At 69.4% G+C, this 221441-nt stretch carries 226 protein-coding genes, 1 tRNA gene, 2 pseudogenes and 1 riboswitch (1 of these 230 running past the window's edge); of the genes and pseudogenes, 126 read left to right on the top strand and 103 right to left on the bottom strand.

Annotated elements, in window-relative coordinates; genetic code table 11:
• Positions 1-604, bottom strand: the 5' portion of a protein-coding gene (gene fdhD, locus JOY88_RS17740) for a formate dehydrogenase accessory sulfurtransferase FdhD (RefSeq protein ID WP_293503954.1). The gene continues 185 nt to the left of window position 1, outside the view; 604 of the gene's 789 nt are visible here — the first part of the coding sequence; it begins with the start codon at positions 602-604; its stop codon lies beyond the left edge, outside the window.
• Between the two features lie 37 nt (positions 605-641).
• Here fdhD and JOY88_RS17735 point away from each other — a divergent pair, with 37 nt between their 5' ends.
• Positions 642-1259: an FMN-binding negative transcriptional regulator gene (locus JOY88_RS17735; RefSeq protein ID WP_293503953.1), complete on the top strand. Its 618-nt coding sequence runs from the start codon at positions 642-644 to the stop codon at positions 1257-1259.
• Here the strand turns inward: JOY88_RS17735 and JOY88_RS17730 are convergent.
• Both JOY88_RS17730 and JOY88_RS17725 read right to left on the bottom strand, forming a co-directional pair.
• Entirely contained in the window at positions 1256-2068 is an 813-nt protein-coding gene (locus JOY88_RS17730) for a DUF72 domain-containing protein (RefSeq protein WP_293503952.1), read from the bottom strand. The genes JOY88_RS17735 and JOY88_RS17730 overlap by 4 nt on opposite strands.
• A gap of 30 nt (positions 2069-2098) precedes the next feature.
• Complete coding sequence (locus JOY88_RS17725) at positions 2099-3775, bottom strand: electron transfer flavoprotein-ubiquinone oxidoreductase (protein WP_293503951.1); 1677 nt, start codon at positions 3773-3775, stop codon at positions 2099-2101.
• A 130-nt stretch (positions 3776-3905) separates the two neighbouring features.
• Between JOY88_RS17725 and JOY88_RS17720 the strand changes: the two genes are divergently transcribed.
• From JOY88_RS17720 to JOY88_RS17710, 3 genes are read left to right on the top strand one after another with little or no spacing between them, the layout of a single operon-like run.
• The gene (locus tag JOY88_RS17720) at positions 3906-4688 is read left to right on the top strand and encodes an SDR family oxidoreductase (protein WP_293503950.1); all 783 of its coding nucleotides are present in this window, start codon (positions 3906-3908) and stop codon (positions 4686-4688) included.
• Positions 4689-5333: a YceH family protein gene (locus tag JOY88_RS17715; protein ID WP_293503949.1), complete on the top strand. Its 645-nt coding sequence runs from the start codon at positions 4689-4691 to the stop codon at positions 5331-5333.
• On the top strand, positions 5330-5749 hold the full coding sequence (locus JOY88_RS17710; protein WP_293503948.1) for an acyl-CoA thioesterase: 420 nt from the start codon (positions 5330-5332) through the stop codon (positions 5747-5749). The genes JOY88_RS17715 and JOY88_RS17710 overlap by 4 nt, the downstream gene beginning before the upstream one ends.
• Here JOY88_RS17710 and JOY88_RS17705 read toward each other — a convergent pair.
• A complete protein-coding gene (locus JOY88_RS17705) occupies positions 5742-8480 on the bottom strand; it encodes a TonB-dependent receptor (RefSeq protein ID WP_293503947.1) in 2739 nt (912 codons plus the stop codon). The two genes, JOY88_RS17710 and JOY88_RS17705, sit on opposite strands and share 8 nt — an antisense overlap.
• A 167-nt stretch (positions 8481-8647) precedes the next feature.
• Between JOY88_RS17705 and JOY88_RS17700 the strand changes: the two genes are divergently transcribed.
• The 10 genes from JOY88_RS17700 to JOY88_RS17650 all read left to right on the top strand — a co-directional run bounded on the left by JOY88_RS17700 (position 8648) and on the right by JOY88_RS17650 (position 16489).
• Positions 8648-10105 carry a cyanophycinase gene (locus JOY88_RS17700; protein WP_293503946.1) on the top strand — a complete coding sequence of 486 codons (1458 nt, stop codon included), beginning with the start codon at positions 8648-8650 and terminating at the stop codon, positions 10103-10105.
• 117 nt (positions 10106-10222) lie between these two features.
• The gene (locus tag JOY88_RS17695) at positions 10223-11458 is read left to right on the top strand and encodes a cyanophycinase (RefSeq protein WP_293503945.1); all 1236 of its coding nucleotides are present in this window, start codon (positions 10223-10225) and stop codon (positions 11456-11458) included.
• Entirely contained in the window at positions 11455-11847 is a 393-nt protein-coding gene (locus JOY88_RS17690) for a DUF3224 domain-containing protein (protein ID WP_293503944.1), read from the top strand. The genes JOY88_RS17695 and JOY88_RS17690 overlap by 4 nt, the downstream gene beginning before the upstream one ends.
• Positions 11848-11860: 13 nt before the next feature.
• Positions 11861-12250: a hypothetical protein gene (locus tag JOY88_RS17685; protein WP_293503943.1), complete on the top strand. Its 390-nt coding sequence runs from the start codon at positions 11861-11863 to the stop codon at positions 12248-12250.
• Between the two features lie 17 nt (positions 12251-12267).
• Positions 12268-12789, top strand: coding sequence for a YbaK/EbsC family protein (locus tag JOY88_RS17680; RefSeq protein ID WP_524539230.1), 522 nt, complete (start codon positions 12268-12270; stop codon positions 12787-12789).
• Between the two features lie 38 nt (positions 12790-12827).
• On the top strand, positions 12828-13013 hold the full coding sequence (locus JOY88_RS17675; RefSeq protein WP_524539233.1) for a DUF1289 domain-containing protein: 186 nt from the start codon (positions 12828-12830) through the stop codon (positions 13011-13013).
• Positions 13010-13669 (top strand): 2-hydroxychromene-2-carboxylate isomerase, encoded by a 660-nt coding sequence (locus JOY88_RS17670; RefSeq protein WP_293503940.1) that lies wholly within the window; start codon positions 13010-13012, stop codon positions 13667-13669. The genes JOY88_RS17675 and JOY88_RS17670 overlap by 4 nt, the downstream gene beginning before the upstream one ends.
• Before the next feature lie 230 nt (positions 13670-13899).
• The gene (locus tag JOY88_RS17665) at positions 13900-15594 is read left to right on the top strand and encodes an MFS transporter (RefSeq protein ID WP_293503939.1); all 1695 of its coding nucleotides are present in this window, start codon (positions 13900-13902) and stop codon (positions 15592-15594) included.
• Positions 15595-15838: 244 nt separating this feature from the next.
• Complete coding sequence (locus JOY88_RS17660; protein WP_293503938.1) at positions 15839-16015, top strand: hypothetical protein; 177 nt, start codon at positions 15839-15841, stop codon at positions 16013-16015.
• 195 nt (positions 16016-16210) lie between these two features.
• Positions 16211-16489, top strand: a complete 279-nt coding sequence (locus JOY88_RS17650; protein WP_293503937.1) for a hypothetical protein — start codon at positions 16211-16213, stop codon at positions 16487-16489.
• A 14-nt stretch (positions 16490-16503) separates the two neighbouring features.
• Here JOY88_RS17650 and JOY88_RS17645 read toward each other — a convergent pair whose 3' ends face one another.
• Positions 16504-18060 (bottom strand): sensor histidine kinase, encoded by a 1557-nt coding sequence (locus JOY88_RS17645; protein WP_293503936.1) that lies wholly within the window; start codon positions 18058-18060, stop codon positions 16504-16506.
• Positions 18061-18308: 248 nt separating this feature from the next.
• Here JOY88_RS17645 and JOY88_RS17640 point away from each other — a divergent pair, with 248 nt between their 5' ends.
• The 6 genes from JOY88_RS17640 (at position 18309) to JOY88_RS17615 (ending at position 24686) form a co-directional block, all read left to right on the top strand.
• Positions 18309-19421 (top strand): ABC transporter substrate-binding protein, encoded by a 1113-nt coding sequence (locus tag JOY88_RS17640; RefSeq protein ID WP_293503935.1) that lies wholly within the window; start codon positions 18309-18311, stop codon positions 19419-19421.
• 60 nt (positions 19422-19481) lie between these two features.
• Positions 19482-20270 carry an SDR family oxidoreductase gene (locus JOY88_RS17635; RefSeq protein ID WP_293503934.1) on the top strand — a complete coding sequence of 263 codons (789 nt, stop codon included), beginning with the start codon at positions 19482-19484 and terminating at the stop codon, positions 20268-20270.
• Complete coding sequence (locus JOY88_RS17630; protein ID WP_293503933.1) at positions 20270-22639, top strand: penicillin acylase family protein; 2370 nt, start codon at positions 20270-20272, stop codon at positions 22637-22639. The genes JOY88_RS17635 and JOY88_RS17630 overlap by 1 nt, the downstream gene beginning before the upstream one ends.
• 92 nt (positions 22640-22731) lie before the next feature.
• Entirely contained in the window at positions 22732-23679 is a 948-nt protein-coding gene (locus tag JOY88_RS17625) for a CsgG/HfaB family protein (RefSeq protein ID WP_293503932.1), read from the top strand.
• The gene (locus JOY88_RS17620; RefSeq protein WP_293503931.1) at positions 23679-24404 is read left to right on the top strand and encodes an SDR family oxidoreductase; all 726 of its coding nucleotides are present in this window, start codon (positions 23679-23681) and stop codon (positions 24402-24404) included. The genes JOY88_RS17625 and JOY88_RS17620 overlap by 1 nt, the downstream gene beginning before the upstream one ends.
• A gap of 18 nt (positions 24405-24422) precedes the next feature.
• Complete coding sequence (locus JOY88_RS17615) at positions 24423-24686, top strand: hypothetical protein (RefSeq protein ID WP_293503930.1); 264 nt, start codon at positions 24423-24425, stop codon at positions 24684-24686.
• Here the strand turns inward: JOY88_RS17615 and JOY88_RS17610 are convergent.
• From JOY88_RS17610 to JOY88_RS17595, 4 genes are all read right to left on the bottom strand, one after another.
• Positions 24683-25360 carry a DUF3047 domain-containing protein gene (locus JOY88_RS17610; RefSeq protein WP_293503929.1) on the bottom strand — a complete coding sequence of 226 codons (678 nt, stop codon included), beginning with the start codon at positions 25358-25360 and terminating at the stop codon, positions 24683-24685. The genes JOY88_RS17615 and JOY88_RS17610 overlap by 4 nt on opposite strands.
• Positions 25360-26265 (bottom strand): ribosome small subunit-dependent GTPase A, encoded by a 906-nt coding sequence (gene rsgA / locus JOY88_RS17605; RefSeq protein WP_293503928.1) that lies wholly within the window; start codon positions 26263-26265, stop codon positions 25360-25362. Before rsgA ends, JOY88_RS17610 begins: the two co-directional genes overlap by 1 nt.
• An 82-nt stretch (positions 26266-26347) precedes the next feature.
• Positions 26348-26683 (bottom strand): 4a-hydroxytetrahydrobiopterin dehydratase, encoded by a 336-nt coding sequence (locus tag JOY88_RS17600; protein WP_293503927.1) that lies wholly within the window; start codon positions 26681-26683, stop codon positions 26348-26350.
• On the bottom strand, positions 26680-27951 hold the full coding sequence (locus tag JOY88_RS17595; protein ID WP_293503926.1) for a M48 family metallopeptidase: 1272 nt from the start codon (positions 27949-27951) through the stop codon (positions 26680-26682). Before JOY88_RS17595 ends, JOY88_RS17600 begins: the two co-directional genes overlap by 4 nt.
• A gap of 50 nt (positions 27952-28001) precedes the next feature.
• Here JOY88_RS17595 and orn point away from each other — a divergent pair, with 50 nt between their 5' ends.
• From orn to JOY88_RS17575, 4 genes are all read left to right on the top strand, one after another.
• Complete coding sequence (gene orn, locus JOY88_RS17590; protein ID WP_293503925.1) at positions 28002-28562, top strand: oligoribonuclease; 561 nt, start codon at positions 28002-28004, stop codon at positions 28560-28562.
• A gap of 97 nt (positions 28563-28659) precedes the next feature.
• Positions 28660-30321 (top strand): chorismate-binding protein, encoded by a 1662-nt coding sequence (locus JOY88_RS17585; RefSeq protein ID WP_293503924.1) that lies wholly within the window; start codon positions 28660-28662, stop codon positions 30319-30321.
• A gap of 328 nt (positions 30322-30649) precedes the next feature.
• Entirely contained in the window at positions 30650-32335 is a 1686-nt protein-coding gene (locus JOY88_RS17580) for a DEAD/DEAH box helicase (RefSeq protein WP_293503923.1), read from the top strand.
• A gap of 30 nt (positions 32336-32365) precedes the next feature.
• The gene (locus tag JOY88_RS17575) at positions 32366-32854 is read left to right on the top strand and encodes a GNAT family N-acetyltransferase (RefSeq protein ID WP_293503922.1); all 489 of its coding nucleotides are present in this window, start codon (positions 32366-32368) and stop codon (positions 32852-32854) included.
• Here the strand turns inward: JOY88_RS17575 and JOY88_RS17570 are convergent.
• Positions 32848-33489, bottom strand: coding sequence for an NAD(P)-dependent oxidoreductase (locus JOY88_RS17570; RefSeq protein ID WP_293503921.1), 642 nt, complete (start codon positions 33487-33489; stop codon positions 32848-32850). The two genes, JOY88_RS17575 and JOY88_RS17570, sit on opposite strands and share 7 nt — an antisense overlap.
• Before the next feature lie 96 nt (positions 33490-33585).
• On the opposite strand from JOY88_RS17570, the gene JOY88_RS17565 reads away from it, so the two are divergent.
• Positions 33586-34461: a LysR family transcriptional regulator gene (locus JOY88_RS17565; protein WP_293503920.1), complete on the top strand. Its 876-nt coding sequence runs from the start codon at positions 33586-33588 to the stop codon at positions 34459-34461.
• A complete protein-coding gene (locus JOY88_RS17560; protein WP_293503919.1) occupies positions 34458-35042 on the top strand; it encodes a DUF1294 domain-containing protein in 585 nt (194 codons plus the stop codon). Before JOY88_RS17565 ends, JOY88_RS17560 begins: the two co-directional genes overlap by 4 nt.
• Here the strand turns inward: JOY88_RS17560 and JOY88_RS17555 are convergent.
• Positions 35020-35727 (bottom strand): 2-keto-4-pentenoate hydratase, encoded by a 708-nt coding sequence (locus JOY88_RS17555; RefSeq protein ID WP_293503918.1) that lies wholly within the window; start codon positions 35725-35727, stop codon positions 35020-35022. The genes JOY88_RS17560 and JOY88_RS17555 overlap by 23 nt on opposite strands.
• Before the next feature lie 129 nt (positions 35728-35856).
• Between JOY88_RS17555 and JOY88_RS17550 the strand changes: the two genes are divergently transcribed.
• Positions 35857-36786 carry a Gfo/Idh/MocA family protein gene (locus JOY88_RS17550; RefSeq protein WP_293503917.1) on the top strand — a complete coding sequence of 310 codons (930 nt, stop codon included), beginning with the start codon at positions 35857-35859 and terminating at the stop codon, positions 36784-36786.
• A 7-nt stretch (positions 36787-36793) separates the two neighbouring features.
• Here the strand turns inward: JOY88_RS17550 and JOY88_RS17545 are convergent, their stop codons facing one another.
• Complete coding sequence (locus JOY88_RS17545) at positions 36794-37594, bottom strand: DODA-type extradiol aromatic ring-opening family dioxygenase (protein ID WP_293503916.1); 801 nt, start codon at positions 37592-37594, stop codon at positions 36794-36796.
• A 74-nt stretch (positions 37595-37668) separates the two neighbouring features.
• Entirely contained in the window at positions 37669-38544 is an 876-nt protein-coding gene (locus tag JOY88_RS17540; protein ID WP_293503915.1) for a lectin-like domain-containing protein, read from the bottom strand.
• A gap of 163 nt (positions 38545-38707) precedes the next feature.
• On the opposite strand from JOY88_RS17540, the gene JOY88_RS17535 reads away from it, so the two are divergent.
• From JOY88_RS17535 to map, 7 genes are read left to right on the top strand one after another with little or no spacing between them, the layout of a single operon-like run.
• The gene (locus tag JOY88_RS17535; RefSeq protein WP_293503914.1) at positions 38708-40009 is read left to right on the top strand and encodes a hypothetical protein; all 1302 of its coding nucleotides are present in this window, start codon (positions 38708-38710) and stop codon (positions 40007-40009) included.
• Positions 40006-40716 (top strand): hypothetical protein, encoded by a 711-nt coding sequence (locus tag JOY88_RS17530; RefSeq protein ID WP_293503913.1) that lies wholly within the window; start codon positions 40006-40008, stop codon positions 40714-40716. The genes JOY88_RS17535 and JOY88_RS17530 overlap by 4 nt, the downstream gene beginning before the upstream one ends.
• The gene (locus JOY88_RS17525) at positions 40716-43532 is read left to right on the top strand and encodes an ATP-binding protein (protein ID WP_293503912.1); all 2817 of its coding nucleotides are present in this window, start codon (positions 40716-40718) and stop codon (positions 43530-43532) included. The genes JOY88_RS17530 and JOY88_RS17525 overlap by 1 nt, the downstream gene beginning before the upstream one ends.
• Entirely contained in the window at positions 43519-44688 is a 1170-nt protein-coding gene (locus JOY88_RS17520) for a hypothetical protein (protein ID WP_293503911.1), read from the top strand. The genes JOY88_RS17525 and JOY88_RS17520 overlap by 14 nt, the downstream gene beginning before the upstream one ends.
• The gene (locus tag JOY88_RS17515; protein ID WP_293503910.1) at positions 44688-45134 is read left to right on the top strand and encodes an acyl-CoA thioesterase; all 447 of its coding nucleotides are present in this window, start codon (positions 44688-44690) and stop codon (positions 45132-45134) included. Before JOY88_RS17520 ends, JOY88_RS17515 begins: the two co-directional genes overlap by 1 nt.
• Positions 45135-45170: 36 nt before the next feature.
• Complete coding sequence (locus tag JOY88_RS17510) at positions 45171-45419, top strand: ParD-like family protein (RefSeq protein ID WP_293503909.1); 249 nt, start codon at positions 45171-45173, stop codon at positions 45417-45419.
• A complete protein-coding gene (gene map / locus JOY88_RS17505) occupies positions 45416-46207 on the top strand; it encodes a type I methionyl aminopeptidase (protein WP_293503908.1) in 792 nt (263 codons plus the stop codon). The genes JOY88_RS17510 and map overlap by 4 nt, the downstream gene beginning before the upstream one ends.
• On the opposite strand, the gene JOY88_RS17500 is transcribed toward map, so the two are convergent.
• From JOY88_RS17500 to JOY88_RS17490, 3 genes are all read right to left on the bottom strand, one after another.
• Positions 46189-46596 (bottom strand): DUF1801 domain-containing protein, encoded by a 408-nt coding sequence (locus tag JOY88_RS17500; RefSeq protein WP_293503907.1) that lies wholly within the window; start codon positions 46594-46596, stop codon positions 46189-46191. The two genes, map and JOY88_RS17500, sit on opposite strands and share 19 nt — an antisense overlap.
• Positions 46597-46612: 16 nt before the next feature.
• Complete coding sequence (locus JOY88_RS17495) at positions 46613-47362, bottom strand: MgtC/SapB family protein (RefSeq protein ID WP_293503906.1); 750 nt, start codon at positions 47360-47362, stop codon at positions 46613-46615.
• Positions 47363-47436: 74 nt separating this feature from the next.
• Positions 47437-47868 (bottom strand): PilZ domain-containing protein, encoded by a 432-nt coding sequence (locus JOY88_RS17490; RefSeq protein WP_293503905.1) that lies wholly within the window; start codon positions 47866-47868, stop codon positions 47437-47439.
• Between the two features lie 315 nt (positions 47869-48183).
• Here JOY88_RS17490 and JOY88_RS17485 point away from each other — a divergent pair, with 315 nt between their 5' ends.
• Positions 48184-49950 (top strand): glycoside hydrolase family 28 protein, encoded by a 1767-nt coding sequence (locus tag JOY88_RS17485; RefSeq protein ID WP_293503904.1) that lies wholly within the window; start codon positions 48184-48186, stop codon positions 49948-49950.
• A gap of 26 nt (positions 49951-49976) precedes the next feature.
• Entirely contained in the window at positions 49977-51899 is a 1923-nt protein-coding gene (locus tag JOY88_RS17480) for a CARDB domain-containing protein (RefSeq protein ID WP_293503903.1), read from the top strand.
• 73 nt (positions 51900-51972) lie between these two features.
• On the opposite strand, the gene JOY88_RS17475 is transcribed toward JOY88_RS17480, so the two are convergent.
• The 5 genes and pseudogenes from JOY88_RS17475 to JOY88_RS17455 all read right to left on the bottom strand — a co-directional run bounded on the left by JOY88_RS17475 (position 51973) and on the right by JOY88_RS17455 (position 55407).
• Positions 51973-52326 carry an FKBP-type peptidyl-prolyl cis-trans isomerase gene (locus JOY88_RS17475; protein ID WP_293503992.1) on the bottom strand — a complete coding sequence of 118 codons (354 nt, stop codon included), beginning with the start codon at positions 52324-52326 and terminating at the stop codon, positions 51973-51975.
• Positions 52327-52350: 24 nt separating this feature from the next.
• Positions 52351-52695 (bottom strand): annotated as a pseudogene (locus tag JOY88_RS17470) (FKBP-type peptidyl-prolyl cis-trans isomerase); the annotation flags it as partial.
• Positions 52696-52782: 87 nt separating this feature from the next.
• On the bottom strand, positions 52783-53358 hold the full coding sequence (locus tag JOY88_RS17465; RefSeq protein WP_293503902.1) for an NADPH-dependent FMN reductase: 576 nt from the start codon (positions 53356-53358) through the stop codon (positions 52783-52785).
• Positions 53359-53563: 205 nt separating this feature from the next.
• Positions 53564-54439, bottom strand: coding sequence for a tRNA glutamyl-Q(34) synthetase GluQRS (gluQRS, locus tag JOY88_RS17460; protein ID WP_293503901.1), 876 nt, complete (start codon positions 54437-54439; stop codon positions 53564-53566).
• Positions 54436-55407 (bottom strand): LysR family transcriptional regulator, encoded by a 972-nt coding sequence (locus JOY88_RS17455; RefSeq protein WP_293503900.1) that lies wholly within the window; start codon positions 55405-55407, stop codon positions 54436-54438. The genes gluQRS and JOY88_RS17455 overlap by 4 nt, the downstream gene beginning before the upstream one ends.
• A gap of 100 nt (positions 55408-55507) precedes the next feature.
• Here JOY88_RS17455 and JOY88_RS17450 point away from each other — a divergent pair, with 100 nt between their 5' ends.
• Together JOY88_RS17450 and JOY88_RS17445 are read left to right on the top strand one after the other, a co-directional pair.
• On the top strand, positions 55508-56230 hold the full coding sequence (locus JOY88_RS17450) for a pirin family protein (protein WP_293503899.1): 723 nt from the start codon (positions 55508-55510) through the stop codon (positions 56228-56230).
• A 133-nt stretch (positions 56231-56363) separates the two neighbouring features.
• Positions 56364-56924 (top strand): flavodoxin family protein, encoded by a 561-nt coding sequence (locus JOY88_RS17445; RefSeq protein WP_293503898.1) that lies wholly within the window; start codon positions 56364-56366, stop codon positions 56922-56924.
• Here JOY88_RS17445 and JOY88_RS17440 read toward each other — a convergent pair.
• From JOY88_RS17440 to JOY88_RS17420, 5 genes are all read right to left on the bottom strand, one after another.
• On the bottom strand, positions 56921-58105 hold the full coding sequence (locus JOY88_RS17440) for a DUF1501 domain-containing protein (RefSeq protein ID WP_293503897.1): 1185 nt from the start codon (positions 58103-58105) through the stop codon (positions 56921-56923). The genes JOY88_RS17445 and JOY88_RS17440 overlap by 4 nt on opposite strands.
• 4 nt (positions 58106-58109) lie before the next feature.
• A complete protein-coding gene (locus tag JOY88_RS17435) occupies positions 58110-59630 on the bottom strand; it encodes a DUF1800 domain-containing protein (RefSeq protein ID WP_293503896.1) in 1521 nt (506 codons plus the stop codon).
• A 94-nt stretch (positions 59631-59724) separates the two neighbouring features.
• The gene (locus JOY88_RS17430) at positions 59725-60720 is read right to left on the bottom strand and encodes a sulfate ABC transporter substrate-binding protein (protein WP_293503895.1); all 996 of its coding nucleotides are present in this window, start codon (positions 60718-60720) and stop codon (positions 59725-59727) included.
• A 76-nt stretch (positions 60721-60796) separates the two neighbouring features.
• Positions 60797-61756 (bottom strand): CysB family HTH-type transcriptional regulator, encoded by a 960-nt coding sequence (locus tag JOY88_RS17425; RefSeq protein WP_293503894.1) that lies wholly within the window; start codon positions 61754-61756, stop codon positions 60797-60799.
• 56 nt (positions 61757-61812) lie between these two features.
• On the bottom strand, positions 61813-63873 hold the full coding sequence (locus JOY88_RS17420; protein WP_293503893.1) for a sensor histidine kinase: 2061 nt from the start codon (positions 63871-63873) through the stop codon (positions 61813-61815).
• Between the two features lie 128 nt (positions 63874-64001).
• Here JOY88_RS17420 and JOY88_RS17415 point away from each other — a divergent pair, with 128 nt between their 5' ends.
• The 3 genes from JOY88_RS17415 (at position 64002) to JOY88_RS17405 (ending at position 72918) form a co-directional block, all read left to right on the top strand.
• A complete protein-coding gene (locus tag JOY88_RS17415) occupies positions 64002-64694 on the top strand; it encodes a response regulator transcription factor (RefSeq protein WP_293503892.1) in 693 nt (230 codons plus the stop codon).
• 261 nt (positions 64695-64955) lie between these two features.
• A complete protein-coding gene (locus JOY88_RS17410; RefSeq protein ID WP_293503891.1) occupies positions 64956-71189 on the top strand; it encodes an MBG domain-containing protein in 6234 nt (2077 codons plus the stop codon).
• Positions 71190-71220: 31 nt separating this feature from the next.
• Positions 71221-72918 (top strand): ShlB/FhaC/HecB family hemolysin secretion/activation protein, encoded by a 1698-nt coding sequence (locus tag JOY88_RS17405; protein ID WP_293503890.1) that lies wholly within the window; start codon positions 71221-71223, stop codon positions 72916-72918.
• Here the strand turns inward: JOY88_RS17405 and JOY88_RS17400 are convergent.
• The 9 genes from JOY88_RS17400 to JOY88_RS17360 all read right to left on the bottom strand — a co-directional run bounded on the left by JOY88_RS17400 (position 72915) and on the right by JOY88_RS17360 (position 80086).
• Positions 72915-73502 (bottom strand): RBBP9/YdeN family alpha/beta hydrolase, encoded by a 588-nt coding sequence (locus tag JOY88_RS17400; protein ID WP_293503889.1) that lies wholly within the window; start codon positions 73500-73502, stop codon positions 72915-72917. The two genes, JOY88_RS17405 and JOY88_RS17400, sit on opposite strands and share 4 nt — an antisense overlap.
• A gap of 3 nt (positions 73503-73505) precedes the next feature.
• On the bottom strand, positions 73506-73724 hold the full coding sequence (locus JOY88_RS17395; RefSeq protein ID WP_293503888.1) for a TOBE domain-containing protein: 219 nt from the start codon (positions 73722-73724) through the stop codon (positions 73506-73508).
• A 118-nt stretch (positions 73725-73842) separates the two neighbouring features.
• Entirely contained in the window at positions 73843-75942 is a 2100-nt protein-coding gene (locus JOY88_RS17390) for a flagellar biosynthesis protein FlhA (protein WP_293503887.1), read from the bottom strand.
• Positions 75939-77078: a flagellar type III secretion system protein FlhB gene (locus JOY88_RS17385; protein ID WP_293503886.1), complete on the bottom strand. Its 1140-nt coding sequence runs from the start codon at positions 77076-77078 to the stop codon at positions 75939-75941. Before JOY88_RS17385 ends, JOY88_RS17390 begins: the two co-directional genes overlap by 4 nt.
• On the bottom strand, positions 77071-77862 hold the full coding sequence (locus JOY88_RS17380) for a flagellar biosynthetic protein FliR (RefSeq protein WP_293503885.1): 792 nt from the start codon (positions 77860-77862) through the stop codon (positions 77071-77073). Before JOY88_RS17380 ends, JOY88_RS17385 begins: the two co-directional genes overlap by 8 nt.
• Complete coding sequence (gene fliQ / locus JOY88_RS17375) at positions 77862-78134, bottom strand: flagellar biosynthesis protein FliQ (RefSeq protein ID WP_293503991.1); 273 nt, start codon at positions 78132-78134, stop codon at positions 77862-77864. Before fliQ ends, JOY88_RS17380 begins: the two co-directional genes overlap by 1 nt.
• Positions 78131-78886 carry a flagellar type III secretion system pore protein FliP gene (fliP, locus tag JOY88_RS17370; RefSeq protein ID WP_293503884.1) on the bottom strand — a complete coding sequence of 252 codons (756 nt, stop codon included), beginning with the start codon at positions 78884-78886 and terminating at the stop codon, positions 78131-78133. Before fliP ends, fliQ begins: the two co-directional genes overlap by 4 nt.
• Positions 78883-79248, bottom strand: coding sequence for a flagellar motor switch protein FliN (gene fliN / locus JOY88_RS17365; RefSeq protein ID WP_293503883.1), 366 nt, complete (start codon positions 79246-79248; stop codon positions 78883-78885). Before fliN ends, fliP begins: the two co-directional genes overlap by 4 nt.
• Positions 79249-79261: 13 nt before the next feature.
• Positions 79262-80086 carry a FliM/FliN family flagellar motor switch protein gene (locus tag JOY88_RS17360; RefSeq protein ID WP_293503882.1) on the bottom strand — a complete coding sequence of 275 codons (825 nt, stop codon included), beginning with the start codon at positions 80084-80086 and terminating at the stop codon, positions 79262-79264.
• A gap of 392 nt (positions 80087-80478) precedes the next feature.
• Positions 80479-80576, top strand: a riboswitch (cyclic di-GMP riboswitch).
• Positions 80577-81079: 503 nt separating this feature from the next.
• On the opposite strand from JOY88_RS17360, the gene fliE reads away from it, so the two are divergent.
• From fliE to JOY88_RS17275, 17 genes are all read left to right on the top strand, one after another.
• Entirely contained in the window at positions 81080-81415 is a 336-nt protein-coding gene (gene fliE / locus JOY88_RS17355) for a flagellar hook-basal body complex protein FliE (RefSeq protein ID WP_524539232.1), read from the top strand.
• A gap of 7 nt (positions 81416-81422) precedes the next feature.
• Positions 81423-83111, top strand: a complete 1689-nt coding sequence (fliF, locus tag JOY88_RS17350; RefSeq protein WP_293503880.1) for a flagellar basal-body MS-ring/collar protein FliF — start codon at positions 81423-81425, stop codon at positions 83109-83111.
• On the top strand, positions 83104-84132 hold the full coding sequence (locus tag JOY88_RS17345; protein ID WP_293503879.1) for a flagellar motor switch protein FliG: 1029 nt from the start codon (positions 83104-83106) through the stop codon (positions 84130-84132). The genes fliF and JOY88_RS17345 overlap by 8 nt, the downstream gene beginning before the upstream one ends.
• Positions 84133-84137: 5 nt before the next feature.
• Positions 84138-84803, top strand: a complete 666-nt coding sequence (fliH, locus tag JOY88_RS17340; protein ID WP_367269816.1) for a flagellar assembly protein FliH — start codon at positions 84138-84140, stop codon at positions 84801-84803.
• Positions 84800-86110 (top strand): flagellar protein export ATPase FliI, encoded by a 1311-nt coding sequence (gene fliI, locus JOY88_RS17335; protein ID WP_293503877.1) that lies wholly within the window; start codon positions 84800-84802, stop codon positions 86108-86110. The genes fliH and fliI overlap by 4 nt, the downstream gene beginning before the upstream one ends.
• Positions 86107-86535: a flagellar FliJ family protein gene (locus tag JOY88_RS17330; RefSeq protein WP_293503876.1), complete on the top strand. Its 429-nt coding sequence runs from the start codon at positions 86107-86109 to the stop codon at positions 86533-86535. The genes fliI and JOY88_RS17330 overlap by 4 nt, the downstream gene beginning before the upstream one ends.
• 76 nt (positions 86536-86611) lie before the next feature.
• The gene (fliD, locus tag JOY88_RS17325) at positions 86612-87985 is read left to right on the top strand and encodes a flagellar filament capping protein FliD (RefSeq protein ID WP_293503875.1); all 1374 of its coding nucleotides are present in this window, start codon (positions 86612-86614) and stop codon (positions 87983-87985) included.
• A 2-nt stretch (positions 87986-87987) separates the two neighbouring features.
• The gene (gene fliS / locus JOY88_RS17320) at positions 87988-88374 is read left to right on the top strand and encodes a flagellar export chaperone FliS (RefSeq protein WP_293503874.1); all 387 of its coding nucleotides are present in this window, start codon (positions 87988-87990) and stop codon (positions 88372-88374) included.
• Positions 88375-88378: 4 nt separating this feature from the next.
• Positions 88379-88681, top strand: a complete 303-nt coding sequence (fliT, locus tag JOY88_RS17315; RefSeq protein WP_293503873.1) for a flagellar protein FliT — start codon at positions 88379-88381, stop codon at positions 88679-88681.
• On the top strand, positions 88678-89892 hold the full coding sequence (locus tag JOY88_RS17310; protein WP_293503872.1) for a flagellar hook-length control protein FliK: 1215 nt from the start codon (positions 88678-88680) through the stop codon (positions 89890-89892). The genes fliT and JOY88_RS17310 overlap by 4 nt, the downstream gene beginning before the upstream one ends.
• 28 nt (positions 89893-89920) lie before the next feature.
• A complete protein-coding gene (locus JOY88_RS17305; protein WP_293503871.1) occupies positions 89921-90397 on the top strand; it encodes a flagellar basal body protein in 477 nt (158 codons plus the stop codon).
• An 11-nt stretch (positions 90398-90408) separates the two neighbouring features.
• Positions 90409-91125 (top strand): FliA/WhiG family RNA polymerase sigma factor, encoded by a 717-nt coding sequence (locus JOY88_RS17300; protein WP_524539231.1) that lies wholly within the window; start codon positions 90409-90411, stop codon positions 91123-91125.
• A 17-nt stretch (positions 91126-91142) separates the two neighbouring features.
• Positions 91143-92072 (top strand): flagellar motor stator protein MotA, encoded by a 930-nt coding sequence (gene motA, locus JOY88_RS17295; protein WP_293503869.1) that lies wholly within the window; start codon positions 91143-91145, stop codon positions 92070-92072.
• Entirely contained in the window at positions 92062-93081 is a 1020-nt protein-coding gene (locus tag JOY88_RS17290) for a flagellar motor protein MotB (RefSeq protein WP_293503868.1), read from the top strand. Before motA ends, JOY88_RS17290 begins: the two co-directional genes overlap by 11 nt.
• A gap of 33 nt (positions 93082-93114) precedes the next feature.
• Positions 93115-93402: a flagellar biosynthesis anti-sigma factor FlgM gene (gene flgM, locus JOY88_RS17285; protein ID WP_293503867.1), complete on the top strand. Its 288-nt coding sequence runs from the start codon at positions 93115-93117 to the stop codon at positions 93400-93402.
• Complete coding sequence (gene flgN / locus JOY88_RS17280) at positions 93399-93830, top strand: flagellar export chaperone FlgN (protein ID WP_293503866.1); 432 nt, start codon at positions 93399-93401, stop codon at positions 93828-93830. The genes flgM and flgN overlap by 4 nt, the downstream gene beginning before the upstream one ends.
• Positions 93817-94497, top strand: coding sequence for a glucosaminidase domain-containing protein (locus tag JOY88_RS17275; RefSeq protein WP_293503865.1), 681 nt, complete (start codon positions 93817-93819; stop codon positions 94495-94497). Before flgN ends, JOY88_RS17275 begins: the two co-directional genes overlap by 14 nt.
• A 2-nt stretch (positions 94498-94499) precedes the next feature.
• On the opposite strand, the gene flgA is transcribed toward JOY88_RS17275, so the two are convergent.
• Complete coding sequence (flgA, locus tag JOY88_RS17270; RefSeq protein WP_293503864.1) at positions 94500-95198, bottom strand: flagellar basal body P-ring formation chaperone FlgA; 699 nt, start codon at positions 95196-95198, stop codon at positions 94500-94502.
• Between flgA and flgB the strand changes: the two genes are divergently transcribed.
• The 16 genes from flgB (at position 95197) to JOY88_RS17190 (ending at position 108444) form a co-directional block, all read left to right on the top strand.
• The gene (flgB, locus tag JOY88_RS17265) at positions 95197-95571 is read left to right on the top strand and encodes a flagellar basal body rod protein FlgB (protein WP_293503863.1); all 375 of its coding nucleotides are present in this window, start codon (positions 95197-95199) and stop codon (positions 95569-95571) included. The genes flgA and flgB overlap by 2 nt on opposite strands.
• 20 nt (positions 95572-95591) lie before the next feature.
• Positions 95592-96017, top strand: coding sequence for a flagellar basal body rod protein FlgC (gene flgC / locus JOY88_RS17260; protein WP_293503862.1), 426 nt, complete (start codon positions 95592-95594; stop codon positions 96015-96017).
• Positions 96017-96697 carry a flagellar hook capping FlgD N-terminal domain-containing protein gene (locus JOY88_RS17255; RefSeq protein WP_293503861.1) on the top strand — a complete coding sequence of 227 codons (681 nt, stop codon included), beginning with the start codon at positions 96017-96019 and terminating at the stop codon, positions 96695-96697. Before flgC ends, JOY88_RS17255 begins: the two co-directional genes overlap by 1 nt.
• 29 nt (positions 96698-96726) lie before the next feature.
• Positions 96727-97932, top strand: coding sequence for a flagellar hook protein FlgE (locus tag JOY88_RS17250; protein ID WP_293503860.1), 1206 nt, complete (start codon positions 96727-96729; stop codon positions 97930-97932).
• A 12-nt stretch (positions 97933-97944) separates the two neighbouring features.
• Positions 97945-98682: a flagellar basal-body rod protein FlgF gene (locus JOY88_RS17245; protein ID WP_293503859.1), complete on the top strand. Its 738-nt coding sequence runs from the start codon at positions 97945-97947 to the stop codon at positions 98680-98682.
• A gap of 20 nt (positions 98683-98702) precedes the next feature.
• Positions 98703-99491: a flagellar basal-body rod protein FlgG gene (gene flgG, locus JOY88_RS17240; RefSeq protein WP_293503858.1), complete on the top strand. Its 789-nt coding sequence runs from the start codon at positions 98703-98705 to the stop codon at positions 99489-99491.
• Positions 99491-100144 (top strand): flagellar basal body L-ring protein FlgH, encoded by a 654-nt coding sequence (flgH, locus tag JOY88_RS17235; protein ID WP_293503857.1) that lies wholly within the window; start codon positions 99491-99493, stop codon positions 100142-100144. The genes flgG and flgH overlap by 1 nt, the downstream gene beginning before the upstream one ends.
• A gap of 11 nt (positions 100145-100155) precedes the next feature.
• A complete protein-coding gene (locus tag JOY88_RS17230; protein ID WP_293503856.1) occupies positions 100156-101265 on the top strand; it encodes a flagellar basal body P-ring protein FlgI in 1110 nt (369 codons plus the stop codon).
• 136 nt (positions 101266-101401) lie between these two features.
• Positions 101402-101731, top strand: a complete 330-nt coding sequence (locus JOY88_RS17225; RefSeq protein ID WP_293503855.1) for a hypothetical protein — start codon at positions 101402-101404, stop codon at positions 101729-101731.
• A 22-nt stretch (positions 101732-101753) separates the two neighbouring features.
• Positions 101754-103091 carry a flagellar hook-associated protein FlgK gene (gene flgK, locus JOY88_RS17220; RefSeq protein WP_293503854.1) on the top strand — a complete coding sequence of 446 codons (1338 nt, stop codon included), beginning with the start codon at positions 101754-101756 and terminating at the stop codon, positions 103089-103091.
• An 11-nt stretch (positions 103092-103102) separates the two neighbouring features.
• Positions 103103-103993, top strand: coding sequence for a flagellar hook-associated protein FlgL (flgL, locus tag JOY88_RS17215; protein WP_293503853.1), 891 nt, complete (start codon positions 103103-103105; stop codon positions 103991-103993).
• Positions 103993-105054, top strand: a complete 1062-nt coding sequence (locus tag JOY88_RS17210; RefSeq protein WP_293503852.1) for a hypothetical protein — start codon at positions 103993-103995, stop codon at positions 105052-105054. Before flgL ends, JOY88_RS17210 begins: the two co-directional genes overlap by 1 nt.
• 29 nt (positions 105055-105083) lie before the next feature.
• Entirely contained in the window at positions 105084-105623 is a 540-nt protein-coding gene (locus tag JOY88_RS17205; RefSeq protein WP_293503851.1) for a PilZ domain-containing protein, read from the top strand.
• A gap of 193 nt (positions 105624-105816) precedes the next feature.
• A complete protein-coding gene (locus JOY88_RS17200) occupies positions 105817-106716 on the top strand; it encodes a flagellin N-terminal helical domain-containing protein (RefSeq protein WP_293503850.1) in 900 nt (299 codons plus the stop codon).
• A gap of 301 nt (positions 106717-107017) precedes the next feature.
• Positions 107018-107449 carry an adenylyltransferase/cytidyltransferase family protein gene (locus JOY88_RS17195; protein WP_293503849.1) on the top strand — a complete coding sequence of 144 codons (432 nt, stop codon included), beginning with the start codon at positions 107018-107020 and terminating at the stop codon, positions 107447-107449.
• A gap of 53 nt (positions 107450-107502) precedes the next feature.
• A complete protein-coding gene (locus JOY88_RS17190; RefSeq protein ID WP_293503848.1) occupies positions 107503-108444 on the top strand; it encodes a hypothetical protein in 942 nt (313 codons plus the stop codon).
• Between the two features lie 22 nt (positions 108445-108466).
• Here the strand turns inward: JOY88_RS17190 and JOY88_RS17185 are convergent, their stop codons facing one another.
• From JOY88_RS17185 to JOY88_RS17165, 5 genes are all read right to left on the bottom strand, one after another.
• Positions 108467-108742, bottom strand: a complete 276-nt coding sequence (locus JOY88_RS17185; RefSeq protein ID WP_293503847.1) for a hypothetical protein — start codon at positions 108740-108742, stop codon at positions 108467-108469.
• Between the two features lie 150 nt (positions 108743-108892).
• Positions 108893-109954 (bottom strand): sulfate/molybdate ABC transporter ATP-binding protein, encoded by a 1062-nt coding sequence (locus tag JOY88_RS17180; RefSeq protein ID WP_293503846.1) that lies wholly within the window; start codon positions 109952-109954, stop codon positions 108893-108895.
• Positions 109954-110838 carry a sulfate ABC transporter permease subunit CysW gene (gene cysW / locus JOY88_RS17175; protein ID WP_293503845.1) on the bottom strand — a complete coding sequence of 295 codons (885 nt, stop codon included), beginning with the start codon at positions 110836-110838 and terminating at the stop codon, positions 109954-109956. The genes JOY88_RS17180 and cysW overlap by 1 nt, the downstream gene beginning before the upstream one ends.
• Entirely contained in the window at positions 110835-111704 is an 870-nt protein-coding gene (cysT, locus tag JOY88_RS17170) for a sulfate ABC transporter permease subunit CysT (protein ID WP_293503844.1), read from the bottom strand. The genes cysW and cysT overlap by 4 nt, the downstream gene beginning before the upstream one ends.
• 110 nt (positions 111705-111814) lie before the next feature.
• A complete protein-coding gene (locus JOY88_RS17165) occupies positions 111815-112825 on the bottom strand; it encodes a sulfate ABC transporter substrate-binding protein (RefSeq protein WP_293503843.1) in 1011 nt (336 codons plus the stop codon).
• 191 nt (positions 112826-113016) lie between these two features.
• Between JOY88_RS17165 and JOY88_RS17160 the strand changes: the two genes are divergently transcribed.
• On the top strand, positions 113017-113814 hold the full coding sequence (locus JOY88_RS17160) for a hypothetical protein (RefSeq protein WP_293503842.1): 798 nt from the start codon (positions 113017-113019) through the stop codon (positions 113812-113814).
• 6 nt (positions 113815-113820) lie between these two features.
• Here the strand turns inward: JOY88_RS17160 and JOY88_RS17155 are convergent, their stop codons facing one another.
• From JOY88_RS17155 to modB, 9 genes are all read right to left on the bottom strand, one after another.
• A complete protein-coding gene (locus JOY88_RS17155; protein WP_293503841.1) occupies positions 113821-115053 on the bottom strand; it encodes an MFS transporter in 1233 nt (410 codons plus the stop codon).
• Between the two features lie 34 nt (positions 115054-115087).
• Positions 115088-115456, bottom strand: a complete 369-nt coding sequence (locus JOY88_RS17150; RefSeq protein WP_293503840.1) for a YciI family protein — start codon at positions 115454-115456, stop codon at positions 115088-115090.
• A 115-nt stretch (positions 115457-115571) separates the two neighbouring features.
• Entirely contained in the window at positions 115572-117719 is a 2148-nt protein-coding gene (locus JOY88_RS17145; RefSeq protein WP_293503839.1) for an acyl-CoA dehydrogenase, read from the bottom strand.
• 51 nt (positions 117720-117770) lie between these two features.
• Complete coding sequence (locus JOY88_RS17140; protein ID WP_293503838.1) at positions 117771-118139, bottom strand: YciI family protein; 369 nt, start codon at positions 118137-118139, stop codon at positions 117771-117773.
• 101 nt (positions 118140-118240) lie between these two features.
• Positions 118241-119038 carry a molybdenum-dependent transcriptional regulator ModE gene (modE, locus tag JOY88_RS17135; RefSeq protein WP_293503837.1) on the bottom strand — a complete coding sequence of 266 codons (798 nt, stop codon included), beginning with the start codon at positions 119036-119038 and terminating at the stop codon, positions 118241-118243.
• Positions 119035-119487 carry a hypothetical protein gene (locus JOY88_RS17130; RefSeq protein ID WP_293503836.1) on the bottom strand — a complete coding sequence of 151 codons (453 nt, stop codon included), beginning with the start codon at positions 119485-119487 and terminating at the stop codon, positions 119035-119037. The genes modE and JOY88_RS17130 overlap by 4 nt, the downstream gene beginning before the upstream one ends.
• Positions 119484-120245 (bottom strand): ABC transporter ATP-binding protein, encoded by a 762-nt coding sequence (locus JOY88_RS17125; RefSeq protein ID WP_293503835.1) that lies wholly within the window; start codon positions 120243-120245, stop codon positions 119484-119486. The genes JOY88_RS17130 and JOY88_RS17125 overlap by 4 nt, the downstream gene beginning before the upstream one ends.
• Positions 120242-120988: a molybdate ABC transporter substrate-binding protein gene (gene modA, locus JOY88_RS17120; protein ID WP_293503834.1), complete on the bottom strand. Its 747-nt coding sequence runs from the start codon at positions 120986-120988 to the stop codon at positions 120242-120244. Before modA ends, JOY88_RS17125 begins: the two co-directional genes overlap by 4 nt.
• A complete protein-coding gene (modB, locus tag JOY88_RS17115) occupies positions 120985-121668 on the bottom strand; it encodes a molybdate ABC transporter permease subunit (RefSeq protein WP_293503833.1) in 684 nt (227 codons plus the stop codon). Before modB ends, modA begins: the two co-directional genes overlap by 4 nt.
• A gap of 80 nt (positions 121669-121748) precedes the next feature.
• Here modB and JOY88_RS17110 point away from each other — a divergent pair, with 80 nt between their 5' ends.
• On the top strand, positions 121749-122684 hold the full coding sequence (locus JOY88_RS17110; protein ID WP_293503832.1) for a VTT domain-containing protein: 936 nt from the start codon (positions 121749-121751) through the stop codon (positions 122682-122684).
• Positions 122685-122779: 95 nt separating this feature from the next.
• The gene (locus JOY88_RS17105; protein ID WP_293503831.1) at positions 122780-122956 is read left to right on the top strand and encodes a hypothetical protein; all 177 of its coding nucleotides are present in this window, start codon (positions 122780-122782) and stop codon (positions 122954-122956) included.
• 241 nt (positions 122957-123197) lie between these two features.
• Here the strand turns inward: JOY88_RS17105 and JOY88_RS17100 are convergent, their stop codons facing one another.
• On the bottom strand, positions 123198-123413 hold the full coding sequence (locus tag JOY88_RS17100) for a hypothetical protein (protein WP_293503990.1): 216 nt from the start codon (positions 123411-123413) through the stop codon (positions 123198-123200).
• An 81-nt stretch (positions 123414-123494) separates the two neighbouring features.
• On the bottom strand, positions 123495-124130 hold the full coding sequence (locus tag JOY88_RS17095; protein WP_293503830.1) for a response regulator: 636 nt from the start codon (positions 124128-124130) through the stop codon (positions 123495-123497).
• A 191-nt stretch (positions 124131-124321) separates the two neighbouring features.
• Between JOY88_RS17095 and JOY88_RS17090 the strand changes: the two genes are divergently transcribed.
• The gene (locus JOY88_RS17090) at positions 124322-124783 is read left to right on the top strand and encodes a BON domain-containing protein (protein ID WP_293503829.1); all 462 of its coding nucleotides are present in this window, start codon (positions 124322-124324) and stop codon (positions 124781-124783) included.
• Between the two features lie 130 nt (positions 124784-124913).
• Here the strand turns inward: JOY88_RS17090 and argF are convergent, their stop codons facing one another.
• A complete protein-coding gene (gene argF, locus JOY88_RS17085) occupies positions 124914-125876 on the bottom strand; it encodes an ornithine carbamoyltransferase (protein WP_293503828.1) in 963 nt (320 codons plus the stop codon).
• A complete protein-coding gene (locus tag JOY88_RS17080; RefSeq protein ID WP_293503827.1) occupies positions 125873-127078 on the bottom strand; it encodes an aspartate aminotransferase family protein in 1206 nt (401 codons plus the stop codon). The genes argF and JOY88_RS17080 overlap by 4 nt, the downstream gene beginning before the upstream one ends.
• 151 nt (positions 127079-127229) lie before the next feature.
• Here JOY88_RS17080 and JOY88_RS17075 point away from each other — a divergent pair, with 151 nt between their 5' ends.
• Entirely contained in the window at positions 127230-127568 is a 339-nt protein-coding gene (locus tag JOY88_RS17075; RefSeq protein ID WP_293503826.1) for a DUF3579 domain-containing protein, read from the top strand.
• A gap of 75 nt (positions 127569-127643) precedes the next feature.
• Positions 127644-128510, top strand: a complete 867-nt coding sequence (locus JOY88_RS17070) for an alpha/beta fold hydrolase (RefSeq protein ID WP_293503825.1) — start codon at positions 127644-127646, stop codon at positions 128508-128510.
• Positions 128511-128718: 208 nt separating this feature from the next.
• Here the strand turns inward: JOY88_RS17070 and rpsT are convergent, their stop codons facing one another.
• Entirely contained in the window at positions 128719-129015 is a 297-nt protein-coding gene (gene rpsT / locus JOY88_RS17065; RefSeq protein ID WP_293503824.1) for a 30S ribosomal protein S20, read from the bottom strand.
• A 120-nt stretch (positions 129016-129135) separates the two neighbouring features.
• On the opposite strand from rpsT, the gene murJ reads away from it, so the two are divergent.
• From murJ to JOY88_RS17020, 9 genes are all read left to right on the top strand, one after another.
• Positions 129136-130698 (top strand): murein biosynthesis integral membrane protein MurJ, encoded by a 1563-nt coding sequence (gene murJ / locus JOY88_RS17060; protein WP_293503823.1) that lies wholly within the window; start codon positions 129136-129138, stop codon positions 130696-130698.
• Positions 130699-130700: 2 nt separating this feature from the next.
• Positions 130701-131561: a SirB1 family protein gene (locus JOY88_RS17055; RefSeq protein ID WP_293503822.1), complete on the top strand. Its 861-nt coding sequence runs from the start codon at positions 130701-130703 to the stop codon at positions 131559-131561.
• Between the two features lie 30 nt (positions 131562-131591).
• Positions 131592-132650: an AI-2E family transporter gene (locus tag JOY88_RS17050; protein ID WP_293503989.1), complete on the top strand. Its 1059-nt coding sequence runs from the start codon at positions 131592-131594 to the stop codon at positions 132648-132650.
• A complete protein-coding gene (locus JOY88_RS17045) occupies positions 132650-133336 on the top strand; it encodes an HdaA/DnaA family protein (protein ID WP_293503821.1) in 687 nt (228 codons plus the stop codon). Before JOY88_RS17050 ends, JOY88_RS17045 begins: the two co-directional genes overlap by 1 nt.
• Positions 133333-134001 (top strand): histidinol-phosphatase, encoded by a 669-nt coding sequence (locus JOY88_RS17040; protein ID WP_293503820.1) that lies wholly within the window; start codon positions 133333-133335, stop codon positions 133999-134001. Before JOY88_RS17045 ends, JOY88_RS17040 begins: the two co-directional genes overlap by 4 nt.
• The gene (pcnB, locus tag JOY88_RS17035; protein ID WP_293503819.1) at positions 133998-135539 is read left to right on the top strand and encodes a polynucleotide adenylyltransferase PcnB; all 1542 of its coding nucleotides are present in this window, start codon (positions 133998-134000) and stop codon (positions 135537-135539) included. The genes JOY88_RS17040 and pcnB overlap by 4 nt, the downstream gene beginning before the upstream one ends.
• The gene (gene folK, locus JOY88_RS17030; protein ID WP_293503818.1) at positions 135536-136012 is read left to right on the top strand and encodes a 2-amino-4-hydroxy-6-hydroxymethyldihydropteridine diphosphokinase; all 477 of its coding nucleotides are present in this window, start codon (positions 135536-135538) and stop codon (positions 136010-136012) included. Before pcnB ends, folK begins: the two co-directional genes overlap by 4 nt.
• A gap of 249 nt (positions 136013-136261) precedes the next feature.
• Positions 136262-136909: a DUF47 domain-containing protein gene (locus tag JOY88_RS17025; protein WP_293503988.1), complete on the top strand. Its 648-nt coding sequence runs from the start codon at positions 136262-136264 to the stop codon at positions 136907-136909.
• Between the two features lie 12 nt (positions 136910-136921).
• Positions 136922-137932 (top strand): inorganic phosphate transporter, encoded by a 1011-nt coding sequence (locus tag JOY88_RS17020; protein WP_293503817.1) that lies wholly within the window; start codon positions 136922-136924, stop codon positions 137930-137932.
• On the opposite strand, the gene JOY88_RS17015 is transcribed toward JOY88_RS17020, so the two are convergent.
• Complete coding sequence (locus JOY88_RS17015) at positions 137926-138354, bottom strand: NINE protein (RefSeq protein ID WP_293503816.1); 429 nt, start codon at positions 138352-138354, stop codon at positions 137926-137928. The two genes, JOY88_RS17020 and JOY88_RS17015, sit on opposite strands and share 7 nt — an antisense overlap.
• A complete protein-coding gene (locus tag JOY88_RS17010) occupies positions 138351-138899 on the bottom strand; it encodes a GNAT family N-acetyltransferase (RefSeq protein ID WP_293503815.1) in 549 nt (182 codons plus the stop codon). Before JOY88_RS17010 ends, JOY88_RS17015 begins: the two co-directional genes overlap by 4 nt.
• A 180-nt stretch (positions 138900-139079) precedes the next feature.
• Here JOY88_RS17010 and rpsP point away from each other — a divergent pair, with 180 nt between their 5' ends.
• The 6 genes from rpsP to JOY88_RS16980 all read left to right on the top strand — a co-directional run bounded on the left by rpsP (position 139080) and on the right by JOY88_RS16980 (position 142950).
• A complete protein-coding gene (rpsP, locus tag JOY88_RS17005) occupies positions 139080-139340 on the top strand; it encodes a 30S ribosomal protein S16 (RefSeq protein ID WP_293503814.1) in 261 nt (86 codons plus the stop codon).
• Positions 139341-139346: 6 nt separating this feature from the next.
• Positions 139347-139946: a ribosome maturation factor RimM gene (gene rimM / locus JOY88_RS17000; protein WP_293503813.1), complete on the top strand. Its 600-nt coding sequence runs from the start codon at positions 139347-139349 to the stop codon at positions 139944-139946.
• 10 nt (positions 139947-139956) lie between these two features.
• Positions 139957-140709 (top strand): tRNA (guanosine(37)-N1)-methyltransferase TrmD, encoded by a 753-nt coding sequence (trmD, locus tag JOY88_RS16995; RefSeq protein ID WP_293503812.1) that lies wholly within the window; start codon positions 139957-139959, stop codon positions 140707-140709.
• A 124-nt stretch (positions 140710-140833) separates the two neighbouring features.
• Positions 140834-141187, top strand: a complete 354-nt coding sequence (gene rplS, locus JOY88_RS16990; protein WP_195793304.1) for a 50S ribosomal protein L19 — start codon at positions 140834-140836, stop codon at positions 141185-141187.
• Positions 141188-141253: 66 nt separating this feature from the next.
• Positions 141254-141937, top strand: coding sequence for a CoA pyrophosphatase (locus tag JOY88_RS16985; RefSeq protein ID WP_293503811.1), 684 nt, complete (start codon positions 141254-141256; stop codon positions 141935-141937).
• A gap of 23 nt (positions 141938-141960) precedes the next feature.
• On the top strand, positions 141961-142950 hold the full coding sequence (locus JOY88_RS16980; RefSeq protein ID WP_293503810.1) for a CobD/CbiB family protein: 990 nt from the start codon (positions 141961-141963) through the stop codon (positions 142948-142950).
• A 107-nt stretch (positions 142951-143057) separates the two neighbouring features.
• Here the strand turns inward: JOY88_RS16980 and JOY88_RS16975 are convergent, their stop codons facing one another.
• From JOY88_RS16975 to JOY88_RS16955, 5 genes are all read right to left on the bottom strand, one after another.
• The gene (locus JOY88_RS16975) at positions 143058-145058 is read right to left on the bottom strand and encodes a prolyl oligopeptidase family serine peptidase (protein ID WP_293503809.1); all 2001 of its coding nucleotides are present in this window, start codon (positions 145056-145058) and stop codon (positions 143058-143060) included.
• An 81-nt stretch (positions 145059-145139) separates the two neighbouring features.
• Positions 145140-146039: a Tim44 domain-containing protein gene (locus JOY88_RS16970; protein WP_293503808.1), complete on the bottom strand. Its 900-nt coding sequence runs from the start codon at positions 146037-146039 to the stop codon at positions 145140-145142.
• 59 nt (positions 146040-146098) lie between these two features.
• Entirely contained in the window at positions 146099-146803 is a 705-nt protein-coding gene (locus tag JOY88_RS16965) for an SDR family NAD(P)-dependent oxidoreductase (protein ID WP_293503807.1), read from the bottom strand.
• On the bottom strand, positions 146804-147394 hold the full coding sequence (locus JOY88_RS16960) for an RluA family pseudouridine synthase (RefSeq protein ID WP_293503806.1): 591 nt from the start codon (positions 147392-147394) through the stop codon (positions 146804-146806).
• Positions 147394-148296, bottom strand: a complete 903-nt coding sequence (locus JOY88_RS16955) for a DMT family transporter (RefSeq protein WP_293503805.1) — start codon at positions 148294-148296, stop codon at positions 147394-147396. The genes JOY88_RS16960 and JOY88_RS16955 overlap by 1 nt, the downstream gene beginning before the upstream one ends.
• Positions 148297-148359: 63 nt before the next feature.
• Between JOY88_RS16955 and JOY88_RS16950 the strand changes: the two genes are divergently transcribed.
• Positions 148360-149346, top strand: a complete 987-nt coding sequence (locus JOY88_RS16950) for a quinone oxidoreductase family protein (protein WP_293503804.1) — start codon at positions 148360-148362, stop codon at positions 149344-149346.
• 51 nt (positions 149347-149397) lie between these two features.
• On the opposite strand, the gene JOY88_RS16945 is transcribed toward JOY88_RS16950, so the two are convergent.
• From JOY88_RS16945 to lspA, 4 genes are all read right to left on the bottom strand, one after another.
• A complete protein-coding gene (locus JOY88_RS16945) occupies positions 149398-149913 on the bottom strand; it encodes an FxDxF family PEP-CTERM protein (protein ID WP_293503803.1) in 516 nt (171 codons plus the stop codon).
• Between the two features lie 85 nt (positions 149914-149998).
• A complete protein-coding gene (locus JOY88_RS16940) occupies positions 149999-151474 on the bottom strand; it encodes an ATP-binding protein (RefSeq protein WP_293503802.1) in 1476 nt (491 codons plus the stop codon).
• A 64-nt stretch (positions 151475-151538) separates the two neighbouring features.
• Positions 151539-152351 carry a DUF2189 domain-containing protein gene (locus JOY88_RS16935; protein ID WP_293503801.1) on the bottom strand — a complete coding sequence of 271 codons (813 nt, stop codon included), beginning with the start codon at positions 152349-152351 and terminating at the stop codon, positions 151539-151541.
• Positions 152335-152826, bottom strand: a complete 492-nt coding sequence (gene lspA / locus JOY88_RS16930) for a signal peptidase II (RefSeq protein ID WP_293503800.1) — start codon at positions 152824-152826, stop codon at positions 152335-152337. The genes JOY88_RS16935 and lspA overlap by 17 nt, the downstream gene beginning before the upstream one ends.
• Before the next feature lie 112 nt (positions 152827-152938).
• On the opposite strand from lspA, the gene JOY88_RS16925 reads away from it, so the two are divergent.
• On the top strand, positions 152939-153445 hold the full coding sequence (locus JOY88_RS16925; protein WP_293503799.1) for a DUF1269 domain-containing protein: 507 nt from the start codon (positions 152939-152941) through the stop codon (positions 153443-153445).
• Between the two features lie 6 nt (positions 153446-153451).
• Here JOY88_RS16925 and ileS read toward each other — a convergent pair whose 3' ends face one another.
• From ileS to JOY88_RS16860, 13 genes are all read right to left on the bottom strand, one after another.
• Complete coding sequence (gene ileS, locus JOY88_RS16920; protein ID WP_293503798.1) at positions 153452-156283, bottom strand: isoleucine--tRNA ligase; 2832 nt, start codon at positions 156281-156283, stop codon at positions 153452-153454.
• Between the two features lie 74 nt (positions 156284-156357).
• The gene (locus JOY88_RS16915; protein ID WP_293503797.1) at positions 156358-157374 is read right to left on the bottom strand and encodes a bifunctional riboflavin kinase/FAD synthetase; all 1017 of its coding nucleotides are present in this window, start codon (positions 157372-157374) and stop codon (positions 156358-156360) included.
• An 11-nt stretch (positions 157375-157385) separates the two neighbouring features.
• The gene (locus JOY88_RS16910; protein WP_293503796.1) at positions 157386-158108 is read right to left on the bottom strand and encodes a pseudouridine synthase; all 723 of its coding nucleotides are present in this window, start codon (positions 158106-158108) and stop codon (positions 157386-157388) included.
• The gene (locus JOY88_RS16905; RefSeq protein WP_293503795.1) at positions 158105-158650 is read right to left on the bottom strand and encodes a DUF3617 domain-containing protein; all 546 of its coding nucleotides are present in this window, start codon (positions 158648-158650) and stop codon (positions 158105-158107) included. Before JOY88_RS16905 ends, JOY88_RS16910 begins: the two co-directional genes overlap by 4 nt.
• A gap of 16 nt (positions 158651-158666) precedes the next feature.
• Positions 158667-159794 carry an acyl-CoA dehydrogenase family protein gene (locus JOY88_RS16900; protein ID WP_293503794.1) on the bottom strand — a complete coding sequence of 376 codons (1128 nt, stop codon included), beginning with the start codon at positions 159792-159794 and terminating at the stop codon, positions 158667-158669.
• Positions 159795-159807: 13 nt separating this feature from the next.
• Complete coding sequence (locus JOY88_RS16895; RefSeq protein ID WP_293503793.1) at positions 159808-161007, bottom strand: acyl-CoA dehydrogenase family protein; 1200 nt, start codon at positions 161005-161007, stop codon at positions 159808-159810.
• 344 nt (positions 161008-161351) lie between these two features.
• Entirely contained in the window at positions 161352-162578 is a 1227-nt protein-coding gene (locus JOY88_RS16890; RefSeq protein ID WP_293503792.1) for a type II toxin-antitoxin system HipA family toxin, read from the bottom strand.
• Positions 162575-162901: a helix-turn-helix transcriptional regulator gene (locus JOY88_RS16885; RefSeq protein ID WP_293503791.1), complete on the bottom strand. Its 327-nt coding sequence runs from the start codon at positions 162899-162901 to the stop codon at positions 162575-162577. The genes JOY88_RS16890 and JOY88_RS16885 overlap by 4 nt, the downstream gene beginning before the upstream one ends.
• Positions 162902-162920: 19 nt before the next feature.
• Positions 162921-163571 (bottom strand): transposase domain-containing protein, encoded by a 651-nt coding sequence (locus tag JOY88_RS16880; protein ID WP_293503987.1) that lies wholly within the window; start codon positions 163569-163571, stop codon positions 162921-162923.
• Positions 163572-163690: 119 nt separating this feature from the next.
• Positions 163691-164581: a PEP-CTERM sorting domain-containing protein gene (locus JOY88_RS16875; RefSeq protein WP_293503790.1), complete on the bottom strand. Its 891-nt coding sequence runs from the start codon at positions 164579-164581 to the stop codon at positions 163691-163693.
• Between the two features lie 188 nt (positions 164582-164769).
• Positions 164770-167577 (bottom strand): XrtA/PEP-CTERM system TPR-repeat protein PrsT, encoded by a 2808-nt coding sequence (gene prsT / locus JOY88_RS16870; protein ID WP_293503789.1) that lies wholly within the window; start codon positions 167575-167577, stop codon positions 164770-164772.
• 56 nt (positions 167578-167633) lie between these two features.
• On the bottom strand, positions 167634-168278 hold the full coding sequence (locus JOY88_RS16865; RefSeq protein WP_293503788.1) for a retropepsin-like aspartic protease family protein: 645 nt from the start codon (positions 168276-168278) through the stop codon (positions 167634-167636).
• A gap of 2 nt (positions 168279-168280) precedes the next feature.
• Entirely contained in the window at positions 168281-168769 is a 489-nt protein-coding gene (locus tag JOY88_RS16860; RefSeq protein WP_293503787.1) for a YajQ family cyclic di-GMP-binding protein, read from the bottom strand.
• A gap of 72 nt (positions 168770-168841) precedes the next feature.
• Between JOY88_RS16860 and murB the strand changes: the two genes are divergently transcribed.
• Together murB and JOY88_RS16850 are read left to right on the top strand one after the other, a co-directional pair.
• A complete protein-coding gene (gene murB / locus JOY88_RS16855; RefSeq protein WP_293503786.1) occupies positions 168842-169912 on the top strand; it encodes a UDP-N-acetylmuramate dehydrogenase in 1071 nt (356 codons plus the stop codon).
• Positions 169913-169999: 87 nt separating this feature from the next.
• Positions 170000-170182 carry a hypothetical protein gene (locus tag JOY88_RS16850; protein ID WP_293503785.1) on the top strand — a complete coding sequence of 61 codons (183 nt, stop codon included), beginning with the start codon at positions 170000-170002 and terminating at the stop codon, positions 170180-170182.
• A 160-nt stretch (positions 170183-170342) separates the two neighbouring features.
• On the opposite strand, the gene argG is transcribed toward JOY88_RS16850, so the two are convergent.
• Genes argG through JOY88_RS16835 form a run of 3 tightly spaced genes read right to left on the bottom strand, consistent with a single transcriptional unit; the run spans position 170343 to position 172501 of the window.
• Positions 170343-171659, bottom strand: coding sequence for an argininosuccinate synthase (gene argG / locus JOY88_RS16845; RefSeq protein WP_293503784.1), 1317 nt, complete (start codon positions 171657-171659; stop codon positions 170343-170345).
• An 18-nt stretch (positions 171660-171677) separates the two neighbouring features.
• Entirely contained in the window at positions 171678-171944 is a 267-nt protein-coding gene (locus JOY88_RS16840; RefSeq protein WP_293503783.1) for a GNAT family N-acetyltransferase, read from the bottom strand.
• Positions 171941-172501, bottom strand: coding sequence for a YaeQ family protein (locus tag JOY88_RS16835; protein ID WP_293503782.1), 561 nt, complete (start codon positions 172499-172501; stop codon positions 171941-171943). The genes JOY88_RS16840 and JOY88_RS16835 overlap by 4 nt, the downstream gene beginning before the upstream one ends.
• 105 nt (positions 172502-172606) lie before the next feature.
• Between JOY88_RS16835 and JOY88_RS16830 the strand changes: the two genes are divergently transcribed.
• A complete protein-coding gene (locus JOY88_RS16830) occupies positions 172607-173275 on the top strand; it encodes a hypothetical protein (protein WP_293503781.1) in 669 nt (222 codons plus the stop codon).
• Positions 173276-173373: 98 nt separating this feature from the next.
• Positions 173374-175425, top strand: a complete 2052-nt coding sequence (locus JOY88_RS16825) for a M3 family metallopeptidase (RefSeq protein ID WP_293503780.1) — start codon at positions 173374-173376, stop codon at positions 175423-175425.
• Positions 175426-175447: 22 nt separating this feature from the next.
• Here the strand turns inward: JOY88_RS16825 and JOY88_RS16820 are convergent, their stop codons facing one another.
• The 12 genes from JOY88_RS16820 to JOY88_RS16765 all read right to left on the bottom strand — a co-directional run bounded on the left by JOY88_RS16820 (position 175448) and on the right by JOY88_RS16765 (position 188049).
• The gene (locus JOY88_RS16820; RefSeq protein ID WP_293503779.1) at positions 175448-176227 is read right to left on the bottom strand and encodes an SDR family NAD(P)-dependent oxidoreductase; all 780 of its coding nucleotides are present in this window, start codon (positions 176225-176227) and stop codon (positions 175448-175450) included.
• Between the two features lie 61 nt (positions 176228-176288).
• Entirely contained in the window at positions 176289-176645 is a 357-nt protein-coding gene (locus tag JOY88_RS16815) for a YbaN family protein (protein WP_293503778.1), read from the bottom strand.
• A 4-nt stretch (positions 176646-176649) separates the two neighbouring features.
• Entirely contained in the window at positions 176650-177417 is a 768-nt protein-coding gene (locus JOY88_RS16810) for an ABC transporter ATP-binding protein (RefSeq protein WP_293503777.1), read from the bottom strand.
• Positions 177418-177517: 100 nt separating this feature from the next.
• Positions 177518-178639 carry a succinylglutamate desuccinylase/aspartoacylase family protein gene (locus JOY88_RS16805; RefSeq protein WP_293503776.1) on the bottom strand — a complete coding sequence of 374 codons (1122 nt, stop codon included), beginning with the start codon at positions 178637-178639 and terminating at the stop codon, positions 177518-177520.
• Between the two features lie 11 nt (positions 178640-178650).
• A complete protein-coding gene (locus tag JOY88_RS16800) occupies positions 178651-179337 on the bottom strand; it encodes an ABC transporter permease (RefSeq protein ID WP_293503775.1) in 687 nt (228 codons plus the stop codon).
• On the bottom strand, positions 179334-180026 hold the full coding sequence (locus tag JOY88_RS16795; RefSeq protein ID WP_293503774.1) for an ABC transporter permease: 693 nt from the start codon (positions 180024-180026) through the stop codon (positions 179334-179336). Before JOY88_RS16795 ends, JOY88_RS16800 begins: the two co-directional genes overlap by 4 nt.
• Positions 180027-180096: 70 nt before the next feature.
• Positions 180097-180885: an ABC transporter substrate-binding protein gene (locus tag JOY88_RS16790; protein ID WP_293503773.1), complete on the bottom strand. Its 789-nt coding sequence runs from the start codon at positions 180883-180885 to the stop codon at positions 180097-180099.
• Positions 180886-180910: 25 nt separating this feature from the next.
• Positions 180911-181867: an alpha/beta fold hydrolase gene (locus JOY88_RS16785; RefSeq protein WP_293503772.1), complete on the bottom strand. Its 957-nt coding sequence runs from the start codon at positions 181865-181867 to the stop codon at positions 180911-180913.
• Positions 181864-182604 carry a sulfurtransferase gene (locus JOY88_RS16780; RefSeq protein ID WP_293503771.1) on the bottom strand — a complete coding sequence of 247 codons (741 nt, stop codon included), beginning with the start codon at positions 182602-182604 and terminating at the stop codon, positions 181864-181866. The genes JOY88_RS16785 and JOY88_RS16780 overlap by 4 nt, the downstream gene beginning before the upstream one ends.
• A gap of 14 nt (positions 182605-182618) precedes the next feature.
• Positions 182619-183740 (bottom strand): HD-GYP domain-containing protein, encoded by a 1122-nt coding sequence (locus tag JOY88_RS16775; RefSeq protein WP_293503770.1) that lies wholly within the window; start codon positions 183738-183740, stop codon positions 182619-182621.
• Complete coding sequence (locus tag JOY88_RS16770; RefSeq protein ID WP_293503769.1) at positions 183737-185755, bottom strand: ATP-binding response regulator; 2019 nt, start codon at positions 185753-185755, stop codon at positions 183737-183739. Before JOY88_RS16770 ends, JOY88_RS16775 begins: the two co-directional genes overlap by 4 nt.
• Complete coding sequence (locus tag JOY88_RS16765; protein WP_293503768.1) at positions 185752-188049, bottom strand: response regulator; 2298 nt, start codon at positions 188047-188049, stop codon at positions 185752-185754. The genes JOY88_RS16770 and JOY88_RS16765 overlap by 4 nt, the downstream gene beginning before the upstream one ends.
• A gap of 138 nt (positions 188050-188187) precedes the next feature.
• On the opposite strand from JOY88_RS16765, the gene JOY88_RS16760 reads away from it, so the two are divergent.
• The 5 genes from JOY88_RS16760 to feoB all read left to right on the top strand — a co-directional run bounded on the left by JOY88_RS16760 (position 188188) and on the right by feoB (position 196597).
• On the top strand, positions 188188-189354 hold the full coding sequence (locus tag JOY88_RS16760) for an ATP-binding response regulator (RefSeq protein ID WP_293503767.1): 1167 nt from the start codon (positions 188188-188190) through the stop codon (positions 189352-189354).
• Between the two features lie 48 nt (positions 189355-189402).
• On the top strand, positions 189403-190599 hold the full coding sequence (locus tag JOY88_RS16755; RefSeq protein WP_293503766.1) for a transporter substrate-binding protein: 1197 nt from the start codon (positions 189403-189405) through the stop codon (positions 190597-190599).
• Positions 190596-194366, top strand: a complete 3771-nt coding sequence (locus JOY88_RS16750; RefSeq protein WP_293503765.1) for a response regulator — start codon at positions 190596-190598, stop codon at positions 194364-194366. Before JOY88_RS16755 ends, JOY88_RS16750 begins: the two co-directional genes overlap by 4 nt.
• A gap of 111 nt (positions 194367-194477) precedes the next feature.
• Positions 194478-194732, top strand: coding sequence for a FeoA family protein (locus JOY88_RS16745; protein WP_293503764.1), 255 nt, complete (start codon positions 194478-194480; stop codon positions 194730-194732).
• Positions 194729-196597, top strand: coding sequence for a ferrous iron transporter B (feoB, locus tag JOY88_RS16740; protein WP_293503986.1), 1869 nt, complete (start codon positions 194729-194731; stop codon positions 196595-196597). Before JOY88_RS16745 ends, feoB begins: the two co-directional genes overlap by 4 nt.
• A 3-nt stretch (positions 196598-196600) precedes the next feature.
• Here the strand turns inward: feoB and JOY88_RS16735 are convergent, their stop codons facing one another.
• Both JOY88_RS16735 and JOY88_RS16730 read right to left on the bottom strand, forming a co-directional pair.
• A complete protein-coding gene (locus JOY88_RS16735; RefSeq protein WP_293503763.1) occupies positions 196601-197530 on the bottom strand; it encodes a peptidylprolyl isomerase in 930 nt (309 codons plus the stop codon).
• 52 nt (positions 197531-197582) lie between these two features.
• Entirely contained in the window at positions 197583-198041 is a 459-nt protein-coding gene (locus tag JOY88_RS16730) for an EVE domain-containing protein (RefSeq protein WP_293503762.1), read from the bottom strand.
• A gap of 270 nt (positions 198042-198311) precedes the next feature.
• Here JOY88_RS16730 and JOY88_RS16725 point away from each other — a divergent pair.
• Positions 198312-199539 (top strand): annotated as a pseudogene (locus JOY88_RS16725) (M48 family metallopeptidase).
• A 62-nt stretch (positions 199540-199601) separates the two neighbouring features.
• Here the strand turns inward: JOY88_RS16725 and JOY88_RS16720 are convergent.
• From JOY88_RS16720 to JOY88_RS16695, 6 genes are all read right to left on the bottom strand, one after another.
• Positions 199602-199913: a cell division protein ZapA gene (locus JOY88_RS16720; protein ID WP_293503761.1), complete on the bottom strand. Its 312-nt coding sequence runs from the start codon at positions 199911-199913 to the stop codon at positions 199602-199604.
• Positions 199910-200122, bottom strand: coding sequence for a DUF904 domain-containing protein (locus JOY88_RS16715; RefSeq protein ID WP_293503760.1), 213 nt, complete (start codon positions 200120-200122; stop codon positions 199910-199912). Before JOY88_RS16715 ends, JOY88_RS16720 begins: the two co-directional genes overlap by 4 nt.
• Positions 200123-200135: 13 nt before the next feature.
• Positions 200136-200780, bottom strand: a complete 645-nt coding sequence (gene nth, locus JOY88_RS16710; RefSeq protein ID WP_293503759.1) for an endonuclease III — start codon at positions 200778-200780, stop codon at positions 200136-200138.
• A 10-nt stretch (positions 200781-200790) separates the two neighbouring features.
• The gene (rsxB, locus tag JOY88_RS16705) at positions 200791-201435 is read right to left on the bottom strand and encodes an electron transport complex subunit RsxB (protein ID WP_293503758.1); all 645 of its coding nucleotides are present in this window, start codon (positions 201433-201435) and stop codon (positions 200791-200793) included.
• Entirely contained in the window at positions 201432-202754 is a 1323-nt protein-coding gene (locus tag JOY88_RS16700; RefSeq protein WP_293503757.1) for a polyhydroxyalkanoate depolymerase, read from the bottom strand. The genes rsxB and JOY88_RS16700 overlap by 4 nt, the downstream gene beginning before the upstream one ends.
• A 129-nt stretch (positions 202755-202883) precedes the next feature.
• Positions 202884-204074: an amino acid aminotransferase gene (locus JOY88_RS16695; RefSeq protein ID WP_293503756.1), complete on the bottom strand. Its 1191-nt coding sequence runs from the start codon at positions 204072-204074 to the stop codon at positions 202884-202886.
• Positions 204075-204187: 113 nt separating this feature from the next.
• Here JOY88_RS16695 and uvrB point away from each other — a divergent pair, with 113 nt between their 5' ends.
• The 9 genes from uvrB to tsaD all read left to right on the top strand — a co-directional run bounded on the left by uvrB (position 204188) and on the right by tsaD (position 212831).
• Complete coding sequence (gene uvrB, locus JOY88_RS16690) at positions 204188-206317, top strand: excinuclease ABC subunit UvrB (protein WP_524539229.1); 2130 nt, start codon at positions 204188-204190, stop codon at positions 206315-206317.
• A gap of 185 nt (positions 206318-206502) precedes the next feature.
• A complete protein-coding gene (iscR, locus tag JOY88_RS16685; protein ID WP_025563988.1) occupies positions 206503-207036 on the top strand; it encodes a Fe-S cluster assembly transcriptional regulator IscR in 534 nt (177 codons plus the stop codon).
• Positions 207037-207061: 25 nt separating this feature from the next.
• A complete protein-coding gene (locus tag JOY88_RS16680; RefSeq protein WP_293503755.1) occupies positions 207062-208282 on the top strand; it encodes an IscS subfamily cysteine desulfurase in 1221 nt (406 codons plus the stop codon).
• 20 nt (positions 208283-208302) lie between these two features.
• Complete coding sequence (gene iscU, locus JOY88_RS16675) at positions 208303-208689, top strand: Fe-S cluster assembly scaffold IscU (protein ID WP_293503754.1); 387 nt, start codon at positions 208303-208305, stop codon at positions 208687-208689.
• A gap of 1 nt (position 208690) precedes the next feature.
• Positions 208691-209014, top strand: coding sequence for an iron-sulfur cluster assembly protein IscA (iscA, locus tag JOY88_RS16670; protein ID WP_233373042.1), 324 nt, complete (start codon positions 208691-208693; stop codon positions 209012-209014).
• 61 nt (positions 209015-209075) lie between these two features.
• Positions 209076-209594, top strand: coding sequence for a Fe-S protein assembly co-chaperone HscB (gene hscB / locus JOY88_RS16665; protein ID WP_293503753.1), 519 nt, complete (start codon positions 209076-209078; stop codon positions 209592-209594).
• Positions 209595-209597: 3 nt separating this feature from the next.
• Positions 209598-211442: a Fe-S protein assembly chaperone HscA gene (hscA, locus tag JOY88_RS16660; protein ID WP_293503752.1), complete on the top strand. Its 1845-nt coding sequence runs from the start codon at positions 209598-209600 to the stop codon at positions 211440-211442.
• A 10-nt stretch (positions 211443-211452) separates the two neighbouring features.
• Complete coding sequence (gene fdx, locus JOY88_RS16655) at positions 211453-211791, top strand: ISC system 2Fe-2S type ferredoxin (protein WP_293503751.1); 339 nt, start codon at positions 211453-211455, stop codon at positions 211789-211791.
• Positions 211788-212831 (top strand): tRNA (adenosine(37)-N6)-threonylcarbamoyltransferase complex transferase subunit TsaD, encoded by a 1044-nt coding sequence (tsaD, locus tag JOY88_RS16650; RefSeq protein ID WP_293503750.1) that lies wholly within the window; start codon positions 211788-211790, stop codon positions 212829-212831. Before fdx ends, tsaD begins: the two co-directional genes overlap by 4 nt.
• Here tsaD and JOY88_RS16645 read toward each other — a convergent pair.
• Positions 212828-213217 carry an Hsp20/alpha crystallin family protein gene (locus JOY88_RS16645; RefSeq protein WP_293503749.1) on the bottom strand — a complete coding sequence of 130 codons (390 nt, stop codon included), beginning with the start codon at positions 213215-213217 and terminating at the stop codon, positions 212828-212830. The two genes, tsaD and JOY88_RS16645, sit on opposite strands and share 4 nt — an antisense overlap.
• Before the next feature lie 382 nt (positions 213218-213599).
• Here JOY88_RS16645 and rpsO point away from each other — a divergent pair, with 382 nt between their 5' ends.
• From rpsO to JOY88_RS16595, 10 genes are all read left to right on the top strand, one after another.
• The gene (rpsO, locus tag JOY88_RS16640; RefSeq protein WP_268150409.1) at positions 213600-213869 is read left to right on the top strand and encodes a 30S ribosomal protein S15; all 270 of its coding nucleotides are present in this window, start codon (positions 213600-213602) and stop codon (positions 213867-213869) included.
• Positions 213870-214080: 211 nt separating this feature from the next.
• On the top strand, positions 214081-216234 hold the full coding sequence (gene pnp / locus JOY88_RS16635; protein WP_293503748.1) for a polyribonucleotide nucleotidyltransferase: 2154 nt from the start codon (positions 214081-214083) through the stop codon (positions 216232-216234).
• A gap of 10 nt (positions 216235-216244) precedes the next feature.
• Entirely contained in the window at positions 216245-217231 is a 987-nt protein-coding gene (locus tag JOY88_RS16630) for an NAD(P)H-quinone oxidoreductase (protein ID WP_293503747.1), read from the top strand.
• A gap of 13 nt (positions 217232-217244) precedes the next feature.
• On the top strand, positions 217245-217988 hold the full coding sequence (gene tpiA / locus JOY88_RS16625; protein ID WP_293503746.1) for a triose-phosphate isomerase: 744 nt from the start codon (positions 217245-217247) through the stop codon (positions 217986-217988).
• 61 nt (positions 217989-218049) lie between these two features.
• Entirely contained in the window at positions 218050-218418 is a 369-nt protein-coding gene (secG, locus tag JOY88_RS16620) for a preprotein translocase subunit SecG (RefSeq protein ID WP_293503745.1), read from the top strand.
• A 112-nt stretch (positions 218419-218530) separates the two neighbouring features.
• Positions 218531-218615, top strand: a tRNA-Leu gene (locus JOY88_RS16615).
• Positions 218616-218790: 175 nt separating this feature from the next.
• Positions 218791-219150, top strand: coding sequence for an NADH-quinone oxidoreductase subunit A (locus JOY88_RS16610; RefSeq protein ID WP_057299616.1), 360 nt, complete (start codon positions 218791-218793; stop codon positions 219148-219150).
• A 30-nt stretch (positions 219151-219180) separates the two neighbouring features.
• Positions 219181-219657: a NuoB/complex I 20 kDa subunit family protein gene (locus JOY88_RS16605; RefSeq protein WP_046113908.1), complete on the top strand. Its 477-nt coding sequence runs from the start codon at positions 219181-219183 to the stop codon at positions 219655-219657.
• Between the two features lie 10 nt (positions 219658-219667).
• Positions 219668-220264 (top strand): NADH-quinone oxidoreductase subunit C, encoded by a 597-nt coding sequence (locus JOY88_RS16600; protein WP_293503744.1) that lies wholly within the window; start codon positions 219668-219670, stop codon positions 220262-220264.
• On the top strand, positions 220264-221441 hold a 1178-nt coding region (locus tag JOY88_RS16595; protein ID WP_293503743.1), incomplete at its 3' end, for an NADH-quinone oxidoreductase subunit D. The genes JOY88_RS16600 and JOY88_RS16595, both read left to right, overlap by 1 nt.

Raw genomic sequence — 221441 nt, 5'->3', positions numbered from 1 at the left:
GCGGGTCCGCCTCGTGGCGGGCAAGGGCGCCGGCCAGCTTGTCCAGCGCGTTGTGGCGCCCGATGTCCTCGCGCGCCAGCCGCAGCTCACCGCTGGGCAGGCACCAGGCCGCGCCATGCAGGCCGCCGCAGCGCGCGTTCAGCACCTGCGCCGCATGCAGGCCGGCCAGTGCAAGGTCCAGTGCGCCCTCGGCCAGCAGGGGCGCCCGCACCGGCGCGGGCTGCACGGCACCGACCTGGGCCAGGCTTTCCAGCCCGCACAGGCCGCAGCCGGTGCGACCGGCCAGCAGGCGGCGGCGTGCCTTGAGGTGCTGCTCGCGGGCGGCAGTCACGTGCAGCGCCAGCTCCACGCCATCGGGCCGCGTCACGACGTCCACGTCCAGCAACTCGCGCCGCGACGTGATCCAGCCCTCACTGAGCGCAAAGCCCAGCGCGAAGTCCTCCAGGTCGGCCGGCGTGGCGAGCATGACGGCCTGCGAGACCCCGTTGACCGTCAACGCGACCGGCGTCTCGACGGCCACGCGCTCCTCGCCAGCGGCACTGGGCGGGCACAGCGTCAACAGCGCATCGGGGAGGAGCGTGGCTTCGGCATCAAGCAGCGGCATGGCGGCATGATAGGAGCCCGCCTGCCAAGGAGCCGCCGTGTACCTGCCCGCCCATTTCAAATCCACCGACCTCGAGCATGCGCTGCGCCTTGTCGCCGAGCACCCGTTGGCCCTGCTGCTGGGCCCGGATGCGCAGGGGCGGGGCTTCGGCAGCCATCTGCCGTTGGTCGCGACGGCGCCTGCCGAGGGCCTGCTGCTGGAAGGGCATATGGCACGCGCCAATCCGCACTGGGGCTGGCTGGCGCAGCAGAAGCGGGTGCTGGCCGTCTTCAGTGGCCCGGGCGCCTATGTGAGTCCGCAGCACTACGACGGCCAGCTGAACGTGCCGACCTGGAACTACGCGGCCCTGCATGCCGAGGGCGACGTCGAGCTCGTCGACGGCGCGGCCGAAAAGGACGCGCTGCTGAAGCGGCTGATCGGCCGCTTCGAGCCCGGGTACGCCGAGCAGTGGGGTGGCCTGCCTGAGGACTATCAGCACAAGATGCTCGGCGCCATCGTCGGCTTTCGCATCCGCGTGACGCACTGGGAGCTGAAGCTGAAGCTGAGCCAGAACCGCGCCGCCGTGGAGCGCCGGCGCATCCGCGAGGCGCTGGCCGCCTCCGAGCGCGCCGAGGACCGTGCTACTGCCGAGTGGATGGCGCGGCTGGAGCCTTAGGCAGGCAGGTCTTCGCCCAATGCGCGGCGCAGCGCCATGGCCGCGTGCGGTGCGCGCGCCTTGGCGCCGCTGATGAAGTAGACGAAGACGTCGCGCGGCGCCGTCGCCGCGGCGGGCGGCTCGATGCGCGGCAGGCCGCCCGGTTCGCCGCCCCCGGCCCAGGCCTGTGCCGCCGCGGCCAGCGGCGGGAACACCTCGGGCCGGCAGCCCAGCGGCTCCTCCTGCTGCGTGCGCATGATGCGCGTGTAGACGAAGTCACCCGTCGCCTCGGCGATGGGCGGGTAGTCGTCGGATTCGGTGAACACCGTCGCCGCCTTGTATGTCCTGGCCAGCGCCAGGTATTCGGGGCACTGGAAGCTCGCGTGGCGAACGTCCAGTGCGTGGCGCAGCGGCAGCCCTTGGACGCTGCCGGGCAGCAGTTCCAGGAAGGCCGTCAGGTCGGCGGCGTCGAAGCGGTGCGTGGGCGCGAGCTGCCAGACGATGGGGCCCAGCTTGTCGCCCAGTTCGGCGATGCCCGAGTCGATGAAGCGCCGGATGGAGTCCGCGCCCTCGGCCAGCACGCGCCGCTGCGTCGCGAAGCGGATGGCCTTGAGCGAGAACATGAAGCCCTCGGGCGATTCCTGACGCCACTTGGCGAAGGTGGCGGGCCTCTGCGCACCGTAGTAGGTGCTGTTGATCTCGATGGTCGTCAAGCGCCGGCTGGCGTATTCCAGCTCCCGCGCCTGCGGCCAGCCCTTGGGGTAGAAGTTGTCGCGCCAGGGCTCGAAGTTCCAGCCGCCGATCCCGACCCTGATCTTGCCGCCTGCCATGCCGCCACTCCTTCCGGGAAGGCCGCGAGCTTACATGCCGGCGTAGTTGGGCCCGCCGCCGCCTTCCGGCGTGACCCAGACGATGTTCTGCGTCGGGTCCTTGATGTCGCATGTCTTGCAGTGCACGCAGTTCTGCGCATTGATCTGCAGGCGCTCGCCGCCGCCGGCCTCGTTGGGCACGAACTCGTAGACGCCGGCCGGGCAGTAGCGGCTCTCGGGGCCTGCGTACTTCGCGAGGTTGACCTGCACCGGCACCGCATCGCTCTTCAGCGTCAGATGGGCCGGCTGGTTCTCTTCGTGGTTGGTGTTGGAGATGAACACCGACGACAGGCGGTCGAAGCTCAGCTTGCCGTCCGGCTTGGGATAGGCGATGGGCTGGCACTCGGCGGCCGGGCGCAGGGCTTCGTGGTCGGCCTTGTGGTTGTGCAGCGTCCATGGCGGGCTGTTGACGCCCAGCTTGGGCAGCAGCCATTGCTCGATGCCAGTCATCAGCTGGCCGGTGGTCTTGCCCTTCTTGAACCAGAGCTTGAAGTTGCGGGTTTGCTGCAGCTCCTCGTTGAGCCAGCTCTTCTCGAAGGCCTCGGGGTAGGCGCTCAGCTCGTCCTGTGCGCGGCCGGCGTCCAGCGCAGGAGCGAGGGCCTCGGCGGCCAGCATGCCGCTCTTGATCGCCGCGTGGCTGCCCTTGATGCGGGCGGCGTTCAGGTAGCCGGCGTCGCAGCCGACCAGGCAGCCGCCCGGGAACACCGTCTTGGGCAGTGCTTGCGGCGTGCCGTTGTTGATTGCGCGGGCGCCGTAGCCGATGCGCTTGCCGCCCTCGATGTGGGCGCGGATGGCCGGGTGGGCCTTCCAGCGCTGCATTTCCTCGAACGGGCTCAGGTAGGGGTTGTCGTAGTCCAGCCCGATCACGAAGCCCAGCGTGACCTTGTTGCCCTCCAGGTGGTAAAGGAAGCCGCCGCCGAAGGTGTCGCCCTGCATGGGCCAGCCGGCCGTGTGCACCACCTTGCCGGGCTGGGCCTTGTCGGCCGGGATCTCCCACAGCTCCTTGATGCCGATGGCATAGGTCTGCGTATCCTTGCCTTCGGTCAGCTTGTACCTGGCCAGCAGCTGCTTGCCCAGATGGCCGCGCGCGCCCTCGGCGAACACGGTGTACTTGCCGAGCAGCTCCATGCCCAGCTGGAAATGGTCGGTGGGCTCGCCGTCCTTGCCCAGGCCCATGTTGCCGGTGGCCACGCCCTTCACGCGGCCTTGCTCGTCATAGAGCACCTCTGCGGCTGCGAAGCCCGGGAAGATCTCGACGCCCAGTGCCTCGGCCTGCTGGGCCATCCACTTGACGACGTCGGACAGGCTGATGACGTAGCAACCATGGTTGTGGAAGTTGCGCGGCACGAGGAAATCGGGCGTGCGCGAGCTGCCGGTCTCGCTCAGGAACAGCACGTCGTCGCCGGACACGGCCTGGTTCAGCGGCGCGCCCAGCTCCTTCCAGTTCGGGAACAGCTCGGTGATGGCGCGTGGGTCCATGACGGCGCCGGACAGGATGTGCGCACCGGGCTCCGAGCCCTTCTCCAGCACGACGATGCTGGCGTCGGGCCTGAGCTGCTTCAGGCGGATGGCCGTGGCCAGGCCGGCCGGGCCGCCGCCGACGACGACCACGTCGTACTCCATGGACTCGCGGGGGCCGAACTGGGCCAGGATTGCTTCGGACGTCATGTGGGTCTCCGACCGTATTGAATTGCGCGCGATTCTAGAGAGGGTAGGTTACGAATCGAACGACCGTGCTTTTTTAGCGCGCGAGCGCTGGCCCGGTAGGATGGCCGCAACCCACTCACAAGGCAGTCCCATGAGTTACTCCATCAACCTCGAGGGCCGCGTGGCCCTCGTTACCGGTGCATCCAGCGGCCTGGGTGCGCAGTTCGCCAAGACCCTTGCCCAGGCCGGCGCCTGCGTCGTGCTGGCGGGCCGGCGCGTCGAGCGGCTGAAGGACTTGCGCGCCGAGATCGAGGGCCAGGGCGGCGATGCCCACGTCGTGCAGCTGGACGTGACCGACGTGGCAAGCATCAAGGCCGCCGTGGCCCATGCCGAGACCGAGGTGGGCACGCTGGACATCCTGATCAACAACTCCGGCGTCGGCACGACGCAGCGCCTCACGGACGTCACCGAGAACGACTACGACTATGTGATGGATACCAACACGCGCGGTGCCTTCTTCGTTGCGCAGGAGGTGGGCAAGCGCATGCTGGCGCGGGCGCGCGGCGCCGCACCGGGCTCCTTCGTCGGCGGGCGCATCGTCAACATCGCCTCCATGGCCGGCCTGCGCGTGCTGGGCCAGATCGGCGTCTACGCGATGAGCAAGGCCGCAGTCATCCACATGACGCGCGCGATGGCGCTGGAATGGGGCAAGCATGGCATCAACGTGAATGCCATCTGCCCGGGCTATATCGATACCGAGATCAACCACCATATGTGGGACACGGAGCGGGGCCGCGAGCTCGTCGAGCTGCTGCCGCGCAAGCGCGTGGGACAGCCCCAGGACCTGGATACCGCGCTGCTGATGCTGTGCGCCAACGAGAGCCACTTCATCAACGGTGCCGTCATCCAGGCCGATGACGGGTTTGGAGTCTGAATGTCGAAGCGAGACCTGACCCCGCTGGAGGCGCGCGTGCTGGCCGTCCTCGTCGAGAAGGAAAGCACCGTGCCGGACAGCTATCCGCTGTCGGCCAACGCGCTGACCGCCGGCTGCAACCAGAAGACGGCGCGCGACCCGGTCATGGACGTGAGCGAGGCCGAGGTGCTGGCGACGGTGGAGGAGCTGAAGTCGCTGAGTCTCGTCAACACCGTCAGCGGCAGTCGCGTGCTGCGCTACGAGCACAACTTCGCGCGCGGCCTGGGTGTGCCGGGCGCCGCGATGGCCTTGCTGACGCAGCTGATGCTGCGCGGCCCGCAGACGGCCGCCGAGCTGCGGCAGAACACAGAGCGGCTGCACCGCTTCGCGGACGTGTCCTCCGTCGAAGGCTTCCTCGACGAGCTGGCCGCGCGCGAACAGCCGTTCGCGATCAAGCTGGCCAAGGCCCCGGGTGCACGCGAGGCGCGCTGGGCGCATCTGCTATGCGGGCCCGTGTCTTCCGCCGAGCAGGCGGCGTCCGTCGCGGCACCTCGTGACGAGGAAGTCGCCTTGCAGAGAGTCGAGCTTGCGGCGCTCAAGGCCGAAGTCGCGTCGCTGCGCAGCCTCGTCGACCGCATGGCAGCCGAGCTCGGCATCACGCCATGAGGTACACCGTCCCGGCCGAGAAGAAGCTGACCTTCGAGCTGCGCATCCAGATGCGCTGGGGCGACATGGACGCGATGGGCCACATCAACAACACGCTGTATTTCCGCTACCTGGAGATGGCGCGGGTGGACTGGCTGGCCTCCATAGGCGCGCCGCCCAACCCGGGCGGGCAGGGGCCGGTGATCGTCAACGCGTTCTGCAACTTCTACCGCCAGCTGAAGGTGCCGGGCGAGGTCATCGCCAGGCACTACGTCAGCGACCCGGGTCGCACCAGCTTCGAGACCTGGATCACGCTGGAGCGCGCGGACGATGCGGGCGTCATCTACGCCGAGGGCGGTGCGACGACGCTGTGGTTCGACGCCCAGACCGACAGGGCCATCGCCCTGCCGGACTGGGTGCGCGACATCGTCACCTGAACGCGTAGCGCAGGCTGACGTAGCCGTACCGGCCGCGCGGGTCGGTGTAGCTCGGGTCGTAGCCGACCAGGAAGAAGTAGGCCTGCTGCGAGTACGGCGGCGCCTTGTCGAAGAGGTTCTGCACGCCGGCGCGCAGCGTCAGCGACTTGGTGGCCTCCCAGGCGGCCGACAGGTTCCACAGTGAGTAGGCCGCCACCTTGCGATCGTCCTTGCCGATGATGTGCTGGTCGGTGTAGCCCGACAGATAGCTGTTGGACAGCGTCAGCGCGTAGGGCCCCTGCGCCCAGTCCGCGCTGACCGTGTGGCGCCAGCGCTGCACCGCGCCGTCGTTGACGAAGCGGCCCAGGTTGCTGACGAAGGGGTCGCCGTCGCCGGTCTGTTGCTTGGACTGCAGCGTCAGCGTGCCGTTCAGGCGCAGGCCGAACTCGCCGAACGCAGTCTTCAGGCCGCTCAGCGCCAGGCCCAGGTCCAGGCCCGAGATCTTCTGCTTGCCGCGGTTCTCCTTGATCAGGTCGATGCCGCAGATGGTGTAGTCCTCGGGGTCGTAGCGGCGCTGGCAATCCGCGGGCAGCTTGGCGTCCCAGTAGCGATGCACCAGGGCGCCGTACTTGTCCAGGTCGGACAGGATCACGTCCACGCCCAGCGTGCTGATCAGGTTGCTCTTCTGGATGTTCCAGTAGTCGACGTTCATGCTGACGCCGCGCCGGGGTTCGAACACGGTGCCCAGCGAGAACTGGCGCGATTTCTCGGGCTTGAGCTTGGCGTTGCTGTAGTTATAGGTGCCCCAACCCTCCGAGCAGTCGGTGACGGTGTTGCTCGGGTCGGCCTTCAGGCAGACCGGGTCCACGACGACGGCCGCGCTGCCGGTGGTCAGCGGCCGGTACAGGTCGGACATGCTGGGCGCACGGAAGCCCAAGCCCAGAGAGGCGCGCAGCAGCAGCTCGGGCATGGGCACGTACTTCAGGCCCACCTTGGGGCTGAGCGCGCCCCCGCTGACCTGGTAGCGCTCGTAGCGCATCGCGGCCTGCAGCTCCAGCTGCTTGGTGATGGGTGCGCTGATCTCGCCGAACACCGCGCCGAGGTTGCGCGAGTGGCCGAAGTCGGAGTCCGGGCCCTGCGAGCTCTCGCCGAGGATTTTGTCAGCCTTCAGCGCGTCGGACTGGTGGTAGTTCTGCTTCTCGCGCCGCAGCTCGCCGCCCAGCGCCAGCGCCAGGTCGCCGCCGGCCAGCGGCATCAGGCCCTTGGACATCTTGAAGTCCAGGCTGTCCATGGTGCCGGTGGCGTGACGCACCTCGCCGCGGATCTGCGCCTTCTCGTACAGCGCCAGGCCGGCCGCGCCGGACGGGCCGAAGGGGTTGAGCGTGCCGGCCGTGAAGCCATCCATGACCAGTTGCTCGTTCAGATAGCCCTGGCTGTCGCGGTCGGACACCTTGCTGGTGCTGTGGTTGTAGGCCCATTCATAGTCCCAGCCGCCCAGCGTGCCCAGCGTGCCGATGACGAAGCGGTTGGCCGTGGCGACCAGCTCGCTGGTGCGCAGGCCGGCCTCGACGAGGCGGGTGCGCAGCGTGACGATGCGGTCTTCCGGGTCCACGCCCGGGGCGGCCAGCGCGCTGCTGCGCAGGGCCGGCACCATGGACACGTCCAGGTCGACGTCCATGCGGTTGGGCGTGCCGGAGTAGAAGGTGCGGGCGTGGGCCAGCGACAGCTCGGCAAAGAGTTGGTGGCCGCCGCCGAGGTCGAGCACGCCGCGCGTGAACAGGCTGCCCTTGCGCGACTTGGGGTAGAGCTCGATGTCGCGCATGAAGTCGAAGGTGCAGCCGTCCACGCCGCCTATGCCCGCGGGCAGGTACAGGCTGCCGTTCTCGGGGGCGCAGCCGCTCGCCGCGGCCGGATTCACCGTGCGGGAGCTGATGACGGTCTTGCCGTTGGTCTTGAAGCCGTCGGCGATCAGCAGCTTGCGCTGGTAGTTCGAGAGGCGGATGTTGCCCGGAAAGCTGTAGCTGGACAGCTGGTCCGGCAGGTTGCCGGGGATGTCCAGCGCCTTGATGAACTTGCGCTGGTTGGCGTTGAGCGTGCTGGTGGTCTGGACGTCCAGCACGCCCATGATGTTGAAGCCATCGCGCCCGTAGTCGCCCAACCCGCCCGCCAGCGTCGCCGCGCGCTTGTTGGCGCCGCCCTCGGAGGTGTTGCCTGCCAGCGCGCTGATGTCCAGCCCCCGGAAGTCCTTGCGCGTGATGAAGTTGATGACGCCGCCGATCGCGTCCGAGCCGTACAGCGAGGACGCGCCGTCCAGCAGGATCTCCACGCGTTGGATGGCAGCAGCGGGGATGCTGTTCAGGTCCACGCCGGCCGAGTCGCCGGGCGAGGCGAAGTTCGCCATGCGGCGGCCGTTCAACAGCACCAGGGTGGACGACACGCCCAGGCCGCGCAGGTTGGCGGCGTTGAAGCCCATCTGGTCCCGAAAGCCCCCCGTGCCTATGCTGACGCCGTCGGTCAGGTTGTTGGTGCCGGCGCTGAGGCGGGCGATCAGTTCGGCCGCCGTCGTCACGCCGGCCTTGTCGATCTCGTTGCGCGTGATCACCTGCACCGGCAGCGCGGTCTCGCCCTCGATGCGCTTGATGGCGGAGCCCGTGATCTCGACGCGCTCGAGCGAGGACTGGGCCTGGGCGGCGCAGCTCAGGGCGAGCAGGGTCGCGGCGACGGCGAGGCGGGAAGGGCGGTGGGGTCTCATGATCGGGTCTCCAGTTTTCGCGCGAGTCTAGGCATGGTGGCGCTAGCTGCCGGAAGGCCTGGGAGGGATTCGTCTCGCCGGCGCCACGCCGCCGCCGTTCTAATGAGGGGCCGATCGTCATCGGCGCTCTGTCATGATGTGCGGTCTGAGCAAGGAGGGATGTAGGCATGAGGGCATGGATCTGGGCAGGCGTGGCGGCGGTGGCGATGGCCCTGGGCGTGCAGGCGGCCCCCCCGACGACGTCGCCGGCGTCGAGCGCGGCGCCGGGCGCCAGGTTGCAGCGCCCGGCGGCCGCGACTGCGTCGCCGCGCGTGACGTCGCCCGCGCCCGCGCCCGCCAAGCCTGCGGCGTCGGCACCGTCCGGCGCGCTGCTGCCACTGCCCGAGGCTGAGCCGGCCATCCGCGGCTATGCCGTGCCCATAGGTGGCGCACTGAAGGCCGACAACGAGGAGGTCTGGCAGCGCATCGTGCAGCTGGCTGGTGGCAAGGGGGCACGCTTCGTCGTTTTCGGTACCGCCAGCGAGGATCCCGAAGCCAGCGCCAAGCAGGTGGTGGACCTGCTGCAGCGCCGCGGCGCCGTGGCCGAGGCCCTGCCGGTGGCGCCCAAGTTCCTGTGGGTGGACTTGAACAAGGTCGTGCGCGACCCGGCGCTGATTGCCAAGGTCAAGGCAGCCAAGGGCATCTTCTTCACCGGTGGCACGCAGGAGCGCATCGTCGACGTGCTGCAGCCCGGCGGCCAGAGCACGCCCATGCTGGAGGCCATCTGGGACGTCTACCGCAAGGGCGGCGTCGTGGCCGGCACCTCTGCCGGTGCGGCCATCATGAGCACCATCATGTTCCGCGATGCGCCCAGCAGCATCAACATCCTCAAGGGCCGCATCGTCGACGGCAAGCAGGTGGATCGCGGCCTGGGCTTCGTCGGCTCCGAGCTGTTCGTGGACCAGCACTTTCTGAAGCGGGGGCGCATCGGCCGCATGGTGCCGCTGATGATGGCCAAGGGCTACAAGCTGGGCCTGGGCGTGGACGAAAACACCGCAGCCATCATCCGGGGCGACGAGATCGAGGTCATCGGCGACCGGGGTGCACTGATGGTGGACCTGACCGATGCCGAGACCGACCCCACGCTGGGTGCCTTCAATGTGCGGGGTGCGCGGATCAGCTACCTGGAGCATGGCGACCGCTACCACCTGCGGGCCCGCTCGACGACACCGTCGGCGCCGAAGCTGCGCGGCGAACTGCACGATGCCGAGTCGCCCAATTTCCGCGCCTACTACACCGAGGACTACCTGTCCCTGGACATGTTGGGCGACTCGACCATCTCCAACATGATGACGCGGCTCATCGACAGCTACCGCCGCGAGTTCAAGGGCCTGGCCTTCGACGCGTTGCCGCGCACCCACGACCCGCTGGCCGAACTGGGCTTCCTGTTCCGCGTCTACAAGGGTTCGGACTCGCTGGGCTGGAGCACCGAGGAGTTCGGTGGCGAGCAGTTCACCGTGACCAATCTCTACCTGGACATCAGCCCGGTACGCCTGCCCATGCCGCTGTACGGCGGCTGGACCGGGCCCGCCAAGCCGGCCTCCGCGGCGCCCGCGGCGTCGACGCCGGCCCCGTCGGGCCCCTGAAGATTTGTGCAGCGCCTGGTCACAAGCGTTGCGTTTTCTCGGGCCTGACCCGCTGTCGAATCTCGCGCAGGCCTGCCAAGATGACAGGCCTGCGACTTCCGCCTTTTCGCATCCATCTTGCACAGCCCTTCCCAAGCCGGCACCGTCGTCGTCATCGGCGGTGCGCTCAGAACCGACAGTGATGCTGTCTGGCAGCGCATCGTCGACGAAGCCGGCGGCGCCGGCGCGCCCATTGCGGTGTTCCCGACGGCGGCGCATGAGCCCGTGCGCATCGCGGCCCAGATCGTCGCGGCGCTGAACCGCTGCGGCGCCTGCGCCGAGGCGGTGCCGCTCGCGCCGCATCTTGAAGGCGTGGACCTGGCGGCAACGCTGAACGACGCCGCGCTGATCGCGCGCGTCGCCGCCTGCAGGGCGGTGTTCTTCTCGGGCGGCGCCCAGGAGTACCTCGTCGACACGCTGCAGCCCGGCGGCCAGCCGACCGCCATGCTGGACGCCATCCGCGCCGTCTTCGCGGCCGGCGGAGTCATCGCGGGCACCAGCGCCGGCGCGGCCGTCATGAGCCGGCTGATGTTCCGCGACGCGATGGACAACCTGGCTGTGCTGCGCGGCCAGTGGCGGGCCGGCCTCGAGTACGACCGCGGCTTCGGCTTCGTCCTGCCCGAGCTCCTCGTCGACCAGCATTTCCTCAAGCGCGGCCGCATCGGGCGCATGCTGCCGGCGCTGCAGGCGCTGGGCTGCCGCTTCGGCCTGGGCGTCGACGAGAACGCCGCGGTCGTCATCAAGGGCACGCGGCTGGAGGTCATTGGCGGCAGCGGCGCCGTCCTCGTCGACCTCGGCGAGGCCACCCGCGATGTCGAGTTGCCGGCCTTCAACCTGCGCGGCGCCCGCCTGGCCTATCTGGACCAGGGCGATCGCCACGACCTCGCCAGCGGCGAGACGCTGCCCGCCGCGCACAAGCTACGTGAGCCGCGTATCGAGCCGGCCGCTCCCGGCTTCCTGCCGCGCCAGCGGCCCGAACGCTACTTCCTCGACATCCTCGGTGACGGATGCATCCGCCAGGCGCTCGCCCAGCTGCTGGACGGCCCGGCGGCCGAGGTGCGCGGCCTGGCCTACCGGGCCAATCCCGGGCCCTGCGACCCGCTGCCGGACATCGGCTTCGAGTTCCGCCTGCGCCGCGGCCCCGGTACGGTCGGCTGGTGCAGTGCGCTGCTGGGCAGCGAGGACTACACGGTGCTCGGCGCCCGGCTGGATGTCGTGCCGGTGCGCGTGGCCCACCCCCTGTTCACGCCGCTGGCCGCCGAGTCGCCGCGCGTGGTCGAATCGAAGCCGCGGCTTCAAGGAGAACGGCGATGACCTCGATCAGCGGCGAATTCAGCGTCGGCATGACGACCCGTGACGCGGAGGGCGAGAGCCCCGCCATCGGCCGCATGCTGCTCGACAAGCAATATCGCGGCGCCCTCGAGGCCCGCGGCGCCGGCCAGATGCTGGCCACGCATGGCAGCACTGCCGGCTCGGCCGCCTATGTGGCGCTGGAGACGGTGACCGGCACGCTGCTGGGCCGCGAGGGCAGCTTTGCCCTCGTTCATCATGGCCGCATGGACCGCGGCCAGCCGACGCTGCTCATCACCGTCGTGCCAGACTCCGGCACCGGCGCGCTCGCCGGACTCTCGGGCCGCATGGGTATACGCGTCGAAGGCCACCAGCATTTCTACGACTTCGAGTTCACGCTGCCCACTCCTTGAAGAAGGAGCAGCCATGAAGAAGATCCTCCCGCTCGCCGCGCTGGCGCTGCTGGCGGCCTCAGCCCCGGCCGCCGACGTCGGCGTGTCCGTGCAGATCGGCCAGCCGGGCTTCTACGGCCGCATCGACGTCGGCAACGTCGCCCCGCCGCCCGTCGTGCTGCCGCAGCCCGTCTGGGCGCAGCGCCGGCCCGGGCATGTCGAGCCCGTCTACATGCGCATCCCGCCCGGCCACCAGAAGCATTGGGCCAAGCATTGCGCCCGCTACAACGCCTGCGACGTGCCGGTCTACTTCGTCCGCGAGGACTGGTACCAGCAGCGCTACGCCCGGCCGCAGAACGACAACGACCAGGGCGAGGACCGCGGCAGGAAGCATGGCAAGGGCCACGGCAAGGACCGCGACTGAGGGCCGGCCGCGCCACAATGGTGGCCATGGCTGACACAGATACCCGCCCCGAAGGCTTCCAGCGCGTCAGCGCCGCACTGGCGGCGCTCGCACACCCGCACCGGCCGCTGTGGCTGGACGTCGCGGCCCGCACCGCTCAGGAGGCCGCTGACGCGCTGGGCGTGACGCTGGGCCAGATCGCCAAGTGCGTGGTATTTCGGCGCAAGGCCGACGGGGCTGAGGACGGGGCCGTGCTCGTCGTCACCTCGGGCGACAAGCGCGTCGACGAGGCCAAGCTCAAGCCCCACACCGGCGCGCTGGGCCGAGCCGACGCCGACTTCGTCAAGGCCCGGACGGGCTTCTCCATCGGCGGGGTGTCGCCGGCCGGGTTCGCGCCCGCTGCCGGCTTCGCGGCGCCCCAGCTCTACATCGACCGCGAGCTGTTCCGCTTCGACATCATCTGGGCTGCGGCCGGCCATCCGAACGGCGTCTTCAAGCTGACGCCGGCGCAGCTGGAGGCCTTGACCGGGGCCCCCGTCATCGACGTGGTGCAGGCGTGAAACCCGCCTCGACGTCACCCTGCGTGAACGTCTGCCAGATGGACGCGGCGACCGGTTGGTGCCGCGGCTGCGCGCGCAGCATCAACGAGATCGCCGGCTGGGGCGGCGCGCCCGAGACCGTGCAGCGCCATATCCTGGACCAACTGCCCGAGCGCCGCGTCGAGATGCACCGCCATGGCCTGTGGCTGGGCCCCTGGCCCCACAGCGAGGAACAGGATCGATGAAGCGGCTGACCTTCTATTTCGACCCCATCTCGCCCTATGCGGCGCTGGGCTTCGAGGCCCTACCCGAGGCGCTGGCCGGGCACAGCGTCGAGGTGGTCTACCGTCCCATCCTGTTCGCGGCGCTGCTGCAGGCGCTGGGGCAGAAGGGGCCGGCCGAGATCGAGGCCAAGCGGCGCTGGACCTTCCGTCAGGTGGCCTGGCTGGCGCACAGCCAGGGCGTGGTGCTGGACCCGCCGGCCCAGCACCCGTTCAACCCGCTGCCGCTGCTGCGCCTGGGCTGGGCCTGCGCGGCGCCGCAGGGGCAGCCGGGTGACACGCCGGGGCGCTGGGTCGTCGAGCAACTCTTCCATCATGTCTGGCGCGGCGCTGGCGCCGATGCCAACGACGCGGCGCGCCTGGCCGCGCTCGCGGAGCGTCTCGCTCCCGCGCAGGACCCGGCGGGCGAGGCCGTCAAGCAGCGCCTGCGCAGCGAGACCGAAGGCGCGCTGGCGCTGGGCGTCTTCGGCGTGCCGACGGTGGAGTTCGAGGGCCGCCTGTTCTGGGGCCAGGACGCGCTGCCCATGCTGCGTGCGGCGCTGGATGGCGACCCCTGGTTCCGCAGCGGCGTCTGGGAGCAGACAGCCCAGCCGCGCCCGGGCATCACGAGAAAGCACTGAGAGGCGTTGCTCCACGCCGTCGGGAGCGTCCCAGGCTGACGCGAATCGTCTCAGGATTTACCCGTGAGCGGCATCGGTTCTCGCATTGAGAAACGATCGCCACGGGTTTCTGCGGGGTTTGTCAGCCTCGATTCAGAATCGCGTCAGAACGGGGTCAGAGGGCACGTGAATAGTGCTGTCGCAAGGGCTGTTCCGCCGTGGAGCGGTCCGACTACAGACGGAGACTTTTCATGGCAACTGCGACTGCAAATGCAACTGCAGGTTCCGCGTCGACGCCGATGACCCGCGAGGAGAAGAAGGTCATCTTCGCCTCGTCGCTGGGCACGGTGTTCGAGTGGTACGACTTCTACCTTTACGGCTCGCTGGCACCCATCATTGCCAAGCAGTTCTTCTCGGGGCTGGACCCCCAGGCGGCGTTCATCGCGTCGCTGATGGCCTTCGCCGCCGGCTTCATCGTGCGCCCCTTCGGCGCGCTGGTGTTCGGTCGCCTGGGCGACATGATCGGCCGCAAGTACACCTTCCTGGTCACCATCCTGATCATGGGCCTGTCGACCTTCATCGTCGGCGTGCTGCCCACCTACGCGACCATAGGCGCCGCGGCCCCGGTCATCCTGATCGGCCTGCGTCTGCTGCAAGGCCTGGCCCTCGGCGGTGAGTACGGTGGCGCGGCCACCTACGTGGCCGAGCATGCGCCGCACGGCAAGCGCGGCGCTTACACGTCGTGGATCCAGACTACGGCGACGCTGGGCCTGTTCCTGTCGCTGATGGTCATCCTCGGCGTGCGCACCTCGCTGGGCGAGAAGGACTTCGGCGAGTGGGGCTGGCGCGTGCCCTTCATCGTCTCCATCCTGCTGCTGGGCATCTCGGTGTGGATCCGGTTGTCGATGAACGAGTCGCCTGCCTTCCAGAAGATGAAGGCCGAGGGCAAGACCTCCAAGGCGCCGCTGTCCGAGTCCTTCGGCCAGTGGAAGAACCTGAAGATCGTGCTGCTGGCCCTCTTCGGCCTCGTGGCCGGCCAGGGCGTGGTCTGGTATTCGGGCCAGTTCTACGCGCTGTTCTTCCTGACGTCGGTGCTCAAGATCGACGCCGCCGCCGCCAACATCTGGATCGCGATCGCGCTGATCCTGGGCACGCCGTTCTTCGTCATCTTCGGCACGCTGTCCGACAAGATTGGCCGCAAACCCATCATCATGGCCGGCCTGCTGCTCGCTGCGGTGACCTACTTCCCGCTGTTCAAGGCGCTGACCGAGGCGGCCAACCCCGACCTCGCCCGTGCCCAGGCGACCTCCAAGGTCACGCTGAGCACCAACATGGCCAACTGCTCCTTCCAGGGTAGCCCCTGGGCGCGCGAGGTGGACTTCACGAGTGCCTGCGACATCGCCAAGCGTGCCCTGGCCCAGTCCTCGGCCAGCTCCGAGACCGTCGAGGCCCCGGCCGGTGCACAGACCGTCCTGCGCGTCGGCGACAAGGAAATCGCAGTGCCCACGGCGACCAAGCTGACCGAGCACAAGTTCGACGAAGCCAGCACCAAGGCCGTCGCCACCTTCAAGAAGGACCTGGCGGACGCGATGAAGGCAGCCGGCTACCCGGCCAAGGCCGACATGTCCAAGGCCAACGTGCCGCTGGTCGTTGCCCTCCTGTTCGTGCTGGTGCTGTACGTGACCATGGTCTACGGCCCGATCGCCGCGATGCTCGTCGAGCTGTTCCCGACCCGCATCCGCTACACCTCGATGAGCCTGCCGTACCACATCGGCAACGGCTGGTTCGGCGGCATGCTGCCCTCCATCACCTTCGCGATGGTGGCGCAGAACGGCAACATCTACCACGGCCTCTGGTACCCCATCGTCATCGCCGCGATGAGCTTCGTCATCGGCTTGCTCTTCGTCCGCGAGACCAAGGACGTGGACATCTACGCGAAGGACTGAGTGATGGCCGGGGCGGGCCCTGAGGCCCGTCCCACGCCCCACGAAGGGCCAGCCGGCTTGCAAGCCGGCTGGCACGAACCGAAGGCCGGCATCGCCGGCCTTTTTCGTTGGGTGCGCCCAGCATGGGCGCACATCCTGGAGGTGCAAGCCCTCCCGCGAGCCGGTCACAGCGAGCGAAGTGAAGCGCAACTGCACGAGGGCGACCGGATGTGGGGAGGAAGCGTGGAGCGCGAATCGCGAGCCGATGAACAAGAACCGCATGGAAGGCGCTGCCGAGCAGGGCGAGTGGGCCCAAGACCACGAAGCTCTTGCGACCAAGGCGAAGCGGCGTAGATGCGGCGGTTGTGCGATGAAGGAGTGCGCAATTGCCTGGGGAGTCCTCGCCTCACGCCTGAAAGAGCGATGGCTTGAGCCGGAGTGAGGTCGCAGTAGCCGGGTAGCGGGGCCGCCGAGGCCAACAGCCGACGCTGGTGGAAGAACAGGGACCGACTGCTCAAGACGGTACTGACCATTGGCTACTTCGACCGGTTGGGCGTGCCCCGGCGCTCATGACCTCAAGCTCTCGAACCGCCCGGTGCGGACCCGCATGCCGGGTGGTGCGGCAGGGGTGCTTCCTATGACGGAAGCCCCCTATGCCGAGGTGCGCCATCAGTTGAGCGTCAGCCTCGCTGCGCAGAATTCCGCCCAGTTCAAACCCGGAGACCCGAGCATGTGGAAGTTGATCGTTGGCTTCATCGCCTTTGCCGCACTGGCGCTGTACATCCTGACCAAGAGCGGCGGCAACATCGACCTCAGCGGCGAGAAGCACGACGTGACAGCCGGCCATGAGCCGGCGGCTTCGGCGGCGGCGGCCGTGGAGGCCACTTCCGGCCCGGCCTCCAGCGCGTCTCAGTAAGGTGCCGTCGGCGCCTAGCCGCCGGTGCGCTGCGGCGCGACCAATGGCAGGCGCATCAGCATCTGCGTGCCCTGGCCGGGCGCGGACCGCACCTCGATCTGGCCGCCCAGCACGTTGGTCACGATGCTGTGCACGATGTGCATGCCCAGGCCCGAGCCACCGGTGCCGAGCTTGGTCGTGAAGAAGGGATCGAAGATGCGCCGCCGCACGGACTCGTCCATGCCGCGGCCGTCGTCGATGACGCTCAGCTCGGCCTCGGTGTCGCTGAGCCGCGCGCAATGCACGCGAACCCTGCCTTGCGCCAGGCCCTCGAAGCCATGCAGCAGCGCGTTCATCAGCAGGTTGGTCAGCACCTGCCCCAGCGCGCCGGGGTAGCTGTTCATCGCCAGGCCGCGGCACAGGTCGGTGTCGATGACGAAGGGCGTGTGCTTGAAGCTGGGCTCGACCATGACGAGCACATCGTCGACGACCTTGCCCAGGTCGAAGTCGCGCCGCAGGTCGGCTGTCTGGTCTATGGCCACCTGCTTGAAATCGCGCACCAGGTCGGCGGCCTTCTGCACATTGCGCTGCAGGATGTCCTGGCCGCGCCGCGTGTCGCGGGCCAGGTCCTCCAGCGTGCTGCGACGCAACTGCACACCGCCGCCCAGCAGCGCTTCGAGCTGGCGGTAGCGGTCTTCCAGCGCCGATACGACGGTCAGCGCGTTGCCCAGCGGCGTGTTCAGCTCATGCGCGACGCCGGCCACCAGCCGTCCCAGCGACGCGAGCTTCTCCGACTCGACCAGCTCGCGCTGCGCCTTCTGCAGCGTCTGCAGCGCCTCGGACAGTTCGGCGTTGCTGGCCGTCAGCTCGGCTGTGCGCTGCGCCACCATCTCCTCGAGGTTGAGGTTGTGCTGGCGCAGTGCCTCGAACGCCGACAGCAGAGCCTGGCGCATGCGCTCCATCGCGACGCCGACGCGCGCGATCTCGTCCGCGCCGCCGACATGCAGCGGTTGCTCCAGCCGGCCGGCGGCCAGCGCCTCGGCGGCGCCGGTCAGCTCCGTCATCGGCCGCAGCACATAGCGCTGCAGCACCCACAGCATCAGCACCAGCGACAGCGTCAGCGTCAGCCCGCTGCGCCAGACGGTTCGCCACACCTCGGCGCGCTTGGCCTCCAGCAGTGGCGCGGCGCTCATGTGCACCGTCAGCTTGGCGATCTCGCGGCCGTCGCGCTGGATGGGGCGGGTCTGGCTCAACACCAGGTCGTCGTCGGTCGAGTCGCCGGCGCGCTGCTGCGACAGGAAGGGCGCCGAGGAGGCCGGCTCGACGACCTGCACGGAGACGAAGCGCGGGTCATCCATCTGCGCCTTGACCATGGGGTCGGCCAGGTCGGGCGACACCTGCCAGACCGGCTCGGCCAGCGACAGCGCCATCACCTCGGTCGCGCGCGACAGGTCGCGCTTGAGCTCCTCCATTGCCGTGGCGCGCGTCTTCTGGCTGTCGTAGAGCAGCACGGCCGTCGTCGGCAGCAGCAGGCCCAGCAGCAGGGCCAGCACGACGGCGAAGGTCAGCGAATTGCGAGGCCAGCCAAACATGGGCGCGGGCATCTCGGGCAGGGCAGTGGCGGGCGGCGGCAAGGGGCTTTCCGGCGTGGGCTGCCCGCGACGGGTGCGGGCGAGGCGGGGGAGAGTGTAGGCCGCGGCAAAAGCGGTGCAAATGCGCATTCGGGCGTGGCGGAGCCCGGGTTTTTACCGGGGCCGCGGGGCTGCCGGGGGCGGGTGGGGCGGCGCCAAAATCCGCCGCCAGAAAAGCGCCCCGGCGGCGCTTGGCCTGGAGATACACAGTGAAGCGTTGGGTTGGCCTGGCGGCATTGCTCGCCGCCTGCGTCGGGACGGATGCTGCGTCTGCGCAGAGCTTGCGCGTCGGCATGGTGGCCGGGTTCTCCGGGCCGGCGGCCGGCATCGTGCAGGAGAGTGCCGACGGCGCGCGCCTGTACTTCGACGCCATCAACGCCCAGGGCGGCATCAAGGGCCAGGGCATCGAGCTGCTCACGCAGGACGACAAGTACGACCCGGCGACCGCGGCAGCGGCCGCCAAGGCGCTGGCCAGCCAGGGCGTGCTGACGTTGATGCTGAGCCGCGGCACCGGCCCCACCGAGGCCATGCTGCCAGTGCTGAAGGACAACAAGCTGCCGCTGGTCGCGCCGGCCACCGGCGCCATCAGCCTGCGCGAACCGCTGCAGCCTTGGGTCTATCACCTGCGCGCCAGCTACCAACGCGAGGCCGAGCGCGCCGTCAAGCACCTGGCCAGCATAGGCGTCAAGCGCATCACCATCGTTCAGGTCAACGACCCCTTCGGCAACGACGCCGGCAAGGGCGCGATCAAGGGCCTGGACGACGTCAAGCTGCGTGCGCAATCCCACCTGCGCTTCGACCGCAACAAGCCAGAGCTGGCGCCGACGATGCAGGCCATCGCCAAGGCCGGCATCGAGGCCATCGTGCTGATCGGGCCGGCCTATGCCGTCGTCGAGGGCGTCAACGCGCTGCGCGCGGCGGGTTCCACGGCCCATGTCGCGACGTTGTCCAACAACGCTTCCAGCGACTTCGTGAAGCAGCTGGGCGACAACGCCCGCGGCGTCATCGTGACCCAGCTCCTGCCCTATGAGCGCTCCACGGCCAACCCGCTGGTACGCGAGGCGCTGGGCCTGGCCAAGGCGGCCGGCCGCAGCGAGCTGACGCCAGCCCAGCTGGAGGGGTTTGCCGCGGCCAAGCTGGTCGTCGAAGCGCTGAAGCGCGTCGGCGGCAAGGACATCGGCCGCGAGGGCTTCGCCAAGGCGCTGGACGGCGCACGCATCGACCTCGGCGGCCTGCAGGTGCACTACAGCGAGAAGGACCACGGCGGCCTCGAGTTCACCGATGTCTCCATCGTGGGTCCTGACGGCAAGTTCTGGCGTTAGGCCGACGCGCCATGCCGGCCGCGCGATGATGTGGGCTATCGCCGTGTCTGAGGGGCAGCTATGGATCTGGGTTTGAACGGTCGCTGGGCGCTGGTGTGCGCCGCGAGCAAGGGCCTGGGCCGCGGCTGCGCCGAGGCGTTGGTGGGCGAGGGCGTCAACGTCGTCGTCACGGCGCGGGGCGAGGCGGAGCTCCTGGCCACGGCCACGGCGTTGCGCACGCTGAACCCTGCCGTCGAGGTGCGCGCCGTGGCCGGCGACATCGCCACGCCCGCAGGCCGCGCGGCGGCGCTCGCGGCCTGCCCGCGGGTCGACATCCTCGTCAACAACGCCGGCGGCCCGCCGCCCGGCGACTTCCGCGACTGGGAGCGCGAGCAGTGGATCGCGGCGCTGGACGCCAACATGCTGGCGCCCATCGCGCTCATCAAGGCCACCGTGGACGCCATGGCCGCGCGGGGCTTCGGGCGCGTCGTCAACATCACCTCGGGCGCCGTCAAGGCGCCCATAGACACGCTGGGTCTGTCCAACGGCGCACGCTCGGGACTGACCGGCTTCGTCGCCGGCCTGGCCCGCCAGCCGCGCCTGGCCGGTGCCAACGTGACGATCAACAACCTGCTGCCCGGCGCCTTCGACACCGAGCGGCTGAAGAAGACCATGGCTGCCGGCGCGGCCAGGACGGGCGCCAGCGTCGACGACGTGGCCGCGAAGCGCCGCGCGGCCATCCCGGCGCAGCGCTTCGGCACGGCGGCGGAGTTCGGCGCCATCTGCGCCATGCTGTGCAGCGCCCAGGCCGGCTACCTGACCGGCCAGAACATCCTGCTCGATGGCGGCAGCTACCCGGGGACATTCTGATGACATGGTTCAAGCGCTTCCTTGGCGGCCTGCTGCTGCTCATCCTGCTCGCCGCGCTGGCGTTGTGGCTGGCGCTTCGCGGCAGCCTGGCCCAGCTCGACGGCGAGCGCGCCTTGCCGGCGCTCGCCGCGCCGGCCGAGCTGCAGCGTGACGCACGCGGCTACCTGACCATCACCGCAGAGAGCCGCGTCGACGTGGCGCGGGCGCTGGGTTTCGCCCATGCGCAGGAGCGTTTCTTCCAGATGGACCTGATGCGGCGCAACTCCGCCGGAGAGCTGGCCGCGCTGGTGGGCGAGAAGGCCTTGCCGCTGGACAAGGCGCGCCGGCTGCACCGCTTCCGCCACCGGGCCGAGGCCGTGCTGGCCACGCTGGCAAGCGACGAGGCGGCACTGGTTCAGGCCTACACGGCCGGCGTCAACGCGGGCCTGGCGGCGTTGTCGGTGCGGCCGCCGGAATACCTGCTACTGCGCCAGGCGCCGCGGCCCTGGGTGCCGGCGGACTCGCTGCTGGTGGCCTACGGCATGTACCTGGACCTGCAGCGCGGCCAGGGGCGCGACGACATCGCCAACGGGCTGCTCAAGCAGGCGGTGCCGGCGGACTGGTATGCCTTCCTGACGCAGCACAGCGCCGACTGGCAGGCCGCGCTGGACGACAGTCGCGTGCAGGCCGTGCCGCTGCCGGACTCGCCGCTGCCGGCCTGGCTGCGCGACGCCAAGGTGGCGTGCAGCGACTGCGGCATGACGGATGCGCGCGACATCGGGAGCAACAACTGGGCCGTCGCCGGGCGCCTCACGGCCGATGGCCGGGCCATCGTGGCCGATGACATGCACCTCGGCCTGCGCGTGCCGGGAACCTGGTTCAAGGCGCGGCTGCGGTGGAAGCATGACGGCCGCGCGTTCGACGTCGCCGGCGTCAGCCTGCCCGGCGCTCCGCTGATCGTGGCCGGCAGCAACGGCCATGTGGCCTGGGGCTTCACCAACACCACCTCCGACTGGGCCGACGTCATCGCGCTGCGGTTGAGCGCCGACGGCCAGCATTACCGCAGTGGCGGTGAGGACAAGCCGCTGCTGCGCACGGTCGAGAAGATCGAGATCGCCGGCCGGCCCGCACTGGACTTCGAGGTGCGCGAGAGCGAGTGGGGGCCGGTGATGCCCGAGCCGGCGCCGCCTGGCCAAGCCTATGCGCTGCGCTGGGTGGCGCATGACGCAGTGGCCATGAACCTGCGCCTGCTGCAGATGGAGTCCGCCGCCAATGTGGACGAAGCCGTCCGGCTGGCGGCGGGCGCCGGCATGCCGGCGCAGAACCTCGTCGTCGCGGACGCGGGCGGGCGCATCGCCTGGACGGTGATGGGCGCCATGCCACAGCGGGTCGGCGTGGAGGACATGGCCGTGCCGCAGGACTGGAGCGACGGCCGCGCGCGCTGGCAGGGCTATCTGGACGCCCAGGCCCAGCCGCGGCTGGTGGACCCTGCCGACGGCCGGCTGTGGACGGCCAACTCGCGCATGATCGGTGGCGACGCGCTCAAGTTGCTGGGCAACGGTGGCTACGACCTTGGCGCCCGAGCCCAGCAGATCCGCGACGGCCTGCGCGCGCATCAGCGCTTCGACGAGACGGCGCTGCACGCGATCCAGCTGGACCAGCGCGCGCTGATGCTGGCCCGCTGGCGCACTCTGCTGCTGGAGCGCGTGCTGACGCCGCAGTTCGTTGCCGCCAACGGGCTGGCCGACTACCTCGCCGAGGTGCAGCGCAGTGCCGAGGCTGCGCGTCCGGACGCGGTGGGCTATCTGCTGGTGCGAGCCTTCCGCGAGCAGACACTCAAGACCCTCTTCGCGCCGCTGGCCGCGCGCCTGGAGGCGGGGGGCGTGAAGCTGCGCGACCTGGCGTTCGTGCCCGAGACGCCGGCCTGGGCGCTCATCCAGGCCAGCCGCGCCGACCAGCTGCCTCAGCAGGCCAGTGGCGCCACCGGCTGGGACGGGCTGCTGCAGCGTGCCGTTCTGGACAGCCGTGCCGAGCTGCTCACCAAGTTCGGCAGCCTCGCCGCGGCCACCTGGGGCGCGGAGAACGCGGGTGGCGTCAACCACCCGCTGTCGGCCGCGCTGCCGGCGCTGTCGCGCTGGCTGGACATGCCGCAGACGCCCATGGCCGGCGACAGCCACATGCCGCGCGTGCACAACCACGGCCACGGGCAGAGCGAGCGCATGGTCGTCTCGCCCGGCCACGAGGAGCGGGGCATCCTCGTCATTCCCGCCGGCCAGAGCGGCCATCCGTTGTCGCCCTTCTATCGCGGCGACCACGCCGCCTGGCTGGCCGGCGAGCCGCTACCTTTCCTGCCCGGCGAGACCGCACACCGCCTGGTGCTGAGGCCATAGAGCCTTTTTCGGCGACCCCGCTCGTGTGGGCTTAGGATGCCCGGCGCCGCGGACGCTGGGCACAATTCCTGGTTTTCTGGAGGACCGCTGCAATGAACAAGACCTTGTGCGCCATGCTGGTGGCCGGCCTGACGGCATCGCTGCCCGCCCGTGCCGACGACGCCGGCTCGACCGTCGAGAAATGCGCCAAGAAGCTCGGCGTACTGGCTGTGGCCGAGCCGCAGACCGGCTGGAACTACCTGTCCCAGTACGGCCTGGGCTCACCCGCCGCGCTGCTGCGCATGATGATCCAGCAGTCGGGCTGCTTCGATGTCGTCGAGCGCGGCCAGGCCATGCAGAACATCCAGCAGGAACGCTCGCTGGCGGCGGCCGGCGAGATGCGCCAGGAGTCCAACGTCGGCAAGGGGCAGATGCAGGCGGCCGACTTCGTCATGACGCCCAATGTGCAGATCGGTGCCAGCAACACCGGTGGCCTGGGGGGCTTCCTGGGCGGCAAGCTGGGCGTCATCGGCGCCCTCGCCGGCGGGCTGAAGTTCAAGGAGGCCTCCACCAGCCTGCTGCTGGCCGACGTGCGCTCCAGCATCCAGGTGGCTGGCGCCGAGGGCAAGGCCAGCAAGACCGACTTCTCCATCGGCGGCTGGGGCTTTGGCGGCGGCGCCGTCGGTGGCATGGGCGGCTACACCAGCACGCCCGAAGGCAAGCTCATCGCCGCCAGCTTCCTCGACAACTACAACAAGATCGTCCTTGCCATCCGCGACCAGGACAGCCTGATCCGCGCCTCCAGCGCGGCCGGCGACGCCAATGCGGCCGGCTCGACGCAGGCCGCCGCGCCCATCCCGGCCGGTCAGATGCTGGCGGCCAAGATCTCCAACGTGAAGGCCTATGCCGGCCCCTCGCGCGACAGCAAGGTCGTCGCGACGCTGAACCGCAGCGACGAGCTCGTCGCCACCGGCGAGGTCAAGGACGGCTTCGTCAAAGTCGATGCGGCCAACTTCAGCGGCTGGGTGCAGCGCACGCTGGTCGCGCCCATCGGTCGCTGATGCGGGTCGCTCTCGTCACCGGCGCCGGCTCGGGCATTGGCCGGGCCGTTGCCCGCGCACTGGCCGCCGAGGGTTGGACGCTGGCCTTGATGGGCCGCCGCGAGGCCGCGCTGCACGAGACGCTGGCCGATGCGCTGGCGCTGCCGGCCGATGTGGCCGACGAGGCCCAGGTCGACGCCGCGTTCGCGGCGCTGCGGCAGCGCTTCGGCCGGCTGGACCTGCTGTTCAACAACGCCGGCATCGGCGCGCCGCCCCTGCCCATCGACGAGTTGACGGTGGCGCAGTGGCGCGCAGTGGTGGACACCAACCTCACCGGCAGCTTCCTGTGCGCCCGCGCGGCCTTTGCGCTGATGAAGGCGCAGTCGCCGCGCGGCGGCCGCATCATCAACAACGGCTCCATCTCGGCCCATGCGCCGCGGCCGTTCTCGGCCCCCTACACGGCCACCAAGCACGCCATCACGGGCCTGACCAAGTCGCTGAGCCTGGACGGCCGCGCCTTCGACATTGCGGCCGGCCAGATCGACATCGGCAATGCCGCGACCGACATGACCGAACGGATGGCGCAAGGCGTGCCCCAGGCCAACGGCCAGCTTGCCGTGGAACCGCGCATGGACGTGGCGGACGTGGCTCGCGCCGTCGTCTACATGGCCTCGCTGCCGCTGTCGGCCAACGTGCAGACCCTGACCGTGATGGCGCGCGACATGCCTTTCGTCGGCCGTGGCTGAGGGGGTCAGAATCGGGGCATGAACCTGGTTCGCTTCCTGATCCGTCTGTTGCTCCTCGCCGTCGGCGCCCTCGTCGGTCTCGGCCTCTTCCTGTTCGCCGTCGTGGTCTTCGTCGGCTTCCTGCTGTTCAGCCTGCTGACGGGCCGCAAGCCCAATCTGCAGTTCCGCGTCAACAAGAACCCCTGGGCCGCGCGCCGGACGCCGGCCGGTGACGTGGTTGACGTCCAGGCGCGCGAGGTGAGGGGCACCCCGCTGCCGCTGCAGCCGCCTGAGCAGCGCTAGTGCAGCTCGACCGGCCCGTACCAGGTGTGGGCCGATGCGCGGGTGTTGTCGCTGTCGGTCATGACGGCCATCGAGATCAGCGGGCCCGGTGCCTCGCCGAAGGCCAGGCGGAAGTCGGCCGCGAGGTCGCGGCGGTGGTCGCGCCAGCGGCGCAGCTCGGTCGGGCCGGAGTCGACGACGATCTTGCGGATGCGGTCGCTGCGCGGGTTGACGACGACAGTGCCGACCGGCAGCTTGCTGTCCCAGACATACATCAGCGTGGCATAGGGCGGCATCTCGCCCGTCAGCGTCTGGGCGAGCTCGAACTTCATGCGGGTGCGCAGCGGCAGCGTGTCGATGTCGCCGCCGAAACCGAAGATGACGCGCGCGACGGCGTCCTCGCGTTGGGCGTCCGCGACGCTGGCGCCGGGGATGAGGTCCTGCACCCACCAGGAAAAGCTGACCTCGCCGACGCTCGTCACGGCCGGGTCCAGCCGCTTGCGCCAGAGGCTGGCGGAGCGCTCGGACAGTGCCTCCAGCGCGGGGCGACCCGCCTTCTCGGTCCAGCTGTAGCGGGTGAGCGGCTTGCCGGGCAGCTTCAGCGCCTGCCAGCCCTCGGCCGAGGGCGGCGGCGTGACGGTGGTCGCGCAGCCGGCCAGCAGGGCCAGCGCGCAGAGTTGCAGAAAGCGGCGCATCACCAGGTCTTGCGTTGGAGTTCTTCGAGGATTTCGCCGTAGATGCGGTAGCGGCTGGGGCTGATCAGGCCTGCGTCCAGCGCGGCGCGCACGCCGCAGCCCGGCTCGTGGATGTGAGAGCAGTTGTGGAAGCGGCAGTCGGCGTGGTCGCGCAGATCGGGCATGTAGCGCCACAGCTGGGCGGCCTCGATCTGGCGCAGGCCGAACTCCTGGAAGCCGGGCGAGTCGATCAGCGCCGTCGCTCGCGTGTCGTCGGTCCAGTACCACTGCGTCGTCGTGGTCGTGTGGCGGCCGGAGTTCAGGGCGTGCGAGATCTCGCCGACCTGAGCCTGGGCGTCCTTGACGAGCAGGTTGATCAGCGTGCTCTTGCCGGTGCCGCTGGGGCCGAGAACGAACGTGCGCTGGCCGTCCAGCCAGGGTAGCAGCGTCGCTCGCGCGGCCTCGCGGTCGGCCTTGAGTGCCACGTCGAACATCGTCAGCCCCATCGCGCGGTAGGGCGCCAGGCGTGCGCGGGCCGCGTCGCTACCGGGCAGGTCGGTCTTGTTCAGCGCGATGGCCGCGCGTATGCCGGCGGATTCGGCCGCGATCAGCGCGCGCGCGAGCTGCGATTCGCTGAACACCGGCTCGACGGCGACCAGCACCAGCAGCTGGTCCAGGTTGGCGGCGAAGCTCTTGGTCTTCCACTCGTCCTGGCGGAACAGCAGGTTGCGCCGTGGCTCCACGGCCTCGATGACGCCTTCGTCCGCACTGGCCTCGGCGAAGCGGACCTGGTCACCGACGACGGCGTCGCTCTTCTTTCCGCGCGGGTGGCAGACGAAGCGCCGGCCGTCCGCGTCCTCGACGATGTAGTGGCGGCCATGGCCGCGCACGACCAGTCCCAGGTCCAGCGCCTGGAACTTGCTCACCGGAGCGCCTCGTTCGACGAGTGCATCGAACGATCCCCCGACGGGATGCTGGCCGGCCCGGGAGCGGTCCTGCGCTCGGCCGTCATGAGCCAGAGGCTTCGGGCAGCGCGCTCACCTGGGCCGCGCAGATCGCGTCGTTCAGCGTCAGCCCGCCGCGCGAATGTGTGGTCCAGCTGACGGTGCAGGCGTTGTAGCCCACCAGCATCTCGGGGTGGTGGTCCTGCGCATGCGCGATCTCGGCGACCGCATCGACGAAGGCCATGGTCTGGTAGAAGTTGTCGAAGCCGAAACGGCGGCCTATGACCTTGTTGTCGGCGTCCGGCAGCCAGCCGGGCAGGGCGGCCAGCACGCGGACACGCGTGTCGGCGTCCATCAGCGGGGCCTTGGGGTTGCACTGGGCGAGCAGCAAGTCGTTCATGAGGCGAGGGCTGCAAGGCGTTCAGCTGCAGGCGGGTGGGAGTAGTAGAAGCGGGCGTACACCGGGTCGGGCGTCAGCGTGCCGGCGTTGTCCTCGTGCAGCTTCAGCAGCGCCGAGGACAGGTCGGCGCCGCTGGCCTGCGCGCGGGCATAGGCGTCGGCCTGGAACTCGTCGCGGCGCGAGAAATGGCTGGCCAGCGGCGTGACGAAGAAGCCGAACACCGGGCCGGCGAGCAGGAACAGCATCAGCGCGAGGGCGTCGTTGGGGGCGTCGAGATTGGGCACCACGCCCAGGCCCAGGTAGAAGGCTGGCAGCTGCATCAGCCAGCCGAGCAGCGCGAAACCGGCCAGGCTCATCGCGAACATCAGCGCGATGCGCTTGGTGATGTGGTGGTGCTTGAAATGGCCCAGCTCATGCGCGAGCACGGCCTCCACCTCGGCGCCGTTGAGCTTGACCAGCAGCGTGTCGAAGAAGACGACGCGCTTGGCCGGGCCGAAGCCGCTGAAATAGGCATTGCCATGGGCCGAACGCCGGCTGCCGTCCATGACGAACAACCCCTTCGCCGCGAAGCCGCAGCGCGTCATCAGCGCCTCCACGCGCTCCTTCAGCGCCGCGTCGGTCAGCGGCTCGAACTTGTTGAACAGGGGCGCGATGACGCTCGGGTAGACGACCATGACGAGCAGGTTGAAGCCCATCCACGCGGCCCAGGCCCACAGCCACCAGCGCGGGCCGGCGGCGCCCATCAGCCACAGGATCAGCGCCAGGATGGGCAGACCCAGCAGTGCGCTGACGAGCAGGCCCTTGAACATGTCGGCGATGAAGAGCCGCAGCGTCGTGCGGTTGAAGCCGAAGGCCTGCTCGATGCGGAACGTGGACCACAGCTCCCAGGGCAGCTCCAGCAGCGCGCCGATCAGCATGAACGCGGCGACCAGGCCCAGCTGGTAGCCCATGGCCTGCCAACCCCCGGGCAACGCGAGGCTGGCGTCCAGCACCCAGCCGTTCAGCAGGTTCAGCCCGCCCAGCAGCGTCCAGCCCAGCAGCACCGCGGAGTTGAAGGCCAGCGCCAGCAGGCCGAAGCGGCTGCGCGCGATGGTGTAGTCGGCGGCCTTCTGGTGGGCCGCCAGCGTCACGCTGCCGGCAAAGGCGGCCGGTACCTGGCCGCGGTGGGCGGCGACATGGCGCACCTGGCGCGAGGACAGCCAGAACTTGACGAGCAGCGAGGCCGCGAGCGCGACGGCGAACGCGAGGGACAACGGCAGGGGGGACATGGGCAAATTTTAGGCTGCGAGAATTCGCCCTCTTCAGAATGAGCCTCACCATGACCGACACCCTCGCCATCAGCGACAGCAATCTGATCTGGATCGACCTCGAAATGACGGGGCTCTACCCCGACAAGGACCGCATCATCGAGATCGCGGTCGTCGTCACCGACCCCCTGCTGGAGAAGCGCGTCGAAGGCCCCGTCTTCGCCATCCACCAGAGCGACGCGACGCTGGACGCGATGGACGCCTGGAACAAGGGTACGCATGGCAGGAGCGGCCTCATCGACCGCGTGAAGGCCTCCGCCGTCTCCGAGGCCGATGCCGCCGCCCAGACCATCGCCTTCCTCAAGCAGTACGTGCCCAAGGGCAAGAGCCCCATGTGCGGCAACAGCATCTGCCAGGACCGCCGTTTCCTCGCCAACTACATGCCGGAGCTGGAGGACTTCTTCCACTACCGCAACCTTGACGTGTCCACGCTCAAGGAACTGGCCAAGCGCTGGAAGCCGGCCGCGCTGGAAGGCTTCAAGAAAGCCCAGGCACACACCGCGCTGGCGGACATCCACGAGTCCATCGACGAGCTGGTGCACTACCGCACCCACTTCCTGAACCTGGCCTGATCTGCTGCACGCCGCCTTCGACTTCCCCCGTCATCCGCTGTCCCGCGAGGACGGCGAGCGGCTGCGTGGCTGCTGGCCGGTCCCGCCCGCGCGCTGGTTGCGCGCGACGCGGCTGGAAGACGTCCGCGCCGTCATTGCCGAGGCCGAGGCCGCGGCGCGCGCGGGCGCCTGGGTGTTGGGTGGCCTGCGCTACGAGGCGGCGCCGGCCTTCGATGCGGCGCTGAAGGCGCATGCGGCCACGGCGCCGCTGGTCGAGTTCGCCATCTACGACCAGCCGCCCGAGCCCTGGCCCGGTTCGCCGACTGCCTACAGCGGCTTCCTCGGCTGGCGTGATGACGCGCCCGACGCAACGGCGGCCATCGAGCGCATCCGCGACTACATCCGCGCCGGTGATTGCTATCAGGTCAACCTGACGACGCGGCTGCGCGCGGCGGCCGGCGGGCTGGACCCCGAGCAGCTGTTCCTGGCATTGCACGCCAGCCAGCCCGGTGGCTTCAGCCTGTTCCTGCGCGAGGCTGGCGCGGCCAGCGTGTCGCCGGAACTGTTCTTCGACTGGCGCCCCGTGCCGGGCGCCAAGTCGAGCTGGCTGCTGGCCGCCCAGCCCATGAAGGGCACCGCGCCGCGTGGCCGCGACCGCGGCGACGACGAGGCCGCCCAGCAGCACCTGCGCACCAGCGAGAAGGAGCGCGCCGAGAACCTGATGATCGTCGACCTGCTGCGCAACGACCTGGGCCGCGTGGCCCAGCTCGGCACGGTGCGGGTGCCGCGGTTGTTCGAGCTGCATGCGTTGCCAACGGTCTGGCAGATGACGTCCACGGTCACCGCCGTCAGCCGCGCGGGGCTGACGCTGGCCGACGCGTTCGCGGCGCTGTTTCCTTGCGGCTCGGTCACCGGTGCGCCCAAGATCCGCGCTATGCAGGTCATCCGCGAGCTGGAGCCCGCGGCGCGCGGCTGGTATTGCGGTGCGCTGGGGCTGATCCAGCCTGGCGGCGTCGCGACCTTCAACGTGCCCATACGCACCGTCGAGTTCCACCGCGACGAGCTCGCCTGCGGCCTGGGCAGCGCCATCACGCTGGACAGCGAGCCCGCCGCCGAGATCGCCGAGTGGCGCGCCAAGTCGCGCTTCCTGGCGCGTGCCGAGGCACCCGTCGAGGCGTTGGAGACGCTGCGGCTGGAGGCCGGCGTAGCCTTGCGCGGCGAGGCCCACCTGGCCCGCATGCAGCGCACGGCGCGGCATTTCGGGCTGCGTTTTTCTGCGGTCGAGGCGCGCAGCTACCTGAAGGCGGTTGCGCAAGCCCATCCCGAAGGCAGCTGGCGGCTGCGCCTGACCAGCGATGCCGAAGGCCGCTTTGCCCACACGCTGGCCGCTTTCGCCCCCATGCCCCAGCCCGTGCGGCTTGCGCTGGCGGACCGCCCCATCGCCACGTGCGGCCCGGGGGCCGAGTTCCTGGCCCACAAAACGACGCGGCGCGAGGCCTATGCCGGCTTCGCCAAGCAAGCCGACGCCTTTGACGTCATCCTCTGGAACGAGGCCGGCGAGCTGACCGAATGCAGCTTCGGCAACCTCGCCGTGCGGCTGGCCGGCGAGTGGTTGACGCCGCCACTGGACGCCGGCCTGCTGCCTGGCGTGCTGCGCGCCGAGTTGCTGGCCCAGGGGCGAATCCGCGAAGCGCGACTGACGCGCGACGACCTGGCACGGGCCGATGGCCTGGCCTTCTTCAACAGCCTGCGCGGCTGGTTGCCGGCGCACCTGGCCTGAGAGACCTCGCGGTTCCTTGGTGTTTGGTAAAAACCCTGACCCGTGCTAAAGTCGCTACTTCGCCTGGAGTCCGCTCCAGGAGTTCCACGTCTCCTCTGACCTCGTTCGATCATTCGTATCGAACTCCGAACACGGATCGGTCGGCGGCGATGAAGCCGTCGCTTTGACTGACTGTTCCCCGCGCCGCACCCGGGCTGAAGTACTGGCCCGAGCCGCACGACGCGAGCTATCGATCTCCCAGCGACTTGATGAATCCGAAGGGCTTGACCATGCCCCTCGGCGCTGCGCGTTTGCCTGCGCGGCGTGACCCTGAACGAAAGAACGAACGATGAGTTTCGAGACCCTGGGCCTGAGCCCCACCGTGCTGCAAGCCGTCAAGGACGCCGGCTACGAGAACGCCACCGACGTGCAGGCGCAGGCCATCCCGGCGGCAATAGCGAACAAGGACCTGATGGTCTCGTCGCGCACCGGCTCCGGCAAGACGGCCGCCTTCATCCTGCCCGCGCTGGAGAAGATCCTCGCCGCCCGCGGCGACAACACCAAGCGCCGCGAGAAGGGCGTCATCTACGGCCCGCGCGCGCTGGTGCTGGCACCCACGCGTGAACTGGCCATGCAGGTCAGCAAGGCCGCTCAGACCTACGGCCGTCACATCCCCGGCCTGAAGGTCGCGACGGTGCTGGGCGGCATGCCCTACCCGCTGCAGATCCGCCAGCTGACCGGCCCGCTGGACATCCTGATCGCCACGCCCGGCCGCCTCCTGGACCACCTGGCCAGCGGCAAGTGCGTGCTGAGCAATGTCGAGATGCTGGTGCTGGACGAGGCCGACCGCATGCTGGACATGGGCTTCATCGACGACATCAACGTCGTGACCAGCCACACGCCGGACACCAAGCAGACCGTGATGTTCAGCGCCACCTTCGCCGGCCACGTCGGCCGCCTGGCGCAGCAGTTGCTGAAGGACCCGCAGCGCATCGAGGTCGCGTCGCACACCGACACGCACGAGAACATCGAGCAGCGCCTGCACTGGGCCGACAACCCGCATCACAAGGACCAACTGCTGGAAGCCATCTTGGCCACGCCGGAGCTGGAGCAGGCCGTCGTCTTCACCAGCACGCAACGCGACGCCGACTGGCTGGCCGAGCGCCTGGCCGAGATCGGCCACGCCTGCGCCCCGCTGCACGGCGCCATGCCGCAGGGCAAGCGCAATCGCGTGCTGATGGGCCTGCGTCGCGGCGACCTGCGCGTGCTGGTGGCTACCGACGTGGCCGCCCGCGGCATCGACGTGCCCACCATCAGCCACGTCATCAACTACGGCCTGCCGATGAAAGCCGAGGACTATGTGCACCGCATCGGCCGCACGGGCCGCGCCGGCCGCTCGGGCCTGGCGATCACGCTGGGCCTGCGCGACGACGTCAGCATGATCCGCCGCATCCAGCAGTTCACGACGCAGACGATTCCGGTGAGCCAGATCGCCGGCCTGGAGCCCAAGACGCAGGAGCCGCGCATCTTCCCGCCGCGCCCCGCCGGCCAGGGCTTCGACCGCGGCGACCGCTTCGGCGGCCGTCCGGGCTTTGGCAACAAGAGCTTCCGCCGCGATGACAACGGCCACGGCGGCCGCCCGCACCATGGCGGCGGCAAGCCCTTCGGCCATGGCGCCCACCCTGGCGGCGGCCGTTGGGAAGAGCGCCGCTTCGGCGACAACCGCCCCCTCGACAACCAGGGCGGCGAGCCGCGCGGCTTCCAGAACCGCGACGACCGTGGCTTCGCGCCGCGTGGCGAAGGCCGCGGTTTCCAGCCGCGCCCGGACAGCCGCGGTTTTGCGCCCCGCGAGGAGCGCGGATTCCAGCCGCGCGACGATCGCGGCTTCGCACCCCGTGACGACCGGGGTTTCCAGCCGCGCGGCGACCGCCCTTTCCACGGCGGCGGCAAGCCCAGCTTTGGCGGTGACCGTCCTTCGTTCGGCGGCGAGCGCCGCGGCCCGGGTGGCCCGCGCAAGGGCGGCTTCGGCCGTTAATTGAGCATGGATCGCGTGGAACTCCACGCGATGACTCCAGCCGATCTCGACGCCGTACTGGCGCTGCAACAGCGCTGCTACGGCGTCGACTTTTTGGAGCGTCGCGAAGCGTTCGCGGCCAAGCTGGTCGCCACCGAGGGGCTGGAATGCTGCTGGATGGCCTGCGACGCCAGCGGGCCGCTGGCCTATGCCGTCAGCCTGCCGGTCTGCGAGGCGACCCTGCCGGCGCTGGACGCGCCGCACTGCGAGCGGCCGGCATCGCCGACGCTGCTCTACCTGCACGACATGGCCGTGGCGCCGCAGGCGCGCTCGCTGGGGTTGGCGGCGCGGCTGCTGGCGCGCCTGTCCGAGCGTGCGCGGGCGCTGGGCCTGGCACGCCTGGGCCTGGTGGCCGTGCAGGGCTCGGTGCCCTACTGGCAGCGCCAGGGCTTTGCCGAGCCGGCCGGGCTACCGGCGGGCCTGAGCGCCAAGCTCGCAAGCTTTGGCGCCGAGGCCCGCTTTCTGGTGCGCGATCAGTAGCCCGCGGTGAAGCGGGCGCGACGGTGCTGCGGCGCCTCCAGCTCGTCGACGATGGCGGCGGCCAGGTCGGCCACGCTGATGCGGCTCTCGCCCTGGGCGTCAAACACCGGCGCCTCGCCGCCGATGCGGAACTGACCCGTGCGCGGGCCTGGCTCCAGGTGCATGGCGGGCGACACCAGGGTCCAGTCCAGCGTGGTCCGGTCGGCGCGCAGGCGGGTCAGCATCTCCCGGGCTGCCAGGGCGCCCGACTTCCACTCGGCCGGGAAGGCCGGCGAGTCCACCAACTGCTGGCCCGGCGCGATGAACAGGCTGCCGGCGCCGCCCACCGCGATCAGCCGGGTGCCGGCCTGGCGTGCCGCGTTGGCGATGGCATCGCTGCCGCGCAGAAAGTCGTCGTAGAGATTGGGATTGCCCCAGCCGGCGTTGAAGGCGCTGACGACGGCGTCCATGCCGTGCAGTTCCGCAGCCAGGTCACCACCGCTGAGCACGTCCACCGCGTGCACTTCCAGGCCGGGGCGGGCGGCGAGCTTGGCCGTGTCACGCTGCAGCGCGCGCACCTGGTGGCCGCGGCTCAGCAGTTCTTCCAGCAGGGCGGCGCCGACGAAGCCGGTGGCGCCGATCAGGGCGATGTTCATGGAATGCTCCAACGGGTTTGTGATGAGGACATTGTTTCGACTTCACAATGCCGCGATAAGCCGGCATACGCCGCGCAGACTGTTTAGAAAAACTTCATGCTCGACCAGCTCAAACGCATGGCCGTTCTGGCCGCCGTGGTGCGGCATGGCAGCTTCGCCGCCGCTGCCCGGCAACTGCGCACCAGCACCTCGGCCGTTAGCCAGCAGGTGAGGGCGCTGGAGAAGGACATGGGCGTCACGCTGCTGCATCGCTCGACGCGCAAGCTCAGCCTGACGCCGGCCGGCGAACGCTTTCACGCCGGCTGCGCGGCCATGGTGGCCGCGGCCGAGGCCGCGCAGGCCCAGTTGCTGCAGCTGCGCGATGCGCCCGAGGGCGAGCTGCGCATCGCGATGACGATGGGCTTCGGCCGGCACATCGGCCCGGCGCTGGCGCCGTTGCTGGCGGCTCACCCGGGGCTGCGGCTGCACCTGCAGGTGGAGGACGGTTTCACCGACCTGGTGGCGCACCGCATCGACCTCGCCATCCGTTTCGGCCGGCTGCCCGACAGCCAGTGGGTGGCCCAGCGCATCGGCGCCGTGCACACCAGCCTCTACGCGGCGCCGGCCTACCTCGCACAGCGCGGCGTGCCCGCTACCACCGACGCCCTGCGCGAGGGCGACTGGCTGATGCTGCAGGACGGCACGGACCATGCGCGCCGCCTTCCCGGCAGTGAGCTGAGCGTGAAGCCGCGCCACACCAGCAACAACCAGCTGACCTTGCAGCAGCTCTGCGAGGCCGGCCTGGGCCTGGCGGCGCTGGGCGACGAGGACGTGGCCGAAGCCGTGGCCGCCGGCCGGCTGCTGCGCCTGGCCACCACGCTGGTGCTGCCCGACCTGCCCATCTGGGCCATGACGCCGCAACGCGACGCCCAGCCCGCCAAGGTGCGCCATGCGATCGCGGCGCTGAAAGCCCATCTGGGAGCACCGGGGTGAGGGGCACGCTGACGCAATGGGACGAGGTCAAGGGCTATGGCTTCATCACGCCCGACGGCGGCGGTGCCAGGATCTTCGTCCACGCGAAGGCGTTCGGGCTGCGGCCGCACCGGCCCTTCGTCGGCGAGCGGTTGAGTTACCGCGAAGGCCAAGACTCGCAGGGCAAGCGCCGCGCGCAAGGCGTGCAGAGCCTCGCGCCACGGGCCACACCGCCGGCAATCGCGCGGCCCGACGGTGGCCGCGTGCTGCTCCTGATCCCTGCCTTCGCCGGGTTGGTGCTGGCCGTCCATCTGCTCTGGGGCCTGCCCAACTGGCTGTGGGGCATCTACTCGGCGATGAGCCTGGCCACCTTCATCACCTATGCACTGGACAAGCGCGCCGCCATGCGCGGCGACTGGCGCGTTCCTGAGGTGACGCTGCACGGGCTGTCGCTGGCCTGCGGCTGGCCGGGAGCGTTGCTGGCCCAGCGGCTGCTGCGCCACAAGAGCGTGAAGCCGGCGTTCCGGCGGCTCTACTGGGCAACCGTGGCGGTCAACGTCACCGTCTTTGTCGCGGCGTTCACGCCGCTGCTGAAAAGCTGAACTCGCCCAGCCCCTCGATGGCCAGCGTGCCGCGGACCTCGCCCGCGCAAGGGTGCAGGCCGCCCCAGGCGCCTGTCGTGACGACGGTGCCGGCCTTCACGGTGGCGCCTTGCCGGGTGGCGTGGCGCAGCCAGGCGTGCAGCACGCCGGCCGGGTCGGCCAGCGAATGGCCGCCGCGGCGCACGATGTCGGGCTGACCGGGCAGCGCGAGACACCATTCGAGCTGCGCCCAGTCCAGCGCCCGGAACGGCTGCCATGCCCCCAGCAGCAGGCCGGCGTTGCTCTGGAAGTCGGCCATGCGCAGCAGCTCCGGCGCGGCAAGGCCCTCCTCCCAGCGCGAGGCGACCAGCTCGACGGCGATGCACATCGCGTCGACGACGCCGTCCAGCGCGTCCCCGGCGCGCACGTCACGGGCTATGCGCAGTGCCACCTCGGCCTCAACGCCCAGCAGCGCCTTGCCGGCCACCGGGTTCACCGGCGAATGGCTGAACGGCCCCTTCGGGCTGGCGCCGCCCGACTTCCAGCGGTCCAGGCGCCAGCCCAGTGCCTGAGCCACGCCCTCCTGCACGGCATAGGCGTCGGCCTCATTGCGCACGACGTCGCCGCAGTCGGCGGCCCGCAGCCGGCGGCCGTCGCGGTGGCTGGCGGCGAGGATTTGAATCAAGGTGGCGATCGTTGAGGCCATGAGGGGGCTGGGGCAGCGATGTCCGCGTCACCGGACCCTAAGATGACGGCGCCGCCGGGCAATCGGCCCGGCGCTCACCAGGACGTCGTCGTGCGTGGCGCGGCGACGGCAGCATTGTCCGGGAACAGCATGGCATTGAAGTTGGGCTTGGTGGGCATCGGCAAGATCGCCCGTGATCAGCACATTCCGGCGCTGGCCGCCGATCCGCGCTTCGAGCTGGTGGCAACGGCAAGCCGCAATGCGCGTGTGGCCGGCGTGGCCGGCTTCACGAGCGTCGAGGCCATGCTTGCCGAGTTGCCGGAGCTGGACGCCATCTCCATCTGCACGCCGCCGCAGGCGCACTTCGATGCCGCCGTCGCGGCCCTGCGGGCCGGAAAGCATGTCATGCTGGAGAAGCCGCCCGCGGCGACGACGCGGCAGATCGCGCTGCTGCAGGCCGAGGCGGCCCGACAGGGCCGCACGCTGTTCCAGACCTGGCACTCGCGTTTCGCCGCGGGCGTGGACGCGGCGCGCGACTGGCTGTGCGGCCGCACGCTCAGCGGCGGCAGCATCAGCTGGAAGGAAGACGTGCACCACTGGCACCCGGGGCAGCAGTGGATCTGGGAGGCCGGTGGCCTGGGCGTGTTCGACCCGGGCATCAACGCCCTGTCGGTGCTGACCGAGGTCCTGGCGGAAGAAGCCTTCGTCCACAAGGCCGTGCTGGAGTTTCCCGAGAACCAGCAGGCGCCCATCGCCGCCCGGCTGGACTTGCGCACGCCGGCTGGCGTCAGCGTGGAGGCGGCGTTCGACTTCCGCCAGAAGGGCGAGCAGACCTGGGACATCGAGCTGGTCACGACGGCCGGCCGCCTGCGCCTGTCCCAGGGCGGCGGCGTGCTGGAGATCGACGGCCAGCCCATGGCGACCGATGCGGCGCTGGCGGGTGAGTACCCGCGGCTCTACGCCCGCTTCGCCGAGCTCTGCGCGGCCGGCCGCTCCCAGGTCGACTGGCGCCCGTTCCAACTGGTGGCCGACGCCTTCCTGATTGGCGAGCGCCGCATCGTGGCGCCCCACCAGGTCTGAGCCCGGGTCAGCCGAACCTGAAGCTGGACGCCGTCACGCCGCCGAGGAAATCGGTCTCGTGATAGCTGCAGGTCGCGGCCTCACCCTCGGCGGCGCCGGCGGCCACCATCAGTGGCAGCAGGTGTTCCTCGCGCGGGTGGGCCAGTCGGGCGGCGGGCGCCTGGGCCCAGGCCAGCAAGCGTTCGGCGCGGCCCTCCGGTGCGGGCAGGACGCCCTGCAGCCAGGCGTCGAAGGCGGCGGACGGCTCGCGGCCGGCCGGGCCGTACAGGCGCAGGTTGTGGAAGCTGAAGCCGCTGCCGAGTATGAGCACGCCCTCGTCGCGCAGGGGGCTGAGCGCACGGCCCAGCGCCAGGTGGTCGGCCGGGTCAAGGCCGCGCTTGAGCGACAGCTGAACCACCGGCACGTCGGCGCCCGGGTACATGGGGACCAGGGTGCAGAACGCGCCATGGTCGTAGCCGCGCTTGGCGTCCCGCGCGGCGGGCAGCCCTGCGGCCTGGATCAGGGCGACGACGCGCTCGGCCAGCACCGGGTCGCCCGGCGCGGGATAGACCACCTCGTAGGTGTGGGCCGGGAAGCCGCCGTAGTCGTACAGCATGCTCGGCGCGGGCGAGTTCATCACCGTGAAGGCGGACTCCTCCCAGTGCGCCGAGATCATCAGGATGGCCTGGGGCCTCGCTGGCAGCGAGGCCGGCAAGGCCTGCAGCGAGGCTTCCAGCTTGGCGTGGGCGCGGCGGTAGTCGCCCTCCATGAACGGCCAGGGGCCGCCGCCGTGGGAGACGAAGAAGGTGGGCAGGCGAGGGATTTGCATGCCCACAAGATTAGGCCCGCTTGCGCGGGCCTGGTTTCAGCCGGCTTGACGTCGGCATTCGCAAAAACCGAACGTCAGGCGCGGCGGCGGCCTGCCCGCAGCGACGCGACGCCGGCCAGGCCCAGCAGGGCCAGGCTGGCCGGCTCGGGCAGCTCGTTTTCGGGGGCGACGATGGAGGTGTCGTTGGCCAGTTGCCAGCTCAGGATGTCGTGATTCTCCACGCCGGCGCCCGTCGCGGCCGTGAAGCCGACATAGGCGTCGGTGGCGCCCAGGATGCCGGCAATGTCTATGCTGTAGTCGTTGATCAGCTGGATCAGCGCCATGCCCTGCTGCTGCACGCTGACGCTGAGCTTCTGGGTGCTGCCGTCGTAGGTGATGAAGGCCGACCAGACCTTGCCGTTGCTCATGCAGCCGTCGCCGGCGTAGCTGTTGGCAGTGAAGTCGCAGAAGGCGACGCCGTAGGGGTTGACGGTGATCAGGCTGCTCAACGAGCCATTGGTGTCCACGCCGACATGGTTGCTGTTGGGGTCGAAGCTGTTCCAGTAGGTGTCGAACTCGATGGCGACGCTGTTGCCCACGCCTTGGTAACCCATGCCGCCTCCGGCGCTCCCCAGGCCCGATGTGCCCTGGGCCAGCACGAAGGTCAGGCCGTCGGCGGGGGCGATGCCGCCGGGCTGGGTCAGCTGGAACTGGAAGCTCGTGCTGAAGGTGGCGCCGGCGCCCAGCGTGATGGCCGTGGTGCTGTAGCCAGCGCCGGCCTGGCTCTGGGCGGCCGGCGTCAGGCGCAGCGCGCTGCCGTTCACCGCCGCGTTGCCCACGCAGGTCAGGCCGCTGCCGCAGGCGCCGCTGAAGCCGCTGGCGTAGTTGATGACGATGCCGGCCCTGGCCTGATGGGGGACGATGGCTGCGATCGCGAGCGCGGCGGCGGCGAGCAATGTGCGATGGGGCATCTCGGGTTCCTCCGATTGAGGCAATGGGCCATGCACATTCGATGCCAGCACCGCCGCGGTCCCATGGGGGTAGGCCATGTAACGGCGCGTTCGGTGGGCGATTGTCAAGGTCTCCGACATCCCTAGCTATCGAGTGGGGAAGGGCGTCGATAATCCGCGCCCCATGTCCGAGCACCGCCCCAACGCCCCCGACGAGCCGCGCCCGGCTGACGAGTTCTTCCGCGACGGCGCCGCGCCGGCCGATTCGCTGCTGTGGTGGCAGCTGGAGCGCCAGGAGGCGCTGATCGCCGCCCAGCGTGCGCTGTTCGGCGGCGAGGCCGGCTGGGTCAGGCTGCGCGTCTGGGTTTTCCTGGAGCTGATGGCGCTGCCGGCCGCGCGGCTGACGCGCGAGGCCTTGAACCAGGCCTTCCACCAGCTGCGCGAAGACGCGCTGGAGACGGTGCTGAAGCGCCTGCGCGAGGCTGAGCTGCTGAGCTGGGACGCCTCCACGCAGACTTATGCGATCACGTCGCTGGCCCAGCAGCTGGCCGGCATGCTGCAGCCGCTCACTGCCGAGGACGCCGGCGAGGACGCCGACCTCGGGGCGCTGTTGGCCGGCGTGGCCGGCGCCCACCAATTGGGCCTGCTGCAGCCCCAGCAGCTGCGCCATCTGCAGGCCCAGTTGCAGCGGTTGCGCGAGGAGTTCGCCGACGCGATGGCCAGCGGCAGCGAGTTTCAGCTGCGCCGCGCGCGCACCCGCTTCGAGCGCGCGCTGGCGCTGGTGGACCGGGCCGGCGAGGCGCTCAAGGCCATCATTGAGCAGGCCCAGGGCGATGGCCGGCTGGAGCGGCTGGCGCGAGAGCTGGGCCATGCCCAGGCGGGGCTGCTGGTCATGGCCAGCCAGTTCAACCGCGCCTTGCAGCAGGCCGACCGCCAGCGCGTCACACTGGGCTCCACGGGCGTGACGACGACCGACGTGCGGCAATGGCTGCAGCGGGTCCCGGAGCTGCACGCGCTGCTGGGCGAGGCCTTGTCCACCGGCGTGCAGCCCGTCATGGTGGCGGCCCAGGAACTGGTGGATGGCGCCGAGGCCGAGTTCGAGCGTGACCGTCCGGCCAAGCCCGAGGCCGCCGGCCTGCCGCAGGCCCGCTCCGCGCCCGATGGCCGGCTGGAGGTGCTGAGCCTGCCGCCCGAGCTGGACGCGCTGCAGGCGCTGCTGAACGGCTGGACGGCCGAGGGTCAGGGCACGCAGCCCGTCGGCCCGGCCGTGCTGGGCGGCAGCTACGCGTCAGCCGCCTACCGCGCGCAGCTGCTGCCGCTGCTGGGCGACGCCCAGGCCCGCCACCTGAAAGGCGCCACCGGCGACATGGCGCGCCAGCCCTGGCGGGTGCGCTGGAGCGCCGAGCAGGGCGCCATCGATGACGAATTCGTCGCGTGGATGAGCCGCGGCGAACTGCACACCCTTTCCGAGACCGACACCGAATGAACTCCACGCTGGACGATGCCGCGAGCCTCGCGGCCCAACTGCTGGCGCGGCGCTGGCTGCCGCGCAGCCACCCGCTGATGAAACGGGCGCTGATCGACGCCGAGCTGTGGGAAGAACTGGGCCGGCGCCTCTCGGGCGTGGGCCTGCGGGTGGTCGACAACGTCTATGCGGACCAGGTCAGCGTCGCGCTGCTGCGCCCGGCCGAGAGCGCCGTCTTCGGCGAAGTGGGGCTGAACGCCAACAACAACCTGGAGCTGCCGCGCGACGGCGTGTCGCTGCTGGTGGTGCTGTGGAGCCTCATCGTGCTGCCCAAGCGCCAGCGCCAGATCAACCGCAGCGACGCGGCGGGCGACGACCAGGGCGAGATGTTCGCCAAGGACAAGCCGGTACCGGCCGCAGCCAGCGTGTCGCCCTCCCTGAGCTACCGAAGCCTGCTGGCCGACTTCGGTGACCAGCTCGGCAAGAAGCTGCGCATCGACGCCAACCTCAAGCTGCTGGAGCGTCACGGCTTCATCCAGCGTCGCGGCGAGGACATCGTCGAGGGACCGCTGCTGGACCTGCTGCTGGACTACGACCAGCTCGCGCCGCGCATCCTCGACGGCGCGCTGGCCGATGTGCTGGCCCGCGCCACCGACCCGCTGGCTGCGCCCGCCCTGGCCGAAATCCAGGCCGCCCGCCAGGAACCAGAAGAGCCGAGCGAAGACTGATGTTCCACCTGCAAACCCTTGAACTGCTGCACTGGGACTACTGCCAGCGCGTGAGCCTGCCGCTGGACGGTGCCATCATCACCATTGCCGGTCCCAACGGCTCGGGCAAGACGACGCTCCTGGACGCGCTGCGGACGCTGCTGGGCCTGGAGTGCTCGGGCGGTCGCACATTCCGCACCTATGCCCGCCACGCCAACGCCGAGACGGCCTGGCTGCGCGCGCTGGTGGACAACCGTCCGCGCGGCCGGCAGAACAGCAGCCGGCCGTTCGCGTCCTCGCTGCTCTACGCCGACCAGGTGACGCTGGCCTGCCGCATCGAGCGCCAGGGCGGAGACTGGACGCGTCGCTACCTGATGCTGGACGGTGTGCACGAAATCGAGCAGCTGGCCGAGAAGAGCGAGCGCGAGTGGCTGGGCATCGAGGCCTGGCGCCGCCGGCTTGAGGCCGCGGGCCTGACGCGGGCCATCGGCAAGGTGTTGGCACTGGAGCAGGGGCAGACCGACAAGCTCTGCGACCTCAACCCGCGCGAGCTGCTGCGCCTCGTCTTCGAGGTGTTCGGCGACCAGGAGGTGCTGGATCGCTACGAGCAGGCGCGTTCGCACCAGCAGCAACTGGCCAAGGAGGTGGAGGCGGCCGAGGGTGAGCTGGCCCGCACCCAGGCGCAGCTCAGCGAGCTGGCCAACCGCGTGACCAGTCACCGCCAGTGGCAGCTCAGGATCGCGGAGCGCGAGCGCCTGGCCACCGAGGTGCTGCCGGTCATGCAGTGGAGCGAGTCGCGCGAGAAGCTGGCGCGCGACGGCCGCGAACTGCACCGCGCCCGCCTGTTCGCCAGCGCCGACGCGCGCGCGCTGTCCGGCAAGCGCGCCAGGCTGCACGAGCTGTTCGCCGAGCATGAGGCCACCAAGGCTCGCCTCATCGAGCTGGACACGCAGCGCCGCGACGCCCGCAGCGCCTTCGACGCAGCCCGCGAGGCCGAGAAGCCGGTAGAGCTGGCGGTCAAGCGCGAGGACGAGCTGAAGGCGCTGGCCGACGTGGAGGCCGATGCCGCCGCGCTGGCTGCGCGCACCCAGGCGCTGGCGGCTGACAAGGACAGGCTGCGTGGCGAGTACACCCGCGCCGACGACAAGCTCAAGCATGTGCAGGGCCTGATCGCCGAGCTGAAGGACAAGCGCCTGCCGCCGCCTCCGCCCGAGGTGGCGCCGCTGCGCCGCGCGCTGGACGAGGCCGGCATCGCGCACCATGTCGTGGCCGACAGCATAGACATCGCCGATGAGCAGTGGCGCGCAGCCGCCGAGGGCGTGCTGCGCGGCTCGCGCTGGGTCGTGGTGCTGAAGCAGCGCAGCGACGAGGCGCGAGCATTCGCCATCGCGTCCAAGCAGAAGTACCGCCATTACGTCGTCTCCGATGCCGCGCCGGTCACCCAGGCCCGGCCCGGTTCGCTGCTGGCCGCGCTGAAGGTCAGCGCTCCGCTGCCGACCTGGCTGGCGCGCCAGCTCGACGGCATACGCTGCGTGGCCAGCACCGAGGAGGGCTCGGGCGTGGGCGGCGAATGGATCACCGCCGACGCCTACTACCGCGACGGTCGCGGCGGGCGGAGCGTCTTCATCTCGCCCGCCGACCACCAGTTCGGCGCCAACGCGGTGGCCGCACGGCGCCAGTCGCTGGAGGGGGAGCTGCTGCGGCTGGACGCCGAGCTGACCCGTGTCGTCAAGGCCCAGGGCGAGGTGGACCGGCAGCTGAAGGACGCCCAGCGTGCCGCCCAGGGCCACAAGGCCGCCCAGGAGCTGTCCGAGCGCGCCGACGAGTTTGCCGAGGCGCGTGCCCGCCTGCCGGCGCTGAAGCAGGCCCGGGCCGAGGCGTCGACGCGCATGCAGGGGCTGGAGGCCGAGCATGACCGCCTCGTCAAGGCATCGGCGCGCAGCGAGGACGGCTACAACCGCGCCCAGCAGGAGCTGGCCGACGGCGAGGCCCGCCAGGCCCAGACCGCACGCGACCATGCGGCCCGCCGCATCGCGCTGAGTCAGGCCGCCGCTGCGTCGCGCGAGGCCGGCGCCAAGTTCCCGCCGCGCTGGATCACGGCCATCGCCCTCGCGGCGCTGTGCAACGAGTTCGAGAACGCCCGCCAGGCCGAGATTCGCTCGCATCACGTCGACCAGGAGCTGGCCAGCGGGGTTTGGGAGACCGACGCCAGCGTCGTCGACCGCCACACCCGCATGGACCTGCAGGTGCGCGAACAGGCTCACCAGCTGTCCGACCGCAAGGCCAGCAACGCGCTGGCTGCCACGGCCGCAAGCAATGCCCGAGAGCGCTACATCGACGTGCTCAAGGCCACGGTGCGGCGCTACAAGAAGAACGTTGCCGAGCTGGGTGAACTGGCCGGCGTCGTCGCCGAGGCGCAACTGCCCCATCTGGACAACGACGACACCGTGCTGGCCCAGGCCGGCCTGCACGTGAAGTTCAACTTCGACGGCAAGGGCGAGGTGGGCCTGAACGACGGCGAGGCTTCGGGTGGCCAGCAGGTGCTGAAGAGCCTGATCCTGCTCGTGGGCCTGATGAAGGACGACGAGACGCCCGGCGGCTTCGTCTTCATCGACGAGCCTTTTGCCCACCTGGACGTGCGCAACATCCAGCTGGTGGGCCACTTTCTGCGCTCGACGCGGGCCCAGTACCTGCTGACGACGCCCATCACGCACAACGTCGAGGTCTTCGAGCCCAGCGAGATCACGCTGGTGACGAGCAAGAAGCCGCGCGGCGAGCGCTGGGCGCCGCCGATCGCGGTGCTGGCGCGCAGGCCGGAGGTCAGTGAGTACGCGTGAGCTGAGCTCCGGCCGCGACCGCCGCCAACGCGGGGCGTCCGCGGCGGTCTGGCCTGCCGCGTTGCCCGCGTTGGACGTGGACGAGCGCGAGCTGCTGGCCGACTGGCTGCGCGGCAGCACCGAAAGTCGCCGCTGGCAGGCCTTGCTCGAAGCGGCCGGCCCGGTCCGCATCGAACTGGCAGAGCGCCTGGCCGACAGGGCGCTGACGGCCGGCCTGTGTACCGTGACCGAGCGCTTCGCGCGCGGACGCTGGCAGCGCACGGCCCTGCAATGGGTCGAGCTGGAAGCGCTGCAGGCCGCGCTGGGCCTGGCGACGCGCAGCCAGCGTGAGGCCCGCCGCGAGGCCCTGGCCGCGCGGCTGGAAGCGTTGATGGCGAGCGCACTGGTGGGCGAGGCGGCGCAGGCGCTGGCCGAGTCGCGCATGGCCACGGCAGCGGCCGAGGCGCGGGCGGCGCTGCTGGACGCCTTGCTTGCATGGACGAGTGCCGGCGAGCAGGGGTTGCGTCGCGACTTCGCGCTGCGCCTGGGCCACACCAAGGCGATTGCCGATGGCGAGTGGCAGTGGCTGGAGCGGCATTTCGACCTTCCGGCACTCGGCATTGCGGCCTTCGCCCCGACGTTGACGCTGGCGGGCGACCTGGGCCTGCAATGGCCGGGCGGGCAACGGCTGGACCTGGGGGCGGCGGCCTTCATCACGCTGCCGGTCGACGCGCTCGCCAACTTGCAAGGCGCGACGCCGCCCGCGCGCTGGTGGTTGATCGAGAACCGCGCCAGCTTCGAGAAGCAGGCGACTCGTCGTGCACCCGGCGATGCGCTGGTGTGGATCGCCGGCCGCCCGACGCGGGCCTGGGCGCAGGCCATGGCCCGGCTGCTGGCGGTCGCGCCGGCGCCGGCCGCCGTCAGTGCCGATGCCGACCCTGCCGGCATAGAGATCGCGCTGGCCGCCGCTCAGCCCTGGGTGGATGCCGGCCTGGCCTGGGCCGCGGTCGGGATGGAGCCCGGGCGGCTATCGCGTGTCGGCCTGCCGGCCTTGGGCCGCTACGACCGCGCGCTGCTGGACCGACTTGCCGGGCAGGTGTTGCCGCCCGAACTGGCGGCCTTGCGCGATGCGCTGAACGAACGCGGCGTGAAGGCCGAACAGGAGGGCTGGCTGTGATGACCGAAGGCTGGGACCATGCGTCGCCCTTCCTGCTGGCGCTGTCGCCCCGGCCGGGCGACATCGACGGCCTGGGCCACACCAACAATGCCGTCTACGTGCAGTGGTGCGAGCAGGCCGGCTGGGCGCATTCCGAGGCGCTGGGCCTGAGCCTGGCGGACTATCGCCGTATGGACCGCGCGATGGCGATCCGCGAGGGGCATTACGACTATCTGCTGCCGTCCTTCGAGGGCGATGCGCTGCAACTGGGCACCTGGCTGACGGCCAGCGACGGCAGGCTGACGATGGAGCGGCGCTTCCAGTTGCGCCGCACCGGGGATGGCGTCACGCTGATGCGCGGGCGCTGGGCCTTGATCTGCATCGACATCAGCGGCGGCAGGCCGCGGCGCATGCCGGCGGAGTTCCTCAGCATCTACGAAGCGGCGGTGGTTTGCCGGGCATGTTGATATACGATTCGTATATGAATCGTATATAGTTGCCGCATGGGAATCGTCAAAATCTCCGATCCGTTGCATGAGAGCCTGCGCGTTGCCAGCCAGGCCTTGTCGCGTTCCATCAACGCGCAGGCCGAGCACTGGATGCGCATCGGCATGCTGGCCGAGTTGCATCCGCAGCTGTCGCACAGCGAGATCTGCCAGTTGCTGATCCGCGCCGAGCAGGAGGGCGGGCTGGATCTGGCGCGGCTGACCGGCTGGGTTCAGCCGGCCAGGGCCAAAGGGGCGGCGGCATGAAGGGCCTCAAGCTGCGCACGCCCGCCGAGGTGGCCAAGGCCCGCGAGGCCGGGCATCTGATCGCCGAGGTGCTGGCCATGCTGAAGCCCCATGTGGTGCCCGGTGTGACGACCGAGGAGCTGGACGACCTCTGCCGCGACTACATCGTCAACACGCTGAAGTGCATCCCGTCCAACGTCGGCTACCACGGCTATCCGAAGACGGCCTGCATCTCGCCCAACCACGTCGTCTGCCATGGCATCCCGTCCAGGGACAAGCGGCTGAAGAAGGGCGACATCGTCAACGTGGACGTCACGCTGACCAAGGACGGCTGGTTCGGCGACAGCAGCCGCATGTTCATCGTCGGCGAGGCCAACGTGCTGGCGCGCCGGCTGGTGATGACGACCTATGAGGCCTTGCGCGCCGGCATCCGCCAGGTGCGCCCGGGCGCGACGCTGGGCGACGTGGGGCATGCCATCCAGAAGGTGGCGCATGCGGCCGGCTTCAGCGTGGTGCGCGAATACGGTGGCCACGGCATCGGCGACGTCTATCACGACGACCCGCACGTCAACCACTTCGGACGGCCCGGTGAAGGTTTGAAGCTGCAGGAGGGCATGATCTTCACGATCGAGCCCATGATCAATGCGGGCGGCGCAGCCATCCGCGAGCTGAGCGATGGCTGGACGGTGGTCACGCGCGACCACTCCCTCTCCGCGCAGTGGGAGCACATGGTGGCGGTGACGGCCGATGGCTTCGAGATCCTGACGCCCTGGCCGGACGGCCTGGGCGACTACCCGGCCATCGCCTGAGCGGCCTCGGCCCGCAGGCGTACCTTCACGTCGGCATAGGCCGCGTCGATCAGCGCCTGCAGCGCGGCGGCGTCGACCGGCGTGCCGGGCCTGAGCTTGACGTGGCGCATGAACTTGCCCGTGCCCTGCAGCAGGACCGCCGGGTCCGGCAGCTCGGCGCCGCAGAAGAAGCCGACGTTGACATGGGCCTTGAAGGTGTTGACGTAGGCGAAGGCCGCGTCGCCCACGCAGGCGGTGGGCATGCCGTCGTGCAGAAGCTCGGTCACGTCGGTGCCGCTGCGGCGCAAGGCCGCGAACCAGGTGCGTGCCAGCGCAGCCAGCTCACCTTCGCCGGCGTCCAGCCATTGCTGCACGGCGACATCCCGGCCCACGGCTGCGGGGAAGCGCATCACGGTCCGAACCGCCTCAGTTGCGCGCGTGCGTGACGCGGTAGCTGGCCAGGCCGGGCAGCTCCGGCAGCCGGCTCGCGAAACGCGACAGCGTCTCGCCGTGGTAGTTGTGCTGCGCGGTGCAGACGAAGCGCCACTCCTGGCGCTCGTCCGTGCACTCGATGCTGACCGAGCCCGGCGCGAAGTCGTAGCCCAGCGCCGCGGCAAAGGCGACCTGCTCGGCCTGCTCGAAGCGGCGTCCCGACTGGCCCTGCAGTTGCACCGCGATGGCCGGATGGGAGGGCAGGGCGGCTTCCAGCCTGGCGCCCCACATCATCAGCGAGGCGCACAGCAGCGTCAGCGCGATGGCCGCGAAATAGAAGCCCATGCCCAGCAGGATGCCGATGGCCGAGGCTGCCCAGAGCGAGGCCGCCGTCGTCAGGCCGGAGATGTTCATGCCTTCGCGCATGATGACGCCGGCACACAGGAAGCCGATGCCGGTGACGACGCCCTGGATGACGCGCGTCGGGTCCATGAGCGGCGGGACGATGGCAGCTTCGCTGCCGCCGAACCATTGGTGGGGCAGGCCCAGCAGCACGATGACGGCCGTGGAGGCCATGCAGACGAGGGCGTAGGTTCGCATGCCGGCCGCGCGGCCATGGAAGGCGCGCTCGTAGCCCAGCATGAGGCCCAGCAGCCCTGCGCCGACGAGGTGCATCAGCACCAGCAGGTTCGCCTGCCATTGCGACAGGGTCCAGTAGCGCAGCAACTGCTCGGGTTCGATCATGGAGGGGATGGCAGGCGAGGCCCAGCCGGCCCCGCACACACGCTAACCCAGTTCCCCGCCTGGCGCCAGCGGCCCTAGGCCAGCGCCGTCATCCGCTCGACGAGCACGCAGCGCACCCATTTGCGCGCGGTGATCTGTACCGTCTGCGCGAGCAGGAACTCCTCGGCCTCGGAGTTGGGAGTCTCGAATTCGAAGCCGCAGAGCTGCACGATGCGGCTCAGCGGCCGGCTCCAGACCCGGCGCACGTCGGCGCTGAACAGCGGCACGCCCTCGTCCTCGCCGAGCAGCAGGCGCATCTCGTAATGCAGGGCGTCCAGTGGCGGCTCGGCCGAGGCGAGGATTTGCAGGCCGGCCTCGCTGAGGTTGACGACGACACCACCACGCGCCGTCGACAAACCCTCGGGCTTGATGACCCAGACCGGCAACTGCTCGTGCTCGTCGGGCACGAGGAAGAACTCGACGCGGGGGAAGCGGCGCTGGTCGGCGCCGGAGTGGAGGTCGCTCACAGGGGGCTCCTTGTTTGAGGATTTTCGCGCAAGCAGACCATGCGCGGGTGACATCGAAGTGAAGCGGGTTGGTGCGCCGCCGCTCATGGTGCTGCGGCGTCATGCCGTGGTCTACGGGTTGACCGCATTGACGGCATGTCGGTCGTGTTGGTAAAAACTCGCCATTGCTGATATATCAATATCTTTATTTGATACATCACTCGACATATCAGATTCACCCTGGCGTCCATTGACGCCGGCGGATCGCGATACGCCGGAACGTTGCAGTGGCCGGTCGATACGCGTTTGACACAGAGCAAGAGCAGGAGACAAGACATGAAGAAGTTGGGACCCTCCCGAGCGCGTCGCGGCGGTTTGCGCATGCTGGTGCTGGCGTCCATGGCGGCGCTGGCCGGCTGCGGCGGCGGCGGCTCAACGGCGGTGGTCGCGGACAGCGGCACGCCCAGCAATGGCAGCAGTTCCGGCAGCAACCCGCCCCCGGTCGACGCCGGTGGCGGCACCTGGCCGACGGCGGCGCTGACCGACCCGGCGCTGCGGGGCAGGGAGCCGACCCTGCCCAAGACCGTCTGCGCGACGCTGACCGCCACGCTGAAGAAGAACGCCGCAGGTCTGCTGGACGACGCGGTGGACGCCGCGGCCGGCAACTCGCAGCCCGACGCCGCACGCATCCAGGCCGCCATCAACGCCTGCCCGACGGGCCAAGCCGTCAAGCTGGCAACGGGCGCCCAGGGCGAGAACGCCTTCCTGTCCGGGCCCTTGAACCTCGCCGGCACGGTGACGCTGTGGATCGACAAGGGCGTGACGCTGTTCGGTTCGCGCCGTCCGGCCGATTACCAGATCGCCGGCAAGAACAACTGCGGCGAGACCGCGTCCAGCGACAACGGCTGCTCGGCGCTGATCACGACCGCGCCCAACGGCAATGGCGTGGTGGGTGACGGCGTCATCGACGGCCGCGGCGGCGCCGTGCTGACCTCGGGCCTTTACGCCGGCAAGCTGACCTGGTGGGACGTGGGTGCGTTGACCAAGACGCTCAGCAACGCCAACCAGAACAACCCGCGGCTGCTGCAGATCAACGCCGGCAGCAACTTCACGCTGCACCGCATCACGCTGCAGAACGCGCCCAAGTTCCACGCCGTCTCCAGCGGCGTCAACGGCATCACTGTCTGGGGCACCAAGCTGTTGTCGCCGTCGCTGGAGTACTCGGTGGCAGGCTACAAGTGCGATGCCGGCTCGACGCCGGTGATCTCCGGCACGGCCAACGTCAGCCGCCCCAGCACCTGCTTCACGCCGGCCACGATCAAGAACACCGACGGCTTCGATCCCGGCCAGTCGCAGAACCTGCTGATCGCGTTCAACCACATCAGCACCGGCGACGACGGTATCGCGATCAAGTCGCACAACAGCACCACCGGACCGGTCAGCAACGTGCAGATCCTGCACAACCGCCTCTACTTCACGCATGGCATGTCCATCGGCAGCGAGACGGACAGCGGCGTCAACGGCGTGACGATCCGCGACCTGGCCATCGATGGCTTCGACATGAACTCCACCAGCGGCTTCCGCATCAAGACGGACGACAGCCGCGGCGGCGAGGTGCAGAACATCACGGTGGACGGCATGTGCGCGCGTCGTGTGCAGCAGCCCATCGCGATCGACACCTACTACGGCGACGCATCGGGCTCCTCGACCAGGCAGTTCCCCAACATCCACCACGTCACGGTGCGCAACTTCCGCTACCTGGACACGCCGGGTTCGATCTACAACGGCACGGGCGCGCTGCTGCTGTTCCGCGGCTACCAGTCGCAGGGCCAGTTCAACTACCTGTACGGCATCACGCTGGACAACGTCGTCTATGACTCGACGCCCGGCTGGGTGTCCACCAAGCTCAGCACGCCGGTGCCGTCCTACGCCGAGCTGACGATGGGCCCGGGCCCCGTGTCGTTCGCCAGCACGCTGCTGGCCGCCAAGGACAGCAACCAGTTCAAGGTCTTCGACCTGCGCTCGGCCACGTCGGCGCCCTATGACTGCAGCGCCGCGTTCGTCGACTTCCCGGCGGCCAATGCACCGATGTCCGTCCGCTGAGACGGCGTGAATCAACAGGAGACAAAATGAAATTCTCTTCCCTGCATCTGGCTGCCGCATTGCTGCTGCCGGCCTGGCTGGCCGGCTGCGGTGGCGGCAACGACGCGTCGGACCCGGCGCCCGCCGCGCAGGCCGCGCTGTCCGTCACGCAGACCGTCGACAGCGCCTCGGTCTTTGCCGGTGACCGCGTCACCTGGACCGTCACCGTCACCAACGCCGGCAACGCTGCCAGCAGCGACACCACCACGCTGCTCATCGACGTGCCCAGTAGCCTGAGCGCGGTGTCCGTCGTGTCCAGCGGCGCCAGCTGCGGCCCTTCCGTCAGCACGCTGACCTGCACCATAGGCGCGGGACTGCCCCCCGGCAAGACCGCCACCGTGCTGCTGTCGGCCACCACCACCGCCACCGGCTCGCTGACCAGCACCGTCAAGCCCTCCGGCGCCGGCGTGAAGGGCTGCAGCTCGGCGGCCGACTGCAGCTCCACCACCGTCGTCAGCACGCGCCCAGTGCCGCCCAACGTCACGGTCAGCGCCGCCGTGGACGCCACCTCCACCAGCGTCGGGGGCACCGTCAAGTGGACCCTCACGGCCGTCAACACCGGCGGCGTGACGACCGCGCCCATCACGCTGACCGACACGCTGCCGGCCGCCGGCATCGGCGCCGTCACCGTCACGCCCACGGGCGCCAACTGCGGCGCGGTGGTCGGCAACACGCTGAGCTGCACCATCCCGGCGGGCCTGGCTGCCAACACCGGCACGGCCACCGTGGTCATCGCCGCACCGGCCACCGCGGCGGGCAATCTGGTCAACACCGTGGCGCCCGGCACCGGTGCGAGCTGCGCCTCCACGGCCAGTTGCACGACGACGACGGCCGTGGCCGCCGCGGCCGCGGCCGACGTCAAGGTCGGCGCTGCCGTCAACCTCGCCAGCGCGTCGATAGGCGACAAGGTCCAGTGGACCGTCACGGCCACCAACCAGGGGACCGGCGCGACGACCGCGCCCGTCACGCTGACGACGGTGCTGCCGGCCAGCGGCGTCGGCGCGTTCACGGTCACGCCCACGGGTGCCACGTGCAGCCCGATCACCGGCGCGACGCTGAACTGCAGCATCCCCGCCGGCCTGGCCGCGAGCGGCGGCAAGGCCACCGTGCTGATCTCGGCCAACACCACGGCCGCGGGCGCGCTCACCAGCACCGTCACGCCCGGCGCCGGTGCCAGCTGCACCAGCGGCGCGGCCTGCACCACCAGCACGACCGTTCTGGGCGGGGCGGCGCAGATCGCCGGCTCCTGCGGCGTCATGATCGACGCCGCCACGCTGAACGCCAGCTTCGGCGGCGCGAGCGGCACGCTGGTCGACCTGGCCGCGCTGGGCAACACTGCGACCGGCAGCAACAACACCAGCGCCTACCTCGCGGGCTTGTCCGCCACCGGCACCACGGCCACCTTCGAGAGCTGGCCCGGCGCCGTCAATGGTCCCGGCTTCGGCACGATGGTGGCGGCCTCCGGCCAGCAGTTCATCTGCGCCAGCCAGAACGACAGCGGAGCGACGGGCGCCAGTTCCGCGGTCAAGTACTCGTCCACCGTGGCCAGTGGCTCCAGCCTCGCGGCCAACATCCAGATCTCCAAGGCCGGCACCAACGCGGGCTTCGTGATGTTCAACCTGCGCAGCCTCAGCCAGTTCAGCTTCGAGTACTTCCGCGCCGGCTCCAACGGCTACCAATTGGACTATTCGACCGACGGCAGCACCTGGCGCAACATCGTCACAACGTCGCCGTCGCGCGCGGCCTGTGCAGGCAATGTCTGTACCGAGAGCAATGTGATGACCACGCAGCCCGCGAGCACCACCTCGTTCACGGCGACCGCGCCCATCATCCAGCCGGTGCTGCTGCGCCTGTCCAACACCAATACCAGCGGCACGATGGTGATCCAGAAGCTGATGATCAAGCCCTGACACCAGCACCTCGCCCGGGGCCGTCAGGCCCCAGGAGAAGACGCCCCGCCTCCCGGCGGGGTTCTTTCAGGCGTCAGACCGCCAGCAATTCGACCTCGAACAGCAGCGTCGCGTTCGGCGGAATGACGCCGCCGGCGCCATGGGCACCATAGCCCAGCTCGGGCGGCAGCACCAGCATGCGTCGGCCGCCCACCTTCATGCCCTGCACGCCCTCGTCCCAGCCGGCGATGACCTCGCCGCCGCCGAGGCTGAACTTGAAGGGCTGGCCGCGGTCCTTGCTGGAGTCGAACTTCTTGCCGCGCATGCCGTCCTTGTAGAGCCAGCCGGTGTAGTGCACCGACACGCGCTGGCCCTTGGTGGCCTCGGCGCCTTCACCGACGACGACATCCTCGTGCTGCAGGCCGCTGGATGTCGTGTGCAGGTTCAGCTCCACCGGCTCGGGACCGCCGGCCAGCCCCAGCAGCTCGACCTCGAAGCACAGCGTGGCATTGGGCGGGATGACGCCGCCGGCGCCGCGCGCGCCGTAGCCGAGCTGGGCCGGGATGATCAGCGTGCGCTTGCCGCCGATGTTCATGCCCTGCACGCCCTCGTCCCAGCCGCGGATGACCATGCCGGCGCCCAGCTCGAACTCGAAGGGATCGCCGCGGTCCTTGCTGGAGTCGAACTTGGTCGTGCGGGTGCCGTCGACCCAGAGCCAGCCGGTGTAGTGGACGGTGACGTCCTGGCCTGCCTGGGCGGTCTTGCCGTCGCCGACGACGGTGTCCTCGAACTGCAGGCCGGAAGGCGTGGTGTTCATGGGAAATCCTTGCTGTTGGGGAAATCGGGCGATTGTCGCCGCTGGCCCATGGCAAGGCCGCCGCCCGCATGGGCGGCGGGTGCGGGATCAGCTGCCGCTGCGCGGCAGCACGGTGAGGACGCGCACGATGAAGGCGTGGAACTCGGTCATGTAGTTCTGCAGGAACTGCCGCGTGCCGTCGTCCGTGACCTCGCCATCCGCGCCGATGAGGCCGGGCTTGAACTGGATGTAGGCCTCTACGGTGTTCATCAGCGGCGAATTGCAGAAGCACAGCACGCCGCGCAGGCTCTGCTGCGCCACCGCGGTACCGATGGCGCCCGGCGAGGTGCCGATCACGCCGGAGGGCTTGCGCGCGAAGGAGTTCGTGCCCCAGGGCCGGCTGGCCCAGTCGATGGCGTTCTTCAAGCCGCCGGGAATCGAGCGGTTGTATTCGGGGGTGACGAACAGCACCGCATCCGCATCCGCGATGGCCTGCTTGAAAGCGCGCGCCACCGGCGGGTAGTCGGCGTCGTAGTCCGCGCTGTAGAGCGGCAGATCCCTGATGGGGATCTCGCTCAATACCAGCTCGGGCGGCGCCAGCCGGACCAGTGCCTTGGCGAGCAGGCGATTGATGGAGTTCGAAGCGAGGCTTCCGACGAAGTAGGCAACCTTGTACTGGGCCATGTCATCTCCTGGTGCCGGTGGGCCGGCGTTGGCGGGCGCAACCGGGCTTGGCGAGAGGCCGCTTGCGGGGATGGGCTTGCGCCGCCGCTGCCGACGCAAGGCCAAATGAATCTAACCGAGGAGGGCGGACGTGGACAAGGCGTCACGCGGGCCGAACTGGGGGTATTCGGCGGGGCATTTGCCCCTCAGCCGGGACCGCCCCGCGTCATGGCGGGCATTGCGCCGTCCATTGCGCCGTCCATTGCGCGACCGCGGCGGCCAGCACTTCGCCAGGTGTCGACGCGGCCGGCCCCGGCGCCAGATTCAGCCGCAGAGCTGCCTCCCGCAGCCGCGCCGCCGGGTCGGCCAGGTCCAGCGCCGCCGCGCCGTTCTGCTTGGACAGCTTGTGCCCGTCCGCCGCCAGCACCAGCGGCGTGTGCAGATGGCGCGGCGTGGGCAGGTCCAGACACCGTTGCAGCGCGATCTGGCGCGGCGTGTTGTCGGCCAGGTCCTCGCCGCGGACGATGTCGGTGATGCCCTGCTCGGCATCGTCGACGACGACGGCGAGCTGGTAAGCCCAGAGGCCGTCGGCGCGCTTCAACACGAAGTCGCCGACTTCGGCCTCGAGGTCCTGCGACTGCGGGCCCAGGCGGCGATCCAGCCAGTCCACCCGTCCCTGGACGCGCAAGCGCCAGGCGCGCACCGGCCGGCCGAGGGTGCCGTGGCGGCAGGTGCCGGGGTAGACCAGCTCGCCATGCTTGGCGCGCGGCCCTACCGCGGCGGCGATCTCGGCGCGCGTGCAGGCGCAGCCGTAGGCATGGCCGGCGGCGATGAGGCGGTCCAGCGCGGCCTCGTAGAGGCTGCCGCGGCGGGATTGCCAGACGGGGGGCTCGTCGGGCAGCAAGCCCAGCGCGGCAAGCTGCCCCAGGATGAGCTCATCCATGCCCGGCGGGCAGCGCGGACCATCGACGTCCTCGATGCGTACGAGCCAGCAGCCGCCATGGGCGCGGGCGTCCAGCCAACTGGCCAGCGCGGCCACCAGCGAGCCGGCGTGCAGCGGGCCGGTGGGTGAGGGGGCGAAGCGGCCCCGGTACGGCGTCACAGCAGCAGGCCTTCGTGCTGTTCCAGCAGGGCCCGCTGTGTGGCGGGGCCGCGCAGCTTGTCTATCCACCAGGCCAGCGCCTTGCCGGGCGCCTGGCCCGTGTCGCGCCAGGCGTAATGCATCTGCCCGGCGCGCCGGCCTTCGTAGGTGGCCTTGCGCACCAGGCGGCCTGCCTCGATGTGCCGCCTCACCATGGGCACGGGCAGCGAGCCGCAGCCCAGGCCGCGCATCATGGCCTCCAGCTTGGTGGCCAGCGACGGCACGGTCAGCACGTCCTGACCCGGCAGCAGGCCGACGGTCAGGGGCGGGAGCAGGCGCGCGCTGTCGGCGACGGCGATGATGCGGTGCTCGGCGATCTGGCTGGCGCTCAGGGGCTCGGGCAGGGCGGCGAGCGGGTGGTGGGGGGCGATGCAGAAGGCGAACTCCAGCTCACCGCCGGGCTCGCAATGGATGCTGCTGCTGGGCAGCTGCTGCGTCGGCACGCCGATGGCCACGTCGGCCTGGCCATGCAGCAGGGCTTCCCAGGTGCCGGCCAGCACCTCAACGCGCAGCTTGAGCCGGGTCGGCGGCGGGCCGCCGCCGTCTATGGTCTGGGCGTAGAAGGCCTCCATCAGGTCGAACAGCGCGCGGCGGGCGATGGCGTCGTCGACAGCCAGCGTCAGCTCGCTCTCCCAGCCGGTGGCGATGCGGCGCACGCGGTTGGCGACGGCGTCCAGCTCCTGCAGCAGGCGCCGCCCCTCCAGCAGCAGCTCGTGGCCGGCCGTGGTCAGCACGGCCTGGCGCGAGCTGCGGTCGAACAGCAGCACGTCCAGCGCATCCTCCAGCTGGCGTACGGAATAGGTCAGCGCCGAGGGCACACGGCCCATCTCGCGCGCGGCGGCGGCGAAGCTGCCGGTGCGCGCGATGGTGTCCATCATGGACAGGGCCTCTGGGGTGAGGGCGCGGCGCTTCTCTTGGGAGGTCGACATGTGTTCAGTCTATTTGAATGATGCCTCGCAGACGCCTCATCGATGGCCTTGCCCAGGGCTCCTACATTGGCTCCATCGCAACCGGAAAAGGAGACCGAACATGCTGCAACTGATCAAGTCCGCCGACCGTGGCTATGCCGACCATGGCTGGCTGAAGTCCTTCCACAGCTTCTCCTTCGCCGACTACTACGATCCGGCCCGCATGGGCTTCGGCGCGCTGCGCGTCATCAACGAGGACAGAATCGCCCCGGGCACCGGCTTCGGCACGCATGGCCACCGCGACATGGAGATCATCAGCTACGTGCTCTCCGGCGAGCTGGCGCACAAGGACAGCATGGGCAACGGCGAGACAGGCGCCGCCAACTCGGGCGTGATCCGTCCCGGCGACGTGCAGCGCATGAGCGCGGGCAGCGGCGTCATGCACAGCGAGTTCAACCACGCCAAGGACCAGACCACGCACTTCCTGCAGATCTGGATCCAGCCGGATGCGCGCGGCATCGCGCCGAGCTACGAGCAAAAGCACTTCGACGCCGCCTCCAAGCGCGGCCAGTTGCGCCTCGTGGCGGCCAGCGACGGCGCGGGCGGTGCCGTCACCCTTCATGCCGACGCGCGTCTGTATGCCGGCCTGTTCGACGGCGACGAGACCGCCGAGCTGGACCTGGCGCCGGGCCGCCTGGCCTATGTGCACCTGGTGCGCGGCGCGCTCAGCGTGAACGGGCAGGAGCTGACGGCCGGCGATGCCCTGCAGGTTCGCCAGACATCGCGCTTGACCCTGACGGCCGGCCGCGACGCCGAAGTGCTGGTGTTCGACCTGGCCGCCTGACCGGCGCTCCACCCCGGCCTCGCCCCGCTGCTCGCGGGTGAGGCCGGTCCATCCCTATCTCGAGCCGGCTCGGGCGCGGCCCGGCGCCGTGCCCGCAAGTTCCCGGTTCACCCTTCTCCGAATGAAACAGCCCATGAGCAAGATCGTCGTTCTCTACCACTCCGGCTATGGCCACACCAGGAAGGTCGCCGAGGCCATCGCCGGCACGGCCGGCGCGCAGCTGATGCCCATCGACGCCGAGGGCAACATCTCCGAAGGCGACTGGGCCACGCTGGCGGGGGCCGACGCCATCGTCTTCGGCACGCCCACGTACATGGGCGGCGTGAGCTGGCAGTTCAAGAAGGTGGCCGACGCCAGCAGCAAGCCGTGGTACGCCCAGCTGTGGAAGGACAAGATCGCCGCCGGCTTCACAAACTCGGCCACGCTCAACGGCGACAAGCAAGGCACGATGCAGTACCTGCACACGCTGAGTCAGCAGCACGGCATGATCTGGGTGGGCATGGGCACGAAGGCGCCCAACCACAAGGCCGCCACGCGCGACGACATCAACAACCTCGGCGGCTACGCCGGCCTCATCACGCAGACGCCCAGCGACGCTTCCGCCGAGGAGATGGTGCCGGGCGACCTGGCGACGGCCCGCTACTTCGGCGAGCGCGTGAAGGCGGTCGTCGACCGCTGGGTGAGGTCCGCCTAAACCAGGCCGATATCGCGCGCGCTGGCTCCGGGGAAGACCTTGGCCAGTTGCGCGTCGTTCAGGCCGTACATGCGACGCATCAGGCCCCCGAACAGCGCGCGGTACTCGTTGAGCACCGGGTAGTCGCGGTTCTGGAACAGCGTGGCGGCCTTGACCTCCACCTGCTCGCCGGCGATACGCCCGCCCTGCACGCCGCCGCCCAGCACCCAGTAGGCGCTGCCGTGGCCATGGTCGGTGCCGCGGTTGCCGTTCTCGCGGAAGGTGCGGCCGAACTCGCTGACCACAACCACCACGGTGTTGTTCCACTGCGGCCCCATCTCGTCGGCGAACAGCGCCAGGCCCTTGCCCAGCTCGCCCAGCTTGGTGGCGAGCTGGCCCGTCGCACCGCCCTCGCCGACATGGGTGTCCCAGCCACCCACGTCGATGAAGCCCAGCGTCACGCGCTCGCGCATCAGCCGCGCGACACGGCGGGCCTCCAGCGCAAAGCCCTTGGCTGCGATGGCGCCGCGGCTGGCAGCCTCCATCTCGCCGGCCATCTCGCGCGAGACCTCGTCGCGCACCTCGAAGCCACCACTGACCGTGCCGGCCAGGCGGGTGTTGGCGTACATGCCGGCGATGACCTGGGCCTGCGCTGCGCTGATGGCCGGCTTGCCGAGGTCGCGCAAGGCCTGGTTGGCCACCGGCAGTTCGCCGCGCAGGATCAGCGGCACCTGGTCAGTGAAGGCCATGGCCTCCAGCCGCGAGCTGGCGACCCCGCCCGCGCCCAGCACGCCGGCCAGCCGGTTCATGAAGCCGCTGCGGAAGTCGCGGCTGCCCTCGTCGGGCTGGCCCAGCTCGATGTGGTCCTGGGTCTCGAAATGGCTGCGCGAGACGTCGTTGGTGCCGGCGAAGGGCACGAAGGCGGCTTGGTTCTTCAGCCACAGCGGGTGTATGGAGTCGGCCAGCGCGGGAGCCAGGCCCCAGTTCGCGTCCAGCGGCAGGGCCGCCGTCTTGGCGATGGCGATGTTGGGCCGGGCCTCGTAGTAGAAGCTCGATGCGGTCGGTACCAGCAGGTTGGCAGCGTCGTAGGCGCCGCGCAGGAAGACGACCAGCAGGCGCGGCGCGTCGGGTGACGCGGCCCAAAGCTGCAGCGGCAGCGCGGTGGCACCGAGGCCGAGTTGGAGCAGATGGCGGCGTTTCATGGCATCACCTGTACATGAAGTCGGGGGAAGCGAGCAGATAGGTGTTCCATTCCTGCGGCGACGTGGCCTGGGTCAGGGCCTGCTGCGTGGCGGATGCCAGGCGGGGCGCGATGCCGTCGTAGTACAGCGGCTGAGCGATCTGCGGGAAGGCTGGCCTGTCCTTGGCCTCACCCTCCACCTTGAAGAGGCCGGCGCTGCCACTGCCGATGGCGCGCGCGATCTCGAAGCGCGTCGTCATCTGGCCGGGGCCTGCCCAGGCGCTCTCGTCCAGCGGGTAGCCGTCGGGCGTCTGGCGGTTGTAGGGTGCCTGGCCGAGGCGGTAGAGCCAGCCGATCATGGGGCCGGTGTTCAGCACCACCTTGTCGGCATAGGCCAGGCGAACGGCCGAGACGACGTAGTGCGTCGGGTCCTTGAACTTGCGGCCGAGAGACGCCTCGAACTCCGGCGAGCCCACCATCGCGCGCAGCACCTCGGCGATGCTGCCGTCGGTCTGCTGCCAGCGCTCGGCCATGCGTTCCACCAGCGCCGGGGGCGGCTCGTCGGCGACGAAGTACTGCGCGAGCTTGCGCGAAACGAAGCGGGCCGTGCTGGGGTGTCGGGCCAGCAGGTCCAGCACCTGGTCCAGCTCGGCATAGCCGCGGCCCTTCACGGTGATGCCCAGCAGCGTCTTGTCGCCGAAGTCATGCCGCGCCGGGTTGAACTCCATCAGACCCGTGCGGTGGTACTGGGCTTCCTGGGCGGGCTTGAGCTTGGGTTTGCTGTCGGTCAGGTTCACGCCCAGGCCGGTCAGCACGCGGGCCAGCTCCTGCACGTCGCGCTGGCTGTAGCCACCGCCTATGCCCAGCGTGTGCAGCTCCAGCAGCTCGCGGGCGTAGTTCTCGTTGATGCGGTTGGCCGCGTTCTGCTCGTTGTCGAGGTAGCGCAGCATGGCCGGGTGGTGGGCCGTGTAGCCCAGCAGGTCGCGGAAGCGCCCCAGCGATCGCTCGCGCAGGCCCTGCTCGTAGTCACCCACCATGACGCGCAGGTTCGCCTTGTACTGGTGGATGTTGAAGTGGTTGAACCAGAACCAGGTCATCTGCTCGCGGACCTGGCTCGGCGAGTACAGCGCGTTCAGCAACTGCCGCGCCGAGGCCTCGCGGGCCAGCTTGGTGAGGGCCTGCTGGTAGTTCTTCTGCGCCTCGGCCTTGGCCGCGTCGTCGGTCAGCGCGTCGGCCGCCTTGCGCTGGGCCTCCATGGCCTGTACCAGTGGCGGCAGGTCCTGCTGCGTGATGGAGAAGGCCTGGACCTGGGCCCGGGCGGCCTCCGGCAGCGGCGCCGTGCCCGTCGGCTGGAGCTGGGCATCCAGCCAGGCCGCCCGGCCCTGGCTGCGCAGCGCGGCGAGGTCGGCGCTGCTGGCGCCCCAGGTTAGGCGATCCAGCCAGAGTGCGTCTTGGGCTGGCGCATGGGCCGGCGCGGCCGGCGGCGGCATGCTGGCGCAGCCGGCCAGACCGAGGAGGAGAGCGGTGTTGAGCGCGAGGTTTCTCATGGTGGCCTCATGATGAAGCCGCTAAACGCTCATTGTCGAGGCCGGGATGACCGGCGCAACAAGACTTCACATGGCGGGCCGGCCAGGCGTCGCGTTACTTCGCGCCCGGTGTGTAGATCTGGTCGAACACGCCGCCGTCGTCGAAATGTGTCTTCTGCGCCTGGCGCCAGCCACCGAAGGCCTCGTCGATGGTGAAGAGCTTCACGTTGGCGAACTGCCTGGCGTACTTGGCGGCGACCTTGGGATCGCGCGGGCGGTAGAAGTTGCGTGCTGCGATCTCCTGGCCCTCGGGGCTGTACAGGTATTCCAGGTAGGCCTGGGCCTGCTTGCGCGTGCCACGCTTGTCCACGACCTTGTCGACGACGGCCACCGGCGGTTCGGCCAGGATGGAGATGGACGGGGTGACGATCTCGAACCTGTCCTTGCCGAGTTCCTTCACGGCCAGGTAGGCCTCGTTCTCCCAGGCAATCAGCACGTCGCCGATGCCGCGCTCGACGAAGGTGGTCGTTGCGCCCCGGGCGCCGGAGTCCAGCACCTTGGTGTTGCCGTAGATGCGCTTGACGAAGGCCTTGGCCGAGTCGGCGGTGCCGCCCGGTTGCTTCAGCGCGAAGGCCCAGGCCGCCAAGTAGTTCCAGCGCGCGCCGCCGCTGGTCTTGGGGTTGGGTGTGATGACTTCCACGCCCGACCGTGCCAGGTCCGGCCAGTTGTTGATGTGCTTGGGGTTGCCCTTGCGCACCAGGAAGACGATGGTGGACGTATAGGGGGTGGAGTTGTTGGGCAGCTTCTTCTGCCAGTCCAGCCCCAGCAGCTTGTGGTCGGCCAGCGCGTCGATGTCGTAGGCCAGTGCCAGTGTCACGACGTCGGCCTCCAGGCCGTCGATGACCGAGCGGGCCTGCTTGCCGGAGCCGCCATGCGACGCCTTGATGTTGATGGTCTCGCCGGACTGGGCCTTCCAGCTGGTGGCAAAGGCCTTGTTGAAGTCCTGGTACAGCTCGCGCGTCGGGTCGTAGGAGACGTTGAGCAGGGAGGTTTGAGCGAACGCGCCGGTGGCGGCTGCGGCGAGGGAGAGGGCGGTGAGAAGGCTGCGCATGGTCTTCGCGTTGGGGAGGGAGCGGCTCACTCTAGGGAGGTGGACTGGCGGATGCAAAGAAGAAGAACGTGCAAGCTCATGCGGCCTGCGACCAGGCCAGCACAGGCGCCGCCGGCGGCGCCTCGTGGCGGGCGGCGTCGACGACCTCACGCTTGAGCGGCGAGGCAAAGGTCTGGATGAACTCGTAGACGTAGTCGCGCAGGTAGGCGCTGCGCCGTACGGCCAGGCGCGTCATGTTGTCGGCGAACAGGTGGCGGGCGTCGATGGCGCGCAGATGGCGGTCGCGCTCCTCGTCGAAGGCGATGGCCGCGACGATGCCCACGCCCAGGCCCAGTTCCACATAGGTCTTGATGACGTCGGCGTCCATCGCGCTGAGCACGATCTGGGGCGTGAGCTGGGCGGCGGCGAAGGCGTCGTCGATGTGGGAGCGGCCGGTGTAGCCGGGCTCGTAGGTGACGATGGGGAACTGCGCAACGCGGGCCAGCGTCAGCGGGCCGTCCAGCAGCGGGTGGCCCGGCGGCACGACGACCGAGTGCGTCCAGCGGTAGCAGGGCAGGGCCACGAGCTCGGGGTACTGCGCCAGCGCCTCGGTAGCGATGCCCACGTCCGCCTCACCGTCCAGCAGCAGGCGGGCGATCTGCTGCGGCGAGCCCTGCTGCAGGTGCAGGCTGACGTCGGGGTGATGGGTGCGGAAGTCGCGAACTGCCGGTGGCAGCGCGTAGCGTGCCTGGCTGTGGGTGGCGGCGATGCGAAGCCGGCCGCTGCCGGCGCTGGCGAAGTCGTCAGCCGCGCGCCTGAGGTTCTCGGCCTCCAGCAGCAGGCGTTCGATGACGGGCAGCACCTGCTCGCCAGGTTCGGTCAGCCCGGTCAGCCGCTTGCCGACGCGCACGAAGAGCTCGATGCCCAGTTCCTCCTCCAGCTCGCGAATCTGGCGGCTGACGCCCGGCTGCGACGTGTGCAGGGCCTGGGCCACCTCGGTCAGGTTGAAGCCGCGGCGCTGGGCCTCGCGGACGGAGCGGAGCTGCTGGAAATTCATGCGCAGCAATTCTGCAAAGGGCGGCCGGTCCTGTCGTCGAACCATTTGCCATATCGTTATGCGATTCGCAGCTGCTGGGGCTGCGCGGGCAGTTCCAGCCGGAAACGCACCGGTTCGCCGCGCCCGGCGCTCTCCAGTCGCGCGTGGCCGGCATGCATCTCGGCGATCTGATGTACCAGGTACAGGCCCAGGCCGGCACCTGGCGAGTGCTGCGCCTTCCGGCCGCGGAAGTATTTCTCGAAGAGGCGCGGCACCTCGTCGGCGGGAACCTCGTCGCCGGGATTGCTGACTCTGAAGCTCAGCTTGTCAGCCGACAGGCAGCCGACCTGCAGCTCGATCGGGTGGTCGGGGGCGGTGTGGCGGTCGGCATTGGCCAGCAGGTTGCGCAGCGCCACGCGCAGCAGGCCGAGGTCGCAGCACCAATGCGCGGGCAACTGGTCGAGCAGCAGCCGGATGCGTCCTTGCGGCCATTCCTCGACCAGCTCGTCGAGCATCTCCCGGATTTCCACCTGCTGGCAATCTCGTGGCTGGAACGGGGCCTGCCCGGTGTCCATTCGGTCGGCTGTCAGGTACTCGTCCACCAGCGCCGCCATGCGCTGAGCGGCAGCACGCAGGTTGGCGCAGCGGGCCAGGGTCTTCTCGCGCGCGGCGCCCAGATTCCTGGCGATTTGCTGGGCCGTGGTGCTGATGATGGCCAGCGGCGTGCGGAACTCGTGCGACACCATGGCCACGAAGTCCGACTGCGACTGCTTGGCGCGCCGCTCGGTCTCCAGCGCCGCCCGCAGCTCGACCTCCAGGCGCCGGCGTTGTTCGATCTCCTGGTGCAGGTCCACGGTACGCACCCGTACCTCATGCTCCAGCCGCTCGTTGTGACGGCCCACGACTTGCATGAGGCGCGCCTGCACCGCCTCCTTTTCGCGTCGCAGCGCGTCGTACTGGCGATTCAGCCTCATGCTCATCAGCACCATGTGCAGCAGCGTTCCCAGCGCCGCGGCATTGTTGGTCCAGACATTGGTCGGCACATAGCCCAGGTTGCGTACGAAACTCAGCGCCACTCCGGCGTAGTAGATGCCGAAGATCAGCAAGAAGGCGCGCGCCTGCCCGTCGTCGCGCCGCAGCAGCCATAACGCCGAGCCGAGCAGGCCGACGATGCTGAGCATCGCGGCGGGCTGCATCGCCAGCATGCCAAGGCCGTTGTGGCCGCTCAGAACCAGCGCACCGGCCGCAAGGCCCAGCAGCAGCATGGCCAGGAAGACCATGCGCATCGGACGCGGCCAGCGCCGGTCTATGCCCAGTTGCATCGCGGCGAAGCGGATGCCTATCGTCAGCCCGGCGCACATGCAAAGGCCCAGCAGGGGGTCGGACCAGGCTACCGGCATGGCCAGCAGTTGCTGTGGCAGACCGGCGGTCAGCGCCTCCACCGCCAGCGCATTGCTGACATAGGCCAGGTACCAGCCGCTCAGACGGTCGCGCGTCATCAGCCAGAACAGCGCGTGGAAGGCGATCAGCAGCAGGCCGAAACCCAGGCCCAGGCCGTAGAACAGGTACTCGCGCCGGGATGCGCTGCCGTAGACCTCCGGCGTCAGCAGGCTGACCGTGGTGGACATCGCGTTTTTGCTCTGCAGGCGCAGCAGCAGCTCGACGGGCCGGTCGCTGTCCAGCGTCAGCGGCAGCAGGACGTTGCGCGCATCGACCACCCAGTGCTCGCGGCCGACGTCTTCGCCCGAATGCTGCTGCAGCTGCCAGTGGCCCGCCGCATCGCGCCGGTAAAGCTGCACATCGTCCAGCAGGGCATGGCCGAACTGCAGCAGCCAGCGTGGCGACGCCGCGGTCGGGCGCTGAACCTCCATCCGCACCCACAGCGTGTCGGTGGTGTAGCCGGCATTGATGGCGCCTGGCAGGGCATGCCAGCCCAGCGAGGCGCTGGCCATCGGCGCATCCAGGCGCGCCTGCGGATCGCGCAGCATCTGCAGGTGGCCGCTGGCATGGACGGCTGATTGGGGGTCGAGCTGCAGTGGCGCGGCGGCGGCGGGCCGGGACAGGAGCAGCGCGAGTGACAGGAGCGGCAGGAACAGGGACCACAGTGGGGCCGCAAAGCGGCGCGCGAGAACGTTCATCGACGCAAATTATCCCGGCGCGGTTCAGTGACAATGCGCGCCCCGCGCGCCCCGCGCGCCCCGCGCGCCCCGCGGGACACCCGGACATGTTCAGATTCGTGCGACCACCCCAGCCCAACCTCCATCCCTTGAGAGATCTGATCCTGCTGGAAGACGAGGCGGTGCTGCGCGAGGAACTGGGTGACTTCCTCGGTGCCGCCGGCTACCGCGTCGATGCCGCCGCCTCGCTGCAGGAGTTCAGGCGGCTCTACGACCCGGAACGCCATGGCATTGCCCTGCTCGACCTGGGTCTGCCCGACGGCGATGGCCTGACCCTGGTGAGCGAGCTGCGCGCCCAGGGCCGCCCGCTGGGCATCGTCGTGCTGACCGCGCGCGGCGCCACGCGCGATCGCGTCGAGGGCTTGAACATCGGCGCCGACTACTACCTGCCCAAGACCGCGGACCTGGACGAGCTGGCCGCCACGCTGGCGGCGATGTCGCGCCGCATCGCCGAGGAGCCGCTGAGCGCGCCGCGCGACACCTGGGTGCTGGAGTTGGGCGTGCGCCGGCTGACGCCGCCCGGCCATGCGACCATCGCGCTGTCGGAGCAGGATCTGCGGGTGCTCAACGAGTTGATGCGCGAGGCCGGCAGCATCGCCAGCCGGCAACAGATCATCGAGTCGCTGGGCGAGGACTTCCTCAGCTACGACCATAGACGCCTGGACACCCAGATGCGCCGTCTGCGCCGCAAGGTCAGCGAGGCCACGGGCCTGGAGCTGCCGATCAACACCGCGCGCAACGCCGGCTACCGCTTCCACGCCCGCGCGCTGATACGGCCCTGAGCCCGCAGCCGGCGTGAAATAGGACACAGCTGGCGGAGCCGCGGCCGCGCTGCTCAGACACGCTCAGTTTCATCTGGCGGCCCGCGCTTACGCTGGTGGCATGACAGCAAATCCGTATCGCCCCCTCCATCGGGTCCTCGCGCCCGAGGGCTGATACCGGTCCGGCTGCCCCTTCCGCTCCTCCCTTGATCGGCCCGTGTATTGCGGGCCGTGCCGCCGCATGCCGCAAGCGCAGCGCGGCTCTCGCCCCACCACCTCGACATGAACAAGACCTACCGACTGATCTGGAACGAACTCAGCCAAAGCTGGGTGCCCGCCCCCGAGGGCGCACGTGCGCGCGGCAAGCGCGGCGGTGGAACCCTGCGCCTGGCGGCCCTGAGCCTGGCCCTGTTGGCCGCCGGCGCCGTGCAGGCGCAAGCCCTGCCCAGCGGTGGCCAGATCGTTGCCGGCAGCGGCAGCATTGCCCAGAACGGCAACACGCTGACCATCACCCAGACCAGCGACAAGCTGGCCGCCAACTGGCAGAGCTTCTCCATCGGCGCCGGCCAGAGCGTCAACTTCGTCCAGCCCGGCAGCAGTGCCATCGCGCTGAACCGTGTGCTGGGCTCGGATGTCTCGACCATCCAGGGCGCCCTCAATGCCAACGGCCAGGTCTTCCTGGTCAACCCCAACGGCGTGTTGTTCACGTCCACTGCCCAGGTCAACGTTGGCGGGCTGGTGGCGTCCACGCTGAACCTCAGCGATGCGGACTTCATGGCCGGCCGCTACCGCTTCAGCGGCGACAGTGCTGCCAGCGTCGTCAACGCCGGCAGCATCCAGGCCGCAGCGGGCGGCAACGTGGCACTGATTGCCGCGCGCATCAGCAACAGCGGCAGCATCGCCACCGGCGACGCGGGCCGCGTGCAGCTGGGGGCCGGCCGGCGCGTGCTGCTGGACCTGGGCGGCCCGGCCAAGCTGGAGGTGGAAGAGGGCGCGCTCAACGCGCTGATCGAGCAGGGCGGTGCGATCCGCGCCGACGGCGGCCTGATCTATCTGACGGCCAGGAGCGCCGGCGAGATCTCCGGCAGTGTCATCAAGCACACCGGCACCAGCGAGGCCCGCACCCTGGCCAGCGGTGCCAAGGGCGAGATCTATCTTCTGGGCGACCTGGCCCGCGACAGCATCCTGGTCGGCGGCAAGCTGGACGCCAGCGCCCCATCCGGCGGCGACGGGGGCTTCATCGAGACCAGCGCGGCACGGGTGCACCTGGCCGATGGTCGCAGGATCAACACCCTGGCGTCTGCCGGCAAGACCGGTACCTGGCTGATCGACCCCAACGACTACACCATCGCGGCCAGCGGTGGGGACATCACCGGCGCCCAGCTGTCCGCCGATCTGGCCAGCACCAATGTGACCATCGCCACGACCAGCCAGGGTACGGCGGGCGGCAACGGCGACATCCTGGTCAACGATCGCATCGACTGGAGCGGCGGCAATACCCTGACGCTGAAGGCGGAGCGCGATATCCAGATCAACCAGCAGATCCGCCATGCCGCGGGCACGGGCGATCTGATCCTGCGCAGCGACAGCAATGCGGATGGCACGGGTGCCGTCAAGTTCGCCAGCGCCGCGACGCGCTACATCGACTTCACCGGCTCGGACGGCAACATCAAGCTGTACTACAACCCCCTGGGCAGCGGCTGGGCCAAGTACTCGAGCCCGACGAGCTTCGACAAGAACATCGCCATGGGCGGCGGGGCGCTGGCGCCCTACATGCTGATCAACACCGGTGACGATCTCAGCAACTTCCTCCGCTCGACCATGTTCACCAGCGGCTATACGTTCGTGGCCCTGGGCCGTGACATCGACCCTGGTGCCGGCAACTCGCTCCCCGAGATGAGGGGGGGGACTTTCCGCGGCGTCTTTGACGGTGATGGCCACACCATCTCCAACATCAAGATCGGCGGCTCGGGCCTTTTCGGCACCCTCGAGGGGGCCATCCTGAAGAACCTGACCCTCGACGCCAGCAACAGCATTGTGCTGACGACGCGTGGCGGTGCGCTGGTGAACCGGGCCAGCAACAGCGTCATCGAGAACGTGCTCAACAAGGCCGACATCAGGTTCACCGACTATCCCTTCAATGACGGTGGCGGCCTGGTCGGCCAGTTCGACTACGGCGTGATGATCAACGTCGAGAACCGCGGCACCCTGCACGTGGGAAGCAACTCGCAAGGCGTGGGCGGCATCGTCGGCTCGATGTATGGCTCCAGCCTGTACGGCGTGCGCAACTACGGCGACATCCTGGTGAAGGGCACGCCGCTTGTTGAAGACACGTTCGGTCACGGCGTGGGCGGCATCGTCAATAGCGCCAACAATTCCCAGCTGTTCGATGTGCAGAACCACGGCAATATCGACGCGCAGTTCGCCACGTCGACGCCCTCTGCCGGCCGTTACGTCATCGTCGGTGGCATTGTCGGCCAGGCGGCCAACGCCACCACGATCCGGCATGCCGAAAACAGCGGCACCATCAGCGTTGCTGCGGCCGGGCGTACCTACGTGGGCGGCATCGCCGGGCAGGTGGGGGGCAATTCCGGCACCGTCTTCACTGCGTATGACCTGATCAGCCGGGGTGACTTCAACATCAGTGCGTCGTTGTCGACGGCGCCGCTCAACAGCTATCTGTACTTCGGTGGCCTGTTCGGGGCGATGTACGGGCAGGGGGGGGCCATCGTCGATGCGTCCATCGCCAAGTTCCGGCTGACGATGGATCTGGCCGCCAACTACGACTCCAGCCGGGCTTTCAGCGCCGGTCTGGTCGGTTCCGAGTCCGGGATGGCCAGCATCCAGAACTCCTACTGGACGAACTCCGGCTCGGCTCTGCGGTTTTTGGACGGCGTCTACAACGACGGCGCGGGCGCTCGGCTTGTGATGCAGAACGTGGTCGCCAAGACTGCGGCCCAGCTGCTGGATCCGGCCAACTATGCAGACAGCAATACCTGGGGCGACTGGCTGTTGGGCGACCTGGGTGGCCAGCCTCCGGGCAGCACGCCCAAGCTCAAGCACATGCTCGTCGCCTACAGCGAGCCGATGCTCAAGTACTACGACGGCCAGGTCTACTCGGCCGCCGCTGCCGCCGGGCACCTCAAGGTGTTGGGCGGCAGCCTGGCCGACGTGACGGGCGACGCTGTGGTGGAGGGCACTTTTCTCAGCGCCACCCAAGCCAAGACGGGTGGCGCCGCGGGCGATGCCAGCACGCTGTTCCTTAGCGGCCTGCGGGCCGCAGACGGTGACACGAGCGTGCTGGTCAATGCCGGTGCGCTGTCGCTCATCAAGCCCCGGCTGATCACGGTCGGTGCCGACAGCCAGAGCAAGGTCTATGGCCAGGCCGACCCGATCCTGACCTGGCAGACCACCTCCGGCAGCATGGTGAGTGGCGACAGCGTCTCTGGCAGCATCACGCGCAGCGCCGGAGAGAATGCCGGCATCTACACGTTCAGCCTGGCGGGCCTCCAGTTCAGCAGCAACTATGTCGTGGCCTTGCAGCCGGGTGCCACGTTCACCATCAACAAGGCCCCGCTGACCATCACCGCCAACGACGCGGGCAAGACCTATGACGGCCTGGGCTGGTTGGGCGGCAATGGCGTGAACTACAGCGGCTTCGTCAATGGCGAGACCGCTGCAGTGCTGGGCGGCACGCTGACCTATGGCGGTAACAGCCAGGGCGCCCGCAACGCCGGCAGCTATGCGCTGACGGCGGGCGGCCTGAGCGCGGCCAACTACGCCATCCACTATGTGCCCGGCGCGCTAACCATCGACAAGGCCCCGCTCGTCATCACGGCCAACAACGCCGGCAAGACCTATGACGGTCTGGGCTGGACGGGCGGCGACGGCGTGAGCTACGGCGGCTTTGTCAACGGCGAGACGTCAGCCGTGCTGGGCGGCAGCCTGGTCTATGGCGGCAACAGCCAGGGCGCCCGCAACGCCGGCAGCTATGTGCTGACGCCGGGCGGCCTGAGTTCGGGCAACTACGCCATCAGCTATGTCAACGGTGCGCTGACCATCAGCAAGCTCGCCCTCACGCTGAGTGGCCTGGTGGCGGCAAACAAGGTCTATGACGGCGGCGTCGCTGCCAGTCTTACCGGCACGGCGACCCTCAGCGGCGCGCTGGCTGGCGACGTGGTCAACCTGAGCGGGCCCGTCACGGGCCAGTTTGCAGACGCCAATGCGGGCAGCAACAAGACGGTGGTCATCAGCGGCCTGAGCCTGGGCGGCGCGGATGCCGGCAACTACAGCGTGACGGGGACGACCGGCTTCAGCGCCACCATCAGCGCCGCACCGCTCACCATCAGCGCCAACGATGCCAGCAAGACCTATGACCGTCTGGGCTGGTCGGGCGGCAACGGCATCAGCTACAGCGGCTTCGTTAACGGCGAGACAGCGGCTGTGCTTGGGGGCAGCCTGGTTTACGGCGGCAACGGCCAAGGCGCGGTGAATGCCGGCAGCTATGTGCTGGTGCCGGGCGGCCTGAGCTCGGGCAACTACGCCATCAGCTACGTGCCTGGCACGCTGACCATCAACAAGGCCGTGCTCACCGTGAACGGCCTGACGGTGGCCGACAAGGTCTATGACGGCAGCGCCAGCGCCAGCATCGGCGGCACGGCCAGTCTGAGCGGCGTGCTGGCCGGGGATGCGGTCAGTGCGGGTGGAACGCTGTCCGGGCAATTCGTCGACGCCAACGCCGGCTCCGGCAAGGCCGTGTTCCTCACTGGGCTGACCCTCAGCGGCGCCCAGGCCGGCAACTACCTGCTGATGGCGCCGGCCGACCTCAGCGCCACCATCGGTGCCGCGCCGCTCGTCATCACCGCAAACAACGCCGGCAAGACCTATGACGGCCTGGGCTGGACGGGAGGCAACGGCGTCGGCTACAGCGGCTTCGTCAACGGCGAGACGATGGCCGTGCTGGGCGGCAGCCTGGTCTACGGCGGCAGCAGCCAGGGCGCGAGCAATGCCGGCAGCTATGTGCTGACGGTGGGGGGCCTGAGTTCCGGCAACTACGCCATCAGTTATGTGCCCGGCAGCCTGGCCATCGCGCCGCGCGCCATCACGGTGATGGCCGACAACGCCGGCAAGGTCTATGGCAACGCGGACCCCAGGCTGGCCTATCGCGTCACCAACGGCAGCCTGGTCCAGGGCGACAGCCTGGCCGGCGCGCTGACGCGGGTGGCGGGCGAGAACGTCGGCAGCTACAAGATCGACGCCTCGGCGCTGGCCAATGGCAACTACGCCATCACGGCGGTCGACGGCGTGCTGAGCATCATGCCGCGTGCCATCACGGTGACGGCAGACAACGCAAGCAAGGTCTATGGCGAGGCCGACCCCAGGCTGGCCTATCGCGTCACCAACGGCAGCCTGGTCCAGGGCGACAGCTTGGCCGGCGCGTTGACGCGCGTGGCGGGCGAGAACGTCGGCAGCTACAAGATCGATGCCTCGGCGCTGGCCAACGGCAACTACGCCATCACGGCGGTCGACGGCGTGCTGAGCATCACGCCGCGTGCCATCACGGTGACGGCAGACAACGCCGGCAAGGTCTACGGCGAGGCCGACCCCAGGCTGGCCTATCGCGTCACCAACGGCAGCCTGGTCCAGGGCGACAGCCTGGCCGGCGCGCTGACGCGGGTGGCCGGCGAGAACGTCGGCAGCTACAAGATCGATGCCTCGGCGCTGGCCAATGGCAACTACGCCATCACGGCGGTCGACGGCCAGCTGAGCATCACGCCGCGTGCCATCACGGTGACGGCTGACAACCTCGGCAAGGTCTACGGCGAGGCAGATCCGACGCTGGCCTGGCGCGTCACGTCCGGCAGCCTGGTCCGGGGTGACAGCCTGGCCGGCGTGCTGACCCGGGTGGCCGGCGAGAACGTCGGGAGCTACAAGATCGATGCCTCGGCGCTGGCCAATGGCAACTACGTCATCACGGCGGTCAACGGCCAGCTGAGCATCACGCCGCGCGCCATCACGGTGACGGCCGACGACCTCAGCAAGATCCGCGGCGATGCCGACCCCAGGCTGAGTTGGCGCGTTACGTCCGGCAGCCTGGTGGCAGGCGACAGCCTGGCCGGCGTGCTGACCCGCGCGCCGGGTGAGGACATCGGCAGCTACAAGATCGATGCCTCGGCGCTGGCCAATGGCAACTACCTCATCACGGCGGTCGACGGCCGGCTGAGCATCATCCACCCTGCTGCCGGCACGGCCGCGCTGCAGACCGCGCAGTCCAGCGGCGCGCGCGTGAGCATGCCGACAGCGCCCGTCTACGCCGCCGCCGCCAGCCGACCGCAGCTGCAGGACAGCAGCAGCCTGAACCTCGTGCCAGTCAGCGCCGGCGGCGTGGCCGCGGCCATGGCCGGTGGTGGCCGCGACATCGGCGGCGCGCTGCGCGTGCTGGTGGTGGACGGCGGCCTGCGCCTGCCGGCTCTGGCCTCCGCCCCCGTCGAGTCGCGCGGTGCTGCGGCTCCCTAAGGCCCGGCCCACCCCGTTGACAGCCCGTTTCATGAACCGTTCCAAGCACTTGATCACCTTGAAGTCCTTCGTTCCCCACCGCCCCGGCGTGATCGCGCTGGCCCTTGTCGCCCTGCTGGGCAGCAGCGGCGTGCTGGCCCAGTCCCTGCCGGATGCCGGCCGCACCCTGCGCGAGCTGAACCCACCCGTCGAGCCGCCCAAGCCGCCCCAGACGCTGGATATCCTGCCCGCCGACGCCGGCCAGGCCGTCGCGCCGGGCGGTCCCCAGGTCGAGCTGCAATCGGTGAGCTTTCGCGGCAACACCGTGTTCAGCGAGGAGCAGCTACGCGCCGTGCTGGGCGAGCTGAGCGGCCGACGCTTCGACCTGGCCGGCCTGCGCGGCCTGGCGGCGCACATCACCGCCCATTACCAGGGCGCCGGCTATCCCTTTGCCCGGGCCCTGCTGCCCGCCCAGCCACTGGCCGGTGGGCGGCTGCAGATCGAGGTGATCGAAGGCCGCTGGGGCCAGGTGCGGGCCCGCAGCGACGACCCGGCGGTGCAGGCCGCCGCCCAGGCCTATCTGGCGCCGCTGCAGGGAGGCGCGCTGATTGCGCAGGCGCCGCTGGAGCGCGCGCTGCTGCTGCTGTCGGACCTGCCCGGCGTCACCAACCACCCGCTGGTGCGTCCCGGAGAAGCGGGGGGCAGCGGAGATCTGCAGGTGCCGGTGGAGCGCGTGCGCAGCGTCGGTGCGGAGGCCGCGCTGGACAACCATGGCAGCCGCTACAACGGCATCTATCGTGCCCGCCTGCTGCTGCAGATCGACAGTCCCTTCGACTTCGGCGACCAGCTGCAGCTGCGCGCCATGACCAGCGACGCCGCGCTGCAGCTTGGCTCGCTGGACTACAGCCTGCCGCTGGGCGCGGACGGTTGGCGCGGCCGCATCGGCTATGCCCATACCTCATACGAGCTGGGCCACCAGTTCGCCGCGCTGCAGGCCGGCGGCACCGCCAAGGTCGCCAGCCTGGGGCTGAGCTACCCGTTGCAACGCACCCGGCTGAGCAATGTCACTTTCAGCGCCAGCTACCAGCACAAGGACTTGCAAGACCACCAGGATGTGCTGCAGACCCGCAGTGCCAAGCGCAGCGACAGCGTGACGGTGGCGCTGCAGTTCGACCGGCGCGACGGTCTTGGCGGTGGCGGCATCAGCTATGGCAGCCTGAGCTGGGTCCCGGGCCGGTTGCGCCTGGATGCGGCCGCGCGCGCCGCCGATGCGCTGACCGCCAACAGCCAGGGCCGCTTCGACAAGCTGTCGCTGGACCTGCACCGTATCCAGTCCCTGGCGGGCGACTTCGGTTTCTACGGCCATGTGGGTGCGCAGTGGAGCACGGGCAACCTGGACTCCTCGGAGGACTTCGGCCTCGGCGGCCCGGCCGGTGTGCGCGCCTACCCGACCAGCGAAGGGTTTGGCGATCGCGGCCTGCTGGCCCAGCTGGAACTCCGCTATGCGCTGAACCCCGGCACCAGTCTGGTGGGCTTCTACGACGCCGGCCGTGTCACCATCAATGCCAAGCCCTGGGACCAAGCCGAGAACCACCGCAGCCTGGCCGGCGCCGGCCTGGGGCTGCGCTGGCAACTGCGCGGCGTCAGCGCCGACCTCAGCCTGGCCTGGCGGACCCAGGGCGGTCCGGTGCGATCGGACATGCGCCAGGGCCAGCCCATGGCCTGGTTCAACCTGGTGTCGCGTTTCTAGACCGCGAAGCTCCATTCCCGGAACTCCGCGTGGCGCGGCCGCTGCTCGGCCGCCGCGCGCTCCCGCGCAGCTTCGATCCAGGCCTTGGCGAGCGGGAGAGGCCCGAAGCCGGCTTCCGCATTGATGTGGCCGACATCGCCAAGATTGCTGTAGCTGGCGCCCCAGCGGTGGGCCCAGCGCGCGGCGCTGGCGGCGCTCATCCAGGGGTCGTTGCTGCTGGCGATCAGTCGCGCGCGCCGCGGCAGGCGCTGGTGGGGCAGGGCTTCGGCGATGCCGAACTTGTCCGGCTCGGCCGGCGCGACGAAGAGGGCTTCGCGGATGGGGGAGCCGGGGCGGTCCGCCAGATGCCGGGCCAGGGCCAGGCAGCCGAAGCTGTGCGCGACGGCCAGCCATTCACCGTCGCCCGCAACCTCCAACGTGCGCTGGATGCGCTCGGCCCAGCGCTCCAGCTCGGGGCAACTGGGATCGCGCTGCGTGACGCGACGGGCGTCGCGGTACTGGCCTTGCAGCCAGGTCTGCCAATGCGCCGGGCCGCTGTCGTGCAGGCCCGGGATGATGAGGACGCGCGGCGGCTGGTAGGCCATGGCTCAGAGCGTCGCGATCGACACTTCCGTGGACTTGACGAGGGCGACGACCTCGCGTCCCACCTCCAGGCCCAGGTCCTTGACCGAGCGCGTCGTGATGACCGAGGTGACGACGTCGCCGTGGCGCGTGACGACATCGACCTCGGAGACGACCGGGCCCTCGATGATTTCCTTGATGGTGCCGCGGAACTGGTTGCGGACATTGATGGCGGTGATGCTCATGGTCACTCCTGTGTGGGAGAGACCAGTGTGCGCGGTGGCGCCATGCGGCGGAACGAAGCGATTCGCAGCAGCGCATGCGCTTGCCGCATATCAGCGAGGCCGGATCGCGCGAGGGGCCTCAGCCCAGCGAGCCCAGCACCGCGATCTCGCGTTGCTCCGGCACCTCGTTGTAGGACAGCACGGCCAGCCCCGGAGCGAATAGCCGTGCGTAGCGGGCCAGCAGCGGACGTATCTGCGGCATCACCAGCAACACCGGTGACGCGCCCTGGGCCTTGAGTTGGTCGCGCGCGCCCGGCATGTGCAACTGCAGCTGGGCCAGCAACTGCGGGTCGACGGGATAGCTGTCCAGTGGGACCTTGGCATTGCCCTGGCGGGCCTGGTTCAGCGCGGCCAGCAGCAGGTTCTCCAGCTCGCTGCCGAGATTGAAGACGCGCAGCGCGCCGGTGGGGCCGCCCAGCTGGCCCACCAACTGACGGCGCAGCGTGCAGCGCACTTCGGCGGCGAGCAGGATGGGGTCCTTGGTGGTTTCGGCATGCTCCACCAGCGTGCTGGCGATGGGCACGATGTCCTTGATGGACACGCCCTCGGCCAGTAGCAGGCGCAGGATTTTCAGCAACTGGGCATGGTTGTAAGCCTTGTCCAGCGCAGCAGCCAGCTTGGGCGCCTGGGCGGCCAGGCGTTCCTGCAGTGCCGTGATGTCGTCGAAGCGCAGCAGCTCTGGCAGCTGCTCGCGCACGACCTTGGAGAGATGGGTGGCGATGGTGCTGGCCACGTCCACCACCTGGTAGCCCAGTCCCAGTGCGTGTGCCTTGTGCTGGGGCTCGATCCAGGTGACGGGCAGGCCATAGGCGGGGTCGGTGCCCGGGACGCCGTCCAGTTCGCCGTAGACCTGGGGCGACGCGATGGCCATCAGCCGGTCTGCTTGCACCTCGGCCTGGGCCAGCACCTGGCCGTCCAGCAAGAGAGCGTACTGGCCGGGCTTGAGCGTCAGGTCGTCGCGTACCTGGATGGTCGGCAGCAGCAGCCCCATGCCCTCGCTGAGGCTCTGGCGCATGCCGCGCACGCGCTGCTGCAGCGGCGCACCGTGCTCCGGCGCGATCAGGCCCACCAGCTTGTAGCCCAGCGTCACCGAAAGCGGCTCTACGGCGGGCAGGGCGTGCCAGTCCAGCTCGGGCGGCTGGCCGGTCAGCAGCGCGGCCTCGATGGGGGCTGCCGGCTTGATGTCCGGCGCGGAGCGCTGCGCCATGCGCCAGCCGGCATAGGCCAGCGCCGCGGCGAAGCCCAGGAAGGGCAGCGTGGGCATGCCCGGGATCAGTGCCAGCGTGGTCATGACGCCGGCGGCGCTGTAGAGCACCTGCGGAGAGGCCAGCAGCTGCTGGCCGATCTGGGCTTCGAAGGCGCCGTCGGTGTCGCCCGAGTCGCTGACGCGCGTGACGATGATGGCCGCCGCTGCGGACAGCAGCAGCGCCGGGATCTGCGCGACCAACCCGTCGCCGATGGTCAGCAGCGCATAGGTGCGGAAGGCCTCGCCCAGGCTGAGGTCATGCATCAGCGCGCCGATGGCGACGCCGCCGATCATGTTGATCAGCAGGATCAGGATGGACGCGATTGCGTCGCCGCGCACGAACTTGCTGGCGCCGTCCATGGCGCCGTAGAAGTCGGCCTCCGCGCCTACCTCCTTGCGGCGTTGCTGCGCTTTTTCCTGATTGATGAGGCCGGCGTTCAGGTCGGCGTCGATGGCCATCTGCTTGCCGGGCAGGGCGTCCAGCGTGAAGCGGGCCGACACCTCCGAGATGCGCTCCGCACCCTTGGTGACGACGATGAAGTTCACCACCATCAGGATCACGAACACGACCAGGCCGACGACGAAGTTGCCGCCGATGACGACGTTGCCGAAACTCTCGATGACCTGACCGGCCGCATGCGTGCCCTCGTGGCCTTGCAGCAGCACGACGCGCGTGGACGCCACGTTCAGCGACAGCCGCAGCAGCGTCGTGGCCAGGATGATGCTCGGGAACACCGAGAAGTCCAGCGGCCGCTTGCTGTTCACGCTGACGAGGATGACCACCAGCGCCAGCACGATGTTGAACGTGAACAGCGCATCCAGCAGCACCGGCGGCAGTGGCAGGATGACCATGCCGAGGATGGCCAGCAGGAACAGCGGCGCGGCGACGCGATAGGAGCCCAGCTGGGCCTGGAGTCGGCTGAGGAAATTCATGGGGTCTGCGGGTCCGAGAGGTGCGGGGGCACCGGCAAATCAGTGGGCGGCGGCGGGGCGCTGCGGCGCTTGCCGGTCTGGAAGGCCTTGAGCTGCATCACATAGCTCAGCACCTGGGCCACCGCCTGGTACAGCGACGCCGGGATCTGCTGCTGCACCTGGGAGCTGTTGTAGAGGGCGCGCGCCAGCGGCGGCAGCGTCAGCGTCTGAACGCCATGCTGGCGGGCAATCTCGCGGATGTAGAAGGCCATCTCGTCCACGCCCTTGGCGAGCACGTAGGGGGCCTCGGCGCGCTTGTCGTCATAGCGCAGCGCGACGGCGTAATGCTCGGGGTTGACGATGACGACGTCGGCCTGCGGCACGGTCTTGCGCACGGCGCGCTGTGCCAGCGCGCGTTGCAGCTGGCGCATGCGCTGGCGCACCTCGGGCCTGCCCTCCTGCTGCTTGTGCTCGTCCTTGACTTCCTGCTTGCTCATGCGCTGGCCGCGCATGAAGAAGAAGTGCTGCAGCGGAGCGTCGATCAGCGCGAACAGCAGCAGCACGCCGGCCAGGGACAGCAGCGCGTCCAGCATCAGCCCGGTGCCGTTGAGCAGGGCCTGGTCCAGGCTCAGGCCCTGCAGCGCCAGGTAGTCGGGGCCGAGGCGGCGACTCATGTGCACCAGCAGCGCCAGCACGCAGGCCACCTTGCCGATGGAGATGGCCAGCTCGCTGTAATGCTTGGCGCTGAAAAGCCGCCCCAGGTTGGACAGCGGCGACAGGCGGGAGAAGTCCGGCAGCCAGCGCGAGGTGCTGAACAGCAGCCCGCCGGGCATCACGGCCGCCAGCATGGCCACCGCCGGCAGCACCAGCAGTGGCAGGCACATCTTGGCCAGCATGCCCATCACGTGGAAGAAGCTGGCCGACCAGACGTTGTCCTGCGCGCCGTCGGCGTCCAGCAGCGCGAAGCCCAGCGTGAACAGCTGGCGAAAGTCGTCCAGGTACAGCGGCATCATCAGCGTGATGAGCTTGAAGCCCAGCAGCACGCCCACCGCCATCGGCAGGTCGCGCGAGCGCGGCACCTGGCCCTTCTCTCGCGCCTTGCGCAGCTTCTGTTCTGAGGGCTTCTCGGTCTTGTCGCCGCTGCTGTCGTCAGACATGGCCGGCCCCGCTGCGCAGACCCTGGCCTATCATTTCCAGCACGCGATCGGTCATGCGCAGGTAATGGCCCGGCACGAAGCTGAGCATCTGCGACAGCATGAAGAGGCCGAACAGCGTCACCACCGCGAAGCCCAGCGAGAACAGGTTCAGTGTCGGCGCCACGCGGTTCAGCAGGCCCAGCCCCATCTGCACGACAAAGGTGGACAGCACCACCGGCAGCGCCAGCAGCAGCGCGGCCGAGAACACCCAGGCCACGTTGTAGGCCAGCGTCTCCAGCGAGATGGCCAGCAGGCCCGAGCCCACCGGCCAGGCCTTGAAGCTCTGCCCCAGCACGCCCAGCAGCAGCAGGTGGCCGTCCACGCTGAAGAACACCAGCATGCACATCACGCTGAGCAGTGCCGAGATCACGTCCGACGAGCTGCCGTTGAGCGGGTCGTTCATGACCGCCATCGCCAGGCCCAGCTGCGACGACAGCAGGTAGCCAAGCACCGTGATCGCGGCCATCGCGAAGTGGAAGGCCAGGCCCAGCGCGAAGCCCAGCACCGCCTGCTCGGCAGCTGCGGCCACGCCCTGCAGCGACCATGGCGTGATGCCGGCGACGGCGGTGCTCTGCGACACCGGCAGCAGCACCACTGCCAGCACCAGCGACAGCAGCACCCGCACGCTGACCGGTACCAGGGCCTCGCCGATGGACGGTGCGGCGCTGAGCATCGCCAGCGTGCGGCAGAACGGCCACCACAGCCCGCTCAGCAGCGCCAGCAACTGCGGGAAGACGAGCTCCATCACCCAACCAAGGAAGCGGCGCGCTCGAAGATCGAGACGCAGAAGTCCATCAGGTAGCCGACGATCCAGCGTCCGGTCAGCGTCACTGCCAGCAGCGTCACCAGCAGCTTGGGCAGGAAGGACAGCGTCTGCTCGGTGATCTGCGTGGCGGCCTGGAACAGGCTCACCAGCAGGCCCACCAGCAGCCCGGGCAGCACCAGCACGAGGGCCAGCAGCATGACGATGTGCACGGCCTCGCCCATCAGGTCGACGGCGACATCTGGGCTCATCAGTTCACCATCCTGACGCTGGACACCAGCGTGTTGACGGTCAGCGTCCAGCCGTCCACCAGCACGAACAGCAGCAGCTTGAGCGGCAGCGAGATCACCAGCGGGCTGAGCATCATCATGCCCATGGCCATCAGCACGGAGGCGACGACCAAGTCGATGACCAGGAAGGGGATGAACAGCATGCAGCCGATCTGGAACGCGGTCTTCAGCTCCGACAGCACGAAGGCCGAGAGCTTGACCGGGAAGCTGTGTGCTGCGGGCTGGTCGACGCCGTCCTCGCCGGCCAGCTTGGCCACCTGCGCCAGCGCGGTCTTGCTGGTCTGGGCCAGCATGAAGCGCGACAGCGGCGCCTCGGCCACCTGCAATGCCTGCGTGAGTGTGATCTTCTCGGCGTCGTAGGGCACGAAGGCCTCGTTCCAGATCTGCGTGCCTATGGGCCGCATGACCAGGAGCGTGAGGATCAGCGCCACGCCCGTGATGAGCCGGTTGGGCAGGCCCTGCTGCAGGCCCAGCGCCTGGCGCAGCAGCGACAGCACGATGACGAAGCGCGTGAAGCTGGTCATCATGAGCACCAGCGAGGGCAGCAGCCCCAGCAGGGTCATGATGATCAGGACTTGCGTCTTGACCGTGAACTCGCCCGCGGCGCCGCCCGACTGGGCGCCGGCGATCTTGAGGGTCTGCGCCAGCACCGGGTGGTGCAGCAGCGTCAGGCCCAGGCCCAGGGCCGTCAGACCCAGGGCGCGAAAGCGTTTCATGACTGCAGCGAATCCAGGTCCAGCCCGTCGATCTCGATGATCTTCAGGCCGTAGTTCTCCCCGCTGACGACGACCTCGGCGCGGCCGATGGCGGTGCCGTTGACCTTGATGGTCAGCGGCTCGCCGGCCAGACTGTCCAGCTCCACCACGCTGTCGGCCTGCAGGTTTGCCAGGTCGTACAGCGACAGCTTGGCCTCGCCCACTTCCAGCGTCAGCGTGACCGGGATCTTGCGCATCAGCTTGGGCAGGTCTCGCGCCGGCGCCGCAGGGGCGGCGGGCTGGGCTTCGGCGGGCAGCGCCAGGTCCTGCTCGGGGAACTCGTTCAGCAGCGCCTCGATGGCTTGGTTGTCGTTCATGTTCATCGGGTTGCTCATGTCAGTCGGCGTCCGCAAAAGAAGTCAGGCACAGCTTGCCCTGGTGCTCGGCCACCGAGGCGGTGAACAGGCATGAGCCGTCGACCAGCACCTGCGTGGCCTTGGCGTTCAGGCGTACGGGCACGAGGTCGCCGGGCCGCAGGTCCAGCAGCTCGCCCAGCGACAGGGTCTGCTGCAGCAGCCGGGCCTGCAGCTTCACGTCGAGCCGGCGCGCCAGGGCCTGGGGCGGCGCGGTGCGCGGTCGCGGAGCGCGCGGCGGCTGCTCATCTGCCAGGCGCCTGAGCAGCCGGTCCATGCAGGCACTGTCCAGGCCGATGAGGACGGTGCTGGCCAGGCCCTGCCCGGGTTCACTGATGGCGGCCCGCACCATCCAGCTGCCGGGCGCCAGGCCCGGCAACGGGCTGTGGTGCAGCGCGAGGTCCGTCGCGGGCTGGCCCAGCGCCTGTTGCGCGCAACCCAGCATCTGCCGGCACAGCAGCGCCTGCAGGCGCTCCTCGGTGGCGGTTTGCTGTGCGTTTGCCACAGCGGTCGGTGTGGCGCCGTAGCGGTGAGCCATCAGGCTCTGCACCAGGCTGCGCTCCAGCAGGCAGCTCATGCGGCCTTGTGCAGAGTCGCTGACCAGCCAGCGGCCGGCCTCGCCCTGGCCGGGGGCGAGGCTGACCTCGCCGACCTGGTAGTGGGCGCGATAGCGGCGGTTGTGCTGGCGCAGCAGGTCGCCCAGGGCCTCGCGCAACTGCCCGGTGAACTGCGGCAGCAGGTGCACCGGCCGGCCCAGCGTGCGCGGGTCCAGCACGGCTGGGGCAGTGGGGGGGGCAGGGGGGCTCATGGGCGTTGGATGAGTATCAAAACGGCGCGGGCCTGCGCATATTCGGGCAGGTTGGCCGGGTATTGGGGTGTGCGGATTTTGGCGAAGTTTTATAGTCCGGCAAAGAGGGTGGCGGTCATCTGGAAAATACGCGAAGCACCGCCGCGAAAAAAATCACGCGACGCCGCTTTGTGTCGAATTTAAGTCAGTCGCCCGGCCGGTCGTCCTGGTTTCCAGAGCCGCCATTGAACTTGATGCTTGCGGCGCCTCATGCGTGACCAGGCTGCCGGCTATAAATGCGAGGCATGCCTTTTGCTGTGCGCGACATGTGCACAAAATCACGCTCGCGGATAGTGCTGCGCCGCGGTGCAGCAAAAGAACTTGTATCCAACCGTGGGGGCTGGCTACAGTCCGTTCCATCAGGGCACACCCGAGCGAAAGTCGGGGTCGCAAAGCCTCCGGTCTACCATGCGCGGCGCAGGTCGTGCATCACGATAGCGGGGTTGCCAGGCCTGAAGTCTGTCGTGCCACGCGTCGCGTGGTCGTCGTGCTCTCGTCTGCCGGGTCGCATCTTGCGGCCCGTTGTGACCTGCTGGCTATCGCCGGGTTCGCCGCCGACTCACCCGTTGGAGATTGCGACCATGAGCGAGCCGAACCTCTTCACCCTCCTTGCGCTGCCGGCCGGGCCGAGCGGGCGCTGGATGTCGTTCGCCGCATGTCCCGGTCGATCCGCCGTGTTGCCCGACTCCGAATACAAGTCATGAATCTTTGGATTGCATTATAAAAATATTAGAAAACGATGCTGGAAGCGGCAGTTGAGGGGGTGTTGATGATGCTACGCTTCTCGCAAAGATAGTTCCGAGGGAATCTCGGCCGGTAATCGAGTCAAGGGCCGGTCCGAAAATCCAAATCTAAGCCGAACAAAATATGCCCTTGACCGGGCAGGGGGTGGTTTTGCCTGCTGTGGGCCAGCCCTTTGACGCGAAGGAATAGAAAATGGCCGTCAACGCCTCCATGGCGCCTCCGCTGACCTCGGGCATGCTGGCCGAAGTGGCTCGCCTGGATCAGGACGCGCAGCGCCTGGCCGCCAACATCGAGCCGATGCAGGCGCCCGGTGCCGCCGCTGGCGCGGGCGGTTTCGCCGACAGCATGGTGCAGGCGCTGCGCGGCGTGGACGGCCTGGACCAGGACGCCGCGCAGCGCATGGCTGCGGTCGAGACCGGCGAGAGCGACGATCTTGTCGGCGCCATGCTCGCCAGCCAGCAGGCCAGCCTGTCGTTCTCCATGCTCATGCAGGTGCGCAACAAGGTCGTTGGCGCGGTGGACGAGCTGATCAAGCTGCCGCTCTGAGGCCGACATGATGAAAGCCCTGACGGCCCGGCTGGGCCCCACCTGGAACCGCCTCCCGAGCATGCCAAACGGGCTGGCGCGCGGCCTGCTGCCCGTGGTGGGGCTGGCCCTGGCCGGCACCGCGCTGGCGCTGATGCTGATGTGGCGCGACCAGGCCGGCTACAAGCCGGTGTTCGGCCAGCGCGAGCGCGTCGCCACGGCCGAGATGCTGGCGGTGCTGGATGCCGAGCGCGTCGGCTATCGGCTGCATCCCGAGACCGGCCAGGTGCTGGTGCCCGAGTCGCAGCTGGGCCGGGTGCGCATGCTGCTGGCGGCCAAGGGCGTCGTCGCCAAGCTGCCCGCCGGGTTGGAGTTGATGGATCGCAACGATCCGCTGGGCGTCAGCCAGTTCGTGCAGGACGTGCGCTTTCGCCGCGGCCTGGAGGGCGAGCTCGCGCAGAGCATGATGAGCCTGGACGCGGTGGAGTCGGCGCGCGTGCACCTGTCCATCGCCAAGTCCTCATCCTTCGTGCTGGCGGACGGCCAGAAGAGTTCCGCCTCCGTCGTGCTGACACTCAAGCCCGGCCGCACGCTGGGCAACGAGCAGATCGCCGCCGCCATCAACCTGGTGGCCGGCAGCGTCGCTAGCCTGGACCCGGCGCGCGTCAGCCTGGTGGATCAGGCCGGCAACCTGCTGTCTTCGCGCGTGGACCTCAGCGAGGGCTTCGAAGCCAGTCAGGTCACGGACGCTGCCAAGCATTTCCAGGACGAGGCGCGTCGCAACGCGCGCGACCTGCTGGCACCGGTGCTGGGTGACGAGAATTACCGCGTCTCCGTGACGGCCGAAGTCGACAACGACCGTGTCCAGGAGACGCGCGAGCAGTACGGCGACGCGCCGCGCCTGACCAACGAGGCGATGCGCGAGGAGCAGGATCGTGGCCAGCTGGCGCTGGGCATCCCGGGCTCGCTGTCCAATCGCCCAGTCAACGCGCCCAACCCGGCCGCGTCGGCGCCCGGCGACGGCAATGCGACGCAGGCGCACAAGAACGCCTCGACGCGCCAGTACGCCTACGACCGCAGCATCACACAGGTCAAGAAGAGCCGCGGCCGGCTGGCGCGGCTGTCGGTGGCCGTGGTGCTGAACAACGGTGTCGCGCCGGGCGGCGCCAAGGCCTGGACGCCGGACGACATCGCCAAGGTCGAGAAGCTGCTGCACAACGGCCTGGGTATCCACACGGAGCGCGGCGACACGCTGGTCGTCTCGACGCTGAACTTCCCCACGCCTGCGCCGGCCTCGCCCTGGTACGAGCAGCGCGACACGCTGATCGACATCGGCGGCTGGGTCGGCTGGGCGCTGGCCGCCTTGCTGGGCTATCTGCTGCTGGCCCGCCCGCTGCTGCGTCTGGCTCAGCAGTCGGTGACGCAGCGTCGCGCGCTGGCGCCGGGCCAGTTGGAGCCGCACGAGCAGGCGGCACTGGCCGGCGCCGCAGTCGGTGAGCTGGGTGGGTCAGCCGCCAGCGCCGCGCTGCCGGCGCCGGGTGCTCAGGCTGGCGCTGCGCGCCCGATGTCCGTGGTGCCGCTGCTGGAGAACTATGAACTGCCGCCCCCCGGCTCGCCGGTGGATGTCCTGGTCGACCACCTGAAGATCCTCGCCTCCAAGGAGCCGGAGCGCGTCGCCGAGGTGGTGAAGCAATGGGTGCAGAAGAAAAATGCCTGAGGCCACCGAATTCATCCCCGCCACCACGGCCGAAGGCCTGACGCCGGTTGAGCGCGCCGCCATCGTGCTGCTGAGCATGGGCGAGGAGCCCGCCGCGGCGGTGCTGCGCTGCCTGTCGCGCGATGAGCTGCTGGACGTGACGCAGGTGATGTCGCGCATGAGCGGCATCAAGGTCGACTGGGTCAAGACTGCGCTGCAGGGCTTCTTCGACGACTACCGCGAGCAAAGCGGCGTGCACGGCGCGTCGCGCAGCTACCTGAAGCGCTCGCTGGACATGGCGCTGGGCGGCGACATCGCCAACAGCGTGCTGAACAACATCTACGGTGATGCCATCCGCCCCAAGATGCAGCGCCTGCAATGGGCCTCGCCCAAATGGCTGGCCGACCACATCGCCGACGAGCATGTGCGCATGCAGGCCGTGTTCCTGGCTTTCCTGCCGCCCACGTTGGCCAGCGACGTGCTGGGCGCGCTGCCGGCCGCCGGTCGCGACCAGGTGCTGCTCAACGTGGCGCGCCTGTCCGAGGTGGACGCCGACCTGCTGGCCGAGCTGGAGCAGCTTGTCGAGCGCTGCCTGGTTGGACTGGGCCACCAGGGCGCCAACGTCGAGGGCGTGCGCCAGGTGGCGGAGATCCTGAACCGCCTGCCGGACCAGCGCCAGCAGATGGTGGAGCTGCTGCGTGCGCAGGACCCCGACGTCGTCAGCGAGATCGAAGTCAGCATGTACGACTTCTTCATCCTGTCGCGCCAGAGCGAGGCGGTGCTGACCCGCATCATCGAGGAGGTGCCCATCGAGCTGTGGGCGGTGGCGCTCAAGGGTGCCGAGCCCGCGGTGCGCAAGGCCATCCTGGCCGCGATGCCGCGCCGCCAGGCGCAGAGCTTCGAGGACCTGATCCGCCGCAGCGGCCCCATTCCGCTGTCGCGTGCCGAGCAGTCTCGCAACGAGGTCATGACGCTGGTCAAGGGTCTGGTCGACGCCGGCGAGATCCAGGTGCAGCTGTTTGCCGAGGCGACCGTCGAGTGAAGCCCGTGCTGCGTCCCCACCGCTTCCCGCCGCTGGCCCAGCTCAGCGCCGCTCGCGAGCTGGCCGGCAGCTCGCCGGCCCAGCTGCAGCAGGTGCTGGCCCAGGGCTTCCAGGAAGGCCTGGCCAAGGGCTACGAGGAAGGCCATGCCAGCGGCCTGGCCGCCGGCCGCGAGGCCGCCCAGGCGATAGGCCGGGAGGAAGGCCGCGAGCAGGGCCGGCGCGAGGCGCAGGAGCGCTTCGCCACGCTGGCGCGCCCCGTGGACGCGCTGCTGGCCGAGCTGCGCCAGCTGCAGCACGACTACCAGTCGGCGCTGCGCAAGGAGGTGGTGGACCTGGTCGAGAAGGTCGCGCGTCAGGTCATACGCGCCGAGCTGACGCTGCAGCCGACGCAGCTGCTGGCCCTGGTCGACGAGACGCTGGCCAGCATGCCGGTTCGCCGCGAGGGCGTGGAGGTGTTCCTCAACCCGGAGGACCTGCGTCGCATCCAGGACCTGGCGCCCGAGCGCGCCCAGACCTGGACGCTGGTGCCGGACGCCAAGCTGGAAAGCGGCGAGTGCCGACTGCTGGCCGGTGGCCATGAGGCCGATGCCGGCTGCCGCCAGCGCCTGGAGGCCTGCATGGACCAGGTCAAGGCGCAGATGCTGGACCCGGCTGCGGAGAGCGCGCAATGATCGCGGCGGCGCTGCGCCGGGTCGAGCTGGACGAGGTGCCGGTGGCCACGCCAACAGGCCGGCTGGTGGGAGCCTCCGGGCTGCTGCTGGAGAGCGTCGGCTGCGCGCTGCGCACCGGTCAGCGCTGCATGATCGAGGGCGCCGGCGACGAATGGATCGCGGCGCAGGTGGTGGGTTTCCGCGAGGAGGTTTCCTACCTGATGCCGTTCAAGAAGCCCGAGGGCCTCTGCACCGGCGCCCGCGTGCTGCCCGCGCCGGAGCAGCGCGCCCCCATGATCGGCCCGGCCTGGCTGGGCCGCATCGTCAACGGCCTGGGCGAGCCCATTGACGGCCTGGGCCGGCTGACCGGCGAGCATCCGCTGCCGAGCCGCCCGCCCAAGGTCAACCCGCTGAAGAAGACGCCGGTGCACGAGCCGCTGGACGTGGGCGTGCGAGCCATCAATGGCCTGTTGACGCTGGGCCGTGGCCAGCGCGTGGGCCTGATGGCCGGCTCGGGCGTGGGCAAGAGCGTGCTGCTGGGCCTGATCACGCGCCAGACCGTTGCCGACGTGGTTGTCGTGGGCTTGATCGGCGAGCGCGGCCGCGAGGTGCGCGAGTTCATCGACCTCAGCCTGGGCGAGGCGGGTCTGGCGCGCGCTGTCGTCGTCGTGGCGCCGGCCGACGAGTCGCCGCTGATGCGCATGCGCGCCACCGAGCTGTGTCACACCATCGCCGCCCATTACCGCGACCAGGGCCAGCATGTGCTGCTGCTGGTCGATTCGCTGACCCGCTACGCGATGGCCAGGCGCGAGGTCGCGCTGGCGCTGGGCGAGCCGCCGGCCACGCGCGGCTACCCGCCGTCGGTGTTCTCCGTGCTGCCTGAGCTGGTGGAGAGCGCCGGCAACGGCGAGCACACCGAGGGCAGCATGAGCGCCATCTACACCGTGCTGGCCGAGGGTGATGACCAGCAGGACCCGGTCGTGGACACCGCGCGCGCCATCCTGGACGGCCACATCGTGCTGTCGCGCGCGCTGGCCGAGCGTGGCCATTACCCCGCCATCGACGTGTCGCAATCCATCAGCCGCTGCATGGCCCTGGTGGCGGGCAGGGGCCACCAGCAGGCGGCGCGCGAGCTCAAGGCCTTGGCTGCCAAGTACGAACAGGTTCGCGAGCTGATGCCGCTGGGCGCCTACGTGCCCGGCGCCGACCCGCTGACCGACCGCGCCGTGCGGCTGTTCCCCCTGATCGAGTCCTTCCTGCACCAGGGCGTCAGCGAGCCGGCACGGCTGGACGAGACCCTGCAGCGCCTCGCGGAGATCGTGCAATGAAGCAACTGCAGCTGAACCTGCGCCGCCTCGTCGACCTGCGCGGCCGCGAGCTGGAGCGCAACCAGGCCGAGCTGGCCGCCAAGGAGCAGCTGCGCGCGCGCAGCGCCGCCGCCGTGCAGCGGCTTGAGGCGCTGAACGCGCAATTGGGCCCTACCGGTGCGTCTGCCCCCAGCCTGGCCCTCAACGGCGCCGACTACAAGCAGGCGGTCATGCAATGGGCTGACCAGCAGCGCCAGCACCTGGCCGTCCATGAGGCCGACGTGGCCGCCCAGCGCCAGGCCGTGCTGGCCGTGGCGCGCAAGCAGGAGGCCGTGGGCCAACTGTTGGACCGCGTGGGCGAACGCCTGCGGGCCGATGACGAACGGCGCCAACAAAAGGGTCAGGACGATCTGGCCGGCCAGGTCTGGCTGCGGGGGCGGGCATGAAGGGGTTTCTTAAGTTGTCGGTGGCGCGCGTCGTCTTGTCCGGTGGTAGTCCCATTCCCGTCCCGAGGAGCAGCCGATGACCACAACCTACGACCCGACGAGCACCGCCACTTCGCTGGCCAAGGCCTACACCGCGGCCGCGCAGTCGCTGATCGACACCCAGAAGACCGCCGCGACGAGCACTTCCAGTGCGTTGACCAAGCTGCAGAGCGCGCTGTCGAGCTTCCAGACTGCACTGGGCTCGCTCAGCTCCGTCTCCAGCACCAGCAGCCTGCTTAAGATGGGTGCCACGCCGTCGGACACGGCTGTCGCCAGCGCCACGGCCAACGCCAAGGCCGCGCCGGGCAGCTATTCGCTGTTCGTCGAGCAGTTGGCGAGCAACCAGCAGATCGCCTTCAAGGACCTGCCCGCCACGGCGGCCAACGCGGCCGGCAAGATCACGCTGTCGCTGGGCAGCGGCGAGAGCTTCGAGGTGGACCTCGCCGTCGCCGACGTGGACGGCAACGGCACGCTGTCGTATGCCGAGATCGCTCGCGCCGTGAATGCAGCCCAGGGCAACCAGGGCAAGGTCACCGCCATGGTCAGCACCGTCAACGGCAAGTCCAGCCTGATCTTCAGTTCGGGCGTGGGTGGCGCCAGCGGCGAGATCAGCGTCAGCGCCGATGGCAACGTCGATGCGGCGCTGGCCGCCGTGCTGAACGGTCCGCCCCAGGAGCTGGTCGCCGCGCGCGACGCCATCGTCTGGCTGGGCGCCAAGGGCTCGGGTCTGGAGATCCGCCAGAACAGCAACACCATCACCGCCATCGAAGGCGTGACGCTGACGCTGAAGGCCGCCCAGGCCGTCGGCAGCGCCCCGATGACGCTGGCCGTGGCGCAGGACACCAGCGCCACCAAGGACAACATTGCCGGTTTCGTCAACGCCTACAACACGCTGCGCGGCACGCTGGACAGCCTGCTGAAGAGCGGCGGCGAGGGCAGCACGGCCGGTCCGTTGGCCAACGACTCCGGCCTGAAGTCGCTGCGCGACCGACTCGCCAGTCTGCTGCGCCAGGACGTCGGCGGCCTGAACCTGCGTGGCCTGGGCTTCTCGCTGGACCGCGCCGGCAAGCTCAGCCTGGACGGCGACAAGCTCGCCAAGGCCCTGACCACCACCCCCGACGCGCTCGACGGCTTCCTCGGCAAGGCCACCTTGACCAGCCGCAGCGGCCTGCTCGGCAGTCTCGCCAATGCCACCGAGCCATGGACCAACAGCACCGGCGGACTGCTGAAGAAGCGCCAGGACGGCATCGGCGCCCAGCAGCGCGCGCTGAGCGAGCGCCAGACCCGGCTCGACGCCCGCTACGACCAGATGTACGGGCGCTACCTGAAGCAGTTTTCCGCCCTGCAGGCCATGCAGGAGCAGATGTCCAAGACCTCCGGGCTGCTGGACAGCCTTTTCTCATCCAAGTAGTCATGACCTACGACGCCTACCAAAGCTACCAGTCCGTCAACCTGAAGGCCCAGACCGCGCAGGCGTCGCCGGTGCAGCTGGTGCTGGTGCTGATGGACGGCCTGCTTGACGAGCTGGCGCGCGCGCGCGGCCACATCGAGGCCCGCCGCTTCGAGCTCAAGGCGGCCAGCTTGGAGAAATGCGTCGGCATCATCAACGGCATGTCCAGCGCGCTGGACATGGACGCCGGCGGCGAGGTCGTGAACAACCTCGCCCGCCTCTACGACTACTGCGCCGGGCGTCTGTACCGCGCCGGCGTGGAATTGGACGTGGCCATCATCGACGAGGTCCGCAGTCTGCTGGGCCAGATCCGCGAAGGCTGGCAGGGTGTGCAGGCCCGCCATGGATAAGGCGATGCAGCTGCTGCGTCTCGCCCAGGGCCTGCGCCAGGCCGGTCGCCACCGCGACTGGCGGGCGCTGCAGCGCCTGGATGCCGACCTGGGCGCCGCGCTGCGCGGCTGGACGCCGTCCACCGTGCCCAGCGAGCTGGAGCGCCAGGCACTGCGGGCGCTGGGCGAGGCCCATGCCGAGGCGCGCCAGCTCTGCCGCGACGAGATGCAGGCTCTGGAGCAGACCCTGAACCAGATGCGCGAGGGCCGAGAGCGCTGGCGTGCCTATGCCGCCCATGGCGGACAGCAGTTGGAGGACCAGCCATGAACACAGCAGCCCTGCTGCCCACGCCCGCCGCGCGCCCTCAGCGCGGCTTCCTGGCTGAGGTCGACGCCGAGACGACGCTGTCGCCGGACGAAGGCTTCGCCGTCGCGTTGGTGGCCAGCCTGGACGCCGCGGCCGAACCGCCCGTCCCGCCGGTGCCGTTGCCCCTGACGCAGGAGGCCGCAGCGCCAGCCGAGACGCCGGACGGCCAGCAGGCGCTGGACCCGCAATCCGCCTTTGCACTGGCGGCTCTGGGTCTGCTGGCCGTGGCGCTGCCGCCGCAGGCCGTGGCGCCCGCCGTGACAGGCTCCGACGCGATGCCTGCCGCCGAGCCCGCGCCGACCGTGGTGCTGGCGCCGGTGGCCGAAGTGGTGCCGACTGTGGTGTCTGCACTGGTGGCCGAAGCGGTGCCGACGGTGGTGTCTGCACCTGTGGCTGAATCCATGCCGAGGACGGCGCCGGTGCCGGTGCCAGTCGCCCCGTCCGGCGAGCCCCGGCCGGCCCTGGCCACGGATCCGGTCGCACCGGCGCAGGACTCACCGTCGCCGGCTGCAAGCGCTGATGCCTATGCCCAAGCGGTGCCGGCCAGCGCGGCCGCGAAGGCCGAAGAGCCGGCGCCCGAGGCGGATGAGACGACGCAAGCCGCACCGCAGAAGGCAGAGCGTGCCGGCTCCGGCGCCGAGTTGACCGCCGCCGCTCCGATGGCCGCACCACTGCGCCCGGCCGCCGCGCCGGCCATGCTCCAGCCCGCAATCACGCTCAAGGGCGAGCCCACGCAATGGCAGCAGCCGCTGCTGCAGGCGCTGGGTGACCGGCTGCAGCTGCAGATCGCCGCGCGCAGCGACCAGGCCGTCATCCGGCTGGAGCCGCCCATGCTGGGCCAGGTGGAGATCGCCATCCGCCAGCAGGCCGGCGACCTGCAGGTGCGCATCGCTGCCAGCCACGACGAGGTCACGCGCCAGATCCAGCAGGTTGGCGAGCAGTTGCGCCAGAGCCTGGTGCAGCGCCACAGCGGCGACGTCAGCGTGCAGGTACTGCAGCCCGGCGCGGCCAGCCGCGAGGCGGAGGCCCGCGGCGGCGCCCATCAGCAGGCAGCGCGCGACGGCCAGCAGCAGGCGCGCCAGGAACAGCAACAGCAACGCCGCCCGGGGCGCGGCCTGGACGGCGCAGAGGTGGCCAGTTTCGCGGCCGACCTCGCCTCCATGAAGGCCTGATGCGGGTCAAGGGAACGGAAGCAAGACCATGAAGTCCAAACTCAAACTGATCGCCGTGATCGCGCTGGTGGGCCTGCTGGCCGCCGCCGCCGCGGGCGGTGCCGTCTGGTGGGCCATGAACGCCCGCGCCACGCAGGCCGAGCAACCCGAGAGCGCGGCCCAGGCCGACGACGGGAAGCCTGCGCCGGACTACAAGTACGTCACGCTGGAGAAGGTGCTGGTGATGATGCGCGGCAGCGAGGGAGACAGCGTGCCGCACTACCTGGCGATGGACGTGGTGTTCAAGACCCTGCCCGAGCAGGAGAAGCGCGCCAAGGAGCATCTGCCCTTGCTGCGTACCGTGGCGGTGAAGGCCTTGTCGGCCTACACGCTGGAGGGCGCGCGCGCCATGACGGTGCCGCAGTTCGCCGACGTGCTGAACAAGGCCTACCACGACAGCTACGCCGCCGAGCGGCGCGAGGCGCCGTTCGCCGAGGCGCTGATCGGCAAGCTCATCATCGAGTGACGGCCTCGCCCATGCACGCCGCCGCCTACGCCGAGTACGCCCAGCCCAGCGCCAGCTTGCTGGGGCCGGACTTCGAGCGCACCCAGCTGCGCCAGTACGCACCGCTGGTCAAGCGTATCGTGCGCCAGCTCGGCGCCCAGGCCTGCGCCGTGATGGACCGCGAGGACATGGAGCAGATCGGCCTGATGGGCCTGCTGGAGGCGCTGCGCCGCTACGGCCAGCCGGACGAGGCCTTCGGCGCCTTCGCTGCGCTGCGCGTGCGCGGCGCCATCCTCGACGAGCTGCGCCGCCAGGACTGGCGGCCGCGCTCGGTGCGCCAGGAGAGCCACAAGATGCGCGACGCGCTGCGCGCGCTGACCCGCAAGCTGGGCCGTGAACCCAGCGAGGCCGAGATCCTGGCCAACCTCAAGATCACGCCGCAGGCCTACCAGGCCTTCCAGCAGGACGAGGTGGCCGAGGAGCTGGCCAGCTTCGACGAGATGGTGGCCGAGCTGAGCAACCTGCCCAGCGATGCGCGCACGCCCGAGGCCCAGCTGATGGTGACGCGCTCGCTGACCCAGGCGCTGCAGAGCCTCAACGAGCGTGAGCAGAAGGTCATCCAGCTCTATTACGAATTCGACGCCAGCCTGAAGGAGATCGCCGCAGTGCTCGATCTCACCGAGGCGCGCGTCTCCCAGATCAACAAGGCAGCGCTCGGGAAGATGAAAGCCTTCCTGCAGCAGGCCTGAAGCCGAGGAAGAATCCCATGCAGCCCTTTATCGGAATCCTCATCGTCATCGGATGCGTCTTCGGCGGCTTCCTGATCCACGGTGGCAACTTTGCCGTGATCTGGCAGCCGGTCGAGTTGCTGATCATCCTGGGCGCGGGCTTCGGCGCCATCCTGCTGGGCAACCCCAGGCACGTGTTGTCGGAGATGGTGCTGCAACTGCGCAAGGTGGCCGCGCGTCGCAAGAACGGCGAGGAGTTCCAGCGCCAGCTTCTGCTGCTGATGTACGAGCTGCTGCAGACTGCCGCCGGCGGCCTGAAGGCGCTGGACGCCCACGTCGAGGCGCCGCACGAGAGTCCGCTGTTCAAGCGCTACCCGCTGATCCTGGACGAGCCCAAGCTGCTGCACTTCATCGTCGACAACTTCCGCCTGATGGCCATGGGGAAGATCAACGCCCACGAGCTGGAGGGCGTGCTGGAGCAGGAGCTGGAGGCCATCCACGAGGAGCTGAGCCAGCCCGCGCGCTCGCTGGGCAAGATCGCCGAGGCCATGCCCGGATTCGGCATCCTGGCCGCGGTGCTGGGCATCGTGACGGCGATGAGCTCGGTGGCTGATGGCGCCGGCACCGGCGAGATCGCTCTGATGGTGGCCGCCGCCATGGTGGGTACTTTCATCGGCATCCTGTTCTGCTACGGCCTCTTCGATCCGCTGGCCAACATGATGAAGCAGGTGGTTAACGAGGAGATGGCCGCGCTGGAGTCCGTCAAGGTGGTGCTGGTCACGCACGTCGCTGGCAAGCCGCCGCTGCTGGCCATCGATGCCGGTCGCCGCCTGGTGCAGCTCAACATCAAGCCCAGCTTCGCGCTGCTGGAGGGCTGGATCAACAAGCTCAACGATCCGGGCGAGCCGGAAGAGACGCCGCGCCGCCGCGCGACCGACCGCATGCCGGGAGAGCGCAGTGCAGCCTAACGGCAAGCCTGGCCGCGCGGACGGGCAGCACCCCACCGTCGTCAAGCGCGTCTCGCGCAAGTCGCACGACGACGGGCATGGTGGTGCCTGGAAGGTCGCCTTTGCCGACTTCTGCCTGGCGCTGCTGTGCCTGTTCCTGGTCATGTGGCTGCTGGCTTCGCGCAACTCCGAGCGCATGCAGGTGGTGCTGAAGAGCGCAGGCGCCAACCTGCTGGACGAAGGCAACGGCATGACCAACTCGCTGGCCTCGGGTTCGCGCGGCAGCATGATCGAGCGCCACCCGGTGCCAGCCTACGGCGAGGCGCCGGCCCAGGGCCAATCGCACTACAGCCAAAAGACGATAGACAGCCCCGGCCCCGCCGCGCCTGGCAGCCGCGCCAGCTATGAGCGACCGGCCGAGCTGGCGGCGCTGGCCCGAGTCATCGAGCGCGTCAGCGCTGACGAGGGCCTGGGTGGCAACCTGCGGATGGCGGTCACGCCGCAGGGCCTGCGCGTGATGCTGCACGACACGGACTCCAGCGGCATGTTCGAGCGCGGCAGCGCTGCGCCGTCGCCGCGCTTCAAGGCCTTGCTGCAGAAGCTGGGGCCGGTGTTCGCGCAGATGCGCAACCAGCTGCTCATCGTCGGCCACACCGATGCTTCGCAGTACGTGGACCGCGGCCCAAGTGCCTTCTCCAACTGGGCGCTGTCCACGCATCGCGCGATGTCGGCCCGGTTGCATCTGCTGGAGGGGGGCATGCCCGAGAGCAGCGTCATGCAGGTCAGCGGCATGGCCGACAGCGCGCCGCTGGATCCGGACGACCGCTACGCGGCGGTGAACCGCCGCATCGAACTGATGATCCTGACCCCCCGCCAGACCCAGCAGCTTTCGCAGATGTTCGGCGCGCCGGCGCAGAGCGTGCCGCTGGCGCCCAGCGCGGCAGGCGGACAGGGCATGGCCGCGCTGAGCGCCGAATCGGCCGAGGCCGCGCGCGAGCTGCGCCGGGCGTTGCCCGCCGAGAAGGAGTGATCGGCCGTGCGAACCAAGACACGAGGTGACCGAATGAAGATCGTCGCAAACAACGGCCATGCCGTTGACAAGCCCACCGCCCGCAGCGAGCAGCCCGGCGTTGCGAAGACCGGCGGCGGCGCCCCCGCGGTGCTGGGAACGGTCAACGCAGAACTGGAGTCTCGCGTGCTGGGCCCGGCCCAGGAGGCGTTGGCCGCACTGCCCGAGATCGACCAAGCCAAGGTCGATGCGCTGCGCGAGGCGCTGGCACGCGGCGAGATCGGTTTCGATGCCGACCGCCTGGCCCGGCTGATCCAGCGCTACCACGGAGCCGGCCGGTGAAAGGCAAGAGCACCGAGGCGCTGACGCTGCTGCTGCGCGACCTGCAGGCAGACCGCGCGGGCTACGGCCGGCTGCGCGAGCTGCTTGAAGCCCAGTTCCAGGCCGCGCTGCGCCACCAGGCAGAGCCGCTGCAGCGGCTCGCCGACGAGATCGTCGCGCTGGTGGACGAGCTGGATGCCCACACTCGCCAGCGCGGCCTGCTGCTGCGCAAGCTGCTGGGTTCACAGGGCGAGCCCACCATGAGCCGCCTGCTGCAGCGCCTGCCGACCACGGCGGCGCAGGCGCTGGGTGGTCTCTGGACGGCGCTGGAGGAGCAGGTGCGCGAATGCAAGGCGTTGAACCAGCGCAACTGCCAGCTGATCACGGAACAGCAGGCGCTGATGCGCCGCGTGATGGGCGTGGAGGAGGGGCTTTATGCTGAATCCTGATTTCCGTATCGGCGGCACGGATGGCTTCCCGGCCTTGCCGGCCGCGCCGCGCGCCAACGGCGCCGCCGCCGGTTTCGGCGACCTCTACCGCCAGCTCAACGCCGAGGTCAACCACTTCATCGAGCGCGGCGACGTGGCCGGCGCCCTCAGCCCTGAGGCGCAGGTGCGCCGCCTGCAGGTCGGCGCCGTGGAGGCCCCCTCCGCCGAGCAGCAGGCCTGGCTGGAGCGCATCGCGCCGCTGGCCGAGGAGGCCGGCCGCGCGCTGGGCGTGGCGCCCGAGGTGCTGTCCGCACACGCCGCGCTGGAGTCTGGCTGGGGCCAGCGGCCCATCCGCACCGAAGCCGGCGCCGACAGCCACAACCTGTTCGCGCTGAAGGCTACGCCGGCCTGGCGCGGCGACGTGGCCGATGTGCAGACCACCGAATACGAGGGCGGCGTAGCCCAGTCGCGACGCGCGGGCTTCCGCAGCTATGCCGATGCCGGCAGCGCCTTCCGCGATTTCTCGCAGTTGCTCAGCGGCAGCCCGCGATACCAGGGTGCCTTGGGTACCGGCAGCGACGCGCTGGCCTATGGCCGCGCGCTGCAGCAGGGCGGCTATGCCACCGACCCGGCCTATGCCGACAAGCTGGCGCGCGTGGCGGCACAGATCGGCAAGGGGCGGCGTTGATGTCAGCGTACGGGTTCAACCAGGCCGGAGTCCAGCACGCGTGCCGAGATGACGCGGCCGCTGGCGCTGTTGCGCACGCGGACGACTGCGTCGCGCGCGCCGGCGTCCAGCGCCTCGCCGGCACCATGCACCTCGATGCCTTCGCTGCGCGCGACGATGCGAACGTGCTCGCCGCGGCGCACCAGCTGGGCCGGCGTGAGCTGGCGCTTCTGCAGGATCTGACCCGGTCGCAGGCTGCTGCGCGGGGCCTGGCCCAGCGCGTCCTCCAGCCGGCCCAGCGCATCGCTGGCCTGGCTGATGTCGCGGCGCTGCAGTTCGACGTCGTCTTCAGCCAGTGCACGGCCGCTGGCGACGGCCTGGCGGGCCACCAGCACCTCGGCACTGAGGCTGGCGCGCAGCACGAAGCTCTGCGCCGGCAGGGCCGGGCTGGCCGGGCAATGCGCGGCCAGGCGCAGCCGCGACAGGCTGCGCGTGTCCTGCACCGTGACGTCCCAGCCGCCGGCACAGGCCGGTGCCGGGCGGGCAGCCAGCGGCGCGAACTGCAGTTCGGGTGCCACCCAGCCCTCGCGGTCAGCGGTGTCCAGCACGGCGCGGCGGGCCGCGTCCTGCACCTGGGCTTCCAGGCTCGCGGCCAGCACGGGTGCGCCCGGCGCGAGCAGGGCCAGCAAGCACAGCAACAGATTTCTCGGAGAGCGAAGCATGAGCATTGATTTCAGCAAGGCCATGGGCCAGCACGCCGACGCCCTGCGCCTGCGTGCCGAGCGCACCAAGGTGCTGGCCTCGAACATCGCGAATGAAAGTACGCCCGGCTACCAGGCGCGCGACGTGGATTTTGCCGCCACCTTGCGCCAGCTGGGCCAGGACGCCCAGCTCGGCCAAGGCGGCCTGCTGACCGACACCGATGCGGGCGATCTGCAGTACCGCGTGCCCTTCCACGCAGCGCAGGACGGCAACACCGTGGAGCTGGGCGTGGAGCAGGCGGCGTTCGCGCAGAACGCCCAGGACTTCGGCACCAGCCTCACCTTTCTGAACATGAAGCTCAGGGGCCTGGCCAAGGCCATCAACGGGCAGTAACCCAGCACAGGAGCACAGAGATGTCCTTCAGGCAGATCAGCCAGATCGCGGGCTCGGCCATGGCGGCCCAGACCACGCGGCTCAACACCATCGCCAGCAACCTGGCCAACGCGCAGTCGGCCGCCGGCAGCGAGGACGGCGCCTACCGCGCCAGGAAGCCGGTGTTCGCGGCGCTGCCCGCCACCGCGGGGCTGGGCGGCGAGCAGCTTGCCGGCAGCCGCGTGCAGGTGCTGGACGTGGTGGAGAGCGGTGAGCCGCTGCGCCGCGTCTACGAGCCCGAGAACCCGCTGGCCAACCAGGATGGCGAGGTTTTCTACCCCAACGTCAATCCGGTCGCCGAAATGACCGACATGCTGTCCGCCTCGCGCGCCTTCGAGACCAACGTCGAGGTGCTGGGCCGGATCAAGTCCATGCAGCAGTCGCTGCTGAAACTGGGAGAAGGCTGATGAGCACGGCCGTCAACAACAACACCGCCGGCAACGGCAACGCGTCCGGTGCCGACGCCGTGGCAGCCAACGGCGGTGCGGCGCAAATCTCGCAGCTGTTTACGAAGCTGCTGGTCGCGCAGATCCAGTACCAGAACCCGCTGGAGCCCACCGACGCCAGCCAGTTCGTCAATCAGCTGTCGCAGCTCAGCCAGGTCGAGTCGCTGCAGGCGCTGACGACGCAGACGGCCTTCAACAACAGCATCCTGTCCAGCCTGCAGATGCTGAGCCTGGGCAGCCAGGTCGGCGGCACGGTGCATGTCAGCGCCGCCCAGCTGACGCTGGACGGCAGCCCCGTCGAGCTGTCTTTCACGCTGGACAACGCCGCCGCGCCGGCCACGCTCCAGCTGACCGACGCCGCCGGCCGCAAGCGCGAAGTGGACCTTGGCAAGCTCGCGCCGGGCAGCCATGGCTACAAGCTGGACCCCAAGGCCCTGGGCCTGGCCGAAGGCAGCTACTCGATCGCAGTGCTGAACGAATCCAAGCAGAGCGTCACGCCGGAAGTGGTCGGCCGCATCAGCGGCGTGCGCCTGGCCAGCGACGGCAGCGCGCTGGTGCAGCTCGGCGGCCTGGGCGAATTCAATTCGCGCCTCATCACCCAGTTCAAGGGCCAGGTCGCCGCCGCGACCACGACCCACTAACTCTCTCCTCAAGCGACAAGGATCCCATCATGAGTTTTGAAATCGCACGTTCGGGCATCAACGCGGTCAACGGCTCGCTGGAGACCATCAGCCACAACATCGCCAACACCGGCACCTACGGCTACAAGAGCAGCCGCGCCAACTTCTCGGCCATGTACGCCGGCACACAGGCCAATGGCGCCGAGGTTTCGTCGGTGACGCAGAGCATGGCGATGTCCGGCGGCGCGCTGAACACCGGCGGTGGCATGGACGCGATGATCCAGGGCAGCGGCTTCTTCGCCGTGCGCGACGCCTCCGGCCAGACCCTGTTCACTCGCGTGGGCCTGTTCAACGTCGACAAGGACGGCTATGTCGTCGACACGCTGGGCCGCAAGCTGCAGGGCAACAACGCGGTGCTGGACGCCAACGGCCAGCCGGTCGCCGGCGCCGGCCTTGGCGCCTTCGGTGACCTGCGCGTGGGCAACACGCAGGTCGGCGCCGTGGCGAGCGACAAGCTCAGCCTGAACGGCAACCTGTCGGCGGACTGGAGCGTGCCGGCCACGACGCCCTTCAGCATGACCGATGCGACCAGCTACAACAGCTCGGTCACCTCGGTGGTCTACGACTCGCAGGGTGCCAAGCATGCGTTGAGCCAGTACTACGTGAAGACCGGCAGCAACAGCGTCAATGTCTACTACAGCTTCGATGGCGCCGCGCCGGCCGCTGCGGGTTTCCCGCTGACGTTCGGTCCTGACGGCGTCCTCACCAGCGCGCCCACCAACACCTTCAACGTGACGCCGGCCGGCGTCAACCCCATTGCCCTGACCATCGACTACAAGGGCACGACGCAGTACGCCGGCGATACGACGACGCTGACCAACGCCGCCAACGGCAATGCCGCCGGCACGCTGACCGGCACCAGCCTGACGCAGGACGGCAGCGTCATCGCCACGTACAGCAACGGCAAGCAGCAGACGCTGGGGACCGTGGCGCTGGCCAACTTCGCCAACCCCTATGCGCTTCAGGCCGTCAACGACACCAGCTGGAAGGCGACGCCCGACAGCGGCACCGCGCTGTACGCGCGGCCCGGCACGTCGATGACCGGCACGCTGGCCGTGGGCGCAGTGGAGCAGTCCAACGTCGACGTCACCAGCCAGCTCGTGGACCTGATGTCCGCCCAGCGCAACTACCAGGCCAACACCAAGGTCATCTCGACCGAAAGCCAGATGATGCAGGCCCTGATGCAGGCCATCTGAGGCGGTTGAGCCATGGATGCCTTGATCTACACCGCCATGAGCGGCGCCGAGCGGGTGATGCGCGCCCAGCAGGTGCACGCCAACAACCTCGCGAACGCCGACACGGCGGGCTTCCGCGCCAACCTGGAGGTGTCCAACGCTCGTGCGGTGGATGGTGCCGGCTATGCCGCGCGCCACCTCAACCAACTGGCCAGCGACGCCGTCAGCGCCCGCGAGGGCGGCCAGCGCGACACCGGGCGCGAGCTTGATATCGCCATCCAGGGGCCCGGCCTCTTTGCGGTGCAGACGGAGCAGGGTGGCGCCACCGGCGAAGCCTACACGCGCGCTGGTGGCTTCACGCTGGACGCCGAAGGCCGGCTGCTGCTGGGCCAGCGCCCGGTGCTGGGTGAGGGCGGCCCCATCACGCTCCCGCCGTACGCCAAGCTGGAGGTCAGCGCCGACGGCGTCATCTCGGTGCGCAACGGCGACGCGGCGACGCTGCAGGCCGTGGACCGGCTCAAGCTCGTCAAGCCCGAGTTCAGCCAGCTGCGCAAGAACGATCAAGGCCTGCTGGTGGCCCGCGACGGCGCCACGCTGGACGCGGATCCCACCGTGCGGGTGGCCAACGGTCGGCTGGAGGGCAGCAATGTGTCCGCTGTCGAGGAAATGGTCACGACCATGAGCCTGTCACGCGACTTCGAAATCCAGATGCGCTTGTTCAAATCCGCCGACGGCATGGCCGAGGCCGGCAACCGCCTCATCCGCGAATAACTCACCCAAGGAGTCACAAGATGAATCCCGCCATGTGGATCAGCAAGACCGGCGTGCAGGCGCAAGACGCCAAGCTGCAGGCCATTGCCAACAACCTCGCCAACGTCAACACCGTCGGCTTCAAGCGCGACCGCGTGATGTTCGAGGACCTGTTCTACCAGGTCGAGCGCCAGCCCGGCGCGCAGGGCGACGACGGCAACGCCGCGCCGGCCGGCGTGCAGCTGGGCAACGGCACGCGGCTGGTGGGCACGCAGAAGGTGTTCACCAACGGCAGCCTGCAGACCACCGGCCAGAGCCTGGACGTGGCCATCGTGGGCCAGGGCTTCCTTCAGGTCGCCGGCCCCAACGGCCGAGCCGCCTACACGCGCGCCGGCCAGCTGCAGGTCAACACCAACGGCCAGCTGACCAATGCACAAGGCCTGGTGCTGCAGCCCGAGATCACCGTGCCGGCCAACGCGACGGCGCTGACCATCGCCGAGAACGGCGCCGTCACGGCCACCGTGGCGGGCGCGGCCACGTCCACCGAGCTGGGGCAGCTGCGTCTGACCCACTTCATCAACCCCACGGGCCTGCTGGCACTGGGCGACAACCTCTACCAGGAAACCAGCGCCAGCGGCGCGCCGGCCGAGGGCGTGCCGGGCGCGGACGGGCTGGGCAAGATCAAGCAGGGCGCGCTGGAAGGCTCCAACGTGCAGGTGGTCGAGGAGATGGTGGACATGATCGCCGCGCAGCGCACCTACGAGATGAACACCAAGGTGCTGTCGGCGGCCGACAACATGCTGCAGACGCTGGCCCAGGCCGTTCGCTGATGAAGCCGCTGCTTGCCCTGACGCTGCTGGCCGCGCTGGCCGGCTGTTCCGCCTTCGTGCCGGCACCGCTGCCCAGCGCCGAGCCGCCGGCGCTGCCGCAGGCCATGCCTGCGGCGGCGCCGGCGCAGGCCCGCGCCGGTGGCGTGTTCGTGGCCGAGCGCGCCACGCCGCTGACCTCGGACACGCGCGCCTTCCGCCCTGGCGACGTGCTGACCGTGGTGCTGCAGGAGACCACCCAGGCCAGCAAGAAGGCCGACACCACGCTGGGCAAGAAGAGCAGCGCCGACTTCGCCATGGGCATACGCAATATCGGCAGCAGCGGCAATATCGGCAGCGGCCGGGACTTCAACGGCAGCGCCACCAGCAGCCAGCAGAACACGCTCTCCGGCGCCATCACGGTGGTCGTCGGCGAGGTGCTGCCCAACGGTCTGTTGAAAGTGCAGGGCGAGAAGAGCCTCTACATCAACCAGGGCGAGGAGCTGATCCGCCTGGGCGGCTATGTGCGCGCCTCCGACGTCGACAGCGACAACCGCGTCTCGTCCCAGCGCATCGCCAACGCCCGCATCGCCTACGCGGGCCAGGGTGACCTGGCGAACGCGAACACCCCCGGCTGGCTGACGCGCTGGTTCGTCAACCCGTTGATGCCCTTCTGAAGACCGGACTCATGAAGAACCTATTCGCATCGACCGCCGCTGCGCTGGTGCTCGCGCTGCTGGCCCCGGCCGTGCAGGCTGCCCAGGCGCTGGGCCAGCTGGTGCATGTCGAGGGCATGCGCGAGAACCAGTTGCTGGGCTACGGCCTCGTCGTGGGCCTGAACGGCAGCGGCGACAGCACGCAAGTCAAGTTCTCCGGCCAGTCGGTCAACAACCTGCTGAAACAGTTCGGCATCAAGCAGGCTCAGGGTGTGGACCCCAAGTCCAAGAACGTCGCCACCGTGATGGTCAGCGCAAGCTTCCCCAGCGGCTACCGGCGCGGCCAGACCATAGACGTGACCGTGTCGTCCATGGGCGACGCCAAGAGCCTGCGCGGCGGCGTGCTGCTGCTGACGCAGCTGCAGGCGGCCGACGGCGAGGTCTATGCGCTGGCCCAGGGCAACCTGGTGGTCGGCGGGCTGTCCGCGCAGGGGCAGAGCGGCTCCAGCGTCACGGTCAACACGCCCACCACAGGCCGCATTCCCAACGGCGCCAGTATCGAGCGCGAGATCGGCAACGACCTCGCCAGCGGCAGCAGCGTGACGCTCAGCCTCAAGCGCCCCAGCTTCGAGACGGCCACCCGCATCGTGCAGGCCATCAACCAGCGCTTCGGCACCGACATCGCCAGCACGCGCGATGCCACCAGCGTCGAGGTGCAGGCGCCCGAGCAGCCGACCCAGCGCGTGGCCTTCATCGCCCAGCTGCAAGGCCTGGGCGTGGAGGCAGGCAGCGCGCTGCCCAAGGTGGTGTTCAACTCGCGCACCGGCACGGTGGTCATCGCCGAGGGCGTGCGGGTGCGCCCCGCCGCGGTCTCGCACGGCGCGCTGAAGGTGGTCATCAGCGAGCGTCCCCAGGTGAGCCAGCCGGCGCCTTTCGGCCAGGGCCAGACCCAGGTGGTGCCGCAGTCCCGCGTGTCGGTGGACCAGGGCAACGGCCGCATGCTGCGCTGGCCGGCCGGAGCCAGCCTCCAGGCCATCGTCGACACCATCAACAGCATAGGTGCCAATCCCGACGACATCATGGCCATCCTGCAGGCGCTGGACCAGGCCGGCGCCATCGACGGCGAACTGCAGGTGATCTGATGGACCTGTGCCCCTCGCCCGGTCTGCCTCCGCTGAACGCTGGGCGGCCGGGTGGGTGTCGTCCAACGCAGGCGGGCTTGGGAGCGGCCCCGCGCTCGCCCCGGCAATTCCATGTTCCTTGCTCCGGACAATTGACATGAAACTAGACAACGCCCTCACGCCCCAGCACGGCGACGCCGACGCCCGGCTGCGCCAGCGCGCCACCGACGCGGCCGTCAAGTTCGAGGCCCAGTTCATCAAGCAGATGCTGGGCCAGATGCGCGCCGCCACCCGCGAGCTGGCCGACGAGGACAGCCCGCTGAAGAAGAAGACCAGCGAGCCGTTGAACGACCTGGCCGACGGCCTGGTGGCTGATGCGCTGGCCGGCCAGCGCGCCTTCGGCATCGCCGACCTGCTGCTGAAGCAGCTGCTGCCGGCGCCGGATTTAAGTGCCGCCGCCGCCGCGTCGCCTTCCCCTCTGAAGTAGGCCCAGATCCAAGGCAGCCCTCATGAGCATGATCCACAACGCCCTGTCCGGCGCCGTCGCGGCGCAGACGGCGCTCAACACCACCAGCCAGAACATCGCCAACGCGGCGACGCCGGGCTACACCCGCCAGGGCGTGCTGCTGACCTCGCGCCAGGCGCTGGCCGGCGGCATCACGGCAGCCGGCAACGGCGTGCAGGTGTCCTCGCTGCTCCGCTTCGCGGACGGCTACAAGTCGCAGCAGATGTGGAAGGCTGCCTCCGAGTTGGGCCGCTACGACGCTGGCCAGCCCTATCTGAACCAGCTGGAATCGGTGATGTCGGACGACACCTCCAACATCAACAACGCGCTGGACGGTTTCTTCGCGTCGCTCAATGCCGCCAGCGTGCAGCCGGACTCGGCTTCGCTGCGCTCCCAGGTGCTGACCTCGGCGGACACGCTGGTCAAGCGCATCGCCAGTCAGCAGCAGCTCTTCACGACGCAGCACAACGCGCTCAGCGACCAGCGCGGTGCGGCCATCAACCAGGTCAACGGCTACACGGCCGACATCGCGCTGCTGAACCGCCAGATCGCCGCGGCCCAGGCTGGCGGCCTGAACACCTCGGGCCTGCTGGACGCGCGCGACCAGCGCATCGACGCGCTGGCCTCGCTCGTCGGCATGCAGGTGGTGCCGCAGCCCGACGGCACCGTCAACGTGTCGCTGAACAACGGTCAGCCGCTGGTGGTGGGCCGGGATGCGGCGGTCATGGGCCAGTCCTCAGGCCAGCTGGAGCTGCGCTTCGCCAACACCACCTTCGGCGTGGCCAGCCAGGGCCTGGGCGGCCAGCTGGGTGGGGTCATCGACTACGAGAAGCAGGTGCTCGAGCCCATGCAGACCACGGTCAAGGAGCTGGCCGCGGGCATCGCCACTCTGTTCAATAACCAGTTGGCCGCTGCGGGCGGGCCGCCCTTGTTCGTCCTCAATGGCGCCCAACTGGAGCTCTCCACCACCATCACCGCCGGTACGCTCGCCTTCGCGGCGACGGGCGAGGGTGCCGGCGGCGGCGGCAACCTGACGAAGCTGATCGCGCTGAAGGACAGTGCCATCGTCGTGACGCAGTTCGATAGCCAGCCGACCGTGCTGGGCGACATCTACACGCAGTTGGTGGGCACGCTGGGCGTGCGCAGCCAGCAAAACCTGGCGGCGCAGACCACCGCCCAGACCGTGCGCGACCAGTCGCAAGCCAACTGGGCCTCCACAAGCGGCGTCAACACCGACGAGGAGGCCATCAGCCTGATGCAGTACCAACAGCTCTACCAGGCCAACATGAAGGTCATCGCCGCTGCAGGCAAGCTGTTCGACAGCACGCTCGCCGCCTTCTGAACGGAGACCCCATGCGCATCGCCACCAGCCAGTACAGCCAGACCATGAACACCGCCTTGCAGACGGCCAATGCCGGCCTGACCAGGGTGATGAGCCAGATGGCCTCCGGCAGCCGCATCCTCAAGCCCTCGGACGACACCATCGCCACCGTGCGACTCGCGCGGCTGTCGCGCGAGGAGGCGGCGCTGGACCAGTACCGCAGCAACATCACGGCGCTGACGACGCGGTTGCAGAACAACGAGACCACGCTGACCAGCATGCAGGACGACCTGCTGATGGTGCGCGACCTGATGGTCTGGGCAGCCGACGGCGCTTCCACGCCCGACGACGTGAAGGCCATGGCAACCGCGCTGCAGTCGCTGCGCGACAGCCTCTTCTACAGCGCCAACACGCGCAATGCCGAGGGGCAGTACATGTTCTCGGGCACGGCATCCAACGTGGCGACGCTTGACTTGACGGCCGGTGTCTACAGCTTCGGTGCGGGCGTCGACAACACCACCCAGCAGGTGGCCGTGGGCGACGGCGTGACCATTGCCGCCAACGTCGCGTTGAGCAACTACGGCCTGGACGTCTTCCTGAATGGCCTGCAGGCCGCGATCACGGCCTTCGGCAACGGCAGCTACACCAGCGCCACGGCCGGCGGCCAGCTCAAGGCGGTCGACGATCTGATGGATTTCCTCAGCGGCCAGATCGCCCAGCAGGGCGGCCGCCGGAACGTCATCAACACGCTGGACGACAACCATGCCGCGGTCAGCCTGTCCAACCAGGAGGCCACGCTGGCCCTGGGCAAGGTGGACTATGCCGAAGCCGCCATCCGGCTGAACAGCTATGAGCTGGCCGTGCAGGCCACGCAGAAGGCCTACGCGCGCGTCAGCAACCTGAGCCTGTTCGACGTGCTCTGATGCCCGCGCTACCGGCCATTCCCGCACTGCAGAACCAGCCCGCCCGCGCCGCCGGCCGCTCTGGCGCCGGCACGGCGCTGACGCCCGTCGCCACGACGTCGCGCGTGCTCGCGCCCGCGCCATCGGCTGCCGTTGCCGCCCAGCCGCTGCGTATCGCCGCGCCCGGCGACGCCGCGCGCGAGCCGGGTGCCCAGCAGCGCCTCGGCGCGCTGCAGCAGGGCCTGGCCTATGCGCAGAAGCTGGACGCTTCGCTGCAACAGCTCAAGAGCGGCCTGAGCCTGACGCTCGCGCGCAACCTGCCGGCCAGCGCCCTGGACCTGCAGGAGCGCGTGGACGGTGTCGCCAAGCTCTGGCAGGCTCGCGGGGTCGAGGGCGCAGGCCAGATCGATGCCCGCCTGCAGGCCGTGCCGGAGGGGCGCGAGCCGCAGCGCGAGTTCGGCCTGCGCGGGCTGGACCGCAACAGCCTCGCCGCCAGCGGCGCCGAGACGCTGCGCCTGACCCTGCCCGGCCAGGGACGCGCGCTCAGCATTCATCTTGACGGCCAGGGCGTGGACAGCCACCTGCGCGCCGTTGCCCAGGGGCTGGCCGGCCTGGGCGTGCAGACCCGCGCGCAGGCCGACGGCGGGGTGCTGCTGTCGGTGGCCGAGGCCCGCTGGCCGGCGCTGCGCGACGGCCTGCAGCTGCGCGGTGACGGCCGGCGCTTTCCCAGCGGCCAGCCCGTGCGCGCCATGCTGGATGTCCGGCCCGATGCTCTCCAGCCCGCCGGTTGGCAGGTGGACGGTGCTGACGCGCAGCGCGCCAGCCTGGCCCGCGTGGTGCAGGCCCAGCAGCAGCTGGGCCTGACGCGCCAGGCCCTCGGCCGGCGCCTGGAGGCCGCGTCCGCTGCTGCGCCTGCACCTGACGCGGCCGAGGCCGCCGCCGTGGCCCGCCTGGCGCAGGACTTCGCCGAGGCAGCTCAGGGCGCGCCACTGGACTACGAGCAGCTGTCGGCCCTGTTGCCGGCCGTGGCCGGCGTGCACCGCACCCGCGTCGATCAACTGCTGGCGGCCGACGCGGCCTGAGGCCGGCGAGACCGCCATTCGGGCCGGCTGTGAAAGCCTTCTCGCTGTTCCGCCTGGTCGCGCGCGCCCAGCCTTCCGCCGCCAAAGCGCCGCTCGAGGGTGAGCCCGGCGTCCAGGCCGCCGGCGAGCCTTCCGCTGCCGATGCCTCGGTGGGCGAGCGCCGCAGCACGCCGCGCCGCGACGTGCCGCTGGGCCCGACCTTCCGCGCCGAGTTCACGCTGCTGGGCAAGCCACGCAGCTTCAGCGTCGACGACATGTCGCTGGGCGGCTTGGGCCTGCGCGGCGCCGTGGACCAGGGGCAGGGCATCTTCACCGGCCAGAAACTGCTGCAGGTGCGGCTGATGCTCGCCGGGCATGCGGCGCTGACGGTCGATCTAGAGGCTCGCTCCTATCGTTTCTATCGCTCCTTCCTGATCGGCGAGCAACTGCACGTCGGCTGCCGCTTTGTCGACCTCGGCCCGGAAACCGAGCTGGAGCTGAGGCAGCTGCTCGTCAAGCTGGCCGAGATCCGCGGCGAGGCCGCCGGGGCGGACGCCGGCCGCGGAGAGCCGGCTCAAGGGCCTGCTTAAGGGCCTGCTTAAGGGCCGGGCGCGGGCCCGGCCAGGCGTGACGGAATGCACGTCCGCCGCCGCGAATGCAGCGAAAGCGAAATTGCCGTGCGGCGCATTTAAGTTCCGCGATGCGGTGGCCGCCTTGTGCTGATGAGGGCAGGAAAGCTTGCCCCGACAAGCAGATCAACCCACCCCTTTTGGAGTTCCCCCCATGTTGAGCCTGAACACCAACGCATCGGCCCTGTCGACCCAGACCTCGCTGAGCAAGACGCAGTCGGCCCTGTCCACATCGATGGCCCGCCTGGGCACGGGCTTCCGCATCAATTCCGCAATGGACGATGCCGCCGGCCTGCAGATCGCGACCCGCCTGAACGCCCAGGTCAGCGGCATGGCCGTGGCCCAGCGCAACACTCAGAACGGCATCTCGATGCTGCAGACGGGCGAAGGCGCCCTGAACGAGGTCACCAACATCCTGAACCGGATGAAGGACCTGGCCACGCAGTCCGCCGACGCCTCGTCGACCAAGAACGACCAGGACGCGATGCAGTCCGAGTACGATGCCCTGGGCACCGAGCTGGCCAACATCATGAAGAACACCTCGTTCGGCGGCACGACGCTGTTCGGCGACAGTGCCAAGATTGATGGCACGACGGGCAAGTTCTCGGCCAGCCTGACCTTCCAGATCGGCGCGGCCGACACCGAGACGATGGATTTTAACGTTTCGGGCGCCAGCGGTGCACTGCAGACCCTGGCGGGTGCGCTCAAGGGTCTGAGCAAGCACTATGACGTGGCTGCCGTGACCACGGCCGGCACCGAAATCGACGCTGCCACCGCCAACACCACCATCAAGGGTCTGACGGACGCGCTGGACAACGTCGGCACGCTGCGCGCCGCACTGGGCGCCGCGGCCAACCGCCTCGATCATGTCTACAACAACCTGCAGAACATGAGCACCAATGTGTCGCAGGCCAAGGGCCGCATCATGGACGTGGACTACGCGACGGAAACGTCCCACATGACGACCAAGCAGATGCTGATGCAGGCCAGCACCTCGATGCTGAAGCAGGCCAACAGCATGTCCGGCATGGTCATGTCGCTGCTGCAGGGCTGATCGGCTTCGGCCTGACGGGCCGCACTGTCGGGAGACGGTGCGGCATGACAGGCCGGCGAGCGTGAAAAAACCGGGCTCAGGCCCGGTTTTCCGTTTGGGATCCGCGCCACGTCCGCAGCCTTTGCGGGGATAGTGGAAGCCCAACAGGGATAGCCGCTCTTGTCGAGAACCTCCGCATGACGATTGCCTCAATCTGGCCGCAAGGGCCGACGCGCCAAGGCCAGCGGGTCGACGAGACCAGGCGCAAGGCGATGGCGGCGCTGCTGGCCGGGGCCATCGACGCTGTCCCCGGAGTGAGCTGATGCCATTCGCCACACCCCCCGGCCGCCTGCACGCAGGGCTTGCCCCCAGCGTGGCCATCACCTACGGCACCTACGACCTGTTCCACGTCGGCCACGTCGACCTGTTCCGCCGCATCAAGGCGCGATGGGATTTCCTGGTCGTGGCCGTGTCCACCGACGAGTTCAACGCGGTCAAGGGAAAGCAGTCGGCCGTACCCTTTGCCGACCGCATCGAGCTGGTGCGGGCCTGCCGTTACGTGGACCTGGCCATCGCCGAGGAAGCGTGGGAGCAGAAGACGCGGGACATCCAGCGCTACGGCGCCCAGGCCTTCGTCATGGGCGACAACTGGCGCGGGCGTTTCGACGAACTCGAGGCGCTGTGCGAGGTGGTGTACCTGCCGTGCACGCGGGGCGTGTCGAGTACGGAGCTGCAGCGCCGCGTCCGAAGCTAGCTTTAAGTTAACGCGGCACCGGTCGCCTTACTCCTGGGCAAGCTCGTCTGCCCATGAACGCCCCCATTCCCGCCCTGAGGCCGCTGCGCCCCATCGAGGCCTGGCCTAGGCAGGCCGGTGGGCGCGAGGCGCAGGTCGGCGAGTTGCTGCGCCTGCGCGTCGCGCAGGCCACCGACGGTGGCCTGCTGGGGGACACCGAGGACGGCCTGCAGCTGGGCCTGCCGCCCGGTCTGGCCCGGCCGGGCGACATGCTGCTGCTGCGCGTGCTGTCGCGCGAACCTCGGCTGGAGCTGCAGTTGCTGCGGCGCGATGCGGCGCCCGACACCGTGCCGGATGAGGCGCCGGGCGACGAATGGGGCTGGCGCGCACTGCGTCCTGACCAGGGCCGGCTGCAGCGCTGGCACCTGAACCAGGACGCGCGCTTGCCGGCCCAGCTGGCCGTGCAATGGCGGGCCCTGATGCTGGCCGAGCAGCTGCGGCCGCCACACGGCCCGACCGGGCAGGCGCTCGGCCCGGAGTCGCTGCTCGTGGCGCATGCGGCACCGCTGCAGTTGACGGGGTGGCTGGGCCAGATGCTGTGGCTGCGCCTGCTGAGTCCGCTGGGTGGCTTCTGGCCCGCGCCGGCCGGCCACGATGAGGCGGCCCAGGAGGGCGCGACGGCGGAGGCGGGTGTGGCGGACGGTGGCGTCTGCCTGAGCCTGAACGTGGCGACGACCGAGGGTTGGGTGCTGGTGCTGCTGCAGTGGCGGCACGGCTTGCTGCTGCACTGCTGCGCCGAGCGCGCCGAGGCCTTGCCCTGGCTGCGTGCGCGGCTGCCCGTCATGGCACGCGCGCTGGCCGCCGTGCCGTTGCGCCTGCGCCATTGCAGCCTGGGCCTGCGACCGCCGCCGCTGCCGGAGGCCGGCCCCGCGCAGCGGGCCCAAGGCCTGGCCTCGGCGGCCAGCCAGCCGCTGTTCCGTGCGGCGGCGGAGGTCGTCCGCGTGCTGCAGGCCTAGCCGCGCAGGCGCCGATCCGGGCTCAGCGCGTCCGCTTGGGCCTGGGCGCGGTGGAGGTCCGCACCAAGGCCTGGCAGTCGATGGCGGCGCCATCGGGCGAGGGGTTGTCGACACAGGCGCCGTAGTCCGTGGAGGCGCGCTGGAGCGGGCCCGCGGCCGGCGGGTCGAAGCGCAGCGGCGCATCGTTGCGATGCTTGGGCGGTGCGGCCTGTGGCCGCGCCGCCGCGAGCAGCGGCATGGCGCAGACGCAAAGAACGATCAGCACGGCGCGCAGCCGTGGCTTGGCAAGGCCTGCCATGGGTGTCTCCCTGCCGGCGTCTTGCGTGGCGGGGGCATGGGCCGGCGTCGCGCCCCGCTCGTGAAGACTAGGCGGGCAGGGCGGGCATCCGTGCGTCGCCATCCCCAGGTTTGGGGATGCAGCTCTACTTACGAGTTAGGGGCTCCGGGTTCAGATGCCGGCGCCGGCCTCGAACAGGCTCAGCCTGGCCGCGCTGAGCTTGACGCGCTGGCCGCCCTGCAGGCGCAACTCCTCCGCCTGGTTGCGTGTCAGCTCGGCCTCCAGCGGCTGGCCGTCCGGGCCGATCAGCTCGACGCGGGCACTGGCGCCGAAGGCCAGCACGCGCTCCACCGTGGCGGCGAGGCCGGGAGCGGATTCGTCGGTCAGGATCTGCAGCTCGTGCGGGCGGGCATAGGCCAGCACCTCGCCTTCGCCCAGATGTGAGCTCGCACCGGGCAACTGGTGCTCGCCCATGTGCAGCACGCCGCCGCGTGCATGGCCCACGAAGCGGTTGACGGCGCCGAGGAAGCCATAGACGAAAGGCGTGGCCGGGCGTTCGTAGACCTCCTGCGGCGTGCCGACCTGCTCGACGCGGCCATGGTCCATCAGCACGATGCGGTCGGCCACCTCCAGCGCCTCGTCCTGGTCGTGGGTGACGAAGATGCTGGTGATGTGCAGCTCGTCGTGCAGGCGGCGCAGCCAGCGGCGCAGCTCCTTGCGCACCTTGGCGTCCAGTGCGCCGAAGGGCTCGTCCAGCAGCAACACGCGTGGCTCGACGGCCAGCGCGCGGGCCAGCGCGATGCGCTGGCGCTGGCCGCCGGAGAGCTGCGGCGGGAAGCGGTCGCCCAGCCAGTCCAGCTGCACGAGCTTGAGCAACTCGGTGACGCGTTTCTTGATCTCGGCTTCGGGCAGGCGCTGCTTCCTGGGCTTCACGCGCAGGCCGAAGGCGACGTTGTCGAACACCGTCATGTGGCGGAACAGCGCGTAGTGCTGGAACACGAAACCGACCTGACGCTCGCGCACATGGGTGTCGGAGGCGTCCTGGCCGTCCAGCAGTACGCGGCCGCTGTCGGCCTGCTCCAGGCCTGCAATGATGCGCAGCAGCGTGGTCTTGCCGCAGCCCGACGGGCCCAGCAGCGCGACCAGTTCGCCGCGCGGGAACTCCAGCGACACGTCACCCAGTGCGGTGAAGTTGCCGAAGCTCTTGTGGATGTTCTGGACTTCGATGCCCATCATGCGTCCTTCGTGGTCGACTGGCCGGCGCGCCACTCGATGAATTGCTTGATCACCAGCGTCACCAGCGCCAGCAGCGCCAGCAGCGAGGCCACGGCGAAGGCGGCGGCGAACTGGTATTCGTTGTAGAGGATCTCGACGTGCAGCGGCAGCGTGTTGGTCAGGCCGCGCACATGGCCGGACACGACCGACACGGCGCCGAACTCGCCCATGGCCCGCGCATTGCACAGGATGACGCCGTACAGCAGGCCCCACTTGATGTTGGGCAGCGTGACGCGGCGGAAGGTCTGCCAGCCGCTGGCGCCCAGCACGGTGGCGGCCTCCTCCTCGTCCCGTCCCTGGGCCTGCATCAGCGGGATCAGCTCGCGGGCGACGAAGGGGAAGGTGACGAGCACGGTCGCGAGCACGATGCCCGGCACGGCGAAGATGATCTTCACGTCGTGCGCCTGCAGCCAGGGACCGAACCAGCCCTGGGCGCCGAAGATCAACACATACATCAGGCCGGCCACGACGGGCGACACCGAGAAAGGCAGGTCGATCAGCGTGATCAGCAACTGCTTGCCGCGGAACTCGTGCTTGGCGATGAGCCAGGACGCGCTCAGGCCGAACACCAGGTTCAGCGGCACCGCGATGGCGGCAGCGATCAGCGTCAGCCGGATGGCCGAGAAGGTCTCCTCGTCGGCCAGCGACGCGAAATAGACCGCCCAGCCCTTTCGCAGCGCCTCGGTGAAGACGGCCACCAGCGGCAGCACGAGGAAGATGGCGAAGAAGCCCAGCCCGAGGATCAGCAGCGCGCGCCGCACCCAGGGGGCTTCGCGGGTGGCCGGGTTGTCCTGGTACTTGGCACGGGCGCGCGGCGGCGCCAGATGCAGCGCGGCGCTCATCGCTTGCTCCCCCGGCGCGAACTCCAGGCCTGCAGGCCGTTGATGGCCAGCAGCAGCACGAAGCTGAAGATCAGCATGACGGCCGCTATTGCCGTGGCGCCGACGTAGTCGTACTGCTCCAGCTTGGCGATGATCATCAGCGGCGTGATCTCGCTGACCATGGGGATGTTGCCGGCGATGAAGATCACCGAGCCGTACTCGCCGACGGCGCGGGCGAAGGCCAGCGCGAAGCCGGTCATCAGCGCGGGCAGCAGCGTCGGCAGCACAACGTAGCGGAAGGTGGTCCAGCGCTGCGCACCCAGCGACGCGGCGGCTTCCTCCAGTTCGGTCTCCATGTCCTCCAGCACCGGTTGCACGGTGCGCACGATGAAGGGCAGGCCGATGAAGATCAGTGCCAGCAGCACGCCCAGCGGCGTGAAGGCGATCTTGGCGCCGCCCTCTCCGAACAGGGGCGCCAGAAGGCCACCGGCCGCGAACAGCGAGCCGACCCAGCCGTTGGGCGCGTACAGCGCCGTCAGCGCGATGCCGGCAACCGCTGTGGGCAGGGCGAAAGGCAGGTCGATGAGGGCATCGACCAGCTTCTTGCCCGGGAACTCGTAGCGCACGATGCACCAGGCCAGGATGAGGCCGAAGACGAGGTTGATGAAGGCCGCAATCAGCGAGGCGCCGAAGCTCAAGCGGTACGAGGCCATCACACGCGGCGACGTGGCAGCGGCCCAAAAGGCGTCCCAGCCATGGCCCGAGGACTTCAGGAACACAGCGGCCAGCGGCACCAGCACGATCAGGGACAGGTAGAACAGCGTGAAGCCCAACGTCGGCGCGAAGCCGGGCAGTACACGCCGCCGTCCCAAGGAAAACGAAGCCATATCAGTTGTTGTTCATTGCATTTCGGGCCGGGCGCCGGACCGCCCCAAGCCGGCCCTCGAGCGACCGGCTGGTCTTGCCCGCGATCACCGGGGCAAGACCAGGCGAGGGGTTAACGCTTGATACTGGCCATCACCTGGTCAAAGCTCCCGCCGTCGGCGAAATGCTGCTTGCTGACCTTGGCCCAACCGCCCAGCGTCTGATCGACGGTGAACAGCTTGATGTTGGCGAAGCGCTGCGCGTGCTTCTTGAAGATGGCCGGGTCGCGCGGGCGGAAGTTGTTCCTGGCGATGATTTCCTGGCCCTCCGCGCTCCAGTGGAAGTCCAGGTAGGCCTTGGCCAGCGCGGCAGTGCCCTTTTTGGCGTTGACCTTGTCGACCAGCGCCACCGGGGCGTCGGTCTCGATGGAGATGCTGGGGTTGACCTGTTCGAACTGGCCCTTGCCGAACTCGTTCTCGATCAGCTCCACCTCAGCCTCGAAGGTGACGAGAACATCGCCGATGCCGCGCTGCGTGAAGGTGGTGGTGGCACCGCGGCCGCCGCCGTCCAGCACCGGCACGTTGGTCAGCACCTTGGTGACCAGCTCCTTGGCCTGGGCCTCGCTGCCCCCGTTGGCGATGACGCTGCCCCAGATGGCCAGATAGCTGTAGCGGCCGTTGCCGGTGACCTTGGGGTTGGGGATGATGACCTGCACGCCGGGCCGGGCCAGGTCGTTCCAGTCCTTGATGCCCTTGGGGTTGCCCTTGCGGACCAGGAAGGTCATGGTCGACGAATAGGGGGCAGCGTTATTGGGGAAGCGGCTGCGCCAGTCGGCAGGGGTCAGCCCGGCGCTGGCGAGTTGGTCCACGTCGGTGGCCTGGTTCATGGTCACGACGTCGGCCTCGAGGCCGCCGATGACGGCGCCGATCTGCTTGCTGGAGCCGCCATGGCTCTGGTTGACGACGACCGTCTGGCCCTTGGCCTTCTGCGCGGCGACGAAGGCGGGGTTGAACTGCTTGTAGAGCTCGCGCGCGACGTCGTAGGAGACATTCAGCAGCGTGGCATCCGCCGCCATTGCGGGCAGGGTGGCGCTGGCTGCGATCAGCGCGAGAACGGTGCGTCGGGAGGGCAGGAAGATGGGCATGGCGGGCCGTCGGATGAACGAAAGCCGGGAGGTTGCCCAAAGTCTCTTATTCGAGGAACGACAGAATTCTTATTTTCTTATGCGAATCCCGCCGGGGGCGGGTGTTTGCATCGCCGCGGCATGAAGCCGCCGCGCTTCGCTGTACATTGCGGCCCGCTCACAGCAAGCGCCGTCGGCGCAGAGGAACCGTCTTGACCATAGCTCCCCAGTCCATCGCAGAAGCTTTTACCACCGCGCGCGCCGCCGGCCGCGCCCTTGACGGCTTTCCTGGCACGACACCCACGACGCTGGACGAAGCCTACGCGGTGCAGGCCGCGGCGATCGCGCGCTGGCCCGATGCCGTCAAGGGCTGGAAGGTCGCACGCGTGGCGCCGGCGTTTGCCGCGCAGTTCCCCGAGGAGCGCATGATCGGCCCGGCCTTTGCCGCCAACGTGCATCGCGTGGAGGCGGGCGGCGTGGCGCAATGCCCCGTCTTCGAGGGCGGTTTCGCCGCGGTCGAGGCGGAGGTCGTCATCGTCGTCGCCGCCGATTCGCCGGCCGGCAAGGCCGACTGGACGGCCGACTCCGTGGTCCCGCTGGTGCGGTCCATGCACATCGGCGTCGAGGTCGCGAGCAGCCCGCTGGCGACGCTGAACGACATCGGCCCCGGCGCCGTCATCTCCGACTTCGGCAACAACTGGGGCGTCGTCGTTGGCGCCGAGATTGCGAACTGGCGCGAACTGGAGAGCATCGCCGTTGAGACCTTCATTGACGGCCAGTCCGTCGGTACCGGCAAGGTCGCCATCAAGCCCGGCCCGCTGGGCGCCCTGGCCTTCACGCTGAACAAGCGGGCGCAGCAGGGCGAGATCCTGCGCGCCGGCGACGTCATCTCGACCGGCATGATCACCGGCGTTCACGACATCCGCATCGGCCAGCAGTCGCGCCACGTGTTCGCGGGCGCGGGCGAGGTGCAGGTGCAGATCACGAAGGCGGTTGCCGCCGGCGCGTAACTTCGCTCACGCCGTCGCGGCCGGCAGCGGCCGCCGTGGCAGACGCAGGAATGCCAGGGCAGACAGGAACGACCCTATGCCCAGCGCAAACGCGCCGATGAACAGCCACGCGTAGCTGGACGTAGCATCAAAGATCAGCCCGCCCAGCACGGGGCCCAGCGCCATGCCGACGCTGCTGGCCATCGTCGTGCCGCCGATGACGGTGCCCATCATGCGCAGCGGGAAGTTCTCGCGCGCGATCACCGCAAACAGCGGCATCACGCCCGCGTAGGTGAAGCCGAACAGCGCCGCCACCGTGTAGAAGCTGCCCAACTGCCGTGCCTGGACGTAGCCCAGCACGACGACGGCCTGGGCCAGCAGCGCCACCACCAGCGTGCGTGCGGCGCCGAAACGGTCGCCCAGCAGCCCGAACACGAGGCGACCGCCCATGCCGGCCAGCCCCTCCAGGCTGTAGATCGAAACCGCCGCCATCAGCGGGATGCCGCAGGTGACGGCATAGCTCACCGTGTGGAAGATCGGCCCCGAGTGCGTGGCGCAGGTCAGGAAGCTGGTCAGAACGAGGACCAGGAAGGGCGTCGAGCGCACGGCCTGGCCGACCGAGGGGCCGGGCTCCCGCGCTGCGCCCGCCCCAGCCCCCGCGGCCGCCTGAGCCAGCGCCGGCGGGCGGCGCACCAGCAACGCCGCCGGCAGCATGATGCCCGCCACCACCGCCGCGATGATCTGCAGCGAGGTGCGCCAGTCATGCGCCTGCACCAGCCAGGCGGCCAGTGGCGACATCGTCAGCGGCGCCATGCCCATGCCGGCCGACACCAGCGACACGGCCAGGCTGCGCCGCGTGTCGAACCAGCCGGTGACGCAAGCCATCAACGGCGCAAAGATGGCCGCCGCGGCGAGACCGACAGCCGCGCCGAACAGCAGCTGGAAGGCCAGCAGAGACGTCGCCAGGCTGGCCAGCGCCAGGCCGGCCGTCAGCAGTAGCGAGCCTGCCATGACGACGAGGCGCGGCCCGATGCGGTCCGACAGCGTGCCCCAGGCCATGCTGCCGGCGGCCAACGCGCCGAAGGCGATGGTCATCGCGGCGGAGATGCCGGTCGTGGACCAGCCTGTGTCCAGCGCGATGGGCCGCAGCAGCACCGGCAGCGAGAAGAGCGCGCCGATGGCGACGCAGCCGAGCAGACTGCCCGTGACGACAATGACCCAGCGGTAGTGTTTGCGCACAGCGCTTGTCCAGGCAGACATGGCGAGTTCCTTGGCAGGGGACGTGGTGGGCGGTTCAGGGTTGGCGGCCGAACTCCGGTCCGTCGAGCGGGCGCACTTCGCACTCGATGTCCCAGTCGTCGCCGTGCACGCGCAGGAAGCGCCGCGTCAGCTCGATGGCTTCCGCCAGCGACGCGGCCTCCAAGATGGCGTAGCCGGCGATGACCTCCTTGGTCTCGGTGAACGGCCCGTCGACCACCGACAGCTGGCCGCCGCGCTGCAGCCGCACGCGCGCGCCTTCAGCCGTGGGGCGCAGGCCGGCGGTGCTTACCAACTGCCCGTTACGGGTCAGCTCTTCGATGAGCTGGCCCATGTCGGCCATCAACTGCGCGCTGGGCGCCTGGGCGGTGGTTTCGTCGAGGCGGATCGTCGAAAGGAATCGCATGGTCGGGTCTCCGGTGTGGTGCGCGGCGGAACCGTTCCGCCGCCTCACTCCCAAGACGAACGAGGGTGCATCGGATCGACAACTGCGCTACCGCAGGCAGGAGGGATCAGGGTTTTCATGGGGTTTTCGGCTTCGCCGGGAAGTCGTCCACCTGGATGACCTTGTCCGCCGCGCGCAGATAGGCCAGCGCCGCCTCCGGATCTCGCGACGTCGATGCCGCAGCCTCCAGCGAGCGCGCGCGGCGCAGGGCCTTGTTCAGTTCCGGCACCTCGTCGCCCAGTGCATCGGCCAGCCGCAGCGCACAGGCCAGGTCGCGCAGTCCGCCGGAGGATGGCGGCGTGAAGTCGGGGCACAGCCGGGCCACCAGCGCCGGCCGGGTGCGCAGCGCCTCGGACAGCGCGACAAGCTCACGGTCGCGCAGCGGCGCCAGATGGCCCGTACCGTGCAGCAGCAGCGGTGACGCTGCCTTCAGCGCACCTGACGGCAGGTTGGCGTGCAGGTCGCGCAGCATGGCCGCGGCGGCTTCGAGCTGGAAGCGGATGGCCGCGCGTGCAAACGGCAGCATCGCGTCGTCGGCCTCCACCTGGAAGCGCCACACGCTGGTCGCGGCCAGGTAGAGGTGCGACAGCACATCGCCCAGCCGCGCAGACAGCAGCTCCATGCGCTTCAGGCGCCCGCCCAGCAGCCCCATTGCAAGGTCGGCCGTCAGCGCGTACTTGGCCGACATGCGGGCGATGAGGCGGGCTTCCTTCTCCAGCCCCGGCGGCGCGCGGCCCTTCAGCCCCGCGCCTAACAGGCTGGCGCCGAGGTTGCGCAACACGTGGCCGGCGTGTGCCAGCAGCGCACGGCCCAGCGCGGTTTCGTCCCTGGCCTGCACGGCGGCCATCTCGTCCATCACGTGCGGATGGCAGCGCATGGCGCCCTGGCCGAAGATGATGAGCGCCCGCGACAGCAGATTGGCGCCTTCCACCGTGATGGCGATGGGCGCATGTCGGTAGGCCACGCCCAGCAGGTTGCCCGGGCCGCAGATGATGCCCTTGCCGCCCAGCACGTCCATGCCGGTCGTGACCGCGCGGCGGCCAGCCTCGGTGAGGTGCACTTTCAGGATGGCGCTGGCCACGCTGGGGCGCTCGCCGGCATCCAGCGCTGCGGTCGTGTAGCGGCGCGCGGCGTCCGATGCGTACAGGTCCGCCGCCGTGCGTGCGATCAGCCCCGCGATGGCCTCGAAGCGCGAGATCGGCAGGCCGAACTGTTCGCGGATGCGGCCGTAGCCGGCCATCACGTAGAGCGACGTCTGCTGCATGGCCGCGCCCAGCGCCGGCAGCGAGATGGCCCGGCCCGCGGCGAGGCACTCCATCAGCATGCGCCAGCCCTGGCCCACTTGCGGCTCGCCGCCGATGATCCAGTCCATCGGCACGAACACGTCCTCGCCATGAATGGGGCCGTTCATGAAGGCCGAGTCCATCGGCCGGTGGCGGCGCCCGATCTGCAGGCCCGGCGTGGGCACCGGGATCAGCGCGCAGGTGATGCCGAGCTGCTGCTGGCCCTCCGGGCGCGACGGGTCCATCGCCTGGAAGGCCAGGCCCACGACGGTGGCCACGGGCGCCAGCGTGATGTAGCGCTTGTCGAAGCGCACGACGAAGCCGCGCACGTGGCGGCCATCAACCTCGCGCTCGGCCAGCACGCCGGTGTCGGGAATGGAGGCGGCGTCCGACCCCGCATAGGGCGAGGTCAGCCCGAAGCAGGGCAGGTCGCGCCCGTCGGCCAGGCGGGGCAGGTAATGGGCCTGTTGCGCCCCGGTGCCGTAGCGCAGCAGCAGCTCGGCAGGACCCAGCGAGTTGGGCACCATCACCGTCACGGCCGCGGCCACGTTGACGGTGGCGATGCGTGTGACCACGGCCGCATGCGCGAAGTGGCCGAAGCCCAGGCCGCCATGCTCGCGCGGAATGATCATGCCGAAGAAGCGCCGCTCGCGCAGAAAGCGCCACACCTCGGGCGGCAGGTCGCGTGCCTCGTCGATGGCAAAGTCGTCCAGCATTGCGATCAGCTCGCGCACGTCGCCGTCGATGAAAGCCTGTTCGTCGGCCGTCAGGCGGTTGGGCGGCATGGCCAGCAGGCGGTTGAAGTCAGGCTTGCCGCCGAACAGCGCACCCTCGAAACCCACCGTGCCGGCCTCCAGCGCCGCACGCTCGGTGTCGCCCATCAGGGGCAGGGCTTTGGAGAACGGTTCGAACGCCAGGCGGCCCAACAGGTTGGCAATCACGGCATCGGCCTCCTTGAAGACCATGCTGCCCGAGGCCGGGGTGGCGGTGCGTCAGTCTTGTCTGATTCGCGCTTGGACTTCCGGCGGCAGCGGCATGAACTCGCGTACGTCCTGCGCGCAGCGGCAGGCGGCGGCAACCTTGGCGGCCCAATGGTGGGCCTCGTCGCGGCTGGCGACCTCGACGATGGTGAAGCCGCCGATGAAGTCCTGGCAGGACGGGTCGGGGCCTCGGGTGATGGTGCCGTCGGTTGCCACGATGGTCGTCGTGGGCGGCTCCAGCAGGCCGCCGCCGAAGATGAAGACGCCGGCGTCGATGGCTTCAAGAACTGCGGCTGCGGCGGCTTTGCCCACGGCCGGGAAATCGGCTTCCGGGATGTGGCTCATCGCGCCGTCGTTGAAGGAGATCAGGTATTGGGGCATCGAACGCTCCGTGCTTGGCTCAGGTCGTATGCCATGACGAACGAGGCAGCGATGAATCGACAAGCGGCAGGCATGCGCTGCCGCTGCCGTGTGGGCGAGCCTTACGCGCGCACGGCCAGCATGACGGCGTAGGCCTTGAACACCGCCGTCGCCGGTTGACCGACGGCCAGGCCCAGCGCGTCGACCGCGTCGTTGGTGACGCTGGCCGTCACGACCGCGCCGCCCGGCAGCGTCAGACCGATCAGCGACGACACCGTGCCGCGCTGCACGCGCGACACGGCGCCCGTCAGCTGGTTGCGCGCCGACAGCTTGTAGCCGCCGAAGTCCGTCACCAGCACGACCTCGCTGGACTTCACGAGCGCCAGCGCGGCCTTGCCGGTCTGCACCTGCAGCTCCTGCGCGGCCAGCGTCGTCAGCGAGGCGGTGATGGCCTGGCCGCCGTCCAGCTCGACGCGGACCGTCGTGGTGGCCGGGCCGGGAGTCACGCTGGCGATGCGGCCATGGAACTGGTTGCGGGCAGTGGTCTTCATGGACATCCTCTTCAGCAGCGCGTCGAGCGCAGGTTGGGTCGCGAGCCAGTCGGCCTGCTCGCGCAGGAAGGCGTCGTGGCGGGCCTGGAGCTCGCGCCAGGCGGCGAGCAGGGCTTCGCCCTCGACCGTCAGCCGCGTGCCGCCCCCGCCCGGACCGCCGGTGGCCGTGTCGACGAGCGGGGAGTGGGTCAGCGCGCCGGCGGCGTCCAGCACCAGCCAGGCGCCTTTGTAGCTGTAGCCGGCGACCTTGGCTGCCTTCTGCAGCGAACCCGTCAGCGCCAGGGCCGCCAGCAGGTCGAAGAAGCGGCCGTCCAGCCGGCCGGCGAGGCGCAGCTCGCCTTGCAGCAGCGGATGGTCCTGCGTGCTCAAGGCGCGACGAGCCTCAGGATGTCGAGCTGGCGCACCCAGCGCGTGGGCCGGCCGTCGGCCGGCACGACGAGGCGCAGCGGGCCTTCTTCGGCCTTCAGCCCGTCCTGCACGAGGAAGACGCGCCTGCCGCCCAGCGCGGCGTCCAGCTCGGTCCAGGAGAAGGCCGACGCACAGCCGTCCCGCGCACCCGCCATCAGCACGCGGCGCAGCGCCGCGCCGTGGATCTGCTGCGGCGGCTCGATGCCGGCGGCGCGCAGCACCTCGCGCAGATCCACGGCGCTGAGCTCGACGGCCTTGCCGTGCGCCTGAGCCTTGACCACCTCGTGCGGCAATGCGGCGAGACGGGCGGCGTCCCGCGTGACAGCGCTGCCGTCCAGGCTCTGCACCTGCAACTGGGCCTGGGCGGCGGCGCAGAGCAGGGCGATCCAGGCGATGGACAGGTGCTTCATGTGAGTTGTGCCTTCAGCCAGTGGCGCCGGCGCTCGTCCTCGGGCCGCGGCGCCTGAGGCAGCAGCAGCTCGCGGCTGTCACCGCCGGCCAGGTCCACCTCGCGCGTGACGCGGCCGCCGTCGACGAGATAGGCGCGGTGGGCGAGGGCGGCCACGTCGTCGAGGTCGTGCGTGATCATGATGGCCGGGATGCCCCAGCGCTCGCGCACCGCGCGCAGCTCGTCGCGCAGTTGCTCGCGCAGCATGGGATGCAGGGCGGCGAAGGGCTCGTCCAGCAGCAGCACCCGTGGGTTGCAGGCCAGCGCCCGCGCCAGCGCCACGCGCTGCTGCTGGCCGCCGGACAGCGTGGCCGGCCGGCTGCGCGCGAGCGTCGCCAGGCCGAAGGACTCGATCAGCTCGTCCACCCGCGCGGCGTCCTCGGCCTTGAGGCGGCTGCGCCAGCTGGTCAGCCCGAAGGCGACGTTGTCGCGCACGCTGAGGTGGGGGAAGAGGGCGTAGTTCTGGAACAGATAGCCCACGCCGCGGGCCTCGGGCGACAGGTCGATGCCGGTGGCCGTGTCCAGCAGCGCACGGCCGTCCAGCCTGACATGTCCGGCCCGCACCGGCAGCAGGCCGGCCATGGCCTGCAGCGTCAGCGACTTGCCGGCACCCGACGGGCCGTAGAGCGCGACAAATGGCGCCTCGGTCGCGAAGGCGATATCGAGGTCGAAGCGGCGCCGTGCGTCGCTGACCGAGAGCTGGAGGCGGACGTCGATCAAGGTTTGCCGAAGCCGTATCTGGCGAGGATGGCCTGGGCCTCGGCGCCGCCCAGGAAGGCCACGAAGTCGCGCGCCAGCGCGGCCTGCTTGCTGTCGGCCACGACGGCGGCCGGGTAGGTGACGGGCGCGTGGCCGCCCACCGTCATGCCGATGCGCACCTTGTCCTTGAGCAGTTCGGCATCGGTGCGGTAGACGAAGCCGGCCTCGACCTCGCCCCGCGAGACGTAGTCCAGCACCTGGCGCACGTTGTCGGCGAAGACGAGCTTCGGGCCCAGGGCGCCCCACAGCTGGGCGCTCTCCAGCGCCTGCTGGGTGTAGCGGCCCACCGGTACTGAGGCGACCTTGCCGACGGCGATGCGCTTGACGTCGGGCCTGTTGAGGTCCGCGAGCGCCGCGACGGCCGGCGCGCCCTGGACGGGACTGATGAGCACCAGGGAATTGGCGGCGAAGTCGCGCCGCGTGTTGGCGGCGATGAGCTTCTGGTCTGCGCCGCGGTTCATGGTCTCCTGGTCGGCGCTGGCGAAGACGTCCACCGGCGCGCCCTGGGCGATCTGCTGCAGCAGCACGCCGGAGGCGGCGAAGTTGAAGCGCAGCGTCGCACCGGGCCTGGCGGCCTCGAAGCGTGGCGCGATCTCCTTGAAGGCGTCGGTCAGGCTGGCGGCGGCCGATACCGTGAGCTGCTGGGCCGAGGCCAACAGCGGCAGGGAGGCCAGGGCGAGCGAGAGCAGCAGGCGTCTTTTCATGGCGTGGGGCGTTGCAGATAGCGGTTGGACAGCACGAGCACGGCCACCGAGACGGCCGACACGATGAGGGAGAGCATCAGGGCCAGGTCGTCGCGGCCGGCCTGCACGGCGTCATAGATGGCCATGGACGCGGTCTGGGTCTGGCCGGGGATGGAGCCGGCCACCATCAGCGAGGCGCCGAACTCGCCCATGGCGCGGGCGAAGGCCAGCAGCGTGCCGGCCAGGATGCCGGGCCAGGCCAGCGGCAGCGTCACGCGCACGAAGCAGCTCCAGCGCGACTGGCGCAGCGTACGGGCGGCGGCCTCAAGGTTGCGGTCCACCTGGGCGAAGGCGCTGCTGGCGCCCTTGAGCACCAGCGGCAGTGCCACCAGCGTGGACGCGATGACGGCGCCATGCCAGTTGAAGATGACCGTGTAGTCGAAATGCTCGCGCAGCCAGGCACCCAGGGCGCTGCGCCGGCCCATCAGCACCAGGATGCCGTAGCCCAGCACCGTGGGCGGCAGCACCAGCGGCAGCATGCAGATGGCCTCCAGCAGGCCGCGGCCGGGCAGTCGGGTGCGGGCGAACACCCAGCCCAGGGCCATGCCGAGGACGAGCGCCAGCAGCGTGGCGACGACGGCGATGCGCAGCGTCAGCGCCAGCGGCGCGGCGTCGAACTGGGTCCAGAGCTCGGATGGCATGCTTCGTAATGTAATGGACTACATCACGATGGGCCTGTGGCGGCGTGGGCAAGCTTGGCGGACTATGCTGTCGCGCCACCATGGACCTGCTGACCGATCTCTTCTCCCGCCACGGTCTGCTCGCCGTGGCCCTGGCCGTGCTGCTGGAGCAGTTCGGCGCGCCGCTGCCGTCCACGCCGGTGCTGCTGCTGGCGGGCGTGGAGTCGGCCCAGCGCCAGGGCTTTGCGCTGCAGGCCTTCGGCGTCGCGGCGCTGGCGGCGCAGATGGCCAACGGGTTGTGGTTCTGGGCCGGGCGACGCCTGGGGCGTCGCGTGCTGGCCACGCTGTGCCGCATCTCCATCTCGCCGGACAGTTGCGTGCGTCAGAACGAGGCCAGCTTTGCCCGCCGCGGCGTGCTGACGCTGGTGGTCGCCAAGTTCGTGCCGGGCCTGTCCATCCTGGCGCCGCCGCTGGCGGGCGCGCTGGGCATGCCGGCGTGGCGTTTCCTGGGCTGGAACCTGCTCGGTTCGGCGCTCTGGGCCGGCGCGGCCGTCGTCGTGGGCCGCGCCTTCCACGCACAGATCGACGTGCTGCTGCGCGCGCTCAGCAGCATGGGCAGCGCGGCCGTGCTGCTGGCGCTGGCGGCCGTGGCGGGCTATCTGGCCTGGCGGCTGTGGCGGCGCGCCCTGGTGCGCCGGGAACTGAGCCGTTTCGAGCGGCTGTCGCCCGGTGACGTGGCCGCGCTGCTGCGCCAGCGCCAGGACGTCTTCCTCGTCGACGTGCGCGCCACGTCGGCCGCGATGCCGCTGTCCAGCCGCATCCCGGGTGCGCGCCACCTTGACCTCGGCGCCCTCGGCGATGCCAGCCTGGCCGGCTGGCCGTCGACCGGCGAGTTCATCACCTACTGCGCCTGCCCCAACGATGCCTCGGCCGTCAGGGCGGCCCAGTGGCTGAAGCAACAGGGCCGTCAGGCCCGGGTGCTGCGAGGCGGCATCGATGCCTGGGCCCAGGCCGGGCTGGCCTTGGAGCCAGGCTGAGGCGACCGCTCCTCGAGGCGCTGTCTTAAAACAGGTGTTTACCCTATAATCGGGTTTACCCTAGTGAAAGACCTGGGCCACGAGCCCAAAACACCATGAGCCTGATCCAGAACCTCCTGCATTCGCTGCGCAGCGTCCTCAGCGTCGAAACCCAGACCGATATCGAAGAGCGCTACCTGTCCGACGCCATCGACCACGCCGACCTGGAGCGCCGCATTGCCGTCCAGTCGCGCGCCTACATGTCCATGTCGCCGCTGAACATCGGCCGCTGAACATCGCCTTTGAGCCTCGCCGGCAGTCGGGAAGACTGCCCCGCGAGGCTGGCCGGTGGTTCATCCTGTTGATGAGCTACCGCGGCCCATGACTCAGGGTGCCGAGTCGGCAAGAAGTCTGGCCGTGCGCCGCAGGCCCGTGAAGACGGAGGTCGCGAGCCTCCGGGTAGCCGGCAGGCAGTCGGGCGGTGGCGGCTGCGATGGCTCGCTCGAGGTTCTTCAGCACCTCTTCGATAGCATCCTACGCACTTCGCGCCGGCAGGCGAGATTCGGAAGTTGTCGTCATCTTCCACGTCCGGATGCGCGCCTGAGCCAGCAGCAGCTCCTCCACCTCACCCTCGTCGAGCGACGTGCCCTCAATGCTTGCGACGTTGGTCGGCGACTCGTCAGCGCGGAGCAGTTGGATAGCGCCCACGCAATCACGCCCGACGGCCTCGAGCAGGTCAAATGCCTGCAGGGTGTCGGTCTTGAACCGGGTGGACAGACGCCGCCGGCTGGCCCGTGAGGGGCCGGTGTCATTGCCGGGACCGGGACGGCGTCACTGGATGAGGCCGTTCTTCAGCGCGTAGTAGGTCAGGTCGCTGTTGGTCTCGAGCTTGATCTTCTCCAGCACGCGGGTGCGGTAGGTGCTGACGGTCTTGACGCTGAGGAACATGGCCTTGGCCATGGCGCCCACGGTCTCGCCCTTGGCCAGGCGCAGGAAGACCTGCAGCTCGCGCTCGGACAGGGACTCGTGCAAAGGCCGGTCGACGGCGCCGCCGGCCATGCCGTCGGCCAGCAGCTCGGCCACCTGCGGGCTGATGTAGCGACGCCCGCGCGCCACGGTGCGGATGGCATTGGCGATCTCCTCGGGATCGCATTCCTTGTTCAGGTAGCCGCTGGCACCCTGGCGCAGCAGCGCCGTCGCGTAATGTGTCTCCGGGAAGCCGCTGAGGATGAGCACCGGCAGTTCCGGGAAGCGAGCCTTGATGGCCGACAGCGCGTCCACGCCGCTCTCGCCGGGCATGGAGATGTCCAGCAGCAGCACGTCCACCTCGCCCCCGCGCGCCAGCTCCAGCGCCTCGCGCCCGTTGCCGGCCTCGCCGGTGATGCGCAGGTCGACGTTCTCGCCGAGGAACTGTCGCAGTCCGGACCGGACGATGGCGTGGTCGTCAACGATGCCAATGCGGATCATGTTGCGCTCCGAATCATCTGTCGAGGATGGATCAAGCCTAGCAACCGAGCGCCCGTCGCGCGATCGGCGCTGTCCTACAGGCGGCATGCCCGGCCTTTTGTCCTACGGCGTCTTGGGCAACCGGCCGGCAAGCAGGGGCGCGCCGTTTTTGCAAAGTCGGTCCATGCGGCCTGCCAGGCCGATTCCGAGTGATGAAGAAAGGACGCATGATGGACAAGCGCAAGACCCCCTTCCGCACGCCACTGGCCGTTGCCCTGGCCCTGACGGCGGCCCTGGCCGCCTGCGGCAAGCAGCCCGACGAGCGCACGGCCGGCCAGAAGCTCGATGGCGCGATCGCCGATGCCAAGCAGGCCGACGCCAAGGCCGAGGCCAGCCAGGCCATGGACAAGGCCGAGAACAAGCTGAAGGACGCCACGGCGGCGGCCTCCGTGGCCGTGACCGACGCGACCATCGTCACCAAGATCAACGCCGCGCTGATGGCCGACGAGCGGCTCAAGACCACCAAGATCGACGTCCGGGCCGAGGACGGCCGCGTGACGCTGACCGGCACGGCGCCCGACGCCGGCTCGCAGGCACGCGCGACGTCGCTGGCCTCGGCCGTGCACGGCGTGCGCTCGGTGGACAACCAACTGGTGGTGGCACGCAACGGCTGACCGCCACCAGCCGCCGCTGGCGCCGGCAGGCCGGCTTCAGTACGAAAAAGGGGCCCGGCTGGCGACGGGCCCCTGGGGCGGAACTGCCGGCCGCAACCCCCGCCACGGCGCGGGCGCGTCGGGCCGGTGATCAGCCGATCCGGCCTAGCAGGAGGTACTCCATGAGCGCCTTCTGCACATGCATGCGGTTCTCGGCCTCGTCCCACACCACCGACTGCGGCCCGTCGATGACGTCGGCCGCCACCTCCTCGCCGCGATGGGCGGGCAGGCAGTGCATGAAGAGGGCGTCCGGCTTGGCGCGAGCCATCATGGCGGCGTCCACGCACCAGTCCGCGAACGCGGCCTTGCGGGCCTCGTTCTCGGCCTCGTAGCCCATGCTGGTCCAGACGTCCGTCGTCACCAGGTCGGCGCCCTCGCAGGCCTCGCGCGGATCCTTGAAGACCTTGTAGCAACTTGCGTCCTTCACGCCCGCCACGGCCGGGTCCACGCCATAGCCGCTGGGCGTGCTGACATGCACCTTGAAGCCGAGGATCTCGGCCGCCTGCAGCCAGGTGTTGGCCATGTTGTTGCCGTCGCCCACCCAGGCCACGACGCGGCCCTTCAGGCAGTCCATGTCAATGGCGCCGCGGCGGTCCATGCCGCGGTTCTCGATGAAGGTGAACAGGTCGGCCAGGATCTGGCAGGGGTGGTATTCGTTGGTCAGCCCGTTGATGACCGGCACGCGCGAGTGCGCCGCGAAGCGCTCGATCTTGCTCTGCTCGAAGGTGCGGATCATGACGAGGTCGACCATGCGGCTGATGACGCGCGCCGAGTCCTCCACCGGCTCGGCGCGGCCCAGCTGGCTGTCGCCCGTGGTCAGGTGCACGACGGAGCCGCCCATCTGGTACATGCCGGCTTCGAAGCTGACGCGCGTGCGCGTGGATGCCTTCTCGAAGATCATGGCCAGCGTGCGGTCGGCCAGCGGCTGGTACTTCTCGTAGTTCTTGAAGCGTCGCTTGATGATGGCCGCGCGGTCGAACAGGTGGGCGTATTCCTCGGCCCGCAGGTCTTTGAACTGTAGGTAGTGACGCATCAGTGCATCCCCCGGCTTCATGGCTTGGGCTGGGCCAGCAAGGCCCGGATCAACGGCACCAGGATGGTCGCGATCTGGCGCGCCTCGTCGTGCGTCAGGATCAGCGGCGGCAGCAGACGCACGACGCGGTCGGCCGTGATGCTGATCAGCAGGCCGGCGTCCAGTGCCTGGGTCAGAAGCGGGCCGGCCGGGCGGTCCAGCTCGATGCCCAGCATCAGGCCCTGGCCGCGGATCTCGACAACGCCGGGTACGCCGGCCAGCCCTGAAGCCAGCGCGTCGCGCAGCGTCGCGCCGACGGCCTCGGCGTTGGCGAGCAGGCCGTCCTGCTGCATGACGGTCAGCGTCACGACGCCGGCGCGCATGGCCAGCGGGTTGCCACCGAAGGTGGTGCCGTGGTTGCCGGCCTTCAGCACGTTCGCCGCACGCGGGCCGCAGACGACCGCGCCTATGGGCACGCCCGAGCCCAGGCCCTTGGCCAGCGGCATCACGTCGGGCTGGATGCCAGCCCACTGGTGGGCGAACCATTTGCCGGTGCGCCCGATGCCGCATTGCACCTCGTCCAGCATCAGCAGCAGGTCGCGGGCGTCGCAGATGCGGCGCAGCGCCTGCAGGAACTCGATGCGGGCGGGGTTGATGCCGCCTTCGCCCTGAATGGTCTCCAGGAAGATGGCCGTGATGTTGGGGTGGGCGTCCAGCGCTGCCTCGACGGCGGGGATGTCGTTGAGCGGCACGCGCACGAAGCCCGGCACCAGCGGGCCGAAGCCGGCGTGGATCTTGGGATTGGCCGTGGCCGACAGCGTCGCGATCGAGCGGCCATGGAAGGCGCCCTCGAAGACCAGCACCTCGGGCGAGGTGTTGCCTCGGTCGTTGCCGAACTTGCGGGCGATCTTCAGCGCCGCCTCGTTGGCCTCCAGCCCGCTGTTGCAGAAGAAGACGTTGGCCAGGCCGGACAGCTCGCAGAGCTGGTCGGCGAGCTGCTCCTGCAGGGGCACGCGGTAGTAGTTGCTCGTGTGGATGAGCTTGGCGACCTGGTCCTGCAGCGCCGCCACCAGGCGCGGGTGGTTGTGGCCCAGCGTGTTGACCGCGATGCCGCCGAGGCCGTCCAGCAGTCGTCGGCCTTCCGTGTCCCAGACCCAGCAGCCCTGGCCGTGCGAGAGCGCAACGGGCAGGCGGCCATAGGTCGGCATCAGATGGGCGTCGGACGGGAGGGAATCAGCGTTCATCGGGTTTGCGATTGGGTTGAGGAAAAGTGGACATTCGATTCTAGGGGCCATGCCCTGACATTTGCTGCGCCGCAACAGATGGGCCTGCGCCGAGGCACAATAGCGGTCTCTGGCAGCGGTACCCCGCTGTACCCGCGAAGCCCTGCAGTCCATGACCGTTGCCCCCCCGCCGCGTGAAGTCTTCATCCAAGGTGTCACCCTGGATGGACGCACCTTCCGCCCGAGCGACTGGGCGGAACGGCTGGCCGGCGCGATGTCCTGCTTCCGCCCCGGCGGTGTGCGCCCCGGCATCGGGGCCCATATCGGCTACTCGCCGCTGTGCGTGCCCACCGTCATCAATGGCGTGAAGTGCGTCGTCGTCAACGAGGAGCTCAGGCGCCTGGAGCCGATGGCGTGGGATTTCGTCATGAACTTCGCGCGTGACAACAGTCTGCAGGTTGCCGATGCCTGCCTGCTGCCCGACAGCCCGGGCGCCAAGCCCGGCGCCTGATACCCCTCTTCTTGCGGGAGTCGGGGGCCCCGGCGGCGCGTACCGCCGTTATCCTCATCGGAAATGTATGGAAGCATGCCGATCAACCCGGCCGCGGCCGATCCGCACGTTGCTGCGGGGAGGGCTGCGTCGGTGGAGCGCGCGCCGGCGCCAGTCTGGGTGTTGTTGCGCGGCCTGTCGCGCGCGAGCGGGCACTGGGGGGTGTTTCCCGAGCATCTGTCGCGCGAACTGCGCGAGCTGCAGCCGGCGTCCCGGCTGTTGATGCTGGATCTGCCGGGCACCGGCGCGCTGCGCGGCCAGGCCAGTCCCACCCAGGTGTCGGCCATCGTCGAGAACTGCCGCGAGGCCTTGCAGCGCCATGGCGTCGTGGGGCCGGTATCGCTGGTCGGCATGTCGCTGGGGGCTGCCGTGCTGAGCGACTGGGCCAACCGTTACCCGGCCGAGGTCGAGGCCGGCGTGCTGATCAACCCCAGTCTTCGGCCCTTCAGCGAGTTATTTCGCAAGCCACGGCCGTTCAACTATCTCGGCCTGCTGTTGCTGTCGCTGAGCCGCTTCAGCGCCCGCCTGCGCGAGGAGCGCGTTCTCAGCCTGACGACGCGGCTGACGCCCAAGCAGGCCGTCATCGACCGCTGGCTGGAGCTGCAGCGCCAGCACCCGCTGGGCGTGCGAAACACGGCGCGCCAACTGCTGGCCAGCATCCGCTACCGCGCCAGCCGCACGCGACCGGCCGCGCCCATGCTGCTGTTGTGCAGCAAGGCCGACGGCCTCGTCGACTGGCGCTGCTCCCAGGCCATCAGCCGCGCCTGGGGTGCGCCACTGCGCCTGCACACCAGGGCCGGCCACGATCTGCCGCTGGACGACCCGCAGTGGGTGGCGCGGGCGGTGGCCGAGTGGCTGCGAGATCGCAGCATCCAGGGCGTCGAGCCCGGCGAGTGGCATTGAAGTGCCCCCTCGTCCAGAGGGAGTGCCTTGGCCGGTCCCCGGAGAGCGCGGGCGGCGGCGATGCCCGCGGCATCGAGCCGCAAGTGCGTCGCCAGACGCGTGCCGGCTTGGGGGCGGACCGGTGCCCGGCCCGCCAGGGATTGGCAGCTCAAATGCAAGAGGCCCGCTTTCGCGGGCCTCAGTGCTTGCACCAGAGCTGGATTGGGTCTTAGGCGGCGAGCGCCTTGATCTTGGCGGACAGGCGGCTCTTGTGGCGAGCAGCCTTGTTCTTGTGGAAGATGCCCTTGTCGGCGACGGAGTCGATGACGGTCTGGGCAGCCTTGAACAGGTCGGCGGCCTTGGACTTGTCGCCGGCCGTCACGGCCTTTTGCACGTTCTTGATGACCGTGCGGAAATGGGAGCGCAGCGCGGTGTTCGCGGCGTTGAGCTTGACGTCCTGGCGGGCGCGCTTGCGGCCCGACGCCAGGCGAACCGTCTTCTTCTTGGCTTTGGAGCTGGTTGCCATGCTGTATCTATACCCAGTTGGTGCAAAGACGACGAGTATAGCATGCCGTCAGGGTTTAAGCCAAGTGCCTGGGCGCGCTTTCAAAAGGACGGGTATGAGCGGCACAGATAATCCGCCGCCATGAATCTGCTGCGCGCTGCGTCGACCATTTCCCTGCTGACCCTGACCTCGCGCATCACCGGTCTCGTTCGTGAACAGATGGTGGCCGGCCTTTTCGGCGCCACCGGCTTCACCGACGCCTTCCTCGTCGCCTTCCGCATCCCCAATCTGCTGCGCCGGCTGTTTGCAGAAGGGGCCTTCTCGCAGGCCTTCGTGCCCCTGCTGGCGGCCTCGCGCAGCACGCAGGGCGACGAAGCCACGCACGACCTGGTCGACGCCGTGGCCACCGTGCTTCTGTGGGCACTGGCCGCGACCTCGGTGCTGGGCATCGTGGGTGCGCCCGTGCTGGTGTGGCTGCTGGGCTCCGGCCTGTCCGCGAACACCTTCGACGCCTCGGTGGTCATGACGCGCTTCATGTTCCCCTACATCGGCTTCATGTCGCTGGTGGCGCTGTCGGCCGGCATCCTGAACACCTGGCGGCGCTTTGTCGTGCCGGCTGCGTCGCCGGTGCTGCTGAACCTGAGCATGATCGTCTGCGGCTGGGCCCTCGTCGGGCCGTTGGAGCGCGCCGAGCTGCCCGGCATCTATGGCATGGCCGTGGGCGTGATGCTCGGCGGCGTGCTGCAGCTCGCCGTGCAATGGCCGGCGCTGAGCCGCATCGGCATGCGGCCGCGCATGCGCTGGAGCTGGCGCGGATTTCGCGAATCGCAGGCGCATCCCGGCGTGAAGCGCATGCTGATCAACATGCTCCCGGCGCTGCTGGGTGTGGGCGTGTCGCAGCTGTCGCTGATGATCAACACGCAGATCTCGACCCATCTGGGCGCTGGCGCGACCTCCTGGCTCAACTATGCGGACCGGCTGATGGAGTTCCCCATCGGCCTGCTCGGCGTGGCCCTCAGCGCCGTGCTGACGCCGCAGCTGTCGGCGGCCCAGGCCTCGGGCGCGAGCGAGCGCTACAGCCGCCTGCTCGACTGGGGGCTGCGCATGGTGATGCTGCTCGCGCTGCCCTGTGCCGTGGCGCTGCTGGTGTTCGCCGAGCCGCTGACGGCCGTGCTCTACCATCGCGGCAAGTTCACAGCGGTCGACGTCGCCCACACGGCGCAATCGGTCATGGGCTGGGGCGTGGGTCTGTTCGGCCTCGTCGCCGTCAAGGTTCTGGCCCCCGGCTTCTATGCCCGCCAGGACACCGGCACGCCGGCCAAGATCGCCATCGCCGTGCTGGTGCTGACACAGTGCTTCAACCTCGTCTTCGTGCCCTGGATAGGTGTCGCGGGCCTGGCGCTGTCCATCGGCCTGGGCGCGCTGGTCAACGCGGGTTGGCTGCTGTGGGGCCTGAAGAGGCTGGGCAGTTACCGCCCGGAGCCCGGCTGGCTGGGCTTCGGCCTGCGCGTGGCCTTGGGTTGCGCGGCCATGGGCCTGCTGCAATGGCAGCTGGCAGCGCGGCTGGACTGGATCGTCCTGGGTGAGCACGAGATCCAGCGCGGCCTGTTCATGGCGGCCAGCCTGGCGGTCAGCGCCGTCGTCTACTTCGCCGTGCTCTTCCTGGCCGGCATGCGCCCGCGCGCGCTGGGGCGGCCGGGCTGACCATGAAGTACGCGGCCCCGACTCCGCTGGACTACTTCGCCACGCTGGTGGCGGAGGACGCGAGCCTGAACCTGCTGGAGGCCGCCGTCAGCCTTGCCCAGGATGAGGAGCCGGGGCTGGACGTGCAGGCCGTGCTGGCCCAGGTGGATGGCCTGGCGCGCCGACTGCGCGAGCGCATCACGCCCGAGACCGTGCCGGCCGAGCGGCTGCGCCTGCTGACGCGCTTCTTCCACGGCGAGCTGGGCTTTGCTGGCAACCTGAACAACTACTACGCACCCGACAACAGCTTCGTCCATCGCGTGCTCGAGACGCGGCGGGGCATCCCCATCACGCTGGCCGTGCTGCTGCTGGAACTGGCCGAGCAGGCCGGCCTGCGCGCGGCGGGCGTGGCCTTTCCGGGGCATTTCCTCGTCAAATGCCGCATGGGGCTGGGCGAAGTCGTCATCGACCCCTTCACGGGCGAAGTGCTGTCGGCCTCGCGCCTGGACGAGCGCCTGGCCGTCTACCGCCATGGCAGCGGGCTGCCGGCGGATCTGGATCTGCCGCTGGAGTTCTTCCTGCGCGCCGCGACGCCGCGCCAGATCCTGGCCCGCATGCTGCGCAACCTGAAGGAGGTGCATCGCGCCGCCCGCGACTGGCCGCGCCTGCTGGCAGTGCAGCAGCGCCTCGTCGTGCTGCTGCCGGGCGATGCGGTCGAGCGGCGCGACCGCGGCCTGGTGCTGGATGCGCTGGGCAACGCGGCCGCGGCGGCGGACGACCTGGCCTTCTATCTGGCCGAGCAGGGCGACGGGGCGCCGGACGCCGCGGAGCTGCGAGCTCGCCTGGCCGTACTGACTGGTCTGCGGCCCCCGCCGCTTCAGTAACAATCCGCGCCCTTGCTCCCACCACCCATGATGAAGCTCAGCAAGCATCAACGCACCGCCCTGACCTGGGGCGCTGTCGCTATCGCCGGCCTCCTGCTGCTGTGGCTGCTGGCGCCCGTGCTGGCGCCCTTCATCGCGGCCATGGTGCTGGCCTATGCGCTGGCGCCCGCCGTGCAGACCCTTGTCGACCGCCGCGTGCCGCGCTCGCTGGCCGTGTTGATCGTGGAGCTGCTGTTCGCACTCGCGCTTCTGGCCCTGCTGCTGCTCGTGCTGCCCATCCTGAGCAAGGAGCTGCCGGCCCTGCGCGAGCAGATCCCGGTACTGGCCAAGGCCGCCAACGACAGGGTCTCGCCCTGGCTGGCCCAGTACGGCATCTACCTGCAGCTCGACCCGGCCAGCATCAAGGCCTTCGTGCTGAAGTATCTGGACGCCAACCTCGAGGAATGGCTCGCCACGGTGCTGAGTTCGGCCCGCATCGGCGGCAGCTTCCTGCTCGCCTTCGTCGGCAATGCCGTGCTGCTTCCGGTCGTGCTCTTCTACCTGCTGGACGACTGGCCCGGCCTGATCGAGCGCGCGAGGCGCCTGGTGCCGCCGTCGGCGCGCGAGTCGGTCGGCAGCTTCCTGCAGGACTGCGACGCGACGCTGGGCCAGTACCTGCGCGGCCAGTTGCTCGTCATGGGGGCGCTCGCCGTCTTCTACAGCACGGGACTGGCCCTGGCGCGCTTCGACCTGGCCCTGCCCATCGGCGTCTTCACGGGCCTGGCCGTCTTCATCCCCTACCTGGGCTTCGGCCTGGGCCTGCTGCTCGCGCTGCTTGCCGGCCTGCTGCAGTTCGGCAGCTTCTACGGCGTCGCGGCCGTGGCCGTCGTCTTCGGCATCGGCCAGCTGCTGGAGAGCTTCGTGCTGACGCCGCGCTTCGTCGGCGAGCGCATCGGCATGAGTCCGTTGATGGTCATTTTCGCGCTGCTGGCCTTCGGCCATCTGCTGGGCTTCGTTGGCGTGCTGATCGCGCTGCCGCTGTCGGCCGTCGCGGCCGTCGCGGCGCGCCGGCTGCACCGGGCCTATCTCTCGAGCTCGCTGTTCACTTGATGCGACAGATTCCCCTCGCGCTGCTTGCCCCGCCCGCGCACAGCTTCGACAACTTCCTGCCCGGCGCGAACGCCGAGGCCCTGGCCTACCTGACGGGTCTGATGCCCGGCGACCCGCCGGCGCTGCTGTGGGGGCCTGCGGGCTCGGGCAAGACCCATCTGCTGCAAGGCCTGGCCGAGCGCTGGCAGGCCGCCGGCCAGCGCGTCGCCTGGTATGACGCCGACACCGCCTTGCCCTGGGAGCTGCCCGCCCACGAGAGCCTGCTGCTGCTGGACGACTGCCAGCGCTTCGACGCCGGCCAGCAGCATGCGGCCTTCGCGCTCTTCGTCGCCTCGGCGGGGCAGGGCTATACCGTCGTCGCGACGGCCGACGCGCCGGCCGTCGACCTGGCCGTGCGCGAGGACTTGCGCACCCGCCTCGGATGGGGGCCCAGCTTTGCACTGGAGCCGCTGCGCGAGGCCGAGATGCGCGCCGTGCTGCGCCGCGAGGCCGACCGCCGCGGCCTGCTGCTCGGCGACGAGGTGCTGTCCTATCTGCTGACGCGCTTCGAGCGCAACCTCAAGGGCTTGATGGCCTTGCTGGAGCGCCTGGACGAATTCGCGCTGGCCAACAAGCGGGCACTGACGCTGCCGCTGTTGAAGGCCATGCTGGCCGACGAGAAAATCGACACCGACCCCACACTATGAATCTCACGCTGTTCGATCTCGACGGGACCTTGATCCCGGTGGACTCCGACCACGCCTTCGGCGGCTTCATGGTGGAGGTGGGCTGGGTGGACGGCGCGGACTGGGGGGCGCGCAACGACGAGTTCTTCGCCCAGTACAACGCCGGCACGCTGGACCTGGCTGCCTACATCGATTTCGCCACCTCGGCCTGGCGCGCCCGACCGCTGGACGAAGCGCTGGCGATGCGCGAGCGCTTCATGGCCGAGGTCATGCGCCCGGCGCTGCGGCCCGAGGCCGTGGCGCTGGTCGAGCGGCACCGGGCGGCCGGCGACCTGATGGCCATCGTCACGGCCACCAACGTCTTCGTCACCGAGCCCATCGCCCAGTCCTTCGGTATCGAGCACCTGATCGCCGTCGACCTGAAGCGCGATGTGCAAGGTCGCTACAGCGGCGAGATCGACGGCATCCCGAGCTTTCGCGAGGGCAAGATCGCGCGCGTCGAGAACTGGCTGCAGGGCCTGGGGGCACAATGGCGTGATTTCGAGCGCGTGAGCTTCTACAGCGACTCGACCAACGACTTGCCCCTGCTCGAACGCGTCAGCCACCCGGTGGCGACCAATCCCAGCCCGTCGCTCGCCGCCGTCGCCAGCGCGCGCGGCTGGCCCCAGCTGCACCTCTTCGCATGATCAAGAAGTTCATCGACAAACTGCTCGGCAAGCCCGCCGACGCGGCCTCCAGGAAGACCAGCCCGCTCGGCAAGCGGGTCGAGGTCCCCGCCGAGATTCACGGCATCAATCCCGAGCTGCTCGACGAGCGTGCCGTCAAGGTCGTCAAGACGCTGACCGACGCCGGCTTCGAGGCCTACATCGTCGGCGGGGCGGTGCGCGACCTGCTGCTGGGCATGCGGCCCAAGGACTTCGACGTCGCCACCAATGCGACGCCCGAGCAGGTCAAGGGCCTGTTCCGCCGCGCCTTCATCATCGGCCGGCGCTTTCGCATCGTCCATGTCGTCTACGGCCGTGGCCGCGAGCATGAGGTCATCGAGGTCTCGACCTTCCGCGCGCTGCCCACCGAGTCCGAGTCCGTCGCCGGCAACGAGAAGACCGCCAAGGCCGAGCTTGACGGCAAGCAGCATGCCGTGGACGCCAGCGGTCGTGTGCTGCGCGACAACGTCTGGGGCCCTCAGATCGAGGACGCCGCCCGCCGCGACTTCACGGTCAACGCGATGTATTACGACCCGCAGCGCCGCCTCGTCGTGGACTACCACGGCGGCCTGGCCGACGCCAAGGCCAAGCTGTTGCGCATGATCGGTGACCCCGAGACCCGCTACCGCGAGGACCCCGTCCGCATCATCCGTGCCGTGCGCTTCGCGGCCAAGCTGGGCTTCGAGCTGGAGAAGAAGACCCTGGCACCGGTCAAGGCCTCGTCCGCGCTGCTGGCCAACGTGCCGGCCTCGCGACTGTTCGACGAGATGATCAAGCTGCTGCAGACCGGCCACTCGCTGGCCAGCCTCGCGCAGCTGAAGAAACTGGGGTTGGGCCGCGGCGTCTTCGCCGTGCTGGACGCGATGCTGACCGACGGCGGCGACCTGCCCGACGGCATCCGCGGCGACTTCGTGCGCCAGGCCTTCGAGGACACTGATCGCCGAGTCAACGAGGGCCGTGGCGTCAGCCCCAGCTTCATGCTCGCCTGCATGCTCTGGCACGAGGTGCTGGACCGCTGGACCAGGATCCGCAACGCCGGCGAGCCGCCCGTGCCGGCGCTGGCCCAGGCCATCGACGCCGTCTTCGACGCCCGCATCGGCGACATCTCCGGCCGCGGCAAGCTGGCCGCCGACATGCGCGAGATCTGGATGATGCAGACCCGCTTCGAACGTCGTTCGGGCTCGGGCGTGTTCAGCCTCATCGAGCAGCCGCGCTATCGCGCCGGTTTCGATTTCCTGCGCCTGCGCGCCGATGTCGGCGAGATCGACGCCTCGCTGGCCGATTGGTGGGAAGACTTCGCGTTGGGCAGTGACGAAGACCGCCAGGCGCTGCTGGCCGACGCCCGCACGGCCCAGCAGAAGGCGCCCCGCGCCGTGCGTGCGCCGCGGCCTGAGACTCCTGCCGCCGAGACGGCCGAGCGGGACGCCGGTGACGCACCCGCCAAGAAGCGCCGCCGGCGTCGCCGCAAGCCGGGCGGAGGCGGGGAGGGCGCCGCGGCGCCCGTCTCCAGCGCCGAGTGACTGCGCGCGCCTATGTCGGCCTCGGTGCCAACCTCGGCGCCGATCTCTCAGCGACATTGACGCAGGCGGCGTTGCGCCTGGCGGTCCTACCGGGAACGCAGGTCGCCGCCCTGTCCAGCGTCTGGCGCAGCGCTCCGGTGGATGCCGGCGGCCCGGACTTTCTGAACGCCGTCGCGGCGCTGGACACTGCCCTCTCGCCCATCGAGCTGCTGGACGCGCTGCAGGCCATCGAGCAGTTGCATGGCCGCGAGCGTCCGTATCGCAATGCCCCGCGCACGCTGGATCTGGATCTGCTGCTCTATGCCGATCTGGTCCTGGATACCCCGCGGCTGACGCTGCCTCACCCCCGCATGGGCGAGCGCGCCTTCGTGCTGCGGCCGCTGCTCGAGGTCGCGCCCGAGCTGGTCCACCTGGCCGTCGGCGCTGGCTGGCAGGTGCAGCGCATCGAGCGCCTCGGTCCGCTCTCCGTCTGACCCGGGGCGGCCCTTGGCCGCTGTTCTCGATCTTCGCCGGCAAGCCGGTTGCATTGGTCATGGCGCGGGCTTCGGACCGGCCGCCTTCGTGCCCTTCGGCTCTGCGCATGGGCGAGCTGTCGAAGCCGGAGTTCCCCTGGGTGGGGCGTGTTCGACCGAGGCTGGGTACCTCATCTTCCGGTCGGTTTGATGACGATTCCATGACGGTGCCCGCTAAACTGCGCGCCTTCAAGAAATCCAAGGATGGCCATGCTGTTTGGCAAGCTACTGCCCCGCGAGGGCAATTTTTTTGAGCTGTTCAACGAGCACGGCAGCTTCATCCTGGAGGGCGCACGCGCCTTCCAGAAGATGATCGAGAACTACGCCAGCCCGGCGCTGCGCCAGCAGTACGCGGACGAGGTCGACAAGGCCGAGCATGCCGCCGACCGTGTCACCGCCGAGGTGAACCGCCTGCTGCACCGCACCTTCATCACGCCCATCGACCGCGAGCAGATCCACAGCCTGATCAACGCGATGGACGACATCCTCGACCTGCTGCAGGACTCGTCCGAGACGCTGTCCCTGTACGACGTGCGTGTCGTGCCCGAGCAGGTGCTGCAGCTTGCCACGCTGTCCGTGCGCTGCTGCGAGCGCGTGCAGCACGCCGTCACGCTGCTGCCCAACCTCAGCAAGCCGGCCACGACCGAGGCGGCGCTGAAGACCTGCGAGGAGATCGACCGCCTGGAGTCCGATGCCGACCGCGTCATGCGCGCGGCCATGTCGCGCCTGTTCCGCGAGGAGGCCGACGTGCGTGAGCTCATCAAGCTCAAGGCGATCTACGAGCAACTGGAATCCATTTCCGACCGCTGCGAGGACGTAGCCAATCTGATCGAGGGCATCGTCCTCGAGAATTCCTGATCCGGCGCACCGATGGCATCCGCTGAGATCGCCTTCTGGGTGGTGGCCCTGCTCGTCGTGCTGGCCCTGCTGTTCGACTTCATGAACGGTTTCCACGACGCGGCCAACTCCATCGCCACCGTCGTTTCCACCGGCGTGCTCAAGCCCCAGCAGGCCGTGCTGTTCGCCGCTTTCTTCAACGTCGTCGCCGTCGCCTTCTTCCAGCTCAAGGTCGCGGCGACGATAGGCAAGGGCATCGTCGAGCCCGGCGTCGTCGACCACCATGTCGTCTTCGGCGCGCTGATAGGCGCCATCGCGTGGAACGCCATCACCTGGTGGTGGGGCATCCCGTCGAGCTCCTCGCATGCGCTGATCGGCGGCATCGCGGGTGCGGTCGTGGCCAAGGCCGGCACGAAGGCGCTGGTCGCCGCGGGCATCTGGAAGACCGTCGCCTTCATCGTCATCTCGCCGCTGCTGGGCTATCTGCTGGGCTCGCTGATGATGGTCATCGTGTCCTGGGTCTGCCGGCACAAGTCGCCGCTGCGCATAGACCGCTGGTTCCGGCGCCTGCAGCTCGTGTCGGCGGGTCTGTACAGCCTGGGCCATGGCGGCAACGATGCGCAGAAGACCATCGGCCTGATCTGGATGCTGCTGATCGCCGCGGGCATGGTGGGCGTCGGCGACCATGCCCCGCCGACCTGGGTCATAGGCGCCTGCTACATCGCCATCGGCCTGGGTACGATGTTCGGGGGCTGGCGCATCGTGCAGACCATGGGCCAGCGCATCACCAAGCTCAAGCCGGTGGGCGGCTTCTGCGCCGAGACCGGCGGGGCCATCACGCTGTTCCTGGCGACGGCGCTGGGCGTGCCGGTGTCCACCACGCACACCATCACCGGCGCCATCGTCGGCGTGGGTTCGGTGCAGCGCCCCTCAGCCGTGCGCTGGGGCGTGGCCGGCAGCATCGTCTGGGCCTGGATCTTCACGATCCCGGCCGCCGCGCTGGTGGCCGGCATCTGCTACTGGATCAGCTTTGCCCTCTACTGACCGACCTGGGACTCGAAATAGCGCTGGGCGCTGAAGGCGATGGTCGCCATCAGCGTCGTGCCGCCGATGAAGAGGCAGAGCACGACGCCGATGACGGCGGGCCAGCCGCCCGTCGAGGCGGGGCGGCCGGCGTTGAAGCGTTCGTTCCAGCGCTCGTCCGGCGTCAGGCCGTAGAGGATGCCGCCGAGCAGGGCGGCGACGAGGCTGATGCCCAGCAGCGGGATCAGCACCCAGGCCAGCCGGTCGTCCTGCCCCAGGTGGTCCATGCGCTGCAGGCCGATCAGGCCCAGCAGCGTTGGCAGCGGGAAGGCCCAGGCCCAGCGGTCCTTCGGCCCGTGCAGGTAGAAGCGGTGCAGGCCGAAGACGCCCACCAGCAGGGCCAGCCAGGTCGCGACGGCCTTGTGCTTGACGGCGGCGCTCATTCGGCCGCCACGCTGTCGCCCAGGCCCAGCGTGCGCTGCATCAGCACGACGTCCAGCCAGCGGCCGAACTTCCAGCCGGCGCTCTTCAGCAGGCCGGTGTGCTGGAAGCCCAGCGCCGTATGCACGCCGACCGAGCCGGCATTGGCCGCGTCGCCGATGACGGCCAGCATCTGGCGTGCGCCAGCGGCCTCGCAGCGGGCCATCAGCTCGGCCAGCAGCAGCCGGCCCACGCCCTGGCCCTGGGCGGCCGGGGCAAGATAGATCGAGTCCTCGACGCAGAAGCGGTAGGCCATCCGGGGGCGGAAGTAGTTGGCGTAGGCATAGCCCAGCACCTGGCCGTCGCGCTCGGCGACCAGCCAGGGCAGGTTGCGGCCCAGCACCTCCGTGCGGCGCCGGCCCATCTCATCGATGCCGGGCACCTCGGTCTCGAAGGTGCCGGTGCCCTCCCGCACGGCCTGGGCATAGATGGCCTGGATGGCGGCCAGGTCGGTGTCGGTGCTGGGGCGTATCGTCAGCGGCTGGGCGGCAGGGGAGGGCTGTGACATCGGAAGTCTTGGGAAACTGCTGGAAATGGACTCCGTCGAGTTTATAATGCTGGGTTTGGTGCTGGTCGCAGATGGCTGCGGCGTATCTACAGTGCCGCCCCCGGCAGGGGTTCCTGCTATTCGACTTGCTCGCCCTGAGTGTCTCCTCGCGCGGTGGTCGCCCAATTTTTAGGAAACATCATGGTTGTGATTCGTCTGGCTCGCGGCGGCTCCAAGAAGCGCCCCTTCTACAACATCGTCGTGGCCAACAGCCGCCAGCGCCGTGACGGCCGCTTCATCGAGCGCGTCGGCTTCTACAACCCCGTCGCCTCCGGCGCCGCCGAGAAGCTGCGTGTTCAGCAGGATCGCGTGAGCTACTGGATCGGCGTCGGCGCCCAGCTGTCGCCCACCGTCGCCCGCCTGGTGGGCGAGGCCAAGACGGCCGCCGTCGCTGCCGCCTAAGCAGGCGTGGCAGGCAACAAGCCTCAGAAAGACGGCGCTTCGGCGCCGTCTTTTGCTTCTGACGCCGCCTGGCCGGATGACCTGATCCAGGTCGGACGCATCCTCGACGCCTGGGGCGTCAAGGGCTGGTTCAAGGTGCAGGCCTATTCCAACCAGGGCGACGCCCTTTTCAACGCCAAGCATTGGTTCCTGAAGAGCGACGCCCCCAAGCCGGGTCGGCAGATGCTGACGGTGCTGTCCGTGCGCGAGCATGGCGAGGGCATCGTCGCCAGCGCCGAGGGCATCGCCGACCGCAATGGCGCCGAGGCGCTGCGTGGCTGGGAACTGTGGGTCTCGCGCGCCGATTTCCCGCGCACGGGCGACGGCGAGTACTACTGGGTCGATCTCATCGGCCTGGACGTCGTCAACCGCGAGGGCCAGGCCCTTGGTCGCGTCATCGGCCTCATCGACACCGGGGCGCATGCCGTGCTGCGCATCCTGCCGCCCGGCGTCGCCGAGCCGGCCAAGCCGGACCAGGAGCGCCTGATCCCCTTCGTCGAGGCCTTCGTCGACGACGTCAGCCTGGCGGAGCGCCAGATCCGCGTCGACTGGGGCGTGGACTACTGACGCCGCTGCCATGCGCTTCGACGTCCTGACGATCTTTCCGGAGCTCTTCGCGCCGCATCTGACGCATGGCGTCACGCGGCGCGCCTTCGAGAGCCGCCAGGTCGACGTGCGACTGTGGCCGCTGCGCGATTTCGCCGAGGACAACTATCGCCGCGTCGACGACCGCACCTACGGTGGCGGTCCCGGCATGGTCATGCTGGCAGAGCCGCTGGAGAAGGCCCTGGCGGCCGTCAAGGCGGACCGCGGCGAGGCGGCGCCCGCCGTCATCCATTTCACGCCCACTGGCGCCCGTATCGACCAGTCCCGCGTGCAGGCGCTGGCCGCCGGCCCGGGCGCCATCCTGCTGTGCGGGCGCTACGAGGGCATAGACCAGCGCGTGCTGGACCGCCATGTGACGCTGGAGCTCAGTCTGGGCGACTTCGTGCTGTCGGGTGGCGAGTTGCCCGCGCTGGCGCTGCTGGACGCCGTCGCTCGGCTGCAGGACGGTGTGCTGGGTGATGCCAAGTCGCACCAGCAGGACAGTTTTTCCGACGGCCTGCTGGACTGCCCGCACTACAGCCGCCCCGAGGTCCTGCCCGACGGCCGCGAGGTGCCGGCGGTGCTGCTCTCCGGCCATCACGCCGACATCCGGCGCTGGCGCCGCGAGCAGTCGCTGGCGCTGACGGCTGCCCGGCGGCCCGATCTGATTGCAGCGGCCCGCGCGGCCGGCCTCCTGAGCAAGGCCGACGAGGCCTTCCTGGCCAAATCTAGGCAAAACCCGTGATCCCGGGCTATACTTGCGGGCTGTCCGATCCTCTGGCGGGTCGAGTGGACTGAAGGTCTTTACGGACCTTCGGCTGCAAACCCAACCGATAAATAGCGGTCCGCCAAGATCCCTAGGAGTACAGATGGACCTGATCCAAACCCTCGAGCAAGAAGAAATTGCTCGCCTGAACAAGACCATCCCGGCCTTCGCCCCCGGCGACACCGTGATCGTCAGCGTCAACGTCGTTGAAGGCAGCCGCAAGCGCGTGCAGGCCTACGAAGGCGTCGTCATCGCCAAGCGCAACCGCGGCCTGAACAGCAGCTTCATCGTCCGCAAGATCTCCAGCGGCGAAGGCGTCGAGCGTACTTTCCAGCTCTACAGCCCGCTGATCGCGTCGATCGAAGTCAAGCGTCGCGGTGACGTCCGCCGCGCCAAGCTGTACTACCTCCGTGAGCGTTCGGGCAAGTCGGCCCGCATCAAGGAAAAGCTGGCCTAAGCAGCACGCTTGCTGCACTCAAGCCGCCCTGGGCCTACGCTCACGGCGGCTTTTGTCTTTGTCGCCATGAAACGCCCCGTCATCACCCAGCCCCAACTGGTGCCCGTCACGCGCACCGACAGCGACCTGCCGGCCCTGCCACCCCAGGCCCTGACTGCCGCGGCCGTTCGCAATCGACTGCAGGCCTCGTCGGGCTGGACGCCCGAATACGTCGGCGACGGCGGATTGTTCTCGGATCGTCCGCCCGCCAATGCCGCCGTGCTGGTGCCGCTCGTCCAGCATGAGGCGGGGCTGAAGCTGTTGCTGACGCGCCGCACCGACCATCTGCGCGACCATGCCGGCCAGATCAGCTTCCCCGGCGGTCGCGTCGAGCCCGAGGACGACGGTCCCGTGGCGACCGCGCTGCGCGAGACCGAGGAGGAGATCGGCCTGTCGCGCCGCTACATCGAGGTCATCGGCCAACTGCCGCTCTACTCGACCGTGACGGCCTTCCAGGTCACGCCGGTCGTGGCCCTCGTCGAACCCGGCTTCACGCTGCGACTCGACGATGTCGAGGTCGCTGAGGCCTTCGAGGTGCCGCTGGACTGGCTGATGGATCCTGCCCATCACCGCCACCACCGCTTCGAGTTCGCCGGGGCCGAGCGGCGCTTCCTGTCCATGCCCTGGCAGGGCCCCCAGCGCGAGTACTTCATCTGGGGCGCGACGGCCGCGATGTTGCGCAACCTCTACCGTTTGCTGAGCAGCGCCTGACCCGGGCACTATCATCCGCGCCCATGAATTTCTTCGCGGTGCTGCTGGCCCTGTTGTGTGAGCAACTGAAGCCCTTGAGACATGGCAACCGGGTGCACCAGTCGGTCATCGCCTGGGTGCGCTGGACGGGACGCAACTTCGATGCCGGCGACGAGCACCATGCCCTCGTCGTCTGGTCCATCACCGTGCTCGTGCCGGGCCTGGTCGTCGCGCTGGTCTTCCTGGCCCTGCGCCATTTCAGCCTGCTGCTGGCGCTGGGAATGGACGTGCTGGTCCTGTACATGACGCTGGGCTTCCGCCAGTTCAGCCACTACTTCACGGACATCCGCGACGCGCTGGAGCGCGGCGACGACGCCACCGCGCGCCAGTTGCTGGCCGAGTGGCGCCATCTGGACGCGAGCGAGCTGCCGCGCACCGAGCTGATCCGCCATGTCATCGAGCATTCGCTGCTGGCCGCGCACCGCCATGTCTTCGGTGTGTTCTTCTGGTTCATCGTCTGCTCGACGCTGGGCCTGGGGCCTGCCGGCGCGGTGGTCTACCGCATGGCCGAGTTCGCCGGCCGCTACTGGGCCTTCAAGAGCCGCACGCTGGATGCGCCCACCAACACGCGCCTGCTGGCCCTGTCGCGCCAGGCTTTCACGTGGATAGACCACCTGCCCGCGCGGCTCACGGCGACGGGCTTCGCCATCGTCGGCAACTTCGAGGAGGCAGTGAACGGCTGGCGCCGCGATGCCAGCCTCTGGCTGCATCCCAACGAGGGCATCATCCTCGCGTCTGCGGCCGGTGCCGTGGGCCTGCAGCTGGGCGGCGCGGCCGCGCCCGGCATCACGCCGGATCGCAGCAAGACCTTCGACGCAGGCTCCGAGCCGGACGCCACCGGCGCTGCGGGCTCGACGGCCGGTGCGCTGCCGCAACTGGGCCATCTGCAGAGCGTCGTCGGCCTGGTCTGGCGCTCGGTGGTGCTGTGGATGCTGCTGCTGGCGCTGCTGACGCTGGCCAATCTGGTCGGCTGAGCGCCGGCCTTCGGCGCCGCCGTACGGTCCCGCCGAAGGGGAACGGCCGACAAAAAGGCCAGGCACCCTTGCCGGATGCCTGGCCTGTGCAGGGGCCTGGGAAGGCCTTACTTCAGCACGGTCTGCTGCAGGAACAGCACGGTCGCATAGAACTGGTAGTCCTGGTTGTCCTTCTTCTGGAAGCCATGGCCCTCGTTGTCGGCGCGCAGATACCAGACCGGCGTGCCGCCCTGGCGCACCGTCGCGACGATCTGCTCGGCCTCGGTATAGGGCACGCGCGGGTCGTTCTTGCCCTGGACGACGAACAGCGGCTTCTTGATCTTGGCCGCATTGGTCAGCGGCGAGATCTTCTCCAGGTGCGCCCGCATCGCCGGGTCGCGCTCGTCGCCGTACTCCACGCGCCGCAGGTCGCGGCGGTAGCTCTCGGTGTTGTTCAGGAAGGTCACGAAGTGCGAGATGCCGACGACGTCGATTGAGCCGGCGATGCGGTCCGCGTAATGCGTCGACACGGCCAGCGTCATATAGCCGCCGTAGCTGCCGCCCATGACCAGCACGCGGGAGGCGTCGAGGTCGGGCTGGGTGGCGATCCAGTCAAGCAGGGCGCCGATGTCCTTGACCGAGTCCTCTCGCTTGAAGCCGTTGTCCATGGCCAGGAAGCTCTTGCCATAGCCGCTGGAGCCGCGCACGTTGGGCTGGATCAGCGCCATGCCCAGTTCCTGCACAAAGTAGGCGTTGCGCCCCAGGAAGCCGAAGCTGGCCTGCGACTCGGGGCCACCGTGGATGGAGATCAGCACCGGGCGCTTGCCGGCGAACTTCTTGGGCGGCGCCGTCAGCAGGCCGGAGATGGTCGTGCCGTCGAAGCTCTTCCAGCGCACGATCTTCTGCTCGCTGAAGCCCGAGGTGTCCATGCCGGGGGCGGCGGCAGCACGGGTCCATTGCTGGACCTGGCCGTCCGTGCCCAGCGAATAGATCTGGCTGGGGCCCTGGGCGTTGCTGATCGAGAAGGCCAGCTCACCGCGGTCGCGGTGGAAGGAGGCCGTGCCGACGTTGCCGTTGGGCAGGGTGGCCGGGGCAGGCAGTTCCTTGGCCGTCGCCGCGTCGAAGAAGTGCAGCTCGTCGCGACCGTCGACGTTGAACTGCGCAGCCAGCTTGGTGCCGTCGTCGGTCAGCGTGACGCCACTGACGTCCCAGGGGATGTGGCTGCTGACGCGGTCGATGCGGCCGCTGGCGAGGTCCAGCTTCATCAGCTCGCGGAACTCGCCGGCGCGATCGCTTGCGATCCACAGCCAGCGGCCATCGGGTGCCCAGCCGGCCGGCGAATAGGTGGCCTGGGCCTCCTGGCTGCCGACGGCCGGCGCAATCTGCTTGGCCACGCCGCTGGCGATGTCCAGCATCCAGATCTGCGATTCATTCGCCGACAGGTAGCGCGTCAGCGTCACCAGGCGCTCGTCCGGCGAGGGCCGACCCGCGGCCCAGCCGCCGCCATCCAGCTCGGCGAGCTTGCGGCGGCCTTCCGGCTTGGCGGGGTCCATCAGCCACAGCGTCGTCGCGATCTTGCTGCGCGTGCCGCCCTGGGCGGTGCGGTCGATGGGCACGGACGAATAGATCAGCTGGCCGCTCTTGCGCAGCCAGGTGTTGATGGCGTGGCGCTCGTCGGGGCTGGTCAGCAGCACCGGCTGGGCGCCGGCCTGGTCCAGCGCCAGACGATAGATCTGGCCCACCTCGTTGCCGCCCGTGGCGCGCTCGAAGACGATGTACTGGCCCAGGCGCGGCTCGTAGCTGGCGCGCGTGACCGGGTCGACGCCGTCGGTCAGCTGCTCACCGTCGGTCAGCGGGGTCGTCACGCGGAAGATCTGCGCCGTGTTGGCGCCTGCCTTGCGATGGCTGACCAGCATCTCGCGCTGGGTCGGATGCCAATCGGCGAACGTATGCCCGCGGAAGTCGTTGTAGCGGACTATCGCGTCGGCCAGGCTCTGGGGCACGGGCGGGATGCCCTGGGCGAGCAGGTTGGCATTCGGTGCGACGACCGCGGTCGGTGCGGTCGGCGCGGCGCAGGCGGCCAGCAGGGCGGTGCCAATCGCGCAGAGGGAGGAACGGAGACGGGTCATAGGATGCTCAAAAGCAAATGGGCGCTCAAAGCGCCCATTCTCGACCGGGTTGGACTCGGGTCTAACCCGCTGTGACTTCCGTCATGCGCTCTGCTGGATGCCGGCGATCAGCCAGCCCTCGCCGGACTTGGCCAGATGCCAGATCTCGTCGAAGTCGCCGGCAGCCTGATCGCTGGCTTCGCGCACCAGGCCCCAGAAGCGCACGGAGACGATCTGCTGACCATCCTCCGTCGCGACGTCCACGACGCTGGCGTCCAGTTGCAGCACCTCGGTGCGCTGGGCCTTGCCGCCGCGCTCCAGCAGCTCCTGCTGGATGCTGGCGTACATCTGCGGCGTCGTGAAGCGGCGCAGGTCGGCCTGGTCGCCGGCGTCGTTGGCGGCCTGCAGGCGGATGAACACCTGCTTGGCGATCTTCTCAAAGCCGGCGGCGTCGAAGTCGGCCGGTACCGAGGCGGCCGCAACACCCGTTGCGGCGGCCGCTGCCACAGGTGCCGCGGAGGATGCGGGCTGAGGCTGCCATGCCGGTTGGGCGGGCTGGGGCTGCGCATCGAAGGCCATGCCGTTGGCGCTGGCCAGCTGCGGCGCCTTCGGCGCGGCGAAGCGGCGCATCAGGAAGCGGATGACGAACAGCGCCACCAGGCCCAGCAAGACCATGGTCATGATGCTGGCCAGCTCGCCACCGAAGCCGAGGTGGCTGGCCAACGCTGCCAGACCCAGGCCGGCGGCCAGGCCGGCGATGGGGCCCAGCCAGGAGCGCTTGGGAGCCGGCGCCGCGGCGCCGGCCTGCTGTGGCGTGACGGGCTTGGCCGGGGCGGCCTGCTGAGGCGCGGCGGGCTGCTGGGCCGGAGGCGTGTTCGGTGTGGTCTGGGCGGGCGTGCTGCGCTTGATGCCACCGCTGCCCAGGCGCTTGGCCTCGGCGTCATGGGCGGGCAGGGCGAGGGCTAGCAGTGTGGCCAGGCTCACGGCAAGGATGCGATTCAAGCGGAGTCTCCGGAGAAAGTAAGGGAACGAGCCAGAGATAGTGGCTCGTTGCATGATTTTCAAGCTTCTCGAATGTCGGCGACTATGGTTTTTCCGAAGTCTGGCCGCAACATAAACCGAACAATGGCCGCCGCAGTGGCCTCGGCGGTCTGCAACTGGCCGCCGTCCTTCAGACCCTGGAAGCGGGTCTGCTCGGGGAAGCGGCCGGGATCGGCGCCGCGCAGCTGCACCTGCATGTCGGTGTCGATGACGCCAGGGGCCAGCGACACGATGCCCACGCCCGGTTCCTCCAGCGCCAGCGCCCGGCTCAGATGGTCCAGCCCGGCCTTCACGGCGCAATACGCCGCGCTGCCGGCCATCGCGCGCCGGCCCAGGCCGGACGAGATGTTGAGGATGCGGCGCGTGGGCACGTCCGTCGTCTCGGCCAGGAAGACGCGGCTCAGCAGCGCGGGCGCCTCCAGGCCGACGCGCATGGCGGCGGATAGGCCGGCGAGGTCGGAGCCCGCCAGCGGGCCGGGATCGCTGAGCAGCGCCGCGTTGTTGATCAGCGTGGCGCCGTGCCAGCCCGTGTGGGCGCGCAACCAGGCCTGCAGGCGCTCGGCGGCGGGCAGCGGGTCGGCCAGGTCCAGCGCCCATTGCTCGGCATCCAGCGCCGGATTGGGCTGGCGGGCGATGCCGATGACGGTGTGATCGGGCTGCGCGAGCTGCCGGGCGAGGGCGGCTCCCAGGCCGCGGGAGCTGCCGGTGACGATGTAGAGGTGCATTCAGAACTCCGGAGGGCAGAGGAAGTGGTGGCCGGCGACGCGCAACTCGCTGGCATGCAGCAGCAGGCGCGGGCTGGCGGCGGCGATGGCGGGCGGGGCATACAGCGTGTCGCCAAGGATGGCATGGCCCAGCGCAGCCATGTGGACGCGCAGTTGGTGGCTGCGGCCGGTCAGCGGCTCCAGCGCGACGCGGGTGTGCCCGCCCTCATGGGCCAGCGCGCGCCAGCGCGTCTGCGACGGTTTGCCGCGTGTATGGTCAACCTGCTGGCGCGGCCGGTTGGGCCAGTCCGCCGCCAGCGGGAGGTCGATGTGACCTTCGCCTTCCAGGTGGCCTGCGACGACGGCGATGTAGACCTTGCCGACGCGGCGCTCGGCGAAGTCGGCGCTGAGCTCGCGCTGGGCCTCGACGCCGCGGGCGAACAGCAGCAGGCCGGAGGTGGCCTGGTCGAGGCGATGCACGATCAGCGCGTCGGCGAAGAGCGCCTGCACGCGGGCGCTGGCACAGTCGGGCTCGGTACGCCCCGGCACGCTGAGCAGGCCTGCCGGCTTGTCGATGACGACCAGACGGTCGTCGGCGTGCAGCACCCGCATCAGCGCGACGAGACCAGGATGCCCGCGGCGATCAGCGCGAAGGCCACGCCGTGGTACCAGGCTGGCGCCAGGCCCAGCAGGGCGGCCGAGATGACGGCCGCGAACACCGGGGTGAGGTTGACGAAGAAGCCGGCCAGCGCCGGCCCGGCCTCGGCTACGCCCAGGCCCCAGCAGCGGTAGGCGATCAGCGAGGGGCCGATGGCGACATAGGCCAGCACCGCGACGAGGGTGGGACTCCAGTGGATGGCCGCCGGCGCGACGAACTGCTCCGCACCGGCCGCCACGCCCGAGAAGACGACGCCGAACATCAGCTGGGCCATCAGCGCCTCGGCCCAGTTCCAGTCCGGTCGTTCGCCGGGGCGCAGCCCCGGCGCCGGACGCGCCAGCATCCAGGAGTAGACGGCCCAGGTGAAGATGGCCACCAGCATCAGCAGGTCTCCAGGCACGAAATGCACGGCCAGCAGTGCCGCGGGGTCGCCACGCGCAATGACGACCGCCACGCCGGCCAGCGACAGCGCTGCGCCGGCCAACTGGCGCCGCCGCGGCCTGACTCCGTAGCAGACGGCGCCCACGCCCAGCATCCAGACCGGCATGCTGGCCGTGATCAGCGTGACGTTCAGCGGCGACGAGGTGTGCAGGGCCAGGTATTGCAGCGCGTTGTAGCAGCCCATGCCGAGGAAACCCAGCCAGGCCAGGCCGCGCCAGCGCCTTAGCGCGTCGCCGGGGCGGGTCAGCAGCCGGCGCGCCAGCGGCGCGAGCAGCGCGAAGGCCAGCAGCCAGCGCAGCCCGTTCAGCGCCATCGGCGGGATGTCGTCGCGCACCAGCCGGCCGACGACCGCATTGCCGGCCCACAGCAGGGGCGGCAGCGTCAACAGCAGGGCGAGGCGTGGGGTCAGCTTCATCGGGCGGCGCGCGCGGGGCAAAGGGCTGGCACGATAGCCGACAACGCAACAAGGAGCGCCGTGATGAATGAGAAGGCCGTGGTGATTGACGCCCCGGGCGGGCCGGAGCAGATGAAGCTGGTGGACGTGGAGGTCGGCGCGCCCGGGCCGGGCGAGATCCGCATCCGCCACGAGGCCTGCGGGCTCAACTACATCGATGTCTACCACCGCAACGGCAGCTACCCGCTGCCGCTGCCGGCGCGGCTGGGCATGGAGGGCGCGGGCGTCGTGGAGGCGGTTGGAGAGGGCGTGACCCACCTGAAGGCGGGCGACCGCGCGGCCTATGCCAGCCAGCCGCCGGGCGCCTATGCGACGGCGCGCGTGATGCCGGCCAAGGCCGTGCTCAAGCTGCCTGATGCCATCGACTTCGAGACCGGGGCGGCCATGATGCTCAAGGGGCTGACGGTGCAGTACCTGCTGCGCAAGACCCTGCCCCAGGGCGGGCTGCGGGCGGGCGACTTCGTGCTCTTCCACGCGGCGGCCGGGGGTGTGGGCCTGATCGCCTGCCAATGGGCTCGAGCGTTGGGCCTGCAACTGATCGGCACCGCGGGCAGCGCCGAGAAATGCCAGCTTGCGCTGCAGAGCGGCGCAGCGCATGCGATCAACTACCGCAGCGAGGATTTCGCGGCGCGGGTGCGCGACATCACCGGCGGCCGCGGCGTGAAGGTGGTCTACGACTCGGTGGGCGCGGACACCTGGGAGGGCTCGCTGAACTGCCTGGCGCCCTTTGGCCTGCTGGCCAGCTTCGGCGCGGCCTCGGGGCCGGTGGCGCCGATCAACATCGGCACGCTCGCGGCCAAGGGGTCGGTCTACGTGACGCGGCCCACCCTCTTCACCCATATCGCGACGCAGGAGGCCGCGCAGGCCATGGGCGACGAGCTCTTCGGCATGGTGTCCAGCGGCCAGGTCAAGATCCGCATCGACAAGCGCTACGCACTGGCCGAGGTGGCCGAGGCGCACCGCGATCTGGAAGCCCGCCGGCTGACCGGCAGCGCCATACTGCGGCCCTGAAAACGGCCAGGCCGGCGCATGGCCGGCCTGGGTCAGAGCGACTGCCGCCGGTCAGCGGCTGCTGCGGCGGCGCGCGATGGCACCGACGGCGGCGAGGCCCAGCAGCATCAGCGCATAGCTTTCGGGCTCGGGCACCGGCTGGGCCTGGATGTTGAGCGAGCCGGTGAAGCCGACCGTGCCGCCGATCAGGTTGCCGGTGACGACCAGCGTGTGCAGACTGGGCGTCAGGTTGCTGGCCGTGTAGGTCCAGGCGTCGAGGCCGATGCCGCCGGGCAGGGTCAGGTTGACATCGGGCGTGAAGGTATTGCCGTCAAAGGTGACGCCGGTGACGTCGAAGCCGCTGCCGCCCGCGAAGTTGGCGGTGATGACGGCGTTCAGGTCGATGGCCGTCCAGCCCGACAGGCTGGAGAGATCCAGCGTGAAGGTGTTGGCGCCGGTGCTGGCGGCGGAGAAGCTGCCGGACCACTGGTTGGGACCGTTGGAGGTCAGCGTGATCGGCGTGGCGGCGGCAGCAAGGGTGCTGGCGAGCAGCAGCGCGGCAGAGACCAGGGCGGGCTTGAGCAGCATGGACGACCTCGGTGGCAAACGTTGCGACTGAGTATGTCATCGCGGCGATGACAGAGGTGCGAAAACGCGGCCCTAACCCGGATTCTCAGATGACGCGGCGCAGCACGACCTCGAAGTTGAAAGAGGAGCCGACGCCGGGCTCGCTCTCGACGTCCACACTGCCGCCCATCAGCGCCACCAGGCGCTGCACGATGGTCAGGCCCAGGCCGGTGCCGCCGTAGCGCCGCGTGATGCTGCCGTCGGCCTGCGTGAAGGGGTCGAAGATCTGCGCGATCTGGTCACGCGTCATGCCGATGCCGGTATCCACCACGGAGCCGCGCAGGCGCAGCCGCGCGGGCGGGTCGTCCTCCCTCACCTCCGCCAGCGCGATCTCTATGCGCACGTCGCCATGCTCGGTGAACTTCAGCGCATTGCCGACCAGGTTGATGAGCACCTGGCGCAGGCGCAGCGCATCGCCCACGATCCAGGACGGCACGCCGGGCTGCACGCGGGTGTGCAGGCGGATGTGTTTTTCATGGGCCTGCAGCAGCAGCGGCTGCAGCGCCTCGCCCAGGCAGTCGTGCAGGCTGAACGGCGTTTCCTCGATGACGATGCGCCCGGCCTCGATCTTGGCCACGTCCAGCAAGTCGTTGATGATGGTCATCAGCCCCTTGGCGGACTGGTGGGCCATGCTGATGAAGCGGTGCTGGCGCTCGTCGAGCTCGGTCTGCAGCACGAGCTCGGTCAGGCCCAGCACGCCGTTCATCGGCGTGCGGATCTCGTGGCTCATGTTGGCCAGGAAGGAGCTCTTGGCCTGGCTGGCGGTCTCGGCCGCCTCGCGCGCGGCGACGAGGGCAACCTGGCTGGCCTTGAGGTCGGCGATGTCACGCGCGTTGAAGAGCATGACGGTATCGCCGGTGACGGGGTCGCGCATGGGGCGGGCGTCCAGCGCATGCCAGCAAAGTCCGCTCAGGGTCTGCAGCTCGACGTCCTGGCGGCAGGTCTCGCCGCGCAGCACGCGGCGCAGGATGCTGTCGGCGTCGTGGGCGTGGGCGAACAGGCGGGTGAACTCGCTGCCGCCAGCGGGTGGCTGCGTATCGCCGAAGGTGAGGGCCGCTGCGGGGTTGCGCATCAGCAGTTCGCCAGTGCTCGCGCCCAGCAGGCCGAACACGGCGATGCGCACGGAGGTGTGCTGCAGCGCCTCGACGCCGCGCAGCATGGAGAGGTCGGCGCCGCCGCCGAGCGAGTCGGCCGCGAACAGCATGACCTGGCGGCGTTCGGGCGTGCGTATGCCGCGCGAGACCAGCATCACCGTCGTCGGCTCGCCCTTGGGGTAGAGGGTCCACTGCTCGCGGACGATCTTGCCCTGGGCATGGTCGGCCGCCGTGACGGCCAGGCGTTCCCGCACGGTCTCGCCGTGCTCGGAGAAGTCACGCGACAGGAACTCCTCAGCGCTGTCCGCATGCCAGAACCGCAGGGCTGCGGCATTGGCCCAGAGGTTGCGCTGGTGCTCGGGGTCGAAGACCCACAGGGGGACGTCGAGCCAGTCGTAGTGGCTCAGGCTGGCGAAGTCGAGGAGCATGGGGGGCGGGAAGCGGCGCGCGATTGTCACCGTTCGGCGCGGCGAAGGCGCGTGAACTACTGCGCTAACACGCGCCGGGCGGGCCCATGGCGGCGCGGTAGGCATGCCAGCTGGCATGGCCCAGCCAGGGGCCGACGACGACGAGGCCGACGAAGTACGGCAGCATGGCCCCCACGATCAGCACCGTCACGAGCAGCCCCCAGAACAGCATGACCAGGGGCTGTGTCAGGCAGAGCTTGAGGCTGGCCAGGGCGGCGGTGACGGCGTCGGTGTCGCGGTCCAGCAGCAATGGCATGGCGATGACGCTGATGGCGAAGATCAGGCCGGCGAAGACGGCGGCGACGGCCAGGTAGGCGACGATGAAGCCCAGGTTGTGGGGATTGAGCAGTTGCCGCAGCGAGCCGGCGAAGTCCGGCATGCCGTCGAAGCTGACGGCGAAGACGACCAGGGCCGCGCGCCCCCACAGCATCTCCAGGATGAGCAGCATGAAGCCGAAAATCGCGATCTGCCGGACGTTGGCCAGCCAGGCACCCAGCGAGTCCTCGATGCTGGGCCGTTCTTGCCGCTCCAGGCGCAGGCTGACTTGGTAGAGGCCCAGGCACAGCAGCGGCCCCAGCAGCAGGAAGCCGGCGCACAGCACCAGCGTGTAGATGGGGGCATGACGGAACACGGCCAGCACGGCCAGGCCCATCAGCGCGAAGCAGGTGCCGAAGAAGGTGCCTATGCCCGGTGCGCGCCGCAGGTCGGCCCAGCCCAGCCTCAGCCAGCGCAGCGGCGCCGACAGGGGCAGGTGCTGCAGCGGCGGGCCGAGCTCGACGGCGGGCTCGGGAACGTAGGGCGTGTAATGCTGTGAGGGCGGCTCAGGTGCGTCGGACACGGCGCAATTCATCGAGGACCAACAGGATGGCACCGATGGTGATCGCACTGTCTGCGACGTTGAAGGCGGGGAAATACCAGCCGCCGGCATGAACCTGGATGAAGTCGACGACATAGCCGTGGATGGCCCGGTCGATGACGTTGCCCAGGGCGCCGCCAAGGATCAGCGTCAGCGCACAGGAAAACAGCTTCTGGTGGCCGTGGCGGCGCAACATCCAGACGATGAAGCCGGCCGCGGCCAGACCCAGCGCGAGGAAGAACCAGCGCTGCCAGCCGGAGGCGCCGTGCAGGAAGCTGAAAGCAGCGCCGTAGTTGTGGGCGCGCACAAGGTTGAAAAAACCGGTGACAGGATGCACATCGCCCAGCCGGAAGGCGCCGAGGATCAGGATCTTGGTGAACTGGTCGGCCACGATGATGACGGCGGCGATCAGCAGCCAGGCCGTCAGGCCGGTAGAGGAGGATGAACGAGAGGGCATGGGTCGGGTCGCGATGCGCGGGGCGTCAATGTAACTTGCCACCGGCCCCGGGCTTGTGGGCGGGGGCGAAGCGGGGTAGAAGCAAGACTCTCTCTTCCCATTGGAGGAAGCCATGCGAAAGCGCATCTACTGGCTGCTGCCCGACCTGGGCAGTGCACGGCGGACGATGGACGAGCTGTTGCTCGCCCGCATCACGGAGCACTACATCCATTTCGTGGCTGCCGAGGGCGCGCCCATGGAGGGACTGCATGCGGCCAACGTGCTGCAGACCTCCGACCTTGTCGAGGCGGCGCAGTACGGGGCGCTGATTGGCTCGGGCCTGGGCGCGGCGGGCGGCGTGGCGGCGGCCTTCGCCTTCGGCCCGGCCTCGCCCGCGGCGCTGGTCATCGGACTGGCCGCGGTGGGCGCCATGCTGGGCACCTGGTCGGCCAGCATGATCGGCAGCTCGACGCCGAGCCGGCGCCTGAAACGCTTCGATCAGGCCATAGGTGATGGGCACTACCTGCTCATCGTCGATGTGCCGCGCACCCGGGTGAGCGAGATCGAGCGGCTGCTCCACCGTACCCATCCCGAGGCGCATTTTGAAGGCAGGGAACCCAACGTCCCGGCCTTCCCCTGATCCGGCTCAGGCGACGGTGCGGGTCTCGCCCGCACCGTACAGGTTGCTGTCACAACGCCCGCACAGCGTCGGGTGAGCGGCAACGCTGCCCACGTCGGCACGGTAATGCCAGCAGCGCTCGCATTTGGCGTGGGCGCTGGGCGTGACGACGACACCCAGGTCGGTGGCGGACACCAGCTTGACCGCGGAAGTGATGAAGACGAAGCGCAGGTCTTCGCCCAGGCTGCGCAGCAGGGCCTCGTCCTGTTCGTTGACCTGCAGCGTCAGCTCGGCCTGCAGCGAGGCGCCGACGGCGCCGGTCACGCGCACGGCCTCGATGGCCTTGTTGACCTCGTCGCGGATCTCGTGGATGCGGTTCCACTTCGCGATCAGGCCCGCATCGGTGGCGCCGAAGTCCCAGTAGGTCTCCGTGAAGATGCTCTCGCCGGCCTTCTTGGCGGCAAAGATCTTCCAGGCCTCCTCGGCCGTGAAGCTCAGGAAGGGCGCCATCCAGCGCAGCATGGCCTGGGTGATCTGCCACAGGGCCGTCTGGGCCGAGCGGCGCGCCAGCGACTTGGGCGCGGTCGTGTAGAGACGGTCCTTCAGCACGTCCAGATAGAAGGCGCCCAGGTCCTCGGAGCAGTAGACCTGCAGCTTGGCGACGACCGGATGGAACTCGTAGCGCTCGAAGTGGGCCAGGATGTCGGCCTGCAGCTCGGCCGCGCGGGCCAGCGCATAGCGGTCCACCTCCAGCAGTTCAGCGGGCACGACGGTGTCCGTGGCGGGATCGAAGTCGCTGACGTTGGCCAGCAGGAAACGCAGCGTGTTGCGGATGCGGCGGTAACCGTCGACGACGCGGGCGAGGATCTTGTCGTCACCGGCGATGTCTCCGGAATAGTCCGAAGCCGCAACCCACAGCCGGATGATCTCGGCGCCCAGCTTCTGGCTGACCTCTTGCGGCTGGATGCCGTTGCCCAGCGACTTGCTCATCTTGCGGCCCTGGCTGTCCACGGTGAAGCCGTGGGTCAGCAGGCCGCGGTAGGGCGCCCGGCCCTGAACTGCGCAGGACAGCAGCAGCGAGCTGTGGAACCAGCCGCGATGCTGGTCATGGCCTTCGAGGTAGAGGTCGGCCTCGGGGCCGGTCTCGTGGGCGGCGCCGGCATGGCTGCCCTTGAGCACATGCTGGAAGGTCGAGCCGGAGTCGAACCAGACGTCCAGGATGTCGTTGCCCTTGGTGTACTGCACGGCCTCGTCGCCCAGCCATTCGCGGGCGTCCAGCTGAGCCCAGGCCTCCACGCCGCCTTGCTCGACGAGCTGGGCGGCACGTTCGATGAACTCCAGCGTGTTCGGGTGGGCTTCGCCCGTGTCCTTGTGCAGGAAGACGGGCAGCGGCACGCCCCAGGAGCGCTGGCGCGAGATGCACCAGTCGGGCCGGCCGGAGATCATGTCGTGCAGGCGGGCACGGCCGTTCTCGGGATAGAAGCTCGTCGCCTCGATGGCGGCCAGCGCCGTCCGGCGCAGCGTGTCGGGCGCCTTGTCGACGGTGAACAGGCCCTCGCCCTCGTCCATGCGCACGAACCACTGGGCTGCGGCGCGGTAGATGACGGGCGACTTGTGGCGCCAGCAATGCGGGTAGCTGTGCGTCAGCTTGGACTGGGCCAGCAGCCGTCCGTTGTCCAGCAGCGTTTGCGCGATGGCGGCGTTGGCCTTCCAGATGTGCTGGCCGCCGAACAGCGGCAGGTCGGCGGCATAGGTGCCGTTGCCCTGCACGGGGTTCAGGATGTCGTCGAAGGCCAGGCCATGGGCGACGCAGGACTGGAAGTCGTCCAGGCCGTAGGCGGGCGCGGAGTGGACGACGCCGGTGCCGTCATCGGCGGTTGCGTAGTCGGCGAGATACACCGGGCTTTCGCGGTCATAGCCTGGGTGCACATGGGCCAGCGGGTGCTTGAACTTCAGCAGCTCCAGCTTGCGACCCGGCACGACGGCCACGACGCTGCCTTCCAGTTGCCAGCGCGCCAGGCACTTCTCCACCAGCGCCTCGGCGACGACGAAATAGCCCTTGGGCGTGTCGACCAGCGCATAGGGCAGCTCGGGGTTGAGGTTGAGCGCCTGGTTGGCCGGGATGGTCCACGGCGTGGTCGTCCAGATGACGGTGAAGGCATCCTTGGCCAGCGGGGCGACGCCGAAGGCCGCCGCGAGCCTGGTCGGCTCGGCGCTCAGGAAGGCCACGTCGACGGCCGGCGACTGCTTGTCGGCGTACTCGATCTCGAACTCGGCCAGCGAGGAGCCGCAGTCGAAGCACCAGTAGACCGGCTTGAGGCCGCGGTAGACGAAGCCGCGCTCGAACAGGCGCTTCAGCACTCGGATCTCACCGGCCTCGTTGCCGAAGTCCATCGTCTTGTAGGGCCGGTCCCATTCGCCCAGCACGCCGAGGCGCTTGAAGTCGGCGCGCTGCTGCTCGATCTGCTGGGCCGCATAGGCGCGGCTCTTGGCCTGCACTTCGTCGCGCGGCAGGCCGCGGCCGAAGGTCTTCTCGATCTGGTTCTCGATGGGCAGGCCGTGGCAGTCCCAGCCGGGGATGTAGCCGGCATCGAAGCCCGCCAACTGGCGCGCCTTGACGACCATGTCCTTCAGGATCTTGTTGACCGCGTGGCCCATGTGGATCTGGCCGTTCGCATAGGGCGGGCCGTCGTGCAGCACGAACTTCGGCTTGCCGCAGCGCGCGTCGCGCAGCTTCTTGTAGACGCCATGTTCCTCCCATTCCTGGATCCAGCCCGGCTCGCGCTTGGGCAGGTCGCCGCGCATCGGGAAGGAGGTCTCGGGCAGGTTCAGCGTGGAGCGGTAGTCCGGGGTGGTCATGGCGTGCGGCCAGGCGGCGGGCCTGGCGATCGAGAAGCGGGGAGGGCGACAGCGATGAGCGGCGGGGAGCCGCTTCAAATTCGGTCGCGCGTGGTCTGGCGGCGCTGGGCGGCGTGGGTGGCCAGGAAGCTGCGCGCGGCCTCGGTGTCGGCGGCGATGGCGGCCGTGAGCGCATCCAGCCCGTCGTACTTGGCTTCGTCGCGGAGTTTGTGCAGCAGTTCCACGCGGGCGAGTTTACCGTAGCCCCCTTCCTGGCACAGTGGCCAGTGCAGGCAATGGACTTCGAGCAGCACGCGGCCGGCGTCCTCCACCGTGGGCCGGCGGCCCAGGCTGGCGACGCCGGGCAGCGGTTCGGGTGTCAGGCCGTGGACGAGCACCGCGAAGATGCCTCCCGCTGCGGGCTTGTCATGCGTGAAGCGCAGGTTCAGCGTGCGAAAGCCGTCGCCGGCGCCGTCGCGGGTCTCGCCGAGCTGGCGCCCGAGCTTGCGGCCATGCGTGACATGGCCCGAGATGGCATAGGGGCGACCCAGCAGCGCGGTGGCGGCGGCCATGTCGCCCGCGGCGAGCGCCTCGCGCACGGCCGAGCTGCTGACGCGCAGGCCGTGCACCTCGTAGCTCATCATGCGGGCGACGTCGAAGCCGCGCGCCTGGCCGGCCGCGTCCAGCGTGGCGTAGTCGCCCTGACGCTTGGCGCCGAAGCGGAAGTCGTCGCCAACGAGCACGTAGCGCGCGTGCAGGCCGTCGACCAGGACCTGGCGGATGAAGTCCTGCGCCGGCAACGTGGCCAGCTTGTCGTCGAAGGGCAGGATGACGACCTGGTCGATGCCGCAGCGCTCCAGCTCGACCAGCTTGTCGCGCAGCGTCGCGATGCGGGCCGGCGCCAGCTCGGGCTTGCCCAGCCTGGCGGCGAAGAAGTCGCGCGGGTGCGGCTCGAAGGTCAGCACGCAGGTGGGCAGGCCGCGGTGGCGGGCCTCGGACTGCAGCAGTGCCAGCATGGCCTGGTGACCGCGGTGCACGCCGTCGAAGTTGCCTATGGTCAGCGCGCAGGCAGGCGCGATGCCGGGGTGGTGGAAACCTCTGAAAACTCGCATGGGCGAGATTGTCAGGCCCAGACTTCGGAGGGGCTCGCGACCCAGCGCCATTCGCCCGGCTTCAGATCCTCCGGCAAGCCCAGCGCGCCGAAGCGCGGCCGGTGCAAGGCCTCGACGCGATTGCCCACCGCCGCGACCATGCGCTTGACCTGGTGGTACTTGCCCTCCAGCAATGTCAGGCGCAGCAGCGTTTCGTCGACGATTTCGGCGGCTTCGACCTTGCTGATCTCGGGCGGGCGCTGGAACTTGCCTTCGGGCTCCTTGAGCTCGACGCCGGCCAGCAGCTGCTCGGCCATTGCCGCCGTCAGCGGATGCTTGCAGCGGGCCTCGTAGACCTTGGGCACATGGTGCTTGGGAGATGTCAGCTTGTGGATCAGGGCGCCGTCATCGGTCAGCAGCAGCAGGCCTGTGGTGTCTTCGTCCAGCCGGCCTATGGGTTGCACGCCGCGCTCGCGAAGCGGCGCGGGCAGCAGGCTCATGACGCTGGGGTGGTGCTTGGGCTTTTGGGAGCACTCGTAGCCGGCCGGCTTGTGCAGCAGGATGAGTGCCTTGTCGAAGCAGGGCCATTCCCGGCCGTCGACCGTGAAGCGCAGGCCCTGGGTTTCGAACTCGGCATCGGGGTCGTCGACGACCGCACCGCCGACGGACACCTCACCGTTCCAGACCAGTCCTGCACACAGCCTGCGAGTGCCGAAGCCCTGGCTGAAGAGAATTTGCGAGAGACGCTGTTTCAAGGCTTGGCCTGGTCCTTCATCGGCTTGATGTCACCGCAGTCGCTGCCCAGCCAGCGGCCCTCGCCGCTCATCGTCGTCGTCTCGGTCTTGCCGTTGCGCTGCCGGGTGATCCGGACCTGGTTGCTGAAGCCATCGCCGCCCTTGAGCGTGACCGTGCTCTCGCCTTCGCCGACCGGGTCGGTGCAGACGAAGCGGGTCTTGATGACGTTGCCGCTGCGCTGGCTGTTGTGCGTGCAGTTGCCGCGTTCGCCGGTCGGCGTCATGTTGCGCTCGGCCTGCTCCTTCGTGATGCAGGCCTTGATCGTGATCGCGCCGCCGGAGAAGCCCATGCTGACGCCATGCTGGCCCATCATGCTCTCCATCATCTTGCGCTGCTCGGGCGACATGCTCTCCATGGCCTTCTGCGCCTGCGCCATCTGGGCCTGGCGCTCGGGGTCGAGTTGGGGCGTCTGCTTCAGCTCCCACAGGCCGGGCTTCATCGCCTGGGCATGGGCGAGGCCCGCCAGGCCGGCGAGCAGCAGGAGGAGGACGGGTGCTTTCATCGGGCGGTCTCCAAGGTTAGGCGAACACCCCCGCAGTGTCCTGCATCCGCGCGCTGACTTCGCCGAGGTGGTGCAGGGTGTCGCCCCACTGCATCTCCATGACGGTCAGGCGCTTGAAGTAATGGCTGCCGGCATATTCGTCGGTGACGCCGATGCCGCCGTGCATCTGCGTGCATTGCTGGCCGACGAAGCGCATGGCGTTGCCGAGCTGCACCTTGGCCTGCGAGAGCGCGCGGCGGCGCACCGGCTCCGCGTCGCCCAGGCGCAGCGTGGCGTAATAGCTCATGGAGCGGGCCAGCTCCAGCTGCATCTTCGCGTCGGCCGTGCGGTGGCGCAGTGCCTGGAAGCTGGCGATAGCGACGCCGAACTGTTTGCGCGTGTTCAGGTAGTCGACGGTCAGCGCGAGGTAGCGCTCCATCACGCCGACGGCCTCGGCGGCCTGCGCGGCGATGCCGATGTCGGCGGCAAGCTCCAGCAGCGCCAGGCCCTGCTCGGGGCCGGCGATGAGCTGGGCGGGCGTGTTGTCGAGGTGCACCTCGGCGGCACGCGAGCCGTCGTGGAGCGAATAGGGCCGCGTGTGCACGCCGGCCGCCGAGCGCTCGACGAGGTAGAGGGCGATGCCGTCCCGGGCGTCATCGGCGCCGGCGACGCGGGCCGGCACGATGAACGCGTCGGCGATGTCGCCGGCCGGCACCAGGCTCTTCACGCCGCTCAGCCTGCCGTCGACGACGCGCGTGGCGACCCGGTTCAGCCGGTAGCGTGACTTGGCTTCCTGATGGGCCAGCACCACCAGGGCCTCGCCGCCGGCGATGCGCGGCAGCCAGGCCGCCTGCAGCTCGTCGGGCGCCTGCCGCAGCAGCGCCGGCGCGATCAGCGCGCCCTGGGCGACCGGCTCAAGCACGAGGCCGCGGCCCAGCTCCTCCATGACCACCATCGCCTCGACGGCACCGAAGCCCAGGCCGCCGTGGGCCTCGGGCACGGCCAGCGCGGTCAGCCCCAGGCCCGCCAGGCCTTGCCAGGCGTCGCGGTCGAAGCCGCCGGCGCGCGCGATCCGCGTGCGACGCTCGAAACCGTAGTCCTTGTCGATGAAGCGGCGCACGGCGTCTCGCAAGGCCTGCTGGTCTTCGCTGAAATCGAAATCCATCTCTGTCTCCCTGTCAGCCGAGCACGGTCTGCGCGACGATGTTGCGCTGCACTTCGTTGGACCCGCCATAGATCGTCGTCTTGCGGACGTTGAGGTAGTTGCCCGTCAGCGGGATGGCGTGCGAGGCCCCGCCCATCCACGCGCCGCCCAGCCATTGGTCGCCCTGCCAGCCGGCCTCCATGGCCTCGTGGATGTAGGGCAGGGCCATAGGGCCGCCGGCCAGCATCATCAACTCGGTGTAGCGCTGCTGCAGCTCGCTGCCGCGGATCTTCAGGAGGCCGGCGACGTCCAGTGGCTGCTTGCCGCTGCGCTCGCCGGACAGCACGCGCAGCACCATCATCTCCAGCGCGACGACGTCCACCTCGCACAGTGCGATCTGGTCGCGGAAGCGGGCATCGTCCAGCAGGCCCTCGGCCTTGGCGATGCGCTTGAGCCGCTCCAGCTCGCGCTTGGCGCGGTTCACGTCGGCGATATTGGTGCGCTCGTGCGAGAGCAGGTGCTTGGCATAGGTCCAGCCCTTGTTCTCCTCGCCGATCAGGTTCTCCGCCGGCACCTCGACGTTGTCGAACCAGACTTCGTTCACCTCGTGCTCGCCGTCCAGCATGATGATGGGCTTGACGCTCACGCCGGGCGACTTCATGTCGATCAGCAGGAAGCTGATGCCGGTCTGCGGCTTGCCCTCGGTGGAGGTGCGCACCAGGCAGAAGATCCAGTCGCCGTACTGGCCCAGCGTGGTCCAGGTCTTCTGGCCGTTGACGATGTACTTGTCGCCCTGGCGCTCGGCGCGGCACTTCAGTGAGGCCAGGTCCGAGCCCGAGCCGGGTTCGCTGTAGCCCTGGCTCCACCAGACCTCGCCGCTCATGATGCCCGGCAGGAAGCGCTGTTGCTGCTCGGGCGTGCCGAAGGCCATGATGACCGGTGCCACCATCACCGGGCCGAAGGGCACGATGCGTGGTGCGCAGGCGAGGGCGCATTCCTCCTCGAACAGGTGGCGCTGCACGGCGTTCCAGCCCGGGCCGCCGAACTGCTTGGGCCAGGCCCAGCCATGCCAGCCCTTGGCGCCCAGGATCTTGGCCCAGCGCTGCAGGTCGTCCTTGCTCAGGCGCAGCGCATGCCGCACCTTGTGGGCGATGTCGGACGGCAGGTTGGCCCGCACCCAGTCGCGTACCTCGGTGCGGAAGGCCAGCTCCGCCTCGGTGAAGTTGAGGTCCATGTCTCGCTGTGTCGTCGTGATGGGAATGCCGGGCTTTTTAGCACGGTCGTTCGCATCCCGGCTGTCCGGCCAGGGACAGGGCCGCGATGCAGGTGGCCCAGAACTCCGCCGGTTGAGGGCCTGGGCGGCGGAGCCGGCCGGACAGGCAAGTTCGTGGCGGCGACGCCTCGGAAGGGTCTCAAGCCCTCCTGGTGCGGTCATGGAAGCTTTACGCCAGGGCCGTCGAAGCCCTGCGGCCGCGAGCGCTGGGTTTCAGTTGCCGGTCCTCCAGGCACCAACGGCAAGACTGAAGGTGAGTCGAGCATGAGCACATCGCGCACCCGTTGCGACTTCCGCGTTGCTCGTTAAAGGGCAATCCAGTCGTGCTCGAAAACGCGCTTCCAGTCCTCGACCGGAACTTCCTTGGAGGGCCGGCTGTGCGCCTCGAAGGCCTTTCGCCAGTTCTCTCGAACGTAGGTGGTCGTCCGGTCAATTCGCTGAAGCACGTCCTTCTCATCAAGCGCAGCAATTTGCCTTCCTGCGGCCACGAGGTTGGCACGCGTGGCCGCGCGGGAAGGACGCTTCTTGGTCAGGTCCATGCTGAACGCCGGCACGCCTTGCCGCTCAGAGAACGGCAATACGTCGTACAACGGCGACAACTCCCAATCTCCCGGGCCCAACTGGCGCAGGCTGGTATTCCAGGGATGGTCGTCGGTGTTGCCAACCGCACCGTTCAGGACGATGCGTTCGAACAGCTCGCGGCTGTCTTCGACGCGTTTGAGTTTGGACCGAAGCCTGACGTAATTTTGCTTGGGGTCCTCAACGTCAGCGCCTGGCACAAGGTCGAGCGCGGTTGCAGCGCTCACGCAGTGCCAAAGCTGCTTGTCCTCCCCTTGGCGGTCGAACCGTTCAATGGCAAGTGCCGGGACGTCGTTAAACCACATCACCTGATGGAACGGCACCTGCATCCCGAGTCCAGCTGCTAGCGTCAGCGCGGTGGCCTCGGCGATGACGCTGTCAAACCGTTCGTTTGGGAGCGCAAACTTGAGCAACGTCGGCACGAGGCGTCCGTCCTCGAGTTCGAAGTGCAGCGCGACCTTTGGCCTCTCGCCTCCCATCGCTCCGGACGACGAGGCCAGCGGGCCTTCGGTCAACGAGTCCCTGGTCAGGTTGTGCAGCGCATGCGCAATGGTGCCAATAGCGTCCGGTCGTCCCTGAATGTCTCCAACGAACAGGGCCCCAAAGCCGTCGACGGGAGCGTAAACCAGCCGCTCCCACCAACCCCAGGGCTCCTCACCTTCAGCGCTTCGGGAAGCGTTCTTCTTCAGAAGGTCCAGGGTCCATCCCGAGAGGGCCACGTCACAAAAGACAGGAAAGGGCACGGAGCCAACTCGCGTGAACGGGGAGCACTGCTTCGTGCGAATTCCGGTGGGGTCCAGTTCCCATGCATCCGAGCCACGCGCCAAATAATCAGGGTCAAACACGAACTCCCACCGAGAAGACTCCTGCGTCAGCTCGCCAACGCGGATCGGAACGCGGGTCTTTGTCGCCTGGTCGATAGTCCATCGGAACACTGGAGCTCGGCGTGTCATTCGAGGTCCTTCTTGCGGCTCTTGAAGCGCGGGAGGTTTCCCCGTACAGCGTCCTGATATGCCGGGTCCTGGGCCGCCGTGGCCAGCGAGGCCTGAAGGCTCACGTCATCCAAGACCCAGAGCAACCGGGCCACATCTGCAAACCTGCTGCCAAACGAACCAGCCTCGATGGCCATGAGAGTCAGTCGGCTGATGTCAGCTCGCTCTGCCAAGTCCTTCTGGGTCAATCCTCGTGCCAGTCGCATTACCCGGATGCGTACGCCAACGTCACCCACAAACTGGGTAACCTCAAGGGGTTCGCTGGTCGGGTCCCTTCTACGCATAATGTATGTAAGTGTAGACTTAATTGACAAATAAGTCAGCATGAACAGTCTTTGCGAGTTCATGGCTCAGGGCATGCTCCCGTCCTTGCAACTGCGCCGCCAGACCCAGCTCACCGCAGGCCATGCCGCCAAGCTTGGCATCCAGCAGCTCATGGCTGCGTGCGTCCATCAGACAGGTCGCACGGATCTGTGGCCAGGGCAGCGGGCCGTGCTGGGTGCTGCAGCTGCCCAGTTGCTCGCGGTTGTCTGGCGTGTCCGGTGCCGGCCACACCACGCCGTCCACGGCCAGCACCCTCAGCGGCGCGCCGTGCACGTGCCGCGGGGCACGATTCCAAGCCCGGGTCAACAGGCCAGACAACTCGGCCAGAGGCTCTTCACCCAGGCGCTGGCGAGCCTGCACGCTGGCGCTGGGCGCAGGCAGCGGTTGCCCGTCCAGGCTCAGATCCAGTTGCTCAACCACCTGCCACAGCGGCCGGTTGCGAAACAGCGCCAGGCCAATCACCAGCCAGACGGCATGCTCGGCTGGCAGCTTGCGGCTGCGGATCGAGCCCTTCCCGCTGGCTGCCAGCGCCTGATTGATCCAGCTTGGATCGATCAAGGCGCTGAGTTCATCGAGCCGCTCGGGAACTCGGGGCAGGGGCTGGCGCAGCGCACTCTCAAGCAGGCCCATCAAGCAAAAAGGGGAACGTGCTCAACACGTTCCCCTTGTATCGGGTCGGCCTCTCTGCGGGCTTGGCTGACTGGCATTGGCCCCGAAGGGAGCCTTTCGAGCCAGGGCCCGGGCCGGCGTCAGGCGTTGGCCTTGGGCTGGCGGCGGCGCAGGCCGGCCACGCCGATCAGCGCGACGCTGGCCAGGGCCAGCGTGGCCGGCTCGGGCACGTTGGTGGTCGTGCCGCCGCAGACGCCGTTTGCATTGACGGTGCCCGTGCATTTGTTGCCCGCCACGGCGTACAGCTTGAAGTAGTCGTCGCCATCGGTCAGCGTGCCGCGGTTCTCGGTGCCCGCGCTTTGCGTGAAGCCGCTGTTGTAGGCCGTGATCAGCCACCAGCTGGACGTCTTGCCGGCGCTGTTGACCAGGTTGTAGGGGTTGGTCGTGTCCAGGATGAAGTCGCCGTAGTTGCCGACCAGCTCCCAGCCGCCCATCGTGCCGGCGGCCGTGCCAGCCAGCGTCGGGGCGCTGGTGCCGGTCCAGCGGAAGACGGAGACGTCGACCGTCACGTCGCTGGTCTTGGTGCCCTTGCTGCAGGCCGCGCTGCCGAGGACCGTGCCGACGACGGCGCCGTTGCTGACGCAGCCGTACTCGGCCGGGCCGGTGGTGGCCGTGTAGCCCAGGCCGATGCTGGTCAGCACCGTGGAGGCACTGAAGGACAGCAGCACGCCTTCGGTGTTGCCGTTGTTGTCCAGCGCGTGGTACGGCGAGCCGGAGTCGGTGCCGGTGCTCATGCCCTGGCCGTTGCCGGCGTACTGGGTCAGCGTGCCGGCGGTCCAGTTACCGGACAGCTTGTTGGAGGCGTTCAGCGTGTTGCTGACGTAGAAGCCCGACATCTTGACGGTGTAGGGGTTCTGCGCCGTCGCGGCGCTGTCGTTGACCGTTGCGGTCGGCGTGGTGTCCAGGCCCCAATAGGCCTGGGCGGCGCCGCTCCAGGCCAGACCGGCGATGAGCGCCGTGAGAGCGGTCATGCGAATGGAGCGGACGTTCATCGGTTTTCCTTGGTAGTCGCCAGCCGGCGGTCAAATTTCGAACAAGCCAAGCAGATTCAATGCCAGTCCGAGAAATTCCTTGCCGCTCAAGCGTTTGCCGAATTGCCACGTCTGGCGTGCTAAAAATTGTAAAAACATCCGACGCCGGCGCCAGGGCCTCGGCCCCCTCAGTTGAGGGTGGACAGTAATTTCTTGGCATCGTCCGCCGCGGCGAAGCCCGTGTTGGTCCGCAGCGCGGCATTCAGCTCCTCTCGGGCCTCGCCCTTGCGCCCCGTCTTGGCCAGCACCACGGCGAGGTGATAGCGGATCTCGGGCACGTCCGGCGCGCGCAGGCGCGCCTCGCGCAGCAGCTGCAGCGCCCGTTCGCCATTGCCGGCCAGGTGATTGGCCCAGCCCGCCGTGTCCATGAGCTTGGGGTTGCGCGTGTCGACCTTGTAAGCACGCTCCGCCATGGCCAAGGCACCCGGGTCCCGGGTCAGCATCAGCAGGTTGGCAAGGTTGTTCAGCGTCTCGGCGTGGTTGGGGCGCTGCTTCAGGATGGCCTCGTACTGCGCGCGGGCCGACTTGAAGTCGCGGCCGCGCAGGTCCTGTTCGGCGACGGCGCTGCGCACGGCCAGGTCGCCGGGGTTGCGCTTGAGCCAGGCCTCGCCGAGGTCGGTGGCGGCCTTGGGGCCATTCTGGTTGCCGACGGCCTGCATCAGCCGCGTGAGGCTGGCCTGGGACTTCTCGATGTCGTGCGCCTTGCGCAGCGCGTCGACGGCGGCCGCGCCCTGGCCGCGATAGAGCGCGACCTCCGCCAGCAGGTTGTAGCCCATGGCCGATTTGGGCGCCGTCTGGATGACCTGCCTGGCACGCTGCTCGGCCTTGGCGGCATCGCCCTGGGCCAGCTCGATGCTGGACAGCATGGCCATGGCCGGCATGAAGTCGGGGCTGCCGCTGAGGGCCTTGTCCAGGCTGTAGGCAGCGGCGGCGTAGTCCTTGATGCCGACCTGCTGGCGCGCGACCTCGAGCAGCCGCGGCGAGTCGAACGCGGCCCGGCGCGCGGCCTGCGTCAGCGTCGACTTGGCGCCTGCCGGGTCGCCGTTGGCGGCCTGGGCGCCGGCATAGGCCTGCAGGGCCTCGACGTCGTCGGGCAGCTTGGCCAGCAGGATCTTGGCGGCATCGGAGGCGCGCGCCGGCTGGCCCTTGCGCAGATGCCAGGCGACGAGGGCGAAGTTGGCCCGGGTGTCGCGGGCGCCGGAGGCGTCGGCGGCACTTTCAAGCCATTTCAGCGCCTCGTCGTCCTTGCCTTGGCGCTCATGCAGCAGGGCCAGCTCGAACAGCACCGTGCTGTTGCGTTCGTCACCCCTCAGCATTTCGCGCAGCCGCTTGTTGGCGGCGTCGAAGTTGCCGGCCGCCGCGTCGATGCGGACGAGGCCGAGGCGGGCCTCCGTCAGCCTGGGGTCCAGCTTGAGGGCGTTTTCGTAGCCCGCGCGGCCGCCTGCCACATCGCCGGCCTGGGTCTTGGCATAGGCCTGGACCATGAGGACGGTGGCGTTGTTCGGGTTGGCGCGGGCCAGCGTGTCGGCGACGGCCAGCGCCTTGGGTACCTGGCCCTCGCGCAGATACACGGTGATCAGCGCCAGCCCGGCATAGGTCTGCCTGGGGTCGGCCTTGTAGGCCCTGGCGAGCTCGTCTGCGGCCGGCGCGATCTTGCCGCTCTGCAGCAGAGACAGGCCCAGGGCCGTGCGGTACTCGGGGGCGTCCTTGGCGCGCAGCGCCTCCTGCATCAGCGCGGTGGCGCGCGCATGCCGGCCCTGGCTCATGTGCGCCGATGCCAGCATCAGCAAGGCCTGGCCGTCGCCGGGGCGGGCCTTCACGTAGGCGTCCAGCAGCTCGATGGCGCGGCCGACATTGGGCTCGCTCAGCGCGATCTGGGCCAGCAACTTGGTCAGCGGGCTGCCGGGCTGCTGGCGCGCCGCGAGTTCCAGGAAGGGCTTGGCCTTCTCCAGCTCGCCGAGGTCGTAATGCGCCAGGCCGTTGAGCATGAGCAGCTGCGTGCGGTAGCGGATGTACTCGATGGGGACGGGGTCCAGCAGGTCCGTGATGCGCTTCAGCGCGGCGCGCGCGGCGGCCTTGTCGTTGGCGCGCTCGGCCAGCACGGCACGCAGATAGGCGCCGCGCGGGTCGTTGGGCTTGAGGGCCTGCAAGGCGTTCACCTCGGACAGGGCGTCGGCGTCGCGGCCCAGGTCGACCAGCAGACCGGCCCGCGCCAGATGGGACTCGCCATGCCTGGGCTGGGCCGCGATGGCACGCTCGTAACCTGCCAGGGCCTGGACGATGTGGCCATTGGCGTGGTGGATGGAGGCCTTCTGGTAGAGCGCCTCTGCGTTGTCGGGCGCGAGCTTGAGGGCCTGGTCGGCGGCGGCATGCGCCTCGGCGAACTGGCGGTTGCGCACGCGCAGGGGCACCTCCGCGAGCCAGCCGTTCACGTCGCCGGGGTTGAGGGCGCGGGCCTCCAGGACACTGGCAAGCGCTGCCTTGGTGTCGCCCATGTCGGACTGGGCCAGCGCGCGCTCCAGCATCAGCTGCAGCCGGATGCCCGGCGGCAGACCGGCGGGCTGCAGGCGCGGGTCATCCAGCATCTGCGGCTGCTTGCCCTGGGCATTCAGGGCCATGGCGAGGGCGACGGCGACCTCGGCGCGGTTGACGCCCAGGCGTATGGCCTCGCCGAGCTCGAACGCCGCCGCCGCCGGCTCGCTGTTGGCCAGCAGGGCCTTGCCCAGCAGCACATGCACGGGCAACTGGCTCTTGTCGGCCTGCAGCGCGTTCTTGAGCTGGATGATGGCGCCGGGGATGTCGTGCTTCTCGTAGCGCTGCAACGCGTCTTCGTAGAAGCGCGCGGCCTTGGCGGCGTCCGGGGCCGGGGCCGCGAATGCGCCGGCGGTCAGCAGGGCGGCCAGCAGGCTGGATAGCAGAGCGTGGTGACGGGTCATCTGGACGGGCCGGCGAGAGTGAGCGCCGGATTCTTGCAGAAGGCCGTCAGCGGCGATCAGTAGCGCAGTTCCAGCGTCATGGTGTCGTTATCGCGCCGCATCCGGAAGCGGTTCAGGAAGCTGTTGCCCAGCAGCACATGGCTCATGACGCCGGGGATGACGATGGCGTCGACGTCGCGCACCTCCAGATCTCCGATCCGCACGCTGCTGAGCTGGAGTTGGTAGGCCGGCACGATGCCGTTGGCGGTCTGCGTGACGACGCGCTTGCCGTACATGTAGCGCAGACCCAGCTTCTCAGCCTCGACCTGGCTGATGGACACGTTGGTGGCGCCGGTGTCGACGAGAAAGCTCGTGACCTGGCCGTTGATCGTGCCCATGGTCGTGTAATGGCCGCCGCCGCCCATGGGCAGCACGATCTGGCGAGGAGGCTCGACGACTTGTGCGACGACACGGCCTGGCGAGGCGCCCAGGGCCAGTGTCTGGCGCCGGCCGCCGTACTCGACGACGGCGCGGCCTTCCTCCAGCGCGATGAGCCTGACGCCCATCGCCGTGTCGCCGACGGCGACGGTGCGCGGTTCACCGTCGATGATGAGCAGGGCCGCCCGGCTGCCCAGCATGCCGTTGAGCTGCACCTGGCCGGGCGACTGCACCTGGGCGGTCGCCAGGCCGCATGCCAGCAGCAACGGCGCGAGGCGGTGCATGCTCAGTCGCGGAAGTTGTTGTAGGTCAGCGGCGTGTCGCTGAAGCTCTTCTTCAGGTGGGCGATGGCTGCCTGCAGGTCGTCGCGGTTCTTGCCGGTCACGCGCACCGCATCACCCTGGATGCTGGCCTGGACCTTGAGCTTGCTGTCCTTCAGCGAGGTGACGATCTTCTTGGCGAGGGCTGCCTCGATGCCTTCCTTGATCTTGTAGACCTGGCGCACCTTGTCGCCGCCCAGCTTGTCGACCTTCTCGGCCTTGTCGAGGAAGCTGATGACGACGTCCTGCTTGGTCAGCTTGCCGTAGAGCACGGCCTCGATCTGTTCGAGCTGGAACTCGCTGTCGCCGGTGGTGTGGATTTCCTTGTCCTTGAGCTCGACCTTGGCGCCCGTGCCCTTGAAGTCGAAGCGGGTGCCAATCTCCTTGATGCTGTTGTCCACGCCATTGCGGATCTTGACGTGGTCGGGTTCGAGAACGGTGTCGAAGCTGGGCATATGAGGTCCGGGTAAAGCTGTCTGCGAAAATTTTGATGCCTGCGCGCCGCGCAAGCCATCCAAAAGTGTCCCATGTCCGCCACCGCCTCGCCCCCCCCGAACGAAGCCCCCGGCCTCCAGATCGAGACCGACGTCAACCTCAAGCCCTACAACAGCTTCGCGCTGCCGGCCGTCGCGCGCCGCCTGGTGCGCATCCGCGAGGCGGCCGACGTGCGCCGTGTCGTCGACCACCCGGAGCTCGGCCGCGCCCCGAAGTTCGTGCTGGGCGGCGGTAGCAACCTGGTGCTGACCCGGGATGTCGAGGCCGTCGTGCTGAAGGTGGAGATCCCTGGCATCCGGCTGCTGGAGGAGCGGGCGGACGCCTGGATCGTCGAGGCCGGCGCGGGTGTCGTCTGGCACGAGCTGGTCGGCTGGACGCTGGACCATGGCTACCCCGGCCTGGAAAACATGGCCCTGATCCCGGGTACCGTCGGCGCCGCACCGGTGCAGAACATCGGCGCCTATGGCATCGAGGTCAAGGACAGGCTGGAGGCGGTGGAGGTCATGGACCTTGTCACCGGCCGGCCGGCACTGCTGCCGGCCGAGGTCTGCCGCTTCGGCTACCGCGACAGCGTCTTCAAGCAAAGCGATTTCGGCGGCCTGGCGGGCAAGAGCGTCATCACCAAGGTGCGTTTGCGGCTGCCGCGCCCCTGGCAGCCGGTGCTGGGTTATCTCGAGATCGCACGCAAGATGGCCGAGACCGGCATTGCGGCGCCGGATGCGCGGCAGATCTTCGACTGGATCTGCGCGGTGCGCCGCGCCAAGCTGCCCGACCCGGCCGTCATCGGCAATGCCGGCAGTTTCTTCAAGAACCCCGTCGTCACGGCCGAGCAGTGCCGCGACATCATCGGTCGCGACCCCGGCATCGTCCACTATCCCATGCCCGACGGAAGCGTGAAGCTGGCGGCCGGATGGATGATCGACGCCTGCGGCTGGAAGGGGAAGACGGTAGGCGGAGCGGCGGTCTATGACAAGCAGGCCTTGGTGCTGGTGAACAAGGCCGACGCGCGCGGCGCCGAGGTCGTCACGCTGGCGCGGGCCATCCAGGAGAGCGTCTACGGGCGCTTCGGCATCCGGCTGGAACCGGAGCCGGTGGTGGTCTGAAGCTGACCCTGCGTGCGCTGCCGGCGCTGCTCTCGGGCGGCAGCGACCTGCTGCTCAAGCTCTGGCAGCAGGCCGACGCCATCGGCCATGAGCCCGGCAAGGGCCGGCTCGGCGCGCTGGTGCCGCAGACGCCCGACAGCGTTCGCTTCAAGGCCGGCGCGGGCTGCAGCGACGCCCCTGCGCGCGGTGGTGACCGGCCGCTACGGCGACCTCACGCCGCCCGGCAAGCCGCGCTTCGCGGGCTTTACCCGCGTGGCCGACGACTTCTGACGTCAGTGTTCAGAGCCAGCGCAACAGGACCTGCAGCCAGCGGGGCAGCGGGCGGCCGGGGACGTAGTTCTGGCGGTACTGGTTGTGCATGGTCGGGCTCCTCGGTGAGTACTGTGAATTTATACAGCATTTGCCGAGGCCTGACCAGTGGCGTTCCCGCTTACTCCAGCTTGGGCAGGCCGCCGCCGGCCAGCAGGCCCGCGCCCGTATAGACCGAGAGCTTGCCACGCGTGTCGCTGATGTCGAGGTTGCGCATCGTCAGCTGGCCGATGCGGTCGGCCGGGCTGAAGGGCGCGTCCTCCACCTTCTCCATGCTCAGGCGCTCGGGCGCGTAGGTCAGGTTGGGGCTCCGGGTGTCCAGCAGCGAGTAGTCGTTGCCACGGCGCAGCTCCAGCGCCACCTCGCCGGTGACGGCCCGCGCCACCCAGCGCTGCGCGGCCTCGCGCAGCATGATGGCCTGGGGGTCGAACCAGCGGCCCTGGTAGAGCAGCCGGCCCAGCTTCATGCCGTTGACCCGGTATTGTTCGATGGTGTCCTCGTTGTGGATGCCGGTGACGAGGCGTTCGTAGGCGATGTGCAGCAGCGCCAGGCCCGGGGCTTCGTAGATGCCGCGGCTCTTGGCCTCGATGATGCGGTTCTCGATCTGGTCGCTCATCCCGAGGCCGTGGCGGCCGCCGATCTTGTTGGCCTCAGCCAGCAGCGCCACCGGGTCACGGTACTCCACGCCGTTCAGCGCGACGGGCATGCCCTCCTCGAAACGCACCGTCACCTCCTCGGCCTTGATGACGACGTCGTCGCGCCAGAACGCCACGCCCATGATGGGGTTGACGATGCGGATGCCGCTGTTCAGGTGCTCCAGGTCCTTGGCCTCGTGGGTGGCGCCCAGCATGTTGGAGTCGGTCGAGTAGGCCTTCTCGGCACTCATCTTGTAGGCGAAGCCCTTGGCCGTCATGAAGGCCGACATCTCGGCGCGGCCGCCCAGCTCGTCGATGAAGGTCTGGTCCAGCCAGGGCTTGTAGATCTTCAGCGCCGGGTTGGTCAGCAGGCCGTAGCGGTAGAAGCGCTCGATGTCGTTGCCCTTGAAGGTCGAGCCGTCGCCCCAGATGTTGACGCCGTCGGCCTGCATCGCTGCCACCAGCATGGTGCCGGTCACGGCACGGCCGATGGGCGTGGTGTTGAAGTAGGTGACGCCGGCGGTGCTGATGTGGAAGGCGCCGGCCTGCAGCGCGGCGATGCCCTCGGCGACCAGTTGCGTGCGGCAGTCCACCAGCACGGCCTTCTCGGCGCCGTACAGCATGGCCTTGCGCGGGATCTCGTCGTAGTCGGGCTCGTCGGGCTGGCCCAGGTTGGCCGTGTAGGCATAGGGCAGGGCGCCCTTGAGCTTCATCCAGTGCAGTGCGGCGGAGGTGTCGAGGCCGCCGGAGAAGGCGATGCCGACCTTCTGGCCGACGGGAACGGATTGCAGGATCGTGGACATGGTGGGCGGTCTCTTGGCTTAGGCGACGAGGTTCTGCCACTCGGGGTGGCGCTGGATGTGGAGGTGGACGTAGCTGCAGGCCGGCACGACCTTCAGGCCCTGGGCCCGGGCCCATTGCAGGCCGGCCTCGACGAGCCTGGCCGCGAGGCCCTGGCCGCGGTAGGCCGAAGGCACGCCGGTGTGGGTGAAGACGACGCGGTCGCCGCTGAGTTGGTAGTCGAGCACGCTGGCCGGCGTCGTCGGCAACGTGAAGCGCTGGTGCTCGGGTTCGTGCAGGGGCGTCATGCGGTGGCCGCCTTGAGTGCGACGGGATGGATCTCGACCGACGCGTTCACGGTCGACACATAGATGCTGCCGTCCTGGATGCTGATCTGCAGCTGCATGCTGCGTTCGGCCAGTGCGGCCAGTGCCTGCGACTGCTCGGCCGGAATCTGCCAGACGGCCAGCTTGGGCGCGCGCGTGAGCTTGCCCTCCAGGCCGCGCCACCAGACGTCCGTGCTGGACGCATAGCTGTAGACGCTGACGCGCTCGCTGCGGCCATGGGCCTTCATCAGGCGGCGCTCGTCGGGCTGGCCGAGGTCGACCCAGTGCACGACGTCGCCGGTCAGGTCGAGCTGCCAGAGCTCGGGCTCATCCACGTCGGACAGGCCCTTGCTGAATTCCAGACGGCCACGCAAGTCGTCGGCCGGCACGTTCAGCGCATAGGCAAGCACGCGGATCATCATGCGCTCGTCGGTCTCGCTCGGGTGGCGGGCGATGGTGAGGGCATGGTCGCCATAGACATGGCGGTCCATGTCGGCGATCTGGAGCTGGGCTTTGTGGATGGTGGCTTTGAGCGCCATGGGGAGGAGGTGACCAAGAGCAGCCGCCGATTATCGGGGCGAAGCCTCGTGGCATCATTCCGCCTCCCGTTCTGAACCTTCGCAACCCCGTGTTGCGCTCTCGCCATGAAACGCACCCTTCTCCCGCTGGCCCTGGTCATTGCCGTCTCCGCCCAGGCACAGATCACCACCAACACCAAGGCCAAGGTCGACCCGAAGAACAACAAGGTCAGCAACCCGGTCGTGGAGAAACCCAAGGTCAAGCTGTTGACGCGCGACGAACTGCGCGCTTGCATCGACCAGCAGGACAGCAACAGCAAGGAGGCCGAGGCCATCAAGGCCGAGCAGAACTCCTACAAGGCCGGCGCCGAGAAACTCAAGGCCGAGAAGGCCACCCTCGAGGCTGGTGAGGCCGCGCTGGGCAAGCAGGTCAGCGACGTGAAGGCGGAACGCGAGGCCATCCTGAAGGCCCACGAGGCGCTGGCCGCGGAGGCGCCCAAGCTCTCCAAGGAAGACCTGAAGGCCCGCAACGAGGCCTACCAGGCGCGCGCTGCAGCCTTCGGCCCGATGGTCGACGCCGTGAAGTCCGCCGACGCCGAGCAGGGTGTCAAGCGCAAGGCCTTCGGCGAGAAGGTCGAGGCGCTGGAAGCGCAGTTCAAGGCCATCGAGGACCGTACCGAGAAGCACTTCGACGCCAACGACAAGTGGAAGGCCGAGTGCCAGAACAAGCCCTACGACGAGAACGACGAGAAGGCCGTTCGCAAGGAACGGGCCGCCGCTGCCGCAGGCAAGTGATCCGCGACGCACGCTGACGACCGACGACGGGCCGCCTCCGCCAGGACGCGGCCCTTCTTTCTTGTTTCTCCCCCCGGATCTCCACCGAGAGGCCCCGCATGAGCAACCCGCTGCTGCAGGACTGGGCCGGCCCGCATGGCCTGCCACCCTTTGCCGACATCGCCCCGGCGCATTTCCAGCCGGCCTTCGACGCCGCCCTCGCCGCGCACCGCGCCGAGATCGACGCGATCGCCACGCAGGCCGAGCCCCCGAGCTTTGCCAACACCCTTGCCGCTTTCGACGCCAGCGGCCGGCTGCTGACCCGGCTGGAGCATCTCTTCTACACGCTGGCCGCTTCAGCCACCTCGCCCGAGCTGCAGGCCCAGCAGCGCGCGCTGGCCGCGCCGCTTGCCGAGCATGGCAGCGCCGTCTACATGCACCAGGGCCTGTTTGCGCGCGTCGATGCGCTGTTCGAGCAGCGCGAGCGCCTGGGACTCACGTCCGAGCAGCGCCGGTTGCTGGAGCGGGTGCACCTGGACTTTCTGCGCGCCGGCGCCCGTCTCGCACCCGAGGCCCGGGCGCGCTATGCCGCCGTCATGGCACGCCTGGCGGAGCTCAACACGCGTTTCGCCCAGAACGTGCTGGCGTCCGAGAGCGACTACCAGCTGCGGCTGACGACCGAGGACGAGCTGGCCGGGCTGCCCGGCTTCGTGCGCGCCGCCGCCCGACAGGCGGCCGTGGACCGTGGCCTGGGTGAGCTGGATGGCGGGGGCGTCCACGTCATCACGCTGTCGCGCTCGTTGATCGTGCCGTTCCTGTCCTTCAGCGCCCGGCGCGACCTGCGCGAGCAGGCCTGGCGCGCCTGGGTGGGCCGGGGCGATGCCACCGGTGGGACCGACAACCGCGAGATCTGCCGCGAGATCCTGGAACTGCGCGCCGAGCAGGCCCGGCTGCACGGCCATGCCTGCTATGCCGACTACGCGCTGGAGGACACGATGGCGCGCAGCCAGGGCGCCGTCATGGGCCTGCTGGAGCGCGTCTGGCATCCCGCCGTGAGTGCGCAGGCCCGCGAGCGCGAGGCCGTGCAGGGCGCGATGGCCGCGGCCGGCGCCACACATGCACTGGAGCCCTGGGACTGGCGCTTCTTTGCCGAGCAAGCCAGGCGCGCCCGCTTCGAGCTGGACGAGGCCGAGGTCAAGCCGTATTTCGCGCTGGACCGCATGGTGGCCGCGATGTTCGACTGCGCCGGCCGCCTGTTCGGCCTGAGGTTCAAGGCCCGGCCCGACATTGCCGGCTACCACGCCGACGTGCGCGCCTACGAAGTCTGCGATGCCGACGGCGCGCTGCGCGGCCTGTTCATGCAGGACAACTTCGCCCGTCCCACCAAGCGCAGCGGCGCGTGGATGAACGCGCTGCGCAACCAGAGCCGCGCGCTGGGAGCCACGCCCGTCATTCTGAACAACAACAACTTCGCACGAGGCGCCGCCGGCGAGCCGACGCTGCTCAGCTTCGACGACGTGCGCACGCTGTTCCACGAGTTCGGCCATGGCCTGCACGGCCTGCTGTCCAGCGTCGAGTACGAGCGCCTGGCCGGTACCCAGGTGCTGCGCGACTTCGTCGAACTGCCGTCGCAGCTGTACGAGCATTGGATGGCCGAGCCCCAGGTGCTGAAGCAGTTCGCGCGCCACTGGCAGACGGACGCGCCGCTGCCCGATGCGCTGCTGGCCAAGCTTCAGGCCGCGCGCCAGTTCGGCCAGGGCTACGAGACGCTGCGCTACACGGCCAGCGCCATCGTCGATATGGCGGCCCATGCACTGCCGGCGGCACCGGCCGACGTGGTCGCCTTCGAGCGTGACACGCTGGCCAAGTGGCAGCTGCCGGCCGAGGTGGGCATGAACCACAGGCTCACCCATTTCCAGCACCTGTTCAGCAGCGCCGGCTATGCGGCCGGCTACTACGTCTACCTGTGGGCCGAGGTGCTGGATTGCGACGCCTTCGACGCCTTCGTCGAGGCCGGCAACGTCTTCGACCCGGCCGTGGCTGCGCGGCTGCGCGACTGCATCCTGTCGGCCGGCAACAGCGTCGAGCCCGGTGAGGCCTTCCGCGCCTTCCGCGGCCGCGACCCGGTCGTCGAGCCCATGCTGAAGGACCGCGGGCTGCTGCCGGCCTGACCCTGGCGCCGCTCCCGCCGCATCACCGCGGCGGCTGCACGCCCGCCAGGTGCATGCCGCTGTCCAGCAGCAGCAGTTCGCCCGTCACCGTCCTGGCGCCGTCGACCAGCCAGACGATGGCTTCGGCGACGTCCTCGGGCGAGCAGGCGCGCTGCAGCGGCACGCCGGCCTCGTAGGCCTTGAGACCTTTCTCGTAGCCCTCCTGCCCAACGCCCTGCACGAACCAGCGCGTGGTGACGAGACCCGGGCACACCGCGTTCACGCGCACGGCCGGCGCCAGGGTGCGGGCCAGGTGCAGCGTCATCGCGTTGATGGCGCCCTTGGAGGCGATGTAGGGCATGGACGATCCCACGCCCAAGGCACCGGCCACGGAGGACACGTTGACGATGCAGCCCTCGGTGGCCTTCAGATGCGCCACGCAGGCCCGCACCATCTGGAAGCTGCCCAGCGCATTGACGCCCAGGATGTGCTGGAAAGTCTCGGCGTCCAGCGCGTCCCACTCGGCCGCCTTGCCGAAGACCGAGATGCCGGCGTTGTTGACGAGGGCATCCAGACGACCCCAGCGATCCATGGCGGCCTGCGCGAGGGCGCGGCAGTCGGCGTCCTGCGAGACGTCGCCGCGCATCACCAGCACGTCGGCCCCCGCGTTGCGGCAGGCCGCGGCGCTGGCTTCGGCCTCATCGGCGCTGCGCGAGTAGTTGACGAGCAGGTCGTAGCCCCTGCGGGCCAGCAGCAGTGCGGTGGCGGCGCCGACGCCCGTACCACCGCCGGTGACCAGCGCGATCCCGCGTTCCTTCGTCATGTGCGTTTCCCGAAGTGTGTAGCCGGGCCAGTCTAGGGCTGCTCGCCGAGGCGGTGCGTGCCTAGCGCTCCGGCCGGCACCAGAGCCAGGCCGCGACGGCCAGCATCAACGCCGGTGCACCTATCTTGGCCGCCAGGTGCAGCGGCGACAACGCCATCGCGACGGCGCTGGCAGTCATCATCAGGCTGGCCAGCCACTTGGCCCGGCGCGGTACGGCGCCGCGCTCCCGCCAGTCGCGGATGCTGGGGCCGAAGCGCGGATGCCCGAGCAACCAGGCCTCCAGCGCCGGCCAGCCCTTGCCGGCGGCCCAGGCGGCCAGCAGCAGGAAGGGCACTGTCGGCAGCACCGGCAGCACCACGCCGAGCAGCGCCAGCGCGAGGCTCAGCAGCGCCAGCGCCCGCCACGCCAGCTTGTGCACGGCGCTACTTCAGCCCGCCGCTGAGGAACTGCTGCAGCCGCTCGCACTGCGGGCGCAGCAGCATCTCCTTGGGGTCTCCCTGCTCCTCGACGCGGCCCTGGTGCAGGAACAGGCAATGGTTGGAGACCTCGCGCGCAAAGCCCATCTCGTGGGTCACGACGATCATCGTGCGGCCCTCGGCCGCGAGGTCGCGCATGACCTTGAGGACCTCGCCGACCAGTTCCGGATCCAGTGCCGACGTGGGCTCGTCGAACAGCATGACCTCGGGGTCCACCGCCAGCGCGCGGGCGATGGCCACGCGCTGCTGCTCGCCGCCCGACAGCTGGGCCGGGTAGACGCCGGCGCGGTGCGCAACGCCCACGCGCGCCAGCAGCGCCTGCGCGCGCTCGACGGCCTCGGCCTTGGGCTTGCCCAGCACGTGCACGGGGGCCTCGATGATGTTCTCAAGCACCGTCATGTGGGCCCAGAGGTTGAAGTTCTGGAACACCATCGCCAGCCGTGCGCGCCAGCGCTGCAGTTGCTTGGCATCGACGGCCTTCAGGCTGCCGTCGCGGTCGCGCACCAACTCGAGGGTCTCGCCGCCCAGGCTGAGCTGGCCCTCGTGCGGCTGCTCCAGCAGGTTGAGGCAGCGCAGCAACGTGCTCTTGCCCGAGCCCGAGGAGCCGATCAGCGTGACGACGTCGCCGCGGCTGGCACTCAGTGAGACGCCCTTGAGCACCTCGCGCTCGCCGAAGCGCTTGTGGATGTTGGTGGCCTGGAGTTGGATCGTCATGTCAGTTCTTCTTTGCGGGCCGCGCGTCGGGCCGCTCCCAAGCCGGCCCCGCGCAGACGAGGCCCGCGCTCAGCGGGGCCGGGCGGGGTGAGGGGCTTCGTCATGCGCCGAGCAGCTTGCCGGTGCGCTTGGCCTCGTGGCCTGCGACCTTGGCGACGCGCATGCCGGCGAACGCGAAGCGGAGGAAGTCGCGCGCGAACAGCAGTCCATCGACGGGGCTCTTCAGCTCCGTCACCTCCGCCGTGACTGGGTCGATCACGTGGGCCAGCACCTCCCCGGCCTTGACCTCGGCGCCGACGTCCTTCAGGAAGGTCAGCACGCCGGGCTTGGGCGCGTGGATGGGCATGCTGCCGGCCAGCGGGCGGGCGTCGCCCTGAGGCGCGGGCAGGGCCGGCCTGTCGCCCTTGAGCAGGCCGCGCCAGCGCAGGAAGTCAATGATGTTGGCGGCGTCCCTTGCAGCCAGTTCATGCGTCACGTCGGCGGCGCCGCGCAGCTCCACGGTGACCGACATGCAGGCTTGCGGGATGGGGTGCTTGTCGCCGAACTGCCGGGCCCATTTCCACCATACCTGCGAGCAGGCTTCGTCGAAGGGGTTGTCGCCCGAATCCTGGGCCAGCAGCGATACGCGGGCACCGAGGAAGCGCGCCAGCGGCTCGCAGTCGGGCCAGCAGGGCGTCTCGGTGTAGAGGTGCATCACGGCCTGGGCGTCGCAGTGCAGGTCCAGCACGATGTCGGCGTCGCAGGACAGGCCCAGCAGCGTACGGCGCAGCGACTGCAACTCGGTCTCCACCGGCGCGGCGGTGACGGCGGCCTTCAGCGCGCGCCGCAGCGTGGTGACGTTGGCGGCCGCGTCGCCACCCAGCTCCGAGGCCACCGCGGCGGCCACGGCGGCCACCTGGTCCGGGTAGTGGCGGTTGAAGTTCTCGCCCGTGGTCTGCTCGAAGCGGCCCAGGTGCAGGTGCAGCAGATGCTGGGCCAGGCCGATGGGGTTGGCCATGGGCACCAGCACGATCTCGCCAGAGATCTGGCCGGCCGCGTCCAGCGCATCGAGCTGCTGTCTCAGGTGGTAGGCGACCAGCATGCCGGGCAACTCGTCGGCGTGTAGCGAGGCCTGGATGTAGGCCTTGCCCGCGGAACCGCCCGGCTGGCCGTAGTGCAGCGAGACCAGCTCGCGCTGGGTGCCGGGGGCGGGGGGGAGCAGGGGGTGTCGGACGACTTGCATGGCGATGGGCTTCAGCGGTTCATCATGGGTTTGAGCCAGCGCGCCTCGGCCCAGCGGAACAGTCCGACCAGGCCCAGCGTCAGCACGAAGTAGAAGGCGCCGGCCGTGATGAAGGCTTCGAAGGGGAGGTAGTACTTGGCGTTGACGGCGCGGGCGGCGCCGGTCACGTCCAGCAGCGTGACGACGCTGGCCAGGGCGGTGCCGTGCAGCATGAAGATGGCCTCGTTGCCGTAGGCCGGCAGCGCACGGCGCAGGGCGGCGGGCAGCACGATGCGGCGCAGCATCAGGCCGCGGCCCATGCCGAGCGCCTTGGCGGCCTCGATCTCGCCGGCCGGCAGCGCGCGGATGCTGCCGGCAATGATCTCGGTCGTGTAGGCCGCCGTGTTCAGCGTGAATGTCAGCCACGCGCAGAACGACGCCGACGACAGCCAGGGCCAGGCCCAGCTGTCGCGCACCGCGTCGAACTGCGCCAGGCCGTAGTAGCAGAGGAAGAGTTGCACCAGCATGGGTGTGCCGCGGAAGGCATAGGTGTAGACCCAGACCAGCCGCGAGGCCCAGCCCTTGGACACGGTGCGCACGACGGCCAGAGGCAGGGCCAGCAGCAGGCCGCATGCAAGCGACAGCGACAGCAGCTTCAGCGTGATGCCCAGGCCCGACAGGTAGAGCGGGAAGTTCTCGCCTATGGCCTCGAAGTTCACAGCTCTCCCTCCTTCACGCCGATGGCCAGGTGGCGCCGCGCCCAGCCGAAGGCGAGCTCGGACAGGCTCGTGAAGACGAGGTAGATCAGTGCCACGGCGAGGTAGAAGCTGAAGGGTTCGCGCGTGGTGCCGGCGGCCTGCTGGCCGCGCGTCATCAAGTCGGACAGGCCGATGATGGACACGATGGCCGTGCTCTTCAGCAGCACCAGCCAGTTGTTGGAGACGCCCGGCAGCGCGTGGCGCAGCATCTGCGGCAGCGTGATGCGCCACAGCACCTGGCGTGGGCTCATGCCGTAGGCCAGGCCGGCCTCGCGCTGGCCTGGCGGTACGGCCAGGAAGGCGCCGCGGAAGGCCTCGGTGAGATAGGCGCCGAAGATGAAGCCAATGGTCAGCACGCCCGCGAGGAAGGGGTCGATGTCGATGTAGTCCTCATGGCCCAGCAGGGGCGCGACGGTGTTCACCGCCACCTGGCCGCCGTAGAAGATCAGCAGCATCAGCACCAGGTCGGGCACGCCGCGTATCAGCGTCGTGTAGGTGGCCGCCACGCCCCGCGCGACGCGCGAGCGCGACAGCTTGGCCAAGGCGCCGCTCAGGCCCAGCAGGGCCGCGATCGCGAGCGAGGACAGGGCCACTGCGAGCGTGATCGCGGCGCCTTCGAGCAGGCTTGGGAGAAATCCGTGCAACAACATGGGGAGAGCGTCGGCGCCCGGGGGCGGCCCTGTGGGAAGCGCCGCGCGCCGTCGGCGCCGGCGTCGCGCGTCACTGCTTGGTGCGAGGTGCGATGTCGTAGTCGAAGTACTTGCCGGCCAGCGTCTTGAACGTGCCGTTGGCCTGCAGCGCATCGATGGCGGCGTTGAACTTCTTGCCCAGCGTGGCCTCGTCGGCGCGGCGCATGCCCACGCCGGTGCCGACGCCGAAGATCTTGTCGTCCAGGATGGGCGGGCCGGCGAATGCGAAGCCCTTGCCCTCGGGCTTCTTGAGGAAGCCGAAGTCGGCGGCGGGCGAATCCATCAGCGTCGCGTCGATGCGGCCGCTCTTCAGGTCCAGGAAGACCTGGTCCTGGCTGCCGTAGCGCACGATCTCGCTCTGCGTGAAGGTCTTGGCGGCGTAGGTCTCGTGCGTCGTGCCGCGCTGCACGCCGATCTTCTTGCCCTTCAGGCCGGCGGCTGTGGGCTCCAGCTTCACGCCGGCCTTGGCGACCAGGCGGGCCGGCGTGTTGTAGTAGGGCTTGGAGAAGGCGATGGTCTTCTGGCGCTCCTCGGTGATGGAGACGCTGGCGAAGATGGCGTCCACCTTGCGCGACTGCAGCGCCGGGATCAGCCCGTCGAAGTCCTGCTGCACCAGCGTGCATTGGGCCTTCATCTCGGCGCAATAGGCCAGCACCAGCTCAATCTCGAAGCCCTTGAGCTTGCCGTCCGGGCCGATCTCGGAGAACGGCGGGTAGGCACCTTCGACGCCGATGCGCAGCTTCTTCCAGTCGGGGGGCTGGGCGTGGGCGAGGCCGGCCGCGGCCAGCAGGGCCAGGGCGAGCAGGGAGGGTTTCTTCATGTCGGACCTCTCGGGTGAGACGGATTCAGCGGGCGACCTGAGGCAGCCAGTCGCGCAAGGCCGCAAGGGTAGCAGTCGGGTCCTCCTCCTGAGGCACATGGCCCAGGTTCGGGAAAACCACCAGACGGCTGCCGGGGATCGCCTTTTCGAACTCATGGCCCCAGCGCAGCGGGATCAGCCTGTCCTTGCCGCCCCAGAGGATGAGGGTGGGCACCTTGATCTCGGGCAGGCGCCCGACGGGGGTGGGTGCGAGCTGGTCCATGCGCCGCATCAGCGCGACGCGGTTGCCTTCCCGCAACGCCAGTTCGTAGTAACGGTCCACCAGCGCGGCACTCACCTTGCCTGGATCGCCGTAGACGTCCAGCACGCTGACCTCGATGGCACGGCGCGGCAGCAGCCAGCGCATGGGCTCGCGCAGCACCGGGATGCGTGCGATCCGGAAGCCCAGCGGCAGCGACTCGGGGACGAAGTCGAAACCGGCTGCGTCGACCAGCACCAGGCCGGCGACGCGGTCCGGGTCGGCCAGGGCCAACTGCCAGGCGATCTCGCCGCCCAGAGAGTTGCCGCCGACGATGGCCCGGCCCACGCCCAGGCGGGCCAGCAACTGGCGCACGAAGGCGACGTAGCGGGCGTCGCTGTAGTCGTTGTCGGCGTTCGGCCCCGTCAGGCCGAAGCCGGGCAGGTCGAAGCTGATGACGCGGCGCGTGGCGCTGAGCTCGGTTGCCCAGCCCTCCCAGGTGTGCAGGCTGGCGCTGGTGCCGTGCATGAGGACCAGGGGCACGGGATCGCTGCTGGGCCCCTGGTCGCGGTAGTGGACGAGCAGGCCGTCCAGCTCGACGAAGTCGGACGGCGGCGGCGCCCAGCGCGGCACGAGGCTCTCCAGCGAGCGGTCCGGCGCCTTGCTGACGGCAAAGCCGAGCGCGGCCAGCATCAGCAGGATGCCGGTGGCCTTCAGCAGGAGCTCGGACAGCCGGCTGCTCACGAGACCGGGCTCAGATCCGGCGCCAGCGACTCGCGCTCGTCGAAGACGAAGCAGCCGCCGTGGTAATGCTTGCCGCCGGTGTCCTCGAAGTACTTCAGGATGCCGCCGTCCAGCTGCCACGCCGTCAGGCCCTGCTCCTCCAGCACCATGGCGGCCTTCTCGCAGCGTATGCCGCCGGTGCAGTAGCTCACCACGGTCTTGCCGGCCAGCTCGTCGCGGTGGGCGGCCAGCGCGTCGGGGAAGTCGCTGAACCTGTGCAGCCGCCAGTCGATGGCGCCGTCGAAGGCGCCGTGGTCGACCTCGAAGCCGTTGCGCGTGTCCAGCATGACGACCTCGCGGCCGGCATCGTCATGACCCTGGTCCAGCCAGCGCGCCAGGGTCGCCGGCGCCAGCGCCGGTGCGCGCGGCGCCTGGTCGGGGCGGATGGTGGGGCGGTTCATGCGGATGATCTCGGCCTTGACCTTGACCTTCAGGCGCTGGAAGGGCTGGCCCTCGCTCCAGCTCTCCTTGGGCGTCAGCGCCGCGAATCGGGGGTCGGCGCGCAGCTCGTCCACCCAGGCGTTCACGGCTGAAGCCGGGCCTGCCAGGAAGAGGTTGATGCCCTCCTCGGCGATCAGCACCGTGCCCTTGAGGGCCAGGGCCTGCGCCCGCGCGTGCAGCCGCTCGCGCAGCGCCGCCGCGTCGGTCAGCGAGACGAAGAGATAGCAGGAGATGTTGAGGATGGGGGCGGACTGCATGAGGGGCAGGATTATCAATCCGCCCACCGGGAGGCGATGGCCCGCACCGGTTCCAGGCAGGCGTCCAGCGCCTCGACGATGCGCGGGTCGAAATGGCTGCCGGCGCCGCCACGGATGAAGGTCAGCGCTTCGTCGTGGGTCATGGCCTTCTTGTAGGGACGCACGCTGATCAGCGCGTCGTAGACGTCGGCCACGGCCATCAGTCGGGCGGCCAGCGGGATGGCCTCGCCGGCCAGGCCGTCCGGGTAACCGCTGCCGTCCCATTTCTCGTGGTGGTGGCGGGCGATCTGCTTGCCGAAAGTCAGCATCGGGCCGGCATCGTCGCCAAGGCGGTCAATGGCGCGCTGCAGCAGGTCGGCGCCATGCTCGGCATGGGTCTTCATGACCCGCCATTCGTCGGGTGAGAGCCGGCCGGGCTTGAGCAGGACGCCATCGGGGATGGCGACCTTGCCGATGTCATGCAGTGGCGCGGCCTTGGCCAGCTCGTCGATGGCGGCCTCGGTGAGGTCGGCCGGGCCGTCGGGCTGGGCGGCGATCCACTGTGCCAGCGTGCGCACGTACTCCTGGGTGCGCTGGATGTGGTTGCCGGTGTCTGCGTCGCGGAATTCGGCCAGGCTGACCATGACGAAGAGCGTGGTGTCGCGCAGCCGTTCGACCTCGCGCCGGCGCGCGTCCAGCTCGCCGCTGAGCTGCGCGTTGCGGCACAGCAGCTGGTCCTCGGCGAGCTTGAGCTGCAGATGGGTGCGCACGCGGGCCCGCACCGTGGCCGGGTTGAAGGGCTTGTGGATGAAGTCGGCGCCGCCGGCCTCGAAGCCGGCGCTCTCGTCCTCGGGCCGGGTCAGCGCGGTCAGGAAGATGACGGGCACGCGGCGCGTTGCCGGGTCGGCCTTGAGCCGGCGACAGACCTCGTAGCCGTCGAGCTCCGGCATCATCACATCGAGCACGATGAGGTCGGGCGGCTGGCGGCGGCAGATCTCCAGCGCCTTGGCGCCGCTGACGGCGAGTTGCACGCGGTAGCTGGGCTTGAGTACCTGGGCCAGCAGCGTCAGGTTGGCGGGCGTGTCGTCCACGACCAGCACGGTGGCCTGGGTGACGGACTGGCTCAACGCCTGGGCGGCGATCTCGGGCGGTGTCATGGCTTCGGAGCGTCCTGCAGCTCGCCGCGCAGCGCGGCCTGGGCGCCGTCGAAATCGAAGCGCTGCATCGCGCCTGCCAGGGCCTTGGCCTGGTGGGCTGGCAGCGCGTCGATGATGGCCGATTCATGCAGCTCCCAAAGCGTCAGTGCGTGGCTGTCGGCCTCGCCGAGCAGGGCGTCGAGCTCGCTGAACAGCGCGGCCGCGTCGGTGCCGGCCGGGGCGGCGGCATCGGGCGGCAGCCGCTCGGCGGGCAAGGGGTGGTCCGGGTCCAGCAGGCGGCGCAGCGCGTGCGGCAACAGCGGCTTGGCCGCCAGCGTCTCGGCGCCCTGACGTCGCGCACGTTCGCGCAGTACCGGCGTGTCGAAGGCGCTCAGCAGCACGATGCGGCGTGCGCGCGGAGGGCCGTTCTGGGCCAGGCGGGCTAGCAGTTCGCCGCCTTCCATATCCGGCAGCACCCAGTCGATGAGAACCAGGTCATAGGGCTGGCCGGCCGGTACGGCCACGAGACGGGCCAGCGCCTGCCGGCCCTGGGCGACCACGTCGACGCGGGTCGCCGGCGCCAGTGCCTTCAACAACGCCACCAGCGTTTCGTGGCCCGGGCTGTGCGCGGCCTGTACCAGCAGCATCCGGCGCGCCGTCGGCGTCGGCGGCAGCTTGAACCCGGGGCAGGGCGAGGGCGGCAGCGTCAGCTCGAACTCGCTGCCACGGCCCGGGGCACCGCGCGCCGTGAGCGTGCCGCCCATGCGCTCGGCCAGCGCGCGGCAGACGGCCAGCCCAAGGCCGGTACCGCCGAAGCGCCGCGTGGCGCCGGCCTCGGCCTGGGCGAAGGGCGTGAACAGCCGGGCGAGCTGCTCGGGCTCGAGACCCACGCCGCTGTCGCGCACGCACAGCACCCAGCCGCCGGAGGCGTCGAGGGATGCGCCGAGCCTGATCTGGCCGGTCGACGTGAATTTGACGGCATTGACGAGAAGCTCGGTGACGAGCTGGGTCAGGCGCACCGCATCGCCGCGGCGCGCGCCCGCTGCGCCCAGCAGCTCGGGCGAGGCGATGTCGCAGATCAGGTCCAGGTGCTTGGCCTGGGCCGCCGGCCGCACGGCGTCGAAGGCATGGGCCAGCACCTGTTCCAGGTGCAGCGCAGCGTCGGCCAGCTGCAGGCGGCCGGCGTCGAGGTCGGCGTAGTCCAGCAGCCCGTCGATGAGCCTCACCAGCGATTCGCCCGCCTTGGCCACCTCCTGCAGCCGCCCGCGCTGCTCGGCCGGCAGGCGACCCTGCAGCAACAGCCGGGTCTGGCCGAGCACGGTGTTCATCGGAGTGCGGATCTCGTGGCCGATGTTGGCTAGGAAGTCGGACTTGGCGCGCGACGCTGCCTCGGCCGCGGCGCGCGCGCTCTCCAGTTCGGTCAGCCGCGCGGCGACGAGGTCGTCGGGCGTGGCCAGCGCGCCGGCGGACGGGGCCAGTTGCGTCAGCCGGCCGAGCTGGCGCGACAGGCCCCACAGCGCGAGGCAGAACATCGTCTGGCACAGCGCCAGGTTGGCAATCAGCGGCCAGCCCTCGACGAGCCAGGGCGGCGGCGTGCCGAGGAATCGCAACAGCGTCGGCGGCGCCAGCATGAGGACCAGCAGGCCCAGCGAGATGAGCAGCGCCTGGCGGGCGCGCCAGGCGGTGAACAGCAGAAGGCTGCTGGCCATGGTCCAGGGCGCGAAGCTGCCCAGCGTGTAGAGACTGGGGCCGGGGCCGTCGCGCAGCGTGAAGCCCAGCATGCTGAGGCTGAAGTACAGCGCCAGCAGGGTGGCGCCGCCGCGTTGCCACAGCGGCAGCAGCTGCGGTCGTCGCCAGACAAGCAACACTAGGGCCGTGAAGGCCGCGGCGATCAGCGGATAGGCGATGCGGTCGCCGGGTTCGATGACGCCCGCGGCCGTCTCGCTGCCCCAGGCGAGCAGCGCCGACGCGACGACGATTGCGAACAGCCAGCGCGTGCCCCGCGGGCCGAGGACGACGATCAGCGACGACGTCATGCGCTGCCCCTGGTCGAGGGGCCCAGGGCCTGGGCGGCAGCGTCGAAGTCCAGCGCCGCCAGTGCGCGCTCCAGGCGCCGCTGCAGCTCGGTATCCAGGCCGCTATGAGGGCCATGGGCCTGCCACCAGTCCAGCGCCTGGCTGTCGCTCTGGGCCAGCAGTTGGCGCAGCTCCTCGACATCGCCCGGCCCGCTGCCGCGCGGCGCGGCGCCGTCCCAGGGACGGGCCAGGGCGGCCTGAATCTCGGCCTGCAGCAGCGCCAGCCCGGCCCGGACATGGTCCAGTTGCTCGTCGGCCGCTGCGATGTCGGCCGCGAGTGCGCTGCGTTCCAGCGCATGGGCTGCCCGCTGCAGGGGGCGAGCGCCCAGCGTCGCGGCCAGGCCTTGAAGCGTGTGGGCGGCGCGGCGCAGCTCGGCCCAGTCGCCCCGCGCCAGCCAGCCGGGCCAGGCGGCCAGGCCGTCCGCATACTGGTCGGCAAAGCCCTGCAGGGTGCGACGGTAGAGGGCGGCCTGGCCATCGAACTGGCGCAGGCCGAGCTGCAGGTCCAGCAGCGGCGGCGGCGAGAGCTGGGCCTGGGGGCGGTAGCGTTGCAGCTCGCGCACCAGACGCGCCACGTCCAGCGGCTTGGCGATGTGGCCCTGCATGCCTGCGGCCGCGCAGGCGGCGCGCTCCTCGGCGAGGGCATGGGCCGTCATCGCGAGCACGGGCAGGGTCTCGAAGCCGGGCAGCTCGCGCAGCCGGCGCGTCGCGCTGAGGCCGTCCATTACCGGCATCTGCAGGTCCATCAGCACGAGATCGTAGGCAGCGGGGCCGCGTTCCCTCAGTCGATCCAGGCATTCCTGGCCGTTGGCGGCGAGCTCGACCTGTGCGCCGCGGCTGCTCAGCAGGCGCAGCGCGATCTCCTGGTTGATGGCATGGTCCTCGACGAGCAGCACCCTCAGGCCGGCGAGGGACTGGGTGTCGACGCCGGCGGGGCGGTCGCCGGACGCGTCGCCCAGCAGGCGGCGCAGCTCCCCGGGTAGCAGCGGCTTGGGGCAGAGGGCGCGGGCACCAAAGGCGCGGGCCTGGGCCGGCTCATCGGCTTGGCCAGGTGGGCTCAGCACGGCGATGCGCAGGCCAGGGTGCTCGCGGCGCAGCTGGGCCAGCAGCTCGGCGCCGGTGGCGCCCGGGCCGGGCAGACGCCAGTCCAGCAGCAGCCAGTCGAAGGGCTGGGCGGCCTGGCGGGCTTGGGCCAGCGCCACCAGCATGCCTGCGACATCGCTGCTGGCGGCCAGCCCCGGGCCGAGGCCGAGGTGGCGCAGCAAGGAGAGCGTCGCTTCGGGGGCGTCGGCGGCAACCTTGGCGAGCAGCACGCGCTGCGGCCGCAGCGGCACCGGGAGCTGGCCCTGCGGGTCCAGCGGCAGCGCGAGGTGGACCTCGAAGCTGCTGCCCCGGCCCGGCTGGCTGCGCACGTGCAGGCGGCCCCCCATCAGCTCGACGAGGCGGCGCGTGAGGCCGAGCCCCAGGCCGCTGCCGCCGTCGCGCCGCGCCTGGGCTGGGCCGCCCGGCCCAGGCTCTCGGAACAGGCCGTCGAGCTGTTCGGCGCTCATGCCGATGCCGCTGTCCTGCACCGTGATGGCCAGTGATGCCCGGTCCTGCGCGTCGGCGGGCTGCATGGCCAGACGCAGCAGCACCTGACCGGAGGGCGTGAAGCGCAGCGCGTTGGACAGCAGGTTGACCAGCACCTGCTGCAGACGCTGCGCGTCGCCGAGCAGTTGGCCTTGCGCGCCCAGCAGTCCGGCATCGGCCCAGTCGCAGACCAGCGCGACATCGGGGTTGCCATGGGCCTGCCGCACCCGCTCTATGGCCTGGGCGACGACGTCCTCCAGCCGCAGCGGCTGCGACTCGATCAGCATCTGGCCGGCCTCGATCTTGGAGACGTCGATGGCGTCGTTGATCAGGCCCAACAGGCTGCGCGAGGCAGCGTCGGCCCGCGTCAGCAGCTCGCGCTGCTCGGTCGTGAGCGGTGTCTGCAGTGCGAGCTGGGTCATGCCCATGACGGCATTCATGGGCGTGCGGATCTCGTGGCTGATCTGGGCCAGCAGGCGGGACTTGGCCGCCGCCGTGGCGGCGGCACCCCGGTACCAGGCGAACAGGCCGCACAGCGGCAGCGGCAGCAGCAGGGCCGTGATCAGCAGGGCGGCGTCGATGGCCACGCCGCCGGTGCCGCGCAGCCCCCAAAGCAACAGGAACAGCGCGGCCAGCGCCGCCATGGCGAGCCAGATCAGACCGAGCGTGAGCGTGCGCAGAGGCATTGGCGGCGGTGCGGAAGGCGCAGATTATGGGAGGGCGCGATGCGCGAAATGTGCGACGGATTCACGGCACGACCCCTGGGGAAAGCCCAGGGCAGGACAGCGGCGTCGGGGCTGGGGCTGCGGTTATCCTGGGCCGCCATGCCGCTCATCCTCGTCGTAGACGATCAGCCCAGCAACATCCACGCGCTATACCAGCTGTTGGTGGATGAATGCGAGGTGTCGATGGCTACCAGCGGTGCCGAGGCGCTGGCCTACTGCGCACAGCAGCTGCCCGACCTCATCCTGCTCGACGTGCTGATGCCAGAAATGAGCGGCTACGAGGTCTGCGACCGCCTGAAGGCCGACCCGCGCACGCGCGGCATCCCCATCATCTTCGTGACCGTGCAGGGCAGCGCGGACGACGAGGCCGAGGGCTTTGCCCACGGCGCGGTCGACTACATCCCCAAGCCCTTCGTCGACGTCGTCGTGAAGGCGCGCGTGCGCACCCAGCTCGATCTCAAGCTCGCGTCCGAGAGCTTTGCACGTTCGCAGATCGAGCTGTTCCAGCGCGACAAGCTGGCCTCGGTCGGCCGAACCATCGCCGGGATCGCCCAGGAGCTGAGCTCGCCACTGGGCAATGCGCTGATCTCGGCCTGCACGCTGCAGGACGACCTGGCCCAGTTGCGCGGCCTCGCGCAGGCGGGCAGCATCAAGCGCAGCGACCTCGACCGGCATCTGCGCGTCAGCGGCGAGAGCGTGGGCCTGGTGCTGTCCAACCTCCAGCGCGCGCTGTCCATCGTGGATTCCTTCCTGCAGTCCACGGCCGACAACTTCGGCGACCAGCGCCGCAGCTTCTCGCTGCTGGAGCTGGTGCATGAGGTCGTTGCCGGCCTGGCGCCGGCGTTGGAGACCCACCAGGTGCGCTGCGAGCTGGACGCCGGCGACGACCTGCACCTGCTGAGCTTCCGCGGCGCGCTGGCCAAGGTGCTGGGGACGTTGATCCAGAACGCCATCAAGCACGCCTACCGCGAGGCCGGCGGCGAGGTGCATCTGCGCGTGCGGCCCCTGGGCGACGACCAGTTGGTCATTACGGTGCAGGACCATGGCGCGGGCATCCCGCCGGGCATGCTGGGCCGCGTCTTCGACCCCTTCTTCTCCACCCGCTTCGGCCTGAACCGCAGCGAGCCGGGGCTGTACATCGTCCGCAATCTGGTCACGTTCGCGCTGGGTGGGCAGATCCAGGTGGCATCCACGCCGGGCGTGGGCACCACGGCAAGGCTGACGCTGCCGATGATCTCGCCCGAGGCGCGGCGCGCGGCGGGCTAGGCCATGCGGGCTTTGCGGCCCCGATGGGCGTGGCCAGGCGGCCTGCTATTGGCATTGGCCCTGGGGCTGGTGGCCTACTTCGTGCAGAGGGAGGCCACCGATGCGGAGCGTCGCCCCATCGTCATCGGCCTGCTGCATGCGCTCAGCGGTCCGATGGCGGAGAGCGACGCGCCGCTGGTGGCGGCCGTCAAGATGGCGGTGGAGGAACTCAACGCCGGCGGTGGCCTGCTGGGCCGGCGCGTCGAGCTGAGGATAGGGGACTCGCGCTCCGACCCAAGCGCCGCGGCCGCGGCAGCCGAGCGGCTGATCGGTACCGAGCAGGCGGCAGTGCTGTTCGGCTGCGGGTCGTCGGCCTGCCGCGAGGCCGTCAGGCCCGTGGTGGAGGCCCACCGGCACTTGCTCTTCCACCCGGCCGCCCATGAGGGCATGGCGCTGTCGGCGCATATCGTCTACACCGGCCCGACGCCCAACCAGCAGGCGCTGCCGGCGACCGGCTGGGCCATGGGCGGTTTCGGCCGGCGTGTCTACCTGGTCGGCACCGATGGCCTCTACCAGCGCCGCCTGGGTATCGTGCTGCGCGACTTCGTCCAGCTCGGCGGCGGCCAGTTGCTGGGTGAACGCTATCTGCCGCTGGGTGCCGGCGACATGGGTGCCGTCATGGCCGACCTGCGCCGGCTGCGGCCCGACGTCGTGCTCAGCGCCATCAGCGGCGCCGGCAACCAGGCCTTCTTCGACGCCCTCGTGGCCGCCGGGCTGGGCGACCAGCCCGTGCTGTCCCTCGGCGCCGCCGAGCCCGAGATGAAGGCCTTCGGCGGCGGCCGGCTGGGCCGGCACTTCAGCGCCTGGAGCTATCTGCAGTCCCAGCCCGGGCCGGCCAACGAAGCTTTCCTGGCGCGGCTGCGGCGCCGCCAGGGCGAGGCCGCCCTGGCCAGCGACACGGCCGTGTCGGCCTACCTCGGCGTGCAGATCTGGGCCGCGGCGGTGCGCGAGGTCGGCAGCCCGCAGACCGAGGCGGTCACCGTCAACGTGCTGCATCAGTCCGTGACGGCGCCGCAGGGCTCTGCGACGGTGGACGGTCGCAGCCGCCACCTGTGGCGCCAGTTGCGCATCGCCCAGGTCAGGCCCGACGGCCAGCTCCGTGAGGTCGTCCTGCTGCCGCGCTACATCCGGCCCGAGCCCTGGCCGAGCTTCCGCTCGGCCGAGTACTGGATGGCCGAGCTGTCGCGCATCGAGGTGGAGCGTTGAGCGCCGCCCGACCGCCGACGGAGGCCCCCGTGGCCGTGGCGCCGACGCGCCGAGCCTGGCGCGTCGGGCCCGCGCTGCTGCTGGGCCTGATGCTGCTGTCCCTCCTGCCCCTTGGGCTGGTGGGGCTGTGGCAGCTGGTGAACGTCGAGCGGAGCCTGCGCGAGACGGTGACCGAGGGACTGGTCGTCCTGTCGCGCAAGAAGGTGCACGAGATCAACGAATATCTCAACGAGGTGCAGAACGACGGCCGCCTCGTCGCCCAGGCCAGCGATGCCGCCGCGCTGCTGGCGCAACGCGGCGACGCCGCCGCGACGCGCATGCCGGCGGCCAGCCGGGCCTTCTTCGAGCGGCTCTACGACACCGGCAAATACCTGGACCTGCTGCTGGTCCGGCCCGACGGCAGCATCAGCTTCGCGATGAAGGCGGCGGCGACGCGCCTGGATGGCGGGGTCTTCGAGGGCAGCGAGCTGTTTTCCGCCCACCGCCGCGCCATCGACCACCTGGATGCGCAGCTGACGTCGGTGCAGCGCCTGCGCGGCGAGGGGGCCCCGACCCTGTTCTTCGTCCACCCGGTCGTCGTCGACGACCGCGTGCTGGGCAGCGTCGTGCTGCAGCTGGGCCTCGACCGGCTGCTGCGCGTCGCGACCGAGCGTTCGGGGCTGGCGCTGGCCGGTGAGACGGTGCTGGCGCGGCGGGAGGGCGACGGGGCTGCCTTCATCAACGACCTCAGGCGCCCGCCCGGGCGGGGCCAGGCCGAGGGCATGGACCTGGTGGCGCCCGATGCGCCGCCCGCCCTGCGCGCCCTGCGTGGCGAAAGTGGCAGCGGAATGATGCGTGACTATGCGGGCGTCGAGGTCATCTCCGCCTGGCGCCACCTGCCGGCGCTGGACTGGGGCATGTCGGTCAACCTCGACGCGGCCGAGGCTTTCGCACCGGCGCACGCGCTGCGTGACCGCCTGGCCCTGGCCCTGGGCCTGGCCTTGCTGCTGGCCCTCGCGCTGTGCCTGCTGCTGAGGCGCCGCATCGTCGAGCCGGTGGAGATGCTCAGCGGTGCCGTCGCTCGCATCGCCGGCGGCAAGCTGGACGAGCGCGCCCCGGTCTGCGGCTTCAGCGAGTTCCGCGAGCTGGCGCGGGGGTTCAACCACATGACTGAGCAGCTGGTCGTCGAGCGACAACAGCTGGAGGCCCGCGTGGAGCAGCGCACGCGGGCGCTGCTCGACAGCGAGCAGCGCTTCCGCGGTATTTTCGAGCGCGCCCAGGTCGGCATCGCGCTGTGCGATGCACAGGGGGGCATCCTGGACGTGAACCAGGCGCTGACGGCCATGCTGTGCCGCGAGGCCGGCGCGTTGCGCGGCACCAAGCTCGCCGACCTGCCGGACTTCCGCGCCGGGCGCGCGCTGGGTGGCGAGCTGGCACGGCTGGCGGGCGGGCGGCAGGCACACGTGCGCTTCGAGCGCGGCTTCGCACTGCCCGGCGGCGGCGAACTCTTCGTCGATGCCAGCGCCAGCGCCATCCGCGACGGGCGCGGCCATCTCGTCAACGTCGTGCAGATGCTCGTCGACGTGACCGAGCGCCACCGCGCCGAGGTGGAACTGGTGCGTGCCCGCGTCGTGGCCGAGGCGGCCAGCCAGGCCAAGAGCGACTTCCTGGCCAACATGAGCCACGAGATCCGTACGCCAATGAACGGTGCGCTGGGCATGCTCAACCTGCTGCTGCGCACCGAACTGTCACCGCGCCAGCTCGACTACGCCAGCAAGGCCCGTACGGCCGCGCAGGCGCTGCTGGCCGTCATCAACGACGTGCTGGACTTCTCCAAGGTCGAGGCCGGCAAGATGGAGCTGGACCTGCACCGCTTCGAGCTCAGCGACTTCATGCGCGAGCTGGCCGTCATCCTGTCGGCCAACGTCGGGGCCAAGGACATCGAGGTGCTGTTTCGCCTCGACCCGCGCCTGCCCGGCGCCCTGGTGGGCGATGCGATGCGCCTTCGCCAGGTGCTGCTCAACCTGGCCGGCAATGCGCTCAAGTTCACCGAGCGGGGCGAGGTGGTCCTGGGCCTGCGGCTGCTGGGGGAGGAGGAGGGCGGGTGCGTCCGGCTGCGCTTCGAGGTCTGCGACACCGGCATCGGCATCGCACCCGACAAGCTGGAGCACATCTTCGATGGCTTCAGCCAGGCCGAGCAGAGCACGTCGCGGCGGTACGGCGGTACCGGCCTGGGCCTGGCCATCAGCCGCCGCCTCGTCGCGCTGATGGGCGGCGAGCTGGGCGTGGACAGCCAGGTCGGCGAGGGCAGCCGCTTCCACTTCGAGCTGCTGATGGAGAGTGCGCCGGCCGGCAGCGGCGACGCCGACCCGGCCCAGCGCGGCCTCAAGGTACTTGTCGTCGACGACAACCCCATGGCCCGTGACGTGCTGCAGGGCATAGGCGCGAGCCTGGGTTGGGACTGCGAGCTGGCGGCCAGTGGCGAGCAGGCCCTGGGCCTGGTGCACGAGGCTGCGCAGCGCGGCGAGCCGCACTACCAGCTCATCCTGATGGACTGGCGCATGCCGGGGCTGGACGGCTGGGAGACCGCGCGGCGCATCCGCGACAGCCATGCGTCGGACGCGCCCGTCATCATCATGGTCACGGCCCATGGCCGCGAGTTGCTGGCCGAGCGCAGCGAGCAGGACATCCAGAGCCTGGGAGGCTATCTCGTCAAGCCGGTCACGGCCTCCATGCTGTACGACGTCGTCGTCGAGGCCACGGGCGGCCGCCCCGCCCAGGCGCGTGCGCCGTCAGCGGAGCAGAGACTGGCCGGCATGCGCCTGCTCATCGTCGAGGACAACGCCTTCAACCAGCAGGTCGCGCAGGAGTTGCTGGAAGACGAGGGCGCCGTTGTCACGCTGGCCAGCGGCGGCGTGGAGGGCGCCCATCTGGCCCTCGTGGCCGAGCCGGCCTACGACGCCATCCTGATGGACCTGCAGATGCCCGACATCGACGGCTTCGAGGCGACACAGCGCATCCTCGCGCGCCGGCCCGACAGCGTCGTCATCGCGATGACGGCCAATGCGATGGAGGCCGACCGCCAGGCCTGCCTGGCCGCCGGCATGCGCGACCATGTCGCCAAGCCGGTGGACCTGGAGCAACTGGTCGCCTGCCTGTGCCGCCTTGTGGGGCCTGCCGTACCGGCCATGGCGCCCGCCGAGGTGGCCCTGCTGGAGCCCGAGGCCGCGCTGCGGCGCCTGGGCGGGCGCCGGGCGCTGTACGAGCGGCTGCTGCGTTCCTTTGCCAACGACGCGCCCCGGGAGATGGAGGCCCTTGGGCGCCATCTGGGGCATTCGGGCCGGGGCGACGCGTTGCGCGTGCTGCACACCCTGCGCGGCCTGGCTGGCGCCGTCGGCGCCAGTGCACTGGCTGCCGCGGCGGGCCGGCAGGAGCAGGCCCTGCGCGACGGCGCTGCCATGGCGTCGGTCGACCTGGCGGCCCTGCAGGGCCGGCTCGACGACAGCCTGGCCGCGCTCGCGGCGTTCACCGCGGGCGGGGCGCCGGCCGTGGCGCCCGCCCCGGCCGAGGTCGCGGGCGGTGGCCCGCTCGAGGCACTGCGCCGGCTGCGCCAGTTGCTGGTGGAGCGCAACATGCGCTCGGTCGCCGTCTGCGAGCAACTGGTGGCTGCCCACGCGGTTGCGCTCGGCCCGGAGATGCACATGTTGTCGGCCGCCGTGGCGCGGCTGGATTTCGCCAGGGCGCTGAAGGTCTGCGACCAGTTGCTGGATCACCTCAACCCGCGCTGAGCACGGCGCGCGAAAACTTCGTCGGGCAAGTCCATGCCAGCGCCCGGGTGGGCGTGGCTTTGCGTACAATGAGAATCATTCTCATCAAACCGACAGCCCGTCGACCTGCCCATGTCCGAGCCGCTGCCTTCCAGCCTCGCCGCCGCCCCTGCCGGGCGGGCGCTGACCGTCGAGCAGGTGCGCGCACCCCAGCATTCGCCGGAATGGGCCGCCTGGCTGGCCGACCTGGGCTTCCTGCCGGGTGAGGCCGTGCGCGTGCTGCGCCGCGGTGCCCAGCGCACGGGCAACCTGGTGGTGCGCGTCGGGCAGTCGACGTTTGCGCTGCGCCATGCCGAGGCCGAATGTATCGCCGTGACGACACGATGACGGAAGCCGTCGTCCACGTCCACCGCGGCGGCAAGCTCGTTGCCCTCGTCGGCAACCCGAACTGCGGCAAGACGGCCCTCTTCAACGGCCTGACTGGCAGCCACCAGAAGGTGGCGAACTACGCCGGTGTCACCGTCGAGCGCAAGGAGGGCCGCCTCGTCACGACCGCTGGCAAGGCGTTGCGCCTGCTGGACCTGCCGGGCACCTACAGCCTGCACCCGCGCTCGCCGGACGAGCGCGTGACCTGCGACGTGCTGGCCGGCCGCGCCAAGGGCGAGAAGCGGCCCGACCTGGTCGTCTGCGTGCTGGACGCGACCAACTTGCGCCGCAACCTGCGCCTGGTGCTGGCCGTGCGTCGCATGGGCCTGCCCGTGGTCGTCGCGCTGAACATGGCTGACCTGGCGGCCCGCCGCGGCCTCAAGATCGACGCTGCGGCGCTTGGCGCTCAGCTCGGCCTGCCGGTGGTGCGAACCGTCGCCATCCACAAGGAAGGCCTGGACGAGTTGCGCGCGCTGCTGGACCGGCCCGAGGTGTGGGAGAGCGCCGCCATCGCGGCCGAGCAGCAGTCCGACGACCATGTCACCGTCAAGACCTGGCTGCGCGCCCTGGATCTGGACCACGAGCTGCCCACGCTGCCCAGCGACCGCGTCGACCGCGTGCTGCTGCATCCGGTGGCCGGCTCGGTCATCCTGGCGGTGCTGCTGTTCCTGCTGTTCCAGGCGGTCTTCTCCTGGGCCGAGCTGCCCAAGGACCTGATCGAGGCCGGCATGGTCTGGCTGGGCCAGCAGGTGGGCCACTGGCTGCCGGAGGGCTGGCTGCACAGCCTTATCGTCGACGGCGTCATCGCCGGGGCCGGCGGCGTGCTGGCCTTCCTGCCGCAGATCCTGATCCTGTTCTTCTTCATCCTCATCCTGGAGGAGTCGGGCTATTTGCCGCGCGCCGCGCTGCTGCTGGACCGGCTGATGGGAAGCGTGGGCCTGTCCGGGCGCAGCTTCATCCCGTTGCTGTCGAGCTTTGCCTGCGCCATTCCCGGCATCATGGCCACGCGCTCGATCTCCAACCCGCGCGACCGCATGGTCACCATCATGATCGCGCCGCTGATGACCTGCTCGGCGCGGCTTCCCGTCTATGCGTTGCTGATCGGCGCCTTCGTGCCGCGGCGCCAGGTGATGGGGCTCGAGCTGCAGGGCCTGGTGTTGTTCGGCCTGTACCTCGCCGGCATCCTCGGGGCGTTGGTCGTCGCCTGGCTGCTGAAGCGCTTCACCAGCGCGGGCCGCCTCGTGCGGCCGCTGATGATGGAGCTGCCGAGCTACCACTGGCCGCACCCGCGCTCCATCGCCATCGGCCTGTGGCAGCGCGCGATGATCTTCGTCAAGCGCGTGGGCGGCATCATCCTGGTGCTGACGATCGCGCTGTGGCTGCTGGCCAGCTTCCCCGCGGTGCCCGAGGGCGCGACGGGCGCGCCCATCCAGTACAGCGTGGCCGGCTGGCTGGGAGCCGGCCTGGCCAAGCTATTCGAGCCGATAGGCTTCAACTGGCAGATCAGTCTGGCGCTGGTGCCGGGGCTGGCGGCGCGCGAGGTGGCCATCAGCGCGCTGGGCACGGTCTACGCGCTGTCCGCCACCGGCGACGATGCCGCCCAGGCGCTGGCGCCGCTGATCGCTCAGAGCTGGAGCCTGGCGACGGCGCTGTCGTTGCTTGCCTGGTATGTGTTCGCGCCGCAGTGCATCGCGACGCTGGCCGCCGTGAAGCGCGAGACCGGCGGCTACCGGCTGCCGCTGATCATGATGGCCTATCTGTTCGGCCTGGCCTACCTGGCCTCCTTCATCACCTACCGCGTGGCGCTGCTGCTGGGCGCCGGCTGAGGTTCAGGGCGGCGTCGGCCGCGTCGGCACGCCGGCGCTGCAGACATCCACGTGGCCGGGGCTGTGGACGAACCAGCCGCCACGGAAGCGCCGGGCGTCCAGCAACTGGGTCCAGGTGCCGGACTCGGTTTTCAGCAACTGCAGCGCGGGCCGCTCGGCCGCAGGCACGTCGGCCAGCAGGCGCACGCGCTGGATGCCGGTGCGCTGCTCGGGCTTGTCGTAGAAACCCATGGCCGCGGCGCCGCGGGGCAGGGCGGACAGCAGTTCCATGCCCTTGATGACGCGGCCGACGACGGTGATGTTCAGGTCCAGCCCGCGCGGCGCATGGCCGATGACGACGTAGAGCTCGGTCCCGTTGCTGGAATCGACGGTGTCGCCGCGGCCGGCGCCGACCATGCCGTAGCAATGCGCCAGCCAGGCCTTGCCGGCCTTGGGGTCGGCAGCGACGGGAAAGCCCTCGGCAAAACCGCTGCGCGGAGCCCAGCCGTCCACGTCGGGCAGCCTGGCGAAACGGGCGCTCTTGCCGATGCGGTCCAGCGGCACGGAGAACTCGGCCGGCAGCTTGGCCGCCACGCCCGCCGGCAGCGGCCTGGCCTTGGTGGCGTCCTCGCCGTCCGGGTCGCCCCATTGGGTGACGAAGTTGTCCTGCACGCGCACGATGGCCAGGCCGTCCCAGTAGCCGCCATGGGCCAGCGCGCGGATGTTGGCCGCGTGGGCCGGTGCGAAGCGGGGTGCCAGCTCGATGATGACCTGGCCCGAGGCGAGCTCCATCAGCAGTGTGTTGTCGGGGTCCAGCGCACGCCAGTCGCTGGCGGGCGAGGCGGCCAGGATCTCCGCGGCGGTCTTCTTTTTGGCAGGGGCCTTGGCGGGCGCGGCCATGGCGGCGGTGCATAGCAGGCCGGCCAGGGCCAGAGCGAGGGCGGTGTGGTTCATGGGCGCGCAGCTTAACGGCTGCGGCGCGCGCGAACGTGCCGGGGCCTGGCCGTCAGTTCACGTGCAGCCGCTGCAGCACGGCGCGCCATTCGGCCGGCGTGACCGGCGTGATCGACAGCCGGCTGCCGCGCTCCAGCACGCGCATGGAGGCCAGCTCGGGCGCCTCGCGCATCTCCTTCAGGCTCAGCAGCCGCGTCGTCTCGCGCCAGCGAACGTCCACGTGCACCCAGCGCGGGATCTCGGGCTTGGACTTGGGGTCGTGGTAGGGGCTGGCCGGGTCGAACTGCGTTGCGTCCGGGTAGGCCGCGCTGCAGACCTCGGCGAGGCCGGCGATGCCGGGCTCGGGGCAGGACGAGTGATAGAACAGCACGCCGTCGCCGATGCGCATGTCGTCGCGCATGAAGTTGCGCGCCTGGTAGTTGCGCACGCCGGTCCACGCAAGGGTGCCGGCCCGCTGCAGGTCGAGGATGGAGGCCTCGTCGGGCTCGGACTTCATCAGCCAGTAGTTCATCGGCCGATGCTAAGGGAGGAGAAGGTGTCCACCGCGATCCGGGGGCCGAGATCCTGAACACCCAGGGGTAATCAGGTGGGCGAGGTCAGCCGGACTTCGGGTTCATCTGACGCGAGACGATCACGCCCGTCCGGAATTTTCCAAGCCCTTGCTCATAGAGCATCGGATGAAGGAAATTAAAGCCCGTCGGAGCGGTGGACGGTAGTGATTCTAGAACCTGCGAAGCTCGCTAGGATGCGCCGCCGACAAGAAGAGCCGCAGGGAGGCTTCATGGATCAGGCCGATTTCGTGCACATGGTGCGCCTGAGCGAGCAGGCCAGCGCGCAAGACAGCCGTGCCTACCGCCGCGGCGTCGCCGCTTTCGCGGCGCTGGGACTGCTGTGGGTCAGCCTGCGCGCGCTGTGGATGCGCCTGGACGCCCCCGAGGGCCAGCTCCTCACCGCGCACGAGGCGCCGACGCTGTTCGAGGCCCTGGAGCGCATGCGCAAGAAAATCCACGGGCCGCCCATCCATGCCGTCTACCTGGACGCGGAGTTCAACGCCAGCATCCGGCAGACGCCGCACTGGGGACTGCTGGGGGGCGGTGAACACGCTCACCATCGGCCTGCCGCTGCTGATGGCACTGGACAAGCCGCGGCTCTTCGCCGTGCTGGCACACGAGTACGGCCACTTGCGCGGCGACCATGGGCGCTTCGCCGCTTGGATCTACCGCACCCGGCTGTCCTGGCTGCGCCTGCATGACAGCATGCGCAACGACTCGGGAATCGCCGCGGCATTTCGACAGGCAATGGTGCAAGGACAATGCCAGCGGCTGTAAACGGCATCACGCCTGGCTGGGCCGCGTGCGTGAGCGGGTGCAGGCGCTCGCGGCGGCGCGGGCGACGGGCAATGCCGACGAACTCGTCGAGGAGGCCACGCTGCGCCGCCGCCTCGATCGCCACGCAGACGTGCGGCCGCTGTACGAGCTGGCGCTGCAGCGCAGCGCCGAGCATGCAGGCGCGCTGCAGGGGCTGGCGCTCACGCTGGCCGACGGCGACCGCCCTCCCGGTTGCAGGCTCTGCAGCGGCTGTGGGACGCGGGCCACGATCACCGCTGGTGGGCAGCGCGCAACGCCGTGGACGAGCTGGAGACGCCACGCGCGGGCCTGGCGCACGATGCCGCGGCGCTCAAGCTCTGGCGCGAGCGCGCCCGGCTGGCGCAGGAGGGGGAGGAGAGGGCCTGGGAGGAGTTGCGCCAGATGCCGTTCTTCAGCCAGATCACGCGGCATGACCTGTCCGTCTTCGAGTTGGTCGAGGAGCAGCAGGAACTGGCGCGCTGCAGGCCCGTGGTGCGCTGTTGGCTGGTCAGCAAGGCCTTGCGCGAGTTCCCGCGCCGCCGGGCCTACCTGGTCTTCGTCGAGCTGCCGGGCATGGCGGACGAGGACCGCTACGCGCTGTGCCGCTGGCTGGAGCGCAACCTCGACCTGCCGGGACCGGCACTGGTGTTCTGGGCCGGCTAGGCACCGACGCTGGACGAGATCCGCCGCGGCGCCTTCGAGCCCGTCTATCCGCGCATGGACGCCTAGAGCAGCTGCCCGTCGTGCTCCAGCGCCTCGTCCAGGCGCATGACGAGGGCGTCCAGCTCGGGCATCGACGGCGGCGCCTCGCGAGGCACTTCCCGAGGTGTGGCCCGCGGTGCCTCGGCCAGCTGGTAGGCGAGGTTGAGTGCGGCCAGCACCGCGATGCGCTCACGCGCCTTGACCTTGCCGGCGTCGCGGATGGCGCTCATCTCGCGGTCCACCTGGGCCACGGCGGCCGTCAGTGCGGCCTCGCCGCCCTCGGGGCAGCCGAGCAGATAGCTCTGGCCCATGATGGTCACTTCCATCTGCTTCATGGCTGGTCCTCCTTGGGCGTGTCGGCGGGCAGGCGCTCCAGCAGCGCGTCAACGCGGGCGCGCGCCGCGTTCAGGCGCGAGCGCAGGCTGTCGCGCTCCTGCGTGATGGTGGACAGCTGTACCTGCAGCAGCAGGTTGGTGCGCAGGATTTCGTCGTGGCGAAGGAGCAGGCGCTCCACGCGGTCGGTCAGATCGGTCAGGCTGGCCATGGATGGGGGAGTGTCAGGCGGCGGTGGATTTTAGGTCTCGGCCGTAGTCGCATTCGGCGGCGACGGCGCAAACATTGCACAACGGCTTGCGGGCCTGGCAGACATAGCGGCCGTGCAGGATCAGCCAATGGTGGGCATCGACCTTGTAGGCCGGCGGGATGCGCTGGAGCAGGCCCAGCTCCACGGCCAGCGGCGTCTTCCCCGGCGCCAGGCCCGTGCGGTTGCTGACGCGGAAGATGTGCGTGTCCACGGCCATCGTCGGCTCGCCGAAGGCCACGTTCAGCACCACGTTGGCCGTCTTGCGGCCGACGCCGGGCAGGGCCTCCAGCGCCTCGCGGCTGCGCGGCACCTCGCCGCCGTGCAGATCGATGAGCATCCGGCAGGTCTGCAGCAGGTGCTTGGCCTTGCTGCGGTACAGACCTATGGTCTTGATGTGGGATTCCAGCCCCTCCTGCCCCAGCGCCAGGATTTGCGCCGGAGTGTTGGCGACGACGAACAGGCGGCGGGTGGCCTTGTTGACGCCCACGTCGGTGGCCTGGGCGGACAGCAGCACGGCCGTCAGCAGTTCGAAGACGCTGGCGAACTCCAGTTCGGTTTGCGGCGCGGGGTTGGCGGCCTTCAGGGTGGCGAAGAAGCGTTCGATCTGCGCGGCATTCATGCCGCGATTGTCAGCCTCGTTTGGCGCGCGCGCGGGCAAGAGCCGCCTCGATGGCGGCGCGCTTGGCGGACAGCTGCGCCGGGTCGCTGATGGCCGACGCCGCCGGCAGGTCCGCCAGCTTGGCCTCGGCCTTGTCCATCAGGCGGGCCTCGTTCTCCTGAGCCTCGCGGTGGCGGCGGAACTGTCGGAAGGCATAGCGCTCGCGCGCCTCGTCGGCCTGCGGCTGGCTCCAGGCGTCCCAGCCGGTCGTCTCGGTGACCTCGGGCAGGGAGATGCAGTCCACGGGGCAGGCCGGCACGCAGAGTTCGCAGCCGGTGCATTGCGCGGCCACCACGACATGCATGGCCTTGGGCGCGCCGACGATGCAGTCCACCGGGCAGGCCTTGATGCACAGCGTGCAGCCTATGCACCAGGCCTCGTCGATGACGGCGACGCCGCGCGTCGCCTCGATGCCGTTGACGGGGTTCAGCGCCAGGGCCGGGCGCCCGGTGAGGGCGGCGAGCCGGTGCACGCCTTCGGCGCCGCCGGGCGGGCATTGGTTGATCTCGGCCTCACCGGCGGCGATGGCGTCTGCATAGGCGCGGCAGTCCGGGTAGCCGCAACGGGTGCACTGGGTCTGCGGCAGCGCGGCGTCGATCAGGGTCGCGAGGCTCACGCTTTGCGCTTGCGGACCGGCGCGGGCCTGGCCGCCGCCTTGAGGGGCGTGGCCTTGGCGGTCTTCTTCAGCGGTGCGGCCTCGTACTTGGCAATGAAGTCGCGCACCTCGGGGTAGACCTTCTCGCGCCAGCGCCGGCCCGAGAAGATGCCGTAGTGGCCGGCGCCGATGGCGTCGTAGTGGAACTGGTGCTGCCTGGGCACGCCGGAGCAGAGATCGTGGGCGGCCCGGGTCTGGCCAGCGCCGGAGATGTCGTCCAGTTCACCCTCCACGGTCAGCAGCGCCGTGGTCGTGATGTCCTGCGGGCGCACGAAGGCGCCATCGACCTGCCAGGTGCCGTTGACCAGCGCGAAGTCCTGGAAGACGGTCTTGATGGTGTCGAGGTAGTACTCGGCCGGCATGTCCAGCACGGCGTTGTATTCGTCGTAGAAGCGGCGGTGGGCCTCGGCGCCCTCGTCGTCGCCGCGCACCAGGTCCAGGAAGTAGTCGTAGTGCGAGCTCAGGTGGCGGTCCGGGTTCATCGCGACGAAGCCGCTGTGCTGCAGGAAGCCGGGGTAGACCTCGCGGCCGGCGCCGGGGAAGTTGGTCGGCACGCGGTAGATGACGTTGTTCTCGAACCAGCTGAAGCTGCGGTTCATGGCCAGGTTGTTGACGGCCGTCGGGCTCTTGCGGGCGTCGATGGGGCCGCCCATCATGGTCATGCTGCGCGGCGTGGCCTCGCCGGCCGATGCCATCAGCGAGATGGCGGCCAGCACGGGCACCGTGGGCTGGCAGACGGAAATGACGTGACAGTCCGCGCCGCCGACATGCCGGATGAACTCCTGCACGTAGCGGATGTAGTCGTCCAGGTGGAAGGGGCCGACTTCCAGGGGCACCATGCGGGCGTCGGTCCAGTCCGTGATGTAGACCTTGTGCGACTTCAGCAACTGCTTGATGGTCTCGCGCAGCAGCGTCGCATGGTGGCCGGACAGCGGCGCGACGACCAGCACCGTGGGCTGGTCCTTCATCTGGGCCAGCACTTTCAGATCGTCCGTGTAGCGCTTGAAGCGCAGCAGCCGGCAGAAGGGCTTCTCCAGCGCCACCAGTTCCTGCACGGCGACGTCCACGCCGTCGACCTCGACCGAGCGGATGTCAAACTCCGGCTTCTCGTAGTCCTTGGCCAGGCGGTGCGCCAGGTCCAGGCCGGCCGACAGGCGCTGCGCCATGGGCGTGTGCGCGAACGGCGACAGCGGGTGGCTGTAGAGCTTGGCCGACGCCGCCGCGAACTCGGAGAAAGGGCTGAGCAGCGCGCGCTGGGTTTCGAAGAGCTGATACAGCATGGCTGGCCTTGATCTAGGGACAGGAAGGCCCCAATGGTGCCAGAAAACGCCTTGCCGGTTGTGCGGTGCAGCATTTGCCGCCGCAGGATTGGCGGCCAAACCGCCAATCCTGCGCATTCCGCGTCGGCGTCAGCCCTTCATGACGGCCGCCATCGCCGTAGCCACGACCGGCAGGTTGACCTCGTTCAGGGCCGCCACGCAGATGCGGCCCGAATCCACGCCATACACGCCGAACTCGCTGCGCAGGCGCTGCATCTGGGCGGCGGAGAGGCCAGAGTAGCTGAACATGCCCAGTTGCTCGGTGACGAAGGACAGGTCCTGCGTGACGCCAGCGGCCTGCAGCGCCGCCACCAGGGCCGAGCGCATGGCCTTGATGCGCACGCGCATGCCGGCCAGTTCCTCCTCCCACATCGCGCGCAGCCGGTCGTCGGCCAGCACCTGGGCCACGACCTGGGCGCCATGCGTGGGCGGGTTGGAGTAGTTGGTGCGGATCATGATCTTCAGCTGCGACAGCACGCGGGCTGCCTCCTCGTCGCCGCTGCAGACCACGCTCAGCGCGCCGACGCGCTCGCCGTACAGCGAGAAGCTCTTGGAGAAGCTGGTGGACACGAAGAAGCCCACTCCGGCCGCCAGGAACTGGCGCACCGCCTCGCCGTCCTCCTTCAGGCCGAAGCCGAAGCCCTGGTAGGCCATGTCCAGGAAGGGCGTCAGGCCCCTGGCCTTCACGGCAGCGACCACCTGGGCCCATTGTGCGGCCGTGATGTCGTAGCCGGTGGGGTTGTGGCAGCAGGCATGCAGCACCACGACCGTGCCGGCCGGGGCGGCGTTCAGCGCGGCCAGCATGCCGTCGAAGTTGACGCCCTTGCTGGTGGCGTCGTAGTAGGGGTAGGTCTCGACCGTGAAGCCGGCCTGCGTGAACAGTGCGCGGTGGTTCTCCCAGCTCGGGTCGGAGATCATCACCTTGGCGCCGGGGCTGAGGTGTTTGAGGAAGTCGGCGCCGATCTTCAGCGCGCCGGTGCCGCCCAGGGCCTGCACGGTGGCGACATGCTTGAGCTCGCTGCCGAAGACCAGCTTCTGCACGGCCTTGTCATAGGCAGCGATGCCGTCGATGGGCAGGTAGCCGCGCGGCTTGGGTGTCGCGGCCATGAGGCCTTCTGCTTCCCGCACGCATTTCAGCAGCGGCAGCTTGCCGGCCTCGTCGTAGTAGACGCCCACGCCGAGGTTGACCTTGCCCGGGCGGGTGTCGGCGTTGAACTGCTCGTTCAGGCCGAGGATGGGGTCACGGGGGGCCAGGGCGACGTCGGCGAACAAAGAAGACATGAGGGTTCCTGAAATGGCGTTGTCAGCAGGGGCAGGTTGAAAACCGAGGGTCTGCGCTAACCTGCCTGGTTTCGCAGCGCAGCAATTTTGCCCGTGAACCCAGGGAATTCCCCATGCAAGAAGCCTTGAACGCCATGCCCGGCTCCGAAAGCGACACGGAGGAGCGCAAGGGCGAATTCGTCAGCTTCGAAGGCTCGCCGTTCCAGCTGTTCCAGCCTTTCCCGCCGGCGGGGGATCAGCCGACCGCCATCGCCCGGCTCGTCGAGGGGGTGAACGACGGCCTGAGCTACCAGACGCTGCTGGGCGTGACCGGCTCGGGCAAGACCTTCACGATGGCCAACGTCATCGCCCGCCTGGGTCGGCCGGCCATCGTCTTCGCGCCGAACAAGACGCTGGCGGCACAGCTGTACAGCGAGTTCCGGGACTTCTTCCCCAAGAACGCGGTGGAGTACTTCGTCAGCTACTACGACTACTACCAGCCCGAGGCCTATGTGCCGCAGCGCGACCTGTTCATCGAGAAGGACAGCGCGATCAACGAGCACATCGAGCAGTTGCGCCTGTCCTGCACCAAGAGCCTGCTGGAGCGGCGCGACGTGGTCATCGTCGCGTCGGTGTCGGCCATCTACGGCATCGGCAACCCCAGCGACTACCACCAGATGGTGATGACGCTGCGCGTGGGCGACAAGCTGGGCCAGCGCGACGTCATCGCCCACCTCATACGCATGCAGTACACGCGCAATGAGATGGAGTTCACCCGCGGCCATTTCCGCGTGCGCGGCGACACCATAGACGTGTTCCCGGCCGAGCATTCCGAGCTGGCCCTGCGCATCGAGCTGTTCGACGACGAGATCGACGGACTGTCGCTGTTCGATCCGCTCACCGGCCAGGTGCGCCAGAAGATCCCGCGCTTCACCGTCTACCCCAGCAGCCACTACGTGACGCCGCGCGAGCGCGTGCTGGCCGCCGCCGAGGCCATCAAGGAGGAGTTGCGCGAGCGCGTTGGCTTCTTTGTGAAGGAGGGCAAGCTGGTCGAGGCGCAACGCATCGAGCAGCGCACCCGCTTCGACCTGGAGATGCTGCAGGAGGTGGGCCATTGCAAGGGCATCGAGAACTACACGCGCCACCTGTCCGGCGCCCAGCCGGGTGACCCGCCGCCCACGCTGGTGGACTACCTGCCCAAGGACGCCGTCATGTTCCTGGACGAAAGCCATGTGCTGATCGGCCAGTTCGGCGGCATGTACAACGGCGACCGGGCGCGCAAGACGACGCTGGTGGAGTACGGCTTCCGTCTGCCGTCCGCGCTGGACAACCGGCCGCTGAAGTTCGCCGAGTTCGAGCGCAAGATGCGCCAGGCCGTCTTCGTGTCGGCCACGCCGGCGCAGTACGAGCAGGACAACGCCGGCCAGGTGGTGGAGCAGGTCGTGCGGCCCACGGGCCTGGTGGACCCCCTCGTCGAGGTCCGCCCGGCCACGCACCAGGTGGACGACGTGCTGCAGGAGATCCGTCTGCGCGTGGAGGCCAGCGAGCGCGTGCTGATCACGACGCTGACCAAGCGCATGGCCGAGCAGCTGACCGACTACCTCAGCGACAACGGCGTCAAGGTGCGCTATCTGCACTCGGACGTGGACACGGTGGAGCGGGTGGAGATCCTGCGCGACCTGCGCCTGGGTGCCTTCGACGTGCTGGTGGGCATCAACCTGCTGCGCGAGGGGCTGGACATCCCGGAGGTGTCGCTGGTGGCCATCCTGGATGCGGACAAGGAGGGCTTCTTGCGTGCCGAGCGCAGCCTGATCCAGACCATAGGCCGGGCGGCGCGCAACCTGAACGGCAAGGCCATCCTGTACGCGGACAAGATCACCGAGTCCATGCGCAAGGCCATGGGCGAGACCGAGCGCCGCCGTGCCAAGCAGATCGCCTTCAACGAGGCTAACGGCATCACGCCGCGCAGCGTTCAAAAGCGCATCAAGGACCTCATAGATGGCGTCTATTCCGAGGAGGCCGGCCGCGACGACGCCAAGCTGCTGGCGGCGGCCCGGGTCGAGGACTTGTCCGAGAAGGACCTGGCCAAGCGCATGGCCCAGCTCGAGAAGCAGATGCTGGAACATGCGCGCAACCTGGAGTTTGAGCAGGCTGCCCGGCTGCGCGACCAGCTGGCGCAGTTGCGCGAGCAGGCCTTCGGCGCGCTGGTGCACGACAACATCGTGCCGCTGGACAGCGCCCGCAAGGGCGGCGCTTCGCGCTGACGCTGCTGCGCTGCAGCAAGAAACCCCTTGTTGCCTGTGGCTACTGGTGGCGAACAGGGTGCCGGCGAGTAGTCGAGTAAAATCATCGGAAATGAATCGCTCGACTATTGTCTGGGCCTCTCGGGTTAACCCGAATTCATTGGATCCGGACGACACCCGCCCGGACCTCTCGCAAAGGAGTTTGTATGCGTCTCACCACCAAAGGCCGGTTTGCTGTCACCGCGATGTTGGACCTGGCGCTGCGCGAGAATACGGGCCCGGTGGCCCTGGCGGCGATCAGTCAACGGCAGCAGATTTCGCTGTCCTACCTGGAGCAGCTCTTCGGCAAGCTGCGCCGCCATGAGCTGGTGGAAAGCACCCGCGGGCCCGGCGGCGGCTACTCGCTGGGCCGCAAGGCCGAGGACATCACCGTCGCCGACATCATCGTCGCCGTGGACGAGGCGCTGGACGCCACCGGCTGCGGCGGCAAGGAAAACTGCATGGGCGAGGACAGCGGCCGCTGCATCACCCATGAGCTCTGGACCAACCTGAACGCCAAGATGATCGAGTACCTCGACTCCGTGTCGCTGCGCAAGCTCGCCGACGAGCAGCTGGCCAAGGGCTTCGAGGTCGAGGCGGCGCCGGTCAAGCGCGCCATCTCCAGCCAGCCGGTGCTCAAACCCATCCGCGTGACGGCGCCGAACTCGGTGTTCGCGCTGGGCGGCGCGTTCAGCAAGTAAGAAGAATTCAAAGAGTAGTCGTTCCATGGACATGACCCCGCACTTCCCGATCTACCTCGACTACGGCGCGACGACGCCGTGCGATCCCCGCGTGGTCGACGCGATGATCCCCTGGCTGCGCGAGCATTTCGGCAACCCGGCGTCGCGCAGTCACGCCTGGGGCTGGGAGGCGGAAGAAGCGGTCGAGAAGGCCCGCGAGCAGGTCGCCGCGCTGATCGGCGCGGACCCGCGCGAGATCGTCTGGACCTCGGGCGCTACCGAATCCAACAACCTCGCGCTGAAGGGCGCCGCGCAGTTCTACAAGACCCGCGGCAAGCACCTGATCACGGTGAAGACCGAGCACAAGGCGGTGCTGGACACCATGCGCGAGCTGGAGCGCCAGGGCTTCGAGGTGACCTACCTCGACGTGCTGCAGAACGGCCTCGTCGACCTGGAGGCCTTCAAGGCCGCGCTGCGCCCGGACACCATCCTGGCCTCGGTCATGTACGTGAACAACGAGATCGGCGTCATCCAGGACGTCGTCGCGCTGGGCAACCTCTGCCGCGAGCGCGGCATCATCTTCCACGTCGATGCGGCCCAGGCCACCGGCAAGGTCGAGATCGACATGGCCCGGCTGCCCATCGACCTGATGAGCCTGGCCTCGCACAAGACCTACGGCCCCAAGGGCATAGGCGCGCTGTACGTGCGCCGCAAGCCGCGCGTGCGCCTGGAGGCCCAGATGCATGGCGGCGGCCATGAGCGCGGCATGCGCTCGGGCACGCTGCCGGTGCACCAGATCGTCGGCATGGGCGAGGCCTTCCGCATCGCCCGCGAGGAGATGGGTACCGAGAGCGAGCGCATCCGCGCGCTGCACAACCGCCTGGTCCGGGGCCTGTCCGGCATCGAGCAGACCTTCATCAACGGCGACCTCGAGCAGCGCGTGCCGCACAACCTGAACATCTCGTTCAACTACGTCGAGGGCGAGTCGCTGATCATGGGCGTCAAGGGTATTGCCGTGTCGTCCGGTTCGGCCTGCACCTCGGCCAGCCTGGAGCCCAGCTATGTGCTGCGTGCGCTGGGCCGCAGCGACGAGCTGGCCCACAGCTCGCTGCGCATGACCATCGGCCGCTTCACGACCGAGGAAGAGATCGACTATGCGATCAGCGTGCTGGCCGACCGCGTCGCCAAGCTGCGCGAGCTGTCCCCGCTGTGGGACATGTACAAGGATGGCATCGACCTGTCGACCATCCAGTGGGCGGCGCACTGATCGCGAACTAGGAGAACACCATGGCATACAGCGACAAGGTCGTCGACCACTACGAGAACCCCCGCAACGTTGGCAAGTTTGAGAACGGCGACGAGGACGTCGGCACCGGCATGGTCGGCGCCCCGGCCTGCGGCGACGTGATGAAGCTGCAGATCAAGGTCAACCCGGCCACCGGCCTCATCGAGGACGCCAAGTTCAAGACCTATGGCTGCGGCTCGGCCATCGCCTCCAGCTCGCTCGTGACCGAATGGGTCAAGGGCAAGAGCCTGGACGAGGCGCTGTCCATCAAGAACACGCAGATCGCCGAGGAACTGGCGCTGCCGCCGGTCAAGATCCATTGCTCCATCCTGGCCGAGGACGCCATCAAGGCGGCCGTGGACGACTACCGCGCCAAACACGCGAACTGATATGTCGGTGACCCTGACCGAGGCTGCTGCCCGTCATGTCAAGCGCTACATCGCCAAGCGCGGCAAGGGCATTGGCGTTCGCCTGGGCGTGAAGACAACCGGCTGCTCGGGCCTGGCCTACAAGCTGGAGTACGCCGATGAGGCCGCGCCCGAGGACGTCGTCTTCGAGGGTCATGAGGTCAAGATCCTCATCGACCCCAAGAGCCTGCCCTACCTCGACGGCACCGAGCTGGACTTTGTGCGCGAAGGCCTGAACGAAGGCTTCAAGTTCCGCAATCCGCGCGAGAAGGACCGCTGCGGCTGCGGCGAATCCTTCCGCGTGTGATCGACACCGACGATCTTCGCGAGCGCGGCACGGGCCGCGCTTTTTGCTTTTTCGCCAAACCATGCGACTGACCGACAACGACTTCCAGCTCTTCGGCCTGCCTGCGCGGCAGGCCCAGCAGCGTGCCGACATCGACGCGCGCTGGAAGACGCTGCAGGCCGAGGTCCACCCCGACCGCTTCGCCGCGGAAGGCGTTGCTGCCCAGCGCGTGGCCATGCAATGGGCCATGCGCGTGAACGAGGCCTACCAGCGCCTGAAGGACCCGCTCAAGCGTGCCGCCTATCTGTGCGAGCTGCGCGGCGCGCCGGTGCAGGCCGAGAACAACACGGCCATGCCTGCAGCCTTCCTGATGCAGCAGATGGCGTGGCGCGAGGCGCTGGACGAAGCAGGCGACGAGGCCGGGCTCGAGGCGCTGGACGACGACGCGGCGCGCGCCCAGGCCGCCGCGCTGGAGCAGGCCCGGCGCCTGCTCGACGAGGTGGGCGACGCGCCCGCCGCCGCATCCCAGGTCCGCGCGCTGATGTTCATCCAGCGCTTCCGGGCCGACATCGACAAGCGCCTTGCCGCGCTGGACGCCTGACCCATGGCTCTTCTGCAGATCTCCGAACCCGGCGCCTCGCCCGACCCGCACCAGCGCCGCATTGCCGTCGGCATCGACCTCGGCACGACGCATTCCCTTGTCGCCGCCGTGCGCCATGGCGTTGCCGAGTGCCTGCCCGACGAGCAGGGCCGCGTGATCCTGCCGTCGGCAGTGCGCTACCTGCCCGAGGGCCGCCGCCAGATCGGCGCCGACGCGCTGGCGGCACAGGCGGAGGACCCCGAGAACACGGTCGTCTCGGTCAAGCGCTTCATGGGCCGCGGCGTCGCCGACGTGGGTGATCGCGAGCATCTGCCCTACCACTTCGAGGATCGCCCCGGCATGCTGGGCATCGTGACGCGCGACGGCGTGAAGAGCCCTGTCGAGGTGTCCGCGGAGATCCTCGCGACGCTGCGCTTCCGCGCCGAGGACAGCTTCCTGGACGACTTGTTCGGCGCGGTCATCACGGTGCCGGCCTATTTCGACGACGCCCAACGCCAGGCCACCAAGGACGCCGCGGAGCTGGCGGGCCTCAAGGTGCTGCGCCTGATCAACGAGCCCACGGCGGCGGCCATCGCCTACGGCCTGGACAACGCCAGCGAGGGCCTGTATGCCGTCTACGACCTGGGCGGCGGCACCTTCGACATCTCGCTGCTGCGGCTGACGCGTGGCGTGTTCGAGGTCGTGGCGACCGGTGGCGATGCAGCGCTGGGTGGTGACGATTTCGACCGCGCGCTGGCGGACTGGGTGCTGGCCGGTCGGACTCTGGAGTCGGCCCATGACAAGCGCGCCATCCTGGTCGCCGCGCGAGCCGCCAAGGAGGCGCTGTCCGACGCCGAATCCACCGAGCTCGTTGCCGCGCTGGACGCGGGCGAGCTGCGCGTGACCGTCACGCAAGCCCAGTTCGAGGCACTGGCTCAGCCCTTGATCGCCAGGACCTTGTCGTCCGTGAAGCGCGTGCTGCGCGATGCCAAGGTCAAGGCCGCGGACGTGCAGGGTACGGTCATGGTGGGTGGTTCTACGCGCATGCCGGTCGTGCGCCGTGCGGTCGGCGATCTGTTTGGCCGCGAGGTATTGACCAACCTGAACCCCGATGAGGTCGTGGCGCTGGGTGCGGCCGTCCAGGCCAACCAGCTGGCCGGCAATGCGGCCGATGGCGAGATCCTGCTGCTGGACGTGATCCCGCTGTCGCTGGGTCTGGAGACCATGGGTGGCCTGGTCGAGCGCATCATCGAGCGCAACGCCACGATCCCCGTCGCCAAGGCCCAGGACTTCACGACATTCAAGGACGGCCAGACCGCGCTGGCGCTGCACGTGGTGCAGGGCGAGCGCGAATTGGTCAGCGAATGCCGGTCCCTCGCGCGCTTCGAGCTGCGCGGCATCCCGCCCATGGCGGCCGGCGCGGCGCGCATTCGTGTCAGCTTCCAGGTCGATGCCGATGGCCTGCTCAGCGTGTCGGCCCAGGAACTGACCTCGGGTGTGGAGGCCGCCATCGCCGTCAAGCCAAGCTATGGCCTCTCCGACGAGCAGATCGCCGGCATGCTGAAGGACGGCTTCGCCAGTGCCGACGCCGATATGGCCGCGCGCAAGCTGCGCGAGGCGAGGGTGGAGGCCGAGCGCATGGTGCTGGCCACGCGCAGCGCACTGGCCGCCGACGGCGACCTGCTGCCGGAGGCCGAGCGCGAGGCGCTGGAGGCCCGCCTGTCGGCGCTGGCCGCCATGACCGGCGACGCCGACGCCATCGAGGCTGCAACAAAGGCGCTGGCCGAGGCGACCGAAGGCTTTGCCGCCGAACGCATGAACCGCAGCATCGCCCGCGCGCTGACCGGCCGCGATGTCAGCCAGCTCTGAGATTCACACCATGCCCGTCATCAAGATCCTCCCGCACGCCGAGTACTGCCCGCAGGGCGCCAGCATCACGGCCGCCCCGGGCACGTCGATCTGCGAAGCCCTGCTGGACAACGACATCCACATCGAGCATGCCTGCGACCAGGTCTGCGCCTGCACCACCTGCCACGTCATCGTGCGCGAGGGTGGCCGCTCGCTGAGCGAGATGGAAGAGGACGAGGAAGACATGCTGGACCGCGCCTGGGGGCTTGAGCCCGACTCGCGGCTGTCCTGCCAGGCGCTGCTGCGCCAGCAGGACATCACGGTCGAGATCCCCAAGTACTCGATCAACCACGCCAAGGAAGGCAAGTGAGTTCGGTCCAGCGCGTCCTCGGCTTCGAATCGTCCTGTGACGAGACCGGGGTGGCGCTCGTCGAGGTCGACGGCGACAAGCCGCCACGGCTGGTGGCGCAGGCGCTGCACAGCCAGATCTCGATGCACCAGGCCTATGGCGGCGTGGTGCCCGAGCTGGCCTCGCGCGACCATGTGCGCCGTGTTTTGCCGCTGACGCGCGAGGTGCTGTCGCAGGCCGGCGTGGCGCTGCAGGACGTGGACCTGGTGGCCTATACGCAGGGTCCGGGCCTTGCGGGTGCGCTGCTGGTGGGTGCCGGTGTGGCGGTGTCGCTGGCCGCGGCGCTGGATGTGCCGGCGCTGCCCATCCATCACCTTGAGGGGCATCTGCTGTCGCCCTTTCTGTCGGCTGACCCTCCGGAGTTCCCCTTCGTCGCGCTGCTGGTCAGTGGCGGCCACACGCAGCTGATGCGCGTGGACGACGTGGGCAGCTACGAGATCCTCGGCGAGACCATAGACGACGCGGCCGGCGAGGCCTTCGACAAGAGCGCCAAGCTGCTGGGTCTGCCGTACCCTGGTGGCCCGCACCTGGCGCGCATGGCCGAGTTCGGCAATCCGGCAGCATTCGAGTTGCCGCGCCCGCTGCTGCACAGCGGCAGGCCGGACTTCAGCTTTGCCGGCCTCAAGACGGCCGTGTTGACGCAGGTGAAGAGGATTGGCGAATCGCCCTGCGAGCAGACCAAGGCCGACCTGGCCGCGTCGACGCAGGCCGCCATCGTCGAGGTGCTCGTGAAGAAGTCGCTGCTGGCGCTGAAGGAGACCGGCCTGAAGCGTCTCGTCGTGGCCGGTGGCGTGGGTGCGAACGTCAAGCTGCGCGAGCAGCTGAACGCGGTCTGCGCCAAGCGAGGCGTGCGCGTGCACTATCCCGAACTGTCGCTGTGCACCGACAACGGCGCCATGATCGCGATGGCCGCCGCGCTGCGCGTGCAGCGCGGCATGGCCCGACCCAGGCGGGACGGCGGCTTCGAGGTCCGCCCGCGCTGGGATCTGAGCGCGGCTTAGTTGACCGTCAGCTGGCCGCCGTTTTCGGCGACACGCTTGACCAGGGTCAGCGTCAGCACGCCGTTGTCGAAGCGGGCCTGCGATTGGGCCTGGTCGATCTCGACCGGCAGCGAGAAGCTGCGGGCGTAGCTGGCGGCGCGGCGCTCGCGGTAGAGCATGCGGGAGCCATCGCTCGGCGCGGCGGCTTCGGCGGCGGCGGTCTCGATGTGCACGCGGCGGCCTTCCACGCGGACCTTGACGGCTTCCTTGGCCACGCCGGGCATGTCAACGGTGACGCTGTAGGCCTTGTCGTCTTCGCTGACGTCCAGGGCCGGGGTGCGGGCGACGTCGGCGTCGAACTGACGCAGGACACGGGTGACTTGGCGGGGATGGGTCAGATAGAACATGGGGACAACTCCGTAGGTTTGCGCTGCTGAACCAGTCGGGAGCAGCACCCGATGACCGAGAGATAGGGTGGCCGGAATGCGCTTCAAGAGCGCTTTTCCGCCGCGGCAAGAGAAGTCACGCATTTGCAGGGCAGGGCGGTTTGGGCTCTTGAAAGCTCGAGTGGCTGGCCTTATGTGCGCCCGCCTGGCCTGCCGCGGTTTGGCCCGTTCCCGGCTTTGGGCTAGAATCCGCAGGTTTTGTGCGCCGCAAGGCGTGCGGAATGCATAGCACGGCTCGGGGCGGTTTCCCCCGTGTCCGCAAGTCAACCCCGGAAACCGTCTGCGGCAGCGCCTCGTGTGCGTCTCGCCCGGCCGGACTTCCGAAACCTTTTTGGAAAACAAAATGTCCGTCGCCGATCTGAACAAGGCCGAAATCGTCAAGGCCAATGCCCGCAGCGCCAACGACACCGGTAGCCCGGAAGTCCAAGTTGCCCTGCTGACCGCCCGCATCAACGAGCTGACCCCCCACTTCAAGCTGCACGCCAAGGACCACCATGGCCGCCGCGGCCTGCTGAAGATGGTCAACACGCGCAAGAGCCTGCTGGCCTACCTGAAGCGCGTGGACTCCGCCCGTTACGTCGCGCTGATCCAGAAGCTGGGCCTGCGCAAGTAAGCTAGCGAATCCGCCAAGGAGCCTGTCTGGTCCATCAAGCCCAGTACAGGCTCTTTGTCTTTCTAGCCAGGAACCAAGCTGACGTGGTCGCGGATCATTCCAAGACGGCTCCAACCCGAGCCGCCCTGGAATGGCATCTGGACCAAACCCAGCCTCGTTCCCGGTTTCACCGGACGCGATTGACTGCGTCCACCACAACCAGGAGATGAGCATGTCCATGTTCAATAAGGTCACCAAGTCCTTCCAATGGGGGCGCCACCAAGTCGTGCTGGAAACGGGTGAGATCGCCCGCCAGTCCACCGGCGCCGTCCTCGTCAACATCGAAGGCACCGTCGTGCTGGCCACCGTGGTCGCCAAGACCGAGGCCAAGGCCGGCCAGGATTTCTTCCCGCTGACCGTCGACTACCTCGAGAAGACCTATGCCGCCGGCAAGATCCCCGGCAGCTTCTTCAAGCGCGAGGGCCGCCCCAGCGAGCACGAGACGCTGACCAGCCGCCTGATCGACCGTCCGATCCGTCCGCTGTTCCCCGAAGGCTTCTTCAACGAAGTGCAGGTCGTCATCCATGTGGTGAGCCTGAACCCCGAAGTGCAGGCCGACATCGCCGCCATGATCGGCACGTCCGCCGCGCTGGCCGTGTCCGGCATCCCGTTCAACGGCCCCATCGGCGCTGCCCGCGTGGGCTACGTCAACGGCGAGTACACGCTGAACCCCAGCAAGTCCGAGCTGGCCAACAGCCAGATGGACCTGGTCGTCGCCGGCACGCAAGCCGCCGTGCTGATGGTCGAGTCCGAGGCCTCGGGCCTGTCGGAGGAAGTCATGCTGGGCGCCGTGGTCTTCGGCCACGAGCAGGGCAATGTGGCCATCGCTGCGATCAACGAGCTGGTCAAGGAAGCCGGAAAGCCGACCTGGAACTGGGTTGCTCCCGCCAAGGATGAAGCCTTCATCGCCAAGGTCAACGCCCTGGCGGAAGGCCCGCTGCGCGAGGCCTACCAGATCCGTTCCAAGCAGGCCCGCACGCAAGCCTGCCGTGCGGCATCGGCCAACGTGTTCGCCGCGCTGTCGGCCGAAGGCGTGTCGTTCGACAAGGTCGAGGTCGAAGGCCTGCTGTTCGAGATCGAAGCCCGCATCGTCCGCAGCCAGATCCTGGCCGGCGAGCCCCGCATCGACGGTCGCGACACCCGCACCGTGCGCCCCATCGAGATCAGCAACGGCATCCTGCCGCGCACCCACGGCTCGGCGCTGTTCACGCGCGGCGAGACGCAGGCCCTGGTCGTCGCCACGCTGGGGACGGACCGTGATGCGCAGCGCATCGACGCGCTGGATGGCGAGTTCGAAGACCGCTTCATGATGCACTACAACATGCCCCCGTTCGCCACTGGCGAGACGGGCCGCGTGGGCTCGCCGAAGCGCCGCGAAATCGGCCACGGCCGCCTGGCCAAGCGCGCGCTGATCGCCGCACTGCCGAGCAAGGAAGACTTCCCGTACTCGCTGCGCGTTGTCTCCGAGATCACCGAGTCCAATGGCTCCTCGTCCATGGCTTCCGTCTGCGGCGGCTGCCTGGCTTTGATGGACGCCGGCGTGCCGATGAAGGCCCACGTGGCCGGCATCGCCATGGGCCTGATCAAGGACGCCAATCGCTTCGCCGTGCTGACCGACATCCTGGGTGACGAGGACCACCTCGGCGACATGGACTTCAAGGTGGCTGGCACGACGACCGGCATCACGGCCCTGCAGATGGACATCAAGATCCAGGGCATCACCAAGGAGATCATGCAGGTCGCACTGGCTCAGGCCAAGGAGGCACGCCTGCACATCCTGGGCAAGATGGTCGAGGCCATGAGCGGCGCCAACACCGAGGTGTCGCAGTTCGCCCCGCGCCTGTACACGATGAAGATCAACCCGGAGAAGATCCGTGACGTGATCGGCAAGGGCGGCGCCACCATCCGGGCGCTGACCGAAGAGACCGGCACGACCATCGACATCGCCGAGGACGGCACCATCACCATCGCCTCGACGGATGCCGAGAAGGCCGAGATGGCCAAGAAGCGCATTGCCGAGATCACCGCTGAAGTCGAAGTGGGCAAGATCTACGAAGGCCCGATCGTCAAGATCCTGGACTTCGGCGCCCTCGTGAACCTGCTGCCCGGCAAGGACGGCCTGCTGCACATCAGCCAGATCGCCCACCAGCGCGTCGAGAAGGTGACCGACTTCCTGCAGGAAGGCCAGGTCGTCAAGGTCAAGGTGCTGGAGACCGACGAGAAGGGCCGCATCAAGCTGTCCATGAAGGCGCTGATCGACCGTCCGGAGCGTGAGCCCCGTGAAGCTGCGTCGGGCGCTGAAGAAGCGCCGGCCGCCGCGGAGTAACAGACCGGCGATGAAAGCCATCGCGATCACCCGCCCCGGCGGGCCCGAGGTGCTGGAATTGGCCGAGCGGCCGGATCCGGTCGCGGGCCCGGGTGAGTGCCTGATCCGTGTTGCAGCTTCGGGCGTCAACCGTCCGGACGTGCTGCAGCGCAAGGGCGCCTACCCTCCGCCGCCCGGGGCGAGCGAGTTGCCGGGTCTGGAGGTTGCGGGCGAGATCGTCGCCGGCGACGAGCAGGCCCTGGCTGCGCTTGGCTTCAAGGTCGGCGACAAGGTCTGTGCGCTGGTCAACGGCGGCGGCTATGCCGAGCTGTGCACGGCTCCGGTGGGCCAATGCCTGCCGCTGCCCCAGGGCTGGACGCTGGCGCAGGCGGCCACGCTGCCGGAGACCTGCTTCACCGTTTGGGCCAACGTGTTTGACCGTGCCGGTCTGCAGGCTGGTGAGACGCTGCTGATCCATGGTGGCTCCAGCGGTATCGGCGTGACGGCCATCCAAATCGCCAAGGCGCTGGGCGCCCGCGTGCTGGTGACGGTCGGCAGCGCCGACAAGGCCGAGGCCTGCAAGGCACTGGGCGCCGACATCGCGATCAATTACCGCGAGCAGGACTTCGTCGCCGAGGCCAAGGCCGCCACGGGTGGTCGCGGTGTCGACGTGATCCTGGACATGGTGGCCGGCGACTACATCGGCCGTGGCGTGCAGGCGCTGGCCGACGACGGTCGTCTGGCGCTGATCGCGGTGCAGGGTGGCGTGAAGTCGGAGATCGATGCCGGCCTCGTTCTGCGCAAGCGCCTGACCATCACCGGCTCGACGCTGCGCCCGCGCTCGGCGGCCTTCAAGGCCGGCCTGGCGCGTTCGCTGCGCGACCGGGTCTGGCCGCTGATCGAGGCGGGCCGTATTCGGCCGGTCATCGACCGTGAGCTGCCCGCCGCGCAGGCGGCCGAGGCGCACGCGCGGATGGAGTCCAACCAGCACATCGGCAAGATCGTGCTGACCTGGTGAGGGAGAGCAAGAGATGAGAAGAAAGCTCGTCGCGGGCAACTGGAAGATGCATGGCAGCCGGGCTGCCAATGCCCAGCTGCTTGCCGGCCTGAAGGAGGCCGGCCCCTGGAACGCCGACGTCGCCGTCTGCGTGCCCTTCCCCTATATCGCCGAGACGGCCCTCGCGTTGACCGGTACGGCCATCGCGTACGGTGCGCAGGACTGCTCGGCTCACGAGCAGGGGGCCTACACCGGCGAGGTGTCCAGCGCGATGCTGGCCGACGTCGGTTGCCGCTATGCCATCGTTGGTCACTCGGAGCGGCGGGCCTATCACGCGGAGAGCGACCAGCTCGTCGCCGACAAGGCCAAGGCCGCGCTGGCGCATGGCGTGACGCCCATCGTCTGCGTGGGCGAGACGCGTGCCGAGCGCGAGGCCGGCCAGACCGAAGCTGTCGTCAAGCGCCAGCTCGCGGCGGTCATCCACACGCTGGGGCATTGCTGCGGCGAGATGGTCGTGGCCTATGAGCCTGTCTGGGCCATCGGCACCGGCCTGACCGCCACGCCCGCCGAAGCGCAGGCCGTGCATGCGGTGCTGCGCGCCCAGATGCAGGCTGCGACGGACCGCGCGTCGGCAATGCGCATCCTGTACGGCGGCAGCGTCAAGGCCGACAACGCCGCCCAGCTGTTCGGCCAGCCCGACATCGATGGCGGTCTGATCGGGGGCGCATCCCTGAAGGTGGCCGACTTCGCGGCCATCTGCCTGGCTGCGGCCCACTGAGTTTTCCCGGCGCCTGGCCAAGAGGGCAGGGCGCCACAAGAGTTTTGATGGAGTGTTTGGAATGCAGGTCTTTGCGAATCTGGTGTTGATCGTTCAGTTGCTGTCGGCTCTGGTGATCATCGGTCTGGTGCTGGTGCAGCACGGCAAGGGCGCCGACATGGGCGCCTCCTTCGGCAGTGGTGCGTCGGGAAGCCTGTTCGGTGCCACCGGCAGTGCCAACTTCCTGTCGCGCAGCACGGCCGTCGCCGCGACGCTGTTCTTCGGTTGCACCCTGGGCCTGGCCTTCCTGTCCAACGGCCGCACCTCCGCGCCGGCCGTCGACAACGTGCTGGACCGCGCTGCCATCGTGGCGCCGGCCGCCTCGGGAGCCGCTGCCATCCCCGGTGCCGTCGTCGCCCCCGCAGCGCCGGCATCCCCGGCGTCGCACTGAAGAAGGCGAACTAACCCTCGCGTCTTCGCCGGAGGCCAGGCTTTTCCGGTATAGAATGCGAGGCTGTCTGGCAATGCAAACCCTCCTTTGTTGCCAGGCAAATTGAGTACCTGCCGTCGTGGTGAAATTGGTAGACACGCTATCTTGAGGGGGTAGTGGCGAAAGCTGTGCGAGTTCGAGTCTCGCCGACGGCACCAAACAATCGGCAAGGCTTCCGCTGTTGTGGGAGTCAGCCAAAGCGGCCTGTCGCGGAGATCGCCCGGTTCGAGCCGGGAGGTGGATGCAAGGTTCCAGGCGGGCGCGATCCGCGAGCGACATCATTCGATTCGCTGGTGGCGCGCCTGTTTGCTTTTGTGACACGAGAAAGCGCAGATGAATCTCGAACAATACCTGCCCGTCATCCTCTTCATCCTGGTTGGCGCAGTGGTCGGGATCGCGCCCCAGGTGCTCGGCGCGCTGTTGGGTCCCAATCGGCCGGATCAGGCCAAGAACTCCCCCTACGAGTGTGGCTTCGAGGCCTTTGAAGACGCGCGCATGAAATTCGACGTGCGCTACTACCTCGTCGCCATCCTGTTCATTCTTTTCGACCTGGAAATCGCCTTCCTGTTCCCCTGGGCCGTGGCGCTCAGGGAAATCGGTGCGACCGGCTTCTGGGCGATGATGATCTTCCTCGGCATCCTCGTCGTGGGCTTCGCCTACGAGTGGAAAAAAGGCGCCCTCGATTGGGAATAAGCGTCCGCCGACACAAGCTGGGAATTTCAAATGGGTATTGAAGGCGTCCTGAAAGAGGGCTTTGTCACGACATCGGTCGACAAGCTCATCAACTGGTCCAAGACCGGCTCGTTGTGGCCAATGACGTTCGGTCTGGCCTGCTGTGCCGTCGAGATGATGCACGCGGGTGCCGCGCGCTACGACATCGACCGCTTCGGCATGCTGTTCCGCCCGAGCCCGCGTCAGTCCGACCTGATGATCGTGGCCGGCACGTTGTGCAACAAGATGGCGCCGGCCCTGCGCAAGGTCTACGACCAGATGGCTGAGCCGCGCTGGGTGCTCTCCATGGGCTCCTGCGCCAACGGCGGCGGCTACTACCACTACAGCTACTCGGTGGTGCGCGGCTGTGACCGCATCGTGCCGGTGGACGTCTACGTGCCCGGCTGCCCGCCGACGGCCGAGGCCCTGCTGTACGGCATCCTGCAGCTGCAGGCCAAGATCCGCCGCGAAAACACCATTGCCCGCTGAGCGCCAAGGTATGAGCCTGAATCTCGAAACCCTGGCCCAGCAGATTGGCGCCATCCTGGGCGAGCGCGTCGTCTCGCTGCAGTCCGCCCTGGGCGAGCTGACGCTGACTGTTCGCGCGGCCGACTATCTCGACGTTGCGACCACGCTGCGCGACCATCCCGAGCTGCAGCTGGAGCAGCTGATCGACCTCTGCGGCGTCGACTACAGCGGCTATGGCGACGGCGCCTGGGAGGGCCAGCGCTACGCCGTCGTGAGCCACCTGCTGTCGATCAGCAAGAACTGGCGCCTGCGCCTCAAGGTCTTCGCCACCGACGACGACTTCCCCTGCGTGGCCTCGGTCACGCCGGTGTGGAACTCGGCCAACTGGTTCGAGCGCGAGGCCTTCGACATGTACGGCGTCATCTTCGACGGCCACGATGACCTGCGCCGCATCCTGACGGACTACGGTTTCATCGGCCACCCGATGCGCAAGGACTTCCCGGTGTCGGGTCACGTCGAGATGCGCTACGACGCCGAACAGAAGCGCGTGATCTACCAGCCGGTCACCATCGAGCCGCGCGAGATCACGCCCCGCATCATCCGCGAAGACAAGTACGGCGGTCTGTAATGGCAGAAATCAAGAACTACACGCTGAACTTCGGTCCCCAGCACCCGGCCGCCCACGGCGTGCTGCGTCTGGTGCTGGAGCTTGACGGCGAAGTCATCCAGCGCGCCGACCCCCACATCGGCCTGCTGCACCGTGCCACCGAGAAGCTGGCCGAAAGCAAGACCTTCATCCAGTCGCTGCCCTACATGGACCGCCTCGACTACGTGTCGATGATGTCCAACGAGCATGCCTACTGCCTGGCCATCGAGAAGATGCTGGGCCTCGAAGTGCCCATCCGCGCCCAGTACATCCGCGTGATGTTCGGCGAGCTGACCCGCATTCTGAATCACCTGCTCTGGCTGGGTGCGCACGGGTTGGACTGCGGTGCGATGAACATCCTCATCTACTGCTTCCGCGAGCGTGAGGACATCTTCGACATGTACGAGGCGGTGTCGGGCGCGCGCATGCACGCGGCCTACTTCCGTCCGGGCGGCGTCTACCGCGACCTGCCGGACAGCATGCCGCAATACCAGGTCAGCAAGATCCGCAATGCCAAGGCCATCGCGCAGCTCAACGAGAACCGTTCGGGCTCGCTGCTCGACTTCATCGAGGACTTCTGCCGTCGCTTCCCGAAGAACGTCGACGACTACGAGACGCTGCTGACGGACAACCGCATCTGGAAGCAGCGCACGGTCGGCATCGGCGTCGTGTCGCCCGAGCGCGCGCTCAACCTGGGCTTCAGCGGCGCGATGCTGCGCGGCTCGGGCATCGCCTGGGACCTGCGCAAGAAGCAGCCCTACGACGTCTACGGCCAGATGGACTTCGACGTGGCCATCGGCACGAACGGCGACACCTACGACCGCTACCTCGTGCGCGTTGAGGAAATGCGCCAGGCCAACCGCATCGTCCAGCAGTGCGTGGCCTGGCTGCGCGCCAACCCGGGCCCGGTCATCACGGACAACCACAAGGTCGCCCCGCCGAGCCGCGAGTCGATGAAGTCCTCGATGGAAGAGCTGATCCACCATTTCAAGCTCTTCACCGAAGGATTCCGCGTGCCCGAAGGCCAGGCCTATGCCGCAGTCGAGCACCCGAAGGGTGAGTTTGGCATCTACATCGTCAGCGACGGTGCGAACAAGCCGTACCGGCTGAAGATCCGCGCTCCCGGCTATTCGCACCTTGCCGCGCTGGACGAAATGGC

The organism is Roseateles sp. (genome assembly GCF_019237615.1).
In the GTDB taxonomy this organism is placed as follows: Bacteria; Pseudomonadota; Gammaproteobacteria; order Burkholderiales; family Burkholderiaceae_C; genus Pelomonas.
This window is presented reverse-complemented; position numbering and strand designations above follow the sequence as displayed.

Excerpts from the sequence above, each read along its gene's own strand:
- JOY88_RS17090 (WP_293503829.1), top strand. The coding sequence starts at position 124,322 with ATGAAGAAAGGACGCATGATGGACAAGCGCAAGACCCCCTTCCGCACG.
- JOY88_RS17150 (WP_293503840.1), bottom strand. The coding sequence starts at position 115,456 with ATGCGATTCCTTTCGACGATCCGCCTCGACGAAACCACCGCCCAGGCG.
- JOY88_RS17275 (WP_293503865.1), top strand. The coding sequence starts at position 93,817 with ATGCTGAATCCTGATTTCCGTATCGGCGGCACGGATGGCTTCCCGGCC.
- rpsT (WP_293503824.1), bottom strand. The coding sequence starts at position 129,015 with ATGGCAACCAGCTCCAAAGCCAAGAAGAAGACGGTTCGCCTGGCGTCG.
- uvrB (WP_524539229.1), top strand. The coding sequence starts at position 204,188 with ATGCAAGAAGCCTTGAACGCCATGCCCGGCTCCGAAAGCGACACGGAG.
- JOY88_RS16720 (WP_293503761.1), bottom strand. The coding sequence starts at position 199,913 with ATGAAGCAGATGGAAGTGACCATCATGGGCCAGAGCTATCTGCTCGGC.
- JOY88_RS16830 (WP_293503781.1), top strand. The coding sequence starts at position 172,607 with ATGAAACGCACCCTTCTCCCGCTGGCCCTGGTCATTGCCGTCTCCGCC.
- JOY88_RS17445 (WP_293503898.1), top strand. The coding sequence starts at position 56,364 with ATGAGCAAGATCGTCGTTCTCTACCACTCCGGCTATGGCCACACCAGG.
- flgK (WP_293503854.1), top strand. The coding sequence starts at position 101,754 with ATGAGCATGATCCACAACGCCCTGTCCGGCGCCGTCGCGGCGCAGACG.
- fliS (WP_293503874.1), top strand. The coding sequence starts at position 87,988 with ATGACCTACGACGCCTACCAAAGCTACCAGTCCGTCAACCTGAAGGCC.
- JOY88_RS16770 (WP_293503769.1), bottom strand. The coding sequence starts at position 185,755 with ATGACGTCGTCGCTGATCGTCGTCCTCGGCCCGCGGGGCACGCGCTGG.
- hscB (WP_293503753.1), top strand. The coding sequence starts at position 209,076 with ATGCGACTGACCGACAACGACTTCCAGCTCTTCGGCCTGCCTGCGCGG.
- modA (WP_293503834.1), bottom strand. The coding sequence starts at position 120,988 with ATGAAAAGACGCCTGCTGCTCTCGCTCGCCCTGGCCTCCCTGCCGCTG.
- JOY88_RS16680 (WP_293503755.1), top strand. The coding sequence starts at position 207,062 with ATGGACATGACCCCGCACTTCCCGATCTACCTCGACTACGGCGCGACG.
- argF (WP_293503828.1), bottom strand. The coding sequence starts at position 125,876 with ATGAAGCCGGGGGATGCACTGATGCGTCACTACCTACAGTTCAAAGAC.
- orn (WP_293503925.1), top strand. The coding sequence starts at position 28,002 with ATGACCGACACCCTCGCCATCAGCGACAGCAATCTGATCTGGATCGAC.
- JOY88_RS17310 (WP_293503872.1), top strand. The coding sequence starts at position 88,678 with ATGAACACAGCAGCCCTGCTGCCCACGCCCGCCGCGCGCCCTCAGCGC.
- JOY88_RS17535 (WP_293503914.1), top strand. The coding sequence starts at position 38,708 with ATGTCCGAGCACCGCCCCAACGCCCCCGACGAGCCGCGCCCGGCTGAC.
- JOY88_RS16880 (WP_293503987.1), bottom strand. The coding sequence starts at position 163,571 with ATGGGCCTGCTTGAGAGTGCGCTGCGCCAGCCCCTGCCCCGAGTTCCC.
- JOY88_RS17025 (WP_293503988.1), top strand. The coding sequence starts at position 136,262 with ATGCTGTTTGGCAAGCTACTGCCCCGCGAGGGCAATTTTTTTGAGCTG.
- JOY88_RS17690 (WP_293503944.1), top strand. The coding sequence starts at position 11,455 with ATGACCTCGATCAGCGGCGAATTCAGCGTCGGCATGACGACCCGTGAC.
- JOY88_RS17725 (WP_293503951.1), bottom strand. The coding sequence starts at position 3,775 with ATGACGTCCGAAGCAATCCTGGCCCAGTTCGGCCCCCGCGAGTCCATG.
- JOY88_RS17625 (WP_293503932.1), top strand. The coding sequence starts at position 22,732 with ATGAACAAGACCTTGTGCGCCATGCTGGTGGCCGGCCTGACGGCATCG.
- JOY88_RS17700 (WP_293503946.1), top strand. The coding sequence starts at position 8,648 with ATGAGGGCATGGATCTGGGCAGGCGTGGCGGCGGTGGCGATGGCCCTG.
- JOY88_RS16890 (WP_293503792.1), bottom strand. The coding sequence starts at position 162,578 with ATGACACGCCGAGCTCCAGTGTTCCGATGGACTATCGACCAGGCGACA.
- JOY88_RS17200 (WP_293503850.1), top strand. The coding sequence starts at position 105,817 with ATGTTGAGCCTGAACACCAACGCATCGGCCCTGTCGACCCAGACCTCG.
- JOY88_RS17110 (WP_293503832.1), top strand. The coding sequence starts at position 121,749 with ATGGACCTGCTGACCGATCTCTTCTCCCGCCACGGTCTGCTCGCCGTG.
- JOY88_RS16840 (WP_293503783.1), bottom strand. The coding sequence starts at position 171,944 with ATGACGCCCCTGCACGAACCCGAGCACCAGCGCTTCACGTTGCCGACG.
- JOY88_RS17425 (WP_293503894.1), bottom strand. The coding sequence starts at position 61,756 with ATGAATTTCCAGCAGCTCCGCTCCGTCCGCGAGGCCCAGCGCCGCGGC.
- JOY88_RS17730 (WP_293503952.1), bottom strand. The coding sequence starts at position 2,068 with ATGGCAGGCGGCAAGATCAGGGTCGGGATCGGCGGCTGGAACTTCGAG.
- JOY88_RS17385 (WP_293503886.1), bottom strand. The coding sequence starts at position 77,078 with ATGTCTGACGACAGCAGCGGCGACAAGACCGAGAAGCCCTCAGAACAG.
- JOY88_RS17230 (WP_293503856.1), top strand. The coding sequence starts at position 100,156 with ATGAAGAACCTATTCGCATCGACCGCCGCTGCGCTGGTGCTCGCGCTG.
- JOY88_RS17250 (WP_293503860.1), top strand. The coding sequence starts at position 96,727 with ATGAGTTTTGAAATCGCACGTTCGGGCATCAACGCGGTCAACGGCTCG.
- ileS (WP_293503798.1), bottom strand. The coding sequence starts at position 156,283 with ATGACCACCCCGGACTACCGCTCCACGCTGAACCTGCCCGAGACCTCC.
- JOY88_RS16875 (WP_293503790.1), bottom strand. The coding sequence starts at position 164,581 with ATGACCGCTCTCACGGCGCTCATCGCCGGTCTGGCCTGGAGCGGCGCC.
- rplS (WP_195793304.1), top strand. The coding sequence starts at position 140,834 with ATGGACCTGATCCAAACCCTCGAGCAAGAAGAAATTGCTCGCCTGAAC.
- JOY88_RS16805 (WP_293503776.1), bottom strand. The coding sequence starts at position 178,639 with ATGCAAGTCGTCCGACACCCCCTGCTCCCCCCCGCCCCCGGCACCCAG.
- JOY88_RS17075 (WP_293503826.1), top strand. The coding sequence starts at position 127,230 with ATGACCGTTGCCCCCCCGCCGCGTGAAGTCTTCATCCAAGGTGTCACC.
- JOY88_RS17410 (WP_293503891.1), top strand. The coding sequence starts at position 64,956 with ATGAACAAGACCTACCGACTGATCTGGAACGAACTCAGCCAAAGCTGG.
- JOY88_RS17305 (WP_293503871.1), top strand. The coding sequence starts at position 89,921 with ATGAAGTCCAAACTCAAACTGATCGCCGTGATCGCGCTGGTGGGCCTG.
- JOY88_RS17055 (WP_293503822.1), top strand. The coding sequence starts at position 130,701 with ATGAAGTACGCGGCCCCGACTCCGCTGGACTACTTCGCCACGCTGGTG.
- JOY88_RS17435 (WP_293503896.1), bottom strand. The coding sequence starts at position 59,630 with ATGAGAAACCTCGCGCTCAACACCGCTCTCCTCCTCGGTCTGGCCGGC.
- JOY88_RS16865 (WP_293503788.1), bottom strand. The coding sequence starts at position 168,278 with ATGCACCGCCTCGCGCCGTTGCTGCTGGCATGCGGCCTGGCGACCGCC.
- rpsO (WP_268150409.1), top strand. The coding sequence starts at position 213,600 with ATGTCCGTCGCCGATCTGAACAAGGCCGAAATCGTCAAGGCCAATGCC.
- pcnB (WP_293503819.1), top strand. The coding sequence starts at position 133,998 with ATGATCAAGAAGTTCATCGACAAACTGCTCGGCAAGCCCGCCGACGCG.
- JOY88_RS17620 (WP_293503931.1), top strand. The coding sequence starts at position 23,679 with ATGCGGGTCGCTCTCGTCACCGGCGCCGGCTCGGGCATTGGCCGGGCC.
- JOY88_RS17015 (WP_293503816.1), bottom strand. The coding sequence starts at position 138,354 with ATGAGCGCCGCCGTCAAGCACAAGGCCGTCGCGACCTGGCTGGCCCTG.
- JOY88_RS17660 (WP_293503938.1), top strand. The coding sequence starts at position 15,839 with ATGAACAAGAACCGCATGGAAGGCGCTGCCGAGCAGGGCGAGTGGGCC.
- fdx (WP_293503751.1), top strand. The coding sequence starts at position 211,453 with ATGCCCGTCATCAAGATCCTCCCGCACGCCGAGTACTGCCCGCAGGGC.
- JOY88_RS17525 (WP_293503912.1), top strand. The coding sequence starts at position 40,716 with ATGTTCCACCTGCAAACCCTTGAACTGCTGCACTGGGACTACTGCCAG.
- JOY88_RS16980 (WP_293503810.1), top strand. The coding sequence starts at position 141,961 with ATGAATTTCTTCGCGGTGCTGCTGGCCCTGTTGTGTGAGCAACTGAAG.
- prsT (WP_293503789.1), bottom strand. The coding sequence starts at position 167,577 with ATGACCCGTCACCACGCTCTGCTATCCAGCCTGCTGGCCGCCCTGCTG.
- JOY88_RS17180 (WP_293503846.1), bottom strand. The coding sequence starts at position 109,954 with ATGGGCATCGAAGTCCAGAACATCCACAAGAGCTTCGGCAACTTCACC.
- JOY88_RS17615 (WP_293503930.1), top strand. The coding sequence starts at position 24,423 with ATGAACCTGGTTCGCTTCCTGATCCGTCTGTTGCTCCTCGCCGTCGGC.
- fliF (WP_293503880.1), top strand. The coding sequence starts at position 81,423 with ATGATGAAAGCCCTGACGGCCCGGCTGGGCCCCACCTGGAACCGCCTC.
- iscR (WP_025563988.1), top strand. The coding sequence starts at position 206,503 with ATGCGTCTCACCACCAAAGGCCGGTTTGCTGTCACCGCGATGTTGGAC.
- JOY88_RS16600 (WP_293503744.1), top strand. The coding sequence starts at position 219,668 with ATGAGCCTGAATCTCGAAACCCTGGCCCAGCAGATTGGCGCCATCCTG.
- JOY88_RS17545 (WP_293503916.1), bottom strand. The coding sequence starts at position 37,594 with ATGCAAATCCCTCGCCTGCCCACCTTCTTCGTCTCCCACGGCGGCGGC.
- JOY88_RS16835 (WP_293503782.1), bottom strand. The coding sequence starts at position 172,501 with ATGGCGCTCAAAGCCACCATCCACAAAGCCCAGCTCCAGATCGCCGAC.
- JOY88_RS16610 (WP_057299616.1), top strand. The coding sequence starts at position 218,791 with ATGAATCTCGAACAATACCTGCCCGTCATCCTCTTCATCCTGGTTGGC.
- JOY88_RS17405 (WP_293503890.1), top strand. The coding sequence starts at position 71,221 with ATGAACCGTTCCAAGCACTTGATCACCTTGAAGTCCTTCGTTCCCCAC.
- JOY88_RS17190 (WP_293503848.1), top strand. The coding sequence starts at position 107,503 with ATGAACGCCCCCATTCCCGCCCTGAGGCCGCTGCGCCCCATCGAGGCC.
- flgG (WP_293503858.1), top strand. The coding sequence starts at position 98,703 with ATGAATCCCGCCATGTGGATCAGCAAGACCGGCGTGCAGGCGCAAGAC.
- JOY88_RS17685 (WP_293503943.1), top strand. The coding sequence starts at position 11,861 with ATGAAGAAGATCCTCCCGCTCGCCGCGCTGGCGCTGCTGGCGGCCTCA.
- JOY88_RS17185 (WP_293503847.1), bottom strand. The coding sequence starts at position 108,742 with ATGGCAGGCCTTGCCAAGCCACGGCTGCGCGCCGTGCTGATCGTTCTT.
- pnp (WP_293503748.1), top strand. The coding sequence starts at position 214,081 with ATGTCCATGTTCAATAAGGTCACCAAGTCCTTCCAATGGGGGCGCCAC.
- trmD (WP_293503812.1), top strand. The coding sequence starts at position 139,957 with ATGCGCTTCGACGTCCTGACGATCTTTCCGGAGCTCTTCGCGCCGCAT.
- flgH (WP_293503857.1), top strand. The coding sequence starts at position 99,491 with ATGAAGCCGCTGCTTGCCCTGACGCTGCTGGCCGCGCTGGCCGGCTGT.
- fliP (WP_293503884.1), bottom strand. The coding sequence starts at position 78,886 with ATGAAACGCTTTCGCGCCCTGGGTCTGACGGCCCTGGGCCTGGGCCTG.
- JOY88_RS17300 (WP_524539231.1), top strand. The coding sequence starts at position 90,409 with ATGCACGCCGCCGCCTACGCCGAGTACGCCCAGCCCAGCGCCAGCTTG.
- JOY88_RS16605 (WP_046113908.1), top strand. The coding sequence starts at position 219,181 with ATGGGTATTGAAGGCGTCCTGAAAGAGGGCTTTGTCACGACATCGGTC.
- JOY88_RS17105 (WP_293503831.1), top strand. The coding sequence starts at position 122,780 with ATGAGCCTGATCCAGAACCTCCTGCATTCGCTGCGCAGCGTCCTCAGC.
- JOY88_RS16860 (WP_293503787.1), bottom strand. The coding sequence starts at position 168,769 with ATGCCCAGCTTCGACACCGTTCTCGAACCCGACCACGTCAAGATCCGC.
- JOY88_RS16955 (WP_293503805.1), bottom strand. The coding sequence starts at position 148,296 with ATGAAGCTGACCCCACGCCTCGCCCTGCTGTTGACGCTGCCGCCCCTG.
- JOY88_RS17245 (WP_293503859.1), top strand. The coding sequence starts at position 97,945 with ATGGATGCCTTGATCTACACCGCCATGAGCGGCGCCGAGCGGGTGATG.
- tpiA (WP_293503746.1), top strand. The coding sequence starts at position 217,245 with ATGAGAAGAAAGCTCGTCGCGGGCAACTGGAAGATGCATGGCAGCCGG.
- motA (WP_293503869.1), top strand. The coding sequence starts at position 91,143 with ATGCAGCCCTTTATCGGAATCCTCATCGTCATCGGATGCGTCTTCGGC.
- JOY88_RS17540 (WP_293503915.1), bottom strand. The coding sequence starts at position 38,544 with ATGCCCCATCGCACATTGCTCGCCGCCGCCGCGCTCGCGATCGCAGCC.
- JOY88_RS17600 (WP_293503927.1), bottom strand. The coding sequence starts at position 26,683 with ATGAACGACTTGCTGCTCGCCCAGTGCAACCCCAAGGCCCCGCTGATG.
- JOY88_RS16850 (WP_293503785.1), top strand. The coding sequence starts at position 170,000 with ATGAGCCCGGCAAGGGCCGGCTCGGCGCGCTGGTGCCGCAGACGCCCG.
- JOY88_RS16925 (WP_293503799.1), top strand. The coding sequence starts at position 152,939 with ATGCGAAAGCGCATCTACTGGCTGCTGCCCGACCTGGGCAGTGCACGG.
- JOY88_RS17040 (WP_293503820.1), top strand. The coding sequence starts at position 133,333 with ATGAATCTCACGCTGTTCGATCTCGACGGGACCTTGATCCCGGTGGAC.
- JOY88_RS17635 (WP_293503934.1), top strand. The coding sequence starts at position 19,482 with ATGGATCTGGGTTTGAACGGTCGCTGGGCGCTGGTGTGCGCCGCGAGC.
- JOY88_RS17155 (WP_293503841.1), bottom strand. The coding sequence starts at position 115,053 with ATGTCTGCCTGGACAAGCGCTGTGCGCAAACACTACCGCTGGGTCATT.
- JOY88_RS17130 (WP_293503836.1), bottom strand. The coding sequence starts at position 119,487 with ATGAAGCACCTGTCCATCGCCTGGATCGCCCTGCTCTGCGCCGCCGCC.
- fliT (WP_293503873.1), top strand. The coding sequence starts at position 88,379 with ATGCAGCTGCTGCGTCTCGCCCAGGGCCTGCGCCAGGCCGGTCGCCAC.
- fliN (WP_293503883.1), bottom strand. The coding sequence starts at position 79,248 with ATGAACATGAACGACAACCAAGCCATCGAGGCGCTGCTGAACGAGTTC.
- JOY88_RS17400 (WP_293503889.1), bottom strand. The coding sequence starts at position 73,502 with ATGGCCTACCAGCCGCCGCGCGTCCTCATCATCCCGGGCCTGCACGAC.
- JOY88_RS17710 (WP_293503948.1), top strand. The coding sequence starts at position 5,330 with ATGAGGTACACCGTCCCGGCCGAGAAGAAGCTGACCTTCGAGCTGCGC.
- JOY88_RS17565 (WP_293503920.1), top strand. The coding sequence starts at position 33,586 with ATGCTCGACCAGCTCAAACGCATGGCCGTTCTGGCCGCCGTGGTGCGG.
- JOY88_RS17165 (WP_293503843.1), bottom strand. The coding sequence starts at position 112,825 with ATGCCCATCTTCCTGCCCTCCCGACGCACCGTTCTCGCGCTGATCGCA.
- JOY88_RS17665 (WP_293503939.1), top strand. The coding sequence starts at position 13,900 with ATGGCAACTGCGACTGCAAATGCAACTGCAGGTTCCGCGTCGACGCCG.
- murB (WP_293503786.1), top strand. The coding sequence starts at position 168,842 with ATGTCCGCCACCGCCTCGCCCCCCCCGAACGAAGCCCCCGGCCTCCAG.
- JOY88_RS17480 (WP_293503903.1), top strand. The coding sequence starts at position 49,977 with ATGAAATTCTCTTCCCTGCATCTGGCTGCCGCATTGCTGCTGCCGGCC.
- JOY88_RS17140 (WP_293503838.1), bottom strand. The coding sequence starts at position 118,139 with ATGCCCCAATACCTGATCTCCTTCAACGACGGCGCGATGAGCCACATC.
- JOY88_RS17570 (WP_293503921.1), bottom strand. The coding sequence starts at position 33,489 with ATGAACATCGCCCTGATCGGCGCCACCGGCTTCGTCGGCGCCGCCCTG.
- flgM (WP_293503867.1), top strand. The coding sequence starts at position 93,115 with ATGAAGATCGTCGCAAACAACGGCCATGCCGTTGACAAGCCCACCGCC.
- cysW (WP_293503845.1), bottom strand. The coding sequence starts at position 110,838 with ATGAGCGCCGCGCTGCATCTGGCGCCGCCGCGCGCCCGTGCCAAGTAC.
- JOY88_RS17580 (WP_293503923.1), top strand. The coding sequence starts at position 30,650 with ATGAGTTTCGAGACCCTGGGCCTGAGCCCCACCGTGCTGCAAGCCGTC.
- JOY88_RS16945 (WP_293503803.1), bottom strand. The coding sequence starts at position 149,913 with ATGCTGCTCAAGCCCGCCCTGGTCTCTGCCGCGCTGCTGCTCGCCAGC.
- JOY88_RS16745 (WP_293503764.1), top strand. The coding sequence starts at position 194,478 with ATGTCCGAGCCGCTGCCTTCCAGCCTCGCCGCCGCCCCTGCCGGGCGG.
- JOY88_RS16965 (WP_293503807.1), bottom strand. The coding sequence starts at position 146,803 with ATGCACCTCTACATCGTCACCGGCAGCTCCCGCGGCCTGGGAGCCGCC.
- JOY88_RS16760 (WP_293503767.1), top strand. The coding sequence starts at position 188,188 with ATGCCGCTCATCCTCGTCGTAGACGATCAGCCCAGCAACATCCACGCG.
- murJ (WP_293503823.1), top strand. The coding sequence starts at position 129,136 with ATGAATCTGCTGCGCGCTGCGTCGACCATTTCCCTGCTGACCCTGACC.
- fliI (WP_293503877.1), top strand. The coding sequence starts at position 84,800 with ATGATCGCGGCGGCGCTGCGCCGGGTCGAGCTGGACGAGGTGCCGGTG.
- JOY88_RS16730 (WP_293503762.1), bottom strand. The coding sequence starts at position 198,041 with ATGAACTACTGGCTGATGAAGTCCGAGCCCGACGAGGCCTCCATCCTC.
- JOY88_RS17575 (WP_293503922.1), top strand. The coding sequence starts at position 32,366 with ATGACTCCAGCCGATCTCGACGCCGTACTGGCGCTGCAACAGCGCTGC.
- JOY88_RS16900 (WP_293503794.1), bottom strand. The coding sequence starts at position 159,794 with ATGGATTTCGATTTCAGCGAAGACCAGCAGGCCTTGCGAGACGCCGTG.
- JOY88_RS17455 (WP_293503900.1), bottom strand. The coding sequence starts at position 55,407 with ATGTCGACCTCCCAAGAGAAGCGCCGCGCCCTCACCCCAGAGGCCCTG.
- JOY88_RS16810 (WP_293503777.1), bottom strand. The coding sequence starts at position 177,417 with ATGACGATCCAACTCCAGGCCACCAACATCCACAAGCGCTTCGGCGAG.
- JOY88_RS17360 (WP_293503882.1), bottom strand. The coding sequence starts at position 80,086 with ATGAGCCCCCCTGCCCCCCCCACTGCCCCAGCCGTGCTGGACCCGCGC.
- JOY88_RS16985 (WP_293503811.1), top strand. The coding sequence starts at position 141,254 with ATGAAACGCCCCGTCATCACCCAGCCCCAACTGGTGCCCGTCACGCGC.
- JOY88_RS17390 (WP_293503887.1), bottom strand. The coding sequence starts at position 75,942 with ATGAATTTCCTCAGCCGACTCCAGGCCCAGCTGGGCTCCTATCGCGTC.
- JOY88_RS17395 (WP_293503888.1), bottom strand. The coding sequence starts at position 73,724 with ATGAGCATCACCGCCATCAATGTCCGCAACCAGTTCCGCGGCACCATC.
- flgA (WP_293503864.1), bottom strand. The coding sequence starts at position 95,198 with ATGCTTCGCTCTCCGAGAAATCTGTTGCTGTGCTTGCTGGCCCTGCTC.
- JOY88_RS16695 (WP_293503756.1), bottom strand. The coding sequence starts at position 204,074 with ATGTCTTCTTTGTTCGCCGACGTCGCCCTGGCCCCCCGTGACCCCATC.
- JOY88_RS17420 (WP_293503893.1), bottom strand. The coding sequence starts at position 63,873 with ATGAACGTTCTCGCGCGCCGCTTTGCGGCCCCACTGTGGTCCCTGTTC.
- map (WP_293503908.1), top strand. The coding sequence starts at position 45,416 with ATGAAGGGCCTCAAGCTGCGCACGCCCGCCGAGGTGGCCAAGGCCCGC.
- JOY88_RS17225 (WP_293503855.1), top strand. The coding sequence starts at position 101,402 with ATGAAACTAGACAACGCCCTCACGCCCCAGCACGGCGACGCCGACGCC.
- JOY88_RS17610 (WP_293503929.1), bottom strand. The coding sequence starts at position 25,360 with ATGCGCCGCTTTCTGCAACTCTGCGCGCTGGCCCTGCTGGCCGGCTGC.
- JOY88_RS17705 (WP_293503947.1), bottom strand. The coding sequence starts at position 8,480 with ATGAGACCCCACCGCCCTTCCCGCCTCGCCGTCGCCGCGACCCTGCTC.
- lspA (WP_293503800.1), bottom strand. The coding sequence starts at position 152,826 with ATGCCCTCTCGTTCATCCTCCTCTACCGGCCTGACGGCCTGGCTGCTG.
- JOY88_RS16645 (WP_293503749.1), bottom strand. The coding sequence starts at position 213,217 with ATGTTCTATCTGACCCATCCCCGCCAAGTCACCCGTGTCCTGCGTCAG.
- JOY88_RS17555 (WP_293503918.1), bottom strand. The coding sequence starts at position 35,727 with ATGGCCTCAACGATCGCCACCTTGATTCAAATCCTCGCCGCCAGCCAC.
- JOY88_RS17595 (WP_293503926.1), bottom strand. The coding sequence starts at position 27,951 with ATGTCCCCCCTGCCGTTGTCCCTCGCGTTCGCCGTCGCGCTCGCGGCC.
- JOY88_RS17720 (WP_293503950.1), top strand. The coding sequence starts at position 3,906 with ATGAGTTACTCCATCAACCTCGAGGGCCGCGTGGCCCTCGTTACCGGT.
- JOY88_RS16780 (WP_293503771.1), bottom strand. The coding sequence starts at position 182,604 with ATGCAGTCCGCCCCCATCCTCAACATCTCCTGCTATCTCTTCGTCTCG.
- JOY88_RS16975 (WP_293503809.1), bottom strand. The coding sequence starts at position 145,058 with ATGACCCGTCTCCGTTCCTCCCTCTGCGCGATTGGCACCGCCCTGCTG.
- cysT (WP_293503844.1), bottom strand. The coding sequence starts at position 111,704 with ATGGCTTCGTTTTCCTTGGGACGGCGGCGTGTACTGCCCGGCTTCGCG.
- JOY88_RS17430 (WP_293503895.1), bottom strand. The coding sequence starts at position 60,720 with ATGCGCAGCCTTCTCACCGCCCTCTCCCTCGCCGCAGCCGCCACCGGC.
- JOY88_RS17670 (WP_293503940.1), top strand. The coding sequence starts at position 13,010 with ATGAAGCGGCTGACCTTCTATTTCGACCCCATCTCGCCCTATGCGGCG.
- JOY88_RS17020 (WP_293503817.1), top strand. The coding sequence starts at position 136,922 with ATGGCATCCGCTGAGATCGCCTTCTGGGTGGTGGCCCTGCTCGTCGTG.
- JOY88_RS17450 (WP_293503899.1), top strand. The coding sequence starts at position 55,508 with ATGCTGCAACTGATCAAGTCCGCCGACCGTGGCTATGCCGACCATGGC.
- JOY88_RS16895 (WP_293503793.1), bottom strand. The coding sequence starts at position 161,007 with ATGGACCTCAACTTCACCGAGGCGGAGCTGGCCTTCCGCACCGAGGTA.
- JOY88_RS16765 (WP_293503768.1), bottom strand. The coding sequence starts at position 188,049 with ATGCCTCTGCGCACGCTCACGCTCGGTCTGATCTGGCTCGCCATGGCG.
- JOY88_RS17465 (WP_293503902.1), bottom strand. The coding sequence starts at position 53,358 with ATGGCCCAGTACAAGGTTGCCTACTTCGTCGGAAGCCTCGCTTCGAAC.
- JOY88_RS17645 (WP_293503936.1), bottom strand. The coding sequence starts at position 18,060 with ATGTTTGGCTGGCCTCGCAATTCGCTGACCTTCGCCGTCGTGCTGGCC.
- iscU (WP_293503754.1), top strand. The coding sequence starts at position 208,303 with ATGGCATACAGCGACAAGGTCGTCGACCACTACGAGAACCCCCGCAAC.
- flgB (WP_293503863.1), top strand. The coding sequence starts at position 95,197 with ATGAGCATTGATTTCAGCAAGGCCATGGGCCAGCACGCCGACGCCCTG.
- flgC (WP_293503862.1), top strand. The coding sequence starts at position 95,592 with ATGTCCTTCAGGCAGATCAGCCAGATCGCGGGCTCGGCCATGGCGGCC.
- JOY88_RS16735 (WP_293503763.1), bottom strand. The coding sequence starts at position 197,530 with ATGAACCACACCGCCCTCGCTCTGGCCCTGGCCGGCCTGCTATGCACC.
- JOY88_RS17080 (WP_293503827.1), bottom strand. The coding sequence starts at position 127,078 with ATGAACGCTGATTCCCTCCCGTCCGACGCCCATCTGATGCCGACCTAT.
- JOY88_RS16915 (WP_293503797.1), bottom strand. The coding sequence starts at position 157,374 with ATGCGAGTTTTCAGAGGTTTCCACCACCCCGGCATCGCGCCTGCCTGC.
- JOY88_RS17485 (WP_293503904.1), top strand. The coding sequence starts at position 48,184 with ATGAAGAAGTTGGGACCCTCCCGAGCGCGTCGCGGCGGTTTGCGCATG.
- modB (WP_293503833.1), bottom strand. The coding sequence starts at position 121,668 with ATGCCATCCGAGCTCTGGACCCAGTTCGACGCCGCGCCGCTGGCGCTG.
- JOY88_RS17195 (WP_293503849.1), top strand. The coding sequence starts at position 107,018 with ATGCCATTCGCCACACCCCCCGGCCGCCTGCACGCAGGGCTTGCCCCC.
- iscA (WP_233373042.1), top strand. The coding sequence starts at position 208,691 with ATGTCGGTGACCCTGACCGAGGCTGCTGCCCGTCATGTCAAGCGCTAC.
- rpsP (WP_293503814.1), top strand. The coding sequence starts at position 139,080 with ATGGTTGTGATTCGTCTGGCTCGCGGCGGCTCCAAGAAGCGCCCCTTC.
- JOY88_RS16825 (WP_293503780.1), top strand. The coding sequence starts at position 173,374 with ATGAGCAACCCGCTGCTGCAGGACTGGGCCGGCCCGCATGGCCTGCCA.
- JOY88_RS16775 (WP_293503770.1), bottom strand. The coding sequence starts at position 183,740 with ATGACACCGCCCGAGATCGCCGCCCAGGCGTTGAGCCAGTCCGTCACC.
- JOY88_RS17070 (WP_293503825.1), top strand. The coding sequence starts at position 127,644 with ATGCCGATCAACCCGGCCGCGGCCGATCCGCACGTTGCTGCGGGGAGG.
- JOY88_RS16950 (WP_293503804.1), top strand. The coding sequence starts at position 148,360 with ATGAATGAGAAGGCCGTGGTGATTGACGCCCCGGGCGGGCCGGAGCAG.
- JOY88_RS17045 (WP_293503821.1), top strand. The coding sequence starts at position 132,650 with ATGCGACAGATTCCCCTCGCGCTGCTTGCCCCGCCCGCGCACAGCTTC.
- JOY88_RS17510 (WP_293503909.1), top strand. The coding sequence starts at position 45,171 with ATGGGAATCGTCAAAATCTCCGATCCGTTGCATGAGAGCCTGCGCGTT.
- feoB (WP_293503986.1), top strand. The coding sequence starts at position 194,729 with ATGACGGAAGCCGTCGTCCACGTCCACCGCGGCGGCAAGCTCGTTGCC.
- JOY88_RS16715 (WP_293503760.1), bottom strand. The coding sequence starts at position 200,122 with ATGGCCAGCCTGACCGATCTGACCGACCGCGTGGAGCGCCTGCTCCTT.
- JOY88_RS16630 (WP_293503747.1), top strand. The coding sequence starts at position 216,245 with ATGAAAGCCATCGCGATCACCCGCCCCGGCGGGCCCGAGGTGCTGGAA.
- secG (WP_293503745.1), top strand. The coding sequence starts at position 218,050 with ATGCAGGTCTTTGCGAATCTGGTGTTGATCGTTCAGTTGCTGTCGGCT.
- JOY88_RS17715 (WP_293503949.1), top strand. The coding sequence starts at position 4,689 with ATGTCGAAGCGAGACCTGACCCCGCTGGAGGCGCGCGTGCTGGCCGTC.
- JOY88_RS17550 (WP_293503917.1), top strand. The coding sequence starts at position 35,857 with ATGGCATTGAAGTTGGGCTTGGTGGGCATCGGCAAGATCGCCCGTGAT.
- JOY88_RS16700 (WP_293503757.1), bottom strand. The coding sequence starts at position 202,754 with ATGCTGTATCAGCTCTTCGAAACCCAGCGCGCGCTGCTCAGCCCTTTC.
- JOY88_RS17515 (WP_293503910.1), top strand. The coding sequence starts at position 44,688 with ATGACCGAAGGCTGGGACCATGCGTCGCCCTTCCTGCTGGCGCTGTCG.
- JOY88_RS17630 (WP_293503933.1), top strand. The coding sequence starts at position 20,270 with ATGACATGGTTCAAGCGCTTCCTTGGCGGCCTGCTGCTGCTCATCCTG.
- JOY88_RS17050 (WP_293503989.1), top strand. The coding sequence starts at position 131,592 with ATGAAGCTCAGCAAGCATCAACGCACCGCCCTGACCTGGGGCGCTGTC.
- JOY88_RS17345 (WP_293503879.1), top strand. The coding sequence starts at position 83,104 with ATGCCTGAGGCCACCGAATTCATCCCCGCCACCACGGCCGAAGGCCTG.
- hscA (WP_293503752.1), top strand. The coding sequence starts at position 209,598 with ATGGCTCTTCTGCAGATCTCCGAACCCGGCGCCTCGCCCGACCCGCAC.
- JOY88_RS17680 (WP_524539230.1), top strand. The coding sequence starts at position 12,268 with ATGGTGGCCATGGCTGACACAGATACCCGCCCCGAAGGCTTCCAGCGC.
- JOY88_RS17495 (WP_293503906.1), bottom strand. The coding sequence starts at position 47,362 with ATGATCGAACCCGAGCAGTTGCTGCGCTACTGGACCCTGTCGCAATGG.
- JOY88_RS17380 (WP_293503885.1), bottom strand. The coding sequence starts at position 77,862 with ATGGAGCTCGTCTTCCCGCAGTTGCTGGCGCTGCTGAGCGGGCTGTGG.
- JOY88_RS17650 (WP_293503937.1), top strand. The coding sequence starts at position 16,211 with ATGACGGAAGCCCCCTATGCCGAGGTGCGCCATCAGTTGAGCGTCAGC.
- JOY88_RS16905 (WP_293503795.1), bottom strand. The coding sequence starts at position 158,650 with ATGAAAGCACCCGTCCTCCTCCTGCTGCTCGCCGGCCTGGCGGGCCTC.
- fliE (WP_524539232.1), top strand. The coding sequence starts at position 81,080 with ATGGCGCCTCCGCTGACCTCGGGCATGCTGGCCGAAGTGGCTCGCCTG.
- JOY88_RS17210 (WP_293503852.1), top strand. The coding sequence starts at position 103,993 with ATGCCCGCGCTACCGGCCATTCCCGCACTGCAGAACCAGCCCGCCCGC.
- JOY88_RS16795 (WP_293503774.1), bottom strand. The coding sequence starts at position 180,026 with ATGTTGTTGCACGGATTTCTCCCAAGCCTGCTCGAAGGCGCCGCGATC.
- fliD (WP_293503875.1), top strand. The coding sequence starts at position 86,612 with ATGACCACAACCTACGACCCGACGAGCACCGCCACTTCGCTGGCCAAG.
- JOY88_RS17675 (WP_524539233.1), top strand. The coding sequence starts at position 12,828 with ATGGACGCGGCGACCGGTTGGTGCCGCGGCTGCGCGCGCAGCATCAAC.
- JOY88_RS16790 (WP_293503773.1), bottom strand. The coding sequence starts at position 180,885 with ATGAAGAAACCCTCCCTGCTCGCCCTGGCCCTGCTGGCCGCGGCCGGC.
- JOY88_RS16820 (WP_293503779.1), bottom strand. The coding sequence starts at position 176,227 with ATGACGAAGGAACGCGGGATCGCGCTGGTCACCGGCGGTGGTACGGGC.
- JOY88_RS16960 (WP_293503806.1), bottom strand. The coding sequence starts at position 147,394 with ATGCGGGTGCTGCACGCCGACGACCGTCTGGTCGTCATCGACAAGCCG.
- JOY88_RS16940 (WP_293503802.1), bottom strand. The coding sequence starts at position 151,474 with ATGCTCCTCGACTTCGCCAGCCTGAGCCACTACGACTGGCTCGACGTC.
- JOY88_RS17255 (WP_293503861.1), top strand. The coding sequence starts at position 96,017 with ATGAGCACGGCCGTCAACAACAACACCGCCGGCAACGGCAACGCGTCC.
- JOY88_RS17500 (WP_293503907.1), bottom strand. The coding sequence starts at position 46,596 with ATGCGCTTCCCCGCAGCCGTGGGCCGGGATGTCGCCGTGCAGCAATGG.
- JOY88_RS17530 (WP_293503913.1), top strand. The coding sequence starts at position 40,006 with ATGAACTCCACGCTGGACGATGCCGCGAGCCTCGCGGCCCAACTGCTG.
- argG (WP_293503784.1), bottom strand. The coding sequence starts at position 171,659 with ATGTCCACGATCCTGCAATCCGTTCCCGTCGGCCAGAAGGTCGGCATC.
- JOY88_RS17095 (WP_293503830.1), bottom strand. The coding sequence starts at position 124,130 with ATGATCCGCATTGGCATCGTTGACGACCACGCCATCGTCCGGTCCGGA.
- JOY88_RS16885 (WP_293503791.1), bottom strand. The coding sequence starts at position 162,901 with ATGCGTAGAAGGGACCCGACCAGCGAACCCCTTGAGGTTACCCAGTTT.
- JOY88_RS17440 (WP_293503897.1), bottom strand. The coding sequence starts at position 58,105 with ATGAAACGCCGCCATCTGCTCCAACTCGGCCTCGGTGCCACCGCGCTG.
- JOY88_RS17330 (WP_293503876.1), top strand. The coding sequence starts at position 86,107 with ATGAAGCAACTGCAGCTGAACCTGCGCCGCCTCGTCGACCTGCGCGGC.
- JOY88_RS17010 (WP_293503815.1), bottom strand. The coding sequence starts at position 138,899 with ATGTCACAGCCCTCCCCTGCCGCCCAGCCGCTGACGATACGCCCCAGC.
- nth (WP_293503759.1), bottom strand. The coding sequence starts at position 200,780 with ATGAATGCCGCGCAGATCGAACGCTTCTTCGCCACCCTGAAGGCCGCC.
- flgL (WP_293503853.1), top strand. The coding sequence starts at position 103,103 with ATGCGCATCGCCACCAGCCAGTACAGCCAGACCATGAACACCGCCTTG.